The organism is Nitrospira sp., assembly GCA_016715825.1.
Taxonomy (GTDB): Bacteria; Nitrospirota; Nitrospiria; order Nitrospirales; family Nitrospiraceae; genus Nitrospira_D.
In genome coordinates, this window is sequence record JADJXO010000001.1 from 242672 (window position 1) to 473357 (window position 230686).

The following is a 230686-nucleotide window of genomic DNA, read 5'->3' on the forward strand; positions in this document are numbered from 1 at the left end:
ACGCGATGATGCGATGTCGCTGCAGCAGCATCATCTTTCTCGCTACCCACCAGCTCTCGCCATCGTGATAATTATTCACAACGGCACGAAACTGGTCGGGGCGAACCTATGAGTTTGGAAACTGACCCACTGCCGAAAATGCGAATGGCAGACGGTCCCGTGTCATGTGTCTGTGGTGATTCGAAAAGCAAGTAGTGGCTTTTGAGAATTGTGAGCTAGGTTTTCACGTAAACGAGGACGGTACAAATCGACCGACTTCTTAACGGTGTATCTGAGGAGATTACTATGCGCGTAACCCAACAGCAGGCACGACACAGCTATAACAGTTCCACACCAACCAGCCGTCTCCAACCAACCGCTAGTGGGCCTAGTGCCCGAAAGAATCCTGAGCAGGCCAAGGTGCCGCCGGGTAAGACATGGGTCTGGTTCGTCCTCATCCTGCTCGCCAACTTCTTGGTCAGCCGGTTTCTGATCCCGAGCCCGGACGCGCCGGGGACCGTGTCCTATACCTTCTTTAAGCAGGAGGTGGCGAAGCACAACGTTGCGGCAATCTACAGTCAGGGGGACACCATCACGGGCCGCTTCACGGCAGCGCTCACCTATCCGCCGGTGGGCGAAAGGAACTCGACGTCGAGTGGCGAGGTCAAAACCACAGACGAGCGTGGTGCGGTCTCCGGCGGTGCGCCTAAACCCATCAGTGTCTTCACGACTACTTTGCCCTCTTTCGTCGACCCGAGCCTCGAGCAATTCCTCATTTCGAACGGGGTCGAAATCAGTGCGAAACCGATTCAAGAAGGTGAGAATCCATGGGCGATGATCTTTTTCAGCTTCGGTCCGGGTCTGCTCTTCATCGGCTTTTATATCTGGCTCTTCCGTCGGGCTGCGCAGCAAGGCGGTGGCATGATGGGTGGAGGACTGATGGGCATGGGCAAGAGCCGAGCCCGCCGCTATGATCAGGAGCAAACGGCGAAGGTGACCTTCGAGGATGTGGCCGGTATCGATGAAGCTGAAAACGAACTGGTCGAGATCGTGGATTTTCTCAAGGACACCAAGAAGTACACCCGCCTCGGTGGGACGGCTCCGAAAGGCGTGCTGCTGGTGGGCGCGCCGGGGACCGGGAAGACGCTGCTCGCAAAAGCGGTGGCAGGAGAGGCGGGGGTGCCCTTCTTCTCGATGAGCGCCGCGGAGTTTGTGGAGATGATCGTCGGAGTGGGCGCAGCGAGAGTCCGAGATCTCTTCAAGGAGGCGCGCGAGCATGCCCCTGCGATTGTGTTTATCGACGAACTCGATGCCATCGGACGCGCACGCGGACAGATGGCGATCGGCGGATCCAGCGAGCAGGAGCAAACCTTGAATCAAATCTTGACCGAAATGGACGGGTTCTCAAGCCGGCAAGGCATCATCGTATTAGCGGCAACCAACCAGCCTGACGTCCTAGACAAGGCGCTTCTGCGACCCGGACGCTTCGATAGGCGCGTTGTTGTGAATCTCCCAGACAGGACAGGACGAGAGGCGATTCTTAAAGTTCACACTCGCAATGTGCCGCTCGCGAACGACGCCATACTGGGAAACCTTGCCGCCATGACGCCGGGACTCTCTGGGGCCGACCTGAAGAATTTGGTCAACGAGGCCGCTTTACTCGGTGCTCGCCGCGAGCAACAGGAGGTCCGGCACAAGGACTTCCTCGATGCGCTGGAGAAGATCGTGCTCGGCCCAGAACGTCCGATTCTCATGAGCCGGGACGACCGCGAACGCATTGCCTATCATGAAGGGGGACACGCCATCCTCGGTCTCGTCGTGCCTGGCGCTGACCCAGTAAACCGGGTGACGATTGTACCCCGCGGGCAGGCCCTCGGCGTGACCTATCAGCGCCCAGACAGCGACCGCTACAACTATCCGGAAGCCTATTTGCGCGCGAAAATTGTTGGCATGCTGGGAGGGCGTGCAGCTGAGGAAATTGTCTACGGGACGAAGACCACCGGGGCCGAAAACGACATCGAGCAAGCCACCGGCCTGGCGCGTCGAATGGTCACGCGTTGGGGGATGAGCGAGCGGCTTGGCCTCGTGCAGCTCGCGCCAAGGGAGAACCCCTACCTGAGCGGCGTACCCGGTTATGGAGATGCGAAGCCGTTCAGCGAGGAGACGGCTCAAGTCATCGACGCCGAGGTACTCAAGATTATCGGTGAGAGCTACGACGAGGCCAGGCGGTTGCTCAACGCGCATCGCACGCAACTTGATGTGCTTGCCGAAGCCTTGCTGGCCCGCGAAACTCTCAACGAACAGGAGATTCTCGAGGTGACGGGGCTCCCTCATGCACCGGCTCTAGAGACTGGGGTGCTGCCCCATCCCGCTGGCGACGAGACCGAGCCTGAACCGATAGGGGCAGCTCATTCCATGGAACGAAACGGATCCTCATCATTGTGACGATTCCCGACTGTGTGAAATGGGTTCACCGCGAGACCGAATATATGCGTGCAGTTGGACCGTGTCGCCACGACTTATGGCCTTGCAACGGTGAGGAAATCAATATAAACAACCTGCTAATAGAAGATCGCTGGATCAATAGGCCGCCAATGCGGATCCTGGCAGCATGAGTATCAGGCGAAGGAGATGAATCATGAGTGAACTTGTTTGCCTTGCTTTTAAAGACTCCAGCACCGCGGATCGGGAACTCATCGAACTCCGAGCGATGGAACAGGCATACGCCCTGGACCTCGAAGATGCCGTCATCGTCGTGCGCGATAGAAATGGCAAAGTTCATTTGAAGCAGTGTGTCGATGTCTTCGGCGGTGCGACCACCCATGGTGTCGCACTGGGCATGTTGTGGGGTGGGCTGATGGGGCTACTCTTTATGAATCCCCTGACTGGTCTGATCGGCAGCATCGCCGGAGGGGCTGGAGGTGGAGCCATCACCACCGCTGCCAGCGACTATGGGATTGGGATTCCTGACAATTTCATCAGGGGCCTCGGCCATACGATCGTGCCGGGGACCTCAGCGATCTTCTTGCTGATTCGGAACTTTGACCAAGAGAAGTTGTCGGTGAGTATTTCCAAATACGGGGGAACGATCCTCAAGACCTCACTCAGTCGGGAGCAGGAAGAGCGGCTGCGGACCGCTCTCGCTAAACAACAGGATCAAAAAACCGTCCAGCAATACACACGGCCTTAAAGGCCGTAACCTAGCGAAGCCCCACATTACGGCAAGGTCGCTGTCTATTCCAGTGAGATCCGCTTCAGCCTCTTCAGCGTGAACGTGCCATACGGATTTACGTGCTGCCATTTCAGCGTCGACAACGCCAGGAGGTCCACTGCGGTGCGCCGCTGCGCGATGCCAGCTCAGCCGACACCTGGTGATTCATAAGCGTGTTCACAGACACCAAGCTGACTTGCGAGAGGTGGCGTGGCAGCATCAGCACCTCCTGGTCCTCTAGCCGGTCGCGATGGAACCCATCCCGTGCTCAGCTTCCGAGGTCATGGACGCGACGGCGCAGGCCTCCGCCTCTCTGATCGACGTCTGAATTCGAGACAGTCCTCCTCTGCACTCAGTTTGAGACGGACTCCTATTTTGAGCCCCCGTTTTTCCTGGTGTGCTGGTTGGCATCCGCGGTTCCAGCAGGCAGCAGCGTGACCTCCGAGTTGGTGATGCTAGCTCCTGGTTTGTCCTACGCGTACTCATACCTTTGGGCCAATGGCTCTGTTGCTTTTTGCAACAGCGCTCCTCTCTCCTGAGACCTGGAATGCCCCATCGGTTTCCTTTTCTGCTGTGACGCACATCTGAAAGCCACATCAATTCAAGACGGTTGCTGACCGACTCGTCCTGACCCCGTGGCATCGCCTTCGCTTCTCAGGGAAGAGAGCCCCGTTTATCCAATGAGGGAGTGTCATGACAATCGAGAGATAACGGGTTCGGGACCGACCGTTGCACTCGCATTCTTAAGGGGAGTAGCGGCCGGAGGGGTGGCCGCTCTTTTCTCGCCACGAAGTCAGGGGAAGGGACGTGTCGGGCAGTGAGAGGAGATGCCAGGCGGACGGAGGAAGACGTTCTAAAGAAGGCGAAGGAGGCGAGAGCCGCCCTGGATGAGATGATCGAGCGTGGGAAGCATGTGCTCGCCGAGAAAGCGGTGGATGACGAGGCTGCAATCCAGGCCGGACGAGAGACGAAGCAGAACAAATGGGTATGTGATGTCGTTGATATGACCGTCGTCAGAGGGGGGATATTGCCATGCTTCATGTCGAGGGTATTCGAAAGAAGCTGTTATCGCAACGGTGTGACTTGTTTCTTCAGGTTGCTCAGACTGAAGAGGAACTACGCTGGTTCCAACGCGATATCGAAAGCGAAGTAGAGGAGCGAGGGCAGGATGAGACTATGGTTCGGCTGCTCGATCGCCTGGACGGGAGAGCGAAGGCCGAGATCGAGGCGATCGACCGGGCGCTCTTTAAGCTGGGGTCTGAACAGTACGGTCGATGTGAGCAATGCGGAATGGCCATCCCGCAATCCAGGCTGGAGGCGGTCCCGGCGGCCCCCATGTGCATGCCTTGCGAGCAGGCAGAGGAGAACCAGGCGGCGCTGAGGAAATAGGCGAGTAAGCCGCCAGCGTTCATATCAGGAGTGCGAGTCGCTGCCTGTTGGAAGCCGGTCAGCGGATATCGTTTGTGAAAGGAGATCGCCGATGGAAATCAAAGTGCTGTTGTGTAACTGCAAGGGGCTCTGCGATTCATTCAAAGACTCCGATATGAATAAACTCCCTTTCGAGGTTGAATCAGATCTGGATGTCAGGTATACGGTTCTCAGTCCGCAGTTGTGCGGGCAGGGCGGGAATGCCATTTTGGAAGAGGCGATGAAGACCGCCGGCCCGGACAGCTACCTGCTCGTGGGAGCCTGTGCTCCGAAGGCCCAGGAAAAGCTCTTCAAGAAACTCATTCGGGCGACCGGTTTCAACGAGAAACACTTCGTTCCCGTGGATATTCGGAGTACCGATAACAAGGGGATTGTGGATCGTTTGCGGGAAGCCGTCGAAGGTATCCTGAAACCGAGAGAGACCGCACCGGCTACGACCTGAGAGGCCTGCATCGGGCCCACCAGCGGAGACGAGACATCGTTAGGTAGGATTGTCACGCAACGGCCCTGCCGGATCATTCATCAGGAGCGTGACGAACAGCCGGAGACGACGCGAGATGGAATTTAAGGATTACTACAAGACCCTCGGGGTTGAGCGCACAGCCACAGCCGATGAGATCAAGAAAGCCTATCGCAAGCTAGCGCGCACATATCATCCGGACGTCAGTAAAGAGGCGAACGCAGAGGCGCGCTTTAAGGAAATCGGCGAAGCCTACGAAGTGCTCCAGGACACGGAGAAGCGCGCCGCGTACGACCAACTGGGCAATCGCTGGCGAGAGGGACAGGAATTTACGCCTCCGCCCGAATGGGGGGCGGGCTTCGAGTTCACCTCCGACGGCGCTTCCGAGGCGGCTGCCAAGGACTACAGCGACTTCTTCTCCACTCTGTTTGGCAACTTCTCTCATCGCGGCGCATCAACTCGCATTCATGGCGAGGACCATCATGCCAAGATCTTCATTACTCTCGATGACGCATTTCACGGCGGTACCCATACGATTACTCTGCGTTCGCCGCAGGTGGATGCGCAAGGTCGAATGGTGCTGCGGGAGCGGTCGCTGAACGTACAGCTCCCCAAAGGCATCCGTGAGAGCCAGCATATCCGACTTGCCGGGCAAGGGGCGCCGGGAATCAAGGGGACTACCCCCGGTGATCTGTATCTCGAGATCCATTTTCACCCCCACCCTCTCTATCAGGTGCAGGGCCGAGACCTCTCGCTTTCATTGCCGATTGCACCATGGGAAGCGGCTCTCGGAGCGACGGTCAAAGCGCCGACCCCGACTGGCGTGGTTGAAGTCAAGGTCCCCCCAGGCTCACAGAGTGGGCGAAAACTACGGCTCAAGGGACGAGGTATTCCCGGTGAACCGGCTGGCGATCTCTATCTTGTCCTGGCGGTGGTCCTCCCGACAGCGGAGACGGAGGAGGCACAACAGATCTATCGCACCATGGCGCGGGAACTGGCATTCAATCCGCGCCACTCACTCGGAGTCTGAGGGAATGGATATGGAGAACGAGATTCTGATCGGGAGTGTGGTTGGTGATGAGGGTGTGCTAGCGCTTGAAGAGTTGGCCAGGGCCTGCGGGGCGGAGGTCGAGTGGATCGTCGAATTGGTAGCGGTAGGCGTACTGGCACCGGAAGGAAGAGAGACCACGGATTGGCGATTTCGCGCGGTGGATCTCACATGTGCTCGACGAGTCGCCCGACTGCAGAGAGATTTTGGAGCGAGCCTGGAGGCGGCTGCAGTGATGATCGATCTGCTGAAACAGATCGATCAGTTACACGCTCGCCTGAAGCAGCCAGGTCTGAATGTGGATTAGGTACGGGATGTCGTGTGGGAGTGGGGACATGGCCCGTTTGCTGGCCTGTGCCAGTGCGTGCGTTGATACTCTCTGTCGTGATTCTCTAGTCTCTACTACATTGTTCGTGCATGGTAGTGGCGAGCAAGCTCCCATCAATCTTAGAAACCCTTCTTGGACAACATTCCTCTCGGGGAGTGATCGACGGACCATGCAATCCGGCCACGCTTACCGGGTGATCCTGGCTGTCTACACTCAGACCCGCGGGATGAAAGGGGTGTCAATCTGGCGAACATGGATGAGGAACAAGGGTCACGCTGGGAGGAACGTATGGACATGAACCGCATGACGCTGAAGCTCCAGGAGGCACTGCAGGCTGCCTCAGCCCACGCGTTGCGCCGAAGCCATCAAGGCATCGACATCGAGCACCTGCTGCTCGCGCTGATGGAGCAAGAAACGGGTCTGACTGGTCCGCTGCTTGAACAGGCGGGTGTCTCTCCGGCCGCGGTACTGAAGGCCGCCGAGGCGGCCTTAAACAAGCTTCCACAGGTGCAGGGACCCGGATCAGCACCCGGACAGATCTATGTGACGCAGCGCTTATCGCACGTGCTGACCCAGGCCGAACAGGAGATGCGAGGACTGCACGATGAATACGTGAGCGTGGAGCATGTCCTTCTCGCGATGGTGGGAGAAGGGGGTATTTTTAGACAGCTCGGATTAACCCGCGATCGGCTGTTATCCGCACTTCAACAAATACGGGGGAACCAACGGGTAACCAGTCAGGACCCCGAAAGGACGTAAAAAGGGTCAGGTCTTGAATATTGCATGAGAGAACAATAACACGTTCGCCTGCTATCGTCCTCAGCCAGAACAACCATAAAAGGAGGCGGTAGGTACGCCTGTGAAACCGATCTGTTGGTAAGGGTGTAGGCATGGCAATAAGCTAGTCAAGAAAATGGGGATATCAAGTGAGAGTTGAAGGAGCTCGCCGGTTCCAGACAATCCTTCTTGCCGACACAAATTCATGAGGGTCCGAATCTGTCTCGGGCCAAAGAGCATGCAAGAGAGAAACCGGCCAGTCCGAGATATATCAGGCGGCCTTCGCCGGCTTGTGGAGTTGCCCCTTAGCTGCTGCAACGACGTTGTCCGTCGTGAACCCGAATTTCTTTTGCAGCTCTTTGAGTGGCGCTGAGGCGCCGAAGGTCCTCATGCCGATGATCTCGCCTGTTAGTCCGGCATACCGTGCCCATCCAAATGTGGAGGCCTGCTCTATGCAGACTCTGGCCGTCACGGTTGGGGGAATCACGCTGTCGCGATAGGCTTGAGGCTGATGCTCGAATAGCTCCCAGGAAGGCATACTCACCACGCGGGCCTTGATTCCTTCTGCCTTCAACTTCTCGGCAGCTTCAAGGCAGAGCGAGACTTCACTGCCGCTAGCGAGGAGCAACACATCCGGTTTTCCTCCAGGCACGTCGGCCAACACGTAGGCACCGTTTGCCACTCCTGATGCGGCGGCATAGGTGGAACGGTCGATGGTCGGGAGGGCCTGTCTGCTCAGAATCAGGGCCACCGGCTCATGGTTCAACTGCATGATGACGCGCCAGGCCTCTGAGACCTCGTTCGCATCTGCAGGGCGCAGGACAATGAGATTCGGAATGGCTCGTAGTGAGGCGAGTTGTTCAATCGGCTGGTGCGTGGGACCATCCTCGCCGACCCCGATCGAATCGTGGGTAAATATGTGGATGACGGGGATCTCCATCAGCGCGCTCAATCGGATTGCGCCTCGGCTGTAATCGCTGAAAATCAGAAACCCAGAGCCATAGGGGCGAACTTTGGAGATGGAGAGCCCGTTCAATACCGAACCCATGGCATGTTCTCGGACGCCGAAATGCAGATTGCGCCCACCGCGATCCTTAGCAGTGAAGTCGCCGGCACCCTCGAAGGTCAAGCGGGTTTTCGTTGAGGGGGCTAAATCCGCCGAGCCTCCTAACAGCCAGGGAACGTTCTTCGCCAACCCGTTAAGCGCCTTGCTTGAGGCATCGCGGCCTGCCACTCCCTTTGGATCGGCAGGAAATACAGGGAGATCCTTGTCCCAACCGTCGGGCAGGTGGCGTTGCTGCATGTGCGAAAGATGAGCGGCAAGCTGGGGGAATTGCCGCGTGTACTCTTGAAACTTCGCCATCCAGGCTGCACGCACCTCGTGTCCACGCTTGCCCATGCCCTGCTGGAAATGTTCGCGGACGCCTTCCGGCACCAGAAACTTTTCCTGTTCGGGCCAGCCATAGTTCCGCTTGGTCAACGTGATTTCTTTTTCGCCCAGCGGCTCACCGTGCGCGGCGTGGGTATCTTGTTTGTTAGGTGAGCCATAGGCGATATGACTATCGACGATGATCAGCGTCGGTCGATCCGCTTCTCGTTTAAACGTGGTCAAGGCTCGTTCGAGCATGTCGAGGTCATTGGCATCGCCGACCCGGATGACGTTCCATCCGTAGCCGATGAATCGTGTGGCTACGTCTTCACTAAAGGCCCAGTCGGTATGCCCTTCGATCGTGATCTTGTTGTTGTCGTAGATCCAGCAGAGGTTGGCTAATTTCAAGTGTGCGGCCAGGGACGCCGCTTCTCCGGTCACCCCTTCCATCATACAGCCGTCACCGCACAGCGCGTACACGTCGTAGTCGAACATGTCAAACCCAGGTCGATTAAAATAGTGGGCTTGCCATTGGGCGGCGATCGCCATGCCGACGCTGGTGGCAACGCCTTGACCAAGCGGACCGGTCGTCGTCTCCACACCGGAGGTCCAGCGGTATTCAGGATGTCCCGCGCATTTGCTGTCAAGCTGACGAAACCGTTTGATGTCGTCCAACTGGACCGAAAGCTCACCGAGCCGTTCATATTGAGGGTTCACAGCCTTTACGCCGGTCAGGTGCAGCAACGAGTAGAGGAGCATCGAGGCGTGCCCCATTGAGAGCACGAACCGATCGCGGTTCGGCCAGATGGGATCAGCCGGATCGAACCGCATGACTCGCTGCCAAAGGCAGTAGGCCACTGGCGCCATGGCCATTGGAGTGCCCGGGTGACCGGAGTTGGCTTGCTGTACGGCATCCATCGAGAGGGTGCGGATGGTATTGATGCAAGTCTGATCGAGCTGTGGGTTCGTCACCAGGGCCCCCTTTGTAGAGGTGTATGGGTGGAGTGTTGTCGCCAAGAGTCTTTTTCAATACTTATGTCGGTTGTTCTGCGGGCGAGCTTGAGTACGCACCTGGAACAGATGTCGCTGCTAGGAACAGTTGTCTTTAGGCACATCCTCACCCTGATCCAGCGTGATAATCTCGACCGGCGGATTCCTGAAATATTTTGCGCTTCACTCCATTCCGGCATACCGTCACAGGCATGCCATCAGCACCTTCACCATTCCAAAGCCCGGCCGTATCCGTCTGTCCGAAATGTGGATTCGAACAGGAGGTGAGTGGTGAATGCCGACGGTGCGGGATCATCTTTTCAAAGTACAGACCTCCGGCTAGGACAATTGAAACGGATCCGGCTCCGGTGATCGAAGATCCAGCACCGCCGAAGGCGCCGAGCCTCTTCTCTCGTGCCTTGCGCATCCTGCCTTGGGTCTCGCTGACCTGCACGATTGGGGTCTTGCTGTTGATTCTGCGCCAAGCGCCGCCGCTCTCGATTCAAACTGATCCACAGGCGGCCAACCAGGTCACAGAGAAAATGTCCCAGCTTCAGACTGCCATGCTGGCAGGCCAGTCTCACTCACTGGCTCTCAACGAAGCCGAATTGAACCAGTGGATGCGCGACAATCTGGCGATTGCGTCTGCGCACCAGGCGCAGCAGGCTGGTATCCCGATGCCCCACGGTCACGAGGCAAGTGTCCAAGAGGTGCAATCGGCGCTCAAGGACGTTCGCATGAGTCTCAGTGGTACCCAGCTGCGTGCCTATGTGCTCTTTGCGCTTTATGGGAAAGAGATTTCCTTACAACTCGATGGGACGATCGAAACGCGCGACGGGTTTATCCGGCTCAAGCCGACAGCAGGTAAGTTGGGTTCGCTGCCTATTCCCTCGACGACACTCGATCGGGTGGTGCAGCAACTCTTTGAGTCGCCGCAGAACCGAGACACTTTCCAGCTTCCGCCTGAAATCAGATCCATCCACATCGAGAACAACGCGCTCATCGTTTCGACCAGGTAGAAAAGCGAAGCAGCCGATTTGCTCACGACTCCTAAGTAAATCAGTCCTCGTGGACATTCCGTCTTTGCGGAAGGGCTGTATCCAGCAGCGCTCGCTGCTTTCGAAGTGCGCCTTGAGCCTTGGTAAGGGTGGTCAGGGAAAAGGTGATGGTGTCGCCTGGAGCGAGTTGCGCGGCAAGGGAGAGATCAGCAGTGATGACAACCCCGACTTTGGGATAGCCACCGGTGGTCTGCCGGTCTGCCATCAGGAGTATTGGTTCCCCATCGGCTGGAATCTGTAAAGCTCCCATCGTCGTGCAATCGGAGATAAAATAGCCAGGACCCTTCCGGACAATCTTGAGGCCCGCCAGGCGATAGCCCATGCGATTAGATTCCGGAGTGACCCTGTAAGAAGAACTAGTCAAGGTGGCGAGCGCGGTTGCATGAAACAGGTTGTGTTGTGGGCCCGGAATTATCCGCAGCGTCACGGATGTCTTATAGCAAGGGACCAGTCGATCTGGGAGGCGCTTGCCGCTCAGGCCCTCTGTGGCTCGCGGTGCTATGTGCAAGACGTCTCCCTGTCGTAACGGTCTTCCCTTGTATCCGCCGGTTTCACTTGCACCGTGGGTCGAGCGGCTGCCAAGAATCAACGGCACATCGATGCCCCCGGCGACTGCTACGTATGAGCGAGCTCCAGCGCGCTGCTTGCCGAAACTCAACGTGCTGCCACTTGAAACCTCGATGCTTTCCCAAAGCGGGACACACGTGCCACTGAGCGTCGGAGAGAGATCTGCTCCGGTGATCGCGATATGGGTGTCTCCATCGAACTCCAGTTCAGGTCCTTTCAGCGTGAGTTCCAGCACCGCGGCATTGTCCAGATTGCCGACTAGGCGATTGGCGACTCTCGTCGCATAATGGTCCATTGCACCGGCAACCGGAACTCCATACTGCTGATAGCCAGAGCGTCCTAGGTCTTGGACCGTCGAGAGCCATCCAGGTTTGGCGATATGAATTCGGATTGGTTTCACTCCTATTGAGTTGGGAGGGGTTTCGCGATGCCGACGCCTGTCGATCGAATCTCAGCTCGAATGAGATGGACGAACTCAACCGCATGCGGAGTGTCGAGATGCACGCACAGAGTATCAGCCTGCAGAGGGACTTGTAGCCCGTCGGCGCTGGTGACAAATCCATTCAAGATATCGTGCAGTTGACGTCGTACCTGCTGCTCGGTCTCGATCAGTGCGCCAGGCTCGGAGCGTGGGACCAACGTTCCATCGGCGCGGTACGCACGGTCGGCAAAGGCCTCTTGTACGACCAGAAGGCAGGCGGCTTTGCCGCTCTCAACAAGCGCTGATCCTGCCAAGGCAAAGAGACGCAGGTGCTGATCGAATGTTGCCACTGCTCGTGTCACCGCATCGGCAATGGCCCGATCTTTTGCTGCCAAATTATAGAGCGCACCGTGGAGCTTCACGTGAGCGAGCGTCAGATGATCCGATGCCAGTACCTCGGTCAGAGTCTTCAGTTGTGCAGATACGAGCGATTCAATTTCTTCCGGTGAGGTCTGACGATCCTGACGGCCGAAATCCCCGGCATGAGGAAATCCAGGGTGCGCGCCGATCGCTGCCCTATGTTGTGCCGCGAGCCTTGCCGTCCTGCGCATGAGTTCAGGATTTCCAGCGTGAGCCCCACACGCAATATTAACCGACGTGATCAGCGGCATGAGCTGCGCTTGACGCGCGAGCAATTCAGGAGCTCCGTACTCACCCATGTCACTGTTCAAATCAATCGTTCGCACGTGCGTACTCGCCGGCTAGCCGATCGAATGAGTCTCGATCGATGGCGTGGAATCGGACCAGCTCGCCAGGCTTGAGCAGAAAGGGGCTTGAATCCGTCTTCCGATACAGGGGAATTGGTGTCCGCCCAATCAAGCGCCAACCGCCGGGTGTTGAGGATGGATAAATTCCGGTCTGACGATCGGCGATACCGACTGAGCCGGCAGGAACCTTGGTGCGAGGAGTGGAGAGGCGAGGCATCCCCAAGCGCTCAGGGACCAGTCCTAAATAGGGGAATCCCGGGCTGAATCCCAGCATGTAGACCTGATAGGGCACCGATGTATGCAGCCGAATCGTGTCAGTAGGTGTAAGGCCGGCGTAGCGAGCCAGGTCGCCCAGATCCGGTCCCCATTCACCGCCGTATAAGACGGGGATGGTGTGCAACCTGCCGTGAGCCGTGATCCCATCCGAGTTTGGGCGAGGTAATCGCTTCAGCCGTTCGACCAATGTGGACACGTTCCAGTGAAGGGCATCGAAATGGATGGTGACGGATCGATAGGTTGGGACAACATCCAGGATGCCTTTCCACCCTCGGTCCATGATGGTGTTGGCGAAGGTAACCACACGGGCGTTGATATGGGGATCAATGTCGTCTCCGAACTCAATCGTGATCGCTGAGTCGCCGAGCGGCGCAAGACGGATCGACTCTTGTGACATTCGACGAGTACGTCGTAAGCGATTGGGTCTAGGCATGGGTCACGCCATTGATGACCGATTGTAACCTAAGCGGTCCATGGAAGCGGAGAAAGAAAGCATGACAGGAGAGCACGCGCTTGTGATCTGCGGAGTATCTTACCGAACGTTGGCCGTGGCTAAGATGGAGTGCGCAGCGGTGATGCCGGAAAGGGCTGCTCCTTCCATGAAGCCCTGCCATTCATAGAACGAATTGGTATGTTCTCCGGCAAAGAGGAGGTTGTCCACTGGAACGCCCTCCAATCCTGCTATCGTGGTGAATTGGCCAGGACGATAGCAGGTATAGCTGCCTTTCGTGAACGGATTTGACGGCCAATGATCGAGATGGGCGCGGTACCGTCCTTGAACCACAGTGGCTGCTTCCATGGCGCCTGGATACACGCGCTCAAGATCCTGTAAGAATCGCTGTGTTTCGACCTGGACGGCAGCAGGGTTCATGTGAGCCCTCGCTGTCCGCCGGAATAGTCGAGTAAGATCGCTCTCGTATCCGATCCTACGCTCGGGTTGGGTTCCCAGGTCGTTTGATGATGGGCGAGATTGGAATAGGAGGTGCCATTGCCTCCGAGCTGGTGCCATGGGCGGCGCGAGAAGCCGACGTTCATTTTCGCGTTGGTGCCGTATCCTAAGGTCAAGATCGCCTGGCGTTGCGCAGGTGGCAGGGCCAGGTTGGCATCGAGTTCAACGAGGCGTAGCGTCGTAAACGGGATCGCGAGTACAGCCGTGTCATGGGTAAACGTGACCGTGCGGGCCTCTTGTTGGAAGGTCAACTCGATTCGTCCGTCACTGAGACGCCGCACGCGAAGGAGCCTACTATTGGACGTCACTTGCCCTGGAATCTCGCCGGTTAATCCTTCAATGATACGATCATTGCCGTCGACGAGATGATACCGTTCGTCACTGAAGACACCGAATGGGGTGAAGCTCGAGCGTCGATCGGAATGGATGAACAGGAGAAAGTTAAGACAACTTTGTTCACGTGCCGCGAGCCCATATTCTGCTTCATAGGCTGCGATAATGACGGCTTTGGCCATCGGTCGCGCTGCGATTCCTGCTCCATTCTGTCCTTCCAGATAAGCCAGCAGGCTGGTGTGGTCGAGTGCCGCATCATCCGACGTATGACTCCGGGCCGTCACTTCCCGTGACAGGCGATGCATGTCGGTTCGTATCACGGAGACGAAGTCGCGAAACTCCGTGACCACCGCGGTTTCCGTATACCGTTGTCCCGAAAAGTAGTAGAAGACCTCTCCCGGTTCCTTGTTGACGTCTTCGAGCTGCAGCCCGAATCGCTTCGCGTATCCCAACATAGTTTTGTGAAGCGTATCGATCAGCTCGCCGCCACGCTCTGCGACTTGTCCAGGGAAAAAGCCACGCAGCGACCAACAGCGCCCGCCAGCACGAGACCCAGCCTCGTAGATCGAAGCGTTGATGCCGCGCGTCTTGAGGATGTCAGCACAAGCCAGTCCAGCCAGTCCCGCGCCAACGATGCCGACGGACAGGGTGGGCGATGTAGTTTTAGCGGTGGCGGACTCACGGGAACACATGGTGCCAAAGGCGAGGGTCGTACCGATAGCTGCTGTCTTGGCCAGAAAGCGGCGTCGAGAGATCAGCCGTGAGGTGCGGGTTGCTGTAAATTCATCCAATGATCCGAGCGCATCATTCGCTGAAACATGTCGATCATCAGCCAGCACGGCGGCGGCCATCAGCCGTGCGAACGAACGAAAGGCGGCGCTGCGGGCCATCGGACAAGATCCCAGTTGATCAACGAGGCAGGTCGTGCGTCGGGTGAGGCAACAGATCGACGACCAGTGTTTTCCCACTTACGTCGTGCGCATTTCCCATTGGTTGCCCATGAGGCCGACTCGATTGCGTCGACGCCGTGGGTCGTCATGCTGCAACCCGTCGATGCTCATCCGGATGTCCGCATTCACATGGCCCACGAGATAGTAACTGTGTTCGGTCAGGCCCTTGACGATGGGTGTGCAATCGACTTGATGCACTTTGTTGTGCACCACGGCCGGTTTCGCCGGTCCATTCGATCCAAGACGATCGGGATTGCCTTTCGTGAAATCCGATACGACGAGCGCGACGTCACCCTGATTATGGTAGACACTGACACTTCTGGCTAATTCATGCAGCCGCTCTAACGGTTGTCCTGTCTCCAATGCCGTGTCGTCGACATCCGGCGCGCAGAGAAAAATGTGCTCGAACAGACGCGGCAAGGCGTTGCCCGGCGTGAAGGCGTCACACCGCTCGAGTGCGTTCTGCAGCAAGTAATTACCCATCGAATGGCAGAGGATATGCATGTCCTGCTTGCAGAGGGTTTCATCTGCGCGTCGCAGGCTTGCGAGAAAGTCTCTGACCTTAAGAATGGCTCGACCGACGGCGTTTCCGGATCCGGCTGCTTCCGAGCGATCGGACTTATAGGAGACGAACGGGAGCGCCATCCCGTCGGAGGGCCATGAAAACAGCACGACCTGCACGGCCTGATCAGGGTCTCCATCGGGCGAATGGTTCAGCATTTCTTGAAGCGATAGAGCCGTGCCGACGGCGGCGGTCCATGAGACGTTGAACCCATGGATGAACAGCAGGACGTCCGTGTTCTTGCGCATAATTGCTTGCAGATCCGAGAAGGCTCCTTGCGATCCCAGCTTGACCTTCTCCTGCTGGTTTTCGGCGATGGATCGATTGATCTTTTCGCGATAGGCGACGATATCGGCCGACTCCGCACATTTGGCCAAGTACTTGATCATGGCCTCACCGTCGCCTTGCCCCATTGATCCTCTGTCGTCTTCGAGGTACTTGGCGATCTTGGCTTCCTCTACTTCGATGGTCACCCGACCAAACCGGAGGTTTTCAACCCCATCATCGCTGAACTTCTTCCCGTAGCCATCGGGTCGCCAGCGGTCCTTGCCCAGGTGGTTGCGGTTGGTTGCGTAAAAGAGGCGTCGGGATGTCATGTGAGGCTCCCTTCGTACAGGTCAAGAGGTACGATCATTGTAGTCGAGCGAGTTGGGGGTTCTGCTTAACCTCTTCAACAGGGAATGTCAAGGATGGATCCTGATCACCGTATATCCGGAACCGATCGTTCACCGATGGGACGGGGAGAGGTCCTGATAGATGACGCATCTGGCAGCCTCCCTTCATTGTGCTGAGGGGGCGTGACCATGGCTATCCAACTCAGTCAGAAGAAAGAGCCTGACCCGTGATCGAGCGTCTCGCGAGGGCTGCCCTGTTGGGCCGTCCTTCTTCCACGAGCCAATTAAGGTGCTGTGGGCATTAATCGGTTTCCCGTCAGGCTGATAGTCACCCGCAGGAATTTCCCCATCCCGAAAGCGATCGCCAAACTCACGGCGAAGCGTCTGTTGTTTTGCGCGATCCGCCATGCAATCGGTTTCAAACCGGAGCCCGTAGATCTTTGCCGTGCTCTGTCTTGCGATGTGGAGATCATCGGTCGACAGTCCGAGTGATTCCCTATCGGAGTCCGTGGACCACCAGAAGCGCATGGGCAATGCCGGTTGCGCCACCACGACTGCCGTCACCCTTGGATGATCGAGCAGGGCCAGAGGGAACGGACCGGTCATGCAATTGCCGATGATGCCGATGGACTGTGCGCCGTGCCGTTCCCCAACCGTCTGCACCACCGCTCGCAGCCAGCTGATGACGGGCGGACTGCCGTGCGAGGGGATCCCCCATTCACCGCTGGGGGAAAAGTCGATCAGGCCGCGAAACCAGTAGGCCCAGAGTCCACTGGCAGGAGAGAACCTCCCTTTCTCACCGAACAGCATCGGCACGTACACCGTAAAGTCTTTGGAGAGTTCTTCGGCATACGCCAACGTTCCAGGAGACAGGCCCGTCATCTCATGGAGCAGGAGCACCGGCGGCTTGGAGGATTCGTCATTGAGACAGAAGACGGAATGGGTGACGCCTTGACGCGACACAGGCTGCTCGAAACACTCGACCCAATTCAGATGTGGTGTGCCCTCTTCTTTCGTCTGTGGGGCACACATTCCGAATTGGGCAGCCCCACAGCCGACTTGCAAAAGCAGCAGGAGCGTGGCAAGGGATTGGAAGAATGCGCGGTGAATGATAGCCATAAGCAATTCTTGCCTGAGGGAGAAAGCCATGTACGGTGCGTGTCTCGTATAGTAGAGCAGCGCGAGCTTGCCAGTGTTTGTGAGTCCGCGCAAGCCCTCGCCGTTTCCGTGGAGATAGCTGCGTTCAGTGGGATGGGAGTCGATAATAAAGCGAGAGTGGAAAAGGGTTTAGTCGAAACGATACGGCGCTGACCGGCATGTTGTTCATTGGATTGAGGCAAGGGTCTCGCGTGTGGCGGGCGATTTAAGCTTACGCAGTGCCAGGGCCTCGATCTGGCGAACTCGCTCTCGGCTTAGGTCGAGCTGCTCGCCGATTTCCACCAAGGTCATGATCTTGTCGGAGCCGATCCCAAATCGCATACGGATCACAGCCTGTTCTCGTGCGGTCAAGGGAGTTAAGAGACGGTTGAGTTGTTTTTCGCGTTCCACTCGATGGACATAGTGGTCCGGTGGGGCCGTCTGATCATCGGGGATAAGTGATCCAAGGGCTTGCCCATCCCCGATCGGGGTCTCCAGCCCAACGGGTTCTTGAAAGGCTTCCACGGTGTCCCGCACGCGTTCCGGACGAAGTCGAAGGACGCGGGCGATCTCCTCGATCCGTGCCGGACGGCCGAGCTGTAGTTCCAATCGTCGTCTCGCACGAGCGATGCGGCTTGCGGCTTCGGATTGGTGCACCGGCACACGAATCACGCGAGACTGTTCTGAAAGGGCCCGTGTGATGCCTTGACGAATCCACCAGGTGGCATAGGTGCTGAATTTGAACCCCTTACGATATTGATAGCGTTCTGCGGCTTTCATCAGGCCGATGTTGCCTTCCTGTACCAGGTCCAAGAGCGTGAGGCCGTGCGACGTATAGCGTTTGGCGACGTCGATGACCAGGCGGAGGTTATGCCGCACGAGTTCTTCTTTCGCATTCTCCAGCTGACGGCGAGCCCGTTTCACTTGAGTCAGCAACGTCCGAAGTGCGTGATGGGCTTCCAAAGGAAGATAGGGTGCGATCGGTGAGGACGAGTTCCCGCAAGCCGTGACCAACGCCTCGGTTCGATTCAACACGATAGCCGAAAGTCCACTGAGCCGTCGGATGGTGGTGAGTTCCTCAATCAGATCCTCGGCAGAGGGGGACGGAACATGTTTGGTGAGAAGGGTCGTTGCCTGTTTCAGCGCCAGCTTGATGCACCGTGTTCCTGCATCAATCTGTTTCGCGAGCGCGATCTCCTCGTTGGCGGTCAACAGGGTGATGCCTCTGAATGAATGGAAATAGAGAGACTCGAGAGCGAATCGATGCTGCGGGGTCGGAGCCCCTACAGTATCCTGACTGGAAATCTCCAGAGATGAGTCGGGCTCGTCGGCACGACTGCTATGGTTCAACAGAGTTCCGGATGAGAGAGTGTCACTGTAGACCTCCTCACTCCCATCCTGTTCAGAGAGATACGTTCTCTCCTCGCTCTCTCGCAGAAGGTCGTCTCTCATGGGATTCTCCTTTCGCCCTAGCGCTCGGCTGGCCGCCATGGTCTGACACGTGGTTGCTTACGGTACATTCATACCAGAGTGTCTACTGTATGTCAAATGATAGGAAATAAAAGATTAGACAAATAGTAGACTGATTGCTATATTGTGGCCATGTTTTTCTCGCATTCATCAAAACCGGAGGTCTTATGAAACCGTTCACGCTCCATGGAAGAACCTGTGTTTGGGTAATTGGTCTCAGTCTCCTTGGAATCTTTGTTATGACTGCAGCTCGAGGGGTGGTGTTTGCGGAGGAGAGGTTGACGAGTCCTGCCTCAGGAGGAAAGAAGTCGTTAGCGCCACTCTATCGTTTTCGCCTTCCGGACATCGATGGACAACCCGTTGATCTGAAGACGTTTAAGGGGAAGGTGCTGTTGATCGTGAATACGGCGAGCATGTGTGGGAACACTCCGCAATATGCCGGCCTCCAAGAAATGTATGAACGGTATCGTGAGCAGGGATTCGAGGTGTTAGCCTTTCCGGCTAACGACTTTGGACAGCAAGAGCCAGGGACGAATGATGAAATCAAAGGCTTCTGTTACACAAAGTATAGTGTCAGTTTTCCGCTGTTCTCCAAAATCAGCGTCACGGGGAATGAGCAGCACCCCCTCTACCAATATTTGACGGAACAGAGTCCTTTTCCCGGGCGGGTCACGTGGAATTTTCAGAAATATCTGGTGAACCGGTCCGGTCAGGTGATCGGGAAGTACGATCCCGGAATGAATCCGCTGTCAAAGACGATTATTGCCGATCTGGAAAAGGCCTTGGCTAAGAGTTAATGGGAGAGAGACCATCGCGAGACATCGATTTGGCATGGGTGATCGATCCATCCTATTGCGGACCATCAGGCGCGCCATCCTTTTGCAGATCTCGCACCAACCGTTGAAATTCAGGGTCCTGGCGCAATAGGCGTGATCCTGCCTGGAGGAGACGTTCGACTTCCTCGTCGGTGAGTGCGAGGTTCGTAGGGATATTCATCAGGCGCGCCACCTCCTCCGGCTCGGTGAGTTCGGTCAGGCTGGCGTTGATGTAGTAGATGTCCGCGTCCGGAGTGAACACACCGTGAGCGACGGTCGTTCGTTGTCGAAGTTGCATGCGCCACTGCTGGATGGCCTCTTCCAACAGTTCCAAAGTATCGGCGGAATAGCGATTGATGGGGATGTCGACCAGCGCCTGACTGACTCGTAGAAAGCCGGGGATCTTGTTCAGTGTATACCGGCTTGGGTCTTGGCTTGTCTCGGCATTGACGACCAGGTAGACCAATTTCTTGATCCGTTCGGCGCCCAATGACATGAAGGTTGATTCGAGATCCCCGACGAATGCTGTATTCTCCAGCACTTCACGCATGCCGATGTTGTCGGACAACCCGCCGTCCAGCAGATGGACATAGGGGCGTTTCTTGGAGTCCAGGTATGACTGAAGTTCATGTGCTCGTTGCCTACCCAACGAAGTGTGCGTGTGATCCCGTAGTAACATCGAAGGCTGGTATCCGCACTGTCCGGCATAATTGGTCATTGATATCGGGCTGAGAAGAATCGGCAGTGCGGCTGAGGAGGCGGTCGCCACCGAAATCGGAAGCCGGCTGAGGTCGGAGCAGAGCAAGTCAAACTGAAATTGATTGAATTCGAATCGCGAGAGGCTGAGCATGTCGGAGGCATGAATGAAGACCATGGGACGACGGTGCCGGGCGACCAGGTCGCCGAACGTGTGTCCATCGAACAGTGCCTCATCGAGAAGCTCAGAAAAAATATGGGCTCGGCCGAAATAGGGCGACCACATCCGAAGCCAATTCGAGGGCGAACGAAAAATCCTGGCACGTAACTCGCGCTCCCAGTTCTTTCTGAGAAACCGATGCTCAAAATCCTGAAAAATCCGATCGCCGTACAGGCCGTAGTAGGCGGCCGTGAAGCTTCCGCCTGAGAGCGCGTTGATGATGTTCAATTCGTCGAGCAACCGCTTCTCGACACCGTCCCACCGGATCGCCGTGCGCGCCAGTTCTTGCAAGACACCATAGGCTAAGGCTGATGCGCGTGCCCCACCGCCGGAGAACGAGGCCACAATGAAGAGGCTGTCGGAGCTGCCGGTGTGGGACGGAGGAAAATTGGTGGCGCGGTACCCGTAGGCCGCATCCCATTGCGCCAGCGGCGCATTCATCGTCGGCCGTACATACTCACAGCCCAGCAACAACACCGCACATCCAAGTACGCACCAGATGGCTCGGTCATGCCGGCGTGTCGTCGAGGCGGGCGGCGTAATTTTCATGGAGGTGAAGGGTACGCAGCAAGTCCCGTGGTGTCAACGGGACCGTGAGGGCGAGACCTCCGACTATTCGTGGAGATCCTGGCGAAAATTCCTTCACTCTCTTGAGCAATCTGCTGGTCCATGAAATAGTGTAGACACGGTACAGGGCATACCGATCTCGCCGTGGTTCTCATTCGTGCATAATCGGAGGTCATCAACCATGTCGCATCTGCTCACACGCATCCGCAATACGGCATTCCTGTTTTCCATGCTGGTCTTGGTGGTAACAGGTTGTGCTCGGTCTGGTTTGCACGGACAGTTTTCACAGGAATCTCTCGGGATGGGAATCGTATCGGGGACCTTAGGCGAACAGCAACGTGTGGCCTTGTGTGTCGGGGAGCCTTCCCCTATATCCCTAGTCGGCCAAGTACAGGCCTTGGAGGGTGGCGCGTACCTAATCCGGGATGCCCAGGGGCAGGACATTCGCATTCCCCATGATGAGAATACTCGGATCGATCGACCGGCTCATGTGGGCGATCGTATCCAATCCTGGCTTGATCGCCACGGACGCGCCGTGCTCATCCGCAACCTCGATGGAGCTGGTCGATAACGCGCGTCCAGGATTTGGATGCTTGTCGCGATACCACATGCGCGCTGATGCTGGCGCAGGGAGGTCACATAGGCATAGACGAGGAGGTTCGCATCGATCAGAATCATCGGAAGGCTTGCCCATTTCATAGCACGCATACTACAAGACCTGGTGCCCAATATCTCTCCGGCAGAGTCTCAGTCAGCTTGACTTGGTCACATTTCAGAGTCTAATCTGCGCCACTTTTCGTCTTGGTTGGCATAGCAAGAGAGAAGGGTGGGTGTCCGCTAGGGTACTCGGTCACGTTTCTTGGTATGGCTCATCAATGGTAACGACCTCACGGTAATCAGACATTTGATATGATGAACCTGTTCCTCGTGGCGATCGTCCTGCTCCTGGTCCTCCTGCTGATCGGAGTCGTGCTGTATGTGCGAGTCCCCCGCACATATCAGTCCGCCGATTCTGTCGCCAATTCCTATGATGACTGGACAAATGACGGCATTCTCGAGTTCTACTGGGGCGAACATATCCATCTGGGACACTATGGCTCTCCACCCCGCACAAAGGATTTTCTCCAAGCCAAGTCAGATTTTGTGCATGAAATGGTGCGTTGGGGAGGGTTAGATAAGCTTCCTTCCGGGACGACGGTGTTAGATGTGGGTTGCGGCATCGGCGGCAGCAGTCGCATGCTGGCGCGGGAGTATGGCTGTGCGGTCACCGGGGTCACTCTCAGCCCTCAGCAAGTCAGACGGGCTCAAGAACTGACCGCCCCAGAGGTGAATGCCCACTTTCAGGTCGATGATGCGCTGGCCCTGTCGTTCCCCGATGCCAGTTTTGATGTGGTCTGGTCGGTCGAGGCGGGACCGCACATGCCGGATAAGGCACAGTTTGCTCGCGAGCTCATGCGCGTGCTGAAACCGGGCGGAATTCTGGTTGTGGCCGATTGGAATCAGCGGGACGATCGCCAGGTTCCACTCAATTGGTGGGAAAAGCCGGTGATGCGGCAACTGCTGGATCAGTGGTCTCATCCGGCCTTTTCGAGCATTGAAGAGTTTTCAGAATTGCTGAAGGCCACCGGACTGGTGGCGGGTGACGTCACCACCGCCGATTGGACGGCCGAAACCTTACCCTCATGGCTCGATTCGATCTGGCAGGGCGTGATCCGTCCGGCAGGGCTTGTTCGGTTTGGCATGAGTGGGTTGATTAAATCATTACGAGAAGTGCCCACAATTTTGTTAATGCGGCTGGCATTTGGGACAGGGCTCTGTCGCTTCGGCATGTTTCGGGCCGTGCATGCCACTGTCCCGACGAGTGCGCTGGTGTCTGTGCAGACGGATGACAGGCTTGTAAGGTCATGAATAGGGAGTCACCGTGAGGTGGGAGCGATGAGTCTCTACGACATCGACCTTGTCACGATCGACGGCACGCCGCAGAAGATGGACGTCTACCGAGGCAAGACCTTGCTCATCGTGAATGTCGCGAGCCAGTGCGGCTTCACGCCGCAGTATGAGGGAATCCAAACGCTCTACGAAACATTCAAGGATCGGGGTTTCGTGGTGCTCGGGTTCCCCTGTAACCAGTTCGGACGGCAGGAGCCGGGCGGCGACGCAGAGATTGAGCAGTTCTGCACCAAGAACTTCAGGGTCACCTTTCCGATGTTCGCCAAGATCGACGTCAACGGCACGACCGCACATCCGCTCTACCACTATCTGAAATCGGAGAAGCCTGGAATTCTCGGGACCGAGGCGATCAAATGGAACTTCACCAAGTTCCTCGTCGGTGCCGACGGCACGGTCCTGAAACGCTATGCGCCGAGCGAGAAGCCGGAGATGATTGCGGCTGACCTGGCCACGAGGCTCTAGACGACTGGGGGCGTCGAGACCTCAAGCGTATGACACCTCGCGTATCGCCATGTTTCAGCCCCTGCCAGGCATTCGAGGAGAGATTGTCTATAATGAGCACTATCGCAGATCTGAGATTCGATTCGAGTGAGGGAATGGACAATGGGAACAAGAAGCTATACGGCGATCGTCGAAAAGGAAGGAGCGAGTTATGTCGCGCTCTGTCCGGAACTTGATGTAGCCGGTCAAGCGGAGACGGTCGAATCCGCCACGGCCAATCTCAAAGAAGCGGTCGAACTCTTTCTCGAATGTGCCGATCCTGCCGAAGTCGAACGCCGGCTCCATACCCAGGTGTTTGTCACCCGCTTCGAAGCGGCCCATGGGTAAACTCCGCGCCCTTTCTGGGCGAGACGTCTGCCGCATCCTTGAACAGCACGATTTTCAGATCGTCCGTCAGCGCTATTTGTCGCACACTTCAGCAGTTACGCAGTTGTCTGATACGCGGCACGATCTCCCCGTACGGCTTCCTTGCATAGTCGGTGAGAGTCCAGGATACTCCGAATAAACAGACTCCCGAACCTTTTCTGCCTCTCATCGAATGGATAAAAACAAGACGTGCCCTCAAGGTTCCAGTTTTTGGAGTCTTTTAAAAACGCCTTGATAGGGCGCCTAGCGTAGGTGCATAATGATGAAGTCTGGAAAGATGCATTTGCTTTGGGGGAGCGGCACCATGGCCAAACTTAACGTGTCCATCGACGATCGGTTGCGAGACGAGCTTTTCAGGCTTGTTCCACCTCGACGGCGGAGTCATGTGGTGAACGAAGCACTCCGGCATGAACTGCTTCGACGTAAACGCCGGCAGGCGACCGAAGTGGTGCATCGCTTGCGGAAGCGAAGTGCGACTCTAACGGGGCAGGAAATTGTCGATGCGGTCCGTCGAGATCGGGAGAGAACAGATCGATGATTCTGGTGCCCGATGCCTCCGTCCTCTTGAAGTGGGTCTTGGAACAAGAGGATGAGCCCGACCATCGCAAAGCCATCCAATTGCAACAGGCACTGCTGGACGGATGGATTGAGATTCGGTTACCGACGCTCTGGCGGTATGAAGTGGGCAATGTGTTGGGGCTCAAAAAGCCGACTCTAGCTGTCGAACTAATGAGTGTCTTGTTGGCGTACGAATTTGACGAGGTTCCGTTGCGGACGGAGTATGGACTGGCTGTGCTCGAACATATGCGGGAGGTGAAGCACGTCACCTTTTATGATTCCGCTTACCACGTGCTGGCTATTCGTGCCAAAGGTGTGTACCTCACTGCGGATACGGCCTACGTCAAACGCGCTAAAGCAAAAGGGCATGTGGCGCTGTTGTCGGAATGGAAAGGACCAGTGCCGTAAGACCGTTTTCTGACGAGTCACAAACTGTGATGTGCGTTTCCCTCATCTATCTTCGTGCCGGCTGCAGCTTCGGCCCGCACGTCGTTGGCATCTAGACACCTCGCGAATAGAAAAGACTCCCGGTACCTTTTCTGGTTTCCCAGCTGTGACGATCGATGAGGAAACTGCCGAACGCTATGCGGTGATACTCAATGCATTGTGGAATGCGGAACCCCCGATTCCCACGAACGACATCTGGATTGCCGCGTCTGCGATGCAGTATGGGCTGGCGGTGATCACGACGGACGCACACTTTCTGCAAATTCCACAGATTTTAGTTTGGCATAGCCCTCCTTCGCGGTCGGCTTAGTACGGCGCCTTCGATATTCCTGTGAACGTGCGTTCCCGTAAGCCAGGAGACAGACACAGCGAAATCTCATCGAATGAAGATGATCCCCGCTGCCTCGGCTCGATTCAAGCAATGCGATTGGAAACCGAGTCCGGCATAAGACGCAGAGGCTAGCCATCGAAAAACATTCTCGTGCCATAGAATACACGATACAAGATCTGACCCCAAAGCTGGACCTCGTATTGCAACGGGACAGGGCCGGCAACCCTCTTCACATCCTCTGGGGAATTCCCAAGGGCCATGTAGAGCCGGCAGTACTTGTCACAGCCTATAGACCGAACCCGGCCATCTGGCAAGACGGTTTTACGAGGAGGCGATCATGAGAACACAGAAGCGGACGAAATTGGTTCATGAAGGACGGTACTTGGCCGAGGTCGATGTTGAGCTGCTGATCAATGCGGACGAATGGTCGCCCTATCTCTCAGTGGCCGATGCTTATAAGCTGGACGATGTACGGGCGGCACTGAAAGCCGGTGATACGGCGACGGCAGCACAATACGGGAGGGTCTTTGCACTCACCCGCTGGCCATGTAGGCCTCGTCTCCAGGGCAGGACCAGGATACGTTTAAAAGGCAAAGTGGTTAAACGGTAACAGGAACAGACTCCCGGTTCATTTTTCAGATCTCACGATTTTCAGATCATTTGTCAACGCGGGGTCCCTTGCACCGCCTCCGAGATCTAACTCGCTGCAGGGGAGAGAAACGGTGACATTCTACTTTTGAGTGAAGCAGGTCTTTTGCGCGAAAGCAGCGCGAAGTGGGGAAAGAACCGGAGGGGGTAGTGGCGGCTAGGGTCGTAGATAAGCGAAATCTTCACCTGCGTGGAAATGCAGAATGCCTTGTTTATCTTTGCCCCAAACGGCTTATTTCACCCTCTCGGTAGAAAAGAAATCTAGAATGGTACTGATGGCTAGATTCCGATAGTGATCAGATTCAATGAATAACTCGTGCTTAGCTCCATCAAACTTTATTGGCCCTCCGCTCGCACAAGAATTTCCGGTTTCCTTTTTGAGGTTCAGGCAAAAGGTGTCTTGAGCTTCTGGGGTGACCGCTGTGTCGGCTCCTGCCTGCAACACTAGGACGGGAGTCGTGATCGTCTTTGTATTGCTTAGCATCGTTGAGGAAGCAGCACAGGCTTGACCACACCATCCACGCGTCGGTCCGCCCAACTGTATGGTTTCGTTTTCTTGATATGTTTTCAGCAGCTGTTGGTAGCGTGTCTCGGAGTTCGTATATTCATTGTTTGCAAAGGTAATTGGTTTGTAAGGATCTGGAAGGATGCCAGCCCAGCAGTCGTAGCAGAGCCAGTCCATTGCTCTGAACCACAAACATCCGAGCTTCGATGACCCAAATATTTTGATAGCTGGACCGTGCATGGGGATGAGAGGGCAGCTGCCTTAAAAACGCCAGGGTAGCGTTCGAGATACAACGTTGCAATACCGCCCCCATGGAATGCCCTAACAAGAATAATTTCTCATGAGACTTGGACAACACGATGGTCCTCACAAACGTATGGAGATCGCTCACATAATCGTCGAACCTCTTCACATGGCCCTTCTGTGGCTCATCAGGCAGCATGCGACCAGAATATCCCTGTCCTCGATGGTCATGAATGTAGACCCAATAACCTTGACAGGTTAAATCGAAGACAAGCTCTTTGTACTTCACATAGGATTCCGTGCGGCCACTCGATATGACTATGGCACCCTTTTCCTTAACACCATTTTGCGGAGGGAACTTCATATAGGATATCTTCATGCCGTCCACACCTGGGAAATTGTCTTGCTTGCGATGTTCCTTCCAATAGGGCTCAATCTTCTCTTTGAATCGCTGTTCAAATTCTTCCACGAGAACTAAGCCACATCGATTCTCTTGTTCGGCTAGGGCTGCCGATGCGTAAAGAAGAAGTGCAATGCCTCCACAGAGGACACTAAGACGGCAGAGAGGTGACATCACTTTGTCTTCTCCTTGATATGCGTTGATGCCTGTACAGGCATCGCCTGCTTCTGAGTGCAAATCAGGCTCGTCTTGCTCAGCAGCACCATGCTCGCACCCCGTTTTTGCGGATGGGAAACTCCCACGGCACTAGGTCGTTCAGGATGGACGTATGGATGCGTATTATACCAGGAGAGCCACCCAGCAGTGGCAAGTGGCATATATGCTAGAGGCGCTATTGTTCAAGTGGCTCACTCTCAGCGCGGCTTCTTCCTGCTGCCCGATTCGTGGTGCCTGGAGACTGTCACGCTATGAAACGGGTTGCTTCTTGTATCGCTGTAGAATGGATTTAATCTTGTCAGGAATGGTCTTGGGCAATCCGTGAATGCTGTAGAACTTCTCGCCCAACGCCTTCTGAAGGGCCTCTTTCGCCTTGGCCATGGACTCTTTGGAAAAGACATCTTCGTTCGTGACAAAGATGACGGCCTGGACATCAGATTCGGCGGCTCGTCTCTTGATGTCATCAGCAAGCTGCTCGGCGCGATTCTGATTCTGATCTTCCAGGTCGTACCAGTCTTCCAGGTCAGCCCAAGCATGTATCTCAAAACGCGACGCGCTGCCCGTCTATGTCATGGATCTCATCCCAAGGACGCTCTTTGCGAAGAATATTCCAAATGCGTACCTTTTTAATGGGGAGAATAGTAATGCCCGCTTCTTTAATTTCACCTATTACCTTTTTTCGATATCGGTCATCGGCTGAATGGATTTTTCTATATCGCTCCCTAGATATACTTTTGTAACCAGGATCTAGTGGGTGAACATTGGATTTCCAACGCATAAACTGATGTCGAATGTACGGCCCCCCAATCCGGAGGTGTACAAGTCGGCAAGTCCTGTGGCTTAAGACCGTGCAAGATGTTAAAGGTAGCGAACCACGAGTCATCTGAAATTGGTCTCGGATCACCGATGATTCCATACTCTTTGATAAGCCTATACGCCTCAGGACTTAGATGTTGTATTTCTCTCAACTCTTCAAAGTCGGCGTATGGTTTCTGGCAGGCACGTTCGAAGATTTGCCGTGCTAGGTAACGATCTCCTCTCAGGAGTATTGCAAGCTCGTCTGTTGTTGCCGCATTGATGTTAATGGGAGCGAGATAGTTGCCAATTTCCTCGTACGATTGCTCCGAAGAAACTCTCCGTATTCCAGATCGCCTTTATCCGAATAAGGCGCATTATCGACGATCGCCCCAATCGACTTGGGTGTAAAACGAGAACACGATCAAGCTTCTGCTGTAGATCCTTTCTAAACTCGTTCGTCACCCATCGTGTTATCGGGAGCTTTCACAAGCTTCACCGGCTCTGGGCATCCATGCTTCACCATCTGAAGCACCAGTTCTACCTTGTCCGGCTTGGTAAAGTCTCCATGGTCCCGTGGTTCCTTCGTACGTAACCGATTGCCGCTGAATGATATGCGGCATATGCGCTTCCAAGCATCTTTATCATCGATATTCAACCACTCCTGATTGATTTCTCTCCCAAATCGCTTTTGAGGGAGACCGTATGTTCGTTCAAGCAGTAGATCGATCCATACCAAGAGTGAGCCCCGCGACAAGAGGTCAGCGGCATAAGTTTCGTTGCTTTCGTCAACCTCGGACAGCGCAAAGGACCAAAAGTGAGTCTCCTTATGGTCTCTAAGATAAGGAACCACGGATACTTTGAAATCGGAGATGCTGTTCGCTGCACCAAGATAGATAATGTGTTTGAACGTCAGTTTCTTAGACAGTGTTGTGAGAATGCGGTCGGAGATATGGCCCCATACTGTGGCCCAACAGCGTCAGTTCCACGAGGGGACAGAGGACGGATTTATTGTTTTTGCATTCCGCCGTTTGCCATTTGCCGTCTTCAATCTTATCTGCCAACTGTTTCAATAGTTGTTGTGTCGCGCTGTCTTTTTTGGTTGTGGGATTGAAAAGCAATACATCTGGCCGGCGCTTGAGCATGTCCCAGGCAGGTGTGCCAAATCCTTCTACGAGCGGGGCACTTGCCATGCGGATAGGCATGAAGAGGTAGCGGGTCAGCTCATCCCTAAGGGTGGTATAGCCATAGACGCCTGCAGCGGCATATGTTGCATATGGCATCACACCTGCAATGGTTAGCGTAGGATGGAGGGCGGCAATGGGAAGCCCATAATAGCTGGCTATCAGAGCTGTAGTTATCATAGCGCTCGTATAATCTGCTGATTGGTTCTGGAACAGGTCCTTTGCTTCTGAATAGATAGCATCAGGAGTCTTGACGATACTTTCTCCCAGGTCGTGCAAAAGGACAATTGGAAAGGTCGATGAGGCGAATAGTGTCGACCGTTCTCCAAATCGAATGTGAAAGAAATGATCTTTGAGTGCTGATTGCAACCCCGCCTCCCAGTTCAATGAGAGGAGGAAATAAGAACTAAGATTTGGAAACGCTTCGGTATCCGTTTGCTTCTCCAAGAATCCTTTAATGTGCTCAAGGCCACCCTCATAGCTATTGAGGCCACCATGAATAAAGATGAGAATCTGAGCGGGCAGTCTGGCCTCATTCTTCTGTTTCAGTACATGCTCTTCCAGCTTCTTGAGGATGGAATCGACGTACTGTGTCTGGAATTCTTCATCATTCAATTGCTCCACATACTTGAAGCCGACCTGACTTGCTTTTCGGATATGCCCGCGAGCGCGACCCTCCTCGTCTACAGAGATATGATGCCCCCATTCTATCTGCGTTATATAAGAAGACTTGCACCCGAAGTTTTGTGAGGCGAGAACCAACAACAGAAGGATGCGCAGTATGCATGTCAACATGGGATGAACCTGTGTGTGTAAGTAATGGTAGCTGGAGTCGCTAAAGGGCTGGTGACCCCAAAGCGATACTAGTCTCTGAGCAGCAGTGTCGTATGATGCATGTACATCAAGTAAGCATTTGCATCTCATTTATTGTGGGTTTAGTGCCTCGCGGTACAATTGCTGAATGAATCCTCCATGCGGGGATTATGAAAGCCGTTATGGCCATCGATGATATTTTTATTTTTGGTGCGGACTACCCAAATTGGGTTATGCGGACTCCTCAGACCCTGGCCCCATTTATCTTGAAGAATCTCTTTCGTTACTAGCTGATTGCTCCAAGGATCGTGATCGATTGATTGGTCATCGAACAGATCATCCAATGGATCCTCGCCTTCCTGTGCTTCCTTCATTGCAACGCTTAGCCGCAGGCCGCCGCAGAAGGCTCGGGCAGGCCAGTTTGTCTTTGTTTCCTTGCTTTCATGTAGTTTCCGTTTCCACTCCACGGCTTCCTCATCAAGTGCCGCTGCTAGTGGTTTCTCGCCTGAAAACCCTGTGGAAGCGAGCTTTTCCCAACCCGTTTTTAGGCATATGTCCAAGCTAGTGTCCGTATCTTTCTTTGATTCGCTGTCTGAGAAAGTGGGGAAACTGTCGAGATAGTGCGTCATATATCGTGGGATGTGGCCCACCGTTTTCCGGTTTGCGTTACGCTCTTCGTCCGCCCTCCTCTCTATATCACTACCGTCCTTGCTTTCAGGGGAATTGTCTTGGAAGAGGGTACTGAAGAAGCGACCAATGGGGAAAGCATATCGCGTTGCATAATCTGACGTGCCTGTCACTAGGACGAGCACAGGATCCTGGGTGCAAATGTAGGGGCGCCGTTTCATTCGATTGAGTGATGCTTGGTAGAGTGGTTCAAAACGTGCTCCCTCAAATGCTGGGTTAATTAGGACAATAAGATCTGCATATGGAGAAGACACCACTTCCCCAAGACTCGGTTCTCCTGTCGGGCACTGCTCTTGCGCGGTGGGACTTTCCTTAGGCGACTCTATCCCAGCAGATACACTGTCGATCAATGACTCCGAGATGGCATTGTAAATAGCCAGCGACCCAAAACTGTGCCCAAGGATGAGTGTTCGCATTGCAACGCATCTACCCTTGCTGGGTTTGGCCTGCGCAGCACACTCATCGTACGCTTTCCAATCGCGGCCCATTCTTTTGGTTTTGCTAGCTGAGTCATTCATGTCATTTACGTTGGCTCGGATATGTCCTAACCGTGCGAATAACTCCCGTGTCGAGCCAAGTGCCACGTCCAATGCAGCGCCCTTTCGATCCCAGAAGCTCAACACTGCTGGTAACCCCAATGTTAGATCAGATAGAGTCCAGCTGGTGAAGGGTATACGTGGTGAATTGGGATATTCTTTGACCAGTGCTCCGCGCCATCCTAAGTACACCCCAACCACCTTCCGAGGTCTGTTTGATGGATTCCAACGTTCACCCTTGCTTGATTTGTGAGCTTCAAACAACACGGCACTGTAGAGCACTTCTCGTAGCTGTCGTAGGTTCCAGTCTTCGAAGTCTGCATTATGTCGCCAGCCGTGGGCAGCAACGACAAGGCTGACATCGTCAAAACAAGGTTCTTTTTCACCGGTCTTGCAAGTATGCGGAGTCATGGTGTTTTGTAAGAACTTAAACAAGTCGTCCATTTGCTGGGGATGGTACAATCGGCCCTGGTCATCAAATTCCAGAACGAAGAGATCTGCACTACATGCTGCTGGAGGACACAGGTTAGAGCTGTACGTGATCGTTTCATGAGAGCAATCTCTGCTACCTGAGCAGCTCTCACCAATATCCGCTTCAACAGGTTTCTGAAATCTAAAAGGAAGTTCTATCTCGTCATTTTCTGCTTCGTCCTTCTTCTTGTCAGTGTCTTTCTTCTCAACTAGCGAGACTTGTACGGCATCGGGGTCTCCTAGGGTTCCCTCAGAGGGGGTGTTAGCACTCCCACGGATGCTGCTATTAGGCCAGGTAAACCATGAGCAACCAGCGACAAGGCCAACGGCCAGTGTTAGGAGTACCGCTCCAGAGATCTGTGGCCAAGATGCACGATCGGTCTGTCTCATTGATGCCTCCATCTGATCCGATACGTCTCTGTGTTGTTCATGACAATGTGCTTCATTAGAGCCGTTTCCTACTAAGGTCCCAATGGTTAGAACTTATTCAGAACTAAGCTGGTGTAGTCAATGTGCATCCTTTCTTCACCTTGTCGTCATTGACGAGGTTCTGTCGCTGTTTGCCGAATCCTCTGGTTAGAATGTAGGTATGGGGAAGGTCAGGGAAGTTTGTATCCATCCATGCTTCAACGGATTTCCAGCATGCCCTGTCATCGTCGTTGGCGTCTTCTTGGTGAGCACGCTTATACGCATCGGCGAATTGATCTGCAAGATCGTCACTTCCCTTTTCATATCCTACAAGCGCAAGAGCATATTGACCGCCCTCAATAATTTCTTTAGCTGCTATACCTGTCGCGACATATTGTTCAATTCGAGCTGGGCCAAACCAGTTGTGAGCGAGATTGAAGGTGGCCAATGTTGATGCTGCATCCTTGGTAGTGGTGCCACCTCGGTGTAGTTTTCCCCTGGCTTTCGTGTCTTCATCTTCAATCGGGACAAGGGCAACTTCGGCTCTTCGATACCCAAATGTGACTGCCGGGGTCTGCCCTTCATTCGGATCTCCTGGAGTTGCTTCTATTCCCATGAGCGTTCCTGTACCAACAAAGACTCGAGGGTGAGTACATGCAAAGATTGCTAGTGTTGTGATCGTGATGGCCATGAGGGTAAGAAAGCGACTTGCTCCACTGTTCATAGTTAGCTCCTCATTGTGGTATGTCCGGTTAGACAGTTCTTCTGTGATGCCCCGGTATGTGCGTTGTAAGACCGCTCGGGCAAAATGAGTTTGAATCGCTTCACTCTTGGCCGCTTTACGGGCTGCCATTCCAGTTGCAAAGATTGATCGTATTTGTAAACTGTCTTTGACGTCTTGAGAGGTCGATCTCGGAGTCTTGATCGTGTCTGTCCAGTCGTACAGTGATGGATTGCCATTACACAGAAATTGCTGAGCACGGCATAAGTGTCCTCAGTTTCTGTTGCGTCCTTATGATCAGCAGGAATAATAGCCAGCTCTGCGCGTTTGTATCCCAAGACCACCTTTGGTGGCTGGTTACCATCCTGAGAGGCGTCAATGCTAAACTTGGTCGCCGTGGCGAATACGAGATAGTTGTTACATCCTGAAAGCGTCACTGTGGCTACGATCAGGAATATAATGGGCAGTAATGCTTTGCGAGCCCGGTGGATCTGGGTCATTGACAAGCCTCCTGATTAAGAAAAGAGATAAATTCCGAAGTGTCTCTGGCAATCGAGAATCTCGTGCGAAGTGGGTTCTTCCGACCGTAACACAAGATGTAGTACGCGTTGTCCTGAGGTCTGTGTTGAGTGTTGGCTGAATAGCCAAGCGTTACATATGCGCCATCAGCCCTGCGCCCACTGATGCACCTAGGATAGTTCGGTCATAGAACTCGGGTGAGGCATGGTGGACCACTCGGCTATGCAGGAAGCTCCACTGCCATCCATCCAAGGCTGTTGGAGTAGAGCACGATGGCACGAATAGTCCGGCGCACCACTCGAGGGTCGTCGGCTTGTCTAGCTCTGTTGGGTTTACTGCAAGTCGTTTCAGGAAGCCTAGGGTGAGTCCAACATGTTCACCACCCTCTGCAACCAGAGGGAAGATGGATTGAGTTTGCCAGAGGTAGGCCTTGCCCTGTGGTGGCTGATTTATTCGAACTAGAGTAGGACCCCAGAAGTGATCAGTGTCAGTGGTTCGCCATATACAGCCTGATATTGTGAGCAAGAGAGAAAGTGCAACAAGACCATATGCTAGGTGCAACGATGTTGATGTCGTCATGTGAGTCTCAAGAGCAAGTGATAGGTGGTCAGCGCTTTACTGAACTACGGAATCCTTTGCTATGTACGGTTGCCTTGATCTTCCATCCAATAGCTTTTCGAAGTGCTTACCAGCAAAGAACGGACCACGATGAGTACGCAAGAAATGCGTAAATCCCAAAGTATTACGTTGTTGCATGAGAATTGAAATTTGAGGGGTGAATCTTTTTAGATTCAGAGAGTATCTGAATCGATTCACCGTTCCTCTCTCGAACCGTCGTTGTCCGAGATAGGGCGTCACATCGACGAACATTCACACGCATTTCGAATACCACGTCGTGCTCAGAAGCGGCGGGATAGTAGCGCTAGGGAGACCGCAATGATATGACTCTTTGGTTTAGGGAATGAAGAATCTATCGCAGACATCTAGACGGCCCTATTGCTACATCGGGCCTAATGGACCATCGGGATGTCTCGAGGAGATACGAGTGTAGCGGTGGTGTTGCGTGAGCGCGATCCTGCAGCGCAGCTGAGTTCTCCGCAACGACCTAAGTCAGGAGATGGTCATGGTGGAAAGCAGGCGGTGCTCAGGGGGCGAAAAGTTCCGCAAGCAGGGCGAGGGTGTGCGTTTGGGTGGAGTCATCGATCTTGCCCATGCGTTTGACGAGGCGGCTCTTGTCTATGGTTCGGATCTGATCCAGCACAATCTGCCATGACTTGCCTTTGAACCGTATGGGTACACGAGTGGGATAGGACTTTCCCTTGGTCGTCATTGGAGCGACGATGATGGTATCGATGTGCTGATTCATTTCGTCCGGTGAGATGACGAGGCAGGGGCGGGTCTTGCGAATTTCACGGCCTTCGGTGGGATCCAGGCGTACCAGGAAGACATCGAAACGGGATGCTACCACGTCCAATCTTTTCGGTCCCACTTGGAGGTCGAGGCGGACTCGGAATCCAAGAGTTGGTCATCCTCATGGCGATGCATTTGCTCAAAGGCTTGGCTCCACCCAGCTCGTGCCTTTGAAACCGACCGAATGACGAGTTGTCCTTGCCGGATTTCTAGATCGACGGCTCCGTGCAGGTGGCACTGCTCAATCACAGTCTTCGGAATCCGGATGCCTTGAGAATTTCCGATTCTGACAACCCGTGCTTTCATCGCGCCTCCTTCGTGTAGCGTCCCCTTCCAGTTAGTAATTACATTGGCATTACTGCTTTTGTCAAGCTTGCCGGCGAGGTCATTTTTTGAGAAGGCCTTCGCTGAGATCATCTGCAACGGCAGTCCAAACGAAGAGGCTGAGGCAGCTGACGGTATCAGAATCAGGTATCACGAGAACGTTGTTCTGCAGGGACTGCGAGCAGTAGGGCAGCGCAGCACGACTGTATTACTGTGAGACAGTCATGATGTGAAGGTTCGCTCTTCGAAAGAACCGGGATGATTTTATTTCCACCTAAGTGTTAGATTGAATGTCTTCGACGTCACCGTCGTGGGATCCATCCATTCACAGAGGAGGAATAGACTATGGGATTGTTTGGCGCAATTATGGAAAAGCTTGGGTTCGGTCAGGCCGCGGCACAAGCAGCCACACCGCCACCGACGACCGCTCCCACTGCGGCGCCTGCTGCTGCACCGGCTGCTCCGAAGCCGACTGCGATGTCGGCTGTCGACGTTGTCGGTAAACTAGAGGGACTTGCGGCGAAGAATCCGCAGAAGCTGAATTGGAAGAGCTCAATCGTGGATTTGATGAAGCTCTTGAATTTGGACAGCAGTCTCACGGCACGCAAAGAGCTCGCGACTGAGTTGGGCTGCCCCGCCGAGAAGATGAGCGATTCAGCGCAGATGAACATATGGTTGCACAAGGCGGTGCTGCAGAAATTGGCGGCCAATGGGGGGAACGTCCCTAAAGAGCTGTTGGATTGAACGGACCCACGAGCGAGGGAACGTCAGTTCCCTCGCTCGGTGTCGACTAGAATCGGACGAGAGACATTCAGCCGTTGAGGCGCTTCGGTAATGACTAAGGGAGTCTGTTCAAGTTCATCGACGACTGGGTGGGAGCCCATGTCGATCGAGCCCTTGAAGTAGGCCCCTTCTTCCATTGAAAAGGATGGAGCGCAGACGTCGCCGAGCAGGATTGCAGACTTGAGCAACTGAATCTTCCCAGTCGCCGTGACGTTCCCATGGATTTTGCCCCGGTTCACGACGGTTTCCGCAATGATGGTGCCTCGAATCGTTGCATTTTCCCCGATCACCAACATGCCTTTGGCATGAATTTCTCCCTCGATCGAGCTGTCGAGTTGCACGGTGCTATGAAAATGGACGATGCCTTTGAACGTGACGTCTTTGCCGAGAACCGTAAAATTGCCGCTCTCGTTCTCGTCTTTCTTTTTGTCCCACATAATGACGATCCTCTGGTAGACGGCAAATGAGTCGCCCTGCATCTGCCTGTAATGGGTGATGCAAGTCGATCACAGCATGACGGGGCTTCGCGCCATGGCTGCGTAAAATCAAGGACAAGATACAGCAGACAGAGAGGAGAAGCAAAGGCTCATTTGCTGAAAGGCCTGATTGGCGGTTAGTTGTTGTGAGGCGGGTGAGGCCGATCTTGTTGCTTTTCTGAGTTATTCGAACCGATGGACGTCAGAGTCTCTCCGACTGCAGCGCCAATCTTGGGGGGGTCCGTCTCGATATTCCGTGCGGCGCTGCGTACCCCATGTGTGAGACCTTCAACGGTCAGACTGTGCCAGGCTCAGCCTGCTGCGGCTGAGCTGTCTGGCATTCAGCCGCACCGACAGCATTGCCCTTAACGAGAAGAATAGTCAGAAGTCCACGAGGAATGATTGTCACAGCCGGTCGAAGCATGGCAAGACGATACCGCACGCAAATGAAGGCTCTGTCTCGATTTGCCGGTTGGAGTATTCGGCTGGGATCACGTATGATTGCCTTCGTTGGCACCATGGATATCAGGAGACTGTAGGGAATGGATGTAGATACCTCATCACGCTGGTTGGTCTTGATCGGTTGTGTCAGCGCTGGAGTGGGAGTAGCAGCCGGCGCATTCGGCGCTCATATGCTCAAGGAGATTCTGGAGCCACCGATGTTGGCTGTGTACGATACGGCGACCCGCTATCAGATGTACCATGCCTTCGGTCTGGTATTGACTGGACTCGTCGTTCGTGTCGGGCGCGATGCAGGTGCCGCCAAGGCTGGGTGGTTGTTTCTGGCGGGGACGTTCTTGTTCTGCGGCAGTCTGTATGGCGTGTCGCTTCTGGGCATTCGGTGGCTGGGGGCGGTGACGCCGGTTGGAGGTGTATTGTTTATTGTAGGTTGGCTGGTGTTGGGTTGGCGTGGATTGAAAGGTTGAAGAAGGTTAGGGTTGGCAGGCGGCTGTTCGCTTGCCGGTAATCGATCCCCATCCTCCGGTATTGTTCACAAACGACCCTTCGACCTTCGCATCACCTTTCACGAACAGCAGGCTGTCTTCTTGAATGCGCCCGTTGTTCTCCCACCTTAAATAAATGGCATCGCCTAGAACAATAGTCTCGGCTGGGGTTGCGGCATGGGTCGACGTGTGTCCCGCCGGAGGAAACATGACAACCGCCTTCTGGTCTCCATGGTTCTGATGATTGTGGATCGTCCATTGCCAGGTTCCACAGAGCCGAGCCTCGCCCTTTCTCTGTCGAATACGATCTTTCCATCCCCGGACATCCCACCAGGCCTTAGTTGCCCGCTGACTGGCCTCAAATGCCGTGCGTTGCGCAACCAGTAACAGGTTGGTCTGGTGCTGGTCCGCAGGCATCTCAGAGGTTGCCGTAGCCGGGTGTTCTTGCGCACGACGGAAGAAGTCCTCGAGTGGTGCACTCCTGGCGCGAGTTCGCAGCCACTCTTGCCTGACTTCAGAAAACGCGGTGGCGGTGGATGGTTGGCGTGCGTCACGGTCGACGGTATCAGCGAGTTGCCACAGGGCCAGCGCGCTCATCAACGCAAAGACCGATTCCGATAACTCCGCCAATCTGAGTTCCTTGACGAGTTGACTCGGGAGTCGTTTGGCTCCCAATGCTCCTGCGGCATCTTTCAAACCAAGTGCTGGTCCGACGGCCGTGGTGAAGAGCGTCATGGCTTGTTCATCCGACTCGACCGCCGCGAGTTGATCGGCTTGCTGGGCGACCACATCGGCTAACAGCATGGGGGATGCGGGTTCCGCTGACGATACGAGTGGAGCGAGGAAGGTCACGAATCCTGCCAGCAGGACCCCGCTCGCCACGGGGAGCGGACCACACCGCCGAGTTCGAAGGGGGCGTCGGCCATGAACCTCTGAATGAATCAGGTGGAGGAGCGGGCGTTTGCTTCGCGTCATGTTCCGTGGAAGCAAGACTTCAAAAAACTCGCGGTTCGTTCCCAGGCAAGGGCGGAACTGTCTGCGTCATATGCGCTTGGTTTCATCTCATTACAAAAGGCATGGGCCGCTTCTGGGTACCCCTGAATCTCGACCCGTTTGGCATAATGTGCCGCGGTCTGTCGCAATGCTTCCACATCGTTCGCGCTGACCGATGGATCGTTCCCCGCCTGGTGGTAGAGAACCGGAGCAAAGAGATCCTTCAGCTGTTCGTTGGAAGCGAGCATCGTGCCGTAATAGGACACTGCCGCGCGTAGGCGCTTCCGCTGACAGGCGAACTTCAGCGCATAGGATCCGCCCATTCCGTACCCGACGACTCCGTGGATATTCTTCTTTGCGATGTTCCGAATATTGAGGTATTCGCAGCACGAATTAATATCGGTGAGAACGTCCGTCTCATTCTGCCGTTCCAGTAGGGCAGCTGCGACATCGTCGTTGGCGGTCACCATCCCGCCCAACCGGCCATAGAGATTCGGAACGATCACCATGTATCCTTCGCAAGCGAGCCGGGCTCCCAGGTCCTTGATCTGCCCCGTCAAGCCCCACCGATCATGCAAGAGCACCAGCCCTGGATAGGTGCCTGAGGTTTGGGGCCAGAAGAGGAGACAATCGACTTGATGCGCCTTGGGCATTCTCGACTTGAAGTAAGGGTCGACCATCTGATCGCTATGGGTGGGGATCGGCACACCGCTTGGAAAGCGGGCGGTCCCTGTTCCAATCTGGTCCAACGTGAATGGTGCGGAGTGTGTCGTGAGCATGGTTCGACAATCCTTCGAGACGCGGCCTTGCACTCAGTGTGAAGTTACTATATGAAGCGGCTTGCGAGAATGTCAAATTCGTGCCGGGGCTCTGTTCTGATGTGCGATGGCACTCAGCCAATGGGAAAGACGTATGGCTTCTGACCGTATCGGAGTCGGGTTGATTGGAGTTGGCCGGCATGGGCTGCGCTATGCCCATCACATCGTGCACGACCTCCCAACCGCGTCCCTTCGGGCCGTGTGTCGTCGACATCCTGAGCAGGGATTCGACCTGTCCGGAGCCCCACCCATCAAGGTCTACGGAAAGGCTGAGTTGCTGATCGCCGATCCCACAGTTGATGCGATCGTCGTCGTCACTCCTCCCCTATTCGCCTCGGTCATCTGCCGGTTGGCCGTTGAAGCCGGTAAACCACTGTTAATCGAAAAGCCGCTGGCCACGACGGTTGCCGACGCCCGTGCGATGGTCAGGATGGCTCGCGACTCCGCGGTCCCGCTGATGACCGCGCAAACCCTCCGGTTCGACCACACGATTCAACGGATGATGGAACTGAAGTCGCATATCGGACGGTCCGAACGCATCCATCTCATCAGTCGCATTGAAAAAAGGACCACGGCGCCGGACCATGCCGATGGGTATGGCAGGCGGGGGGCGTTGCTTGAGATTGGTGTCCACATGCTTGATCTCGTCCGGTTCATGACAGGCGAAGAGGTGGGGGAGGTGCGCTGCACGATGGACGTGCGCCCAGATACATCACCGGAAACCGCTGCGTCGATTCGCCTGGTTACCTCCGGGGGAACCATTTGCCAGATCGAAATCGCCCGCGTGTCGACGGGACGGGTTAGCCGAGCGGACTGGTGGGGTTCGCAGGGCCGACTCGCCGTCGACTGGCGAACCTGTCGAGTCAGCTGCCACGATGCCGCCGGGACGCACGAGTTTGAGGTGCCTCCCTCGCAAACCGTCCTTGCCGCAGTGACCGCCTTCCTGCAGGCTGTGAGAGACGGTGCTCCGATGCCTGTTACGGGAGAGGATGGATGTCGAGCCGTAGAAATCGCCGAAGCCTGTTATCGGTCGGCACAACTCGGTGGGGCTTCGGTCATCGTAGATCGTCATTCGTGAAGCACATCTCACACCTGCAAGTTTCAGGTTGCGCCACAACTTGAAACTTTAGACTTGAGACTTGCAACTCGTTTGACGCTCCACGCGATACGGTTGTATCGTTACGCAGACTACGAGTCTGCGACGATATGGGTATCGGTCTCCTCGACGCCGTCGATCGCATGGATCTTGGTGATCACAACATCGGAGAGTGCCCGTTCGTCCTGGACACTAATGAAAACAAAAATGTCCGGACGACCGAAGCAAGAGTGGGCTTGTTCGACGCCGGCAATGCGCTTGAGCGCCGTGGCAACGTCTTTAGTCTTGCCTGCTTTGACCTTGATAAGAATATAAGCACGGGTTGCCATAGGATCATCCCTCCTCTACAAGTGTCAGGCTGAGTTTCTATTTGCCGGTCGGCGGCCCTTGTACCGGTGAGTTTCAGGTTTCACGTTTCCTGGCGAATCACCAACTAGAAACCAGAAACAGAGCACTTGAACCATGCGCGCTAGCGCGCTGCTCCCGGCATCGCGTTTCGATGACGGGCGTACACGTCGGCAAAGTTCTGCCCTCGTGCCTCAAGTGCGGATCGTCCATCACGCACGAGTCGCATCAATCGCCGAAAATCGTCCACGGAGAGGTTGAACTGGCCGAGACCGGGCGCCAGTTCCTGTTGCTCGTCGGCAGATGCACGCCGCTCCGCATCCGCGAGCGCCTCCAGGATATCGGCGGTCCACCCATGAGTGCGAAATCGCTCAAAGGCCATCGGGGCATTGGTGCCATGCATGTGCGCTACGGCCTGTTGTGCAAACCTCTGGGTGGATGGATCAGTGCCTTTCGAAAAAACAGATTGAAGCTGGATGACAGACTGAATCACGCGATCGGCTTCTCGACCCCCTTCGGGTGGAAGGACCTGGGCCTGTTCCAGTGTCGCCAGCACCGCCATGGCTGCGCCAACATAGGGAGATGCGGACTTGGCTCGCTGCGTGAGCATGGAAGCAGATCCGTTCCCGGCGAAGGCAGACGCTCCGTCCATCAGGAGGAACGCTAAGCCAAGAACGAAAGTCAGGCTCAAGCAGGGGCGAAGTTGCGGGCGGCGTGATGGTCGATCCAAAGGAACTTCGACCGCTGGGGAGGAACAGAGGCACATAGGGAGATTATACAGAGTCACTCGGGGCGGTGCCAGCGAGGAAGGCGCGACGGCCTATTCTATTGAAACCCTTACAGAGACTTCCTATAATCACACGATTTTGACCGCGGTCCAGAACAGAAAGGCCCTGGTTCCATGCTTGCCAAGGTGAGGAGCGCGGCACTTGTCGGGTTAGATGCACATCTGGTCGACGTCGAGGTCGATATTTCCGGTGGCCTTCCCCAGTTTTCGGTCGTGGGGTTGCCTGATGCCACGGTGAAGGAGAGTCGGGACCGCGTCCGCTCCGCGCTCAAGAACACGGGTTTTCACTTTCCCGCCAAACGAATCACCGTGAATCTGGCGCCGGCCGGGGTGAAGAAGGAAGGGTCGGGGCTCGACCTGGCCATCGCCATCGGTATTCTTGTCGCTGAGGAGGTCATCCCTCAGACCAAGCTAGAAAAGTGTGTACTGGTCGGTGAACTCTCGCTGGACGGCCGTGTGAAGCCGATCACCGGGGCGCTGTCCTTTGCCCTTGCGTGCCGAACCGGGTATGACTTGCTCCTCCCGACCGATAATGGTGTTGAAGCCGCCTTGGTACAGGGGGTGAATGTCTACCCACTCCACACCCTTCCGGAAGCGGTTGAGTTTCTGAGGGGAACCCAAGTCACCGTCCCGATCCGAACGAACCCCGATCTGTTGGAATCTACGAGAGCACCGGACGATGAGGACTATAGCGACGTCCGTGGTCAAGACCATGCCAAGCGTGCGCTGGAGGTGGCGGCCTCCGGTGGGCACAATGTGCTGATGGTCGGTCCCCCTGGCTCCGGCAAGACCATGCTCGCGCGTCGATTTCCCTCGATTCTGCCGCTGTTGGACTTAGAGGAGGCGATTGAAACGACTCGTGTCCATAGCGTGGCCGGCCGACTTGCTCCCGAACGTCCATTGCTGAGGGTACGGCCGTTTCGTGCCCCCCATCATTCCATCTCGGATGCCGGACTGGTGGGCGGTGGCACGGTTCCCAAGCCGGGGGAAGTCTCACTCGCGCACAACGGAGTGTTGTTTCTGGACGAGTCCCCTGAGTTCAAACGGGGAGTGCTTGAAGGACTCCGGCAGCCGCTGGAAGACGGGCATGTTGTACTGACCAGGGCCAGTGGAACGTTGAAGTATCCGGCCCGCTTCATGTTGATTGCTGCGATGAATCCTTGTCCTTGTGGGTATTATGGAGACCGGACCAGACCGTGCATGTGTACCGGTCCCCAGATTCGTCGCTATCGGGCGAAACTCTCCGGGCCGCTCTTGGATCGGCTGGATATCCATCTCGATGTACCCCCGGTACCGGTGAGGGAGCTTCGTTCCGAATTGCCCGCATCAGAGGGATCAGCCGCAATCCGGGCGCGTGTCGTCGCAGCTCGAGCACGTCAGCGACGGCGATACCGGGAGGACGGGATCTATTCAAACGCACAGTTGAAGCCACGGATGATAAAGCGGTATTGTGGGCTCGATCAGGCTACTCAGGAATTGCTCGAGCAAGCTATGGTGCGACTGCGACTCTCTGCGAGAGCGCATGGACGAATTTACGGGTTGCCCGCACGATCGCCGATCTGGCAGATTCTGAGCGGATCGAGACGATGCACGTCGCGGAAGCGATCCAATACCGCTCGTTTGACCGTCATCCTGAGGTGTGAGGCGTTGGTGGCATCAGTCAAAGTATTTCTTTGGTGGTTTGTCGTTGGGGCGACGATGGCCCTGGCGGTCATCTTGGTGCAAGGCGGTATCAGGGAAGTGATGCAGGCTCAAGGGTCCGTGTGGGAACTCAAACTTGTCGAGCTGTTGACCACTGTCATGGGCGGAGGGTTGTTGGGTGGCTGCATCGCGTTGATTCTCGATCGGATCAAGAAGTCGTAGCTCCATCCAGCCGGAGGTTGATTGCTGGTGTGAATGGTTGGGTATTGGACGAATACCTCTTCCATGTGAAAGTGAATGATGGATATCGAAATCGGCTCCAATCTTTTTCGGAACTCCAACGGGACCATTGAAATCGAGGGTGTACCGCAGATTCAACTGGCCCGACACCCCACAACCGGCATGCTCTTAGTGAATTTTGCGCTGTTTGATTCCACCGGCCGGATGATGGCCAAGGTGGTGGACAGCACGCTGATGTTCAACGAACGGCGAGCGTACGAGCTGACGAAGACCGATACGAGTGTCGTCATGAAAGAGGTCGGCTCAGGGAAGATCCTCGTGAAGCTCGAGGCAAAAACACCCGATAGGGTGTCTTTCTCGCAAGGAGAATTCCATACCATGAAAGGGCGTTTGCTGCAGGTGTCGGCGACGCAATGGAAGATCGACAAGCAGCAAACAAGCGGCATCACCCATGACGCGCAGGGGAGCGCCGCCTCTATTGGCTAGAGGCCTCTTTGGGCGTGACGGTCGGAACCAATACCAGTCGCCCATCTTTCAGATCGAGCGACGCGGTATCCCCATCCCGTAGTTCTCCCTTCACCAGCAACCGCGCGATCGGCGTTTCCAGCTCTTGTTGAATGAGGCGTTTAAGGGGCCGTGCTCCATAGATCGGATCATAGCCGCGGGTTCCCAAATGTTGGAGTGCCGCCGGCGTGATCGCGAGGGGGATTCGCCGCTCCGCCAATCGACTCCGTAGACGCTCCAGTTGAATCTCCACGATCGTGATCAGGTGTTCCGTACCGAGGGGATGAAATACGACTACTTCATCCACTCGATTCAAGAACTCTGGACGAAAATGTTGCCGCAGCTCTCCCATGACGACCGTTCGAACCTGCTCATAGGAGGCGCCTTGCTGTTGGGCTTCCAGAATCTGTGGACTGCCGATGTTGGAGGTCATGATCAGTACGGTATTCTTAAAGTCCACGGTACGACCCTGTGAGTCGGTGAGCCGACCATCGTCGAGAACCTGCAAGAGAACATTGAACACATCATGGTGCGCCTTTTCGATCTCGTCGAACAGGATCACAGAAAATGGGCGCCGCCGAACGGCTTCCGTGAGTTGTCCGCCCTCCTCGTAGCCGATGTAGCCGGGAGGCGCGCCGATCAAGCGCGCCACGGTGTGTTTTTCCATATACTCGGACATATCGATTCTAACCAGATTGCCTTCGTCATCGAACAGAATTGCGGCCAGCGCCCGTGCGAGTTCGGTCTTGCCGACTCCTGTGGGGCCAAGGAAGAGAAACGAGCCGATGGGTCGATTGGGATCTTTGATCCCCGACCGTGCGCGAAGTACCGCATCGGCGACGGCACGGACTCCCTCCTCTTGTCCCACCACGCGCTGATGGAGCAGTTCCTCGAGTTTCAGGAGCTTGTCCGTTTCGCCTTCGAGCAGACGTGAGACGGGGATACCGGTCCAACGGCTGACCACTGCGGCGATCTCGTCTTCATCGACTTCCTCTTTTAAGAGCTTGGTCTCATCCTGTTTCTTTCCTAACTGGTGTTGTTCCAATTCCAGTTCGCGTTCAAGCCGAGGGAGCTCCCCGTAGCGGAGCTCGGCCACGCGATTGAGGTCGTAGGCTCGTTCAGCCTGTTCAATCTTCTGTTTGATCTCTTCGATGGCTTCTCGTGTTTTGCGGAGCCGTGCGACGGACGTTTTTTCTGACTCCCATCTGGTCTTGAGGGCCTGTAGATCTCGTTGTTTTTCGGTGAGCTCGGCTTCGAGGGCGGTCAACCGGGCAAGACTTCCCTGATCGTTTTCTTTTTTCAGGGCCTCTCGCTCGATTTCAAGCTGCAGGACCTTGCGCGAGACCTCATCCAACTCAGCCGGCAGGCTCTCGATCTCGGTTCTGAGACGGGCGGCCGCTTCGTCGACCAAGTCGATGGCCTTATCGGGAAGAAAGCGATCTGAAATGTACCGATGGGACAGTTTCGCTGCCGCGACCAGGGCGCTGTCTTTGATTCGCACGCCGTGATGGACTTCATACCGTTCTTTCAGGCCACGTAAGATCGAAATGGTGTTTTCCACGGATGGTTGATCGACCAGCACCGTCTGAAAGCGGCGTTCCAACGCGGCATCTTTTTCGATATGTTTTCGGTATTCGTCGAGCGTCGTGGCTCCGATGAGATGCAACTCTCCTCGCGCCAGCATCGGTTTCAAGAGATTAGCCGCATCCATTGCGCCTTCAGCTGCTCCGGCCCCTACCACCGTATGTAATTCGTCGATGAACAGGAGAATCTGACCGTGGGAAGACTGAATCTCTTTCAAGACGGCCTTGAGCCGCTCCTCGAATTCGCCACGAAACTTGGCTCCGGCGACCAGCGATCCCATATCCAACGCAAAGAGCTTTTTGTGTTTCAGACTCTCAGGAACGTCACCTTTCACGATTCGGAGCGCCAGGCCTTCTACGATCGCAGTTTTTCCGACCCCTGGTTCTCCGATGAGCACCGGGTTGTTCTTTGTCCGGCGGGAGAGGATTTGGACGACCCGTCTGATTTCGTCATCCCGTCCGATGACCGGATCCAATTTCCCCTGCTCAGCCAGCTGGGTGAGATCGCGTCCATATTTCACCAGCGACTGATAGGTACTCTCGGGGTCTTGACTGGTGACGCGTTGGTTGCCGCGTACTTGTTGGAGGCTCGCTAACAGGCGGTCTCGTGTCAGCCCAAGTTTCTTGAAGAGGCCTCCTTCGTGGACCATGGCCAGCAGCAGATGCTCGACGCTCAGGAAGTCATCTTTTAGTGACTGTTGCTCCGCTTCCGCATGATTCAAGACCTGGGTGAGTCGATTCGCAATATGAATTTGACCAGGGGCTGCGCCGGAGCCTTGGACCTGGGGGAGTTTTGCGAGAGCCTGCTCGACGGCCTGCCGAACCGCAGCCAACGCGAGACCTGCTCCCTCGATCAGCGCCGGTATTGCTCCTCCTTCCTGGTCGAGAAGCGCCAGCAGCACATGCTCCACATCGATACCTTGATGGCTTCTCCGCTGCGCATGAGCGGAGGCGGATTGTAATGCTTCTTGTACTTTGACGGTCATCCGGTTCATGTCCATGGCGATTCACCTGCAAATAGGGTCAAGTGCCTTCTCTTGAAGTATGTGATAATCATCCGGTGGAGCAAGTCAACCAAGAACGATTTCTCTGCCTGCGATGTGACTAGTCCTTGACCTCTGAGACGATCCCGACTAGGGTACGGTTCGCATGAGCAATCTTGTTTCAGCTACGGTTCATCTCTACCGACACGTCTTCTCCGCAACCTGGCGTTCGCTTACGAAGAGTTGGGTGGTGATGATCGCGCTCATCGTCTTTGCGGTGCTGTTCCTTGGTGCCGCGAGGATTGTCGGCCCGTTGGGAATGGCGGGTGGGTTTCTCCTCGGGATCATCAACGCCCTCTTGGTCGGCGCGACGCTTCGGTTGATCGAGCAATCGTTGAATGGCGCGCGGACGCTTCGACTGACGGACGTGACGGAAAGCTTCGGGCATTACTTTTGGGATGTGATCGGCGTTGGATTTGTCCTCTGGCTACCGACGATGCTGCTTGATATGGGCATGCAAGCGAATCCGTACGGGCAGTTTATTTCTTCGGCATTTCTTCTCCTCGTCTTCATTCTCCTGAACCCGGCCCCGGAGGTCATCTACCAGGTTCGACACAATTCACCGCTGGACGTCTTTAAGACGTCCTATGAGTTTGTGTTGGAGCATTGGATCGAGTGGTTCCTCCCGTTTGCGATCCTCATTCTGCCCGTGGTGCTTTCTCCCAGCGGTCTCCAGGAGTTTTTTTCGCTTTCCGGTCTGGTTGGTCGGGGCGCAGGACTCAATTTCTTCCAAATGCTTATGCTGCCGGTTACGGCGATAGGGGGTTGGTTGTCCTATGTGGGGATTGATTCGGAAGGGCAGGGGATCATTCTGCTCTTACTGACCCCTCCGGTGGCGATGGCCATCCTCCTCTTTCGTGGACATCTTTTTGCGGCGCTTCACGGATCTTCGAGACGGCAACGGATGTTTGCGCGGCAATTTGATGCCAGACAGTAGAGAGGCGTGTAAGAAGATACCTGTTGCGAGTCCTTGGATTACTTTAGTACAGGTAGGCATTCAGAATCATTCATTAGCACCCCCGGTTGTTCGTGACTTGTGAGTCGGGGCTGAAATAGTGTATGTTTTATCCTGCACTTGAGTTCAGCCCAGTTATGATCCCGTCAGGATGAGGGGCGGACTCATGCGGCTTTCGATCTTTTGGCGGTTGGTCCTGACCGCCTTGGTTATCATCACCGTCATGGGAGGAGTCAATCTCTACGCGCTCTTTCAGCTTCGACAATTGGCGTCGATGAGCTCGGAGATGGCGTCGTATCACTATCCGGCGGTCGAGTCCGCCAAGCGGCTGTTGGCGTCCCTCTTTGCGCAGTTGAATAGCGAGAAAAAATTTGTTGCCACAAAAGATCGCACGTTCTTAACCAACTTACAGGAGGAGCTGGATGAGTTCCAACGAAGTCTCCAGCTTCTACGGAGCCAGGAACGCTCCCTACAAGGGCTGACACTACTCCGCGGGACAGGCGATTTGCTCGCAACGCGGATGGCGCTGTTTCAGGATCATTTCCAAGGGGTAGACGAAGGGGCTCCTCGCATAGGGACAGACTATGAGAGCCAACGAGACACCATTATGGACCAGATGTCTGCCTCCATTCAGAGCTATATCGATCTGCATGAGGCTCGGATGAGTGTGGAGGTGAGTGAATCGCGTGCCAGCGCTGCTCAGGCAGAGGCCGTCACGGAACAACTCGTCTTGGTGGCGTTGGTCTTTGGGTTGGGACTTGCCGGTGTCGCCAGCTACACCATTTTGCTTCCGCTCAGACAATTGCAAGGCCATATCAGGAAAATCGGCCAAGGGAATTTGGGCACATCACTCCAGATTAAGGCTCCCGCCGAGCTGCGAGAGTTGGTTGATACGGTGAACTGGATGGGCCAAAAACTGCAGGAACTCGATGATATGAAAACCGAGTTCCTTGCGCACGTCTCGCATGAACTACGGACGCCGATGGCCTCGATTCGGGAGGGGACACACTTACTGCTCGATGAAATCCCTGGTCCGTTGGTGCCCGAACAACGAACGACCCTTCGAATCATGGCTGAAAGCAGCCGGCGATTGATCCATCTGATTTCCACGATTTTGGATCTCTCAAAAATGGAAGCTGGGATGATGGAGTACCGCATTGTCCCAGTCGATCTCCATCGTATTGGGGAAATTTCCATCGACAAAGTCCGGCTCCTTGCCGATGCCAAGCATGTCCAGCTTGTACTGGAAGAGATCGGTGATCGAGTGTGGGTGAAGGCGGATGCGTCTCGTCTTGAACAAGTCTTGGATAATCTACTGTCGAACGCGCTCAAGTTCAGTCCTGAAGGGGGAGTGGTCAAAGTTCAGATGAAGTCTGATCCACAGGCAGGGGTTCTAGAGGTGGCGGTCTCCGATACCGGACCAGGGGTGGTTCCGGAAGATCTTCCACATATATTCGAGCGGTTCTATCAAGGTCGTACGAAAGTGAGACACACCGCGGGGAGCGGGTTGGGGTTGGCGTTGGTAAAAAAAGTTGTCGAGGCGCATGGGGGAAGAATCTGGATCGAGAGTGAGAAGGGGAAGGGGACAACTGTACGGTTTATCCTACGCTTGACCAGGCCAGAAAAGGATGGGCAATCGTGAAAAGAACGGTATCGTGCGGGACAATCGGTCCGATGCTGGTGTTCATCCTACTGGCTGGGTGCGCGGCCTGGACGACACCCGCTCAGGGCTCTCGCTCATACTTCATGACGAATCCACAGGAACTTAAAGTTTTTCAATCGCTTGGAAGAAAACAGGAGGGTTTGATCTCCAGATGCATTGGGCCGAGCCCCTGCGATCATCTCTATTTTTCTCGAGCCTTACTCGGTCTTTACGAAAGTCGCGAAATCGCTGAAAAATATTTCAAACTGGTGGTGGCAACCGCACCGAAAGGGAAATTTGCGGCCTCGAGCGAGGCGTGGCTTCAATTATTACAACAACCTGTGGATCCTGGAGCGAAATCCTGGGTCGAAGCCGTCTCGACGGCCCCTGCCATCGCAGGTGCTCACGCGGCATTGGCGTCGACTGCTGACCGTCTGGTGCGAGACTTGCTTGATCGAGAGTTGGACATTCAACAGCTTCGTTCCACCCAGGGTGACGAATCGGAGACGGTTGAGGCATTGCACCGTGAGCTTGAGGATCGAGAACAGAAGATTGAGTCACTGCAGACCAAAAAGGAATCGGGGAGGATTTCCGTTGGACCGGCGACGATCCAAAGCCTCCAAAAACAGCTCGCAGAACGAGACCGAAAGATTGAAGAGCTCTCGACACAGCTTGATGCGTTGAAACGAATTGATCAGGAGATGCGGGAAAAAGTGCGTCCGATCCGTCCGCCATTGACGACCGTCCCGGTTCCAGGCCCCGAGACGATCCCCTAACGAACATCGGAAGGAATAGTGATTGTATGGAGAAGGAAAACATTCTGGTAGTCGACGATGATGAGGGGCTGCTCCATTTGTTGAAAATGCGGCTGTCTGCCATGGGCTTTTCGGTCACCGCCTGCACCTCGGGACAGGAGGCTGTGGGAGAGGCGAAGAAAACGATGTTCAATTTGGCCATTACGGACCTTCGTCTTCGAGGGGAAGATGGGCTGGATGTCACCGAGGAGCTGCTGAGACAGCATCCTGGATTGCCGGTGATTATCCTCACTGCCCATGGCAGCATTCCCAATGCGGTGGAGGCGATGCAGCGTGGAGCATTTGGGTATCTCACTAAACCGTTCGACGACAAAGAACTCAAAGAGACGATCGAGAAGGCGCTCTCTCAGCAGCGGATGAGTCAGGAAATTCAGCGACTCAAGTCGTTGGTCAAGGAACTCTATGGATTGGAAAATGTCGTCGCGCGCAGTCCGGCGATGCAACGGCTCTTCCAACAGATCGCGCAGGTGGCTGATTCGGATGCCACGATCTTATTGTTTGGTGAAACCGGCACCGGGAAAGAAGTGATGGCTCGTGTCATCCATACCAACAGTCGGCGCAGTAAAGGTCCTTTTGTGGCGCTCAATTGTGCCGCCATTCCTGAAACACTCTTTGAGAGTGAATTATTCGGGCATGTGAAGGGGGCTTTCACGAGTGCGCATGGCGCGAAGCGAGGGCTCTTTCAGATGGCCAATGGTGGCACGTTGTTTCTTGATGAGATCGGCGAAATGCCGTTATCGATGCAGGTAAAACTGTTGCGTGCCGTACAGGAACGAGAGGTTCGTGAAGTCGGGTCGGAGACGTCGGTCAAAGTCGACGTGCGGATCATCGCGGCAACCAATAAGGACCTTGGAGAGGCGGTCAAGAACGGGACGTTTCGGAATGATCTCTTTTATCGTATTTCCGTGGTGCCGCTCTTTATTCCACCCTTACGGGATCGACGTGACGACATCCCACTCCTCGCGCAGCATTTCCTCAAACTGAGTTCGAAACGAGCGAACAAAGAGGTGAAGGGCTTCACTCCGTCTGCGCTCCATCGGCTGATGATCAACCCTTGGCCGGGCAACGTACGGGAGCTGGAAAACGTGGTCGAAAAGGCCGTCGTCATGTCGAGACAAGAGATACTGACACCTGATCTGATGCCGTCGGTCAGTGTGGCTGCGGAGTCGCCGCTCAAGCCGCTTACGGAGGCGAAGGAAGATTTCGAGCGAACCTACCTGAAGAATGTGCTCCAATTGACTGGAGGAAACATCTCACGTGCTGCTCAGTTTGCGGGTCGGTATCGGGCCGACTTCTATAAAATGCTCAGGAAGTACGGTCTGCATCCCTCCACCACGAAGGAGAAGTTCGACTCGGATGTCGAAGCACTAGAGCATGAACGGGATCTGACAGAAGCGGAACGGTAGGTACGCAATCCATGGACCTGTCAGCCGCACTGTATGGATGAGTTCAAAAATGGTGTTTTTCGGGTCATGCAAGCCGAAATTCCTCTTACACATATGATGATCCTCTCGAAAGTTGCCCAGCACGAGAATTTGTAGGATTGGGGCTGATTATCGATGGTTTCAATCTCCACCTACCCCATGACCGAAATCGGGCAGTGCTCTAGAATAACGGCTTCTTTCCCCCGGATATGATGATCGCATGTTGAAAAGCTTTTGAGAGGCTTTCTAACGATGCCCTGTCGCAGACAGGAATAGAAATCTCTCCCTTCTTTTCACCTGGGCTCTTCGCTGACGGCTGATCGGCATCGACAAGTTCATCCAGGTTGGTGACGGCCAATTTCCCCGTTCTGAGGTCTTGGAGGGGTTTGCCTGGTATGGCAAGTGGAGCAACCCATTCGGTTATGCACGCTGTATGCGCGCAGCGTAATCCAATCTCGTAGAGATTCGTGTCCTCCCCATCACGTTGCCGGCTGATGTTCGGAGAGAGGGCGCTCACGTCGAACTCCTGAATTCTCTCTTCTGGTGCTTGGATTTCAAAGATTCCGCTTAACTTCTTGCGTTCATTGAGACGTGTGACAATTCTGAGAGATGACGGAGCCATGACCGCGACGTTCACCTTGGCCGTTCGATCCACCTGCCAGAGAGATCCGTCCGTTGCGATCATGCGCTGCCAGCCGCTGCGCATGGTGGCACACACATCCCATGTGCCTTTGATAAATGCCAGCGTTTCTTCCTGTGATGGTCCCTCAACGCCGGAGGCGTCGTTCGATATTGCTCGTGTCGTCGGCAGAGTCGTCACCAGGAGACCGATACAGGCGGCCAGCCTCGTTGCGTTCCATTTCCCCATCAAGTCCAGGCTCCCTAACAGGTACCATCATAGTAGACCGGCACGGCTGCTCACGCAACAGGGGTTCCACACCTTCTTATCTAGCCTCGGATATTTGAGGTTGTATGGATCAGATTGAAGGGGGAAATGAGATGGTGCAGTAAACCGCCTCAAGGTTGCAACGGCAGCGGAGCGTGTGGAGCTGGCGAGAGGAATCGAACCTCCAACCTGCGGTTTACAAAACCGCTGCTCTGCCGATTGAGCTACGCCAGCATCTCGAAGAGCTACACTTCTACAGACTCTGCATTGTGAGGTCAAGTGTTCCGGGCTGGTTCTTCTGAGAGGGGGGCCCTCGAAACTGATCGAGATCGGTTTCTGGGGTCTTGCCCAAATAGTTGATATGACTTGCTTTGCCCCCCACAGGTTATTATTCTAAGCCCGCGGATAATTTCGTATTCCAAATGGAGTGAGATGGATTGAGTATGAGCCAAGTTCATGTGCTGGTTGTCGATGACGATCCTGCCTTGCGTGAGATTCTCCAGGAAACGCTCATGCGGGAGAGCTATAGCGTGTCTACGGCGGAGGACGGGGCAGGTGCGGTTCAAGCGGTCAAGGAGACGGTGGTCCACATTGTGATCACGGATTTCCAGCTCCCTGATATCGATGGACTCGAGGTAATTGACCGTCTGTCCAAGCTTGACGCGAAGATTATTCCCATCGTCATGACCGGATTCGGCACGATTGAAACGGCCGTCCGTGCCATGAAGTCCGGCGCGTTTGATTTTATTACGAAGCCGTTCGACCTCGGAACCGTCGCAGCGGTTGTGCGCAGGGCCGCAGAATTTCATCGGCTTCGACAAGAAAACCATCTCTTGCGACGCGCAGTACGCGATCAATATCGATTGGAGCAATTGGTGGGGGTCAGCGAACCCATGCAACAGGTGTTGGAGTTCGTCCAAAAGGTGGCCGACAGCGACAGCACGGTCATGATCCAAGGCGAAAGCGGGACGGGCAAGGAGCTGGTCGCGCGCATGCTCCACTTCAATAGCCAGAGGCGAGACCGTCCATTGGTACCCGTGAACTGCGGGGCAATCCCTGAAAATCTCCTCGAATCGGAACTCTTTGGACACGAGAAGGGCGCCTTCACCGGTGCTACGCATGCGCGCATGGGCCGGTTTGAACTCGCTCATGGAGGCACGATTTTCCTGGATGAAATCGGCGAAATGAGTCTCTCCTTGCAAGTGAAGCTTCTTCGGGTCTTGCAAGAGCGGGAATTTGAACGAGTCGGTGGAAACCGGACGATTCATGTCGACGTACGTATCATTGCGGCGACGAATCAGGATTTAGAGGTAATGGTTGAAGAACGCCGTTTTCGGCAAGATTTGTTCTATCGACTGAATGTGATTCCCATTGTCATTCCACCGCTTCGAGAACGCCGCACCGATATTCCGCTCCTCATCGATCACTTTCTGACCCGATTCAATCAGAGCAAGCACACCGGGGTGGTCGGTCTTGACGATGAGGCGCTTCGACTTCTGACCGAATACGATTGGCCGGGAAACATTCGGGAGCTGGAAAACATGATAGAACGGTTGGTCGTTCTGAAGAAACAGGGGATGCTGGCCTCCGAAGACCTTCCGCAAAAGATCAGTCGTCGGTCCATGATCCCAGAGCTGAAAGAACAATTCATACGACTGAGCGAGGATGGCATTCATCTCTCGAGAGAAGTCGAACAGTACGAGAAGCACCTCATCATGGAGGCCTTGAGGAAAGCCAACGGGGTTACCTCCCGAGCGGCCCAACTCCTCCATCTCAATCGAACGACATTGGTTGAGAAGTTGAAGCGCAAGGGGGTTGATCCACGATCACAGGTGGAAACCCTTCCGCTTTGGCCGCGCGTATCCAGTCAAAAGATTGACGACCTCACGACGTAGGCGATGCCGATCCTGACGGAATCCATCCCGTCACACGATCCTTCCTGAAAAATACCCTGATTTCTTTGAACTTTTTTTAGGCTGTCTAGGGCATGAGCCTTGCTGATGCCTTATCACCGTGTATCGATGTGACGTGAGATATGCTCAGCTGATCGGTTCGATTGCCGTCTGGATGGCATGCATCCCCGTGGCGATCGGCGAGTCTCCGTCTCCGTCTTCTTCCACTCTCACGACAACGCCACCGGTCGAACGTTCGGCTACCATGCAAGCTCCGGCATGGATTGAAAGGCTTGCGCAACCGCTACCCGACGATGGGCCGAGGGCAGAAGGCCAATCTTCCGGGATTGATGGACTCGCATGGCAGGAGGGCCGATCTGCCTATAAGAAGGGAGCGTGGGGCGAAGCTCGACGCTTTTTTGAAAAGATCGTGCGCGATCATCCTGAAAGTTCGCTGGTTCCATCTTCAAAAGCATATTTGGTGGAGTTATCACTTCGAGATGAGGCGGTCATGCAGAACCGATCCGAGGCCATTCAAGAGTACAAGAAACTTCTGCGCGACCATCCGCAGTCCTCCAACGCCAGGCGAGCGGAATGGCGGATCGCGGATTTGTACTTTGAACAAGGATGGTTTCAAGAAGCACAGGCATTCTACGAACAAGCCATGGCTCATTCCCTTCATCTTCCCTTCGACGGGGATCGAGCCTTGTTAGGGCTCGGTCAGACGTTGATGGCGACGGGGAAATGGCGAGATGCCGAGCATGCCTTTGCAAATCTGAGAAAGCAAAGTGAGAGTGATTCGTTGCTGCAGGGTGCCACGGTGGGATTGGCCCATGCGTTATTCAGGCAAAAGCGTCTTGTCGAAGCACAGCCCATCTATGATCTGAGCTATCGACGTTGGCCGCATCTGGTCAAAGGCGATCCGGTCACGCTTCAGCGCTATGCCATTACGGAGGCGCACGTGCATCATGACATCTCCGCGCGAGACTTGATGCTCCTCTTTTACAATCTCTATCCACGCCATGGGTATGCGCCAAACGCGTTGCTGCATGTGGCTGAAACCTTGCGAAGTACTGGTCAGAGGCCCCTGGCTGAATTTGTGTATGCCTTGATTCCGTCGATATATCCTCAGAGCCAGCTAGACTCAACGGTCAAACTACGACTTGCCACGCTCCTGACACAGAATCGTGTATCAGACAACGGCAATGTCCTCAGTCCCACCATCGGAGCCATGATTCACAACGTGACGGCTCCGACAGACACCTCGGCTTCCTATCGAGCGCTACTGAAGGAGATCGTCATTCAGGAGTCGGACACTCCTACAGGAAGCGAGGCGCTGTTTTACCTCGGGCAAGAGTACGAGAAGAGAAATGAGCTGAACGAGGCGATTCATACGTACAAAGAAGTGACCTTTCGAACTGCAAGGGGAAGTGAGCCATGGGCCACGAAGGCAGCAGCGCGGTTGTCAGCCCTCCTCGTACCATGGATTCAGGCGGCGATTGCGTCGCATGACGATTGGACGGTCGTCAGTTTGTATCACCGACATGGCGTCATGGCCGAGCAACGGTACGCGCGGTCCCCCGTGTTGCTGGAGATTGCCGAATCCCACAAGCGTCTTGGGTTTACGGCCGAGGCTGTGCGGCTGTTTCAGCACGTCTTGAAAGTGCAGAAAGATTCGGCCCTGGTTGAACCTGCTTTGCTGGGGCTCGGAAAACTCTACCTCGATCAACAGGACCCTGAGGCAGCCAGGAAAGTCCTGGGGCGATACCGGTTTCAATTTCCTCTCGGGCAATACGACGGAGAAGTCCTGCATCTTCTGATCAGCGCCATGCGGCAACAGCGGGACCTGCAAAGCCTCCTTCATCTCTGCCGAACATGGCTTGTGCGTCATCCGGTGCATCGCGAGCGTCCCGCCATGTATGTGCAGCTGGCCAAGACGTTGGGTGAATTGGAAAAGCTCGGTGAGTCCGCATTGGCGTATGAAGAGGCGTTCAAGGCTGGCGCGGCACAGTCTGTCGCCACCTTGTTGCCGTATGCGGATACGTTGTCTCGATTGAATCGACATGAGTCGGCGGTTGCAGCGTACCTTTCGGTGTTGGCAAAGAAACCAACGGCTCGGCAAGCTGAATGGGCCCACTTGCAAACGGCCAAGCATTGGACAGCACTGAAGCAATATGATCGAGCCACCATTGCACTGGCAGAGCTTGATGTCGCCGACGATGGGATGATCAACCGCGTTGCCGCATCTCTCAAACTCAGTCTGCAAACGGCCCGACAATCTCAGAAAGTGAAGGGCCTATGACGAAAGCCGCGGAAGGGAAATTAGAAGAGCGCGCGCTCCTTCAGGCAGCCTTCAGGAGTTTTGACGAAGCAGCACAAACGTTACAACAGTCTTACGATGCATTGACGGCACGTGTTGAGCAGATGGATGTCGAGTTGGCACACAGTAACGACGCGCTTCGCCGGCAACTCAGCGAAAACGAGGCTATGCGAGCGCATCTCAACGGCATTCTCGACTCATTGTCCACGGGAGTGTTGGTGGTCGATGATCAGGGGATGATTGTCCGTTGCAATCACGCTGCTGAGGCCATGCTCGGGACCAGCGCCTCGGAGTTACGGGAGCGCGTGGTGTCGGACGTGCTCGGGGAGCGAGGGGTGAGCGTATGTGATCGGCCGCAACGAGTCGGGCACGCCGTGATGTCGATCAGCGAGGTGCCATTGCGCAATGCCTCCAGAGAAGGGTCTAGTCATCTCATTCTGCTCCAAGATGTCACACGCCTCTATCAGCTTGAAGAACAGTTACAGCGTAAAGATCGATTGGCTGCCATGGGCGAGCTCATCGGTCGCATCGCACACGAAATCAGAAATCCATTGGGGAGTGTCGAGTTGTTTGCATCGATGCTTCAACGCGATCTACCCAAAGAGTCTTCTGCCAAACGGTACGCTGAGCAGATCTCACAGGCTGTCCACTCGATGGATCGACTACTGGCCAATCTTCTCTTGTACACGAGGCCGACTCGTATGGCGAGCGGATGGCATCAGGCCGAATGCTTGATTCATGATTCCATCAAGTTGGCCGCTCATGCGATCACCAAGGTTCCGGTAGAGGTTCGATTGGCCCTGGACAAGGACATTCCCGTGCTCTGGTGTCACGAAGGGCAGTTGAAGCAGGTCCTCGTAAATTTAGTCGTCAATGCCGTGCAGGCGATGCCGAACGGTGGGTGCTTGACGGTCAGCCTGCAGAAAGAGTCTCCGCAGACGCTTGGCGTCGCGGCCGTTCGGCTGGCAGTCAGCGATAGCGGTGTCGGCATTGATCAGGAATTCCGGTCACGCATGTTTGACCCGTTCTTTACGACGAAGGATGATGGAACCGGTCTCGGACTTGCCATTGTCTATTCAATCGTGGAGGCGCACCAAGGACGGATCGATGTCGAAAGCATGATCAAACAAGGCTCGACATTCGCCATCATCCTCCCGCATCCGTCGACGACCGTGACGGCTGGGAAGGGTCAGACGTCGGAGAAGATACAGAACGAATTGGTTGGCGGAGAGCCTGTGGGCCGTGGATTGGTGTGAACGGAGGAATGGCGATATGAATGAACGCGAGAAAAACGCCCCTCTCATCGACAATGGCGAGGAAAGTGAGCGAGTACTGATCGTTGATGATGATCCATCGATGCGAACGGCGCTGCTGGAGACGGTGAAGCGACTGGGGTATGCAGCCCAAGCCGCGATTGATGGGAGCGATGCCTTGGAACGGCTCGTTCGGTTTCGTCCCTGGTTGGTCTTGACGGATCTCAAGATGCCACAGCTGAGTGGTCTCGACTTGATTAAGGAGATCAGGTCTCGATCGCCTCAGGTCACGATCGTCCTCATGACGGCCTATGGGACGATCGAAACCGCCGTGGAAGCCATGAAGCTTGGCGCGAGCGAATACTTGCTGAAACCGTTTTCGATGGATCTCCTGGAACGCACGATCGTGAGCCTGAAGGCAGGACGAGAAGAAGGGCTTCCCGCTGTTGCACTTACGCAATCGACAGAAAGCCGAGCCATCTTAACCCAAGACCCAGGAATGGTCAGACTCTTGAGTACGCTCGAGGGAGTCGCCGCGAGCCAGGCCACCGTGTTGATTCATGGGGAAAGTGGTACCGGGAAGGAGCTTCTGGCTCGATTTATCCATGCCAGAAGCCAGCGAGCGCACCGCCCGTTTATCGCAGTCAATTGCGCGGCGTTGCCCGAGGGCTTGTTGGAAAGTGAATTGTTTGGGCACGAACGTGGGGCATTCACCGGCGCCTTGATCAGAAAAATCGGAAAGTTTGAAATGGCTCATACGGGCACCCTGCTCCTGGATGAAATCAGCGAGATGAATCTTCCCCTTCAAGCCAAGCTGCTCCGGGTACTCCAAGAGCGGGAGGTGGATCGGATCGGAGGGCGCGATCCGGTGCCGGTCAATATCCGAGTGGTCGCAACGACGAATCGGGCCCTGTATCGTGAAGTCGAGCAAGGCCGCTTCCGAGAGGATCTCTATTATCGTCTGAACGTCTTTCCGATCACTGTTCCGCCGCTTCGAGAACGTGCGGGTGACATCCCGCTGCTCGCCAAACATTTTGCGGCTCAATCGACATCAAGGAATGGTCTCGCACCCGCGACTATGTCGGACGCCGCACTGGCGCATTTGCAGCGGTTGGTGTGGAAGGGAAATGTGCGGGAATTAGAGAATGTGATGGAACGGGCGGTCTTGTTGGCAGGAGATGGACCAATTCTTCCCGAGCATTGTCCTTCGGAAACGTCGAGCGAAGCAGTGGGGGTGCCGCTTCGCTCTCAACAACCGATCAATGGATCCTTATGGGAGATGGAGCGGGAATTGATTTTTAAGACACTGGCTCGTGTGAACGATAACCGGACGCATGCCGCGAAAGAACTGGGCATCAGTATCCGCACGTTGCGGAACAAGCTACGGGAATATCGAGAGAGCGAGCGGCCGTTGTCCATTCCATCACCATGAGCGCGGAAACAATTGCCGGTCGGCAGGTTTGTGCTGGGTAGTTTCCCCATGCAAGAGGATAAGGCTGCACTGTGCATCGGAGCGAACCTGAGGAGAGGTCACACGTGCATCGCAATCGGAGTGGAACCGTCTGGCGCGGCACTATGGTTGCATTAGTAATGATGGATGGCTCGCGCATGTGGGAGAGAAAGGGGGTGAGGGGATGACGATCTTTGACAAAACCATGCGGCTATTGCAGCGGACCCTCGATCTTCGTAGTGCCCGGCAACGGGTGATCGCTTCCAACTTGGCCAACGAAGAAACGCCCGGCTATCGCGCGTCCGAACTGACGTTTATGGACCAATTGCAGTCTGTACAGAAAGGGCGCCTCCCGATCGTAATGGCAGCAACTCAATCTCGGCATTTTGGGGTGCGCGGCCCGCAGGGAATCCAAGCCGTGACAGGAAAGCTCAACGAAGTGCCGGCAGGTGATCTGCCGCTCGATGCCAACTCTGTCAACCTTGAACTGGAGATGGCCAAGCTTTCAGAGAACGCGATGCAGTACAACGCCGCTGCGACAATAATGGCCGCAAGATTTCGAACACTTCTGAGTGCCATACGAGATGCGCGATAACGAAGACTTGTTCCAGCGCGGGCCCCTTGCAGGTGATTCTTACTGATGATCTAGATCGAGGAGGTGTTGCATGGAAATGTCCGACAGTCTGGCAGTCTCGGTGTCCGGTTTGGATGCGCAACGACGACGGCTCAATGTCATCGCCAGTAATCTGGCGAACGCCCAATCGACGAAAACGCCCAATGGTGGACCCTACAAGCGTCGGGATGTTGTCTTCCGTTCAACGGCGGTTCCGAGCTCATTTCAGCGCGCCTTTCGTCAAGTCGCAGCCGGGTCCTCGTCTCATGTGCTGGAAGGGGTTTCCGTGGCAAGAGTAGTAGAAGATCCAAAACCGGGACAACTGATTTATGACCCACATCATCCGGATGCTGATCCAAAAGGGTTTGTCCGTCTTCCCAATGTCAACGTCATGGAAGAGATGGTGAACATGATCGGCGCATCGCGCGCCTACGAAGCTAATGTGCAAGCGATCAATGCGACACGCGCCATGTGGAACAAGGCGCTTGAGATCGGGAGGTAGCGATGAGTCAGCTGCATGGTGTGACATCGGGTATTGCTCCTATCGCCGATGTCGCGCGATCAGGGTCGGTCGGCGGCACCGGTACGTCAGGAGCATCCGGGTTCTTGGATTCCCTCAAGTCTGCCATCGGGAAAGTCAATGATGCAGAGATGGAAGCGGGTCAAGCCGTCGATGCCCTCATGACCGGTGAAACACAGGACATTCACCGCACCATGGTTGCGTTGCAGCAGGCTGATGTGTCGTTTCAGCTCATGATGCAGATCAGGAACAAGCTGGTTGCGGCGTATGAGGAAATTCAACGGATGCAAGTGTAAAACGCCACTCGGATTGAGGACATGAAAGGCAGGTATGCTGTCTAAGTTCACTATCAATCAACGCATGATCATCCTCGTTGCCTTGGCGGGATCCGTTGCCGGTCTGATTGCGCTGACCTTATGGACCCAGCAGCCGGATATGCAGGTGCTGTTCACGAACCTGAGCAGTGAAGATGCGGCAGCCATTATCGATAAGCTCAAAGAAACGAAGGTGCCGTATGAAATCACCGGTGGCGGCTCAACCGTCTTGGTACCGAGCGAACAAGTCCATGATTTGCGACTCCAACTTGCGACGCAAGGGCTCCCGCACGGAGGTGGCGTCGGATTTGAGATTTTCGACCGCACGTCTATCGGCATGTCAGAGTTTGTCCAAAAACTGAACTATCGCCGTGCCCTACAGGGGGAGTTAGCAAGGACGATCGCGCAGATGCCCGAGGTGGAGCGAGCTCGCGTTCATTTAGCCCTCCCAGAACGGCGGTTGTTTGCGAGTGAACAAGAAAAAGCGCGCGGATCCGTCATTCTATCGCTGCGCAACGGACAACAGTTGAGTCAAGCACAAGTCCAGGGAGTCATTCACCTCGTCTCCAGCAGTGTGGAAGGTCTCCAAGCTCGGGATGTCACCATCGTCGATGGGCATGGCCGCATGTTGTCGGCGACCATGACGGATGAGACGGCTGGTCTCAGCAACACGCAGCTCGATTATCAACGTAGCATCGAAAAAGATGTGGAGACACGGATTCAAACGATGTTGGAGCGCATTGTCGGTCCGAATAAAGCCGTCGTTCGTGTATCCAGTGTCGTGGATTTCCGCAAAGTCGAGACGACGGAAGAACGCTATGACCCCAACAGCCAGGTGGTACGAAGTGAACAGCGGGGGCAAGAGAAAGCCAATGGTACGAATGGGGTCGGCGGCGGTGTGCCGGGGGTTCAGTCGAATGTTCCGCAAGGTACGGAGCAAGAGCCTGCACAAACCAGTTCAAACAACAGCCAAACGAAAAATGAGACCGTGAACTATGAGATTAGCCGGACCGTGTCGAAAATCGTGGAGCCGGTCGGTCTTATCAAACAATTATCGGTTGCCGTTCTTGTCGACGGGATGTATGAACCGGTGAAAGCCGGTGAGGGAGAGGCAACGGACGCATCGGCCACGGCCAGAAAATACCTACCACGGTCGGAGGAGGACTTGAAACGGATCGAAGACATCGTCAAGAAAGCGATGGGGTTTTCAGCTGAACGGCAGGATCAAGTGCAGGTGGTCAATGTGCAATTCGGAACCGGGCCGGATGAGGCGCAAGGCATGGTGGCTGAAGCCGAGTCGGAAGGTCGCACGGCGTGGCTTCCCTATCTTCGCTATGGCGTCGGGCTCATTCTGTTTGCGGTGATTTTCTTGTTCGTCGTTCGCCCGTTACTGGCGATGTTGGGATCGACGACTGAACAGATGCACTCCGAAGCGTCGGCGTCCGCTCTTCCTGGCGGTATGGGAATGGGGCAGCGGCATTGGCCGATGCTCCGGATCATGCGCAGATCATCGACATGGCCCGAAAGAACCCTGATACGACGGCGGTCGTGGTGAAACAGTGGCTCAAGAGTCCGACGTGACCTAGGCATGGCGAAGAATCTGACGGGCGAACAGAAAGCGGCGATTCTTCTTCGCGCCATCGGTGAAGAGGCGGCTGCCCAAGTCATGAAGCAACTTGATCCGAAGGAGATCAAGAAGCTCGGAGGGTTCATGACCGGGACGGCACAGATCTCTCGCGACGAGGAAGAGGCGGTTATTTCTGACTTTCAAGCGGCGAGTGCGACGGGTGGCGTTCAGTTTCAGGGGAAAGAGTTCATTAAGACGGTATTGACGAAGGCGCTCGGACCGGAGAAAGCTGCGCGGATCATCGAGTCCATGACGCAGAAAAGCTATCCTGGGCTGGAGGCATTGAAATGGGTGGACGTGAAAACGCTCACGCAAATGCTGAAGGTTGAACATGCCCAAACCGTTGCGGTGGTACTTGCTCATATAGAGAGCGATCAAGCGAGCCAAGTGTTGGCGGCTCTTCCGGAGGACATGCGGGGGGATGTGGCGCTTCGGCTTGCAACAATGGAGGAGGTGCAGCCGGATGTCTTGGAGGAACTGAGCGAGACACTACAGGAAACGTTGGTGACCGGGCAAGAGATGGGATCCCAGAGCGTCGGAGGGGCGGAGGTGATGGCCAATATCTTGATGAGAATGGACAAGACGAACGAAGGCGGCATCATGACCAGAATTTCTGAGAAAAGCCAAACCCTTGCCGATAATATCCGGGCGCTCATGTTTGTGTTTGACGACATGGTGAAGGTGGATGATCGTGGGATGCAAGAGCTGATGAAGGAAATCAGCAAGGAAGATCTGCCGGTGGCACTGCGCGGCGCGAATCCAGACGTGAAAGAGAAATTTTTTAAGAATATGTCCAGCCGTGCCGCAGAAATGTTGAAGGATGATATGGAGGCACGGGGACCGGTCAAAGTGTCCGATGTGGAGAAGGCGCAACAGAATATTCTCAAGGTCTGTCGCAAGCTGGAAGATGAGGGGCGCATCGTGATCGCCGGCGTGGGAGAGGAGATGTTGTAGTGAATGGTGCGGCAATGATCGCGGGGATGTTTCGCGAACACGAGCTTGCTCAGCTGCAGGAAACGATCCTCATCGTTGATGATGAAGAGGCGATGCGGAGTCTCTTTCTCGAGCTGCTCCGACCTGAACGAGTACCAGTGCGTGTCGCTGGATCAGGGCAAGAGGCGATTGCAATGGTGAAGGAGATGCCTCCCGCGCTCTTGATAGCCGACATCAAGCTGCCGGACCAAGATGGGATTGCCGTCCTAGAGGAAGCCCAGAAGATCGATGGTCGGATCATTGGCGTGGTGATGACGGGAGCCGCGACCGTCGAACTCGCAGTCCGGTCAATGAAAGCGGGCGCCATTGACTTTCTGATCAAGCCGTTCCAGACCGAACTTGTGAGAGGAACCGTACGGCGGTTATTGGAACTCCATCGGTTGCGGGCCGAGAACACGGTGTTGAAACATGCGGCTGTCCGGTCAGGTGCGGTGCGACTGCACAGCGTTCCGTTTCAAATATTTGGAGAGAATGGTGAAACGGCGGACGAGGATGACCGGCAGGCTGAACATGAGAGCGGCCTTGCAGATAGACAGCGCCAGATGGAGGAAGAGCGCCGGCACGATCTGGCCGTTTTGATCGAGGCGGCGAGGACATTTGATGCAGCTCGGACTACCTTGCAGCGATCGGTCGAGGATCAGGTGATTGCGCTGTCCCTTCAGATCGTGTCCAAAATTCTGCATGAGACGGCCGAATCGAGTCGGGACCAAATTGTCATCCAGGTCAAGGATGCACTCGGTGCGGTGGGAGAGTCGGATGCCGTGGTGATACAGGTGCATCCACTCGATGCAGCCGTGGTTGAGGCCGCTCGTATGGAGCTGACACGGCAATCAGACACTGCGTTGAAGCTGACCATTGAACCGGTGGCTTCGCTTCCACGGGGCAGCTGTCTGGTGCAGACCAGCACCCGATTAGCGGACGCGTCTCTCGACACGCAGTTGCTCCGATTAGGCGATACCTTAAGGAACCGAGCCTACTATGCGCCTTAGCAGCCTCATCGAAGATGTCGACCCAATTGAGGTGTCAGGGAAAGTTTCGCAAGCGGTGGGAATCGTCGTGGAAGGATATGGGCCCATGACGACGGTCGGCGAACTGTGTCGGATTACGCGGGAAGTGGGGGAAGGACCGATCGCTGCAGAGGTGGTGGGATTCCGTGGAGATCGTGTGTTGTTGATGCCACTCGGAGCGATGCAGGGCATCGGCCCGGGAAGTCGAATTACCATGACTGGACAGGTGGCCAACCTGGCCGTCGGACCTGGCCTGTTGGGACGTGTGCTTGACGGTTGCGGTACGCCTCTCGACGGAAAGGGTCTGCCTGCGATGCATGCCAGATATCCGCTCCATGCCGAGGCTCCGAATCCGTTGCAGCGAGCACGCATTCACGCGCCCCTTGATCTCGGGATTCGTGCGATCAACGGCTTTCTAACCTGTGGCCGAGGCCAAAAAATGGGGATCTTCTCCGGTTCCGGCGTCGGCAAAAGTGTGATGTTGGGCATGATCAGTCGCTACACAAGAGCAGATGTGAACGTCATTGCCTTGATCGGAGAACGAGGCCGGGAGGTGAACGAGTTTTTGGAGCGCGATCTTGGTCCTGAGGCGCTTGCACGCTCCGTGGTGGTCGTGGCGACTTCCGATCAGGCCCCGCTTATCCGACTCCGGGCTGCATTGGTGGCGACGACGATTGCCGAGTACTTCCGTGACGCGGGGAAGCACGTCTTGTTGCTGATGGATTCATTGACGCGATTGGCCTACAGTCAAAGAGAGGTCGGTCTGGCGATCGGGGAGCCTCCAGCGACGAAGGGGTACACTCCCTCCGTGTTTGCGTTCCTGCCGAAGCTCTTAGAACGTGTGGGGACGGGACCTGGTCCAGGCACCATCACCGGATTGTATACAGTGCTTGTCGATGGAGATGATTTGAATGATCCAATCGCCGATACCGTCCGGTCGATCCTCGACGGGCATATCGTCCTGTCTCGTACGCTGGCGGCACGCAATCATTTTCCCGCCATCGATCTACTCCAGAGCACCAGCCGTGTCATGCGAGATATCGTCAGTCGATCACACTATGATGCGGCGAGGCGTCTTCTGGAATTGGTCGCCCGATATCGGCAATCTGAGGACTTGGTTCTCCTCGGAGCGTACAAACCAGGGATGAATGCCAGCCTTGATCGTGCCGTTGAGGCTCAGGATGCGATCAACGGGTATTTGCGACAGGATATCGATCAGGGAGCAAGCTTTGCGTCGTCTGTGGGGCAGCTCGAAACGCTGGCCAAGCACAAGGCATGAGCCTCGACTCGTTACGGAAGTTGCGCGAACAGAGGGTCGAGGCCCTTATGATGGAATTGGCCAAGATTGCTCAATCTCTTTCGCGCAACGAAACACGGTCTCGTGAGGTTGAAGCGGAGATGCAAGTGGATACCGAACGGTATAGGCAACATATGCAGCAAGGGCTCACCATCGAGGGACTGCTGGAGTGGCAGGCTCGATTGGGTTCGCACGAGGCGACCTTGCGTCAGGTGCACCGTGACATTGAGCACGCCGCCTTGTTGTGGAATCGTACCAACAGTCTCCTTGTCGAAGCGAGCCAGGAGTGTAAGGTGCTTGATCGTGTCCTCGAACGGCGGGAGGCAATCCATCGAGCTGACGTAGTCCGTCGGGAGCAGCAGACGATGGATGAGGCGGCAAGTCGCCGTTGTTCGCCACGATGAGGGTGTGGTTCATGAACTCATCTTCTACCGTGCTCAAGGCAGAACGGGTTTGGCGTACTCGTATGGGACATGATGGCTCAACCGTACGACCCAATCGGCGCGCCCTCCTGTTGAGGTTGGCTGCTGGACTTCTTGTGTCGACCATCCTTCTCTGGGTCATGGTGCAATTGGGACAAGCCTCTTCTGAACAAAAACCTTCCAAGACATCCCCGACCGCATCACCGTCGTCGTCCCTGGATATGGGAGAGCCTGCTCGACATGGAGAGCAGAAAGAAATAGCTGACCAGAACGATGCCACGCTCTTAGCGCCTCCTACGAGTCAGGGGCCTGCCGTTGAGGTTCCGCGCGAGGTGCTGGAGATGCTGGAACAGCGCAAACGTGATCTGGATCGACGAGAAGCGACGATTCGTGAACATGAGGAACGGCTCATGATCGTTCGTACCCAGATCGAGGAGCTGTTGGAGCAGAACGAAGCGTTGGAAAAGAAGATTCAAAGTGCACAAGAGAAAAAAGAAGAACAGGCCTCGGTTAAGCAGGTTAAGGCCCAGGGTGAGAAAGAACGTCAGGTACAGGAGGAACGGACCAGGCTGGCGAAAATGTACGAGTCCATGCCGTCGGAAGATGCGGCGGCTCGGCTGGAGCATATGCCGGATCGGAAGGCGGTCGAAATCCTTCGACTCGTCAAATCGAAAACCGCAGGGTTGATACTTTCCCAAGTCAAAGCAGATCGAGCCGCGAAGCTTACCGAACAGTTGTTGGCACAAGTGCCATAGCGCAGTCTCTTCACACCTTCCTACGGCTCCCTATCCCTCGGCTTGTCTTACGACAAGGCGATGGCATCCTCCTGAATGCGGACATCAGAGGGGCATTCAGCCTGTGGTCGCTTCTGGCCAGGGGCGGATAGGGCGGAGGACTCCCGTCGTCGCACTGTCTGTAATCCCAAAATGATAATGTCCGCTTTGACCAAGATAGAAATGTCCTCTTGCTTGGTAGACTGTCGGCTCTCACCAGGAGGGCTGGATGGTCGGAGAGGACCGGGTCATCATGAGCGTGAAGGAATTGCGACGGCTGCCTGTGATTCAACAGGCGCTGGAAAAGAAGCTGACCCAGAAGCAGGCGGGGGAGCTCCTGGGGCTGACCGTGCGGCAGGTGCGGCGCCTCATCCAACGGGTTCGGCACGAGGGAGAGCGGGGGGGGCGCATCGGGGACGGGGGAAGCCGTCGAACCGGCGGATCCCGGCGAAGGTCACAGCCAAGGGGCTGAAGCTGTACGAGACACGGTATGGCGATTTTGGGCCGACGTTGGCGGCGGAGAAGCTGGCCGAGCGCCACGGGATTACAATCAGCGACGAGACGCTGCGGGGCTGGTTGCTGGAGAACGGGGTCGATCATTTTCGACGACGGAAGCGCCCACATCGGGCCTGGCGGGAGCGAAGAGCACCTGTGGGGGAACTGAGCTAGGCTCGAAAAAGTGGACGCCTTCAACCTACAATCAGAGGTCTGGAGGTGTGAGATGGAACAGATACCGCGGCAGCAGTATACGAAGGAGTTCCGAGAGCAGGCCGTGCGGCTAGTCCTGGAACAGCAGGTGACGATTCCGGAGGCCGCCAGGCGCCTGAGCATGTCGGGCAAAACGCTCAAGAACTGGTCGGGCGAGCTCGGCACGGCCAGCTTGCGACAGTGGGCGCGAGCCGACGGCCCGTGACGGAGCTTAGAAGCAGAGCCGTCCCGGCTCAAACGTGATCTTGCGGAAGCACGGATGGAGCGCGACATTTAAAAAGCCACCGCGTACTTTGCGAACCGCGCAGCTGCCCGCTACGCGCTGATGAGGCCGCTGCGTGCCCACTCTCCGCTGCGTCTGTTGTGCCGGGTGCTGGAGGTGTCTCGAAGCGGCTACTATGCCTGGCAGTATCGGCGGCCGTCCAAACGCGATCAGGTGATTGCGCGGCTGGAAGTGGCGATCCGCCGCCCATGTGCGCACCCGTCAGACGTACGGCCCGGAACGGCTTCGCCGAATTGCATGCCGACGGGTTCCCCGCTGGGATCGGCCGCATCAAGCGACTGCGGAAGAAACTGGGCCTGCGCTGTACCCAGGTCCGCCGGTTCACGACGACCACGGATTCGACGCATGCGCTGCCGGTCGCGGACAACGTATTGGCGCAGACCGTTGCCGCCACACGACCGAACGAGACCTGGGTGACCGACATCACGTACGTGCCGACCGCGGAAGGCTGGCTGTATCTCGCGGGCATCAAGGATTTGTTCACCTGCGAGGTCGTCGGACATGCGATGGGGCCGGATGACGACGGAGTTGGTGAGCCAGGCGCTGGGCGCGGCGGTATGGGCAAAGCGCCCACACCCGGGACTGATCCACCACTCCGATCGTGGCTCACCGTATTGTGCCCAGGCCTATCAAGATCAGGTCCGCCAATGTGGGATGACCGCGTCCATGAGTCGGCGAGGCAACTGCTACGATAATGCTCCGATGGAAAGTTTTTGGGGCACGCTGAAGAACGAACTGGTGCATCACCGGCGCTACGAGACCCGTGAGCAAGCACGGCGCGAGATCGCGGAGTACATCGAGATCTTCTATAACCGACAGCGGCGGCACTCACGCCTCGGGAATCGCTCGCCAGTGGCGTTTGCCCAGCAGTGGGCCCGTCAACAACCGGCGGTGTGAGGCTGTCATTCATGGCGTCCACTATTGACAACCGAGGAGGTCACACATCACGCATCAGGGGCACGGGCTCGCCTATGCCCGCATCGCCGCCCGTCCGGGACGCCCGGCAGTACCGCAGACGGAGTCCCGCCGGCACCGGCCGGTCACACAGGGGCCGACTCATCCATGGCGCAAACGGGCGCTGCCTCCACGAGAACTGCTGGCGGCGGGGCCCATCCCATAAACCGGACATTTCTACTCTGGGGGGAAGAGGACATTTCTAAATTGGGTTGACACCGTCGTCGCACTGTCTTGTATCTTCTGCGAGAGTTAAATTATACTACGTAGGTCTTTCAGTCGCTGTAGCAAGTTCCTGGCTCTGGAAAGGGGTGTCTCATGCATAAGGGTCGAGTGTTGCCCGTCCGCTCTCCGCAACTTGTGCTGGGTGTGGCAGCCTGTCACGTCTTCGCCTTGATTGTTGGGATAGGAGCCATTTCTCGCCCTGCACTAGCAGGACCACCTGTCCCCTTTAGCGCGAGTGGTACCATTTTGACGATTGATGCGGGGGATGTTCGCTCGGCCGGGCAGAGCGGACGATTCATCGTGAGGGATCGACAGATTACCGGGACCCTCACAGGATCGATTGGAGGAACGGCTGGTGTCCCGTTCGTCATCACCTATGATTCTAACGTGCCGCTTGCCACTCAGTCGGGGCGCATTCATGCTCGGTTGATTGCGGGCGTCTATGAAGCAAATATGACGATGGCCTCCAACGCAGGACCGACTCCGGTCGAGTGTGAGACTCCGGATGGTGCGACGTGCATTGCGACGGGAGCTGGAAATTTCGTTCCGGGGCTTCTACTGAACGGGCGGATGAATTTCCTCAGTGGGGCGAAAGGTCAGGGCACGGTCAATGGGTGGCTGATTCCGATCTTGGATGAGCGAGGACATATCGTCAGCATTGCAGCCAGTCTTTTGAGTCTGAGTGGCCGGTGGATGCCGTAAAGGCCGAGTTTCAGAGCATTGACTAAGGACTAGCTGGTCGGTAGAGTCTTCCTATGATACCGATTGTGATCATTGGGTTCTGGCTTGTGTATGGGGTTGCTCCGGTTCAGGCAACCCAAGCGGATACGTTCGATCCGGACCAACCGTTCGAACAGGTGTTAGGCACCGGGATTCTTCGTTCCTTGTTGAACCAGGCACTGGATCGTCTGGATGAGCATGTTGAAATTTCCGGCAATCTCAACCTGGATGAAACGAATGGTGATCAGGGGAAGCATCTACGTTTCAAGTTCTATCCAGAAGGCAAGTCAAAGTCCGAGCAGCATTTCGCGGCCGAAGGTTGGTTCCAGTCATCTCCCGAATCCGGCCAGCACGATTGGCATTTCAAGTTCAAACGGCCGGAGGATCGTCCACAGAAATCTCCTCCCCAGTTGGAAGCACCGCTGTAGTTCAGGACAAGGCAAGTCCTCATTCGGTCACAGGAAACTTTTGCCCACCACCCAATCAAGTTTTCCTTTTTCCTGAAAACGTCGTTGGCCTCGTCAGTGTAACAACCAATATATCAAAGACTTTGCGATCAACCTCAGTGGCATAGGGATTGTATTGTTCCATGCCGGATCATCACGAGGGGTGACGCACGTGGCAACCTTTGCAGCAGACATCCTGTCCGTCTTCTCCGGTCCTCCAGGAGATGGTGGTATACGACATGTTCGGGACACGTCACTCAACTCTGCCGGGAGCCGCAAGAAGTTTTCGTCGGTGCTTCGTTCGGTTCGTGGTGAGGCGAGGGGAGACACTGTTCGCCAAGCGGAAGATCCGCGACCAGTGAACAACACCGATAGTGGCTCTGCGGCGAAAGGAACGAACGAGCCTAAGAATTCTCCTCGCTTCGATAAAGCTGATGCCTCCTCTCAGACAACGGAGAAGGTCGAGACAACTAAGAGGGACGAGAAGCTTACTGATGAGACCAAAACAGGCTCTGAATCCTCAGCCCGTCAGACTGATAGTGGGTCTGGTCTCCAAGATCAGGGAACGCTCCCGTTATCGGGTCTGATGTTTGTTTCGAACCAGCCTCCGGTGGCGGATGAGGCACACGTTCAGACAGAGACCGATCCTCACATACTTGGCGACGAAACGAGTGTGGACACGAGCACAGCGCACCCGTTGATCTCCGACGAATCGAGCGATACCGTTACCACCACTCCGGAGACGAATGGGAACCACTTCTCTCCGAATCGTATGGGGGGGATGTTTGATCCTTCCTCAACACAACTCTCACACCGGGCCGACTCTTCCATGAATGACGGTGAAGGAAATGTACCGGGTGTCGGAGCAGAGGTAACGGAAGTGATCGAAGACAGTGGAAGGATTGCGGTCGATCTGAGTGAGGCTACACCTGTTCAGGAAAATGCCATTCCTACTGAACCACCTCGATTTCACGATTCAGGTATTCCACAGGTTCCAGAAGCCTATGTCCAGAGTCCCTCGTTGGAGGGAAGTGTCTTAGCAGCGAAGATCGAGACAGCACCACATGGTCCGGAGCTCGCCGATCATTCGGTTTCCAGTCTGGCCGCTCGGCAGGTACCGGCCATCGGAGATCATCATTCCATCGGTACAGGCATGGAGCAGTCGTTTACAGAGGGGCGACAATTCGGCCGCGAAGGATCTGCGCAGTTTGCTGAACTCTGGCCTGGTCCTAATGGGAGGCAGATGGACACAGGTGAACCGAAGCTCTCCCAGCCGTTTGTCGTTGATCCTACGATCGTCACTGGATCAGTAGCGGACTCGACTGTACCCGGATCGTCACGCCAAGCCATCTCTCTTCCTGGAACTCCGGCACCGACGTCGTTTGTCAGTCAAGTTCCGCCTGGTTCAAAGGTGGAGGATACCGCTCAATCAACCGGTCTGCCGACGATGCGATCAGTCGTCGTCAACGTCACTCAGCCCGACTTGGGGCACGTGAATATCCGCGTCGCAATGACCAATGATGTGGTCCATACCCATTTCTCATCCGACCGGCTTGAAGTCGGGCAGTTCATCGTGAATGGTCAGGATCGCCTTCAGGCAGCATTGCAATCGAGCGGAATGGATATGGGACAGTTTCGGGTCGACATTGATCGCCAGAGCGGAGGGCGGTCGTTTCAACAGAGCGCGTCTCAGGATCATGGTCAGTCTTGGAGTCAGGGGTCAGATGGGATGGGACAGGAGTCCCGTCCAGATCAGCAGAACCCTATGCGTGGCACACTGCCCGGTTTGTTGAATGTGGTCGCCTAAGCAGGAAGGGAGATTGTCGACATGCTTGATGTATCCGAACTGACCTCTGCAGGCGCGACACCCGCTCCTGAACGAACAGGGCCACGCCCATTAGGACAAGATGACTTTCTGAAACTCCTCATCACACAGCTCAAAAACCAGGACCCTTTGAATCCGACGGACAATACCGAATTCGTGTCGCAACTCGCACAGTTCAGCCAGCTCGAGCAGAGCGCCAAGCAGGCGCAGTTGCTCCAGCAAAGTCTGGATGCCCAAACGGCGTCGCTGCAGTTCACGTTGCTGCCCATGATCGGTCGGACGGTCACCATCGGGCAGCCGGTAGTCCAACTTGGAGACGGACCAGCGGCCTTTGGCTATACACTCGACAAGCAAGCGCAGAAAGTTCTTGTGAGTATTCAGGACCATCAGGGGCAAGTCGTACGGAGCCTGGAATACCACGATCAACAAGCGGGAGTCCATGCAGCTGAATGGGATGGAAAGGATCAAGACGGCATCGCGATGCAGAAAGGGCTCTACCGGTACATCATTTCAGCACTGGATGCTGAAGGGAAAGCGGTTCCCGTGGAGGGGCGTGCCGCGCTCACTGTGACCGGAGTGCGTATGGAGGAGGGACAAGCCAAGCTGCTTGTGGGTGATTTGGCCATCGACCCATCAGCGATCGTTGAGTTGCGGTAAACAAGAGGAGGATTTGCACCGATGGGAATTCTGTCGTCGCTTTTTACGGGCGTCAGTGGGCTCAACGCGAACGGGAACGCGTTATCTGTGGTAGGGAACAACATCGCGAACCTGAGCACGGTCGGGTTCAAATCCAGCCGTTCGGTATTCGCCGACCTGATCAGTTCGTCACTCGGCGGAGCAGGAGGGGCGATTCAGACGGGGCTGGGTGTTGCGCTCAACGGTGTACAAGGAAACTTCAGCCAGGGATCGCTCAGTACGACGAGCAACGCGCTGGACTTGGCGATCGATGGGAACGGATTTTTCATTATGCGCGATACGGCCGGTGGGACCTTCTACTCCCGGGCCGGGCAGTTCCATCTGAATGCACAGAACCAGATCGTCGATCCCAGTGGGTTTTTACTCCAGGGCTATCAAGTCAACACCAGCGGGTTGATCACCGCCAGTATCAGCGGTGTCACTCTTCCGACGACCACGGCTCCGCCTAATCCCACCACCACTGTGGATATCGGTGCCAATCTTAATTCACAATCGACGACCGGTACCTTCTCGCTCCTGGATCCAGCCGGCAGCGCGAACTTTTCAACCTCATTGACCGTGTATGACTCCGTGGGCAACAGTCATCTTCTCACCAGCTACTTTACGAAAACGGCAGCGAACACCTGGACCTATAATATTGTGGGGAGTACGGCTGAGATTACCACCGCCAATTATAACGCGGCGAACATCAATGCCTCATTGGGGCTCGTGCGGTTGGGATCAGGTACGTTAACGTTTAATACATCTGGTGCGCTTGATACTGAGAGTGTCGTGACGAGCTATGATGACGGTACTGCCGGCGGTTCCGCCGGAGGGACCGTGGGGCAAGCGCGAATTGATTTTCTCGGTGCCACTGCGGATCAGAACATCATTTTCAACTTCGGCACGAGTGTGACGACCGAAGGTGGAAACGGCGCAGACCTCTCGACGCAATTTGGTGCAGCGTCAGGGCTGGTGCAGCAAGCTCAAGATGGGTTTGGCGCGGGCGCGCTTCAGACCTTCACCGTTGAGACGAACGGCATGATCAACGGAAGATTTTCTAATGGGCAGGTTCGTCCATTGGCACAATTGGCGCTGGCTCGATTCCCGGACCCGTTGGGCCTCGTGCGGACCGGTAAAAACACGTTCGCTGAATCCGGGACGTCCGGACAACCGTTGGTTGGGGCGGCGACGTCTGCCGGCCTCGGACGGGTTCTTGCCAATACGCTTGAGCTCTCCAACGTGGATCTTGGAGAAAGTTTTATCGACATGATCGCGGCGCAACGAGGCTTCCAGGCCAACTCACGAGTGATCACGACCTCTGATGAAGTGCTTCAGGAATTGGTCAATCTGAAACGATAAGCGCTAGGGGCTTGGCCTGAGGTGAACATGTGACCTAGGCCAAGCCCGCCCCGTTTCCGTGGTTCCCCTTCCGACCGTCGCACCCACCCCACGCCGTCAGTTTATTGACGCCGTCAACGGATTCCTTGACGAGAAGTGAAGGAATTATCGTGCGTGTTTGACGATTCCTCTGTAACTGCGCATAGGTTGTGCGAATTGTTGATCATCACGGTGATGGTCGCGCTCCACATAATGGCATATGCATTGCAATCTCCCTCAGCTGGCCAATGAGTCATGTGAGGAGGAGTTATGGCAGATGAAGCCGCAGCAGACGCAAAATCTTCAGTAGCGGCCCCCGCTCCTGCGTTTCCGATCAAATTGCTCATAATCGTATCGGTGGTCGCACTTCTGTTCGGTGTTGGTGGGGCTGTGGTCGCGGTCAAGTTATTAGGCGGATCAGAGAAAGCTTCGGAAAGTTCGGAGGAGCATAAAAGCGAGACGGCGGCGAAGTCCGAGTCTCACGGCGGAGGCAAGCAAGGCCACGCGGCCGCACCAGGCGCCATGTTCGACTTAGATCCCTTTATTGTGAACCTCGCAGATACACCGGACGTTCGTTACTTGAAGATTACGATTAAGCTTGAAGTGGAGAATGAGGCCGTGTCCACGGACCTGTCTGCTCGAGTCCCTCAAGTCCGTGATGCCGTGCTGGTTCTGCTGAGTAGTAAGGATGTGAATGCCGTTCGGACGACACAAGGCAAATTCCAACTGCGTGACGAAATTACGCAGCGCATCAACGGCCTCCTGTCGAAACCCGGTATCCGCTCCGCATATTTTACCGACTTCGTTGTTCAGTAACCGTCGACATTATGGAAAAAATTCTTTCACAAGAAGAGATCGATGCGCTCTTGAAAGGGGTCGTCTCCGGAGAAGTCGATACGGCTCCTAAGGAGCATGAAGCCGAGCCGAAAGGAGTGATGCAATACGATCTTTTCAATCAGGAGCGGATCATTCGTGGTCGCATGCCTGGGATGGAAATGATCAACGATCGCTTTATTCGCCGGCAGTCCGTCGTGTGGACCAATATGCTGCGCGAAGCAGTTGATTTTGTGGTCGTCGGGACGCAGGTCATCAAGTTCGGGGAATTTCTCAAGAAGGTGCCGATGCCTTCGTCTATGAACGTGTTTCATATGCCGCCGTTACGAGGCAGTGCGCTCTTCGTGATGGATGCTTTTTTGGTGTACTTGATCGTTGATTATTTTTTTGGTGGGAAAGGGCAGACGCACGTGAAGCCAGAAGGGCGAGACTTTACGCCTGTCCAATTGAGAATCATCAAGAAGCTGCTGTTGCAGGCCCTGATCGACCTGGAGAAGGCGTGGCACGCGATTGTGCCGGTCAAAGTGGAGTATTTGCGCTCTGAGAGCAATCCTCAGTTCGCGATGGTGGTCACCTCCTCGGAGATTGTCGTGGTGGTGACCTTGCAAGTCGTGTTGGGCGACACCGCACGAGAGCTCTACGTCGTGTATCCCTACGCCATGCTCGAGCCGATCAAAGAAAAGTTGTATTCCGGGTTGGTGTCTGATCAGGTCGATCAGAACGGAGACTGGAGTCATCGGTTCCGAGAGCGACTGCACGAATGTCCTGTGCCGATCGCGGTACGGCTCGGCACGGCTACGGTCACCGTGAAGGATGTCATGAACTTCTCCAAGGGTGACGTGATTCTCCTCGATCAGCGTCCCGGTGATCCTCTCCACTGCTATATCGAAGGCTACCTGAAATTTCATGGCAGTCCTGGAATTTATAAGGGCAATCATGCCTGTCGTGTGACCAAAGTCATGAATTAGTCTTTACGGAACAACGAGAACATTATGGCTGACTCAGAGCCCGTCATGCGTACCGATCTACAAGCAGAAGGGAAAGCCTCTCCTCAACCCGCCTCCTTTCCGGCCGTGCAGGGTGGAGAGACCGGAGGGGGGCAGAAGAACATGGATTTTCTTCTCGATATCCCCATGAGTGTGGCGGTGTACGTGGGATCTGCCAAGATGGCGATTCGCGATTTGTTGCAACTGGCACAAGGCTCGGTCATCGAGCTGGATAAACTGGCCGGAGAACCGATGGAGGTAATGGTCAACAATAAGCTGGTGGCTCGGGGTGAGGTCGTCGTTGTGAATGAAAAATTCGGCATTCGACTGACGGATGTGGTCAGTGCAGCGGAGCGCGTGCAACAGCTTCGCTGAGCGGCCGGAGGAGAGGTGGTGATCGATCTGTGGGAAAGCCTGTTCCGTACCGCCACCGCTTTGGCGATTGTGTTGGTCTTGATCGGAGTGGTGACGGTTGTCTTCCGACGTGTCATGGGGACTCGATGGGGAGCGGTCGGAGGGCGTCAACTCGTTCAAGTGTTGGCCACGGGACATGTGGCTCCACGTAAGACCATTTCGCTGGTGTCAGTCGCCGGCGAGTATCTGATCGTTGGGGCGACAGCAACTGAGCTTGTCCCGCTAGGACGGATCAACGATTCCAGTCGCGTGACGGAATTGCTCGCACAGACGGCGGACACGTCGTCCACGCCCACCTTGGGTATTCGGGATTCGATCTTTTCGTCATGGCTTCGGCGTCGAGATCTCGTCGTTGCCTCTAGCGAGAAGGACGGTCATGGACCATAGTCTGAAAAGGGGACACATGATCATCTGGGTGAGTGGCCTCTGTGCGATGGCGCTCGTCTTAATATCGGGATCGGATGTGATGGCGAGTGGGCCGTCTCTTAGTCTCGATTTCGGACCGGACGGCCCCAAACAAACTGCCGTCGTCATCCAGATCTTGATTCTCCTCACGGTGTTGTCCCTGGCACCGGCTCTGTTCATCATGGTGACCTCGTTCACGCGGATCGTCATTGTGCTGTCGTTTCTCCGTCAGGCGCTTGGCACTCAGGCAGTTCCTCCCAATCAGGTCTTGTTGTCATTGGCCCTATTCTTAACGATGTTCATCATGGCGCCGGTTGGTCAGGCGGTGTTCAACAGTGCCTTGCAACCGCTCATGGCCGAGCAAATCTCGTATGAGGAGGCCTGGAAGAAAGGGAGTGAGCCGATTCGTGGGTTCATGTTGCGTCAGGTCAGGGAGAAGGATTTAGAACTGTTCATCACGTTGAGTCACATTCCCAAGCCGGAACGAGTGGAAGATGTCCCGACTCACGCGATCATCCCTGCGTTCATGCTCAGCGAGCTGAGGATCGCGTTCCAAATTGGGTTTTTGATCTACATCCCGTTTTTGATCGTCGATATGGTTGTCGCGAGCATTCTCATGTCGATGGGAATGATGCTCCTGCCACCAGTGGTGATCTCACTTCCGTTCAAGTTGATTCTTTTTGTCTTGGCCGATGGGTGGTATCTGGTTGTGGGGTCGATGGTGCGAAGTTTTCAGTGAAGCGTGAATCGTGACATGTGGAGCGTCTGAGTCCGACACGAAATACGCTTCACGAACGACGAGGAGCGAACATATGACACCAGAACTGGTGACGGAATTAGGGAGGCAGGCACTTGAAACCACGCTGTTGGTGTCGTCCCCGATCCTTGGGCTGAGTCTCCTGATCGGGCTGGCCATCAGTGCCTTGCAGGCCATGACGCAGTTGAACGAAGCCACACTGACCTTTGTGCCGAAGATCTTAGCGCTCTTTGGGGCATTGCTCGTCTTTCTACCCTGGATGCTGAGCGTGATGACGACCTATATGTCGAACCTGCTTATGAATATTCCGAACTACGTGCATTAGTGACACACGATGGCTTTCGCTCAGCCGATTCACATACTGCTTCCGGAATTCCAGGTCTTCCTGGTTCTCATTTCCCGCATCGGAGGACTGCTGGCGGCAGTCCCCGTCTTGAGCGGACGCGCGGTTCCACTGAAGGTCAAAGTCGCGCTGATTCTTAGTTTGGGACTATTGCTCGCTCCGATGCTCCATCTCCCGAAGATGCCGTATGACCCACTGGCTCTCGCGGCTGGGCTGGTGAGCGAAATGACGATCGGTCTGGCGATCGGGTTGGCGGTTCGGCTCTTTTTTAGCGCACTTGAGGTTGCGGGCGAACTGATCGGTATTCAAATGGGGTTCGGTGTCGTGCAGCTGTTTGATCCGGCCACGGCGACCCAAACGCCTATCATCGCACGATTCTTTACCTTGTTGGCATCGCTCGTGTTTCTCTCGATGAACGGCCATATGTTTCTCGTGGCGACCATTCTTTCAAGTTATGAGGCTATTCCCGCGTTCGGGGCATCCCTTCCGGGCAGCGTGGCGGATGATGTCCTACGGTTGTCTCAGAATATGTTTCTGCTCGGGTTGAAATTAGCCGCACCTGTGCTCGTGATAATTTTTGTGATCAATATTCTGTTAGCGATGCTGGGACGAGCGGTCAGTCAAATCAACGTGTTCGTCTTGAGTTTTCCCGTGACGATTGCCGGGGGATTGGCCGTCTTGGCGCTCTCCATGCCGTTTACGATTAGGCTCTTGGCACATGAGCTGGAGCAACTGCAATTCACCATCCAGGGGCTGCTGAAAGCATTGGGACATGGCTGAGGACAAGTCCAATAAGACAGAGCCCGCGACTCCGAAACGAAAGGAAGAGGCGCGTCGAAAAGGGCAGGTCGCGATGAGTCGCGACGTGTCGACGGCGGCCATTCTCTTAGGGGGGATTGGATTGTTGGCGGTGATGTTGCCGGTCGGCCTCCAACGAATGACGGAGATGACGAGGCAAGGCCTCACGCTCTCGTTCCCTGACGAGTTCTATGAAGGAATGTCCATCGAGCAAGTCTACACGGTTGTCACTCAAGCCGGGCTCACGGTCTTTGCGTTGAGTCTTCCGATCGTCGTCGGTGTGTTTGTGGTCGGCAGCGCCGCCTCCCTCTTGCAGACTGGCCTGTTATGGAAATCCAACGGGCTGCAGCCGGAATTCTCCCGGATCAATCCGATGAAAGGGCTCTCCAAGCTGGCCTCGTTCCGGTCCGTGATGGAATTGATTAAGGGGCTGTTCAAGATTGCGATCGTCACGGGGGTTGGGATCTGGGTCGTCCGGTACGACATCTTACGAGTACCCGAATTGATCGAATTTGATATGGGTTCGGTGTTGCAGATGACCGGTTGGTTGTCGCTGAAGGTCGGATTAGCCGTTGCCGGGGCGATCGCCGGGCTGGCCGTGCTCGATTATTTTTATCAGCGTTATGAGTGGGAACGGGACCTTCGTATGTCGAAGGAAGAAATCAAGGAAGAGCACAAGTCCACAGAAGGCGATCCCTTGATTAAGAGCCGAGTCCGGACCGTTCAGCGAGAGTTGACGAAGAAGCGCATGATGGCTGCGGTCAAGACGGCGGATGTGGTGATTACCAACCCAACTCATTTGGCGGTGGCCCTGAAATATGACACAGCCAAGATGGCGGCGCCGGTTGTTGTGGCGAAAGGAGCAGGCTTGATCGCCGAAAAGATTCGTGAATTGGCACGGCACCATGGAGTCCCGGTCGTGGAAAACAAGTTCGTGGCGAGAACCATCTTTAAACTCGTCGAGATCGGGAATGCAATTCCGAATGATCTCTACCGTGCCGTGGCTGAAATTCTGGCGTTCGTGTATCGCGCCAGAGGCGTGGCACCATGAGTGCTGGAAAGACCTAGACGCGTATGGCAACAGCAACAGAACCCCTAAGCAAGAATCAGCTCCTGAAGCACCCGGATATTCTGATGTCCGTTGGAGTGGTCGCCATTATCATGGTGATGTTGCTGCCGCTGCCGCGCTTCATGCTGGATTTGCTGTTGAGTTTTGACATTACGCTATCGGTCCTGATTCTACTCGTCGGGCTCCAGGTACGGAGACCGATCGAGTTTTCGGTGTTTCCCTCGATCCTCCTCATGATCACGTTGTTCCGGTTGTCTCTCAATATCGCCTCGACCCGACTGATTCTGTTGCATGGCAATGAGGGGGCTGGGGCGGCGGGAGAAGTCATTCGGGCATTCGGAAACTTCATCGTGGGTGGGAATTACACGGTCGGCTTGGTCGTGTTCACCATTCTCGTCATCATCAATTTTGTCGTCGTGACGAAGGGTGCGGGACGGGTGGCGGAAGTGGCGGCTCGATTCACATTGGACGCGATGCCCGGGAAACAGATGAGCATTGATGCGGATCTCAATGCCGGGATGATCAATGAAACTGAAGCACGCCGCCGTAGGCGAGAGATCACGGAGGAGGCCGACTTTTACGGTGCGATGGACGGTGCCAGCAAGTTTGTGCGTGGGGACGCGATCGCGGCTGTGATCATTATTTTGGTCAACATTCTCGGTGGCTTGGCGATCGGTATCTTGCAGCAGGGAATGAGTCCGGGGTTGGCAGCGCAAACCTATACGGTGCTGACTGTCGGTGAGGGATTAGTCGCGCAGATTCCCGCTCTCATTGTCTCAACGGCGGCCGGTATCGTCGTGACGCGTGCCGCTTCGGAAACAGATCTGGGTGGAGAGATGGCTCGCCAGCTGTTGATGTCCTCCAAAACGGTGGGTGTCGCAGCCGGGATTCTCCTGACCCTCGGACTCGTACCGGGTCTTCCGCATGTGGCGTTTCTCGTATTGGGAGGTGCGGTCGCATGGATCGCCTACCATCTTCACCAGCAGGAACAGGTCCAGGCAGCACCGACACTTGCTCCCGTCACAGCCAAGGTGGAAGAGGGCGTAACCCGTGTGACGCAGCTCGACCTCATGGAAGTTCAGGTCGGGTATGGACTGATCGGACTGGTTGAGGGCACCCAAGGGACTGCACTCCTGGACAGAATAAAGGCGCTACGGCGGCAGTTTGCTGAATCGATGGGCTTTGTTGTGCCCCCGATTCATATTCGTGACAACCTCCAGCTCCGCCCGAATGAGTATGCCATTATTTTGAAGGGGGTGGAGGTCGCCAAAGCAGATGTCGTGCCCGGCCATCTCTTGGCGATCGATCCTGGAACTGGGCAGCGAGGGTTGGTGAAGGGGATCGAGACGAAAGAACCCGCATTCGGTCTGCCGGCGCTCTGGGTTCCTGAAGAGGCTCGTGAGCAGGCTCAGATTGCCGGTTATACGGTGGTCGATGCGAGCTCGGCCATCGCGACACATCTGTCTGAATTGATCAAGCGCCATGGGCATGAACTGCTGGGAAGGCAGGAAGTGCAAGCCTTGTTGGATGAGGTCGGTAAAGCACACCCCAAGCTGGTGGAGGAACTCATCCCCACCCTGGTACCGCTTGGGACGGTCGTGCGTGTCCTTGGCAATCTCCTCAAAGAAGGGATCCCTATTCGAGACCTTCGATCCATCCTGGAAGCCATCTCAGACCAGGCAACGAACATCAAGGATGCGGATATCCTCACCGAATATGCGCGGCAGTCGCTGGCTCGAACCATCACGAAGCAATATCAGGCGCCGGATGGAACCCTGCAGGTCATTACGTTGGATCCACGGCTTGATCGGTCGTTGGCGGATCAAGTCGCGGCACTCCCCCCGGGGGCCGTGTTGAATCTTGATCCGACGCTCTCGCACAAACTTCTGAGCAATCTGAAGCAAGCAGCCGAACGAGTTGCCGCTCGAGGGCAGCAGCCGATTGTCCTGTGCTCGCAAGTGGTGCGCCGCCACCTTCGTCGTCTCAGCGATCGTCTGTTGCATTCCGTGCCGGTCATGGGCTTGAACGAAGTCGATTCGTTCGTTCGCCTGCAATCCCTCGATACTGTCCGGATCGATCTCGAATTGGCCCAGCCGTCCTAGGATAAGCGATGAAGATCAAGATCTTTCATGCGGTGACGATGCAGGATGCCATGCGGGCCATCAAGGAAGAACTTGGACCGGATGCCATCATCTTGTCGTCGAAAGAGGTGCATGAAGGGGGACGGTTGTTGCGGGTATTCAATCGGCCGGTGTTGGAAATTATGGCGGCTGCGGAACAAGAGACGCAACGGCCCACCCAGTTGAAAGAGAGCCGTCAAGTCGGCGGGCGACCCGCGGCTCCCAGTGCATCTCAACCGCCTTCGCCGGTCGCGTTCCAGACTTTTCAGCAAACGCTGCAAACCATTCTGCAGCCGAATCCGGATCAGAGCACGCCATCTGGAGATCACCCGAGTCCTCTCTCGAGACCGACGCAGGTTCAAAGAGGGCGACAGCGTCAACATCACATGCGCATGGCGGTGGCCGAGCTCACCCGATTGTTACAGGATCTCTCGCGTGACACAATCCACCCGGCTGGTCATCCCGTATCACCCCTTCTTATTGCCATGCGCCGTTCGCTCTTGGCGCGAGGGCTTCAATCGTCAACGGTTGAATTCCTCGTCAATGAGGTCCACACGACTCTCCTGCCTGAGGACGCCTCCGCTGAGGAATCAGTGCGATGCGCTCTCCACCGAGCTATTGCAGAGGGCATCCCCACCAGCGATCCCGTGTCGGCGGATCATCGGCATCCCACGATCAATCTTTTTCTTGGGCCAAGTGGAGCCGGGAAAACCTCCGCTGTGGCGAAGCTAGCGGCCTATTATCGATCGGAGCATCGGAAATCCGTCGCCTTGATCACATTTGATACCTTTCGGGACACGTCGGTGGAACAGATGCGGCGGTATGCCAGGCTTGTGGGCGTGCCCTTCGCCTGTGCCCTATCTGCTCGCCAGGTCGCTGAAGGATTGCGTCGCCAGACTCGGTGCGATGTTGTCCTGATCGACATGCCTGGAATCGGACCGGACGATCTCACATTAGCCAAAGATCTGGCCCGTCTGTTACCCGAAGACTCAGTCACGACCCATGTCGTTCTTCCAGCCTCTACCGGGATCCATGAAGCTCGTCGTATCGCCCGGCGTTTCGGCGATCTCCCACGCCCGCGTCTTCTGTTTACGAAACTTGATGAGACGGAATCTTTCGGGATGATGTTCGACGTGTCACAGCAAGTCGGTATTCCTCTTTCCTATTGGAGTATTGGGCGACGAGTGCCCGGGGAGCTTGAGGTTGCCTCATCGGAACGTCTGGCAACGCTTCTCACGGCTCATGGAGCTGCCGACTTTTCGATGGTCAAGCGTCAATCGGTTCGAGCGTCGGTCGGCACGCCTGCCATGACAGGAGTTGGTACTCACCGCGGATAACTGGCTGGAGGTCACACAATGCAATTTAGAATGCGAAGGCCCACCCTTGTACCGGAAGATGCGGACGCTGCAGGTGAATCGCCAACACGAGTCATTGCGGTCACCAGCGGAAAAGGTGGGGTCGGAAAAACCAACGTCGTGGCGAATCTCGCCGTGTCGCTCTCCAAGATGGGGAAGAAAGTCCTCATCCTGGATGCCGATCTGAGCCTTGGGAATCTTGATGTCCTTCTTGGTCTGGTTCCACAGCATACCATCGAAGACGTGCTTGTCGGCTCGCACACCTTGGCTGAGATCATGTTACAAGGTCCGGCGGGCATCCATGTGCTGCCGGCCAGCTCGGGTGTCTCGCGCCTGACATCACTGACGGACGCGCAACAGGTGATGATTCAAGAGCAGCTGGCCGATCTGGCTGCGGAGATGGATATCCTCTTGATCGATACCGGTGCGGGGATCTCACCGACGGTGACATTTTTCGCCTCGTCGGCAGACGAGACGATGGTCATCATCTCACCGGAACCTACCTCCCTGACCGATGCCTACGCGTTGATTAAAGTCTTGGCACGCCAATATCGCGAGCGCCGATTCAAGGTGCTCGTCAATCAAGCCAAGAGTCCACGGGAAGCCTCAGAAGTGTTTGGGAAGCTTGATGTCGCGGTCGATCGATTTCTGCATGTGGCCGTCGAATTGGTGGGAATGATTCCTGACGACGACTACGTCCACATGGCCGTGATGCAGCAGAAGACCGTCGTCGATATGTTTCCTGACGCGCCGGCCGTCCAGGCCTTCAAGCGGCTTGCCCAACAGGTGACGCAGTGGCCAAAGCCAGGCCTTCCCAAGAGCTCCGTGCAACTTGTGTGGCAACGAACAGCGACGCATGTAGGCAACTGAGAGGACGTGTTCACGGAGCGCCCATGAGAAAGACAGCCGTATCACAGCACCGCAAATCATTCGTCGCGCAGGAAGCGAGACGGGAAGAGCTTATCAAAGAGTTTGCGCACGTGATTCGTGCGATGGCCCATCGGCTGGCCTTTCGACTTCCGGCTTATCTGGATGCCGAGGACTTGATTTCGGTCGGCACCATCGGGTTGATGGATGCCATGGATAAGTATGACCCGACCCGCGAGGCAAAATTCAAGACCTATGCGGAGTTTCGCATTCGTGGGGCCATGCTGGATGAAATCCGATCGATGGATTGGATTCCGCGATCTGTTCACGAGCGCATTGGCCTTCTCCAAAAAACGCATGTGACCCTCATAAGCCGACTGGGTCGCCCTCCACAGGATGAGGAAGTGGCCGCGGAGTTGAAGATGTCGATGGAAGAGCTGGATGATTTCATCACGCGCGCCAGAGGTGCCGTCCTGATCAGTGTTGATGACTTGAGTCTGCATGAGCCGGATGGACACAAGGTCGTCAAGATGTTGGCTGATACCCATACGCCCGATCCGCTCTCCTCCTTAGTCAACGAACGAGAACGTGAAGTGATTGCCACGGCTATTCGGCAGCTTCCGGAAAAGGAGAGGCTGGTGCTCACGCTGTACTACTATGAAGAGCTCACCATGAAGGAAATCGGGGCGTTGATGAAGGTGACGGAATCACGGGTCTGTCAGGTTCATACCAAGGCCATCATCCGCCTCAAGGCTCACCTGCAGCCGGAAAGTTGATGGGGGCGTCCTCTTTTAGGTTCAGGTGTTCTTCCGAGGATAGCGTTGGCCTCCTTCTCGTGTGAACTCCGTGATACCCACCGGTCTGGCTAGGAATAATTTTCACCATACCCGGAAGAATCGGACCTAGATTCATTGTGGGGTAGCGACTGTCCGGATTGGGCGTCGTCTCTCATCGTAAATTCTCACCTGAATTCAGCAGGTCCTAACGTCATAAGAGCAAAGAGTTCCGAAGATACTCCTGGCACGAGGGTTGCTGTTACTCTTTGGAAACCACTATGGAGTCGCGTACATGAATCGAGGCATCTATCCAGTTTTGTCAGGGGCGTTAGCCCACGAGCGCCGGATGCAAGTGTTTGCCAACAACATGGCGAATGTGAACACGGCCGGTTTCAAACAGGATGAGCAGGCGTTCAAAGCGATATTTCCCCGGTACAGTGCCGTGATGCCCACGGGTGGTCGGACGGTAGGATTGGCTCAACAGATTATGGCCAGGCCCTTTGGACCAAGTGAACGTGCATTTGTCGCCCCCCATCAGATCAAGACGACTTTTGAAGCGGGACGCGTTCGATTAACAGGCAATCCGCTGGACATCGCCGTTCAAGGCCATGGGTTTCTGGAGGTGAAGACGCCTCAAGGGCCTCGGTACACCCGGAACGGTATGCTATCTCTCGACTCTGATCGGCGGCTGGTCACCGGGTTAGGTTTTCCGGTCATGGGCACGAAGGGCGAAATCAAGATTCCACCAGGGAAGCTGGACATTTCGACTCAGGGAGAGATTAGGGTTGATGAGAAGCCCGTGGCAAAGATCAAAGTCATGGAGTTCTCAGATGATGAGATGCCGACGAAGTCATCGGACGGGCTCTTCTTTTCAGAAAACGGCACGGAAAGCAAGAACCCACAGATTCAGGTCGGACACGTCGAAGAGTCAAATGTTAACTCGATCGGCGAGATGGTGAAGATGATTCAGGGCATGCGGAACTACGAGTCAACGCAAAAACTAGTTCAGACGATGGACCGGATGGCTGAAATCGCCATTCAGGATGTCGGACGAGTACTGTAGCCGACGGAAGTTTCACGTTTCATGTTTCTTGTTTCAAGTGTCTCGCATTCTTAAAACTTGAAAGCTGAAACGGTGCGAGAAACCGGTGAGGAGGGTTTCAGATGATCAGAGCCATGTGGACAGCCGCAACCGGAATGACGGCTCAACAGATCAACGTCGATACGGTCGCGCATAATCTCGCGAACGTCAATACCAATTCCTTTAAAAGGAGCCGCGCAGAATTCGCAGACCTCCTGTACCAGATTCAACGCCTGCCTGGTACAAATGCATCCAATGTCGGTGTCTTCCCGGTGGGGATCCAGGTTGGAGCTGGGGTGCGACCGACGACCGTGGCGAAGGAATGGATTCAAGGGAACATGCGCCAAACAAACAATGAATTGGATCTCGCGATCGATGGGACGGGGTTTTTTCAGGTATCGCGTCCAGACGGGACCATCATGTACACGCGCAACGGCTCCTTCAAGCGTGACAATGTCGGCAATCTTGTCACCGGCGATGGAGATCTTCTCAATCCTGTTATTACCATTCCTTCCGGTGCGCTCAAAGTGGATATTGGTCAAGATGGGACGGTCTCAGTTCTACTTCCTGGCGTCACTCAAGCTTCGCAGGTGGGGCAAATTCAGCTCACACGATTCGACAATCCATCGGGTTTAGTTGCCATGGGGAGCAATCTCTTCATCGATAGTTTTGCGTCCGGACCGCCGACACAGGGGACGGGCGGATTTACCACCGGATTCGGCACGATCCAGCAAGGGTTCCTGGAAAGTTCAAACGTGAATCTGGCCGAAGAAATGGTGAATATGATCATCGCTCAACGCAGTTATGAGATCAATTCCAAGACGATTCAGGCGTCTGATGAAATGATGGCCATCGCCAATAATCTCAGACGGTAAGGAGTAGCTTGTGACGAGGTTCATCATGGTGATCCTGCTCTCACTCATCGTGGCTTTTGGGGCTGAAGCGATGGTGATGGCTGGTACCCAGGCAGATGTCCGCGCAACGGCCGTAACAAAGAAACCGGCCATTCCTACGAAGCTCTCAACTGGTATGGAACGCAAGGGTACCAGTGAGGTGACCGTCGAGGTACTGACTATCGTCATTCAAAAGTACCTTGAAAAGGAGTGGAAACAGAAGGTGGCAACGGTCTCCGTTACGGTTCTGGACCCCGCTGAATCGGTCGTCATTTCTGGTGACTCAGCCGACCTCCATGTGATTCCTAGCCCTCACGAAGAGGGGCCTGGACGGCGCATGTTTCGGGTGGCGGTCACACATGGCAAATCTCAAAAGACCATTCAAGTGGTTGCGGATGTGACGGCGATGATCGATGCGGTCGTCCCCAACCGCTTTCTGAAGGCCAATGAACCGATCGATGTCGAGGATATTAAGACGGTACGGATGCGTGTTCACCAAGTGAATCATCATTTTATGACGAATGAACGTGAAGTCATCGGGATGAGTGCCGCACGGCCTCTTCCACCAGATGTCCCATTGCGCTCTGCATTCATCAGACCTCCTCTGGCTGTGAAAAAAGGCGACCGAGTCCTGATTGAGGTGCAACGTGGAGGGCTGTCGATCAGAACCTATGGGATTACCAAATCAAGCGGACAGGTCGGGCAAACCATCACCGTTGCCAATCTGGATTCCGGCAGGGAACTGACGGCCAAAGTGGTTGGTCCCAGCCTCGTTCGGGTGGAGTTCTGATGAAGCGAACGGCGCCATTCGTGAAGCGTGAAGCGGATCTCGTGAAACGGCTGAATCCGACAACGCGATGCGCTTCACGAACAACGCTCCACGGCTTGCGGACGGTGTTTCGACGGGCTGGTATGACTCATGTGGGCTATCGACTCTGGCTGGCGGCTATGATTCTCCTGCTTGGCGGATGTTCGAGTCCTCCGGATGTCTCGAGCAAGGTCGCTGTGGCTCCACTGCCACCACCAAAAACCGTGGGGTCTCTATGGCAGGAAGAAAATGGGCGGGCGTATCTCTATGAAGATCTTCGTGCCATGCGCATCGGCGACATTCTTACCGTAAAGATCGTTGAAAATCACAAGGGATCAAAATCAGCCGATACGGCAGCGCAACGGGAATCGACTATCCAAAATAGCCTGATCGGGAGCGGCATGGGCTATATCGGAATACCAGGTATCCGTTTCAGTGATGAAACACGTCGCGGAATGGGGATCGATGCGAGCGCTAACAGTAAGTTTGGCGGAAAGGGGTCGACGAGTCGGGCCGGGACACTAACAGGAACAATATCGGCGATCGTGACGGAGGTGTTGCCGAATGGTGACCTGCGCGTAGAGGGCCGTCGCGAGGTCACAGTGAACAGTGAAAAGCAACTGATGAGTATCGGAGGAATCGTCCGTCGGGTGGATGTTGATACCAAAAACACGGTGTTGTCATCGGCTATCGCCGATGCCAAGATTGAATATTCTGGGCTCGGTGTTCTCGACGATGTCCAGCGACCAGGCTGGTTTGTTCGTATTCTTGATTGGATCTATCCATTTTGAGAAAGAGGGGGTCAATGACGGCTCAAGTGAGGCGGAAAGTATGGGGAAGCAGTATGCCAATGCGGCGTCTGCTCAGTGATGATGCTCTCCACATGATGGTGCATAGTGGGGTGGTGCGACGGGTGGATTCCAGTCCTCCCAAGATGAGCCTACCTCAATTCTATGGAGTGGAGCATCGTGATCAGATCCCTAGTCAGGATTTAGCAGCAGAGCCGGGATGGCTGTCGCGCATCGCTCTGGGACAACGGTCGCCAGCACTGTTCTTCAAACGTTCACAGATACGATAGGTCCATTATCTATGCGGTTACACGTCTCGCTCTTGATCAGTATAGCGGTGCTGACGGGAACACTCGTCTCTCCCTTCACGGCCGATGCCGTGCGCATCAAAGATATTGGGGTGATCGAGGGAGTGCGTGAAAACCAGTTGATTGGCTATGGGTTAGTGGTCGGACTCGACAGTACCGGAGACCGAGTCATCGGAGGGCAATTCACGATCCAAGCGATGATGTCCATGTTGAATAAGATGGGAGTCAATCTTGTGATTGACCCGATCCAATTGCTGACAAGGAACATTGCATCGGTCATGGTGACCGCCAAGCTTCCCCCGTTCTCGAAGGCCGGTATGACGCTGGACGCAGTCGTGTCATCCATGGCCAATGCGAAGAGTCTGCAAGGCGGTACGCTCTTGCTGACGCCGCTAAAGGCTGCGAATCAGCAAGTGTTCGCTGTGGCGCAGGGATCGGTATCCATCGGGGGATTTCTCGGAGGGACGGGCGGGGCGGGTGGTGCCACAGTGGTCAAGAATCATCAAGCGGCCGGAGTGGTTCCTGGCGGCGCCATCATTGAAAAAGAACTGCCGGTGAACATCGACTCGTGGGAAACGGTTTCCGTGCTTCTACGGCGACCTGATTTCACGACCGCGATCAGGACGGCCGAGGCGATCGAAGGCGCCTTCGGGAAGGGCAGCGCTTCAGCGATCAATGCCGGAACTGTTAGGGCGACGATTCCTCAGCCCTTCCATGGACGTGTCGTTGAGTACATCGCCTCAATTGAAGGGCTGGATGTGTCCGTCGATGCCGTGGCCAAGGTCGTCGTGAATGAACGGACCGGAACCGTTGTGTTAGGGGAGCATGTGCGGATTTCGACCTGTGCCATTTCGCATGGCAATCTGACGATTTCGGTGAAGAATACGTTGAACGTATCTCAACCGTCGGCTCCGCTCATTGGTTCTGCAGCCGGTCAAACAACCGTTACTCCGGATGTTCAGACTGAAATTAAGGAGCAAGAATCGCGTCTCATTGTCGTGGATGAAACGGTGACTTTAGGCGAAGTCGTACAGGCTTTGAATGCCGTGGGCGTGACTCCTCGTGATCTTGTGGCCATCCTCTCGGCATTGCGGGCGGCTGGATCTCTTCAGGCCAATCTTGAGATAATTTAGGTCACGGCATGACGTATCCCGTCAAACAGACATCCATGGATGGTTCTCAATGGGTCTCTTCGCCAGTATCAGCCTATCGAGGTCATGATTTTGGCATCCAGTCCGGTCGTCTTGACAGTCGGCTGAACTCTATGAAATTGCAAGGTGCCGTCGAAAGTCCTGAACGGTTGGTTCAGGCTGGTCAGGAGTTTGAAGCCTATTTTATCTCGTATTTACTGAAGGTTATGAGAGAAACGGTTCCGGAAGGTGCCCTTGCAAACAAACAAGGAGCCTATTTCTACTCGTTCTATGATGAGGAAATCGGGAGACGGGCGGCTGAATCTGGAGGTATTGGGATTGCCAGAATGGTACAGGAATATACAGATAAACATTTTTCATCATCTCCTGTGAAAGACTCAAGTTCCGGCGAATAGGAACCGATAGAGTGTACGACCGGGGTAAAGGTCGTGATGAGGCTAGGCCGGTAACATGGCCCTGGAGACACAAGAAGGAGTGAGGTTATGCAGATTTCAGGTCATGGGAAAGTCGATCATCTTGCCAAGGTGTTGCTGGGGGTGCATGAGGCTGAAAACTCAGGATCCCGACAAGCAACGGCTCGTACGCAAGCAGGAAAGGATGAAGTTCAGATTTCTGCTCAAGCGAAGGAGCTTCAGCGAATTCGCGAACTGGCCAATCAGCCAGACCCGGAGCGGGCTGAACGAGTGGAGAGCATCAGGCGCTCTCTCGATGCAGGCACCTACGACGTCAGTGGTCGTGCCGTCGGTGACGCCCTTGTGAAACAGGTGCTGACCGACGCGATTCTCTAAACGAATTCCGTTTCGTGCTTGTGCGACAGCAATGGACGGACTTCCGTTCTGGCCTATGGATGGGCAGGTTGTCGATCGTGAAAGACTCACACCTTCTCGAGCAGATAATCCATCTCCTCAGTCGTGAATCCGCACAATGTGAGCTTCTCGCACACAACATTCTCCAAGAGCGTGATGCCATTAAGCGCATGGCGCTTCACGAATTTATCGCGATTAATCAGACTAGGATTTCGATCCTCGAGTGCTTGAGCGGGTTGAAGGAAGCGTTGGACGAGTTGGTGCGAGATCTCTCCGCTGCGCATGGCCTACCAGGAACGGGTCGGACCTTGCCGGACATTCTGCACAGCATAAAGAGTTCACAGGCGTTCGCTGGCTTGGAACTGTATGAACGACTCGCTGATCGAGTTCGAGCCGTCCAACGGGATATTGCCGTCAACCAGCTGCTCGTCAAGAATATTCAATCGTTTATTGTACGGGCGTTGGAAGCGCATCGGCAGACTGCTCCAGAAAGTGATGTCTATTCGATATCGGGTGGTCGGAGTTCGAGGGACATGCCTGCGACGTTGATCAGGTGTAAGGGGTGATGATCGATGGGAATTAGTGGACTGCTTGACGTGGCGAAGACCGCGCTCTTCACTGCGCAACAAGCGTTGACCGTGACCGGTCATAACATCAGCAATGTGAACACTCCGGGCTTCTCCCGTCATGAGGTCCTCCTGACTGAGCAGCGACCGGCCGATGGGAGTCCTGGGCAAGTTGGGACCGGTGTGAAGATTGCTGAAATCCGGCGAGCCGTGGACACCTTCCTGAACCGGGAGTTAACCCAATCGCAGGAAGATCTGGGCCAGTTTACGGTGGCGCGCGATGAACTGAGCCGGTTGGAGAGTCTCTTCGGGGATGCACGAGGACAGGGCTTGTCTGGGAAATTGAATGAGTTCTTCAAAGCATTGCAGGATGCGACGACCACACCGTCTCAGGTCGCTCCACGTTCCGTAGTTCTTTCACGAGCCTCGACCTTGTCGAGCGCATTCGAACAACTCAACGGGGATTTGGTTGAGACCCGTCGGGCCCTTGATGTGCAAATCGGTGTAACCGTCGGCGAGATCAATAGCTTGACGGGCAAGATCGCCCAATTCAATAGCCAGATTAAATCTGCTGAAGTCAGCGGTCAGAATGCCAATGATCTCCGTGATCAGCGGGACTTGGCAATCAATGAGCTTGCCACACGAGTCGAGGTGCTGACCCTCGAACGTCCGGACGGCACGGTTTCGGTATTCACCGCACGTGGACTTGTCTTAGTGGACCAGGAGACAACTCGCAACCTCGTCGGAGTTGAATCACTGGACAATCATGGCCTGCTGGATATCGGATACGATATTGGAGGGTCACAACCGTATGTGATCAGTGATCTGATAGGAACTGGGAAATTGCGTGGACTCCTGGATGTCCGGGATCGGACGATTCCCTCCGTCCAACAAGGCCTCGACACCTTGGCTGGTTCGCTCCTGACCGAGGTGAACCGCATTCATCGAGTGGGGTATGGGCTCGATGGGTCGACGGGGCAAGATTTCTTTGGCGGGCTATCGGTTACAACCAAGGCGCCTGCCACGAATGTGGGGTCTGCATCGATCGCCACTGGAACAGTGATGATCACCGGGGTTGGCCTATGCTTCTGGTGAGGCTCTAGCCGAGGAGGTCCAAAGTCAAATCAATGCAGACTCAACACTGACCGCAGCCGGCCGTCAGGTCACGGTCTTGTTTGATCGTACGACCAATCGACTGGTCGTACAGTCGAATTCCACCGGGGGAGGGAGCTTGGTCGACGTGACAGGCGGAACGGCACGGGCCACGCTTGGATTATCAGGTGGGGTCAGTACTGCGGCCTCCGGCACATATAGTGGGCCTCAGACGTTTCATCTGGACGGGATTGCGGTGACGGTATCGGGGGCTCCGGCCGCCAACGATGTCTTACGGGTGAACTCCCGCGAGAACGCGGCGAGAGACCTGGCCGTGACGTTCTCCGATCCGACAAAAGTTGCGCTGTCCTCGACGCGGGCAGGCGTTCCTGGAAACAACCAAAACGGTTTGGATCTCGTCGCACTGCAGTCCACGGCGCTTATCGGCCTGGATAACGCGACGCTCTTCGACGCCTATCGGAAGACTGCGACAGATCTTGGCGTGTCCGCTCAGGTGGCTGGTCAACGTCTTGAAACAGAAGAGATCCGCCATGAACAGCTTCAGAATTTTCGCGCCCAAGTGTCCGGTGTCTCGCTTGATGAAGAACTCGTCAATCTCCTCAAGTTCCAACGAGCGTTTGAAGCAGCTTCGCGCATGATCGTCGCGGCTGATGAAATGATGTCGACCTTGATTTCGCTCAAGCGGTAGGTAGAGGAGCACACCATGCGTGTCACAGAGCAACAGGTGTTTGGATTCCTGGTGAACAGCTACCAACGGGCTCGGTCTCACGCGCTGCGATTGCAAGAACATCTCGCGACCGGTAAACAGGTCTTACAACCTTCCGACGATCCTGGTCGCTTCCATCGGATCGTCGGGGAACAAATCACGCTGACAAGACTTGAGCAACGTCTTCGCAACATTTCCACGGCAACGACACGAGTTGAGCTGGCCGATACCTCCCTCCAAGGGACCACGACTACCTTATCGCGTATCAGGCAGTTGGCGGTTCAGTATGCATCTGATACGAACGGTGCGGCTGAACGAGCGGCTGGTGCGCATGAAGTGCGTGCCCTCTTGCAACATCTGCTTCAGTTGGGCAATGCAGAGTTCGACGAGAATCAACCGGTGTTCGGAGGCACGAGCCGACATGGCTTCGCCGCGGGGCTCGCGGTCTCGACACCGATTACCCTGACAAACACGGTCGCCGATACGTTGATCGTGAGAATTGATGGTGTGACATCCGGTCTGATCGATTTAACAAGCGGCACCGAGACGCTCACTGGTCCAGAAACAGCCGCACGGGCACAGAGTCGGATTAATACTGATTCAGCCTTACTTGCAGCGGGAAAAAGCGTGTCGGTGACGTATGAGAGTGATCGCCTTGTGATTGCATCGAATTCCGAAGGGCCGAGCGCCAATGCCGAAGTGGTGGGAGGGTCTGCACGGAGCCTGCTCGGATTCAACGGAGGGAGTGCCGGCAATGGCGCGTCCACATTCGTTCCCACGGTCGTCACACAGGTCGCCTCGAGCAATGTCGGAGGAGCCACACTTTCTCAGGGGCAGGTGCGTAACCCAAGCGTTACGTCATTCGACAACCATCTCATTCGGTTCTCGGGACCGGGGAGTTTCGATGTCGTGAATACCTCAGTGCCGGTTGGCGTGACGGCGAACATCGCTAATACTGGACGTGTTGGTGCCATCGATGCCGGGGTCATCGATCATCAGCGTCTGACCCTCGATTCGTACGAGATTCAATTCACGTCTTCGTCACAGTATTCTGTCGTGAACACGACGACGGGGTCGACCCTGTCGACGGGGAACTCGTATGTATCTGGTAGCCCCATCGAGTTTGATGGGTTGCGCGTCATACTTGCGCACGACCAGCCAGGAACGCCGGTGACCGGAGATCGCTTCTCCGTGACGCTTGCCCCTAAGACCGTGCTGAGCGGACAGACCTACGTCTCGGGATCCGCGATAACATTTGATGGTATTCAGCTCACGATCAGCGACGGAACAGCACCGCCTACCGCAGGGGATCTCTTTCATGTCGTCAGCCAGAGCCGATATGCGGGAGATTCCACCATTCAGGACATTGAAGTGGCCGACGGGGAAGTGATCTCAACAAGCATTCCTGGCCACGAAGTCTTCAGCGGTCCGAATGTCAATGTGTTTGAGGCCGTGCAACACCTGCTTGCCGCGCTACGAGGAAATTTTAGGTCCGGTGTCGAGGAGAGCTTAGGAGACTTAGATCATGCACTGAGTCAGGTATCGGCCGCTCAGGCCGAAGTCGGCGCGCTCGCGAATCGCTTGGAAGCCACCTCCTCGGCATTGGAGGACGCCAGAGTACTGGCCACGAATACGCTGTCCTCGTTCGAAGATATCGATTTGGCACGTACCATCTCCGATCTTACGCGGCAAGAATACGCGATTCAAGCTGCGGGCGAGACGCTCGGTCGGATTTTCGACAATTCCCTCCTGAAACATCTCCGGTAGGATCGTTCTCAAGTTTGTACCGTGGAGAGCCGATAATTCCATGCCACCTTGTGTCGCCATGGAAGGCTGTCATGCTAGTACTGACTCGTCGACGTGGAGAGAGTGTCACAATCGGTCCCGATATCCGTGTGGTCGTGCTGGGGATGAAGAGCGGGCAGGTTCGTCTCGGAATCGAAGCCCCACCGGCTGTCGCCGTACATCGGGAAGAGGTCTATACGAGAATCCAAGAAGAGAACCGGTTGGCCGCTAAAACACAGACTGTGCCGCTCGATGCGTTGCGTAGCTTGGCTCCTGTGAAACGGCGTGTGGTCTCGTGAGGCTATGTCCGTGAACTGCACATCGACTCGCTTTGGGTCCTTTGAGGTTCCCGACGAAAGCGTCGTCACGTTTCCTTCCGGGCTCCTTGGGTTCCCCGAGCAGCAACGGTACGTCATCCTTGATCATGATACTGAGGCGCCCTTCAAGTGGCTTCAATCAATTGAAGAGCCTGATCTTGCCTTTGTCCTGATGGATCCCGCCACGTTCCATCCTGATTACCACGTTGAAGTTTCTGCCGATGCTCTGATGGAGATCAAAGGAGGGGAGCGCGAGGATCTCACCTTGGTCGTGATTTTGACCATTCCCTCAGATGATCCAGGCCGAATCACTGCCAATCTTCGTGGGCCACTCCTCATGAGCCATACGAGCAAGCTTGGGAAACAATTAGTGCTTTCGGAGGACTTCCCCACTCGACATCCGCTGTTCCCATCCGCGCCTCCCTCACGGGGAGCGTCCACGGATGTGCAACCCGCCACAGAATGTCCGACGTGAGTCGTCTCCAGTGCGATGATGTTGGGCACACACTGGCTTAGGCAGCCGCCTCACGGATAGGCTGATAGCCTCGTCGGTAGGATTCCAACACGCGGACAAGTCGTGCGACTTCGAGCTCGAGTTGTGCATAAACGGGCGGCGCATCGTGAAGCGCGTTGAGCCGACCGACGGCTTCCAGACGACTGGCCGTGAGTCCGACTTCAGACGCACATAAATTGCCGGCGGTTCCTTTGAAGGTATGCGCCGCTCGTTCAACTGCGGATGAATCGGCATCAGCCAGTGCTGTTCTAATTTCGGCCAGCATCACCTGATGACGATCGAGAAACAGGCAGATGAGCTGAGCGAACAAGTCGTTGTCGCTACCGATATTTTGGTACATCCTGGCGGGATCAAAGACGCCTTGTGTCGGGCCCGTCGGAGTTGGTGGGTCCGTCTCGGAAATAGTCCGATCAGGCGGTAAGGTGGCCCACCGTGCCAGAGCCGCACGAAGTTCGTCCAATTTGATCGGCTTTGAAAGATAATCGTCCATCCCGGCGGCCAAACAACGCTCCCGATCTCCCTGCATGGCATTGGCGGTCACCGCGATGATGGGGATGTGGGGGCGAGTCTCAAGTTTCGGGTTGTATGTTTCAGGTTGCCGATCTGAACCCTCGTGGTTCGAACCTGAAACCTGAAACCTGGAATCCGAAACATATCCGCACGCCTCACCCTCTCGGATGTTCTTCGTCGTTTCAAAGCCGTCCATGATGGGCATCTGACAATCCATCAAGATGGCGGTGTAGTCACCCTTCTTCAACGCAGTCAACGCTTCCTGTCCGTTGTCGACGACGTCAGGTTGATATCCTAGCTTCTCAACCATGCGAACGGCGAGTTTCTGATTGATGATATTGTCTTCTACCACGAGCACGCGTGGGTGCTGGATGTTTTCTGCGACCGTATGTCTGGTAACGAGTTGGGGGACCGTTGAGAGCGTCCGAGGCTCTTTCGGCTTTTGGGTTTCCGCGAGGCCGAGAACGGTTCGTAAACAGTCTCGTAACTCATCATGACGAACGGGTTTCGGTAGGTAACCCATGGCGCCAGCCCGACGGGCCTCTTCTGCGTGGCCTCGTTGGAGCAGCGAAGTCATCACGACAAGGCGAATCCCGGCGCCTCCCGGATGGTCCTGGATTTCTCGGGCAAGCTGGAGCCCATCCTTCCCTGGCATGACGAAATCCAAGATGGCGAGATCGTAGGGTGTACCACGTTGCGTGGCCTCTGAAATGCGACGCAAGGCCGAATCGGCGTCCTCTGCAAGGTCGTCCGCCATGCCCCAGCCGGAGACCAAGTGATGAAGAATGAGACGGTTCGATTCGTTATCATCGACGATCAGGATACGCTTTCCGGTAAGATCTCCCATCGGAAGAATCGCACGTGGGGAGTCGGCTTGCTTGAGTAGGCGTGCCGTACACCAGAAGGTACTTCCGCGCCCTTCCGTGCTGCGCACACCGATCATCCCTCCCATCAGTTCGACAAGTTGCTTCGAAATCGAAAGGCCAAGCCCGGTGCCGCCGAACTTTCTCGTTGTTGAACTATCCGCCTGTACGAATGGACGAAAGAGTTTGGCTTGAGTATTCGGGCTGATGCCGATACCGCTGTCGGTGACTTCAAACCGAATGACGGTCGACTCGGGGAGCTCTTCTTCGAGATAGGCCTGTAGGGTCACTTCTCCTCTGTCGGTAAATTTCACCGCATTCGCCACGAGATTGGTCAGGACCTGACGCAATCGTCCGGGATCACCTTTGAGTCCGGTCGGGACCGCGGCGTGGACGAGCCCGGTCAGCTCTAGTCCTTTCGTTTCAGCGCGTTCAGCAAACTGCGCGAGCACCTGCTCGACCGTTGTGCGCAGGTTGAAGTCGAGACACTCCAGCTCCAGCTTGCCGGCCTCAATTTTGCTGCATTCCAGGACGTCGTTGATCAACTGCAGCAACGCGTCGCCGCATTGGCGTATGGTTTCGGCGTAAGACTGCTGCTCCGGCGTCAATGTGGTTTCCATGAGCAGACTTGTCATGCCGATCACGCCGTTCATCGGCGTTCGTAATTCGTGGCTGACCGTTGCCAGGAACGCCGTCTTGACCCGTGCGGACTCCTTTGCTTCCTCCAGTGCCTTGTCGAGACGGTGATTGCTCTGAAGCAGTTGGTCGGCAGAGACTTTGAGCGCCTCTTGAGTCTTGCGGACGTTCGTCATATCCGTAGCATAGCCACGAACCACCCCATGTTGAGGAAGCGGGCAGAAGGTCCATGAAAAGCTCGCGTCCGGAAGGAGGATTTCCTCGTTATGGAGCGCGCGACCGGTCTTGAGACATTGTCTGACGATGTCTTGCAGGCGGTGTGGTGCGACGTTTGGAAATCCATCAAGGCCGTAGCCGAATCGAGAGAGGAGCGCGATCATCGCGGGATTTGCATACAAGAGGCTGGAATGGTGATCCAGTTCGACCAGGGGTGAAGGGCTGTCTTCGGCGATGGCCGCTAAGCGATCACGGTCTTGTTCTAACTCCACCTCATGCGACAGGTCTCGAATGGTGATGAGCAGGACCCTCGTGTCATTGAGTGTGGTGCGGACGCAGGTCCATTCTATAGGAGTGCTCACCGTGCTGCTTCTCAGGAGCTGCTGATGTGTCGCGGAAATAGGAAGGCCTGTGTTCAAAGTGTGCTGCAATTGAGCGCAGAGGCGAGTTTCACGGGACCGAGTGAGCTTTGCCCAGAGCGTTGGGAACGACAATCCCAGACCGGAGGTGGATCCAGCTCCGAGTAATCTGATCCCTTCTCGATTCATCCCTTGAACAGTGAGAGCGGGATCGAGAATAAGGGTGGCAAACGGAAGCCCGTCAAGAAGCTCCACCGCAATGGGAACAGCCGATAGAGTGGCGACCTTGTGACGACGGGATCGTCTTCGTTTCCGGTCAGGTGTGTTCATTACGCGGCTCGTGGCACACTCGCGTCCAGATGTATGCCGACATTGACGCGCTCATTGATGGGGTCGAGTACACGCAGGACGGTTCGTACGGTATGGTCGGACGACGGTGCTGCGAGATCGATCTCAATCGGGGTGGCATAGGAGCCGCCTTGCGGATCGGTCGTGACTTTGACCAGAGGCTTCAGTCGATGCTGAGGATTGACTCCGACCACAATCGCCTGTTCGCCGGTGTTAAGTTTGAGCAAGCTTCCAACTGGGTACACCCCGATGCTTCGAATCATGGTCTCCACTAAGGTTTTCCCGAACTGGCTCCGCTCACCGGCGAGAAAGAGTTGCCGAACGGCATCATGCGGGATCATCGCAGGGCGTGTTCCCCGTCGACTCACCATGCTGTCGTAAAAATCAACGATGCCGACAATCTGGGCAAGAGGGGAGATCGTCTCGTTGTTGAGACCGCTAGGGAAACCGGTTCCGTCAGCGCGTTCATGATGTTCCCTCACGATGCGAAGAACATCTTCGTGCATTCCAGGGTGTTCGGAAAGAAGGGTCACGCCAAGCTTGCAATGCTGTTCAAGCAGGGTCTTATCTTGGCCGGAACATTCATCCCGTTTACGAACCAGATTACGCGGGAGACGGACATAGCCTGCGTCGTGGAGCAGCGCCCCCATTCCGACCAATTCCTGGTCTGATTGATCCAGGCCACTTTCAATGGCGACGATGAGAGAGAGGACGCAGGTATCCAATGCGTGACCTGTTAAGGACCGATCGAATTGTTTGATTTTCTGGATGGCTACCTGCGTGGCGATGGCCACCCGATCATTGAGAACGTGCTCCAACACGTTCGACACGATGGCTTTTGTGGCTTCAGGAGTAGGAGGCACTCCACGCTCGAGGTCATCAAAGATCCGCTCAACCGCTTCTTGGGCCTGTGCATAAATCACCACAGCGGGCTGACCACCGGGCATGGGCTCAGCGGTCTGCGCCACGTGTGATTCCTGCGGAGAAAGGGCATCGGGACCTGGTGGTTGATCGTTCATGGAGGACGGAGTCGTTGGTGAAGGAAGATCAGCGCCCTTGCTGGTATCGATTGTCACCATCCGAATCCCATGTTGTTTCATGAGCGCAATGGTCTGTACGTCGTTAACCATTCGCTTATGGAAGAGGAATGGGGTCCGATACCACGGAACATCCATGTCAACGACAAACATGCCGGGAACGAGTTGCTCGATCGCAATACGCTTGGTCGCCATAACGACTATGCTCCAGGTCAGAAGAATTGCAGGTCGGACATGCCGACGGAAGACCGATCTGTGTGTCATATCGGCGAACTCCGTGTTGAACTTGATAATTGCGGTCGAGCCCTGCCGCGTTCGGTGTTGGTGAGGGCGTGTGCGATGGATACCGTCCGTTTGGCCTCAAGACAAGGCAATGAGTGGCCGATAAGGTTCATCAGCGATGGTTCGTGTCGGCTGACAGACCTCAGGAGTCATGGGCATGAATGAAATGATCGTGTCAGTTCCTCCCGCAGCCTCGTTTCTATCGGTCGGGCTGCCGCTGAAACTATCCCTGACGCTGGATCAGCAGAAGATCATGTACGGATCGACGCTGTTGGGCTGGAAGGACCATGCCTGGCTTATCTGTGAATGGCCGTTGCAGCTCGGCCACGACCAACCCATCAGTGGCGGCACATCGTGCACGGTCAGCTACCTGCACGAGGGTAAATTGGTCGGATATCGCAGCGAAATACGAGATGTCCTCAATGCACCGGTGCCGTTGCTCTTCCTGGCCTATCCGAAAACCGTTGAAGAAATGCACATGCGTAAGCATGTGCGGGTACCATCGAATGAGCCGATCTTACTCATGCGAACCGATCAAGGACATCCATCCGAATCCGCATTGCCGACCAGTGATTATTGTGGTGGTTTGCTGAAAGATCTCAGCGAGGGAGGGTGTAGTGTCGCGTTGGTCACGCGACCTGGCTGGCTCGGCCCCGGCAGTAGAGTCCGCTTGGAGTTCGAGCTGCCTGGATTGGGACACATTACGAACCTCACCGGAATCGTAAAGAACTCCGACCGGCGCTATGGCAGCGAGATGATCGGGATTGAATTTTGCTTCAACGAGCTGGAGTACATCGAATATCGAGGGTGGGGCGGTTCCGTCCGCAACGCCATTGAACAGTGCGTCTTCCAAAAAGTCAGCGCCTCATTCCTCAACCCGTAGTCGAACTCGTCTTCGCCTCGACACCGGCTGATTCTTCCACAAGGCCTGGCAAATCTTGCCGGTAGATATGGTACTCCTCTCAGGATCTCTCGCTTTTTACCAAAATCCCCACTGATTTTCCCCGCTCATCCTGGCACACAACTTGTTAGGTGGAAACTGGGAGGAGTGCCGGTATGCCTATCAGTTCCACCGTGTCGCTTGCTGATAAGGAGGTGTCGGTGCCACGGGAGCTGGCTTTTCAATGCAACATAAGCGATCCAAGCCTCAACCCAGGCTGTGCAGGCGTGCGGTTACGAGCCCGAGAGCCACATCTGGGACCTGGTTGCTCAACACCTCCACTGACGCGTGTTGGCCGCGTTCACAGGTATTGAGTCTGTGCCGGTTCTTATTGAAACGCTGCTGCTCCATATTCTCCCGGCGGCAGGAGGTGCATGATGAAGGTGTTATTGATACCACCCACATACCGCTATACGACCCAGTATCCGTCGTTTTTGGCACCATGCGACTTTGCAAGTGGATTTGCCTATATCGCGGCGAGCTTGAAGGCTGCTGGCCACCAAGTGTTCGGATGCAACCCCAACAACGCGCCGGGGTATCCTTCGGCGCTCGACATGATTCACGACAAGATCGCACGGGCGATTGCAGATACCAAGCCGGACCTAATTGGCCTCGGTGGCCTCTGTACCGATTTTCGGTTCCTCCATGACGCATTGCATATTATTCGCCATTATGTGCCATCCGTGCCAGTCATCATGGGGGGCTCGGTCATCACCTATGATCAGGAGTTCATTCATGCAACCCTCAAACCCAACTATTCACTGGCAGGAGAAGCCGATGACACTGTCGTGATGCTGGCGGATGCCCTCGAAGGGCGCGGCGCTCTCGAAGCCATCCCGAATCTCTGCTATCAGAAGGACGGACGGTTAACGTTTACAGAAAAAAATCTCAAATTCGGACGAGATTTAAACGAGCAGCCTTTCCCTGACTATTCCATGTTTGACATTGAGGGAATGCTGGAAGCTTCGATGGCTGCACGTCCTCTGTATCGCTTTTACCGCAAGAACCCTCGGATTATGCCTATAGTAACGGCGCGGGAATGTCCATTCGCCTGCACATTCTGTCTGCACAGCCATGGGGGACGAGCGAAGTACCGAGCGCGTACCACGGAAAATGTCATGGAGGAGATCAAACAACTCTATGACCGGTATCAGTTCAACATCCTCATTCTTCTTGATGAACTATTTGCCGTGAATAAGCAGAAGCTGGATGAATTTTGCCAATCTCTGATTGAGTATCGTAGACGATACGGATGGGATTTTAATTGGATGTTTCAAACGCACGCGAATGCCAGGCTCAATCTTGAAAGCCTCATATTGGCCAAGGAGGCTGGCTGTTCATACTTCAGTTATGGTCTTGAAAGTGCCAGCAAGCGGGTGCTGAAGAGTATGAAGAAGGGCACGCAGCCTGAGCAGTATGCAGAAGCCATCGCGATGGCGGATCAGGCACAAATTGGATTCGGAGGCAACTTCATCTTCGGCGACCCGGCCGAAACGCCGGAGACCATTTCTGAAACCTTGACGTTTTACCGAGACCATTGCTCGGACATTCATTGTTTTATGAGCGGCATCCAACCGTATCCTGGCAGTGCCTTGTACGGCGTCTCTCAGGACATGGGTCTGATGCCAGACAAGTTGGTGTTCTACCAAACGATCGATCAGAAAGTGTTCAACATGACACAAATGCCCGATGCTCAATGGATTGGGTATTTGCGGGCCATTGTGGCGTTCGATAGTCTGCCGCTCTGTAAGACCGTGGATGTCACGCGTATCATCCGGTGCGCTCTGCAGAATCGCATGACGGTGAATAGCGGCCGACAATTTTGGGAGCTGTTTGCCGAATGCCCGCACTGCAATAAAAACTTCTCATATATCGAATTGACGGAACCCGATCGAGTGCCCACGCACGGACTGCAGATCATTACGGGTTGCGAACATTGCTGCAAGCGCATCCGTCTCAATGTGCCCGTTGCAAAGGACAAAGGGCTGCTGCTACCGATTGAAACGGATCCACACGACGAGGCACGACCTATTGGTCAGCCTACGGGTGTAGCAAGTAGCGGTGATGAGCTTCCTCAATTCCACAATGCTTCTGAGGAAGTGCGAGCGTTCTTGGATCGCATGGTCACCATGTGTGAACAAAACTCCTACCATGCAGCTGTGGCGTACTATGATGCTCATCGAGGACAATTCCAATTCCATCCAGCCCTGGTCGAGTTTGATCGATTAGTCGGTAACCTGCGGCACAAGCTGGCAGCGTGATGCAGAGGGAGCTTGGAATAGGGCAAGAGGATCGAGTGGGTCATCCAAAGATTTTATTAGTGCAATTAGAATTTGGCACGTGGGCACAGGCAAAAGCCTGGTCCTATCTTGGTAACTTTGCGGTTGAGGATGGCCTCCGGGCCGATGGGTGTGACTGTGTGACGCTTCCGGCACTTTCAGATGTTCCCGATAGTTCGCCGTTGTCCTGGCTTCATCATGCGAAACAACTGTTGGCTGGCCAACGCTTTGACCAGGTCTGGGTATGGCTGGTTCACAATCGATACTCGGAAGCGTTTCTTGAATGGGTTGATGAGTTGGCGCCGGTGCGGGTCGGCCTGATCATGGAGTCCTTGGAGTACAGCGAAGAAGACTGTCGCCGCTGGCCACACTTGCGAGATCGAGCCGCTTTCGTCAAAGGTCAGATTCGGCATATGACGCATGTGCTAGCAGCGGATGAGCGCGATGCGGACGTAATCAATCAATCAGGCCTGGTTCAGGCGTTATTTTGGCCATCAGCAGTGCCGTCGCGATTCATAACAGAGACCATCGTGCATCCGTCGCGCCGTGAGGTAGCGTTTTATGGAGAACTCTATGGAGAGCGGAAGGCGTGGTTGGCGATGCCCGGGTTAAAGGACTTGCTGATCCATCCACCGTCCGCAGAAGCGGCGACCGAGTTTCCCCAGCTCTTCAATGCATTGCATCAGCAGATGGCTGAGCGGTTCCAGTCAGGGTGGCAGCCTAACCAGGCTGCACTCACGGAGTATGTGGAGCTTTGGCGCCGCTTGCGCGAGGCTATCTTCGTCAACTGGTTGGCCAGCCTGAAGACTTGGAGTGCCATCGTCAATCTTCCTAGCTTGTTTCAATCCTATGCAGGACGCGTCGTGGAAGCCATGGCCGCGGGTCGTCCCGTGATCTCCTGGGAGATTCCCAATCGTCCCCGAACGAAAGCTCTCTTTCAGGATAACCAGGAAATCGTTCTGTTCTCGGCTCATTCGCCGGAGAGTCTTGCGGGGCGGATCGAGTACGTCCTATCCGATTCGAAACGTGCCGATTCGATTGGTTCTCGCGGACGACGCAAACTTCTCGCTTATCACACAGCAGAGCGGCGTATGCAGCAAGTGCTTGAATGGATTGAGTCTGGAAAAGAACCGGACTATGGCGTTCCCCCTGCCTTTGGAGAACGACCATTATCCATAGGTCGTCCATCTGTAGTTGAAGCAAGCCCATGGACTAGATCACAGACACACCTGCCATCGCCGACTCAACCGACTGTTGAGCCGAATGTGCAACGCAAAGAGGCACCTACTATTGAACCCAAGTATGAGGACTCGATGAACAGCGACGATTTTTACATCAACTTGTTTGTTAAAGCACCGGTCTGGTCCACGCCTGAGCCGAATGCTGATGAAGCCGCCCGATGGAGCAAGATGGCGGCGTTCTTGGAGCACATCTTGCGCCGCGTACGGCAGCAGGAGCCAAACAAGCGACTACGAATGTTGGATGTCGGGTGTGGTCGCGGGTGGCTCACCAATCTTGCTACAGCATACGGGACATGTGAGGGCATTGAGCCGGTCGCTGGGGTTGTCGAATGGGCACGCAAGCTGTTTCCCCATCTGCGGATTGAAGCGGGGATGGCCGAGAGTGTGCTGAGTCGGCCTGACTTTGCACCCTATGATGTCGTGCTGACTTCAGAGGTAATCGAGCATGTCCCGCACGAACAAAAGGAAAAGTTTCTGGCGCAGCTGTCCCAGCTTCTCAAGCCTGATGGCCATCTCATTCTCACGACGCCACGAGGTGAGATGTGGGAACGATGGAGTACAATCGCACCTCCGAATCAACCGGTGGAAGACTGGGTTACGGAAGATCAGTTGTGTGCCCTGTTTGCGTCGCAGGGATTTATGGAACTGGGGCGTGAGCGCGTCTATGTCGAAGTGCCAAATCTCCGGTTCATCCCGGCTCCAACGCCCGCTGACGTGCGTTCCATGAACCTGCTCCCTATCTACCAAGTGTGGGTCTGCCAGAGGACTTCTGCGCCTGTCCCTATTCCCTTTACGCGCCCACCGAAGGTGTCAGTCATCGTCCCGACGTACAATCGTCCAGACCGTCTTAGAACGGCCCTCGAGAGCCTAGCTCGTCAAACATTTCAGGACTTCGAGGTCATCGTTGTCAATGACGGGGGTTGCGAGGTGGGGTTTGTTATTGCCGCCTGTGCCGATCGCCACCGCATTACAAGCATCAGCCATGATAGGAACCGTGGGCTGGCCGCAGCCCGAAATAGCGGGCTGCGTATGGCGAAGGGATCCTATATCGCCTATCTCGATGATGATGACCGCTACCTTCCACATCACCTTGAGACTCTTGTCAGTTTTCTGGAGCGTGGCGAATGCCGGGTGGCGTACACTGACGCCTGGCGCGTTCATGAGCAACAAATCGATGGCGAGTATATCGAGACCGAGCGTGATCTTCCGTATTCGTACGACTTCAGTCCGGCCGACCTTCTGGTGGGCAACTACTTCCCTGTGTTGAGTGTCATGCATGCGAGGCAGTGCTTGGACCAGGTGGGATTCTTCGACGAGTCGCTGTTTGCGCACGAGGACTGGGATCTTTGGATTAGGATGGCGACGCGATTTCCATTTAAGCACCTACCCGTGACTACGGCCGAGTTTACCTGGCGGAGCGATGGCACCTCCATGACGAGCGGGACTAGCGAGACATATCGGCGCACGATCGACATCATTTACCGAAAATATGCGCCCCACGCAGAACAAATTGCCGGGGTTCGTGAAGCACAGGCTCAGAATCTGCAAAAATTGTATGCCAAAGCTCCTGCGAAATCCTATGTGTGTTCTATCATTATACCGGTGTGGAACCGGCTCGATCTCACAATGGAATGCTTGACGGCTTTGTCGAAGATCCAAGACCAGCCGGAATATGAGGTGATCGTCGTGGATAACGGATCGACCGACGGCACTCAGGAATTCTTGCAAACATTGGGCGGGGATGTTCAGGTTATTCTCAATGACGAGAACTTTGGCTTTGCCAAAGCCTGCAACCAAGGGGCACGGTCCGCGCGTGGGCACTATCTTGTCTTCTTGAACAACGATACGATTCCACAGCCTGGTTGGCTGAATGCCCTGGTCGCGGAAGCAGAGGACGATGTATCCATCGGCGTAGTCGGCAGTAAGCTCCTCTATGCTGATGGCACGATCCAGCATGCGGGAGTGGTCCTTGCGAGAGGACACCTCAACCCGTATCACCTCTACCAACGGTTTTCAGCCGACCATCCTGCGGTCAATCATCGAAGGGAGCTCCAAGCTGTCACGGCAGCATGTCTCCTGATTCGCCGAGGGATTTTTGACGAAGTGGGAGGCTTCGACGAAGGCTTCCGCAACGGCTTCGAAGACGTCGATCTCTGTCTGAAATCACGTCAGCGCGGATATCGGGTAGTCTATCAACCGCGAAGCGTTCTCTACCATCTTGAGAGTCAGACACCTGGGCGCAAAGCCTACGATAGTGAAAATTGGCGACGCTTGTATGAACGGTGGAAGGATTGTTGGTGGCTAACGGAGGAGGATATTCATTACCACGCTGATGGGTACAAGCTGATTGGGGCGGGAGAGGATGGCAATCTGAACGGTCACCTTGAGTTAATGACCGATATTCGGGATCGAGCGGCGTGGGCTCACGTTGCTGCGACGCAGGCCGCTGCTACAAGACAGGAGTGGGCACAGGTGCGGAGGGAGCTGTCGCTTTATCAGGATTGGCCTGCTGACTCCTCAGTATTGTTATGGGCAGGGATGATATGCGAGCGCCTGCATGAATCGACCTTACAGGTAAAGTTTCTGGACCGGTATCTTAAATTACAGGATGACCTACCGATGCGGCTTCAAGTCATCCGTACGTTTCTAGAACAACAGGATCTTGGAGCCGCTGACCGACATCTACAGAAGTTGTTGAGTGTGAGCCCCAATCACGCCGAAGGTCTGTTGTTAAAGGGGATCCTCGGCATGCAGCGCGAACAGTACGAGCAAGCGGAACAGGCGTTTGAGTCAGCCATGGGTGCTGGTGCAGACAGGAAGAAATGTTTGATGGGAATGGGGATGGCGGCGATGGGACGAGCCTACACACAAGGAGCGTGGGAGCGATTTCTCCAAGTATTGGCTGAATATCCTGACGACGCTGAAGCCATTCATTGGTTGCTCCGAGCAGGGACAGCACAAAACCGATGGCAAGAGCTGGGCGAACAGCTGCGCAGCTATGTCGAGAGAAATCCAGAAGACGTAGCCACGCGATTTGCATTCGCCAGCGTGTTGTTGCGTGGGGAGCAGATCGAGGCAGCCCGTCGGGAGCATGATGCTCTTCGACGGATGGCGCCGAGCTATGACGGACTGGATGAACTCGGTCGAGCCATAACAGGGAGAGAAGCGGCGTTGGCCATGGCGAGTTCGTCGTTTGTGAATGGTGAAGCGTGACGCGCCCAGATACTGTGAAGCGTATGTCGTGAAACGTCAGGATTCGGAACGAGATACGCTTCATGAGGCTCGCTTCACGCATGATGCACGCAGGCTGGGTGTCACCGGTGACGAGGTGATGGTTGTCCCCGTGGTCAATGCAAGCCAGAATAAGGGACGGGACATGGGACGCGTCCTTGTGATTCAACTGGCCAGATTAGGGGATCTCGTGCAAACGGTTCCTGCGATCACCGCGCTGAGGACAGCTCACCCAGATTGGGTGATTCATCTCTTGTGTCCGGCGCAGTTGGCCGAACTCGGTCGACTCCTACCAGGAGTTTCTCATGTTGTGAGCTGGGATGGAGCCGCATGGCATCGACGAGCGGCCAGTGCCGAGGTGGAGGTACGTCCCGAACATCTTGCAGAAGCCGGTGCCGGGATTCGTGCCATCAGCAAAGACCTCTATGACCGTGCGTTTGTGTTGAACCAACATCCTCGAGCGTTCATAGCCGGAGCACTCCTCGCACGGGAGTCCGTTGGAGCCGTAAGCGGGAAGCCGCTGAGCCACAAGCTGTCCCCGTGGGCGGAGTACATCAGACGCGTGGCGACATCCAAACGCAGTCATCGTGTTCACCTGGCGGACGCGTTTTGTGGCATGTGCGGCCTCTCCCCAACGAATGACATCATGCCCATACAAGTTCCAACAACGGTCCTTCCCACCGACCTTGAGCCGATCGGGCAGTCGAATGGTGATTGGATCGGCCTGCTGGTTGGGGCGGGAGATCAAGAGCGATTGGTTCCGATTGGAGTCTGGAAGCGCCTGATCGCCGAGTGTCTGGAGCTGTGTCCTGACAGTCGCATCGTGTTGATCGGGGATCAGCACGAACACGAGCGGGCACAACGTATTCAGGAGGCACTCGCTCCGTTGCTTCTGGGTCGGGTGTGGGACACCACAGGAAGGCTCTCGCTGGTTCAGCTGGCGGGCCTTCTCGCTCGCTGTCGCGTTGTGGTCGGAACGGACACCGGTCCACTTCATCTCGCAGCGGCGGTCGGGACCAGAGTCATCGGGTGGTATTTTGCCAGGGCGCGTGTGCATGAAACGGGGCCCTATGGTCTGAATCACTGGGTATGGCAGGCGGAGGCGAGAGAGATGGATCGGCTGACCGCAGTCAAGCCGAGCCGATGGCCCATCGCTGAGACGATAGCCCTGCTTGGTGATGGCGCTGCCGCGTCGGTCGAGGAGTGGTCGCTGTGGAGAAGTTACCGCGATAATCTGGGCGCCTATTATGTCGAGTCGGAGCACGAGCCGATCGAGCCGTGTGAACGGGCGCAGATTTGGCGGCAGCTGCAACCCTTGTCGGTCTCCTGAGGGGACTTCGTGGAGCATTTACAGCAGAACTTGGAGAGGCTTCGTTCTCGGTGGCCGGCTCTCGTTATGGCCGTACGGGACAGCGCCGGGAGTGTCCTCACCCTGACACCCTCGCGTGAAGGTGCTCCCTCTGCCACGTACCAAGGTCAATGGGTCCACAGTGCCTACGATCCTCGCACAGAAGCAAGATCTTGGGCCGACCAACAAGTGAGTGAATGGAAGCGGGGAGAGTTGGGTGTCGTACTCGGGGTCGGATTGCTGTATCACATCGAGGCCTTAGCTCAGGTGAATCCTGATCATTTCTCGCTAGCCGTCGTGGTGCCTGACCCCTCGGTGCTGAAGGATGCGATGGGAGCGAGGCCGCTCGGTCCCTGGCTCGACACGATTATCTGGATCACGGGAACGGCTCAGGACATGGCAGAGCAACTGGCATCACACGCCACATCTCTCCGGTTCTTTACCTATGGACCGGCGGCGCGAGTCCATGCTGAGGCACATCAGCGGCTCGAGGCCAACTTGCGGCGGATCATTGCCGTCCAAGCAGGAGGCCGTCTGCATGTGGCGGTGGTCGGTCCGATTTATGGTGGCTCACTCCCGATCGCCCGTTATGCCGTCCGCGCACTCGGTGAGTTGGGCCATCGGGTCACCTGTATCGACCACGGCGTCCATCATGCCAGCTATCAGGCCTTTGATGCCCATCGAGAGGATCGATCTCGACTGACCGTACAGAGCCGCTTTGCCGATGTGCTGAGTCTTAGCACGATGGCCACCATCGCCGAGGATCCTCCTGACCTTGTGCTGGCCATCGCCCAAGCTCCGTTGTCGCTGGCCGTTCTCCAACACTTGCAGAAAAAGAAGTTTCTGACGGCCATGTGGTTCGTGGAAAACTTTCGGCATCTCACATACTGGCAGCAACTTGCCGGTGGGTACGACTATTGGTTCGTGATTCAACAGACTGAATGCATCGAGGCCCTGAAGCGGGCTGGTGCTGATCAGGTGCACTACCTTCCCATGGCTGCGGATCCGGTCGTCCATCGTTCCATCACCCTGACGGCTGATGAGCAACAGGAGTATGGAGCCGACGTCTCGTTTGTCGGCGCAGGGTATGCCAATCGACGCCGTCTCTTGCCTCAGTGGCTCTCCAAGGCATGGTCATTCAAGTTGTGGGGGAATGAATGGGACGGTGCAGCCGCCCTTTCCAGCGTCCTCCAACGAAACGGGGCCAGGATCGATACCGACACCTGCATGAAGGTGTTCAATGCGACAGCCATCAATCTGAATCTCCATTCCTCTTCCGGCATGGGAGTGGATGCTCATCCGGATTTCGTGAACCCTCGGACGTTTGAACTTGCCGCATGCGGGGCCTTTCAACTGCTGGATGAAAGAACTCTCCTTTCAGAGCTGTTCACGTCTGAGGAGCTGGTGTGCTTTCGAAGCCCAGGCGAGGTTCCCGCATTGATTCAGACGTGGCTCAAGGATTCGGCCGGCCGGAGAGCCTATGCAGCGGCGGCGCAGCGGCGCGTGTTGCGTGAACATACATACCGACACCGGATGCAGGACCTCCTCGCTGCCGTGGGCCTGCATCAGCCCGATAGAATTGGTTCGGTCTTGCGTGGCGAGCGATCCGCGACCGAGCTGCAGCGTCGGACGGATTCTGCAACCGAACTCTCACCGTTGCTGAGGCGATTTCCTCCCGGCCAACGGGTCGAGCTCAAGGATCTTGCCGCCGATATCCGGACACGGGCCCCTGGTCGCGAACTAAGCCGAGAGGAGTTGCTGGTGCTGATGTTGGACAGCTATCGGGCTGAAACGAGAGATCTTGTATGACGCGCACGATGGACGTCAGTTTCAAATCGCGCGTTTCAAGTTTCATGCTATCGGAAGGCTGGTTCACCCAACTTGAAACCTGAAACTTGAAACCCCAAATCATGAAACAAGTTCTGATCTTAAACATCACCCGGATGGGCGATCTTGTGCAAATGGGAGCTCTGTTGAACCGACTTCAAGAAGAATGGCCGGGAGCGTCGGTGGATCTGGTGGTGGATCGGCGGTTTGCCTCGGTAGCGGCCTTGATGACAGGTTTGCGCGATGTGATCCCGTTCGATTTTCACGTGCTTATCGACGAGAGCCGTGCAGCGGTGAAGGATGTGGTCTCACTCTACCAAGAGGTGAATGCCTGGGTGCGGCCGCTTGCCGAACGGCGCTACGATCGTATCATCAACCTCACGTTCAATCGGCCCAGTGCCCTCTTGGCCGGCGCGATCGGCGCGGCGGACATGCGCGGCGCGCGAAGCGCATGGGACGGCGGGATGGTGGTCGACAATCCATGGATGGCCTATTTTTGTGATTTCCACCAATTCCGCCGGTTCAATCGATTTAATCTCGTGGATGTCTACGCGTTAGGTGGCAGCGGTCCCGGTTCGTTTAGTCCATTACACATCATGATTCCGGAGCAGGATCGTGCATGGGCCAGGCAAACACTGGCGGGATCGCCTCAGTGGGTGGCCGTTCAAGCCGGTGCCAGTGACGTTATGAAGGCCTGGCGTCCTCATCTGTTCGGGCTGTCGCTCGCCCAGCTCAGTCAACAATGGCACGGCGGTCTTGCCTTCATCGGTGGTTCCGATGAGGAAGAGACCATCGCTCAGGTCATACAGGCCTATCGAGAGGCGGGGGGGCGGAATTCGGTCAAGAACCTCACAGGCCGTACGACTCTGAGCCAGCTTGCTGCCCTCTTGGCGGAGTGCCGGAGTCTGTTGACCAACGATACAGGCCCTATGCATATCGGCGTGGCGGTGGGAACCTCGGTGATCGATCTTTCAGTGGGTCATGTGGATTTCCAGGAAACGGGTCCCTACGGGACGGGCCACTGGGTTATTCAGCCCGAACTCGATTGTGCTCCCTGTGGGTTTGAGCAGGTGTGTGCCCATCATGCCTGCAAGGATCGGATTGCACCGGACCTCGTGGCGGATCTACTACTCCATGTCTTGAAGGGCGTACCGCCTCCATCACGAACGACGGGTGTGCGCTTGTATCGGTCAGATGTTGATGAGGATGGATTGGGTACGTTCCGATTGACCGCAGGAACGGAATCCATTGGGACGGCTTGGTATGCCGGCTTCTGGCGCCGGTATTGGTATGAGACCTACACCGGAGGCGGGAGTAGGGTCCCAGCTCCTGATGGGCCACCACCCGACGAGCAACAGGCAAGAGAATCCATTCAACGTTTGATTCCGCTTCTCACGGTTGCGTGCCGGAAAGCCGAGGAAATCGCACATCTGGCCGGTCGGAAAACCATCAACATTGCGCAGGTCACACAGCTCCAACATCAGCAAGGGAAAGAAAAGGATCGGCTGGTTCGTATTGGCATAGGCAGTTCGGCCACGGCGCCGGTGATCGCTGCCTTTCTGCGGCAACTCCAGAATGACAACGTCCAGGGACTAGACCGCCTAGCCCATCACCATGCAGGTGCCTATCGAACGCTGTTGACGAGGGTGGTGGATATTCAACGACGATGTTTCGGTTCAAATGCAACGGACTCCTGTCCCTTACCCGGGTCTCAGACCACCTATGCGCCAGACGGGCTCAACGCAGCAGGTTGCGTGAATCTCGCTGGGAAGAAGGAGACATCTCATGCAGATCAAATTGGATAATGATCAATGGGTGGCGCCGACCGACGCGTCATTGGAGGAGGTCTTTGCTGAGTTGAGTGAGCGTGCTCATGCGAAAGCACGTATTGTGACGACCATGATGCTCGATCGGCGCCGGCTGACCGACCGTGATCTGGAGCCAGGCTTACTAAAAGAATCTTCCGCCAAGTTCGGGAACCTTGTCGCGACGTCACGTACGCAAGAGGAGATCATCCACGATGCCCGTGGTGCAATCCGTCGCTACCGAGAACTCGTCGTTCAGGAAGGAAGCTCGCTGGCATGTCAGCTTCGACTGGGCAAACAGGAACTTCCCTCTCTAGACCGGTGGTTGGGGAAGGTGGCCGATCTTTTGGAATTGACCGGAAACCAGGCGTCGGATCCCGAAGCTGACTCGATGGTCGGCGACAAGGCCAAATGGATCGAGGAGCTGCTTGCCGCACGACAGCTCAGCGATACGGTTCGTATGGCCGATCTGCTCGAGTATGAAATTCTACCGAGGCTTTCCTCCGAAAACGACGGTATCCGTTAAATACCGTTGCAGAGCAGTGCCTCTGCTCTCTGGTGGTTGGTCTGGAGGCTCAAGTCCCCTCGGGATCGGCCGATAAGACAAGCACGCCACGAAGAGGCGTAAGGGAATACGGCTTCTGCACGGATGTCGGAAGCACAGCAACGGATGGTGTTCTAGTTTCAAGGAGGAAGAGCCATGGCTCTTATCGTTAACAACAATCCCGCGTCCATCGCAGCGCAGCGGAATCTCTCGATTAACACCCTGAGTCTGAACCGTTCGGTCGAACGGTTGTCATCCGGTCTGCGGGTGACCCGCGCTGCGGACGATGCCGCCGGTCTCGGTTTGTCCGAGTCGTTGCGCGCACAGATTCGTAGTATCAACCAGGCGACGCGAAATGCCTCGGACGGCATCAGTCTGACGCAGATCGCCGACGGTGCCGCCGCGACGATCGGCTCATTGCTGGCCCGGTTGCGTGAGTTGTCGTCACAGTCCGCCAGCGGAACAGTGGGGGTTACGGAACGGTCTTATATCGATCAAGAATTTGTTGCTTTGCGCTCAGAAATCGACCGGATTGCGCAAGTGACCGAATTTAACGGTCAGGCATTGACCAGTGGGAGCACGATCAGCTTCTCCGTCGCCATCGGGTTCCGTAGCGGTACGGGGAATACGCTGGACCTGGCGCTCAACGATATTACGACGACCTCGTTAGGGTTGAGCTCGGTGAACGTGTCAACCTCAGCCAATGCCACGAGCGCGCTGTCAAACATCGACAATGCCATCAGCGCGATTGCGAGTGCACGAGCCGAATATGGATCAATTCAGAATCGGTTCGAAGCGACGATCGCGAATCTGCAGGTCACGAGTGAGAATCTCACGGCTGCAGAATCGCGGATCCGAGATGCCGATATTGCGCTCGAAACATCTGTGTTCACGAAGAACCAGATTTTGGTGCAAGCGGGTATTGCGACGTTGGCACAAGCCAACACGCTCCCGCAACAGGCACTGGCTCTACTCAGAGGATAACGGCAGCGCACCGTCCACCGCCCCTCTCCTAAACCGGAGAGGGGCCCGGTGAACGGAGTGATCTAAAGGGGGACGTTATGATCACCAATGTAACATCGAAGGTGGATCTCCCGGCCGCTGCCAATAGCAGAAGTCAAGCTGCTGTTCAGCTCAAGACGAAGCCTGTGGCTGAGCACGCGCAAGGTGCTGACTTCTCGTTCGCCTCTTCCACGGATCGGATAGCGCTTGAGCAAGCCGTGAGTAAAGTGAAGGAAGTGTTTCACCAATCGGGTTCGCAGTTGCAGATCGAAGTCGACCCCGATCTTGAGCGGGTCATCGTGAAAATTCTCAACGGGGATTCCGGAGAGGTGATTCGACAGATTCCCCCCAAAGAAGTGATTGATCTGGCCAAGAATCTCGCGGGAGTGAAAGGGGCGTTGTTCGGAGAGCATGTGTGATCTGACACACAAGGATGTGAAATGCCGACGATAAGTTTCGGAGGCCTAGGAAACGGGCTGGATTTTGGTCAGGTTGTCGATCAACTGGTGAAGGTTGCCCAACTGCCGGTTGATCGACTGACCAAGAAAAAAGCCGATCTTAATACGAAGCTGACGGATTTGACCACCGTGAGCACCAAAGTGGCGGCGTTCCAAAGCGCCGCCGAGGCGCTCCGGCTTTCGACATCGTTCGACAAGACGACGGCCTCGGTAACGGATTCGACGGTCCTCTCCGTCTCCGCCTCCTCTTCAGGAACAGCGGGAACCTACAGCATCCGGGTCGTTCAACTCGCACAATCACATCAGATCGTGAGTAAGGCGGCCAAGGCGGTGTCATCAGAGACCGCCGACATCGTCAGTGGTGGATCTGCCACATTTACGTTCAAGGTAGGGTCCGGAGAGGACCACACCGTGAATCTAGGATCAACGGCCACCCTGGCAGACTTGCGGGATCAGATTAACGATCTTGGAGCTGGTGTGACCGCCTCGTTGATCAATACGGGGACGGAAGCGGTGCCGTCGTACCGCTTGGCCCTTTCGTCCAATAACACGGGAAGCGACCATGCGATTACCATCGTTGCCGACGGCACGGATCTGGATCTCTTGAATGGGAGCGGAACCGGCGGAATTGATACGTTGTCTGCCGCTCAGAATGCCGAGATTCAAATTGGAGATCAGTCGCTGAATCCGTTGACGATTGAGCGTAGTTCGAACACGATCACTGATGCCATCCCAGGACTCTCTCTGACGCTCACCAAGACGACGGGAGCGGAGACGGTCCAGGTCAGTCTGTCTCAGGACGTCAATGCCGTGAAGACGAACGTGACAGCCTTAGCAACGGCGTACAACGAAGTGGTCAAATTCATCAATGAACGGACCACCTACGACGTGACAACGAAGCAAGGAGGGGTATTTTTCAACGAGGCGTCCGCCCGGACGGTATTGTCTCAGCTCAGAACAGCGCTGTCATCCTCGGTCAGCGGGGCCACCACCTACAGCAGTGTCGGGCAAATCGGATTCAAGACTGAGCGAGATGGAACGCTGACGGTCGACGATGGGCAGCTGACCACCGCCCTGAGCACCAACTATAGTGCGGTGAAGGCACTCTTCGCCAACCAGGGAACGGCGACCGGGCTTGCCCAATCTCTGGTATCGGCTGTAGACGCGTTGAATGATGTCGTCGGCGGGGCGCTCACACTTCGTAAAAACGGCGTCACCAGCGAGATTACCCGAGTTGGAAACGACATCACCCGGCAAGAGGACGCCTTGAGCCGCTACGAAGAACGACTCAGGCGCCAGTTCGCTGCACTGGACGGACTCCTGCGACAGCTCCAGGGGCAAAGTAGCTTTCTGCAGTCTCAGTCTTCATCGAATCAATCTTAACACTAGGATCATCAGCTATGGTCACCCAGTATGCGCGTCAGTATGAACAGACCCAAGTCGTGACATCCTCCGGGGTCCAGTTGGTCGTGTTGCTCTATGACGGTGCCATTCAGTCGATTGAGATTGCGAGACGGGAGATCCAGGTGAACAATGTTCGGGAGAAGGCACGACACCTTGGGCGAGCCATCGCCATCATTGGAGAGCTCAACAGTGTGCTGGATCAGGAACAAGGCGGAGACATCGCACGGTTATTGCGGAGATTGTACGACTACATGCTGGCGGAACTTGTCGAAGCCAATGCTCGAAACAATGAGCGCAAGCTGGAAGGGCCTCTCCGCTGCCTGATCACGTTGCGTGAAGCATGGCGTGAAATCGCTGCTCAGCAGCAGCCTCGCATGGCGGGAGTCCGATGACTGCTCTGAGCCCTGACCATGCGTTCGAGATCGAGCGACTCACCACAATTGCCGTTGATGCCGCTCAATCAGGGCAATGGGATGTCGTCATCCAATGCTATCGAAACAGGGGAACGCTCTTGGAAGTGATGCGACCCGCACTTGAACAGGGAGAAGAATTGTTGCGGTTGGACCGCCAGGTGTTCGACCACGTACAGGCCACACAGGCCTTGCTGACATCGTTGTTAGAGGAAGCCGCGGCGACAAAACGCCGATTACAAAGGCTACGTCGACGACTAGGGGAGCCTGCGTTAGCTCCCGAGTCGATGTCCATCGAAGCCTAAGCGAACTAGGAACGGCCAATGGCAAGCGAGGAGCTGCCGACAGTCAATTTACAACCAACCCCCGATCACACGCTGCCTTCGACCAATCAGCAATGGGAATCGCTCCATCAGTTGCTTGCCGCGGTGGTTGCCTGCCAAGACGAACACGACATCGTTAAGGCGTTGACAAGGCAGTTGCATGAACTGATCCCTACGGATGCGATCGGAATCGCTCGATCAAGTTGTGCACATGTCCGGCTCTGGTCGATTGATCAGAGCCGAGAAACAGAGGCACGTCTCCGTCGCTACCTCCTTCGACGGCTTGGTCATGTTGCGTCCGATACGCCTCAACGTGCAAAGCCTCGACGGCCGGGTCGCTCCGGACATCTCTCGCTCGTGCCAAGCTCAGCATGCACGTTCCTTGAGCCGGATGAAACACCGACGAACGCTCATGAGATACCCTTGGCATTAGGACAGGAAGAGAGGGGTCTGTTCTTTGTTCAGCGAAACGGCACCGAGTCGTTCAGCGAGTGGGAAAGACAGGCTCTTCACATCGTTGGCACGGTCCTGGCGGTGTCTCTTCAAAATGCAGAATCGGGTCGATTTCGACGAGATCTCGATCGTAGCGACCCGTTGACCGACATGCTGAATAGCCATGCATTCGATGATGCCTTGACCCGTGAATTGCGGGTCGGGCAACGCTACGGAGTCACGGCCTGTCTGTTGGTGATCGGACTCGATTACTTCAGAACGGTCAATGATCGCCTTGGCTACGAAGCCGGAGATCAGGTGCTCCGATCGGCAGCGGTTGTGATACGCGAGATGGTGCGCGACACTGATATCGTGGGGCGATGCGGAGGCGACACATTTGGAGTGGTGCTCCCGCATACGGAGAGACGGCAGGCCTGTCATCTTGCGGAGCGATTGCGAGAGCGGATCGAGCGGCACCTGTTTGTCAGTCAATTTGGGCAGGTTCGTATTACGGCGAGCATGGGGTTAGCGGCGGTTCCAGATTTCGGCGTCGCGACGAGCTTGGATTGGGCGACGGCTGCCGGGTCTGCATTAAAGGAAGCGAAGGCTCAAGGAAAGAACTGCGTTGCCGTCCATGCGCCGCAACCGCCGGCTTTGGCCTGTGTCGGTGCACTCAGTCTGGCGGCATGACGCCAAACGGAAGGTCCCCATGACGTCACTCGGTACAACATCGTCGGTTCAGCCGGTCGAGATCTCACAGGACGAACGGCGCGAATGGATCCGAATCGACGATCGCATATTGATGGAATATCACATGGTGACCGAGTCGGGGAGGGCGCTTCCCATAACGGTGGCACCTCCGAGCGCTCAGTCGATTTCTGAAGCGGTGATGAAACCCACGGCGGAACTACTTGCTCGCTCAGGTGAATCGGTAATGGGCTCACCGATGCTGCCCTGGATCATGAAGGTGGATTATCTCCTTGAGGTCATCTTGAACGCCTTGGCCGCCAGCCGACCAGAGACTGTCAACATTGCTCGCCTGACGGATGTCAATTTGAGTGGGGGAGGAGTGGGATTTGTGGCTTCACGGGACTTCATGAGTGGTGATCAGCTGATACTCAAGCTGTTTCTACCTCCGTTTACTCCGATTCAGACCACCGTCCGAGTCATCCGATCGGAGCCGTTGGCACAGGGCCAGGAGTTCATGATCGCGACGGAATTTATCGATCTCAAGCCCGATGATCAGGAGCATCTGATCCGCCACATTCTTCAAACGCAGGCGGAACGACTGCGATCGCGTCGAAAAGCCTCAACCTAAAGGCACTCTCACGAAATTTCTTGGCTAGGCCGCCCGAGTGGAAGGGGTCGACAGGAGCTGGAGCAGCGTCTCCCCTATGTGGGTCAAGGCCGTTGCAGCTGGAGAGGACGGAGCATGGTGTATGACCGGGGTATAGGCGCGTACGGCTTGCTCCATCGCGGGATCTTCAGGAATCTCACCCAGTAGGGTTAAGTCACCACCGACATATTCTTTGAGTAACTTTTTCAGCTGCGGCACGTTGACGCGGGCACGTCCCGATACGCGATTAAGGACGAGGGCAGGCTGAAAAGCTCGTAAGGTCGATTCGGCGATCGTTCGCCCTGACTCGTCGGTCTTGCCTGCGACCTCGAGAACTTCCTCCACGCTACAGTAATCTCGATTGGCAAGTCCCTCCGCCATGACATTGCGCATCACAAACATGGAGAGAACACGACGAATGGCGGCCAGCTTGATAAAGCGGTAGAGATCCAGGACCGAGGTCGGATCAGGGGTCGCGACGACAACATGATGGTTGGCCATGAGAAAAAAATCGAGTGCATGATAACTGGTACCCGCTCCGATATCGACAATGATCACATCCGCATCGATTTCTTCAAAATTCCGGATGAGTCGTTTTTTCTGCGAATAGGGCATATTCGCCGTAGCCAGTGTGTCTCCGGTTCCTGGAATAATCCGCAAGGCGCGATGAATGGGAAGGCATTGAGCGACATCATCCAACCGTTCGACTCGATGGGTGAGAAAATCGGTCAGAGTGTGTGTCGGATGGAGATGGCCGAAGAGCACATGCGCGTCTGCCCCTCCGATATCGAGATCCGCGAGCACGACTTGCTTGCCGTTTCTCGCTAGGTTCAGCGCGAGGTTGGCTGCGACGACACTTTTCCCAACCCCACCTTTCCCCGATGCGATAGAGATGGTGTGTCCCATTGCGGTCAGTTGCTGCCGGTTAGAGTCGGGTGCCACCTCTTCATCGGCTCACCAATGGAAAACCTGAAGAGATTTGTCTTACTCCGGAAACAGCGGCACAGATGGAGACGCCACCGCCGATACCTGAGTATAGCACCGACTCAAGTTTTGAAATCGCGCCGCCGATACCTCACGTGTCATGAATAACGATGGATCTACATCAACGGGGAGTGAGTTGAATGGGGCGTCCACACGGGACGGAGAAATCTTGACCGTGATGGAAGTCGCAACATTCCTCCGGGTGCCCAAATCCACTGTGTATAAACTCGCGAGGGTCGGCGAACTGCCGGCTTCGAAGATCGGCAAGCATTGGCGCTTTCTCCGCCGCGATATTCATGAGTGGATGCACAGTCGATCAGGCAAGGCGTGAACGAGTATGCGTCGTTCTCCCGTTGACCGACAGCCTGGCGAATGCCTCCATCCTTCGACCCGCACGGTACTCAGAACATGAGCCGTCGGCATGATTTTGCCGGGACGCCCATCTCTCGAACCGACCTTCTTCCACACAAGCTGATCGTTGCGTACTCAGGCCGATACACCGAGCATCGCTCGACTCGCTCAGGCTCAGGTCATCCGATGGATGTGCCGATATGGAATGAAGCGCTGGGGTGAATCAACGGCGCCCAACCACCACGGAATCGCGAGCCGTGTGTCTCTGTGTTGAGGCAGTGAATGAGAAAAAGGAGGCATCATGCCGGCCGATCCCAACATGAAAATTCTCGTCGTGGATGACATGGCCACGATGAGAAGAATCGTCAAAAATATCCTGAAGCAGCTGGGCTTTCCTCATTGTGACGAAGCAGAGAACGGACAGGAGGCGCTGCAAAAACTTCGGAGCGATACGTACGGATTCGTGGTCTCTGATTGGAACATGCCGGTGATGACGGGCATCGATATGCTTCGTGCCATCAGGGCGGACGAGAAACTCAAAGCCATCCCAGTGTTGATGGTCACGGCTGAAGCGCAACAGAGCAATCTGGTTGAGGCCGTCCAAGCCGGGGTGAGCAACTATATTGTGAAGCCCTTTACGGCAGAGACGATGCAAGAAAAGCTCGGCAAGATTTTCAAGTAGGCCATGGTGTGTGAGTCGATCATGGGTAGCAGAAGCGCGGGAGGGAACGTGCAACAGCGAGAGCAAAAACTCTATGAAGAGCTGGGCGAGCTGGCACGGTTCGTCGAGCGAGCGATGAAGGCGATTTCAGAGGCGAGCCCGGGGATCATATCCAGCAGCTCGCAGCTGCCGACGGCGTCTGGTCACCTCAGCGATCTGAATAAGATGACTGAAGAGGGGACTCTCGAAGTCATGCGTCTGACCGAACTCATTCAGGATAATCGGGATCGCATCGCGAAGGATCTGTCGGCGGTCGTGGAGACCTTACAGGCTATGGACTGCCTCAAACTGACAGAGCGCCTCGAGCAAGTGAAGACCGTGATGGTGGAGGACGGGCAGCACCTCACGGAGATCATGACCGCATTGTCCTTTCAAGACTTGGTCGCGCAACGAGTCAAAAAGCTGGTCACCATACTCGATGACGTGCAGAGCAAGTTGGTGGAACTGGTCGTCATCTTCGGGATTCAACAGAACGGGGAGCCCACGGGTGTGGACGGAACAGCGGGACACCTCCTGAAACAACTCGATGAATCCAAGAAGACGGCCATGAAGCAGCAAGTGGCCGACGATATTCTGGCGCAATTCGGGTTCAAATAGGGATCAGGTTTCAAGTTTCGCGGTGTCCGTTTCATGTTTCTGGTTTCGAGTTTCATGTTGTCGGAAAACTTGAAACCTGAAACTTCCAGCCGGAAACCAGTAACGCCGGATCTCGCCGAATTCATGAGGGCGATGACGAATGGATATTGCCACAATCCTCGGAATCGTGATTGCGCTGGGCTCCATTATCGGAGGCCAAATACTCGAAGGTGGGCACATCGGGTCGATCATGCAGCTCACCGCCTTCATCATCGTGATCGGCGGGACCTTCGGCGCCATTTGCATCCAAAATCCGTTATCGGTCGTCATCAAGGCGTTCGGCGCGCTGTCCATCGCAATCTCAGGACCGCATATCGACAATAAGGGAACGATTAAACTCATCTTGGATCTCGCGACGATCTCCCGGAAGCAAGGGTTGTTGGCGCTGGAAGGAAAGCTGAAAGACATTAAAGATCCGTTCATGAAAAAAGGCATTCAACTGATCGTCGACGGAACCGAACCGAAGGCCGTGCACGAGATTCTTGAGATCGAGGTGGAACATCATGAAGAGCAAGGCGTGATTGCCGCGAAAGTGTGGGAAGCAGCCGGTGGGTATGCACCGACCGTCGGCATTATCGGTGCGGTCCTTGGACTGATTCACGTGATGGAAAATCTGGCCGACCCCTCAAAGCTCGGCGGCGGTATCGCGGTGGCGTTTGTGGCCACGGTCTATGGCGTCGGCGCAGCCAACCTCTTTTTTCTCCCCCTCGCAAATAAGATCAAACTGAAGCTGAAAGAAGAGGCGGGGGCTCGTAACCTGGTCATTATGGGGCTCATCGGACTGGCTCAAGGTGAGAATCCACGGTTGCTCCAGGAAAAGTTAGAGGGGGTCTTGCCGCACAGCGAGCGGACAAAGGAGACGAAGAAGTGAAGTGGCAATCGTCTAGATCTGAAGTTTCGAGTTTCACGTTTCAAGTTGAGGGGAACGGCCATCCGATAACCTGAAACAAGAAACTTGAAACTCGACACGCTTGTACAAGATACGCTTCACGCTTCACGAGGTACGTTCCTAGATGGCAAAACATAAACACGAGGAACATGAAAACCACGAGCGGTGGTTGGTCTCCTATGCCGACTTTATTACCTTACTCTTTGCGTTCTTCGTCGTGATGTATTCGATCTCGTCCGTCAACGTCGGCAAGTACCGAACCGTCAGTGAATCGATTAAGGCGGCCCTCAATCCGGTCGTGAGTCCACCGTCCTCTCCCACCCCCATTGCGTTGAGTAGCAGCAAAGCGGCACTCACGGCACCGGACGCGCCTGGGAGTAAGGAGGTGGTGGTCAGAAAACTCAGAAATTTGGTCAAGAGCATCAAGGCGGTCCCTCAGATGTCGACGGTGCGAATCACCGAAAAAATCAACGGCGATATCGTCATCACGATCCCAGACCAGCTCTTATTCAACAGCGGAGAGGCAGCAGTGCGTTCAGAAGCGCTGCCGTTTCTTGAGGGCCTGAGCGGGGCGCTGGTCGAGCTCAACCGACATACCAAAGTCGAGGGACATACGGACAATGTTCCGATCCGCACGGCACAGTTTCCTTCCAACTGGGAACTATCGGCGGCTCGAGCCGTCATGGTCGTCAGAGTGTTGTCGGAACTCTACGGGGTGCCGTCCGACCACCTGGCCGCAGTCGGACATGCCGACACGAGGCCGCTGACGGAGAACCTCGACCCGGAACAACGGGCCAAGAATCGTCGAGTTGAGGTGGTCATTCTTGAGCAGGCTCCGCCCGCTCCTGCACTCGAGGCGGGGAACTCGGTGGACGAGTTGGGACGTTCAACGGAGGATGCGCAGCAGAGCACGTCGCAGTTAGTTCCGGAACTGTCGGGCGAGGGGCGCATACCAACACCATAGACGTTGGGTGGAGGCCGGAGGCCTCTCAAGTCCTGGCAGAAAGCAGCCGACACGGTGTCTTAGGGACTTCAGTGGAAAGGTCTTTCACGAGATGACGGCTCAACCTCCTGCAAGTGAAACACAGCGACAAGAAGACAATCCCAGACATCTCACTCCGACCGGGGAGCTCACCATCTTTGAAGTGGCTGAGTTCAAGGATTCACTCGTCAAGCTGTTCACGTGCGAAGGGCTGGTCTCCATGGATCTGAGCCACGTGTCCCGGGTGGATACGGCGGCGATTCAGGTCATGCTATCGGCTCGGAAGCAGGCTCGTATGCTGGTCATGGGCATTTCCGAGGATCTCCAGGGAAAGTTGAATCAATTGGGGTTTACTGACCCGCTCAGTGAGTGACCGTGATGTCCGTCTCGGCTGAGACAATGACACTCACGAGAGAGGGGACAAGCTGGACCCATGGCTGACGTAAGCGTCTCCGACCGAAACGGCGATGGTTCGCACCTCGTTGAGGACGCGTCGCTACCGGTGCTTCAAGCCCAGCAGCAGGCCTGGACCGTCTTTGCCAAGAGGGCGATACAGATGATCCCGGCTTTGAAGGCACAAATGAAGTCCGTGACGCAGGAGACCGAGCGTGCGGCACTCGATCTGATGGTGCATCTTCGGCTTCTCGCGTCATCCGATCGAGCGCTGTCGGCGAAGGAGAGAGCGGACAGTCTCTCCAAGGTGGTGATGGCATTGCAGTTTCAGGATATCACGCGTCAGAAGTTAGAGCATGTCGGGCTGGCAATGGATCAGCTCGACAGCCACCTACAGGTTCTTGTGAACGATCCGTTGAGTGACGAAGCCCAGCGAATGATCGCCGATTGGGAAACCATTGAATCGCACTACACCATGGAAGATGAACGACGCATGCATCAAAAGGCGTTGAAGCCTGACTATGGAGAGCCGGTGCCAACGGGGCAATCGGATGAAGGTGAGGATTCCGTGTCGCTATTCTAAACATAAGGGGCCCAGGAGATGTGAAGCGTATCACGTGAAGTGTGAAACGCGAGACAGGCGGAGGAACATGACGCACCAACTCCGGAACGGAAAACGCTTCACGCTTCACGAGTGACGCCGTACAGTCGTTAGTACGCCGCTTAGAATTGGAGGAAGTGATGAGTAAAACAGCGTTAATCGTCGATGATTCACCCACCATGCGGCAGATGGTGGCGTTCACCTTAACGAACGCCGGATTCACCGTGATTCAAGCGGAGGATGGGAAAGATGCGGTGAAGAAGGTGTCGGCCGGCATGAAGCTGGACATCGTCGTCACGGACCTCAATATGCCGGAAATGGACGGCATCGCGCTCATCAAGGAATTGCGGAAACTGACGACGTTCAAATTTACCCCCATCCTCATGTTGACGACGGAGTCGGCGGCGGAGAAGAAAGTCGCGGGAAAAGAAGCCGGCGCGACGGGGTGGATCGTGAAGCCGTTCAACCCGGAAGTCCTCCTTAAAACAATCGCCAAGGTCATGCCGGCATGACGGCGTGAAACGTATCTCGTGAAGCGTGAAACGTGAAGCAAGAGAGGGTGTGAACCGTGAAAGGTCAAAATCCGGCACGAAATACGCTTCACGAGATACGTTTCACGAACGACGGGGTTTCAGATGAGTAGTGATTTTGCACAGTTTCAAGAGGCCTTCTTCGAGGAAGCGGCCGAACATCTCGCGGTCGTCGAAGACGGTCTGTTGCAACTGGAACAACATCCCACAGACTTGGACCTTCTCAACAAGATCTTCCGTTCAGCCCATTCGATTAAGGGCACGGCCGGCATGTTCGGGTTCAATGCCGTCGCACAGTTTACTCACAAAATGGAAACATTACTGGACCTGCTCAGAAACGGGCAAAAAGCCGTGTCTCCTCCGATCGCCGACCTGCTTCTGACCTCCACCGACTGTTTGAAAACGCTGATTGAGTCGGCCAAAACCGGCGCACCCGTCGATGACAACACCGTGCAGCGGCTCACGGCGGAACTGGCTTCGGCGAGTGCCTCCGACGCACAGCCGGCGGTCGTCGGGAGTGTGAAAACAGAGACTGCGTCGAGTCAGCGCTCGAGCGGCACGCAGACCTACAGAATCGCTTGGACTCCGCCTGACTGGCTCTTCCAACGGGGTCTTGACCCACTCCAGTTTATGAAGGAGCTGAGGAGCCTTGGAGATCTCACACAGATTACGCTCGATGCTTCGCGATTGCCGACCTTATCAGAGATCGACCCTGAGAAATGCTATCTCTCCTGGGAGATGCACCTGTCCACGGCAACGGATGTGAAGACCATCGAAGCGGTCTTTGACTTTGTCCGTGAGGACAGTGTTCTGACGATTGAAGAGCGTGAAGCGTTCAGCGTGAAGCGCGAATCGGCCAAATCCGGAAACGAGATACGCTTCACGAACGACGAACGACGTTCCGATGACGGTTCACCAAAACCGTTGGGAGAAATTCTCGTGGAAAGCGGGGCGGTCACCCCAGCTGAACTCGACCAGGCACTGGCCCAACAAAAACGAGTGGGGGAAATTCTCGTCGAACAGAAGACCGTCACACCACAGCAGCTGGAGCAGGCGCTGCACAAGCAACGGCAACAGGAATCCACGACGACATCCAAGAAGGCCGATACCGCCTCCATTCGTGTGGATACGGCCAAAATCGATAAGCTCATCAACCTCGTCGGTGAGCTGGTCATCACGCAGTCCATGTTGAGTGATTTGTGCTCCAGATTTGAGATCAAGCAACTTCCGGTGCTGCTGGAACGAGTGGCACAACTCGAGCGGAATACCAGAGAGATCCAAGAACGGGTCATGGGAATTCGGATGTTGCCGATCGGCACGGCCTTCAGCCGGTTCCCGAGGTTGGTGCGTGATCTCTCGGCCAAGTCGGGGAAGAAAATTCAGCTGGTGCTCTCAGGGGAAGAAACCGAGTTGGACAAGACCGTGATTGAATCCATCGGAGACCCACTGACCCATCTCGTCAGGAATTCCGCCGATCATGGCCTGGAACCGCCGGAAGAGCGACTCGACAACAACAAGCCGGAAGTCGGGACCATCAGACTGAACGCGTTTCATGAAGGCGGCAGCATTTGCATCACGGTGGAAGACAATGGCCGTGGGTTGAATCGCGAGCGGATCCTTGCCAAGGCCATCAAGCAAGGGATGATCAGCGAGAACGACAAGCTGACCGACGAGCAGATCTGGCCGCTCATTTTCCGGCCCGGCTTCTCCACCGCCGAGAAAGTCACGGACGTGTCCGGGCGCGGCGTCGGCATGGATGTCGTAAAGCGGAATATTGAATCACTGGGAGGCACGGTCAGCATCAAGACGGCAGAAGGAAAAGGGACGACGTTCATCCTCAAGCTGCCGCTCACCCTGGCCATCATCGAAGGCATGACGGTCCGGATCGGACGAGAGACATACATTGTGCCGCTGCTCTCCATCTTGGAATCGATTCAGCCGAAAGCAGGGGCGGTCAAGACCGTGGTAGGGAAAGGCGAGTTGATCAATGTGCGGGGAACCTACTTGCCGATGATTCGATTGTATGAAGTGTTCCGGTTGAAGTCCGAACACACCATTCCCACGAAAGCCATTCTGTTGATCCTTGAAACGGAAGGGGAACGGGTGGCGGTGATGGTCGACGAAATTGTCGGCCAGCAACAAGTTGTGATCAAGAGCATGGAGCAAAACTTCCGCAAGGTGGAAGGCATTGCCGGGGCAACAATTTTGGGTGATGGGACGGTTGGGTTTATCCTTGACGTGCGAGGTCTCTTGGAGATCGCTCGGCATGGCACATCCGCGGCGGTCGCAGCATAGCGATGCCTGTGCAATGGGGGTTTCCAGTTATCGGAAAACATGAAACCTGAAACTTAAAACCAGAAACTTATCCACGAGATATGTTTCACGAAGGAGGACCCCATGGCGGCAGCGGTAGAATCAGCAACCAAAGAACTGAATCAACAGATCGGACTCACGGATGAGGGGAGCCAATTCTTGACGTTCAACCTCGGTGATGAGCTCTACGGGGTGGATATCCTGCGCGTGCAAGAGATTAAGGGGTACACCACGGTGACGAAGATTCCGAATACGCCGTCCCATATCAAGGGCGTCCTGAATCTCCGAGGGACGATCGTCCCGATTATCGAGCTTCGGACGAAATTCGGCATGCCGACGATCGACTACACCGCCTTTACGGTGATCATTGTCGTCGTCGTCCGTGACAAGGTGATGGGGTTGGTGGTGGATTCTGTGTCGGACGTGCTGAACATCGATAAAAAAGATATTCAACCGCCACCGCAGTTTGGAGCCATGGTCGATGTGAGCTTCTTAAACGGAGTGGGAAAGTCCGGGGACAAACTGGTGGCCGTTCTGGACATGGATCGCCTGCTGTCGGAGGGCGATGTGCACGTGCCGGCAGCCGAGACGGCGGCATAACTCGAACCGAGTCATCATTTCAACGAGTTAGAACTCAAGCAATCATAATTATCAGGAGACTTACAATGGCAGTAACAAAAAAGGCGAAGGTGGGTAAGGCAAAAAGCGTTGGCGTGAACGACATAGCCGAGAAGATGAAGGCCCTCGATAAGATTCAGGCCATAATCGAGTTCAGCTTGGACGGCACGGTCATCACAGCGAACGACAACTTTCTCAAGACCGTGGGGTATCAGCTGGAGGAGATCAAAGGGCAGCATCACCGGATGTTCTGCGATCCGGCCTATACGAGCAGCGGCGAGTATGCGGCCTTCTGGCAGAAACTCAATCGGGGGGAGTTTGATGCGGGCCAGTATCGGCGGATTGGGAAGGGGGGCAAAGAGGTGTGGATTCAGGCGTCGTACAATCCCATCCTCGATGCCAACGGCAAGGTCTCCAAAGTCGTCAAGTTTGCCACCGACATCACGAAAGATAAAAATCGCAATGCCGAGTTTGAGGGGAAGATCAATGCCGTCAACAAGGCCCAAGCGATGATCGAGTTCGGCTTAGACGGCACGGTCATCACAGCGAACGACAACTTTCTCAAGACCGTGGGGTATCAGCTGGAGGAGATCAAAGGGCAGCATCACCGGATGTTCTGCGATCCGGCCTATACGAGCAGCGGCGAGTATGCGGCCTTCTGGCAGAAACTCAATCGGGGGGAGTTTGATGCGGGCCAGTATCGGCGGCTGGGGAAGGGGGGTAAAGAGGTGTGGATTCAGGCGTCGTACAATCCCATCCTCGATGCCAACGGCAAGGTCTCCAAAGTCGTCAAGTTTGCCACCGACATCACAGGCCAGAAGCATGCCCAGGCTCAGTTGGAGGCCTGCATGGCCGAGGCGCAACAATCCCTCGGAGCCCTTGCGCAAGGTGATTTGACCCAATCGATGCAGGGCACCTATGCAGGAGATCTGGAGAAGTTCAAAACCAGCATCAACGCGGCCCTGACCAACCTGACCCAGACCATGGTGTCGGTGCGCAGTGCGGTCGAAGCGGTGACCAGCGGATCGGAACAGATCAGCAAAGGCAACGAAGATCTCTCCGAGCGCACCAGCGAGCAGGCCTCGGCGCTTGAAGAAACTGCCGCATCCATGGAAGAGATGACCTCGACCGTGAAACAGAACGCCGACAATGCCAAACAGGCGGATCAACTGGCGATCGCCGCGCGGGAGACGGCCGACAAGGGTGGGGCTGTCACGCAGCGGGCCGTGGAGGCGATGGGTGAGATCAATAAGAGCAGCAAGAAGATTGCCGACATCATTACGGTGATCGACGAGATCGCGTTCCAGACGAATCTCTTGGCCTTGAACGCGGCGGTGGAGGCGGCGCGGGCCGGTGAGCACGGACGGGGTTTTGCCGTGGTGGCGGCCGAAGTGCGGAATCTGGCGCAGCGCTCGGCGACGGCGGCCAAAGAGATCAAGGGATTGATCAATGAATCGATTCAGCGTGTGAGCGACGGGAGCGAGCTGGTCAACCAGTCGGGCAAGACGCTCGATGAAATCGTCAGCTCCGTCAAACGTGTGTCGGACATCATCGCGGAGATCAGTGCGGCGTCCCAAGAACAAGCAAGCGGGCTCGACCAGGTGAACAAGGCCATCATGTCGATGGATGAGTCGACGCAGCAGAATGCGGCGCTGGTCGAAGAAACGACGTCTGCCGCGCAATCCATGAAGGAGCAAGCCAAAGATCTTATGCAGCAAGTGGAGGCCTTCAAGATTGCCGAATCCGCTCGAGCTGAGATGTCCTCTCAGGTCGTTCGACGGGATGTGCCGCGGCTCGTGCCGAAGTCGCCGTCCAAGAGTTCGGTGCCTATGAAAGAGCATCGGATGCCCGGCAAGGCACCAGGTGCTGCTATGAAACGTCCGCAGGAGAGAGCCCCCGTGGCCCTTGCGGTCGGCAACGGGAAGGATCGGCGGAGCAGCGCCGACGAATTCGATGAGTTCTAGTGTTCGTGAAATGCGTCGGGTGTGAAGCGTGAAACGTGAAGCGTATTTCGTTTCCGGATTCGGACGCTTCACCCTTCACGTTTCACGAGGCGAAGACGGCGAGCGGCAGCTGGAAGTCAGGTAGGAGCGGGGTGGATGGGGTTTCATTGGCTTCCCGCGAAAGCTCGGCGGATGACCTCGAAGAATTCCAACGGAATCATCATGGTCGGCACATCATCGTGACGCTCATGTCGACCTGAGATGCAGTGGCCAGGTTGGGGGTCACCGCAAACCTGCCTATACGCCAGACCGCCAGACATCACCATCTGTGCCGGACAAGCGGCCGCACCGTGCGGGCTGGGTCACGGCCTTCCATGTTTTATCTGATGTAATCACTAGGGTCATAGGGAGAGACGATTGGCCCTATGGGGGGGGAGTGGAAAAATGATAGACACTGAAAAGCATAAATGAATAATATGGGCTGAATGTATAAGGCTGAAAGTCAGGGTACTTTCAACATCCACCAATTCACGCTCATCCAGCCCTGCCCCGTGCGTACCTGCGTAGGCAATTCCGTTCAATTCGATCTTGCTGGCCGGCCCGAGCTCCTCGCGCTATCCGTTGGAGGTTCCTGATGGTCGGTAAGGAACCTCACGGGTACCGATCCCCGAATCGCCCTCACAGTGAGAGTGCGCAGGGCGTCCGCAATCCGACGGATGGATTCCCTGCAGATCCGGCGGCTTGTTCACTCATTGATCAGGATCTGCTGGATGCGTATACCGCCGTTCAAATGGCCATGGAGGGGATTGCAAAGATCGATGACGCCGGTCGATATGTCTTTGTGAACCAGCAATATGCCGCCCTGTTGGGCTATCGTCCGGACGAATTGGTCGGGCAATCCTGGGAGGGCACCGTGCATCCGGATGACCGACCATCCGTCAAGACAGCAGTCGCCCGGATGCGTGATGGCGGGAAAGCAGAGACGGACATTCGTAGGGCGAAGAAAGACGGAGGACTCCTCGACGAGCATGTGGTGCTGGTCAGACAGGATGGATCCGGGGAGAGAACGTCCGGCCATTTTTGCTTCGTATGGGATGTGACGGAACGAAAACGGGTCGAAGCCCTTCACAAGGCGGAAAAGCAGGCGTTGGAGCTGGTCGCAAAGGGGGAGACCCTTGAGAGCGTGCTGGGATTTGTCTGCCGGGCGGTCGAGGGGCTTGCGCCTCCCATGCGCTGTTCCGTCATGCTGGCGGATGACGATGGGACGCATCTGTCGTTGGCAACGGCGCCCAACCTCCCGGATGAGTACAATCACGCCATTCAGAAGATTTCCATCGGACCGACGGTTGGGTCGTGCGGCAGTGCGGCCTACTTTCAAAAACCGGCCATCGCGGCGGACATTGCGACAGATCCCGCGTGGAAGCACTACGCCTCCGTGGCACTGGCCCATGGGCTGAGGGCCTGTTGGTCGCTGCCGGTCATCAGCTCTGCCAACAGGCTGCTCGGAACACTCGCGGTCTACCATAATGAACCGCGCGCGCCTCAGCCGACCGATTTGAAAGTCCTCGGACAGGTCAGTCAGATTACTGCCATCGCCATCGAACATGCCAGGATGAGCGAGGCCTTGCGCGAAAGCGAAGCGCGGTTCCAGGCCTTTATGCGTCATAGTCCGGCCATCACCTTCATCACGGATAAGATTGGTCGGCATCTCTATGTGAATGATCAGTTCGAGCGTCGGTTCGGTCTCTCCAAGGAAGAGGCCAAAAGGAAGACCGTCGCGGACTTTCTGCCGGCCGATATTGCGACAAGACTCCGTGAGAACGATCAGGTGGTGTTCTTGTCCGGGAAGGCACGTGAGAGTGAGGAACTCATCCCGGTTCAAAACGGCACGGATCATCATTGGCTGGTCATCAAGTTCCCGATTGAGGTTGAACAAAGGCGACTGCTCGGTGGCATGGCCATCGACATCACTGAGCGGAAGTCGCTTGAACGAGCGAGCCAGGACCAAGCCGATCGTCTTCGTCTGGCGATGGAGATTGCCAGATTGGCCACCTGGGACTGGAATATCCTCACCAACCAGGTCATGTGGTCGGAGAACTGTGAAGAGGTGAAGGGGTTGCCTCGCGGCTCGTTCGACGGGACCTTTGAAGCCTATCAGCGACTCGTCCATCCGGAGGACCTGCCGGGGTTGCTCGCAGCGATCGAAGGCGCACTCAGCGGTCCGCAGCTCTACCACACGGAACACCGGATCGTGCCGCCGACCGGCGAGGTGCAGTGGGTCGAGGGGAACGGCGTGGTGTATCGAGATGAGCTGGGCCGGCCCATTCGGATGGTGGGCACGGTCAGGAACATCACCGAGCAGAAGCGCATGGAACAGGCCCTCCGGGTGAACGAGGAACGGTACGCCAGGGCCACCGCGGTGGGAAGAGTCGGAGTTTGGGAATTGGATGTGCAGGCAGGCACCTACTATGGTGACAGGAATCTCAAAGCGATGTTCGGCTATCAGCCGGACGAGCTGTCAACCGATCCGCTGGTTTGGTTGAACCTGGTCCATCCAGACGATCAATCCATTGCCATGGCGCACTGGCAGCGCATCGTGAGCCGAGAAGCCGACGAGTATGCCTATGAATTACGCATGATCAGAAAAGACGGCACGGTAATCTGGACCGATATCCGAGGTCATGCTGTTCGTACTACTGATGGTCAGGTGACGCATCTGATCGGCGCAACGCTTGATATCACGGCTCGCAAGCAGGCGGAGGAGCATCTGCTGTGCACTCAGTTCGCCATGGATCACGCGGTGGATGCGGTCTATTGGATCGATCCTCACGCCAGGATTCTCTATACCAACGAGGCCGCCAGTGCCATGTTGGGCTATACCAAAGAGGAATTCTTGCGCATGACGGTCCATGATCTGAATCCGGACTTTCCGGCGGAGGTGTGGCCTGGGTGGTGGGAGGAGGTCAGAGAGAAAAAGGTGGTGTCATTGGAGACACGCCATCTGACGAAAGATGGGCGACCAATTCCCATCGATATTCGGGTGGCATTCCTGGCCCACGGTGGTCAGGAATTCCACTGTGCCTTTGTCCGAGACATCAGCAAACGCAAAGAGGTGGAAGAGAAGGCGCATCGCTCCTTTCGCTTCTGCAGTCTGTGCTGCACACCACTCCGATTCGTGTGTTCTGGAAAGATCGTGAATCGCGATTTCTCGGGTGTAATCAGAATTTTGCTCGTGATGCGGGGTGTGTTGATGCTCAGGAGATTGTGGGGAAGACTGATGATGATCTGGCATGGCATAAACAGGCGGCACTCTACCAGGCCGATGATCGTCAGGTGATGGAATCCGGTTGTGCCAAACTAGATTTCGAGGAACCGGGAACCACTCAGGACGGCGAGCTGATTTGGTTGCGAACGTCTAAAGTGCCATTGCGTGATGAGCAGGGGTGTGTGATCGGTGTGCTGGGCGTCTACGAGGACATTACCGAACGGAAGCAAGTAGACGAAGCCTTACGCGAGAGCCAAGAGCGATTTGAATTGGCTGCGCAGGCTGCGAACGATGGCATTTGGGATTGGGATATTTTGACAGGAGATCAGTATTGGTCTGAGCGTCACCTGCAACTCTTGGGACTTGAGCGAAGCACCTTTACCCCCACGTATGCTAGTTGGATATCGCTGGTGCATCCAGATGATGCCAAGTGGGTACAGCAAGCGACACAGCATCACCTCGACACGCATGAACCCTACGATATCGAAGTGCGGGTAAGGATAAAAGACGGGAGTTACCGCTGGTTCCGGGATCGAGGCCAGGCGGTGTGGGATGCGTCCGGCCGTCCGGTACGCATGGTTGGTAGCATTTCCGATGTGACGGAACGCAGACAAGCTGAAGAGGCGATATGGAAAGCCCATGCGGAACTTGAGCAGCGAGTCGTGGAGCGGACGATGGAGTTGGCCGCAGCTAATCGCGCCCTCGAGGAGGAGATTGTCCAACGGAAACGAGCAGAAGACCGGCTACAACGGACCCAGTATGCGGTCGATCACGCCGCTGACCAGATTTTCGTCATCGATTCGAACGGACACTTACTCGACGTGAATGAGTCGGCCTGCAACCGATTGGGCTATACCAAGGAAGAGCTTCTCACGATGTCGGTGATGGACATCGATCCGGACTTTCCACCGGAGGCCTGGAACGCATGTTGGGCAGCGGTGACACGAGAGGGCCAGCGTCGCATCGAGACGAGGCATCGCAGCAAGAGCGGCGAGATCTATCCGGTCGAGGTGGTGGCGAACTACCTGTGCCATAACGGCCAGGAGCTTGACTGTGCGATCGTGCGCGATATTACCGAGCGTAAGCGCGCGGAGGAGCTCGTACGCGCGAGTGAACTGCGGTATAAGATCTTGACGGAGGCCACGTTCGACGGCGTGGCCCTCCATGATGAGGGGGTGTTGCTCGAAGTGAATCCCGGTTTGGAACGGATGTTTGGCTATGGGCCGGGTGAACTCATCGGGCGGTCGATCGTCGACCTCATTGCTGATGAATCCCGAGACATGGTCATCGCCAATATGCGGTCTGGTGTGAACGGGCCCTACGAAGCCATGGCTCGGCGCAAGGACGGCACGATCTTTCCCGGCGAGGTTGTGGTCCGACCGTATCACTATCGCGGGAAGGAGGTTCGACTCGTGGCGGGCCGGGACATTACCGAGCGGAAGCATCTCGAGGTGGAACGACTGCGCTATACACACGAACTTGAGCGCCAGGTCGCAGAACGGACGGCTGAAATCGCCAAGTTGGAATCCCAGCGAGCTCAGACCGAAAAACTCGCCGCAATGGGCCGCTTGGCGGCCGGTGTCGCACACGAAATCAACAATCCCATCGCCGGGATCAAGAACGCGTTTACGCTTGTGAAACAGGCCGTGGACCAGGCTCATCCCCACTATGAATTCGTCGGGATGATCGATCGCGAGATCGCACGCGTGTCGTCCATCGTGCAGCATATGTACCAACTCTTTCGACCGGAGTCGGGCAAGGCGGAACCGATCGACCTCCAGACCATGACCAATGATATCCAGGCACTCTTCGCCAAACGGCTGCAACAGCGTCGGCTCACGCTGACCATCGATGTGGATCCCTGTCTTGAACGGCTCTGTGTGCCGCGAGGGGATTTGCTGCAAGTCTTGCTGAATTTACTGAATAATGCGATTGATTGTTCCAGGGATGCCGGCCGGATCACACTGATTCTGCGAGTTGAACCGGAGATGATACGGGTTGCGGTGTCCGATGAAGGCGCGGGCATTCCTCCGGACGTTCTTCCGCACATCTTCGATCCGTTTTATACGACGAAGATGGGGAATGATCAGAAAAACATGGGGCTGGGTCTTTCCGTCTCGCGGAGCCTGGTGATGGCCATGGGCGCTACGATTGACGTTGAGACGCAGCCGAACCAGGGGTCGATCTTTTCGATTCTGATCCCACGGGATAAGGCGGTGGTGAGCGTGCGTGAAGCTGAGGACAACCAAAGGGAGGCTGTGATCCATGAGAACTGAGGCACCGCGTATCGTACTTGCCGATGACGAAGAGACCTTCCGCAGCGCCACGGCGAAGTTGTTGGAGCAGGAAGGGTATCACTGTGATTGCGCGCGGGATTCAGAGGAAGCCAGTCGTCTGTTGACCAGCCGGCACGATGCGCTCATTTCCGATCTCCGCATGCCCGGTAATATGGAGTTCGAATTTCTTCGCGATGTGCGTACCCGGTTCCCGACGCTGTCGATCGTCCTGGTAACCGGCTATCCGTCGGTTCAAACAGCAGTTGGAGCGCTCCGGTTTGCGTTCTCTGATTATCTCCTCAAGCCGGTGGATTGGTTGGAATTGCTTCGGTCGGTGAATCAGGCGGTCGAGAAGGCCCGGTATTTGCGCATGACCGAGGTGGCCCGAGAGGACATCGATCGACAGGGGACCGCCGTTGATCATGCGCGGGAGCTCGTGAATCGAGCCGGCTCGATGGCAAACCAGAGGAGTCTCGCATGGTCGCTCGAGGCATTTCTTTCCCAGAGTGTCGGTAATATCGGGCTTCTCTCTGCAGGGATACGGGCGATCGTGGAGGGTTCCCCACAGGGCGAGGTTGAACGGTCCACGGATGTGTGCCGTCTGATGCAATGTCCACGACTCACCGCCTATCGCGAGGCACTGGAGAGTACGGTCGACGTGCTGGAGAAGACCAAGTCTTCGTTTCAGTCGAAAGACCTGGGGCTTCTTCGACACAAGATTGAACAGGTGCTCCGCGAAGATGCGTGAAGTGTCGTTCGTGAAGCGAGAAACGTATCTCGTTTCTGAATTCAGTCGCTTCACGTTTCACGCTTCACATTCTCCGCCCCACGTTGTCCGATAGCCCCCCCCGCCGACGCTCAAGGTTTTCCATCCTCATCCGATAGGTCTACAGCACGTCAACGTATAGAGGTCGGGCGTCAGGCCCGATCGCCTGGGCGGGCAGGAGAGAGACCTGTCAGTGGAAGGCGCATTCTGGAGTGCACAAGTCTGAGCACTCGGAGATGCGCCTTTTTTATTGGTCTATCCCCCCTGAAGGCGATTGCCTTTCCAACAGGAGTCACTCACATCCTGCGTGCAGCACATGGATACGATTACGTTGCCCACCGCACAAATCCTGAAGCACCTTCACAGGCCTCAGGCTTCTCAATTGCGGATTCAGCGTGACCTGGAACACTGGATGGGTGGTAGACGGCCGAGGACTGTGCCTGTCTGATCGTAGGGAGGAACCCGTGGAGAAGAAGCTCGAAGATCTGCGCATGGTCATGAAGCTGGCGGTCATTGCCGGGATGTTCATGGCAATTTTGATGGTGTCCGGGCTGCTGTCTATCTGGGGCTTGTACACAACCAGTCAGCAGGCCGAGACCATCTACAAAGTCAATCTGCTCCCGGTCCGAGATCTTGGCGATCTACGAGGACTCATCTACAAAATGGTCGGCATGATCGGGCTGCACATCCAGGCCTACGATTCAACCGCGAGGGAACAGGCAGAGGAGCAGATTGAGAATACGGATCAAGAGATGGCCCTGCTGATGGACCGCTATGCGCTCACCATTACGGCAGAGGAAAACCGCCGGATCCTTGAGCAGGTCCGAGAGAACTGGTCACACTTCAAAGAAACACGCTCAAAGGTGCTTGAACTCAGTCGACTCTTCAGTAAGGACGCGGCGGGTGAGCTTCGGAACACCGGGTTGATTCCGGTGCGTGAGCAGATCCTCGCCGATTTACACACGCTGATCGCCAAGTATGAACAAGACGCACGAGACAGTTATCAAACAAGCCATGCCCTCTCCACGCAACTCACCCTGACGATGATCGGTGGCTTCGTGATCTTGTCGATGCTCGGGTTGGCCGTGGTCTGGCTCATCGCCAAGAGCATCACCAAGAACCTGACGAATGTCCTGACGACCGCCGAAGCCATCAGCGGCGGAAATTTGGCAGCGCGTGCGATGGTGACGGCTCAGGATGAGGTCGGTCAGTTGGCAGAGGTCTTCAATCGTATGGCCGGTTCACTCGAATCGGCGGCGGCCAAACAGGTGGAGGCGTTGAACGCGCAGGCAGCAGAAATCTCCGGTGTCACCAAGGCCATCAGTCGCTCGCAGGCGGTGGTCGAATTCACGGTGGATGGCACCGTCCTGACGGCGAATGAGAATTTCTTGCGGTGCTTTGGGTACGAGCTCAGAGAGGTGGAAGGAAAACATCACCGGATGTTCTGCGATCCGGCCGACGCAAACCGCAGTGAGTACGCAGCCCTGTGGCAGAAGGTAGGCCGTGGGGAATTCGACAGTGGGGTCTATGCCAGGCGCCGAAAAGACGGTACGGACATCTGGATCCAGGCCTCCTATAACCCGATCGTCAATGCGGAGGGTAAAGTCAATCGGGTGGTGGAATATGCGACAGACATTACGGGGCAGAAGGTGGCGGCCATTGAATCCGAGGGGATCCTGAATGCCGTGGAACGGGGCCAAGCTGTGATTGAATTTAGCTTAGATGGAACGATCAGGAAGGCCAATACTCTGTTTTTAGATCTGATGGGGTATCGGCTCGACGAGATTACCGGCCACCACCATCGCCTGTTTTGCGATGCTGAGTACACCAGTTCCGAAGCCTACAGGGCGTTCTGGCACAAACTGAATCGAGGAGAGTTTGACGCAGGGGTCTATCGCCGATTAGGGAAAGGGGGGAGAGAGGTCTGGATTCAGGCGACCTACAACCCCATCCTTGATGTAAATGGGAAACCCTGCAAAGTTGTGAAAATCGCAACCGATATCACGGCACAGAAGCAAGCGGCGGCTGAAATGGAACGGCTCGTCGCGGAGGCGGAAGCCGTGCTTGGCCGAATCGCCGAGAACGATTTATCGTGCGAGATGACCGGGATCTATAGTGGGGCGCCTGAGCAGATTAAGAAGAGTATCAATGCCGTCGTCAGGAATTTGATCCAGACCATCGCAACAGTGCGGGAAGTCGTGGAATCGGTGACCTGTGGCTCCGAGGAGATCAACAGGGGGAATGAAGATCTGTCACAACGCACCAGCGAACAGGCCGGTTCGCTCGAGGAAACCTCCGCCGCGATGGAAGAGCTCACGGCGACGGTGAAACAAAATGCCGACAATGCCCTGCAAGCGAACGGGTTGGCCATCGAGGCGCGTGACACGGCCGATCGAGGCGGCGCGGTGACGAAGAACGCCATCGACGCGATGAGCGAGATCAATCGGAGCAGTAAAAAGATTGCCGACATTATCACCGTGATTGATGAGATTGCCTTCCAGACCAACCTCTTGGCCTTGAACGCGGCCGTGGAAGCGGCGCGGGCAGGCGAGCATGGACGAGGCTTTGCTGTGGTGGCAACCGAAGTGCGCAACCTTGCGCAACGCTCCGCTCTGGCCGCGAGGGAAATCAAGACGTTGATCAACGAGTCGATCCAACGGGTGACGGATGGCACCGAGCTTGTCAATCAATCGGGCAAAACCTTGGAAGACATCGTGCATTCCGTCAAGCGAGTCAGTGACATTATCGCCGAGATCACGGCGGCCTCGCAGGAGCAGGCCGCCAGTATCGATCAGATGAATCAATCGATCATGTCGGTGGACCATACGACACAAGAGAATGCGGCTTTGGTCGAAGAAATCACCAGCGCGAGCAAGTCGATGAAAAGCCAATCGGAAGAATTGCTGCGCCGAATGGCTCTGTTCAAGCTCGAGCTGTCGGAAGAGGAGAAGGCGGCCACTCCTTCGATTGCCAGCGTGCGGGAACATACCGCTCGATCGATTGGGAGGGCGTTTGCCGGAGAACACTCACGGTTGGAGGAAGTGCGGCAGCTCGTATCCAACACGCATCCGTCCAAGCCATCCACGGTTGCAGTCGGAGGAGTCGGCTCCCGTCAGCCTGCGGCAGGAGGAGGGGGATTTGACGAGTTCTAGCGGGTTGCAAGCGAAGCAGGGAACAGATGAATCCATCCGGGAGGTGTGACGGTGAAAACCTTTCAGAACCTCAAGACGAAGACGAAACTGCTGCTTGGCTGTAGCGGGATCGCGCTTGGCCTGTTGATGGTCGGGGGAATGGCCATCAGCAGCGTGACGGATCTTCGAGACCGTATCGAGGCCATCTATAAGATTAACGTGATCCCCCTGACCTCTCTTGGGGAATTGCAGAGCAGCTCCCAGCGGATGAGCGCGCTGGTGGCATGGCATATCCTGGCACATGATTCAGCCACGATGAAGAAGCAGATGGACGACATCAAGGCGCTTGATGAACAGATCGACCGGTTCCTAGAACGCTATGCGCCGATTATCGTCACCGAGACCGAGCAGAAGACATTCGATGGATTTAAGACCGCCTTGGCCGAGTATAAAGCCTCACGCAGTAGAGTGTTGGACCTGAGCGATGCGTTCAGCAAGGATGCCGCCAATGAGCTCCAAAGCACGGAACTCGGAGAGAAGCTCGCTGTGATGCTCGAGAAGGTGCATGGCTTGGTCAAAGAGAACGAAATCCAGGCTCAAGAGCACTATGAGTCGAGTCGGGATGCAGCCACACGTTTCATCACGCTTATGGGTGCTGTGATTGCCGGGGCGTTTCTCGTTGGTCTGTTCATCAATTGGGCCGTGTCGCGGTTCATGATCGGAGGGTTGCAGAATATCCTCGAAGCAACACGTCAGCTTCAGAAGGGGAACCTGACGTTTCGGGCGACGGTGGGCACGAAGGAGGAGCTTGGGGCCTTGTCACGTGCATTCAATCAGATGGCCGACGAGTTGGCTCAATCGATGACCAAACAACAAGAAGCGATTGAGGAGATGAATGCCCGTGTCGACATCATGAATACGACCAGTATCGTATCGGAGGCCAATCTCAAGGGCGAGATTATCAGCGCAAACGACAAGTTTGTTGAAGTCTCAAAGTATTCAAAGGAGGAGTTGCTGGGTAAGCCGCACAATATCACCCGACACTCCGATGTCTCCAAGGACGTCTTTAAGTCCATGTGGCAGACCATCGCGCAGGGAAAACTCTTTCGTGGCGTCATCAAGAATCGGGCGAAAGACGGCACGCCGTACTATGTCGATGCCGTGATCAAGCCGATCTTGGGTGCTGATGGAAAACCAAGAAAGTATCTTGGTGTGCGATACGAAATTACGGAGTACGAGGTAGCTCGGCATAATATGAAAGGCATCTTGGACGCCATCGATAAGTCCTATGTGACGGTTGAGTGTGATTTGAAAGGCACCATCAAAAAAGCCAATGGTCAATTCCTACAGACGATGGGATACAGCGGAGATGAAATCAACGGGAAACATCACCGCATGCTTGTTGACCCCTCGTACGGTCATGCGAGTGAGTATCTTGCGTTCTGGGAGAAACTTGGTCGTGGCGGGTCTGAGGCCGGTCAATATAAATGGATTGCCAAAAATGGCCGAGAGGTGTGGTTGCGCGCGAGTTTTAGCCCCGTGATGGATGAAGTCGGGAGGCCATTCAAGGTGATCGGGTTGGCTACGGACATCACGCAGGAGAAACAAGCCTTGGCCGAAGTCGAAAAATTGATCAAGGCGGCGTCGGTCGGCCAGCTCTCGCAACGGATCAAGTCCGAGATGTTCACGGGTGGGTTGCGAGAACTGACGGATTCGGTCAATCGACTGGTTGACTCTGTCACGCAACCGCTGCACGAGGCCAAAGTGGCCCTCAGTGCGTTGGCGAGCAACGATCTGACCCAGAACATGACGGGAACGTATCACGGTGAATTCGACGACATGAAGACCGCGTTGAATCTCGCGCTTGGTAATTTATCAACCACGATCACCAGCGTGCGGCACGTCGTGAAGAATGTCTTGTCGGGATCGGAGGCGATTAGCAACGGCCACGAAGACTTGTCGCGGCGCACCAGCCAACAGGCTGCGGCGCTGGAGGAGACGTCCGCCTCGATGGAGGAGATGACGGCTACGGTGAAACAAAACGCCGACAATGCCAAACGAGCCGATCAGCTGGCCATTGCGGCGCGTGAAACGGCCGATCGTGGTGGACTCGTCACCCGAAAAGCCGTCGATGCGATGGGCGAGATCAATAAAAGCAGTAAGAAGATTGCCGATATCACGACCGTGATCGATGAGATTGCCTTCCAGACGAACCTCTTAGCGTTGAATGCGGCCGTGGAAGCGGCGAGGGCCGGTGAGCATGGGCGAGGATTTGCCGTGGTGGCGACCGAAGTCCGCAACTTAGCGCAACGCTCGGCGATGGCGGCGAAGGAAATCACCGGGTTGATTCAGGAATCTCTTCAGAGCGTGACGGAGGGCACGGAGTTGGTGAATGCGTCAGGAAAAACGTTGGAGGAAGTGGTCCATTCCGTCAAACGAGTGACGGATATCATTGCGGAGATCAGTGCGGCCTCGCAGGAGCAAGCGATCGGGATCGATCAAGTGAATAAGGCCATCATCTCGATGGACCAGGCGACCCAGCAGAACGTCGGCTTAGTCGATCAGACGACCTCGTCCGCACAAACGATGACGGAACAGGCCAAAGATCTCCTCCGTCAAGTTGACGTCTTCACCGTCGCTTCAAGTGAGCATCACCCTGCACACCATACCCCCATACAGCAAGACACCCTGCCGCCCGTCGGTGGGTCGGCGATGAAGACCGTCGATCATGCGCATGGCACTCAGATGGCTCGTCCTAAGCCGACTACGAGTAGGTCGGCGGTACATAAGGAGCCGGTCGGCGCGGCCATCGGGAAAGGGAAGGATCGGCATGGCGTTGAGGGTGAGTTCGAAGAGTTTTAAGCTATTCATCACCCTGTACGATGAGGACTTGAAATCTCCGGATCCGCGTCGCCCATGATCCAGTCCGAGTCTGCCGAGAAATCGGTTTATACGTTCAGTAGTTAGAGAGGCTATCTCATAGAGTGCTATCTACCGCGCTGGCTACCCATCGATCCTGCTTTTCTCTTCACCTCAGCGCTTCTCGATCGCGTTAAGAAACACCATCAACCAACCGATAGAGCATTGACTGGATTTCTATGCGTACGGATTGTGCTGAGTCGAAGGGCTGGGATTGATCGACATGGATTTTGCGATCTCGACGGACGAGTTTGAACGATTTCGGGCGCTGATCTACGACGAGAGCGGAATCGCCCTGAACGATCAGAAGCAGGGATTGGTGGCGTCTCGGTTGTCCAAGCGCTTACGCGAACTGAAATTGTCGTCATTTTCCGAATACTATGACCAATTGATGCATGATCCACATCGAGAAGAATTCACTCGGATGTTGGATCTCATCTCGACCAACAAAACGGACTTCTTTCGTGAGCCGAAACACTTCGACTTTCTCCGTGAAGAGATTCTTCCCACACTCACGCCTGAAAAAAAAGCTCGTATCTGGTCCTCGGCCTGTTCGTCCGGTGAAGAGCCCTACACGATCGCGATGACCTTGTATGACGGTGTACATGACCCAGCCCAATGGGACTTTAAGATTCTTGCGACCGATCTCTCCACGCGCGTGCTCGCCAAGGCGGCGGAAGGCGTCTACGACGAGGAGCGGGTTCGTGAGCTGCCGTCTGACATCGTGCGGCGCCATTTTTTGCGCGGGCGTGGCCATAGTCACGGTCTGCTGAAAGTGAAGCCGCGCTTGGCGACGATGATTCGATTTCAGCGTCTCAACTTAATGGACGAGCAGTTTCCCATTAAGAGCCCGCTGGACCTTATTTTTTGCCGAAACGTGATGATCTATTTCGATCGTCCGACGCAGGAGCGATTGGTGAACAAGTTTTACCGATATCTCAAGCCCGGAGGCCATCTCTTCATCGGACATTCCGAAAGTCTCCAGTGGGTGAATCACCCCTTTAAGACGGTGGCGCCGACGATCTATTGGAAGGAGACGTGAAGCGTCGTTCGTGAAGCGTCGTTCGTGAAGCGTATGAAGATTGTAAACTTTCGAGATCTGGACGTATGGAAACTGGGAAAAGAGATTGTGCTGGGAGTCTATCGTGCAACGGCCCTCTTTCCTAAGGACGAGGTGTATGGCTTAACGGCGCAGATGCGGAGAGCGTCGGTCTCCATTCCATCGAATGTGGCGGAAGGATTCAACAGAGTTCACAACAAAGAGTACCGCCAGTTCCTCTATGTGGCCCTGGGTTCTTGCGCTGAACTGGAGACTCAAGTGGAGATTGCAGGTGACCTGGGCTATCTAGGTCAGATGGAGAGTCGTCGCTTGGTGGAACGACTTGATCATGAGACAAGAATGCTTCGAAACCTGATTAAGAAACTCTAGTTATGGCAAACGCTTCACGAGATACGCTTCACGTTTCACGCTCACCTCACGGCCAAGCTGGCTCTACGCATGATGTCAGTGCGTTCTCCCATATCCGCCGCATGCGCGATGCTCGGTTCCCGCATGAGATTGCTGCGATTTTGCCGGGAGAGTTTTTCGTCAGCGCCAGTCCCATGATCGTCTATACGGTCCTTGGCTCGTGTATTTCAGCCTGTATTCGAGATCCTGTGATCGGTGTGGGGGGGATGAATCATTTCATGTTACCCAAGCCGAAAGAGGGCGGCAACGACTCCTGGGGAGAATCGACACGATATGGCTCGTATGCGATGGAGTCATTGATCAATGAAATCCTGAAGCAGGGGGGCATGAAGAGTCGACTGGAAGTGAAGCTGTTCGGGGCCGGGAAAATCTATGAAGGCAATATCGATGTCGGGGCTCGCAATGCAGAGTGGGTCTTACACTTTCTCAAGACGGAAGGCCTGAGGCCGACCAAAACCGATTTGGGCGATGTGTGTCCGCGAAAAGTCTATTACTTTACCGAATCGGGCCGTGTGTTGTTGAAACGGATTGAACGGCTGAAGAACAAGACGATTGTGGAACGGGAGCAGGAGTATGCGACGAAGATCCAAGTCGTTGCCAAGCCGGTGGAGGACGATGTGACGCTGTTCTGAACGGCGTGAAGCGGTGAGAAATGACGTGAAGCGTATCTCGTTCCGGAATAGGACGCTTCACGCTTCACGAGAGACGTTTCACAGGATACGAGAGGGCCTATGCCGAAAATTCGCGTACTAACGGTTGACGATTCGGCGCTGATGCGGCAAGTGCTCGCTGCCTTGCTCGCAAAAGATCCGGATATTGACGTCGTCGGTGCCGCTCCGGATCCGTTCATTGCACGAGAGAAGATCAAAGCGCTGAATCCCGACGTGCTGACGCTCGATGTCGAAATGCCTAAAATGGACGGCCTGACATTCCTCGAAAAACTGATGCGCGGGCACCCGATGCCGGTGGTGATGGTGAGCTCGCTGACGGAAGCCGGCTGTCAGACCACTTTGCGCGCACTGGAGTTGGGGGCCGTGGATTTTATTACCAAGCCAAAGATCGATCTTCGAGAAGGCATGGACGAGATCGCGCAGGATCTCATTGCGAAGGTGAAAGCCGCCGCGGCGGCGCGAGTGCGACCGTTAAGCGTGAAGCGTGAAGCGTCCGAATCCGTGACGAACGGCGCTTCACGAGGGACGCTTCACGAGGGACGCTTCACGAACGACGTTTCACGAACGGCGATGATCAAAACCACCGACACAATCATCGCCATCGGGTCCTCGACCGGCGGCACCGAGGCCGTAAAAGATGTGTTGGAGGTGCTGCCACCCAATACCCCACCGATCCTGATCACCCAACACATGCCGGAGCGGTTTACCAAAACATGGGCGGAACGACTGAATAGTCTGTGTCGGATTTCAGTGAAAGAGGCGGAAGACGGTGACAGCGTCCTTCCCGGGCATGCGCTTATTGCCCCAGGGAATTTTCATATGACCCTGGTCCGGAGCGGGGCCCGCTACACGGTTCGACTCAATCAAGACCACCCGGTGAATCGGCACCGCCCATCGGTGGACGTGATGTTTGCCTCCGTCGCCCAGTATGCGGGCGCCAATGCCATCGGAGTCATTCTGACGGGGATGGGAGGCGACGGTGCGAAAGAACTCTTGACGATGAAACAGGCCGGCGCCTTCACGATCGCGCAGGACGAAGCGAGCTGTATTGTATTCGGGATGCCGAAGGAAGCCATCAAGGCCGGAGGGGTGGATAAAGTGCTGCCTCTCCATGAGATCGCCGGGTCGATTCTTGCTCACGTGAGCCATTGATCTAGCTGGAGGCGCGATGCCGATTACTCAACGAACGTCACCCAGGGCCACCGTGGTACACATCGACGATGTCTTTACGCACCGGAACCGGAAAGACTTTTCCTATGCGGTGAAGACGTTTAAGGAGTCCACGAGCACCCATCTGATCGTCAATTTGCGCGATGCCACGTATGTGGATAGTGCCGCGGTCGGCTTGCTGGCGCTGACGTCCCAACAGCTCACGGCGGACGAGCGGATGTTCAGCTTGGTCGGGCCACAAGGCACGGTCAAAACGATTCTTGAGATGGCAAATCTTGACAGGATGATTCCTGTGTTCCCGACCGAGGAGGCGGCAACTGCAGCTCGACCCGCATGAGAGGAAGATACAACCTGATATTGAATGGAGGAGGAAGTCATGGCCATGCAAGTGAAGGAACGTCCTGTGCCGAACGGTGTGGTTCTGGAGTTGACCGGCGATCTCACGTACGCGAATCGTGAACAATTCAAAACGGCCGTCGAAGCGGTTCGACAGAAGGGCTGCCGGCACCTCATCTTGAATATGTCTGAGGTGCGATTTGTCGACAGTTCCGGATTAGGCCTGCTCGCACTGGTGTCGCAGAATTTTAAATTGGGCCAAGGGAAAGTGAGTATGCTGAAGCCGCAAAGTTACGTGCGAGAAATTATGAGCTTAGCGAACATTCAGAGGCTCATTCCTGTCTACGATAGTGAGCAAGAGGCCTTGGCCGGACAGCAACGGGCGGCGTGACGCGTGAAACGTCGCTTGTGAAACGTGAAGCGTTGTTCGTGAAGCGTGACGTGATGGGAAGTAATATGAAGCATGAAACGTCAGAATCTGAAACGAGAGACGCTTCACGAGAGACGCTTCACGCAGTTGGGGCATCACGGACCGTGCTGGTGGTGGACGATGAGCCGACCGCACGTATCGCGATGGCGGCGCGACTCAAGCGGCTTGGGTATCGTGTGATCGAAGCGGTCGACGGTAAATCCGGACTGGATGCGCTTCGTCGGGAGCGACCGGATCTGACGATTCTCGATTGGATGATGCCCGATATCAATGGTCCTGCCTTTTGTGAACGGGTCCGTCAGGACCCTGAACTCCTCACGAGTCAGATTCTCATGATGACGAGTCACGATCAGCCTGAGCAGATCGCCGAGGGGTTGGCCCGTGGGGCCGATGACTTTCTCAGCAAGGCCGCCAGTAAGTACGAAATTATGGCCCGTGTTCAAACCGGGATGCGCGCTGCGAGCTTGATTCGACGATTGGAAGATGTGACGGAGGACATTCGCCGGAAGCAAGCGATACTCGAGCACGAACTCCAGTCCGCCGCACGCTACGTCGAATCGTTGCTCCCGTCACCCGGCACCCTCGTGCCCGGGGTGCGGATGGTGCATACCTATCGTCCCTCTCTTGGCTTAGGAGGCGATCTGTTCAACACCGTGTCGTGGGGCGATGGGGTGCTGGGACTGTATCTGCTCGATGCCTCCGGACATGGTGTGTCGGCGGCGCTACGCTCTGCCTCCCTTGCCACGTTCTTACGCAGAGGCAATGTGCTTCGCCATGTCGGGTCGACTGATCCCGGTGCGATCCTCACGGAAGCCAATCGACAGTTTCCACTGACGGAAGACGGGAACTACTTTACGATCATTGTTGCCAGACTTGATACCCGAACCTGGACGCTGTCCTATGCGACAGCCGGGCACAACGGCGCCTTTCTTCAACGGTCCTCAGGAGAGGTGTGCTGGTTAGCTCAACCCAATTTGCCGCTTGGGTTCGACGGCTCGACGACCTATGCCACGACGGATCTGACGATCGCGCCGGGTGATCGGCTGTATCTGTTGAGCGATGGTCTTTATGAAGTTCCGGACTCACACGGCGAATTATGGGGACAAGAGCGACTGGAAGAGACGATTCGCCGGTTCGGCATGGCGCCCATGACTGAGGTGGTGTCCGGGGCGGTTGCCGAGGCGATCAGATGGCAAAGCCATGAACAATTTCCCGATGATGTGGCGTTGATGGGGGTTGAGATTGCTGTGTGACAGTCAAGACGGTTGGTCGCCGAAATTGATTGAAAGCACGTTTCGCGTGAAGCGTCAGAATCCGGATACGAAATACGCTTCACGAACAACGCTTCACAGATTGGTGTGATCGTATGAGTCAGAATCCGATCTTCAGTCTCGATGAAGCGCTTTCTCGAGTCGATCACGATCGAGAGACGTTTGAGATGATGATCGACCTGTTCCTCGAACACGGACCAAAAGACTTAGCCGACGCGAAAGCCGCACTGGGTGTCCAGAACGCGGTCGGCGTGGCCCGATCCAGTCATCGGCTGAAGGGAGCGATCCTTCAATTCTGCGCGCCGGCTTCCCTTGACGCGTGCAAGGCATTGGAGGACACGGCAAAGACCGGCAATCTCCTTCATGCCGACGCGCTCTATGCTACGTTGGAACAGGAACTCCACCGTCTTCTGGGCGCCTTGCGCCATGAACGGGACAAAGGACTTGCCGCATGACCACGACGAGCATGGCGGAGCAACTGGTAGTCGTCGACTCGTGCCGGGAGACTCAGGCGCGCATCGCTCAACATTTGCAGGGGAGGGGGGTTTCGGTGGTGGCGGTGCACGATCCGCTATCGGCACTGGCCACCATCGACTCAGCCGCACCGAGCATCGTCCTCACGGAGTTATTTCTTCCTGACGCATCCGGGCTCACGTTGGTGAAAGAACTCAAAGCCAGACATGGTCCATGCTCTGTGATCGTGATGGCGCGAGATGCACCGGAACCGATGATCCTTGAGGCGCTTCGGATCGGTGCGGCCGACTATCTGCATAAACCTATTGCCGAAGAAGAATTGGCCCACGCGATTCAGCGCGCACGCGGTCTTCTGCCTGGAGATCTGGCGGATGTTCAGGGGGTGTGCCGATCGGAGTATCAACTCACCGTTGATTCAGATCCTGCCCATATCCCCGGCATTATTTCCTGGCTGATGAAGACGACAGCATCGACCTTGTCGCCGATGCGACGGTTACATCTCCAAGGCGCACTTCAAGAACTCCTGTTTAATGCCATCGAACATGGAAATCTGGAAATCTTCTATCAGGAGAAGCAAGAGGCGCTGGCCGACGGGCAGTATGAACAGCTGCTCGCTCAACGCTTGGCCCAAGCTCGGCTGAGAGATCGGCGCGTGGTGATTCATGCCCTCTACGAGAAACGCGGTGAGAGTCTGGTCTATCGCATTACCGATGAAGGGAAGGGCTTTAAATGGCGGAGTCTGCTTATGCGCTCACAGGACGTGTGTGAATCGGAAGACGCCAATGGAAGAGGGATCTTTCTGACTCGTTCATTCTTTCCTGGTTTAGCCTACAACGAACGCGGTAATGAAGTGACGATCACGGTACCGCTCGACTAAGTTTCATGTTTCATGTTCCAAGTTTCATGTTAAGTCAGAGGCCTTAAGAACGTGAAACCAGAAACGTGAAACCTGAAACTCCTCCTATTCCATCAGAGAATCCGCAAGTATTCCACGGTACTCTCGCCTTTGCTGGCATCGCGTCTCAGCACCACGAACGAAGTTTTGGTGGTCTCGTTGATCGTAATCGCCAGGCGTGCCGAAAAATAGTCAGACTTGATGTCGTAGTCGTTGCGCAACGTCCTGCCGATTTCTTGAAAGCTGCTGACTCGATCCAACTCGACCTTCGTTTTGTAGGGGCGTCCTTGAACGATCTCCATCGCGATGGATTGGGTAATGCTTGGGTCGAGCGTCTGAATGACGATCGGATCAGCTGTATTCAGGTTAATGGGCCCTCCACCTTCCAACGGGTGGACCGTGACATAGGGCTCGATTCGTTCGATGATCTCCGATGTAAATCCCTTAATGAGCCGGAGATCCCCGAGCCCAGGCAACGGCGAATTGGCGGCCCGATAGGGCGGTCGTAAGGATTGATAGTACAGGCTCTCCGCGCCGGCCGGTTGGGGGGCGTCATCTTGGTCGATCCAATCGATCAGGGCATCCACCAAGTTCGGACTGACTTTCAGCAGTTCGAACAGACGTCTGACTCTGAAGACTTTCTTCTTCTGTTCCAGTTCACCACCCGACGTCGACGCGAGATCGTTGAGGTTGACTTTTCCCGTTTCATCCTTGATCTGCGCCGTGAGGAATCCGTCGCCGATGGCGTAGTGTTTGATCGGCATGCCCCAGATGTCGGTCGGCGCGTCGTACTTTTGGCCGGTCATCTTTTCCCGTAAGAGATCCTGCGCCAAGACGGCACGCATCGCCTGCACGGCAGCCCGTGTCAACATGCTGGCCTTGTAGTCGTCCCGAAAGGTCGCTGCCGCTCGGTATTCGCGGCGCGCCTCGGCATCGAATTCAAGAATGAGGGCGGTGAGGAGAGTCAACACAAGGAGTGCCAACAGGAGCGCGACGCCTCGTTCGTCAGCTCTTGGCATAACTCAAGACCCGAATGGTGGCGTCCATGTTCACCGGGTTATCGAACTTTGGGCGCATTTGGAGATGGCGGACCTGGAGATCGTAGGGCGCTTGGTCGATCGCGACGAGTAACGCCAGCACGTCCGGCAGTTGCACACCTTCCAAGCGTAGATCGACGGCGGTCTCTTCATAGCCTTGGGCGAGCGTCTGTACTTGCGGCTGCATGCTGGTAATGCGTTCGCGTATGTGCGCGGTCGTGGCCGCCTCCTCCATGAAGGTGAGCAGCGAAAAGTGATGTTCCTGTGTGGGCATCCGACGTTCGATTGTTGCCAAACGATCTCGTTTGACGAGATAGTCTTGACTCAACAGCGCCAACTCGGTGAGGTCTTTTTGTTTGCGTACGGCTTGACGGTCAAGGCGATCCAATGTGTCGAGCAAGGGGTCCACGATGAGCACGAAGAGGAGGCTCAGCCCGAGCACGATGCCTCCCATCAGGACAAGCGTCTGCTCCCGTTTGGACATGTGGTGCCAACGCTCTCGAAACTGTTGCATCATGACGGCTTCACCGTGACGGTCATTCGAAATACCACTTGATTGGGTGCGGCGCCCACACGAGTTTCCGTGACCGCAACATCCGCGAGCTGAGCGCTGCCGACGAGGGTTTGTTTCACCCGTTCGACGGCGTCGAACGAGGTGGTCTCACCTTCCATGAGAATCACCGCTCCATCGACGGTCAACTCGCGAACCTTGACCGTTGTCCCGGGCGGTAGTTGCTTCATGAAGACGGATAGCGTGCGCAAGACGGTCTGGCTTGTGGTGTCGACGAGACCAAGGGATTTATCAAGCTGGCCGATGTGGTATTGGGCCAAATCCAGTTCTTCTCCCGGCGCGGCCCCCGCGCCAAAAAATTGCTCATACCGGCTCTGTAAGGCCGCTTTCAGCCTGGTCACCCGTTGGTCTTGCAGCATGAAGTGTACGGTGAAGTCTCCGACCGCCAATAGGGCGATGACCAGAACCGCAATGACGGCCAAACGCCGGTCCTGTTTGCTTGTGATCGTGTCCGAAGACGTTGCTTCCGTCACACCCTTCAGATCAAGGGCCAGTCCGAGCGGAGACGATTTAAATCGCCACCGTGGCCTGATGATCTTCGGGTGAATCGCGAGACCGAAGGCGATGGAAAAGGCTCGTGGCGCATCAGCCCCGAACCCCTGGCGTGGCCCCACCGGATAGAGTCCCAATTGTCGCGACACATAGTCCCCGATTTCCAGTAGCTTGGATCCGCCTCCACAGATCCAGGAGTGCGTCAACCGACCACGTTCGCTTCCTTGATAGGCTTGCAGCGTGATGCGCAGCTCCCGCAAGACGGGCTCCAACAATCCATGTACCTGATCCACCGCGAGCGTGCGTTTGTGACGTTCAGCGTCGGCAAAACTGCAGGCATGACGGACTGCCAAGGCATGGGTAAGGTGGTTGCCGCCCCAGAGGATGGTTCGAAGCACGACAGGACGCCCTCCCTGAACGAGACAGAGCGTGGTTTTCGAAGCGCCGACGTCGATGATCGCCAGATCCGGCGGTACGGTTCCCCCTTCCTCTTGCAGGTATTGGGTGACGGAAAAGAGTGCCATGGCATCCACGTTGATCGCGGATGGCTCCACATCGGCTTGGGCGAGAAAACGAAGATGCTCGGCGACCTTGTCTCTGGGTGCGGCGGTGATGAGCACTTCGGAGCCTTTGACTTCCCGTACGACGCCTTCAATGGGCTGCTCCGGTGGGAGTACGAGGCTTCCGACCGCCAGATCTTCGAGCGGCATGGGGACAAGATTCTCGACCTCAAAGGGCACGACCTGTGCCAGCTTGGCCGAATCTTTGAATGGAAACGAGAGCGTCCTGACAAAGAGGTCCTGACAGGGGATGGCGGTCACCAAGCGGTCGGTGGCGTAGAGGCCATGTTGCCAAATGAAGCTTCGTAAGGACTGTACGCGTCGAGCCGGTTCGAGGTCTTCCGGACGTGAAAACGGCATCGGGTGCTGGAAGTAGTCGATGGTTTCACGACCACTCAGGCGACGGCGGAATCGGACGGCCTTTAAGCCGGTTTGCCCCACATCCAGCCCGACACATTCATCTACAATGGCCATGAATTCAGCTTCCTCATTCGTATCGTGTTTCTCGTTTCGGGTTTCAAGTTCCAAGTTTCAGGTACTCCGCGAACATGAAACTCGAAACGTGAAACTTGCAACCCGAACTCCATACTTTACAACGCGATCCTAGCCTGTGCCAAGGTTCCTACGATCTTGATGGTCATGGGCGTCCCAGAAGGCGGGGCGGGGAGGCCCAACGATCCGGCTTTGGAGGCAAAGCCCGGGCCAGGAATGACCGTGACCGTGAGTGCAAGTTGGCTGTGCGGCATCGGTTCCTGAAGCGTGATCCGCCCTTCTCCCGTGAAGGAGCCGTCGATCCCTTCGCCATTCATGTGTGTGACCTCGCAGAGGAGGTCTCGGCATGAGAGGCCTGCCGAAACCGAGCTGAATGTCAGCGACAAGGTTCGATTGTTCCCGAGTGGAATCTGATCGATTGCCAAATCCGTTGCCTCGGCCGTCCATGTGCCTTCACCCTTCATGAAGGTGGTCGTAGACTCTCCGGACGCGACGCGATGCGAGAAATCTCCATTCAATGTCCCTTTGGTGACATATCGGCGGAGGATTTTCGAGAGATCCACTTGCTGAAGCTGTCCCTTGATGGTCATCGGCCCAGAGAGAGAGAAGGATGAGGCGGTCAGCGTGCCCTTGGCGAGGCTTGTACGCGAGGATGTGGCATCCAGCTGTACGACGACATCGACCCCCAGTGTTCCTCCGAGGGCTTTCAGCACTCCGAGTTTGGCCTGCACCACGGCCATCTCAATCGGGGTGAGGTTCGGCTTCGACAGGGTGACGTGTTGCCATTCCAGACTCAGTGGTATCCCCATGGACCAATCAGCGACTCGAACGTCCATCCCGGTGGCTCGCGTGAGTTCCGCCACCAAGCGTGCGTGGAGCATCCCGTACGGAAAGGTGAGCAGGAGGCAGATCGCCACGATACCGATTCCGGCGACCATCCACGCTATGATCCTGCCCCATGCTTCAGGCAATTTCTCAGGCCAGTGAATGGTCATGCTGTACCGATCGTGACCCATTCCCGCACCGTCCAGGGTACGGCATCGGGGTAGAGAAAGGTGACCTCGATCAACACGGCTCTCGGCAACTTACTGGCGGACGGCCATTCGTCGAGCCAAATTAAATTCTGGTCGTCATAGTAGCGAACATTGAACGCGTGGACCCGATCGGCTAGTTCCATCTGGTCCAGTGTCTCGTCCGTGTCGGTCAGCGTATAGAGATTCCTGCGAACGAACCGGATCAAGCGATCACGCTCGCGCGTGTACACGACCCGAATGGTTTCGCCTTCTTTCCTTGTCGAGGTACTCAATTCTTGGCTCATCGCAAGAAACGCCAGTGTGTCGGCAGGCTGACCTTCGTATGTTCCATTCATTCCAACCCAGGGATAGGCGAGACTGCGCTTGCTGAGGGCAAGCTCTTCCGCCATAAGGCGCAAAATCTTTCTCACTGTCTGTTCCTTTGCGACATGCTCTCGTCCTCCCTCGACGGCTTGGGTGGTCGTGACGAGCGAGGCGAATACCATGGCGGCGATGGTGCCCAGTAATGCCACGGCGACCAATACTTCGACGAGTGTAAAGCCTGCTTGGCGCTTAAAAGGTGAGTCGTCCCGCGAAGACATAAGTGCTTACCTCCAAGCTCTCCTCACGCTCAGCGCGAGGCCAGGTTACTTTGATACGAATTTCGCGTATCAACTCCAGTGGAGTCGGTGCGATGGTCTGTTTCCATCGATATCCGACGGCCCTGGGTGTGGTGTGGGTCACGGGCTGGGCCCCGAGGGGTACATGCCGGAACTCGCCCACGGTTTCGCCGATGGCATATTGTCCCAGTAGTTCGACTTCCAACAGCTTCTCCTGAGCCAGCAATGTCGCGACCGTCAACTCCGAGGCTCTGTCTTGGAGATCCAGATCAAAGTTTCTCAGGCCAAGGAGAACCGGTAATGCGATCGCGAGCAAGGCGATGGCAAGCAGCACCTCCAGCAGCGTGAATCCTGTCTCATTAGCGTTGGTTTGGCGTCTGCTTTGAAGCATCTTGGCCTGTCGAGGGTTTGGGAAGCCCGTCCGTCACCGACCCTGCGGCTCCCGTTTGCAACCTGGGCTTCAGCAGAGTTCTGACGCGGTCAGGGATAAAGCGAGTTCGCGGAATGTCGAATCGTTCCTCACTCACCCGAATTCCACCCGTCAAGGAATCAACGGCCAGACCTAACAGGTTATTCTTGGAATCCATGAGGTACATCGTGACTGGCTCGATCCGGCCATTGGTGAAGAACGACACATCGGCGCGTCCCGACACATGTTTGTCTTGGCCGATTGAAACCTCGGTCAGACGTATGGATTCGGGTAAGGCGCGAGGAATCTTCCAGCCTGGATCAAGCGGGAGGCGCTCTTCTTTGCCTTCCACGAGCATCATCCAGTAGAGCCCTCGGTCGAGATCAAAATACAACTTCAACGGGGTCTGTTTTGCAGCGGCCTCTCCCTGCAGGGTTCGCAGCACAGCGATCAACGTTCTCCCTGTTGACCGGAGATCTTCCTCAAAACTAAACCGGGGAATCAGGATGGCCAGAATGCCTCCAAGAAGAAACAGGACGATCAGCATCTCCAGGATGGTAAAACCGTCGACAGAGCGTGAGGGGTGAGATGCGAGCGGTGAACCGTGAACCGTGAACCGTGAAACCCGAGGCATGAGAGACAAGGAAGATGGCGAGAGAAGAGCGGCCTGAGCCTGGCCGGCGGAGGATGGACCTCGAAGCGCCGATCGCTGATGGCTGACCGCTGAGAGCCTGATCCCGAGCCAATGGCTGATCACTCTATGACGTCCTATTCTTTATCCAAATTCCAATTGGTGATGTCGGCATTCACGCCTTCGCCGCCGACCTCTCCATCCGTTCCGAGTGAGGTGATTTCGTAGTCGATTCGTTGATCTCCTCGTTGGACGGGGCTGATGTATTTGTACGGATTGCCCCACGGATCCTCCGGAAGTTTCGGCAAGTACCCGCCGATTTTCCATTTCTTCGGCACCACACCGACGGACGGCTTTTCTATGAGCGCTTTGAGGCCCTGTTCTGTGGTCGGATAGACGCCGTTATCCAACTTGTAGAGTTGCAGTGCGCCTTCGATATTTCTGATCTGCACTTTCGCCGCGGTTCGTTTGGCGTCATCAGTTCTCCCCATAATACGGGGCACCACCAGCGCCGCGAGGATGGCCAGAATGGCCACGACGACCATGATCTCGATGAACGTAAAGCCGGCGGAAGATCCGCGGCTCCGTTGCATGAGGCGGGTGATCACGACACAAAACGGATGCGGTACGCGTGGGCGTGCCGCCTGCTCGCGCTGCTGTTCTGAATCAATCATCGTCAGTCCCCCTTTTGTCGATCAACGTAGGCATGTCGGTGGGTTCGTCTTGCGTGTTCATCGTATCATTTGGCCCATTTCGAAGATGGGCAAGAGGATCGCAACGACGATGAAGAGCACAATCGCACCCATGACGAGAATCATGATCGGCTCCATCAAGGAGGTCAAGCGGGCAATCACTCGCTCAACCTCGCTGTCGTAAATTTGACTCACGCGCCGCAGCATCTCTTCCATTTCCCCGCTTTTCTCACCGACGGCGATCATATGGGTGACTAAGGCGGGAAATTCGCCGCTCCGTTTCAAGGGGTCGGCAATGGTCTCACCTTCGCGGATGTTTTGCCGCGCGCCTTCCACCGTTTCTTCGAGCACGCGATTATTCATGACCCGCTTGGAGACGTCCAGCGCGTCGAGAAGTTGAACCCCGCTTGCCAACATCGTGGCCAAGGTGCTTGTGAGCCTGGAAATCGACACCATTCTGGCGACGTCGCCGATCAGCGGAAGTGTGAGTGTCAGGCGGTCGGCGACCATCCGGCCTCGCGAGGTTTTGGTAAATCGCTGTATCAGGTAGAGTCCGCCGATGCCAAGTCCGGTCAGCACCATCCAATAATCGGCCATGAATTCGCTGACCGACATCAAGGCCACCGTCGGCCACGGCAAGGCCTGCTTCTGCTGCGCAAACACCTGGGTAATCTTGGGGACGACAAACGTGATGAGAAAAAACAGGATAATCGTCCCGATCACCAGCATAATGACGGGATAGAGCATCGCATTCGTGACCTTGTTCCTCAGGGCCTGTTGCTTCTCGAGAAACTCTGCGAGTCTGAATAGGATCTGATCCAGGGCTCCGCTGGCCTCTCCGGCTCGTACCATATGGACATAGATAGGAGAAAAATCCTTCTCATAGGTTTCCAAGACGCTGCTGAGGGCCTTCCCACCACGAATCTGTTCTCGGATGTCGGCGAGGAGGCCTTTGATGGGTTTTTTTTGGGCTTGATCCACAAGGACGCCAAGCGCATCGACAAGAGGGAGGCCGGCGACCAAGAGGGTGGCAAATTGCCTGGTCAGCAATGAGAGGTCGGTTGCCGAGAGAACGGCGGACTTCTTCGTCGGGCGTCCGGTCTCAATGCGGTGTTTCCCCTGAGCCCGAGCCGCTGGTTGGCCTTGCTCGACGACATCGGTCGGATACACGCCCTCTTTCCTGAGTTTGAGCCGTGCAACCTTGGCATTTTCCGCGTCGATAATTCCTGCGGCGGCTCCGCCGTCGCTCCGGTATCCCTGATATTGATAGACCGGCATGATCAGCGGACTCCGAGGAGAACGTGTGTGGTCCACGGCTGCTCGATCGTTCGACAGCCATACGGATGAAGCGAGAGGTGAAGTCGGCGACGCATCATCTAATCGACGTCAACCTCTTGCTGAGTGATGCGCATGACTTCTTCAAGCGTGGTGTGGCCCCGGACCACTCGTTCGGCGCCTTCTCGCTTCAACGTCACCATGCCTTTGGCGATTGCGGCTTGCTTAATGGCGGTGGAGTCTGCTTTGCTCCCGATCAGACGTCGAATCTCGTCGTCGAGCACCATCAGCTCAAAAATACCGGTTCTCCCACGATACCCGGTCTGCGAACAGGCGGCGCAACCCGCGCCGCGATACAGCGTGACGTTCGAGCCGGCTGGAATATCAAGACGATCGAGTTCCTCCGCGCTTGCGGGATAGGACCGTTTGCAATCCGGGCAAATCCGTCTGAGCAACCGTTGAGCAAGGACGGCGACGACCGAGGACGCCACGAGAAACGGCTCGATGCCCATATCGATCAGACGCGTGGCGGCGCTTGCGGCATCATTCGTGTGCAGCGTGGAAAACACCAGGTGTCCTGTGAGGGAGGCGTGAATGGCGATCTCCGCCGTTTCACGGTCGCGGATCTCTCCGATCATGATGACGTCGGGGTCTTGGCGAAGGATCGACCGAAGGCCGGCCGCAAATGACAGATTGATCTTGGGATTCACCTGCATCTGGCCGATGCCGACGAGTTGGTACTCGACCGGGTCCTCGACGGTGATGATATTCTTGTCCGGTGCATTGATGTGGCTCAGGGCGGCATAGAGGGTCGTGGTCTTTCCACTTCCGGTCGGGCCGGTGACGAGAATAATCCCATGGGCGAGTTGGATGAGTTGGTGGATGACCGAGAGTCGTTCCTTCGAAAATCCCATTTCAGAGAGGTTCAACAGGCGATTTTCTTTCTCCAATAATCGCAGCACGACCCGTTCGCCGTGCGAGGTCGGCAACACCGACACGCGAAGGTCGACATCTTTTCCTGAAGTCCGAATGGCGAAACGGCCGTCTTGCGGTAAACGTTTCTCGGCAATATTGAGACCGGCCATGATCTTCAATCGAGCGATGATGCTGGCCTGCAAATGTTTCGGCGGAGTGAGGACCGGATAGAGCACACCATCGATGCGATACCGGATCACCAGCCCACGCTCGAACGATTCGAAGTGGATGTCGCTGGCTCGCTGTCGAACCGCCTGAAACAGGACCGAGTTGACCAATCGAATGATCGGAGCCTCATCGGTCGCATCGAGCAGATCTTGCGGCTCGTCCAGTTCGTGTGCCAGCTGGTCAAGGCTCCGGTTCGCGGCAATATCTTCCATCACCTGCTCAGCGCCGGCCGGATTCGCAATGTCGTCGTAGGCGCGGTTCAAACAGCTGAGGAGGCTGACGCTGCTTGTGAGAATAGGCTTGATAGGCTTACCCAAGAGTAATCGAAGGTCGTCCAAGGCGACGGTTTCAAGGGGGTCGGTCGAGGCGGTCAGGATCACACCCTCCTCAGAGCGGAGCGGCAAGACGCGGTATCGCCGACAAAACGCAATCGGGACCTTCTTGATGAGCTCATGGTCAACCTGGGTGGTATCAATCTGCGGCATCCACGTCATCTCAAACTGCTGCGCAAGGGCTTCCAGTAATTGGTCCTCACGCAGTGAACGAAGATGGAGCAGCACCTCTCCCAACCGCCCGCCTTTCTCCTGTTGGTAGGCGAGGGCTTCTTCGAGTTTGGATTCGAGGAGATGAAATTTGTCCTCGAGAATGCGTCCCAACAAGGGACGACTCAGGCCAGAATTGGGGTGCTCGGTCTCAGCCATGAAGCCCAGTTCCTTGATATCGTGTCATTGTTTACCCAGTACCACGAACGACAGGTTCGCGGAGCGCCCATCCTGATCGATGTAAAGATACTCTTCCTTCTCACAGCCTGGCAAGGACGTGCCGAGTTGTTTCTGTAAAATTAAGGTCTTGCGCGTCCCGGCCTGTTCCAACCGCGTTCAACTTGATCGCTGTATTGACAAAGATAGTCGGGGATGGGGTTCAGGGAAGTAAGGGGATGGCCGACTCCGGGTCAGCGTAATTCATAGGTGATCGTCGACTGTTGGTTGTTCCGAACCACATCAAGCTTGACGATCTGCTCGTTTTTGAGCTGTTGGAGCAGACTCAGCATGGTGCTGGGGTCACGGATGTCGACTCCGTTGACGCGCTGCAACACGTCTCCGGTCTGAACCCCGATCTTTTCGTAAAAGCTGGCCGGGGCGATGTAGTCCAATCGGTAGCCATTGACCGCCCCATTGGCCATATTGGGGACGGCTCTGGCCTGTGACAGGAGTTTGGGGAGATCACTCATGGCCTGTTCCACCTCTCGCCGATCGACGACCTTTCGCAGAGGAGTTCCGGAGGTCGATGGTTTCTTAGGAGGGAGGGGGGTGCCGGTGGGATTGACGGCGGCGGATGGGCCTTCCGCGTGCGCCAGCTCCAGCAACTCTTCCACATTCCCTTGGCGAATCACGACTCCGTTGCGACGGATCTCGGTGACCTCACCAAGGTCAAGGATCGATTCGTGGAGATGATACAACGACTGCTGTTTTGCCGAGAGGTCCTCAATAATGGCAAAGACTCCGCGCTGATCGCCCAGCACGACACCGATTAATCGCAGCTTGCCTGCCAAGCCGAGGGAGGCACGCACGACGGTACCGGAGCCGCCTCGACGCTCAGAGCTCGTGCCGCTCGTTTCTCCATCCTCCGGTGCCGGTGGAAGCAGGAAGAGGCCGCTTGACCGAATCTGCTCGACCGCTTGCCTGGGCGAATAGGACGTGAGCGCTGGAGCGCCTCCTGAGCCGACGGTACCGGCTCCAGGAGGAGGAGCAGGTATCAGGTAAAGTGCGTCTGCGACAAACGCGTTGATCGCGTGTGCCACAAGCAGCCCGCCCATGATCAGAGAGAGAAGCAGCCCGCCGCGACGTATCTGGTGAGTCGGAACAGTTGTCAACGTCTTGTTTCTCCTCCGTCCATTTGACTCATGGTACCTGGAGTGTCCAAGTGGCCGCAAGAATCTTTTCTTAACGATCTTTTTACATGATACGAGTAGACTAGTCTAACAAAGCGGGCAATAATGATGCATTCATTTAGGTAGGGAGTATTCGTGAAAAAAGCACTGATTACCGGCATCACAGGTCAAGATGGGTCATACTTGTCGGAATTTCTCCTTGCCAAGGACTATGAAGTCTATGGCATCATTCGCCGCTCCAGCTCGTTCAACACCGGCCGTATCGATCCAATCTATGAAGACCCGCACGTGCCGCATCGCCGGCTCCACTTGGTCTACGGTGACTTGAACGACGCCAGCTCACTCAATCGGATCCTCCGGACCGTGCAACCAGATGAAATCTACAACCTGGGGGCTCAGAGCCATGTGCGCGTGAGTTTTGACATTCCTGAATACACCGGAGAGATCACCGGGCTTGGAACCATCCGGCTCCTTGAGGCGATCAGGGAGACCGGGCTCAAGCCGAAGTTTTATCAGGCCTCATCGAGCGAAATGTTCGGCAAAGTCTTGGAAGTGCCTCAGAAGGAGACGACGCCGTTTTATCCGCGGAGCCCCTACGGAGCCGCCAAGGTCTACTCCTATTGGATCACCGTCAATTATCGCGAAGCCTACAATCTTTTTGCGTGTAACGGGATCCTGTTCAATCATGAGTCGCCGCGACGAGGGGAAACCTTCGTCACGCGGAAAATCACCAAGGCGGCCGCTCGTATCAAGCTCGGCACGCAACAAGATGTATTTTTGGGCAACCTCGATGCGAAGCGCGACTGGGGCTATGCCGGGGACTATGTTGAGGCCATGTGGATGATGTTGCAGGCTCCCACGCCCGATGACTATGTGATTGCCACCGGGGAGACCCACACCGTTCAGGAAATGTTGGAACTGGCGTTCGATCGGCTTCAGTTGGATTGGGAAAAACACGTCAAGATCGATGCGAAATACTATCGGCCGACGGAAGTCGATCTGCTGATCGGAGATGCCGGTAAGGCCAAGAAGGAACTCGGATGGCAGCCCAAAGTGAAATTCGAAGAATTGATCGCTATGATGGTCGATGCGGATTTGGCGGCGGAAAAAGAAAAATTGGATGGGACGAGGAAGCGAAATTAGGGGGCTTAGAAAGACATGTCGTCATTCTGGAAAGGCAAACGTGTGGTCGTGACGGGAGGAGCCGGGTTTCTTGGTTCCTTCGTCGTGGACCAGTTACGCGCGAAGGGCTGTGGACAGATCGCGGTGCCGCGAAGCCGAGACTATGATCTGGTGCAGATGGATGCCGTGAAGCAGTTGTACGGCGACACCAAACCGGATGTCGTCATCCATTTGGCGGCCCGAGTCGGCGGCATCGGAGCGAATCAAGCGAACCCCGGACGGTTCTTCTATGACAACCTCATGATGGGAGCTCAGCTGATCGAGGTAGGGCGTCAGCAGGGGCTGAAAAAATTCGTCGCAACGGGAACCATCTGTGCCTATCCGAAGTTCGCACCGATTCCGTTCAAGGAAGACGACATCTGGAACGGATATCCTGAGGAAACCAATGCCCCGTACGGATTGGCCAAAAAGATGATGCTGGCACAGTCGCAGGCCTACCGCGACCAATATGGATTTAACTCCATCGTGCTGTTCCCCGTGAATCTGTACGGGCCACGTGACAATTTTGATCTGGAAACCTCACACGTGATTCCGGCATTGATACGGAAATGCGCAACCGCCAAAGAGGAAGGGCGCGCATCGATTACATTGTGGGGTGATGGATCTCCGACCCGTGAATTCTTGTATGTCGAGGATGCCGCCGAGGGGATTCTGCTCGCGGCCGAACAGTATGATGGGAGTCTGCCGGTCAATTTGGGAACCGGTGAAGAAGTCTCCATTCGGGATCTTGCTGGGTTGATTGCACGTGACGTGGGATTTGACGGCCACATCCAGTGGGATACCACGAAGCCAAACGGCCAACCTCGGCGGTGTCTCGATGTGAGCCGAGCGAAACAACTCTTCGGCTTTCAGGCCCGCCATCGTTTGCGCGACGGATTGAAGAAAACCGTCCAGTGGTTCCAAGTCAACCGTCACGCCGTACGCGAAGTGCACTTCTAGGTGTCTTTTGTCGGATTGTCGGTTCCAGCGTGAACCTGTCTGTGTAGCTATCCTCCTTCTTGCGGACCACCCCGCGAATCCAATCGAGTTATTGATTGAACGACACGCCAAGTCGGTTACAATGGCGACCTAAGATTTTGTCTTGACCACATACTGTGAGGTGTTGAGTGAAACGCATCGATATCATCGCCGGCGCGAGGCCTAATTTCATGAAGATTGCGCCGATCATTGAGGCGCTGAAAGAGGCTGAGTGTCGTGGCAGCCAGCTACGGTATCGGCTCATCCATACCGGTCAACATTATGATCGTGCCATGTCCGGGAGCTTCTTCGAAGAACTCGGAATCCCAGACCCAGATATCAATCTTGAGGTGGGGTCGGGGACGCAGGCGGAACAAACCGCCGGTATTATGGTCGGGTACGAAAACGTTCTTCTGAAAGAGAGGAGCGACCTCTGTTTGGTCGTCGGAGACGTGACGAGTACGATGGCCTGTTCGATCGCTGCGCGAAAGCTGAGAGTACCTGTCGGTCACGTGGAAGGCGGCATCCGGTCCGGCGATTGGACGATGCCGGAGGAGATCAATCGAGTCGTGACCGATTCCATCACGAACTGGTTTTTTACGACCAGCGAAACGGCCAATGACAACCTGCGTCGTGCCGGGGCGACGGATGATCAAATCTTCTTCGTCGGCAACACGATGATCGACACCTTGCTCAAGAATATGCCGCGCTTACGACCTCCGGCTTGTTGGGAGTCGCTGAAGCTCACACCTGGTCGGTTTTTTGTCGTGACGCTGCACCGACCTGCCAATGTTGATGGTGAACGGAAACTCTTGGACTTGCTCCGTGCCATTAGCGACGGCACGAAGGGATTGCCAGTGGTCTTTCCCGTTCACCCACGGACCGCAAAAAATCTTCGAGAACTCGATAGTAAGACACCGCAACTGCATTATGTCGATCCACTCGGTTACCTGGAATTCAATTATCTCGTGAAGCACGCCAAGGGTGTGATTACCGATTCCGGTGGCATCACGGAAGAGACCACCGTCTTGGGCGTTCCCTGCCTGACTCTGCGTGACAACACCGAACGTCCAGAGACCATCACCATCGGGACGAATGAACTCATTGGAACCGACCCAAGTAAGCTAGCACCCGCACTGTCGAGATTGATGGACGGAAAGTGGAAGAAGGGGCAGATCCCGCCTCTGTGGGATGGCAAGGCGGCGGAGCGGATCGTGGCACAGTTGGAGAGGTTGTTGCGCCCAGGTTGTTGATACGAGGCCGGCTCCACAGTCTTCGGTGGTGCCTGTCCCGGTATCCACGGTGATACCAATCATGGAGGCATGGCATGAACACTGCCGCGAAGATCGCTGACCCTCGCGTCATGACCGTGGAAGTCGCCGAGGATGAGATTATTGCGCATTTGGTGGATGGACGGACGATCAGCGTACCCTTGGTCTGGTCATGGCGGTTGGCGAACGCTACCGAGAAGCAGCGACAACATTGGGAGATCCTTGGCGACGGTCAGGGGGTTCATTGGCCTGATGTCGATGAGGATATCAGTGTTGAGGGTATGTTGCATGGAGCTCCGGCCCATCGTCCAAGGACGTCCACAGGACACGCTGCCTAACCTGTGTGAACTTCTCGCGCACGAAAGTCGAGAGGATATCTGTAAGAGGCGGTAGAGAAAGAACACTTCTGGGGAAAACGGCGATTCTCAGAATGTTGCGATCATTTGGGACAACACCGGACGTCCTGAAACCATCACAATCGGCACAAACGAGCTCATCGGAACCGATCCCAGCACGCTTCCTCCCGCACTCAGCCGCTTGATGGCGGGGCAGTGGAGGAAAGGGGCGATTCCACCGATGTGAGATGGTAAAGCGGCGGAGCGGATGTGGGGTGTTTGGAACGGGTGCTGATATGATAAGTAGTTTCTCGCCATTATAGTCTTCCCTCATTACATGCTTCGGTTAGGGCCATTCTTCATTGTCTAGAGTAGATATGTATCCCGGTCTTATTATTGGGTCGCAATATTCATTGTCTATTTCTTGACCAAGAGAGAATATGTCGTAAAAACCATTTTCGTTTGTTACCTGCATCTCTACCCCATATCATTACACACGGCTAAGTCATGAGAGTGAGGTGAAAATTGAGGTGGGTTATACCTAATAAGGTGTCAGTGCTCATACAGATCACCGTGGTATTAACAATAGTGACGCTGAGTAATTGGCCTGCACGGTCTGAACCGCTGGCTCTTGCTGGCAACGCAATAGATATAGCTGCATATGCGGGAGCGGTTGGTGATGGAGTAGTGGACGATACTTCCTCAGTCCAAAAGGCATTGACGGCCTGTTCAAATCAAGGAGTGACCTGTGTAATTCCTGCTAATAAACAGTTTCTCATAACAAAAGAGCTTTATCTGTGGGGGGAAGGTAACTTAGTTGGCGCCGATTCAAGCAGTAGCATACATCTAAACACTGGTTCGGTACCGTATGTACTGAATGTAGGGATAGGCGGGGTACAGCAGCTAAAGCAAAAATGGTCCGGTAGGATTCAGAATGTAACCTTTAAAGGAGTAGGGCCAGGCACCGGACGAATCATTTTCTTGTGGCGTTCGGAGGGAGCTACGATATCCAACAATGTGTTCATTGTTGGTGCATACGGATATGGTCCAACGTCATCAGGAAATAACAACAACATTATTAGGAATGGCGACGCGAATTGTATTCGTAAGAACCTCAAGATCACCAATAATCTCGTGGTCGCTGAGGGCACAGATCTAATTGGAAACGAGGGATTCGGTCTCAATCAATGGGATGGGGCAGAAATTGCTCATAACAGGATTAGTGGCGTCGGTGATGACATGATCGGTATTCACTTCTCACGCAATATCAATATTCATGACAATGAGCTCTCTGGAGTAGATGGACGACTTTTTGTGGCTAATTCGTATCATGTTTCAATCGTCAACAATAAGATTACCCGTGAGGCCTCGAAGTTGACGGGGCTGTGGTATCCGGGAATTGCGCTGTTGTATATCGGGCATGAGGCTGACGTAACGAACAAAGAGGGTGCTCCAACTAACATCATCGCTCAAGGAAACACGCTCACTTATAATGCTGGTGCAGTTGATCGTGGTGCAGCGATCTATGTGTATGGACCACGGAATGTCACGATCACGAATAACAAAGTAATCAGTAATTCTTCGACTAGTACCGGCGTTGGAATCCATCTCTTGCCCTTTCCGTTTTCGAAGGGGGCTCGCTGGACCGACCCTGATAAGTTGGATCCACCGAGTGTGAGTCGTGTTTACGATGTGACCATCGCGAATAACAATTTGAGTGGAGGGCGCTATCCGTTGTCTTTGATGGAAACAGGGCAGAACTGTGCTCACTATGTTGGGTCAGTAAAAATTACAGATAACGTAGCAAAAGAGTATTCGTTTATCTGTAAACCAGTGACGAGTGGTAACCTATTAAACTAAACCGCAGCCTTCGTAGTGGGGCCTAATTTCTGTTTCGGGAGCCGTTTCGTACTGTGTTTGCTGGCCCAGTGCGGTGAGAAAACCGCTCAGATTCTAACCTAAGCCATGTTTCGAAGAGTGAGACATTTCAGTGCTGGTTATGCCTTTCTCACCTATAATCGCGCTTACGAGAGTTTCTAGTTGAGGCAAGGTTGTCTCGATGTCTCATTGCCGGCGTATCATGGTTTGAACAATTGTTCTGAGGTCTTTCTAAGGAAAACGGTACAACAAGGAACTGAAAAGCGGATTACATATTAGGGTTACACGCACGAATGATCATTGGGTAACTGCGCTCTGATCAGTCCTGTGAGCGATCAGCAATTAAGGAATAGTCTGTGCTTCGACTAGCGTGGGCACTGTTACAATGAACGACGAGCAATTAGTTAGCGGTAAGAAAGTTAATATTGCCCAAGCGTTTAATGTCATAGCGCTGGTCATCGCATTGGTAGGCATTATGACTTCCAAAGGATCTTCTGAAGATCAAACGATTCTTTCAGTTGTCGTAACGCTATATGCTTCCATAATACTAATCGGACAATTGCTTCTTCGACGTAACAGTGTTGCATTCATCATGTTCGCGGTACTGAGTGTTTATGTTTGGATTGCCTATCCGCTCAAAGTGGTAGTGCTTCTTCATGACCCAATGTCGTCGTGGGTTTCACATCAACTGTTTGAGGCAAATGTTGTGCAGAGGGAAATCTCTGATGCGTTCTATACCGTGGTTCCAGGGATCATTGCTCTTTTCCTTGGTTTCTTGATCGGAGGCAAGGGCCGCTCCCTTGACAGGGGAGGAAAGGTTGTTCTCCGGCACAGCTATTTTATTGCGATAATCTTAGGTTTGATGCTTCTGAAGGTCATAGTTCAAACGTATCTAAGCATAGGGTTGCCAGGTGTAAAGCCTCAAATGGTTGGCGTTCCCTTAGTTGCTGGTTTATTGGATCTGCTGACCCGCCCCACATTGTTTGCTTTAGTCAATCTATACTTTTACTGCGTGCTTCGCTTGAACGAGCGCCGAGGTTTACTGCTGGGGTTGTGTCTGATACTCCTCAATGTGTTATTAGCTGTGCGAGTAGGATGGAAGAGTGAGCTTGTGATTCAAGGACTCATCATAGCGTTCTACTTAATCGATGTATACGGCTACATGGAGCCGCGGAGGCGTCGCTTTGTTGGCATAGCGGCTATTGTGATCATGGTTGCGACGATTAATCTTTATACATTTGTAGCGGAATATCGCAACTACATCGTTAGTGGTCGTACGATGTCAGAAGCTATTGAGAAAGCAGAAGATCGGGAGAAGAAGAGCATGTCATCCCTATCTCTCGCTCCTATATACAATCGTATCAATGGGATAGATGCATATTATGCGGCAATTAAATTGGGAAAGGGGAAAACGTTTCTTGTGGACAGCCTGTTCAGCGATAACGTAATGGATTTAATAAAGGAGAAATTATATGGCTATGAAAAAGACAAGGCCGTAACGGCATTTGGAACGACGCAATTCTCAGTTCTGTATTTGATTGGAGGGGAGCCATTGCTGGTAGTGGGTTGCTTCGGCCTTGGATGGATATTTAGGTATCTGACGATGTGGATCAAAGATACGCTTCTTACCTTTGAGACAACCTTTCATGCCTATTTGCCATTATTATGTATCCTGTGGGTTAAGGTGTTAAGCGCAGGAGGAATGCTGCTTTTGTATTTTAAGGAACTCGTGTTGATCCTTGGTTGTCTCTACTGTGTGGAGCGTCTTTGTTGCCAAAGGCAGAAAATCTGGGAGAGGGAAGGTCAAAACACTGCCAATGCCATGCTGATTGCGAGATAGTGAGTTGGGTTTGTGATGAGGGTGGGCAAGTGACCCTCTTGCATCTATGAGAACAAAAAACTTCAGTCGAGTTTCTGAGTTTGGATGATATGTGAAGAGCCATGAAGATCCTATTTGTCGCGAACGAGGTGCCATTTCCACCAGATAATGGAGTTAGGATACCAATCTTTCATGCCATGCGACTGATGAGTCAAGCGGGGCATGAAATCGCTTTGGCCGTCCTTACTGCTGAAACATGTGAAGTGATCGATCGGTTTAGTCGTATCACAGCAAAGTTCTGTAGTGGCGGAAGTCTGCTGGAAAGAATTCCATGGCGACATCCGCTTGCGGTGCAATTAGCTGCCATACTTGGTCAAAGATTACTGTTTGTTGAAAAGTATCGATCTGCTGTGTTTAGAGAAAAGCTAGTTGAACTGATCAGCAAATTTCAGCCTGACGTGATTCATTTTGACCTCATTCCAATGGTGCAATACTTGAGCGCCGCTCCTGCAGGAGTCGGCACAGTCGCGTCAATAAATGATAGCTATGCGCTCACACTGGAGAATGCGCTGCACGCTGGTTACTTCAAGGGCCTAGAATACATATACAAGAAATGGCAGTACTACGGCACTCTGAACTATGAAGCATCTGCCTATCAGCAGTTTGATCAGATTCAAGTGATGAGCGAAACGGATAAAAACTATCTACTTAAGCTTAATCCGCATCTGAGGGTGTCCGTCATTCCGAATGGCGCTGAGGATACTTTGTTTCATCTGACAGCTTCCACCTCCTCCAACTCAGACATTATCTTTGTTGCAACCTTGACAGGCACTCACTTAAAAGGTCTGCAAAGGTTTTTGAGCCAGTCTTGGCCTATTGTGAAGAAGCATTATCCATCTGTCAGGCTTAATGTGGTGGGGAAAATTGGGCCAGATGCTGGTAAGTTGATGGAAGAGTATAGTGGATTCCCAGAGGTAAAGTTTACTGGTTATATTCCTGATTTAGCAGATGTCTATCGTATGGGAGGAATTGCCATAGCTCCGATTGATCAGAACTGTGGAATAGTTAATAAGGTTATCGAGGCTATGGCGGCAGGTTTGGCAGTGGTAGGTTTTAAAAATACCTTTTCAGGTATTCCACAAGGTAAGCCTGGCGTCCATTTCCTTCAAGTTGTGAACTATGACAGTATGGGGCACGAAATTGTGCAATTGTTAGGCAATGAAAAGAGGTGCAATGAAATAAAAGTGGCTGCACAAGGGCTGGCAAGATCTTATTATTCGTGGTCTAGCCGTGGAGACTTGTACAATCAAATGTATACCAATGCTATGAAGTCTGCTGGTCGTAGTTAGCAGTGATTCGGCTTAGACTGTTCCGCTAGCTCCATTAGCTTGGTAGTAATTTGCCTCCCTTTTTCCTCCAGAATCATCTTTTGAGTGTGGGCGAAATCCTGCAACTGACCCTTCAGTGACCTGGATAGGAATTCGGATAGAGAGACATGGCTTAAATTGGTGTGATCGGCAAGATATTGGGTTGATAGTTCGGAGTGGATATAAAACTCTTTAATCTTATCAGCATACGAAATCTGATATACAGGAACAGAAGCCAGCGTTCCCATTATTCCCGCATGCATCCTAGCTGAAATGAGGGATGAACATTCTGCAATGAGGCCGAGCATTTCTTCTACTTTGTCATTTTCGTAATATATTAACTCGAGTGCATTGCCTAACGGACTAGACAAATTCTCATACACGTGCTGTGAGATAAGTCTATCGCCGTCGCTTTCATCGTTGCAGACACACAAAATCCTAACGCGAAGTTCTTTAATCTCCGTAGCCATCTCCCGTACGACTTGCAGCATGCCAGCGCAGTTAACGCTGTGTTCAGCAGTGCACGTACCGAATGCCCTTTCCGTAACCACCAGTCCAAGGATGGGAACACTGCCAGCTAACTTAGGGACGGTTGGTACTTTCCCCCAGCACAGCGCCAAGTCGAAAGACTCGTGCACGTTAATTGTGTGCCCAGATTCATCAATTAACAGTTTGGATTGAGAGTCTCGTACTAACACGTAGTCCATTAATGCTAGGCACTTTAGACACCAATGTTGATCGCTAGAGCTATGAAACGGGCCAATCGACACTCCTATAGCCAATACTCGTAACTCATTTCCGCGAAGCAGCCTCAGAAGGCGAAGCGTAAGATAAATAAGACAAAATGGTTGAATCGTAAAAATGGATCCAGCTGAAAATATCAGTGCTTTGCTTTTCAGAGACTTGCAAAAAACGCTTAGCCACAAAAGTCTACTGATGTATGTAAAGAAGGATCGAAACGGAACTATCTGCATTTGCGAGTCGCAGCAAACTGTTCCATCTTGTTTCGTGCTTATGTATATAGTCTCAATTTGGAAAGAGCTGTAGAGCCACTGGCACACCAACCTTCTAAAGATATCGTCTCCCAGGTTTTGGTAGCCGTGGTATCCGACAAGTGTTGCCGTTCTAGTCTTTAGTTTGCCAGCACTATTGATGGTCATGTCTGTACCGTAATCTTTCCTCAATCATCGTGCGCAGACCATAAGCGGTTGTCCTGATTATGGTTCGGATCGTTCCCATAACTGCTTAATGCTGATGCTATGGAGTAACCAGATTGCATTAGCCAACATCATGCTGCCGTGGACAGTAAGTAGTATCAATGCTACGGCAAATGCTCCGTAATTGGGTATAAACCATGAGCCGAGTAGTAATGCGATAAATCCTCCTATTAGTGAAGTCACCAAAAGAAAGCGTTCGTGCCCTAAAGCAAGACTGTGCTGTGAGACTGAAAATCCAACTCCTGCTAAACAAACCCAGATACAAAGAGGTATGGCAAAGGTAGACATGGTTAGGAAGCGGGAATCTGCGAGAATGAGCGGTAAGACCTGAATGGCTACCCACACACCAAATGCAAGCACGGTAGACCCGGCAAAAAGAATTCCGGCATTGTGCGAGATAGATCGCAGGAATGCTTTCTTGGAAGAACATGCTTCCATAATAGATCTGTTTGATAGGCGAATGGCTTGTCCTTGAAATAGGAAGACTATCATCATCATTTGAAAAGCCAAACTGTATGAAGATAATTCTACGGGAGTATTATTGTATGCCAGGAGAAGCTGATTGCCGTATGTCAACAAGGCATTCGCCACGGTGGCGATAGTTATGTGCAAATTTATTCCATTATGATTCTTAGGTGTTGGGGCAAAGCTTAATGCAAATGCCATGGAGGCGTGGTGAATCCACCAGGATCTAATCTGTAGAAATATGGAGGTTGTTCTTGTGATTAAGAGACCTATGCCAATCGCTAAGAGATCTGGCGCCTTGTCTGCGAAGAGATACAGAATATAAACCAAAAATAAGCTGACACTCCGCTCCGCGAGCACAATTAGATTTTGACGTCTGACATCGTGCGAATAATCAAACCAGGAGGCAGGATACAGCCCAATAAGACCTGCCCATAGAGAAAATCCTATCAAGGAAATAGCGTCTTGGATTGTGCTGGTAAAAATGGGAGTGACGCAATAAAGCCCAATCAAGATAGGGACTAGCATGAAGATCCGTTGATTGAGATTGGACAGGACCATCCTGTCTATAGGCTCAATCTGTTTTCGTGCGATAGCATCTCGAACAAAGGTTCGGTCACTTCCTAGGTTGAAGAGAGGGACTAGGAATCCTCCAATAGCAAGGCCCAACGCTACCCAAGAAAACCGCTCGGCGCCCAGCACTCTTGCCAAGAGTAGAACAAGCAGGAACCCAACCAGGGTTGATGAATAGGTGAGGGCAAGATTAATCGGTAGTTTCTTCATTGGTGTGGGTAGTTCTTCCCTACACTTGGAGATGAATGCCGTGGTAGGCAATCGAGGGCATCGCTCATCTTAGTACAGCCAGAAACAAATTCATTTAGAATTGATATTTTGTGTAACTTCGTTATTGTAAAACTTCTTTCAGCACGAGTTGGCGTGCAATCAGCGAATCTTGGATATGGATGCTCTAAGTGTGCTGAGCAACATTGCGCGGGGATGAGCTGGACATAGCATGAAAGCATTGCCGTGATTCTTGGGATTGACGCATTTAATATTCAGACTGGTGGAGGTGTCACTCATCTAACCGAACTTCTAGGTGCCGCAGACCCTCTTGCACATGGATTCGATCGAGTATTTATTTGGAGTTCAGTAAGGACACTCGACAGAATTTGTGACCGTGAGTGGCTGACGAAAGTTAGCGACCCTCTCTTGAATCAAGGTCTACCGTATCGCGTGTACTGGAATCGATTTAGGCAACGAAAGTTGGCCCATGAAACTAATTGTGACGTGGTGTTCTTGCCAGGTGGTTCAGGTGAAAGTGGATTCACGCCAATTGTCACGATGAGCCAAAACCTGCTTCCTTTTGAATGGGGTGAATTGAAACGATACGGTTGCGATTCTTACACGATTAAACTGTTGTTTTTACGATGGACACAGTGTCGAACATTTAAGAAAGCCAATGGCGTCATATTTCTTACCAACTACGCTCGTAGAGTGGTCACTCAAGTAACAGGGGAGTTGAGAGGAGAGTGCCCGATCATTCCTCACGGTATTAATTCACGGTTTATGAAGGCTCCACGGCGGCAACAACCTCTTAGTAGCTTCACCAAAAGCCGACCGTGTCGCGTGCTTTATGTTTCCATTGTTGATGTATATAAGCATCAGTGGCATGTGGCTGAGGCTGTCGCAATGCTCAGAGAGGAGAACATTCCCATAGTCCTAGAACTGGTTGGTCCGCCTGCTAAGGGCATGCAACGGTTGCGACGAGCGATGGAGCGATTGGATCCAGCAGGGTCTTTTCTCGTACATCATGGAGCTGTCCCATATGAAAATCTTGATGGGATATATGCCGCGGCGGACATATGTGTTTTTGCTTCAAGCTGCGAAAACATGCCAAACATTTTGTTAGAAGGTATGGCAGCCGGCCTTCCAATGGCGTGTTCGCGAATGGGCCCAATGCCTGAGGTATTGGGTGATGCAGGGGTTTACTTTAATCCAGAGGACACACGTGATATAGCCCAGGCACTTCGTGACCTAATCGATTCGCATGATCTGAGAGCGCGGTTGGCAGAGGCTGCTTTTGTTCGAGCGCAATCTTATTCGTGGAAGTGGTGCGCCGATGATACGTTCAGGTTCTTTGCAAGAGTAGCTCGTGGCGCATAGTCCAAGCGTATGAGTTAGAAACCTTCATTCGTAGTAATTACGCAAATTGCTTTGCTGTGATGCGGATTCAGGTTAATTGTGAAGCTAATCTCGCCCATTGGAAGGATTGAACGAGAGGTAGGAGAGAATGGTCGTCGTAATACACCACTAGCGACACACTTTACAGAGGCGAACAATGGCACTGAATGGAAGAATGCTCCCTTTCCGGGTCCAATAGAATATGTGAATTAACCATGTTTCTGTGGCAATGCCGTTAAGTAGCCAGCTGGCTCTGTGAGTACTGCCAACTTGTTTCCATTGCAATCAACTCCTTAACTGCCAGATAAAGCGATGAAGGTATTAACGAATGAAGAATGGTGGGATGGGTTTCTTGACTATCGTCGGGGCCCCGAGGATTGCCGGATTAAGGTATTAGCCTGCCTCACCGTGGCAACCGTTGAGGAGTTGTACTTTATTCGGTCACGAAGCGCTCGCTTAGTATGGAACTATATACGAGAAATTGGCTTTCGAGATGTATGGAGAAAAATCGTTTCACGGCGTGATGAACGGCTACGTAATGAAAAGTTCTTGTCAGTCGGAGTTGGTTCAATTCAAGAATCCGGAACTTCTTCCAGCTTGTGCGAAGGAGATCGTGTGATGTTTATTGCTCCCACACACCCAAAGTGTGTGGAGCGGCTTGTGTTGCCTGCTGACTTGGTGAGACCCATTGAGTGGGTTCTTCCAGTTGAAGTTCAGGATGAGGTAATTGTTCACTCCGAATGCAGTAGAGCGCTTCCTGCCCGTTTGGAGAAACTGAAGGGCTGGAGCGCCTTTTCTGGAAACCCGCTGGACGATCTTTCATCCGCGTTTGAAGCTGCTCAGACTATGCTTATGGACCCATCAGTTTGGAGGAGAGCCCGGCGATTATCTGTTGACCCGAGAGGCATTCCATTGGAACGTCGAGATGGTAGAAAAGCGAGGGGAAGCAAACGCAAGCAAGGAGTTCTCTTTGGATACGGTAACTACGCCAAGGTGATCGTGTTGCCAAACATTACGCCTTATGTCGAAATCGCATGTATTCATGAAATCGATCCCTTGCAAATTCCTCTTGATGGGAAAGCTGCTGGTAAATGGGATACTGCGGATAATCTACGGGCAGAGGAGCAGTATGATGCATATTTCCTAGCTGGCTTCCACCATTCTCATGCGCCCTTAGCTGTAAAAGCGCTGAAGTCTGGTGCATCTGCTGTGGTGGAGAAGCCGTTGGCAGTCGATAGTACTCAGCTTTCCGAGTTGCTCACTGCGATGGCGGAGAGCAGTGGTGCTTTTTATTCCTGCTTTCATAAGCGATATCAAGCCTTCAATCAGCATGCATATTCTGATCTTCGTCTTGGGCCTGGTCATCCAGTATCGTATCATTGCATTGTGTACGAGGTGCCATTGCCGTCTCGTCATTGGTACCGGTGGCCTAACTCCAAGAGCCGGCTCGTATCAAATGGTTGTCACTGGATCGACCACTTTCTCTATCTTAATGATTACTGTGATGTCTCAAGGGCTGATGTGTTCATCGCACGCGATGGCTCAATCAATTGTTCTCTGGAGTTGAAGAACGGAGCTCTGTTCACAATGGTGCTTACCGATCAGGGGAGCGAGCGGGTTGGTGTGCAAGATTATATTGAACTCAGAGCCAACGGTGTAACCGTCCATATGCGAAATGGCGCAGTGTATGAATCAGAATCCAGGGATCGTGTTTTGCGAAGCATTAGAATTAACAAGATGGAGAGTTATCGACGTATGTATCGCTCCATTGGGCAGAAGATAGCCCAAGGACTTCCCGGAGATTCGATCGGGTCTGTCAGGGTCTCGACTGACGCTGTGCTCCAGCTTGAGAGCAAGTTGAAAGATGCTGTTGACGCAGAGAATGCAGTTTGGGTTTAGGGAAAAATCAGTGGCATCAATGACTGAGTTGCTGATGAGGGCATCATGAAGCAGATTCTTCAGAGTCTTAAAACTGGCTCTACGGAACTCGTTGAGATTCCTAGTCCAGGTTGCCACTCTGGTCATTTATTAATCCGTTCGTCTTCTTCACTGGTCTCTGCTGGGACCGAACGCATGCTTGTCGAATTCGGCAAAGCCAATCTGCTCGACAAAGCCCGTCAGCAGCCTGACAAAGTGCGGATGGTGCTCGATAAGGTCAAGACGGATGGGGTGATGCCGACACTGGAGGCAGTCCGCAATAAACTGGATCAGCCCTTGCCGATGGGTTACTGCAACGTCGGGACGGTCCTCGAGGTCGGCCAGGGAGTCGTTGGTTTTTCCGTCGGGGATCGAGTGGCCTCGAACGGAAAGCATGCTGAGATCGTCTGTGTTCCCAAGAATCTGTGTGCGAGGGTTCCGGATTGCGTCAGTGATGAGGCCGCGGCATTCACCGTAATCGGCGCGATTGGGTTACAGGGTATCCGGCTGATTCAACCAACCCTGGGTGAAGCTGTAGTGGTTTCCGGCTTGGGGCTGATCGGACTCATGACCGTTCAGTTGTTGAAAGCCCATGGATGTCGAGTGCTGGGGCTAGATTTTGATGTTAGCAAGCTGGCGCTTGCGCAGAAGCTGGGTGCAGAAACGGTCGATCTCAATCAGAACTCCGATCCGCTAGGGGCGGCGATGGCTTTTTCAAGAGGACGCGGCGTCGATGCGGTGATCATCACGGCTTCCACGAAGAGCAACGACCCCGTTCATTATGCGGCACAGATGTGTCGCAAACGAGGTCGAATTGTGTTGGTGGGAGTGACAGGACTGGAACTGTCTCGTGCGGACTTCTATGAAAAGGAACTAAGTTTTCAAGTGTCCTGTTCCTACGGACCTGGGCGCTATGACAGTGCGTATGAGGACAATGGCCATGATTATCCTGTGGGGTATGTGCGCTGGACCGAACAGCGTAACTTCGAGGCGGTCCTCGACATGCTGGCTGATCACCGCCTCCAGACAGACTTACTCATCTCTCATCATATTCCTTTTGATCAGGCCACGACTGCGTATGACATTATTTCAAGCCGCGTTCCGTCACTCGGGATCATCCTGGAATATCCTGAACCAGATGCCTTTTCTCACAGTCGATTGCTGAGGCGGACGATTGTCCGATCAGAAGACCCTCTCGACGGGGATCGTTCTGCCGCTACCCCGGTCATCGGGTGTATCGGTGCGGGAAACTATGCCACGCAGGTTCTCTTACCGGCTTTTCAGAAGACGGGAGTTCCGTTTCGAGCGGTCGCAAGCAGCACCGGTGTCAGCGCTGCTCACGCAGGGAGTAAGTTTGGATTTTCTGAAATCACGAGCGACGGGAGCAGTGTTATTGCGTCTCCTCATATCAATACGATCATCATTGCGACGCGGCATGATAGCCATGCGGCACTTGCCGGCGCGGCCCTGAAAGCGGGGAAACACGTCTTCGTCGAGAAACCCTTGGCCATCACCCGAGAAGCATTGACGGAACTTACTGAAGTGTATGACGAAAGTGTCAGGGCCCAAGTATCGCCACCTCTCGTGATGGTCGGGTTCAATCGTCGGTTTGCCCCACACATTCAGCGCATGAAACAGTTGCTCGATGGAGTCAGGGAACCCAAAACGTTTGTCATGACGGTCAACGCCGGTCATATTCCTCCTGACCATTGGACCCAGGACCGACTGATCGGGGGAGGGCGTATCATCGGCGAAGGCTGCCATTTTGTCGATCTCCTTCGCTTTTTGGCCGGATCATCGATTGTTGCCGTCCAAGCTATGACGACAGGCAAAACACCGGGTGCCATAAGAGCCGAGGATACAGTAACCGTCACCTTACGATTTGAGGATGGATCCATGGGAACCGTCCATTATTTTTCCAACGGGCATAAGGCATTTCCCAAAGAACAGCTTGAGGTGTTTTGCGGCGGCAAGGTGTTGAAGCTGGATAACTTCAAAACGCTTCGTGGCTACGGATGGTCTGGCTTTCGAAAAATGGATCTCTGGAACCAGGACAAAGGACAGGTCGCATGTGTTGCCGCTTTCGTAGACGCAATTCGCAGAGGTACAGGCGCTCCAATCCCTTGGAATGAACTTGTAGAGGTAACACAGGTGACCTTCGGCATCATGGATGCACTCACATAGGCGCTTCCCCTTCATGAAGCAGCTGGGCCTTTATGTCAGGACGCTCACACATCTTCGTCCTTCACAAGTTGCGTACTTTCTTCACCGACGAATCCTTCCACAGTTTCGGTCTGTAGTCAAAACGGATCATGCCAGAAGACGTTCGAGCGTCTCAATGATTTCCGGTATTTCAGCATCGACGTCTACCGGAGATGATTCATACTTCCGCTTCCTGAGACAGGCGAAATCCCACCAGGCTGACCAGGTCGACTGGGTCAGCAAGGATATGCCGAAGCTCTGGCGCTATAATTTGCACTATTTTGATTACCTTCATGATTCAGAACGTTCTCTTGAGAATAAGCGTCGCCTCATCAACGACTGGATACGGCACAATCCTCCGGGTGCTGAAGATGCGTGGGAGCCCTATACGGTTTCACTCAGGATCGTGAACTGGATCAAGTTCTTTTTAACCAAAGACTGTACTGGATCCGAAGAACACTGTGAGGAGCTGCCAAAAGTTGAATGGATTGAGAGTCTCCATCAGCAAGCACTCTGGCTGGAGCACAACATTGAATACCACCTCTTGGCCAACCACTATCTAAAGAACGGTGTCGCGCTATTGTTTGCCGGTCTGTACTTCCAAGGGGTCGATGCAGAGCGATGGCTTCGAAAAGGCACCAAGATTCTACGATCTGAACTCCAGGAGCAATTCCTTGACGATGGCGGGCACTTTGAGCGAAGTCCCATGTATCACTCGATCTGTCTCGTCGACTATCTTGATGTGGTGAATCTAACCCAGAATTCCCAAGGTACGATCGTCGGTGATCTTGTCCATGAATTTCGAAACACAGTGACTGCCGCCCTAGAGTTCTTGAACGGTATCTGCCTGCCCGACGGCGACATTCCTCTCTTCAACGATTCGGCGTTCGGGATCGCACCAACGCCTCGCCAGATCTTCGAGTACGCGAAGAAGGTCATCGGGTACCAGGTTCCACCTCCCTCAAGCAGTGTGGCAGTGAATGCCTTTCCGCAGACCGGGTACTACGTCACTCGCAAGGCGGGGGACATGCTCGTCGTTGATTGTGGATCGATTGGTCCGGATTATCAGCCTGGCCATGCGCATTGCGATACGCTGAGTTATGAACTGACGATCGATGGACAGCGAGTGATTGTCGATAGCGGAGTATTGGACTATGAGCCAAGCCCAGAACGAGCGTATGCACGCAGTACGAAGGCCCACAATACCGTCATGATTGATGGAGAGGAGCAGTCGGAGATATGGGGCGTCTTTCGCGTGGCTCGTCGGGCCAGACCGATCAGCGGGCAAATTGCCAAGAATGAACACGAGTCGGTTCTGTTCGAAGGCGCGCATGACGGATACATGAGATTGAACGGGAAGCCGATTCATAAGAGGCGACTCGTCCATGATGGAGGTCAGGTAAGTTGGATTATTACGGATGAAGTAGCAGGAATGGGAACTCATCGCATGGAGTCATTCGTACATTTTCATCCTGATGTAACACTCGTCGAGTCGGGGGCAAATTGTTTCACGATTGAGCGCGGTGGAGAGACGATTGCAAGCATTGACGCGTTGCACCCGTGTCAGGTTGCGATCGAGGAAGGCTGCTATTTTCCAGAGTTTGGTTTGAGCCGGAAGAACCTTGTGCTAGCCTTTGCTTGTTCGGGAGAGCTTCCTCTTCAACTGAGCTATCGAATTCAAAAGACGACGGACCATGACACCAAGGCCACCAGGCGTGCGAATTCTCTTCCTGTCGCATTATTTCCCTCCGGAGGTGAATGCCCCGGCGACGAGAACGTACGAACATTGCCGGCAGTGGGTGAAAGACGGTCACCAGGTGACGGTCGTGACCTGTGCACCGAATCATCCACAAGGAAAAGTCTATGAAGGTTTTCGTAATCGGTTGTATCAGCATGAAACAAAAGACGGCATCACGGTTATCAGGGTGTGGACGTTCATTACGGCAAACGAGGGGTTCTTCAAACGAACCTTCAACTACATCTCTTACATGTGTTCCGCCTCCGTCGTAACTCTCTTTCTGCCGAAAGCGGACGTCGTGCTGTCAACTTCACCGCAGTTCTTCAACGGTCTCGCAGGGTACGTGGTCAGCAGACTGCGGCGGATCCCTTGGGTGCTGGAGATCCGTGATCTATGGCCGGAATCCATTGTGGCTGTGGGTGCCATCAAAAGTCCTGCCATCATTCAGATGCTGGAATGGATCGAGCGATTCGCCTATCGCAAGGCGGATCGGATCGTGCCGGTCACCGATTCATTCCGAGCGTACATGTTGAACAAGGGCATCGAAGACGACAAAATCGTGGTCGTCAAGAATGGTGTTGATCTCGCCCAATATGCTCCATGTGACCGAGTCGGTTCTTTGGCAGAACAGCTTGGAGTCAAGGGAAAGTTTGTCGTGTCCTATTTCGGGACCCATGGCATGGCGCATCATCTTGAGACGGTTCTGCAGGCAGCCCGTCGCTTGAGTCATGCAAGGCATATTGTCTTCTTGATGGTCGGCGATGGAGCTGAACGTCAAGCACTCGTACGCATGCGAGACGAGATGGGGCTCGATAACGTCGTGATGCTCGATCAACAACCGAAGAGCCGCATGCGCGAGCTCTGGGCACTGTCGGATGTCAGCCTCGTGCTGCTCAAGAAGTCAGAGCTCTTCAAGACGGTCATCCCGTCAAAGATCTTTGAGAGCCTGGCAATGGAGAAACCGATACTCTTAGGTGTGGAAGGAGAGAGCGCTGAACTGATCCAGGCAGCACAGGCAGGTATGTGCATCGAGCCTGAACAAGCCGATGAATTAGCAGCCCGAGTGTCGGAGTTGTCTCACAACCCTGAGTTGTGTCAGCAGCTGGGCAGGAATGGACGAGCCTATGTCATCAAGCATTTCGATCGGACCACGCTTGCTAGAAGACTGAGCGCTGTGATCGAACGGGTCGGCTACATGACATCTCCTCAGTTCGGCAAGGGGGAAACCCGAGGCGAGGACACATGGGAACGGTACGATGATGAGCGGCTGAGTGCCGGGAAAGTTTTGCCGCCTGGTCGCTGACGGAGACAATTTTGAACAGTGCTGCAGGGAGCCAGACACAGTGGCTCCTACGACCTTCCATCATGATTCTTGGTTTTGCATGGAGATAGGTCGGGCCGAAAGATGGCCCGAGATTTGCTGGAGAAGTTCAGTTCATGCGTGTTCCTCATGACCAACCTCTAACCAATCTCTAGAAGGAGCGGTGATATGCAGATGATCAGATCATTGTTTAAGAGAGGGGGCATACTGACGGCTACGGCGGTCTGTGCCCTGTTGGTTCCTTTCACGGCAGCGCACGCTGCTCCGGTGACCTACTCGTTCGCCGGAAACCTTGACAACGATCCCCTGAGTCAGTACTCCGTTTCGGGCCACTTTACCTTCGACAACGCAACAGGTGGGAGTGGTGGGGTCTACAATGATGCGGTCAAGGATTTCACCTGGAACTTAAGTGTCGGAGGAGCGCTCGTGTATACATCGACGTTTACTCCGGGCGCCAACGCCGTGACGGTTGCGAAAGACATGCCGTTGCTCTTCGGAGGCATGGTCGATCGCTGGGCAATGACCACTGCGGCTACGAGTACTCAACTGCTGAGTGCGGGTACTCCACCTGTCGATCATGTCCCGTTTAGATTTGATCTTCGGTTCGATCGCGCGGGAGGGGGATTGTTTGGTGATACAAGTCTGCAAGATCCACCGAGTTTGGCAAGCCTTGGTGTTCCAGGTGCAGGTAGTGCGAGATGGCGGCTCTTTTTCGAGGATGTGGGTGGCACTCCGTCCGCATATGTCGGATCGATCACCAGCTTGACGGCGGTCCCATTGCCGGCTGCGGTGGTCCTCTTCGGTGCGGGGCTGATCTCCTTGGTCGGCTTGGGTGCGGGCGGCTTGAGAAATCTCCACGGATCTAAGGTCTAGTCGAATACCTCGTTCCTGATCGTGCGGGCTTGATACTCTGTGAAGGGTATCAAGCCCGGTTCTTTCTTCGAAATCAATCGACAGATTTAAGGTTCCGATACACAATCGCGTATCGACCTACTCTTCCGGATCGATAACGTGTTCGGATTATTCCTGATTCACATTTCAACACGACCGTCTCATGTCTAGCACGCGTTCACTTGTCATCGCATCGGCTCTGATCGTGTCGCTCCTTGCATACATGTATGCGGACAGTCTCGTGTTTCTGTTGAGCCGATGGCTTGGGAGCGAGGATTATAGCCATGGGATATTCGTGCCGTTCATCAGCGGGTATTTGGTTTGGCAATTACGTCATCATCTCAGCGGAATTGCCAAGGAAAAGTCCTGGTGGGGGATCCCGATCATGACGGTGGGGCTCATCCTCTATGTGGTAGGGGAGCTGTCTACGTTGTTCGTCCTCTTACATATCTCATTGTGGGTCGTATTGATCGGGTTAACCATCACGCTCCTCGGTCTTCGGGGGGCTCACGCCATCGCATTTCCTCTTGGATATCTCTTGACCGCAATCCCACTTCCGACTTTCTTCTATGCGAATCTATCGAGTCAGCTTCAATTGTGGTCGTCATCTCTCGGAGTGGGGTGTTTGCAGCTCGTCGGGGTGATCGCCTTTCGCGAGGGCAATGTCATCGATCTTGGGCAAGTTCAGCTTCAGGTTGTCGAAGCCTGTAGCGGGGTTCGGTATCTGCTTCCCTTAACCGCGCTTGCCCTGTTGTGCGCGTATCTGTTCAAGGACAAGATGTGGAAACGAGTTGTTCTGGTACTCTCCGCGATTCCAATTTCAATCCTTCTTAATGGATTTCGGATCGGCATGATCGGCGTACTGGTCGAACTCTATGGGAAGGGGGCGGCGGAAGGGTTTTATCATCTCTTTGAGGGGTGGGTGATTTTCATGGTGAGTTTGGCCCTGCTCATCATTGAAATGGGGTTATTGGGAAAGATTGGAGCAGCCGGGCCTCATGAATCATTCCTGGGGCAGTTTTCATGGGGACAACACTCCAAGGATCATGATGTGGCGGCCACGGCAACCCTACCGAACCGCATCGTGCCTAGTCCTAGTCCGGCCTATCTGTGCAGCGTGGCGATTCTCATCCCCTTTACGATGCTTTCGAGCCTGTTAGCAGATCGTGAGGAGATTCCTCCGACGAGGATGAGCTTTGTGGACTTCCCGATGCAGGTCGGCTCGTGGCGAGGCGAGCGTTTTCCTCTGGAAAAACAGTATATCGACGCACTCCGATTCGATGATTACGTGTTAGCCGACTATCGCTCAGCTCCCGGGCACCTGGTCAACTTCTATTCCGCCTACTATGGATCACAACGAAAAGGACAATCCGCCCACTCACCTAAGAGTTGTTTGCCTGGTGGCGGTTGGGAGATCGCCTCCCTCACGCACAAGGAATTGCCGTCGTCACGACAGATGAAGCAGCCGGTTATGGCGAATCGTGCTGTCATTCGCAAGGGTGATCAAAAGCAGATTGTCTTGTACTGGTTCAAGCAACGGGACCGCTATCTTGCGGATGAGTATCTGGTCAAGTTGTTCTTGATGTGGGATGCGGTCTCACGACAACGCACGGACGGTGCGTTGGTGAGGCTCGCCTCGTTGGTAGGTCCGGGTGAATCAGAGGCAATGGTCGACCAACGTCTTCAAGATTTTGCGGCTGAAATGGGACATGAATTGAATCGGTTTGTCCCTGACTAAATAAGGACCGCTGAACGGGTAAGGATGCATCGATGATCAACGAACTGTTTTTTAGCTTCATGACAGCCCTCTTGCTGTGCATGGGTCTGATCCCTCTCTTACGGCTGGTCGCTGAACGATTTCAGGTAATGGATTTGCCTGGAGAGCGAAAAGTCCACGCACACCCTATTCCACGAATTGGAGGCGTCGCTTTTGCCGTCGGTGCATGCGCTTCAATCGCCTGGTGGGGAGAAAAGGATACGACTTCCCTCTCCGTGTTGCTCGGATGCCTGACTATCGTGGGGTTTGGAGTATGGGATGATCGGGTCGATCTCGGCTACCGGACAAAACTCATTGGACAATTCCTTGGTGCCCTCGTTGTCGTCTGGGGTGGTGACATTCGATTCGCCACACTGCCGTTTCTTTCTGAAACGGAAACGCCTGTGTGGGCCGGAAGTCTCTTGACCATTATCTTTCTCATCGGGGTATCGAACGCGGTCAATCTCACGGATGGGTTGGATGGACTCGCCGGTGGATTGTCGTTTTTGACGCTGAGTGGGATTGCCTATTTGGCGTACCTGTCGAGTGACTCGACCGTTCTGATGCTGACGGTTCCATTTCTTGGAGCGCTCTTAGGGTTTTTGCGATACAACACGTATCCAGCACGAATCTTTATGGGCGACGGTGGTAGCCAGCTCTTAGGATTCATGATGGGTGTGTTGGTCATCTTGCTGACGGACTCGGTGCGCGGTCCGTTTAGCCCCACACTTTCCCTATTCTTACTGGGATTGCCGTTTCTGGATACACTTGGCGTCACGGGTCAGCGGTTGGCAGAGGGGCGATCCCCATTCGTCGGTGATCGCGCGCATGTCCATCACAAACTCCTGCGCGTTGGGTTGACCCACTATGAAGCCGTCATGGCCATCTACCTGATTCAGGCCGGTATGTTAGGAGTCGCCTACGTATTGCGATGGGAGTCGGATGCACTGATTCTTCCTCTCTATCTCCTTCTTGCGATCATCGTACTCCTGCTCTTTGTCGCCGCCGGGCGTGACCTCCTTCCGACACCGTCGTCACGGGACGGACTATTTGTCTCAAACATCACGCTCAGGCGGTTTGTGAAGGAGCGATGGCTCAACGATCTGCCGATTCAATTTCTAGCGGTGGCCGTACCGTTGTTCTTGATCGCGTTGGTCTTTCTCCCATCACATGTACCCAATGATGTGGGATACCTTTCGATCGCGCTCTTCGGCATCGTGTTATTGGGGCTATCATTCTCCAGCAAAGTCGCTCCCTATTTTGTGCGGGGCGGACTCTACGTCGGGACGACGTTCCTCCTGTATGTCAGTGAAGGAACCAAGGCGTCTTCTGTGACGGCGATGACCATGGCGCATAACACCTTCTTCTTACTGGTCGCCATCATGGTGATCCTGAGCCTCCGATTCAATGAGGATAATCGGTTCCAGACCACGCCGCTCGATTATTTGATGATCTTGCTGGCCGTGACGTTTCCGCTTCTTCCTGAAGTCAATGCGGGCATCGCGCACCTGGGAATCTTCGCCGCCAAGCTGATCGTGCTGTTCTTCTCCTTCGAATTGCTGCTCCATGCCTTCTCAAGCCGTGTCAGACAGTTGGGACTCGTGTCGCTCTGGATTCTGTTCGGGTTAGGAATTCGGATTTTGTTGTAGCGAACCGGGTTACGTAATAACCTACAAGCAAGACGAAGCATTTCTTCACACTCTATATGGGTGAACGGTAGCCATGAACGTTCGATTGAGTCTCATCGCCTTGATCGCAGTCACGCTGACGGCATGTGGTGGCCCTGAAGAGAGAAAAGCAAAGTATTTCTCTCGAGCGCATGAATATATGGATGCCGGGAATTATCCAAAAGCCAGAGTGGCGCTCCGAAATGTGCTGAAGATTGATCCCAAGGACGGAGAGGCCTATTACCTCTTCGCTCGGGTGGAAGAAAAAGAAAAGAACTGGCGGAACGCGGTGCAGTTATACCAGGAGACTATCAGATTGGTTCCCGATCACCAGGCCGCGCTCATTACGCTTGGGAAATACTATCTTGAAGCTCGGTTGACGGACCAGGTATCGGAGGTGGCCGATACTGTTCTACGGAACAATCCACGACATCCTCAAGCAGCGGCTCTGAAGATTGCTGCACAGACTGTAACAGAGCAGGGCGTGTCCGCTGCCATTCCCAAGGCTGAGGCCCTCGCAACGGAGTTTCCGACGGAGCCGGATGTCGCCATCCTCCTGGCGACGCTGTATCGACATCAGAAACGGTATGGAGAGGCAGAACGCGCGCTTCAACGTGCGCTCCAGCTGTACCCCAACGACCTCGATCTCCTCAATAATATGAGCGGGGTTTTCAGCAGCGCCAAGAACTGGACGGGTGCCGAAACGATCCTTCGCCGTATGATCGAGACCGAGCCGCTATCCATGGACCATCGAATCAGGCTGGTCCGCTTTTATATGGGTCGAGATGCCTTTGGTAAGGCGGAGGCTGTTTTGCGCGAAGCGATTGCATTGGACCCGGACGACGAGCGGCGTCGTCTCGCTCTGTCGGACTTTCTTGTCAACCGGAAAGATCTCGTTGGTGCGGAACGTGTTCTTCTCGATGCTACCGTGCAGCTGCCGCATGCACGTCACCTACAGTTCGGATTAGCCGCACTCTACCGAACGAGTGGGCAAGACGAAAAGGCACGAGACCGATACAAGGCGCTCGTTCAAGAATTTGAAGATGGTCCGGTGGGGTTGGAGGCAAAGGTACGATTGGCGGAAATGGATCTCTTGGCCGGAAAGCAGGTTGACGCGGAACGCCGGGTGCAAGAGGTGTTGAAAGAGAATCCTCGCTCTTCCGATGGGTTGATCCTGTCGGGACGTATGGCTTTGGCAAGACGGAATGCAAAAGATGCCGTACAGGCATTCCGCACGGTCCTGCACGATCAGCCAGAACTCGCGACGGTCCACTATCTCTTGGGCCAGGCCTACCAGCTCACCGGCGAAACCAACTTGGCGAAGGAAAGTCTTGAGCGGGCCGTTGTTCTGTATCCAGATCAAGTCGAGGCCAAACGATCGCTTGCGGTCCTTGAGAGTCGGAGTGGCCGGTATCAGCAAGCACGTGCGCGACTCGACGATCTGCTGAAGCAGCGCCCCGATGATGTCGCGGCTCTGGACATGCTGATGACACTTGATCTGATGACGAAGAATTGGTCGGGAGCGGAGAGAACCTTGGCGCAGCTTCGCCGTGTGTCGGGTGAGCACCACGTCGCGCTGCTGGCTGAAGGACGGTTTTATGAGGCGCAACAGCGATGGAATGACGCGGGGCGTGCCTATGAACGGGCGATCGTCTCGGCTCCCAACGAGCCGGAACCACTCCTCGCTCTGCTCAAAGTGGAGGTGGCTCAACGACAGACTACGAAGGCTCGGGGTCGTCTGCAGGCCATCCTCGCGGCTCGATCAGATCATCCCTTTGCACATGGATTACTGGGTGAAGTGTTATCTCTTCTGGGCGAGCGTGAAGCGGCAGCGCGAGAGTATCGGGAGGCGGTGCAGTTGAATCCAAGATGGCTGACGCCATGGTTGAATTGGGCCACATTGGCACGTGCCGAGAAACAGCCTGCGGTTGCTGTGCACATCGTCGAAGATGGTCTTAAGGCCAATCCGGACAGTGAAGAACTCTATATGTTGTTGGCTTCTGCTCAGTCCGAGCAGGGGCAAATCGATGCGGCGATGAATGCGTATGACGCGGCACTGCGTCTCAATCCTCGCAACGTCCTGGCGGCGAATAACCTCGCGGTCTTACTGGTGGATCGAAAGGGCGACCAGCCTAGTCTCCAAAAGGCATTTGCCCTCAGCAGAGATTTTGAGAAAGAGGCTCCGCATCCCCTGTTCCTCGATACCCTTGGGTGGGTGCGATTCAAAATGGGGCAGCAGGAAGAAGCGATTCGTCTCATGAAACATGCGGTCGCTAAGGCTCCAGAAACGTCTATCCTGAACTATCATCTCGGGATCGCATTCTTCCAATCCGGGAAACGTGACGAAGCCAGGGTGCATCTCTCCAAGGCGCTGAAGAGCGCCGAAGTGTTTGACGGACGACAAGAGGCCGAACAAGTTCTTGCACAGCTCAAAGGATAAGGAGACGCCATGTCTTGTTTTCTTCAAAGGTTGATGAAGCGATGGCTCCTGGTGCTAGGAATAGTCGTTGGCCTTCCTGCATGTGGAGGAGAAATCACGACCACGGCCATGGCTTCGGAGATCGATCCGGAATACCAGCTAGGAGCTGAAGATGTTCTGTTGATTTCCGTCTGGAAAGATGAACAGCTCACACGAGAAGTTGTAGTTCGCCCGGATGGGATGTTCTCGTTCCCTCTCATTGGTGACATTCAGGCCGAGGACAGAACGGTGGATCAAATCCGTACCGATCTTGTTCAGCGATTGACGAAGTATATCCCAAATCCAAACGTGTCCGTGGCAGTGAACAAAGTGGCAAGTTACAAGGTGTATATCGTTGGACGAGTGAATAAACCAGGTGAATACGTGATTGGGCATTACGCCGATGTCCTTCAAGCCTTGAGTCTTGCCGGAGGATTAACGCCATTTGCCAAAGAAAATGACATTAAAGTCATGCGCCGAGTACGAGGAGAACAGCACGCCATTCCCTTTCGGTATGGAGACATGAGAAACGGGAGGGCGCTGGAGCAAAATATCGTTCTGCAACGTGGTGACGTTGTGATGGTGCCGTGACGGTTCATGCGCGGGTGCAGTTGAAGGGCTCGAAGGAGAGTCGAGGGTGGGGTAGCAAGTGGGGTCCCGCCGTTCTGTGCGGTTTCATGGTCATCTTGCTCAGTATGGTGTCGAGGATCCAGGCTGCAGAATGGTCGGTGTCCCCTTCTCTAGGAGTCAAGGGAGTTTATAACAGCAATTTGCTGCTGACGCCGCTCCCTCACGATGACACGTATGGATATTGGGTGACACCGGCGATGGAAGTATCAGGCAATAGCGAACGGCTGGAGATGAGCAGCCGAATCGCGGCGGATGTTGTCGGATATTTTGGAGGAGAGGAGAGGCAATTTACGAACGTATTTGTGCCATTGTCCATCCGCTATAAGACGGAGAACGATGTGATCGGATTCTCGGGAGGCCTCACCCGCGACAATACCCTGCTCAGCGAATTACAGGCCACGGGGGTGGTGCTCCAGTTTGCCCAGCGCAATCAGTGGAACTTCAACCCGACGTGGACGAGAAGATTGACCGAGAAATTGTCGTTTCAATCAGGGGTGCAGTTTTCAGACACGACCTATGAAAGCGGACGGTTGGTCGACTACCGGTTGTTTGGTGGGTCTGGCGGGTTCGGTTATGCGCTGACCGAACGGGATCAAGTCCAGATCATGGGATCATATCTCGACTTTAGAACGACCGATTCACCGTCCGTATTCCGATCCAACTTTCCGGGGATCGACATGAGCCTGACCCATGCATTCAGTGAATCCCTGACAGGCACGGTCCATGGCGGCCCACGGTTTCTCCAATCCACCTCGGAGATCGTAGGTGGAAATTTTACCACGCGCGATACGGTGTGGTTGGTCGGGGCGAGCCTGCAACAACAATTTGAACGAGCCACGGTCAGCGCATCCTTCGAACGTGATTTGGTCCCGAGCGGATTTGGATTGCTCATCCAGACCAATCGAGCGCAGGCGTCAGCTTCGTACGACATCTCAGAAACGCTGAACTGTTCCGTGAGCGTGGTCGGTGTGCTGACCTCTGGGAAGTCACCAGTGGCGGTCGGCGGCGTGTTTCCGGATAGCCGCTATGTCAGCGTGGCGCCGAAACTGTCCTGGAAGTTTCTGGAGTGGTGGCAGGCCGAGGTGTCCTATATGCATCGCTGGCGTGACATCGATACGCAGGTGGATTCGGCGAATTCTCATGCGACGACATTTATGGTGACCTATTATCCACCGAAACGGACATTGTTCCACTAAGATCATGACACACACACACACCTCACAACAGATCTCCGAACAGGGGAAGAGTTTCGCTGAATATCTCGCCGCCTTTCGACGGCACCGAACGCTGATTCTACTCACGAGCTTCGGTCTACTCACCGTCTCGTTGGTATTAGCGTTTCTCTGGCCGCCGACCTATAAGTCGACGGCAACGATATTGATCGAAGAGCAGGAAATTCCTTCAGACCTCGTTCGCTCCACCATTACCAGTTATGCCGATCAACGGATTGAGACCATCAAGCAACAGGTGATGAGCCGCACCACACTCTGGAAAGTGGTCGAGCAATTCAATCTCTACCAGGAAGAACGGAAAAGCAGTCCCACGGAAGAGATTATAAAACGCTTTATTAAGGATATCGAGGTCGAGGTCATCAGTGCGGATGTCGTCGACAAACGCACGCAGCATGCGACCAAAGCCACCATCGCCTTTACCGTTACGTACCAGAATCGATCGCCTGAACTGGCCCAACAGGTGGCCAACGAACTGACGAGTCTGTTCCTGGGCGAAAACTTGAAGAGCCGTGAACGGCAGGCGCAGGAGGCCACGTCGTTTCTGCAGCAGGAAGCAGAAAACCTGGCTCAACATATCAACGACATCGATGAGAAAATCGCAAAGTTTAAGCGGCGAGCGAATGGAGCGCTGCCGGAGTTGACCGCCCTGAATCAGCAGTTGATGAACCAAGCCGAGCGTGAGTTGATGGATGTCGATCAGCAGATGCGTAGCCTGGAAGAGCGCAAGACCTACCTTGAAGGAGAGCTGGCGACCATCAAACCAAATACTCCGATTCTCTCGGTGACCGGAGAACGGATTTTGGATTCGACCGAACGACTCCGGGCGCTTCGCGCGGAGTACGCAGCGGCTTCCGCAAATCTCTCGGCGGATCACCCGGACATCGTGAAAATGAAACAGGAGATTGAGGCCTTAGAGAAGGAAACCGGACGACCTCCAGACGGCGAAGAAGCTTCAAAGCAGCTCATCGATGCCCGTGCTGTCTTGGCAGCCGACCTCGAAAGACTTGGAGCCGTCCATCCGGATATCCTTCGTGCACAGCGGAAAGTCGCGGCTCTCGAACAGGAGGTCTTGAGGTTCCGCTCCATACCAAGCCCGTCTACGGGCCAACGGCCTGAAAACCCGGCCTATATTAATCTTCAGGCACAGCTGAATTCGGCCCTTTCTTCACTGGAGGCGCTCCGCAAGACGCGGCTGGAGGTGAAGCGCCGGTTGAATGAATATGCAACACGCCTGGAACGATCTCCTGGGATCGAACCGGAGTATCTGGTGTTCATGAGAGATCGAGACACGTCGGCGCAGAAATACCAAGAAATCAGGTCACGACTGTTGGAAGCGAAGGTGTCGGAAGGGTTGGAGGTGCAGCGAAAAGGTGAACGGTTTTCTTTAATTGATCCGCCAAGTCTTCCCGAAAAGCCATTTAAACCCAACCGTCTCGCTATCGTGTTGCTCGGCACGGTTCTGGCCCTCGGTGCCGGCATCGGTGCGGGAGCGGCTGTCGAATCGATGGATCACTCGATCCGGTCCCCTGAGCAGCTCCTACAGCTCACACAGCATTTTCCCCTGGCCGTGGTCCCGTTTATGCCCAATGAAGAGGATGTATCACAAATACGGGTCAGACGACGACTCGCCCAAACGGCAGGAGTCGGGGTCATCGGAACGGCACTCGTGCTGCTGCATGTATTCGTGATTCCATTGGATGTGCTGTGGTTTACCGCCTTGAGACGAATTGGTATGGAATAAGGAACAAGAAGGCTATGGATCGTATTCGAACAGCGCTGGACCTCTATCGAGAAATGAAAGGCACATCTGCGACCGAGGCCCAACCAAAGCGGTCTTCGGAGCAGGGTGTCCCGCCTCCCATCACCTATACACGGACGAAGTCGCTGACCGTCCCTCGGGCTGTTCTGCAGGGGCATCGCGTAATGGCCGCGTATAACAAGGGGGCCTTTGTCGACGCCTACAAGATCCTACGAACGCAGGTCACGCACCGCCTCCGGGAAAACGGTTGGAACGTCGTCGGGGTCACCAGCCCCGGGTACGGAGAGGGCAAAACGCTCACGGCGATCAACCTCGCGGTGAGTCTTGCGATGGAAACGACGCAGACGGTCCTCCTCGTCGACTCAGATCTCCAGGACCCCACGGTGCATCACGTCTTTGGTGTACAGGACTGTCTCGGTTTGGCGGACTATCTATTGGATGATCTGCCCGTGGAAGATCTGCTCGTGCATCCCGGCATCGGGCGATTCGTCCTGTTGCCGGGGGGAAGAGCGATTTCAAACTCGACCGAAATACTGACGTCTCCCAAAATGGTCGCCCTCGTCGAGGAGTTGAAACATCGATATCCTTCTCGCTTTGTCGTCTTTGATCTCCCACCGTTACTGCATACGGCTGATGTCTTGGCCTTTTCTCCCTATACGGATGCCCTACTCATGGTCGTTGAAGAAGGTAAAACGACGGGCGAAGAGCTCCAGCGTGCGCTCGGGCTGGTCAGAGACTCGCGTCCCGTTCTAGGAACAGTATTGAACAAAGCCGGTCGATCATCGTTGAGTCTTGCCGATATGAAGGCCATGTTGTCTTCGTAGTCAGGACGGAACAATCCGAGACACAGCACTATGTATGAATCCTTTTATCGCTTAACAACCAAGCCGTTCTCACTCTTGCCGGACAGTACGTTCCTCTATGCTGGATCCGAGCATCAAGCCGCCTACAATCTTTTGGAATATGGCCTTGTGAGTCAGGCGCCCTTCATGGTGCTGACCGGGGATCCGGGAATGGGGAAAACGTCGCTGCTCCAGAAGCTCATCGCGGAGCACGGCAGTAAGCACAAAATCGGCCTTCTGACCAATGCGCGGTACGATATCGAGCACCTCTTGCCATGGATCTTATTGGCGCTCGGGCTGAGTACGAAGCGTCTGGATCCGATTGAAGCCTATCACCTGTTCTCAGAGTTTTTAACGCAAGAGTCGAAGCGTCTTCGACGTGTCATTCTCATCGTGGACGAAGCCCAAAGTCTAGGGGCCGACTTGCTGGAAGAATTACGGTTGCTGTCCAACATGAATGACGGCAGGATATTAAAGTTACAGATTATTCTGTCCGGGCAGCCGGATCTCTATACCTTGCTGAAACGAATTGACATGACGCAATTTGCCCAGCGGATCGTCGTCGACTACCATCTCAAGCCGCTGTCGGCGGTGGAAACCGCCAACTTTATTCGCCATCGAATACAGGTCGCAGGCCGACACCAAGACCTCTTTACGGACAAGGCCTATGCACTCATCCATCGATTGAGCCAGGGGAACCCACGATTGATCAATCAGGTGTCCGATATCACCTTGACGTATGGGTATGCAGAGCAAGCGCCTGTTCTTACATCGAAGTTAGTGGCGCAAGCCGCACTCGACCGAATCAAAGGGGGCATCCTTCCGCTCGCCGGCAAGGAAGAGTTGGAAGCACTCGCAGCCGGATCGGATGACCCGACAGAACTCAAGCCGTCTGATCCACGCCCTGGACCAGCCGCCGTTGCCGATGAGTTACCTCAGTCAGATCCGGTCAATTCATCGGAAGAAGATTACGCGCGAGGGATGGCACTCAAAGAAGAGGGGCGGTTGAAAGAAGCGATTGACATGTTCCATGCGGCCGCCAAGGAGAAGACGCTGTGGCTCAAAGCCTACGCACAAATCGGATTCTGCTACGTCAAGATGCGGGATCCACATGCCGCGATCCAGGCCTTTCGCACCGCACTGAACGATACGACGGCGCTTCCTCACGATACGACGGATGTGCTTTATTTTTTGGGACGCAGTCTCGAGGCCGTTGGAGAAACCGATCAAGCCCTCGAAGTCTATCACCGCATCGATCATGTGACTCCATCCTTTCGGGATGTCGTAAGTCGGGAGCGGGAGTTGGAGGAGGCTTTACGGAAGCCTTCGTGGCTCGGTGGTGTGGTCGATAATGTTCAGCGCTTTTTGATTGGGAGTCAAAAGTAAACCGTCTCATGTGTTCCTGCAATCCACAGGGTGTCTGCTCTTCGTTCGGTCGAGGATATGACGAAACCGACGTTGTTCAGAGTGGCGCATAGGTGTCCATGGTAGTTGTGAGGGCCGTTGAAGCATCATGTCGGATCCTGTCGGTCGTACATCCACTCACACGATAAGTCCGGCTGAACGGTATGAGCGCGGGATTGCGTTAAAGAAGGCCGGATTATACAAGGCCGCTATCGAGCAGTTCGAACAAGCCGCCCAAGATAGAGCATTGACCGTGAAGGCCTATGCCCAGATCGGACTGTGCTACAAACTATCCGGTCGCTATGAGGATGCGGTACCGGCATTTCAACACGCACTCAAAGCGCTCCCCACGTCGTCAAAGGAAACCGTGCAGATCCTCTATGTGCTCGGTCGCACGCTTGAATCATTAGGCAGGATCGCAGAAACATTGGAAGCGTACCGATGGATCAGGCGCGAGGATCCGGCCTATCGTGATGTGGGAGAACGAATTGAACGGTTGAGTATGCGACGACAAGGTTCATCCAAAGAACGTTAACGTGGCCTACCATTGGTTGGCACATCCAGACGCACGTCGCACCTTCCAAAGGCAGACTAGCGAGCCACGGTTCTCGAATTGCCATCACGATGTCAGAGGTGTGTGAAGGCCAACGTATTTCTCGCGAACGGTCTTAGGAATCACCAGTTCCGATGCCGATCGTCGAGTTGCGGCTTTGCAACACGGGGAGGATATAGCCTTTGAGCTCATCTTGGATTTCTTCCGGCGACTTTCTCGCGTCGACGATATTGAAGTGGAACTCGGTGGCCATTTTGTCGAATTCTTCGATGAGCAGCGACTGGTATTTCTTGAAGCTGTCATAGAGATCCGCTCCCAGCCGAAGATCCATCCCGGATTCCCAATAGTTCATCCCTGTCGTCTCGATGACTCGGAGGGCGAGAGTTTCGACATCGATCCGCAAATAGCACACCAGGTCTGGAATCGGGGCGAACCCGAAGACATCACGAATCCACGAGCGATCGGCGCTTCGTACGAAATCGCGTGCGAATGCCGTGTAGATGTAGCGATCAGCCAAGACGACGAATCCGGATCGGAGTGCGGGAATGATCTGGTGCTCAAGTCGGTCGGCAAAATCAGTTGCATAGAGCAGGCTGAGCGACCATCGATCGACGATATTGCCGGCCTTGGCCATTTCGATGGATTTGGACATGAGATTGGATCGGGTCCAGCCGGTCGTCATCACCCCGTATCCTTGGATTTCCAACCATTCTTGCAGCAGCTCGATGTGAGTCGAGCGGCCGACTCCGTCGGTTCCTTCGATGGCGATGAGCTTGCCTTTGAGCTCACTCGGATCGATGTACGTCAAACCGTCGCCAAAAAAGCGTGCGTCGGCCATAAGTGCCTCGTTTGGGTTTGTAATCACGCAGGGTCTCTGACACTAACGTCCGCATGAGCTCCTGTTGCGTGGCAATGTCGTGGGTGGCATCCATCGTTAACAACCCGAATTCGTCGACGATCTTGTCGTATTCCGTCAGAATGCGTGACTGAAAGATTTGAAAGCTCTGTGTCGGATCAGGGCTCAGGTTCATGTCCATGCCCGCTTCATAGTACTTGAACTGACCACGGGTCCCACGCAACAAGCGAGAGATGGCCACTTCAATCGGGACCTTGAAATAAAACGCCATGTCGGGCTTGATGGCAAAGGCATAGAGTTTCCGAACCCATTGAGGCGACACTCCGCGCACGACATCGCGGGCAAACGCGGTGTACCTATAGCGGTCAGCAAGAACAATCATCCCGGCCTTGAGCGGAGGCAGGATGTGATGATAGAGCCGGCTGGCAAAGTCTGTCGCATGGAGCAAGCTGAATGTTGTCGGGGTCAGACTCTTTGATTTCTTCCCTCGTTTCGTCGTCTCCTTCACCAACGCGGAAGAATTCCATTCCGTGAAGAAGACCTTGTGACCTTTCGACTCAAGCCATTTATGCAACAATTGCAGCTGGGTACTTTTCCCTGATCCATCGATACCTTCAACGATGATCAGCTTACCCGGGTACGGGTGGGGTGTGGTCTTGGTCGGATGAGATGCGCTCATGATTGGTCGGGTGTTATCAGCACTCGGGCGAACCGGACCTGACGATGGAAGACCTGTTCGAACAGATCCGCCCGGTTCTTTGCCGCCCACAACTCCATCTCCGCATCGCCTGTGAGCTGCACCTCGATCGTGATGTGTTTCCCGAATTGGACACGGATATTCCGAACGAGAGAGAAATGCGTGCGATCGAGCCCGTCGGCGATGCGTAACAGCGAGGCGAGCACTTTGACGACGCGTTGGAGGCGTGGTGTCAGACGGTCAAATTCCTCATGCTTCAGCGCCGGGAGGGCCCGACGATGGTAGCGAGCGACGGTCGCAATGACGGTGATTTCTTCAGCGGCCAGTCCGGCCAAGTCGCTATGCGTAATGAGATAGTAGGCGTGTTTGTGATGTTGCCGTGGATTAATGAGGTAGCCGACATCGTGCAGAATCGCCGCGTATTCGAGCCAGGTCCGTTCCTGTGGCCCGAGTCGGTGCACGCGTTGTGTCTGATCGAATAGGCGCAGAGCCAGCATAGCCACGTGCAGTGAATGCGCTTGCGGTGCGTGACAACGGCGCGCAAGGCGCATCACATTGCGACGACGCACATCTGGAATGTCACGTTCAGCCTTCAATCCCTCGCGATGCCGTGCGATGAAATCGTAGATCACCCCCTCACGAATCGCTTTGTCGCACAACGTCAGCTCGTTGAGGCCGGACAGCTCCAAGAGGCAGCGGAGGAGCACCGTTGCCGGAAGAAGGGTATCAACGCGTTTGGGGTCCAAGCCGGGAACGGCCAAGCGCGCCTTCACTGAACTCTCGGCCAGCGTTGCTTCGAAGGCACGGAGATCTTTGAGTGAGACCGTCGCAAGATTATGCTGTGGCAGTGGCCGTCCGGTCTGTTGCAGATGGATGACCTCACCGATATTGCCGGCCATCCCTGAGGTGGCGATCAACGAGAGGAACTTTCTTGTTTTGAACGCGGTGACGGCCTCGCGCAGGTGGGAGCGTACGGCTTCCTCCAGTCTCTGCATCATCGACTCAGGCGGTGGCGTCTTCGTGAGATAGTGCTCCGCCAAACGGATGGCGCCAAGTTTCAGACTCACGCCATGGAGCATTCCTTCGCGATTGCCCACGATCAGCTCCACGGAACCGCCGCCGATATCGACGATCAGCGTCGGCCCGTCCGGGAGCGCGATACTGTTTTTGACTCCGAGAAAAGTCAGACGAGCTTCTTCCACTCCGCTGATCACACGCACCTTCAAGCCGAGCTCTTCCAGGATCATTGCGACGAAATCACCGCCGTTTTCAGCCTCACGGACTGCACTGGTGGCAACCGCGATCACACGGTCAAACCCCTTATTGCGGGCGAGCGTCACCAACGTCTTGAGGACTGCTAGGCCTCTGACCATGACTTCGTCGGCCAGTCGCTTGTTCGCGAACGCGCCGTTCCCCAACCGGGTCATATCTTTAAAACGATCGAGAATTTTGAAGCTGGCATCCGGCAGTATTTCAGCCAAGACCAGATGGATGGAATTGGTTCCGATATCGATGACGGCAAGTTTGGGCACGAAGAAGATCCTAGATAAAAGAATCACTGGACCTTAATGAATGGGGGCAAGGGCTGTCAAGAAGCGGTGTGTTAATTATTGTTCGAGGGGGACAATCGGCAGAGCCGGACGGCAGATCATTCTGCCTGAGCAACAATCACTGTGACGCGTGGCACCACGCAGGCCTGTGGGTTGTGATGCCGATCTCTCAGGGAAAATAATAGGATGATGGTTCGCTCAAAACGTGAGCTTCGTCATGCCCTCATAAATAGGTGTTGTCTCTTTGAGTGGTTCCCACTTCAAGATGGAGAGACTATCCTCTACATACCGTGTCGTGCGCATGCCGTTTAGGACGCAGGTCACTCCTGGCGTACTGGAGAGGACCCAGAGTGCTTTCTGCGACAGTGAGGAGGCGAGACGTGGTGCCGGTAGAAACGGATCAATGGTCTCCGTGACACGGTCGGCCTGTGCACGACTCCGCGCCGTCGCTTCGTGACGGAGTCCACGTAGCAGCGTCAGGAATATGGGAACATAGCGTTGGCGCCAGGCAGTCCAGCGCTCGGCGACGTCTCCTGAAAGGCTACGCTCGAGGCGTTGGAACACCTGGTTGACTTGAGGTGCGATCATGCGGTGTTCGATCTGTTCCCAATGTTCCAGCCCTTGGATCTGAGGACGAACACGTTGCAGTTCGATCGACCACTTGAAGAAGTCTGTTGGTGTGAGGTCCGTTCCAATGCCTTCGATATGCGGCGCGATGGAGCTTCGGTAGTCCTGTTCAAGCGCGCCCAGTTCCCCGAGATGGCGATTGAAATCAATCGGCTCTTCGTCCAGCGGTAGATCGGCCAGTCGGAGCATCCGGTTCTGTCCCACCATGGCATTGAGCGGCCGATTCACCAGCACCGCGATGTGGTTGTGGGTGGCATACTCAAGAACGGTTTGTGAATGGGACGGTCCCGTATTGGCGGTCAGCGCGGCACGTGATTCGAAGAGATCCATGGGGTACTGAAGGACCTGAAAATGATGACGTGCCGATCCGACCGATTCAGCTGCGGACTGGGCGGCTTGGATCATGCGGTCGAGCGAGGTTGCCTCCGGGTCGCCGGATGGGGATGCGGCGGTGTTGGAGGACACGCCGTAATACCGCAGTCGGCCCTCTCTGACTTGAGTTTCAAAGTACCGGAATGCACGTTCGAGCCTGGCATAAAATTCGGTGCGAAGTTTCTCCTGATCTGTGTCTCCGCGATGTATGGCCTCCGAGAAATAATACTCCGGATTGTGCAACAGGCAGACATCGAGTGTGGTCAGGCCGAGACGATCAAGTGACAGCGTCAGTTGGTCGGCCAGGAACTCGGATGGATGCAGTGCCAGATTCCATCCCCATATTTGACGACTTCCGGCAAGGGCGTCCGGCCTTCTCTCGCTCCTCGGCAAGTTTTAGATTCTGTCCCTGAACATACCCAATTTTTGACACGACAATCACTTCGTCCCGGTGAATCTCATCGGATGCGACGAGTTCGCTCAACACGGATCCCACCAGTCGTTCACTGTCACCGTCCGTGTAATTGGTCGAGGTATCGATTAGATTGCACGAACTTCGCAAGGCTTGCCGCAGCGCGTCGCGGTATTCGGTGTTGTGTGTCTCGACTCGGTAGGTACCGAATCCGACTCGTGTGGTCGTCAACCCGGTCGTGCCGAAGCTGGTAAAGGCGTGGGCGAGTTCCGATGCGCCGTCTCGCGCCATCATGCGGGACGCATAGGCGGCGGTGCCTTGGCTCGTGGCACATCCAGAGAGTGTGGCGCCTTGCAGAACCTGTGGTTCCCGATCCTGACCGAGCGTGGTTGTGCGCTCCTGAATCAAGGCTTCTGCGACGACGCGGGGATCGGTGATCGGTTGGCGGCAACTGTAATTCCGACAGATGTACAGCGTGGCGGTGTCGGAAACGGCTGTTCTGTCTTTCAGGAGTGGCAAGGCCGAGGAGTGGCCGGGTAAGCTGGTTGCCACGACGCGGTTCGGAATATAGCACTGGGCGACTGCGGCGCGGAGAGCGTGAAGCGCATCGACGGATGTACCAGGGACGATGGCCAGTTCCACCGGCCCTTCCGTGAGAAAATCCACCACCGCCAGACTTTTGGCGAAGGCACGCGGATACCGTGTGATGTGCCGTCCGTAGGCACGGATCGCGGAGATCGAGGCGCGACGCCATTCGTCTTGATCGAAGTGGAAGGACAGGCGCGCGAGAGCAGAAGCAGCCACCGCGTTTGGGCTGGGCACCGCACCATCCGTCCCGTCGCGATGCCGGAGAATGAGTGATTCGTGCTGCCGGGCTGTCGTGAAGAACCCGCCTTGTTCCGGATCCATGAAGTCCGTGATCAGCAGCTCTCCGAGTCGCGCCGCAGCATGGAGATAGGATTCGTCGGCACCGGCTTCGTAGAGATCGATCAGCCCTTCGGCCACGTAGGCGTAGTCTTCCAGATAGGCGTCGAGGTGGGCGCGACCGGCTCGAGATGTCCGGAGCAGTCGACCATCCGATTTGGCATGATGGTGCAGCAGATACTCGGCCGTTCGTTTGGCGCTCTCCAGATAACGGGCTTCTCCAAAGACGCGCGCCGCTTCAGCCATCGCCGACAACAGCATGCCGTTCCATGCGGTGATCACCTTGTCATCCAGTCCAGGCGGGATGCGCTGCGCTCTGGCCTTGTAGAGCTGGGGTTTGACACGCGATGCCGTCTCCACCAATTCATCGGTCGTCAGATTGAGCTGTCTGGCGACATCTTCGATAGGCCGCAAGCGATTGGGAATGTTCTTGTGCTCCCAATTGCCCGCTGCCGTAATATCGTAGAGCGCACAGAAACGGCGCGCGTCTTCGTCGTTCTTGAGCACGTCCTGGACTTCATCAGGTGTCCAGACGAAGAATTTTCCTTCCACCCCCTCGGAATCAGCGTCTGTGGAGGAATAGATCCCACCGTCCGACCGGTCATCTCCCGTCCGATGTAGTCGAGGATTTCGGTGGCCACTTGTTGATAGAGCGGTTTCTGGGTGACTTGATAGGCCTCGATATAGACGCGAGCCAGGAGGGCATTGTCGTAGAGCATTTTTCAAAGTGAGGAACCAGCCACCGCGCGTCGGTCGAGTAGCGCGCGAACCCACCGCCGATGTGGTCGTAGATTCCCCTGCCGCCATCATGTCGAGGGTCTTGGTCACCATCGTGAGCGTACGGGGATCACCCGAACGTCGGTGACTCCTGAGTAGAAACGACAGCCCCATAGCCGGAGGAAACTTCGGCGCGGTGCCGAACCCGCCATGGGTCTCGTCAAACTCTTCCTGAAACTGGGCCACGGATTCGAGGAGCACCGATTCGCTGACCGAAATCGGGGAGGCGATCCCTCGTGTTGCCTGGAGTTGGTGGGTGATCTCTTTGGCCTGGGCTTGAACCTCTGATGAACGCGTGTCCCAATAGTCAGCGATCTTCTTGAGCAGCGAGCCGAAGCCCGGTCGGCCCCATCGATCTTCCGGCGGGAAATAGGTCCCGGCAAAAGGGTTCTTGATCCGGCGTCAGAAACACCGTCATCGGCCAGCCTCCTTGTCCATGATTCATGGAGACGGTGGCCGCCATGTAGATGTCGTCCAGATCAGGCCGTTCTTCACGATCGACCTTGATGCAGACAAACCAGCGGTTCATAAGCTCGGCAATGGCCCCCGCTCCATCACATGGCACCAATGGCAGGCGGAATAGCCGATCGAGAGCAAGATGGGCCGATTCTGTTCCTTGGCAGCCTTCAGTGCCTCCGGACCCCAGGGATACCAATCTACCGGATTGTAGGCGTGTTGCAGCAGGTAGGGGCTCGTTTCGTGGATGAGCCGGTTAGGTTTTTTTGTCAGATGCAGGTGATGACATCCGATCACCCTAGCACTGCGCCGAGAACAGCGTCAACGGAGGTGGAGCAAAGTGTAAAGCAACGAAACAATCCCCGCTCATCCGCTCGGTGTTAGTGATGGTGTATCTCAATCGATACGGATACGTAGAATTAGATACAGATGGTCATGTAAGATTCCCGGCCTCGCATAAGTACCTACGTCCCTAAAGTGTCAACAAATAGGGAATAACGCACGCTCTCTGTTTTCGGCACATGCTTTGCTGTACCAGCGGGTGGCTACTGTGCAGAACAGAACGATCGGCCGACGCACGGTGGGCAAAACCGACCACGTGACTTGATGGATGGTGTTAGAAACCACGCAGATTCGCTGCAGAGGAGAGAAAGATGAGTTGGACAGGTCAGAATTGGGGGGAGGAGGAACTCCGCTTCGTCGCGGATCTCACGGGCGATGGTAAGGCGGATATCGTGGGCTTCGGCCGAGATGGGGTTTGGACCGCGGTGAATACAGGCGGGAGTACGTTCAGTCAGCCGCGCATGGCCCTGACCAGTTTCAATTCCCAGGGATGGCACCCGGGACAGCACCTTAGGCTTGCGGCAGATCTGAACGGCGATGGTAGGGCGGACATTGTCGGCTTCGGCGATAATGACGTGGGGATTGCGTTAAGCAATGGTGACGGAAACTTTGCCCAGGATAAATCCGTGCTTACGGAGTTCATCGTCAACAAAGGCTGGCGGGTCGATCAACATCCGCGATTCGTCGCGGACCTGACAGGTGATGGGAAGGCGGACATTATCGGCTTTGGGCACGACGGGGTCTGGGTGGCGTTGAACAACGGGAGTGGGGGATTCCACCCGGCGCAGTTTGTGTTGCAGGAGCGGGGCTAAAACCAAGGCTGGCGGGTGGAGCAGCATCCGCGGTTCGTCGCGGACCTGACAGGTGATGGGAAGGCGGACATTATCGGCTTTGGGCACGACGGGGTCTGGGTGGCGTTGAACAACGGGAGTGGGGGATTCCACCCGGCGCAGTTTGTGTTGCAGGAGCTGGGCTACAACCAAGGCTGGCGGGTGGAGCAGCATCCGCGGTTCGTCGCGGACCTGACAGGTGATGGGAAGGCGGACATTATCGGCTTTGGGCACGACGGGGTCTGGGTGGCGTTGAACAACGGGAGTGGGGGATTCCACCCGGCGCAGTTTGTGTTGCAGGAGCTGGCCACAACCAAGGCTGGCGGGTGGAGCAGCATCCGCGGTTCGTCGCGGACCTGACAGGTGATGGGAAGGCAGACATTATCGGCTTTGGGCACGACGGGGTCTGGGTGGCGTTGAACAACGGGAGTGGGGGGGATTCCACCCGGCGCAGTTTGTGTTGCAGGAGCTGGGCTACAACCAAGGCTGGCGGGTGGAGCAGCATCCGCGGTTCGTCGCGGACCTGACAGGTGATGGGAAGGCGGACATTATCGGCTTTGGGCACGACGGGGTCTGGGTGGCGTTGAACAACGGGAGTGGGGGATTCCACCCCGCGCAGTTTGTGCTGCAGGACTTTGGTTCCCGATCTGCGATCAGAAGGAAAGTGCTGGCATGGGACTTTGTGCAACGAAAGTTGGACCTATTCTTCAACCAGCGACAACGCCCCTTGTTCAAGGTGAGGTTTCATAACCTTGGGAGTGGCGACCATCGGCATAGTACCGTTGATCTCTTGTTTGACGATCCAGCGAAAGGGTACACGTCACAGTTGCGCGATGGTCAACCGAAGGATCTTGGCCAACTCGAAGTCGTTTTCCCCTGGGCCCCTGATCCAAACTTTCACTCTACCGGATGGGGTATTTGCCTCAGGGGTAGAGGGTAAGTTCAATGGGAAGATTGCAGATACGCTGAAAGAAAATCGTGATGCGCTGAATCGCATTGCGACACGGTGGCTTACCGGCGGAGATTTTACCGTGGTCGGAATGGCGAATGATGCACAGGGTCTCACCATTGAGTACATGATCCCACCTGGTCAGCTAGAACCATTTCCAGAAATCCCTCAGCCCCCCCTTGACCCAGGTCCCTTAGTGAACATCGATCACATCGTCGTGCTCATGATGGAGAACCGCTCGTTCGATCACATGCTCGGGTACCTCAGTAAGCACGGCGGTCGGTCAGACATTGATGGGTTGCGTGGTGGCGAGAAGAATCGTCATCAGGGACAGGACTATCAATCATTCGTATTGCCTGACACGACCTTCCTCGAAAGCCCCGATCACAGTCACGATGGTGTCGTGAATCAGATCTCTGGAGGCACTTGCGAAGGTTTCGTGGGCTCGTTTGCCAGGAAATATCCTGCCGTAGATCCCGGCAGAATTATGGGGTATCACAACGCGACGCGTGTGCCAGTCTACGATGCATTAGCCCGTGAGTTTCTGATTTGCCACCGATGGTTTTCCGCCCATCCTGGCCCCACATTCTGTAACCGCTTTTATACATTAACCGGTCGGCTGAACCGAGATTCTTTTCGGGAACTTTGAATTCGACAATTTTTCTGAGATGCGTTCAAGCCAGTACCCACACGAACGATTTTCGACCATCTGACAGAAGCTGGGGTGGACTGGCGATACTATGAACACCGCTATTGCTCTACGCCTGTTCTCGCGGTATACCACCGATGACCACTTTGTCGGACGCAGATGAACCGACGAAGGGGTTCTTCGCCTCTGCACAGGCAGGAACCTTACCGGCTGTGTCGTTCATCGATCCCAACTTCATCGATGAACCGGATGGACAAGATAACGACGACGGGGCGCCTGCTGATATTACCGCAGGGCAGAATCTGATCGGCCGCGTGGTGAATGCCGTCATGCAGGGGCCGAAATGGCAGAAGACGCTCCTTATTATCACGTATGACGAGCATGGTGGGTTTTATGATCATGTGAATCCGATGGATTCACGCTACCGGGAGAAGGCCAAGCCGGTCTCCGGAATCGATCACTATGGGTTACGGGTGCCGACCTTTGTGATCTCGCCGTGGGTCGATCAAGGGAAAGCCAGTGGCGTAGTGTTCGATCATACGTCGATCGCCAAGACGATTGCCCGTCGATTTATGAGTGCCAATCCTCCGGATCTTGGCGAACGGGTCGCGGCAGCGAACGATCTATCGGTGGTACTCCGTTCAACCCCTCGGCAGGGCATCCCGAGCATTCCTGTACCACCTTTACCGGTACCAAGCGCTGCTTTGGAGAGGCGTGTTGCTCCAGCACCGGACGGCGACGATTTTAAGCAGATCATGCGAACGCTGCGGGATCGGAACCGGAGGTAGTCAATGAGGACGGTATCTATGACATTGCTGTGACTCAACTTAGATTGGAACTTCTCGGCCGTGACAAGTATCGCACTGGCCGGTGTACGCCTAAGCAAGAGTGATATATCGGAGATAGCGCCGCTGAACGGCTCTATGTCTCAACGACCGACGGGAACGAAGCGAAGACAGCGTTTTAGATCTGCACCGGTGGTACTTGGATGGGAAGTGTTTAGCGCGTGAGATTTGGCATGCACACCTACGGTTATTAGGGAGAAACGCTATGTTCAGCCGACTATGTATTCGTACGGACGCGAATTTCCGTGGGTCCTGCGTGGTACGAAGTATCGGCGACTACCCCACGTCCGAATCGATCGGTCTGCGCAACGATTCGATTTCGTCGCTCAGGTGGGCGCCACGCGCAAGTCATCGTGTGCAAAGATGTCCAATTCAGAGGGGATTGCATCCTCCTGGATCATGACGTGAGTTTTCTCAACGATCGACGCGTTGGAAACGATGCCGTGACGTCACTCAAGGTTCAGGCGCTCGGGACCAATCAGTGCCCACCCGGAGCCAATCAAGCGTCGTTCTACACCAATGCCGACTTTTTGGGTCGGTGTGTCACCCGTGATGTCGGCGACTACCCCACGTCCGAATCGATCGGTCTGCCCAACGATTCGATTTCGTCCATTCGCGTCGGCAGCGGTGCGCAAGTCGTTGCCTGTGTGGGTGATCAGTTCAGTGGTCGGTGCGAGGTCATCACTGGCAGTTCCGCGAACCTGGCAGCTTCCTCCGTCGGTAACGATCAGATCACATCTCTGAAGGTCCAGCCCATCGGAACGCTGCCCCCGTGCTTTCCCGGCCCTCAGCAGGTCGGGATCTATGTGCACGACCACTTCTCGGGGGCTTGTCGGGTGCTCTCGGTCGGCGACTTTCCCACCGCGGCATCGATCGGATTGCCGAACGATTCGATTTCGTCGATTCGCGTGGGCCCAGGGACCGAAATTCATGTCTGTGAGCATGACTTTTACGGTGGAACATGCAGTCTGCTGACCTCCGACACGCCGTCTATTGGGAACACCGCGGTCGGTAATGACAGTATCACCTCCGTGAGAGTGCGACTCCAGGGCCAACCGTTGTGCTCCACCGGCGATGCGCAAGTGACATTCTTTGGTGACTGGAAGTTTAGCGGGCCCTGCAGCACCCTCAGTATCGGCGAATTTCCTACGGCCATCAGCACCGGATTGGCGAATGATTCCATCTCCTCTTTCCGCCTCGGCCCAAACGTGGAGGTGGTGGTGGTGAGCATGACAATTTCGGCGGTGCGTGCCAGATTTTTACGCAGGACATCGCCGATATGAACGGACAGGTCGTCGGCAACGACAAGATTACCTCGATCAAGGTGAGACCGCGTCGACCTTCCCCACAAGCCGTCATGTGCCCGTCGGAGCGTCAGATCGTCACGATCGACAGCAATACCGATACCGAACTCAACGAGCTCGTGACCGCAGTGGGAACACTGAATACGATCGTGCGTTGTTGGCGGCGGATCTCGATATGGATGTCTCCAGCCTCGTGCGCGAGAACGAACCGGTCCTTCGACTCGCCCGATGTGTGACTATAGCTAGTTACGCTCCACCGCTGCAGCAAGCCTCAGCACTCCCCAACTCGGCACGTTCTCCCAACTCACCAGGTCCGGTCTTGGTACGAAGGAAAGCGGATCGACGCGACGTTGATTGAAGCCACGCACTGGCGGTTTTGATGGAGATGGGGCCAGGATCTCAGATTCCGCGTCCTGGACCCACTTTTTGAGGATCAGCAGACGAAGAATTATGGCATCAGAATCATAGGCTGCCATGATGTGGAGATCTCCAACATGGAAGTCGCCGGATGGGGTGTGGCCGCAATCAGCGTGGACGATCCTGCTGCGGGTCCGGGCATTCCAGATCGCGATCTGGACCCGATCCGTGTTCTGATCCACGACAACTATATCCACCACAATCAACGGAAATCAGATGGGGATCTGCTTTTGGATATGGGGTTGTGACCGGCCCCTCCGCCTGGTCGAGGAGCTATCAGAATGTGTTCGACTTCAACCGCCATTCGGTCGTGGCCAATGGCTACATGGGAGGCTACCAGGCTGAACGGAATTTGATTCTCAAAGGTGGTGGCTATCATGGATCGTTTGGGAATCGCGATACACATGTTTTCGATATCCATGGCACCGATACCTGCGGTATCGCCGACATCTTCAGTGACTCCGTCTATAACTGTGGCGCCGCTGGCCGGACATCGCTGTTGCGCGACAACACCTTTCAGTATAAAAAGGATACGGATATCAAGATTCGGGGCAATCCGACGAATCTTGCGACCATCGATCACAATATTTTTGCCCGGTCTGATAAGGGTGCGGCGATCAAACTTACGATCAACCTTACTGGGGAGTGCTGCAGGGTCAAAATATCGGAAAACAATCGCTACAACGTGGAGACCTTCGGCCGCTTGGGCCTGCGCCCCGTGTGCGACCTGGATGGGAGATGGCATCGACGATCTATTTTTACCGACCGGCGTGACCTGGTGGTTTTCGAGCGGGGGGAAACATCCCTGGACGTATGTGAGGCAGGATGACCAGGACCTGAAGAACCTTCGGCTGGGCCAGTTCGAGGGCGCCACTCGCTGCGGGGTGATGTCCGATTCAGACACGGGGATCTGGCGCCTGTCGGTCGGTGGCAGGGGACGAATGGAAAGAGCTCGGGGCCTTTGGTCGATCAGTACGCGAGGTGCAATTTGGGCGCTTTGATCCCAACCAGCGCGATCATCGTCCCGGCGTCAGGAAACCAGATACCCACGCCTTCTGGCGAAATTCCGATGGGCAATGGTTCAGTGGACTCGCTCACATCCCGACTGGCAGCTCGTAGGGAATTCGGCCAAACCGTTCAGTGAACTGCGTTTCGGCGACTTCAACGGTGATGGTGTCACGGATGTAGTGGCCAATATGGGTGGGCATTGGTCCGTGTCCGATTCGGCACGAGCACAATGGCGGACGCTGAACCCGTCACTAAATGATCCGGTTGACGGTGCCGGTATCTTCATCGCGAACTTGGATCCGGACGACAACATCGACGATATTCTCAAACTGGAAGTGAAGAGCTTGACGCAAGGTGATCTCGCGGTGCAGGCCTTCGCGGTCACGTGGCGATCGAAGAACGGCACGGAGCCGTGGAAAGTCTGGAAGACGTACGCCGCGAAATTCCCCAATCACAACCCCGATTTCGAAACACCCGGTCATGGATTTGTTGGGCGGTTTGGTCCAGGCGGGACGTTCGCGACGTTGATGATCGATGAGAATCGGACCGGCCATTTTCAGAGTCTCGGTCAGGGTGGTTCGTTGGTCGAATGGGAAAGTCTGTTTCCGTACTGATTGGTGGCGTGAAGGAAGCATGCTAAGAGCTGAATTTAGCCTCGACGGAGGGTTTCGCAACATGGCCGACAAACTGTTCACCTGTATCTGTGTGTCAGTGTTCATCCTTGGGTCATGGCACATATTGCAGTTGCAGTGGCAATGTGCTGCAAAGATACAGCCGTATCCGGGACCTGCAGGTGGATTTAAGAAAGGTGTCTTTTAGTGGAAAAGTATCCCATCGCATACATCCGCGGCTATGCTATGACGCAGGGGAAGTCGAGTCGACGTTTAACTCTCCTTCTATGGATTTGAGTTGGGATCAACCTCAATATAAATTGGGATCTGATGTCGCCCTGGGATGCATATTCGAGAGCCCAGTCGTGAGGCTGATTGAAGACGAGGGGTATGTAAATACCTTCAATCGCTATCTCACCTCGACAAATGAACCAATCTCCAGATCTGAGCTCGACGGGGATTGGAGGAAGACGCTCTGGATATTCCGGTTCTATGATTCAGAGTCTCAGCTGCAGGGAGTTGCCAGGCGGCCTGAGGTCGAAGATTACGCTGAAAAGCTTGCTATCTTTCTTCACAAGATGAAACTGGCCTGCGGGTCTCCGAAGGAGTTTAAGGTCAATCTTGTCGCTCATAGTATGGGTGGGCTAGTTGCTCGTTGCTATCTGCAAAACCGATCACTGTTTAAGCGAAGCACTCTCAGACCCTATCTTCCAACACCAGTCAATACTCTGTTTACCTATGGCACCCCTCACAAAGGCTTCGTTTTCCGACATGGGCTTGGGTGGGCCGAAGATATCAGGGACCTCATCGGATTTCAGGGATCTGACACGTTTGGACCAGGCACGATGCGTCGCTTCCTGTCGCTTAATAAGAAGCAAGAGCTTCATGAGTTTAAGGCTGCCCGCAACGATATCAACGAGGACAAGATCTTTTGTCTTATCGGGACCAACTACAAGGATTATGTGATTTGGGTTTCAAAGCATGCGGTGGGACCAGCCAGCGATGGTCTCGTCGCCATTGAAAGCGCCTATATTCAGAATTCTGCTCGCGCCTACGTGCATCGGGCACACTCCGGCCCATTCGGACTCGTGAATAGTGAAGAAGGCTATCAAAACCTCGTCCGTTTCTTGTTTGGTGATATTCGGTTTGAAGTGAGTTTGGCACCCATGACAGTCGAACGAGATTTACCCAACCTCAACCTGGGTGAAGAAATTGAGTATCTCGAAATCAACGTCCATGTCGCGATTCGTGGATTGCCGACTTATCTCAATACGCGGCGTGACATCGACAATAGCTCCATCATTGTTCCCATTCGTCGTGGGGCAAACGGAACATATGTGCAGAAGGAGTCCAGAAAAGAAACGCATCTCTTCACCGGCTTTCTAAGATCTCTCAAAACCGCGACTAATGGTGGGGATCGTTACTTAAGAGCGGCCATTCAAATCAAAGTCGTACCTCACTATACCCACACGGGTCTTGTCCGCACCTCGCGATTCGAAGGAGAGGCTATCTTAAATGATCGGCTCCATCTCGCAGTCCCTGTCAATCTGGATCTCAACGGCATTCGATATCGGTGGGGTGAACAGAGTAATGAGGATTCGGTACCTACAGCACAAGAAGCACAGATCACCAATGGGACAGGAACATTTCACTTTCCGTTTCCAGTGGATTCGCGGGACTATTTCTGTTGCAACGGATTAATATTAAGGACTCGCAGATGGGAATAGCCGGTCCACCACCCTGTACGAATGAGGGTGAAGAAAAAAGAGAGAAGCCGGGGCTCAGTGAACGATTACTCGCTTGGTGTACAGCCCTGCTTGACCACATCGGAGTTAGCCCTATTTTTACGCTCTCCAGCGTGACAACTGCCATTTTCTCTATCATCCTGGCGACCTGCCATTTTGAAATAGCCGCTTTGGAGAGGCAGCAGTCAGAAAATCAAGCTATATACGAACGGGTCCTGAGCGAGATGCAGAATCAACTAGAGGAGCGAATTCCTGAGCGAGTGCGAAGTCCTCTCCCAATCTTTCCGAAGAACGAGATGTCACTGCTGCTAGGACCGAATGAAGAGAAAATTAATCTAGAACTAGAGTGGGTGGATCGAGATCGGAAACACCGCCACAAATATCTGGTGCAGGTTGTTTGCATTGCAGAGATTTCAAATAATAATCGTTCCGAGAACTCTGAAACAAAACGCGATACGAAATCGCATTGTGGCCCGCATAAGCTAGATGCGGATACTCTGGACCAGACGAAAGTGGACGAGAAGACACTTTACTTGACAGCCCGGAGTGAATAGTGTCAAAGTGCCGATCGAAAATACAGGGACGTACGCGTGGCGCGTTGCCCGGGTGGATACCGATGGTAAAGGGAATAGAACAATATTTGAAGAATGGAGCTCATATCTCATCTTCACAGTGTTTCGGTCAATTGATAGCCGTGTCACAGTTATGAATGAAGTACGAGTAGGGGTGGTCGAGGGAAGTGTTTTGGAACAGAAAATAGGCGGGGCTAGAGAGGATAATAACCTGGTCAAGATTGAGGAGAATCTTGTTAATCAAATTCAGGACAAATATTTCAAAGATTATTTAAAACACAAAGAGGAACAGAAGAACGAACAGATACACTATGTCCGATATCCTACCTATGCAGCCCTTGTCGAGGGAGTAGTCAGAGGAGAGGTCGATTATGCTATTGGGGAAATAACTCGCGCAAAGTACCGAGAACAACGCGGCGTATTCTTCACTCGAGGATACCACGATGCATTGCCGATCTTTATTTCCAAAGCGAGTACAACCGGGCCTCCAGGGGATGGAGCCAACCATAGGCGTTCTATCAGGTACCGTAACTGAGCAGGCGCTTGTACATCTAAAGAAGTCAACACCGTTTTCGATAGTAGGAGAATTATTGCTGCAGGATCTTCACAGGGATCTCCAAGGTGGCATCCTCGACTTCATTTATACGTCAGATGAGGATGCTAGGCACCAACTAGAATTAAAGGACTCAAATGGGCAATATCAATTTGTTAGTGGCGGCACTCTGTACTGGGAATTGAGAAAATTCTATGAGAAAGAATTAGGATATTCTCCTCTGTATGCTATCGCAACAGCGAACAAAGAGCTGTGTCTTCATTTGGATAAGATCGTTGAGGAGGATGTTTCCATGCGTGGTTCTCAGGGTGAGTTCCTGAATAGAATTTACACAATCTATCGTGAAGAACGAAAAACTTTTTGGAATCCTTCCCTTTACCTTAGAGTTCTCGAACAACTTAACCCTCTCAGTATATTCTTCCCAAGCGCTGAATCCCCATGCAACAAGCACTAAAAGAAATTAACCGGAAGTTGAAGTCTAGCTGCTTCTACATTCTTGACTTGGTGTTATCTTATGACCCACGACCTGACATTAGAGCTATTAATGCTTTTATCGGTTGGTTGGGCAAAAAGCCAGGATATCTCGTGTCGCTGCTACTCCTCCTTTCCGTTGTCATATCCGGATGTGTTCTTCTGTATCTAAAAGATAGGGAGATTATGGACCTGCGGGGTAAAATAAGTGCCACGAGTAGACAGTACGCGGCCGAGTTGCAACAAACACAACAACGCTTGGCGGCGGTACTCTCACACTTGGAAGCCAATCCACAGATCAAGACGCCTGGCAATCATCAGTCATTAATCGCACCCTACGCCAAAATGGAATGGAACTATAGTACAACCGCAAATGGCATAGACCAGTCCAATCCCAGGGGTTCGATCCTTACGATACAGGATGCTGGCATTATTCTGAATGGCAAAAGAGCCAACACTACAGGAGAGGCAGTCCTAACATGGCGGGATAGTGCGAAAGGTAATAGCACGGGCTCGTACTCCCCCAAGCATTCGATCATTGAGATAAAAGATGCTGCATACCCTCTACGTAGAGATAAAACCATAAAGGCCCGGGTTGCAGGAGAGGCGGCATGGTACCCGATAGCTCTTTTCTGACAAGTTGGGTAATGGGGGTACCTTTCTCTGGCGAGTGATAGAAGGAGAGATGGATTCATCTGGTCAGCTGCGTGCCGAAGGCAGTTGGGGACCATATTCCGTGTTTACAATCTATCCGACTGCATACGAGCGTATCAGGACAACTGGGAAAATCAGAATCGGCACCTACAACGTTTCGCAAGTGAAGTTAGAAAGCAAAGACTCAGTGCGAAAGGATTTCTGTGTGGAGCCTTTTGAGCCTTTTGATGGTTTGTCGGTTAACGAGACCAATGTCCTCTGCGGCGTTATTAAGTCCATGCATAGCAGCGGGATGCCTGACCTCAAACCAGTTGTGACACGGTATTCGGACATTGATCACAAATTGCTTCTCGATCTGAAGGCTGGCGAGCTTGATCTCGCGTTTGGGAATATTTCAAAAGCGGGCTATCGGAAGGGGAATGGAATCCATTTCGTGGAGTATGCACCATCAAAGCCAGTACTTCTTACAAATGACGAAAAGAAACGCACCGAGGAGATAGGGCGAGGAGACAGAATATGCGCTGTCCAAGGCACGGTGTATGAACATGTACTGGGAGAGATCATAAGAAAAACCCCGGGGAGATATAACTTTGTGGTCTGCCAAAATACTATTGATGCAGTAGATCGGCTTTGAAAAATGATGTCAAATGGATTGTAATGATGGGTGAACAGACGTGGGAAACGGAGATCGAGCCAAAACATGGCGACAAGTTATATCGAAATACTCGATCGGAATTGGTGAACAGTGTGCCTAAAGAAAAAGAATATGAAATAGAAGGTGATGCCTTCGCTATAACGGATTCGGGCCTGCTCAATGCTATCTGCCTAGCACTAGGGAAAAAGAATCGTGACTGTCAGATCCTTGTCCCTCCAACCTCTCAAAAAGAGGCGTTGCCATCTCGCGTCAAATCGTGATTTATGTATGCCCCTCACACAGGTACACAAACACCAGTGACCAAACCTATAGTCATGGAACAGGCTCTTGCTTCTGCTTCCCATCCAAGAGGCAACTGACGTTCATGTCACCCATGACGTTGATCGCGGTGCGGCAGCGATCAAGGAACCAATCCACGGTGAGCAGGATGGGAAATGTATTCAACTGGCAATCCGACCGCAGTAAAGACCATGGTCATGGTGACAAGGCCCGCTTCAGGAATGCCTACGGCACCGACTGACGCAATAATACTCGTCAGCACCACCATCATCTGCTGTTGAAGACTCAGATCCATCCCGATTATCTGGGCAATGAACAAGGCCGCCATGGCTTCATATAGCGCCGTACCGTCGTTGTTGAAATTTGCCCCGACCAGCGCTCCCATGCTGGCGGACTGCTCACGCAGTCCCACACGATCTTTCAGGACGGCGTAGGTCACCGGCATTGTTGCTGTTGAACTGGCCGTCGAAAAGGCCATCACCAGCGCATCACGCCCCCCACGGAGCAATTCACCTGGACGAACCCATGACCCGAAGCGGATGCGAAGAAGGTAATACGACGCCTGGATCACTAACGCCAACAGCACGCAGAGGACAAAGGTCCCCAGGGCTTTGAATTGCGTGAACCCCTCTGTCCCCACGATGCTTGCCACAATGCCAAAAACCGCCAGCAGGGACGACCGCGATGATCCAGTGAAGAATCTTGATCAGCGCGTCCAGGAACACCTCGACGAGGTGTCCCACCGTCATGATGGGTCGCTCCCGTTCCTTGCGGAGCGCCATCCCAAACGCCACGGCGATAAAGATTACGCCGATCACTTTCCCGTCGTCACCGAGCGGTCCCAGCAGACTCTTGGGCACATTCTCAAGAAAGTGGGCAAGCGGATTGGCATCCTTCATGGTCTTCTCATGTGGAGATGGCGGGGTAAGACCCACTCCTCGCCCTGGCTCGAACACGTTGGCGACGGTGAGACCAACCGTGATCGCCACCAGTGTATTGAGTAATAACAACCGGGGTAGCCGGGCCGCGAGTGGACCACTGAGCCGTGTCGTCATGAACGTGTGCACAATCACCGTGAGAATCAACGGTGGCGCGAGCGCACCGAGAAGGCGCAACACCAACTTCCCCGGCACAGCCAGAGCAACCGCGTCGGGCCCGAGCATCAAGCCCACTACGACGCCGAGAATCAAAGCGATCACAATGCGCACATACAGCGGGATGCTTTGCCACCTGGCAATGAGACCCGTGTTCGGCATAGTAGTCATTGGTTTCTCTGAAGTGCTATCAGCCATAGGCGGTCACTCAGATACGTCTGCCGCCCGTCTAGACGAGAAGAGCAAGGTTTCGAGCCATCGGAGAAGGTCCTTTGTCAGTAAACGCGTTGGCAAATCCCTTGTCCATTCATCGGCCAATGCGCGTACTTATTCCTGGCGCAGCATATATACGTAGTAATTTGGTAATGGTCATCAGAAGGAGGTCCTGACCATTGTCCGGCGTAACGATTGCAACATGAGCCAACTTGGCCAGATCATACGTACGGGGTGGGAACGTCCCGCAGCACTCAGCGATGAGCCCTTTTAGGTGATTCTCTACCGCCTATTGGCAGCAAGACAGCACGTACAGGTACCGACCGGTGGCTAGCATAACCTCGGCTGTCCCGAGATCATATGTCGCGAGCTCCCGCCATCGTTCGGCATCAGGATTCATACCGGCAGTATAGGCAGGATCTTCTGTCAATTCAACGAAACGGACGTCTTCATCAACAGACAGCTTGCCGTAAGGAGCTGGACCGGATCCTTTCAACGGAACTGGTGATCGACCGGGGCCAGTCCCTGGCGATAACTACTCCACCGAACACAGCCTTCCCGGGCAGTTTGCGCAAGTCACTTCCGCGTGACCTCTCCGTTGCCAGATGACGCCAACGTCTATTATGACGTTTGTACAGTGCCATATCGAAAGAGGCTTGCGATGGCCACCCGAAAGAAAACGAAACTCTTTATGAGCGGTAACAGCCAGGCTGTCAGATATCCCCGCGAATTTCAGCTGGAGGGCGACGAAGTCGAAATTCAACCTTGCGGCAACGCGTTCGTCATTCGTCCAAAGAAACAGACGTGGCAGTCGCTTCTGGATAGCCTCACCCTGTTTACCGACGACTTCATGGAAGGGGGTAGGCAACAACCTCTGGTCCGGAAGCGAAAGTCTTCCTTCACATGGAGGTGATGCTGGATACCAACATCTGCATCTACCTCATCGAGCAACAACCTCCCGCCATCCTTGAACGTTTCCTCTCTCATCCGGTCGGAGATATCGGCATTTCCAATATCACGGGTGCTGAACTGGAGGTCAGTTTCCTGGCGAAAGGCATGAATGAGTCGCAAACGAGTGGAGCTAGGGCATGCGTGTGCTATACTTCTGACTCGAAAGGGCAACCAATGACCTACTACACCTTCGAGATTGTTGTCGAAAAAGAAGCTGACGATGTTGGGTATCTGGCCTACAGTCCGACATTGCCGGGGTGTTTCAGCAACGGAAAAACCATAGAGGAAGCCAAGCGTAATATCCGGGAAGCGATTCAGCAACATCTTCAATCCCTCCTGGCTCATCAGCAGCCAATCCCTCAAAATGAGAAACTGGTGCACGTGGAAGAGCTGACCGTCGCGGTGCCTTGATGTCCCGGATGCCGCAAGTCACGGCTCAGGACCTGATTCGATTCCTCAAGTCGCAAGGGTTCGTCGAAGAGCGGCAAGCGGGAAGCCACTTGACCCTCCGGCATACCGGTCGCTCTGTATCTGTCACGATTCCCGTGCATACAGGCTGCGATATTGGGAGGGGGTTAGCTGTGAGAATTCTCAAAGATGCGGGCTTTTCAGTCGATCAATACCTTCGCCAACGATGAATTTTGCCGCGGCTCTGGGTCTCATGATGTAGTGTTGAAAGTGAGCGGCATCTGGTCTGCAGTCACACCACACCCCTATTTGACTGAGGCACAGTTTTGATGTGCTGACCTCCTCCGCAATCCTCACTGCGCATTATGCGCAACCGCAATCGCTCCTTGCCGTGATTATGGGTTGTGATACGCTGGAGCCAACGTGAGGGTCCTATGACAGAGATCGGCCCCTATTCCAATTACCGACTGACGGTCCGCTTAGAGTTGGCCAACGCGCCTGGCATCTTTGCCAAGGTGGCGGCGCTACTCGCGGAGGAACAAGCCAACCTTGGAGCCGTCGATCTTGTTTCCGCCACGAAAACCCGCATGGTTCGAGACATCACGTTTGATGCGCAGAGTGAGGAGCATGGAGAAAAGGTCGTCGCTCGTCTCGGTGAATTACCCGATGTCACGGTGGTGTCCGCTTCTGATCGCATTTTTCTGCTTCACCTTGGGGGAAAGATACGGGTCGGCAGCAAGTTCCCGATCAGCACCCGAAATGTCCTGTCGATGGTGTATACCCCGGGCGTCGGTCGTGTCTCGCAAGCGATCGCCAAAGACAAATCTAAAGTGTATTCCTTTACAAGTAAGAGCAACAGTGTCGCGGTTGTGTCCGACGGGTCCGCAGTGTTGGGATTGGGAAATCTTGGCCCTGAGGCGGCACTTCCCGTCTTGGAGGGCAAGGTGATGCTCTTCAAGGAATTGGCCGGAATCGATGCGTGGCCCATCTGCGTGAACAGCCAGGACCCGGATGAGATCGTGCGGATCGTTCAAGGGATTGCGCCAGGGTTCGGCGGGATCAACCTGGAGGACATCAGCGCGCCACGCTGTTTCGAGGTGGAACAGAAATTGAAACAAACGCTCGATATTCCAGTGATGCATGACGATCAGCACGGCACGGCCGTGGTCCTGCTCGCCGCGTTGACCAATGCGCTCAGGGTGACGGGGAAACAGCTGGAGCACGTTCGGATCGTCGTCAACGGTCTGGGCGCCGCAGGGACGGCCTGTTGTCGTATCTTGCTGGCGGCTGGGGCCTCCCACGTCCTGGGATGCGACAAGGAAGGGATCATCCTTTATGGAGAGGCTGAAGAACTCCGGGCCTGCCGGACTGATCTGCGCGCCTGTTTGACTCGTGACCGGCCGCGGGGCACACTCCGTGATGCGTTAAAAGGGGCCGATGTGTTTATCGGGCTTTCAGTCGGCAATATGCTCACGGCCGATGATCTTGACTTGATGGTGCCCGATCGAATCGTGTTTGCCTTGGCCAACCCAGATCCGGAAGTTCCACCGGAGCTCGGGCTCTCCCACGCCGCAATCTTTGCGACCGGACGATCGGATTATCCCAACCAGATCAACAATGCCCTGGCATTTCCCGGCATATTTCGCGGCGCGCTTGATGTCCAAGCCAGCGAGATCAACGAGGCCATGAAGTTGGCCGCAGCTCAGGCCATCGCCCATGTGATTCCGGAGGGGACATTGAGCGAAGACTACATCATTCCCAGTATCTTCGACAAAGAGGTTGTCCCTCGTGTGGCGCGGGCTGTTGCGACTGCAGCGCGTGCGGCCGGAGTCGCCAGAAGACGAGCTAAACCGGACGATCCTGCCGAATTTGTGTGACGCTTCCTTCGAGAACGTGTCGACCTACCATTGCTCTTTTGTAGCCTTCAGACCGGCAAGGTGGCTGTGGTAGAATACGCGCGTTCAGGAGCCAGAGCGTACCGATGCCGTTTTCGACTGCAAAATTTTTGAAATTTCGGAGCGGGATGCAAAAGCGCATCGGCTCCCTCCGCACCAAAACCGAAGACAGTCTGGACTGCGCCGTGGAAACCATGATGGAAGAACGGGTGGATGGATTTTTCCAGGTTGAACATGGGCTGGAGGAAATCATCAAATCGCTGATCGAAATTGAGGAAGAATTGGAGGTCGTGCGCGACTTGAGCGGCGCGATGCGGCTCGAATCACGGCTGGAGTTCGTGGAAGACCGTTGGGACGAGTTCGACAGCGAAATACGCGAACGTCCCCGCCGCCGTCGCAAACGGGTCAGCCTCGCCGATATGCTCAAAGCCGCCGGCGGAAGCGGGGCCCCTTTCAGACAATCCGAGCTCGGTGAATAATGCGGTGGATGCCTATGCCATCATGGGGGTGGAGTTCGGAAGTTCCCTCGCGGATGTCACGGCGGCTTTCCGAATCAAGGCCAAGCAGCTCCATCCCGATGCGAACAATGGTGATCGGAGTTCAGAACCAGAACTCCGCCGCATGTTGGAGGCCTACCAATTTCTCAAGGAATATCTGAGTCTGAGTAACATCGAGCCGATGCGGCCTCCGGATCGGCCCTACACCCCTTCAGAGTGACAACCCTGTGAAACATTCCACCGCGCCTCGCTACATCACTAGTACCACCGAACTCGGTGAGTTGTGCGAGCAACTTCGAGATTGCTCGCGTATGGCCTTGGATACGGAATTCGTGGGAGAAGACAGTTTTGTGCCGCGATTGGAGCTCATTCAAGTCGCGACAGAACAGACGGCAGCGGTCATCGATTTTCCTGCGGTCCAGTCGAACGGCGTACTGAGACATTCTGGGAGATCGTGTGTGATCCGGCTGTTGAAAAGGTGGTTCACGCGGGCCGGCAAGATCTCGATCTCTTTGCGGTCCATGCCGGGCAAATCCCCAAGCCCTTCTTTGATACCCAGATTGCCGCGGCGATGGTCGGATTCGGCCATCAAGTCGCCTACGCGAATCTCGTCCAGAGGGTCCATGGGAAACGGTTGGACAAGGCGCATACCTTTACCAATTGGAGCGCACGTCCGCTGTCTCATGAACAACTGGCCTATGCGCTGGAGGATGTGACGTTTCTGTTGGCGATTCACGATCACTTACACAGCCGGTTGTCGAAGCTCGGGAGGTTGCAATGGGCACACGAAGAGTTCTCGCGGCTGGAAAGTGTGGTCGGCGAGACTCGGCGTGAGCCGCAAGAGCGTTATCAGCGCATACGTGGATGGGATCAACTCAAGCCAAAATCAGCTGCGGTCCTTCGTGAACTTGCAGTGTGGCGGGAAGGGGAGGCAAAACGGCGAAACGTGCCTCGCAATCGTGTCGTCCGGGATGAAGTTCTGCTGCAGCTGGCGCGACATCCGCCACGACAGGTGGATGAGTTACGCAACGTGCGAGGGCTCCATAGCTCGGAAGCGGATCGCAACGGAGACGTGCTGTTAGCGACCATTCACGCGGCGCTTGCGCTTCCTTCTTCATCCTGGCCCGTGCTCGAAAGCGCGTAAACCGGAACCGGAGTCGACCGGGATGGTTGAACTGTTGCAGGCAATCGTCAAGGCCTGCGCAAACCAAGCGGAGATCGCACCCACGCTTCTGGCAACCACCGCAGACCTGCAGGCATTCGTGGAGGCCAAGACCGACCGTTCAGCTCTAGACCTCCCGCTCCTCAAGGGTTGGCGCCGGGTACTGGTTGGAGAGGTCCTCCTCGACGCATTAGAAGGAAGACTCACCGTCACTATCGACCCGGACAAGCGGGCGATCAGGTGGTCGTCTCCCAAACATACGCCCATCTCCTGAATCATTTACGTCACGCAGGATGCTCAAAAAGGCGCGTCCAGCAAGGCCGCAGCGAGCGAAGAGGCGAGGCGTATGCCTCGGTACGTTGAGCCTCTGAGCGATGCGAGAACGCCGCTGGCGGACTTTTTCAGCATCCTGCTAGAGGAGTGTCTTGATTGAATCCGCTGGTCTCGCCAGGATCGCCTGATCCCCCTTCTCAACGATCGGCCGTTGAATAAGGTCCGGATGTTTCACCATCAGGTCGAGGAGTTCATCGTCAGAGAGCTGTTTCTTCCCCAGGCCAAGTTCCTGGTAAATCTCCTCCTTGGTTCGGAGCACGTCTCTTGGAGCCAGACCGGCCTTCCTGAGGAGGGTTTTTAGCTGAGATGTGGTAAAGGGACGTTCGTAGTAGTTGATTGTGGTATAAGGTTTCCCACTGTCTTTAAGGACCTGCACAGCCTGTCGGCACGTGGTACAGGTCGGCTTCTGATAAATGGTAATGTCGGCCATGATGACTCCTTGTGTGAAAGAACGTGTCTTGACGATTTTTTTCAGTCTATGGTTAGATCACAAACAGTAACCGTTACAGTATGGGATTGTCCATGCCTTGGGTCGGAACAAGCTCAGCTGGTCAGTTTGCCTGCACGACGACCGTGCAGCGAACATTGAAGGATCTTCGTATTAAGCGCAAGGGGCAGCCGGTCTTCGTGCTCGGTCATGTTCTGACTCGCAAAGGACAGGAAGCCTCCTTCGAAGCGTTTAATGATCGCCTCGCCGTCGTGAAGTTTGGAGACGGCGCATTGGTGGGGTACGATCCTCGTGAGCTTCTGCTGCCGACCGAAATCGATGAGCACGGTGTTCCCTACTTCGAAATTCGACCGTGCCGATCCTGCAGTGCTGTTTCCATTGACGATGGAGGAAAGCGATTCCGATCAGGAACCCGATCAATGCTCGGACTGTATGGCCTGATCGAGGGAGTCGCTGAACTCAATCGACAAACGGAGCCATCTCTAAGGCCTTCCGTAAGAGGCAATCGCCCGCAAATCCCTGCAACACCATCGGGAGCATGGCGGCATCGATAGCTCGAACCGATAGCACATGGAAACCTTCCGAGGACTTGTTCCCTTCCAGCTTAAGCGCGTGACAGATTTCCAATTTCTTCCAAATCAGGTTGGAGAGTATCGGTTCAGATGCCAGCAGCCTCAGGTCTGCGACGGAATCGCCAATGGCAACCTTGGCGGAAACTCGTGCGCTATCTTGTGGAGTTTCACTGACGACCGCGAATGCCGTCACATCGTCTGCCCAGACGCATGGATGTCCGCTGATGACCAGCTCCAGAACGAACAAGCAGCCAATAGCGATGGCAACTATGCGTAGCATCCACGTCTCTCGTTCCTTATCCCATTCACCGAGCACATACTTCGCACCATGGTCGTGTTCAGTATGCCAAGCCCCATTTTCCATTGCAAGAATGGCACGGAGCTATGATAGGGTACCTGTAGCTCTTACTTTCCTGTGTGAGGGTGCATCATGCCGCATGATTTCATGCCGGGATTAGCCGGTGTTCCAGCTGCCACATCCTCGATCAGCGATGTCGATGGCCAACGTGGGATTCTTGAGTATCGTGGGATTCGGGTCGAGACCCTGTGCGCAGACTCCACTTATCTGGAAACTGCCTATTTGCTTCTCTTCGGGCACCTTCCTTCGGCGGCGGAGTTTCAAGAATGGAGCAGGGATGTTACCCACCACCGGCGCATCAAGTTCAGCATCGTTGACTTGCTGAAATGCCTGCCCGAGCAGGGGCACCCGATGGACGCCCTCCAGGCGGCGGTGGCGGCGCTCGGGATGTTTTATCCGGGCCGCAATGTAAAAGACGTCGAGAATAACTATTGGAGCGCGGTGCGGCTTGTCGCCAAGGTGCCGACAATCGTGGCAGCCTGGGCGAGGCTGCGGCACGGTGATGACCCGCTCCCTCCGCGCGATGACCTCGGCTTCAGCGAGAACTTTTTGTATATGCTGACGGAGTCCGTGGCTCCGTCATTGTGGGCGGATATTTTTGACGACTGCCTGATCCTTCATGCCGAACATACGATGAATGCCTCGACGTTCACGGGATTGGTGACGGCCTCGACGTTGGCGGATCCCTACACTGTTGTTGCGTCCTCGATTGGGGCATTGAAAGGGCCGCTGCACGGAGGGGCGAATGAGGAAGTCGTGGTGATGCTGAGAGAGATCGGCACGGCGGAGAAGGCAAGGGCGTATGTCGCGCGCGCGATGGAGAATAAGCAGAAGTTAATGGGATTCGGTCATCGTGTCTATAAAGTGAAGGACCCTCGGGCAACAGTTCTTCAGGAACTATGCCGACGATTGTTTCGCGAATTCGGGAGTTCTCCGTTGTACGAAGTCGCGCTGGAAGTGGAAGCCGCAGCGGGAGAGTCCCTGAACAGCAAGGGATTTATCCCAACGTGGATTTCTACTCGGGCATCATCTACGACAAGATGGGTATTGATATCGATCTCTTCACACCGCTCTTTGCGATGTCCAGAGTTTCGGGCTGGCTGGCCCATTGGCTGGAGCAGTTACGAGAAAATAAGCTATTTCGCCCCGATCAAATCTACTCCGGCGAGCACAATCGCCCGTACGTGCCCATCGACCAGCGTTAACACCTGTATTTATCATGACCTTCCCGGGCCCTTGACTTCTCATAGGGCCGATTTATCTACCAATCAGGCAGTTGAGTCGACGCAGCGCCAGTAGCGATAACCTGACAGTTCAACAGGCACATCCTAAAGGAGGTTACTATGGCACTCGTACGATGGGATCCGTTTCGAGAGTTGGAGGAAGTCTCAGATCGGTTGAATCGCATGTTTGCGCGCCCGGCGACGCGATCGTCTAACGGCAAGGAGACGATGATTGTGGCGGACTGGACACCGTCGGTCGATATTAGTGAAACCGAAGGAGAGTATCAGATTAAAGCTGAGATTCCCGATGTGAAGAAGGAGGACGTGAAAGTCACCCTCGAAGATGGGGTCCTCACGATTCAGGGGGAGCGGAGGCATGAGAAGGAAGAGAAGGGAAAGAAGTATCATCGGATCGAGCGGTCGTACGGCAGTTTTGTCCGGACCTTCTCGCTGCCTGATGTGATCGATGAGGAGAAGGTGAAGGCTGAGTTCAAGGAGGGGGTCCTGAACCTCTCTCTCCCGAAGTCGGAGAAGGCGAAACCGAAAGCCATCGACGTGAAGGTGGCGTAAGTCAGTCCGAAGGTCGTGTGAGCCGAACAAAGGCCCGCCTTCTAGGCGGGCCTTTGTGTTTTGTGAGGCAGCAGACCAAACCACTATTCCATCTTAGGATTACATTCCCATCCCATGATGGAGGACCTTGTTAACGTGCGGCAACGGTCTGGGATTCTCGAGCTGCCAGGCTTTTTCTGCGATTATTCGAAATCGTGCGGTCGATCATGGCGCCACAGTTGAGGCATTTCCAGGCATAGAAGACGAGAAAGAAATCTGAGAACCGCTCCAACAGCATCATCCCGTTACACTTCGGACATTCCATTGAGTCCTCCCAGGGTGAGTACGTACACAGCTGATGATGAACAGAAGCAAGACCTACACCAGATAAGCACCCTTCAATATGCCAACAATTAACAGTTACGTATTAAAAAATTATATAAACATGTTAGCAAAGTGACGGTGTCGGGGCGTGCAGCGCGTCAATCTTTTGTCGGGTCGAGGGGGTGAGAATATGAGTGTTGGCAATATTTGCTAGGGTGTTATTGTTGAAAGGGAGAATCGTGGGTGAGTGATGTGGCTTTTTATCTGTCTAAAACGTATGCTTCTCTAGAAAGGAAGTCGGAAGGCCGCTTCACTGGCCTGGGAGGGGAACGACATTCCTACTGTTGTGAAATAGCCCTCATTGTCAGAAACTGTAGGATCAAAGTTGGATTCGGCACTCAGACTGTGCGGCTGGATCTTAGCTCTTGCAAAACGCCACATCGCACGGTTGTTCGGGAGGTTCAGCTATTTGTCTTTGGCCTCAAGGGCAAAGGTGAAGGGTGAGTTCAAAATAACGTACGGCACTTCAACTTGCCGACGCGAAGGTCGGGGATGCCAACACGAGAGTTTCTCTCGAACAAAAGGCCCGCCTGAGAAGGCGGGCCTTTTGTTTCCAGGGAAGTGGGACTGCCAGAGGGTGTGGCTAGAAAATGCGATGTGAGCCTCTAGTTATATGAGCGCCAACTGCAAGGCTTAGGAGTGCAAGCCCGAGTAAGGCAATCGTCGCCGGTTCAGGAATAGCTGCTCCACCGGGGGTCGCTGATTCTAAGGTGATGTTGTCAAAACCAATCTGATTCGCTACACCAGAGAAATCAACTGATCTGGCGACACCGGAAAAATTCACTCCAACCGGCTCCCAATTGCAAAATGGATCAGGAGGGCCGCACGAGCCAAGAGCGGCCAAGTTCAAGGTGGCCAGGATGTTCCCTGTTCCATTCAAACCATCCCATACCGTCACACTTCCATTAAAAGTTGTACTCGAGTAGAAAAAAGAAAATCCGGTATCAAAACCTGCGGGGACATTCATGGTATCAGCTGTTCCGGTGAGGAAGAAAACGGTGGTCTCAGCGCTTGGAGGATTGGTGAAATTGGCCAACGGGTGGGATTCCTGTAGGGTAATGGAATTATCTGAGAATATGACGCCAAAGTTTGGGCCAGGGCCACTTCCGCTTCCCCCAAGCCCCCCGTTGTAGAAATTCCCAACCTCCTCAAGGCTTTGGAGCCCCTCGAAGTCAAGAACAGAAATTGCCTCAGCTTGCTGACTGAAAGGTGAAAGCAACCCAATCATACATCCCAAAGTCACTGCAAGCAGATACCGCCTCATGCTCCCTCCTCGTTGTTATGTTGGACAGTTCCTTAAATGCGAAGATTAAGAGCAATATAAATGCCTTCATTTGTGCGTACCTTATCTAGTGGTAGAAACATTTGGATTTCGTTAGCGAATGCCATGAATCCTGGGAATATGGAAGCTGTGTCATGAAATTTAATTGTAAAAAGTATTTACAATAGATGGGGAATGCTCTCATATCTTACAGAGATAACTTGCTGACATTCATTGACTTATTCAATATTTTGCACGTGTAAAAATATCTTACATGTAAAGTGTAGTTACATAGGTGTGGAGGATATGGCTGAGCGCGTCACTGCTCAACCAAAATCCGTCTTATACAGAATCAGGAATAACACCTGGTGACTGTTTACCTGGTTCATAGTGTCACAGACCTTTTGGCTTTCCCTTCGTTAAACTCTGAACTCTCAAGTCCCAGTCTCTTTCGTTCAGGACATATTGCAGCATACATTACTGATTGTGATAGCGCGAAGGCGAAAATAGCTGTGTGCCCTGGTACATCTGTGATCGAGGATCTGAACCCTAAATGAGTCAGATATTATTAAACGTGAACGCGATTGGCATATCATTGCTTTTCTATCAAGGAGTGAGATCGGCGGGTTAGGTGAGAGAGAGGTGGCTCCGCTTGTTTGGACAGTTTCTGCCAGTTCATAAGTGGCGCCTGGCGGGTTGCTGACTACGCAGCGGTCTGCCGTGTCGTCAGATTGTCGTAATAGACTTGATCAGGCGTCTGGCCGTCAAGCGCCTGATGCGGTCGGGTCTGGTTGTAGAACATCAGATAGTGCGCCAAGCCCTGCTGCGCAGCCCCAACCGTCTCGTAGGCGTGCAAATACACCTCCTCGTATTTGATACTTTTCCAGAGTCGTTCCACGAATACATTATCCCGCCAGCAGCCTTTGCCGTCCATGCTGATCTGAATCCCCTGGTCTTTCAAGAGCCCCGTGAACTCCTGGCTGGTGAACTGACACCCTTGGTCGGTGTTGAAGATCTCGGGACAGCCATACTGCGTGATCGCCTCTCGCACGGCCTCGAGACAGAAGTCCGTGGTCAACGTATTGGAGAGCCGCCAGGCCAGCACCCGGCGACTGACCCAGTCCAAGACGGCGAAGAGATACACGAAGCCGCGTCGCATTGGAAGTGGAGTGAGAGACCGGGCGTAGTCGCACTATCTCCCAGTCTCTCCTCCCCGAACCGGACTTGCACCTCTCAGCGCATCCGGCTCTCCATTCAAGCGTTGCGTAACGCAAAACAGCCACGTCAGCGTAGCGCGATTCGAGGAACGTGCGATGCTCGTCGCGAATCAGGTACGGGTTCCTTCTGGGGTCCGCCACCTGAACTGACCCTTGCGGCTGGTGACCAGGCGTCGAAGCGCCTGTTCGCCATACCACCCACGACTATTCTGTCCCCTTCGTACCCATGTGGTGGCGCGCCCCGGTTCTGGTGCCCGGACGTGTTCACGCATCAGGCCCGGGAATCCTCGCCGATACTTGCGCGCGAGCCAATGTCCGAGCTTCAGGAAGACGGTTCGGTCCACTCGGTTAAAGATGGTCGCCGTATAGTCAGTGTATCGATAGAAGTTCGCCCATCCCGAGAGTGTCCGGTTCAGGCGTTCCATCAGGTCCATGCCGTTCCCGCTGTAATTGCCAGACAGTTCCTTGACCAGCTTTGGCCGTGAAGCCTCGGTACTTCTCCCATGGGATCGTCGTGACCGGTCGCAGCTGACCTCGTGGGCCCCGCTTGCGGATGATGCGGTGGCCGAGGAAGACCACGCCGTCGTTCACGTGGGTGATATGGGTCTTCTCCATATTCAACGTGAGCTTGAGCGTCCCTTCCAGAAACGTCCGGCACGCTTCGCGTAGTGCCTCTGCGTGCGTTTTGGTTCTTTTACGACCACGACGAAATCATCCGCATAGCGACAGTAGGAGACGCCCGGTTTCCACTGCCGGTTCTCTCGTACAGCAATCGGTCGCTGTTTGAGAATGCCGAAGTTCCACGCCCATCGGTCCTTGCGCACCTTCTTGCTCAGGTATTTCGCCTCCATCCAGCCATCGAATTCATGCAACATGATGTTGGATAGCAGCGGAGAGATAAACCCCTTGTGGAACACCTTCGCTCGCGGCGCAAAGAGACTTGCGATCAACACACCCCGCTTTGATGCACGTCCACAGCAGGGCCAGGAAGCGCTGATCGCAATACGTTTGCGGACGGCTTTCAGCAGCAGGCGGTGATGAACCGTCTCAAAGTAGCTGGCGAGGTCGCCCTCGATCACCCAACGACCCGCCGCTCTTTGTTCCTCGTCGCTTTCCTGCAGCTGCACTTGACCGTTCGTATCGCATGGTGCACACTTCGGGCAGGCCTGAAGCCATAGGATGCCCGATGGAAATCACTCTCCCATATCGGCTCCATGGCCATCAGCATCGCTCGCTGGACCACTCGATCCCGCAGACTGGGAATCCCTAAGGGCCTCAACGTGCCGTTCGCCTTGGGTATGTACACGCGCCGTGCAGGGAGCGGCGTATAGGAGCCCGCTAACAATTCGGCACGTATCGTCGCCAGTTCCTGGTGAAGGGTTTCGTCATCGATGGTCTTGTCGACCCCATCGACGCCCGGCGTTCGCGCACCACTGATGCGAGCGTGATGCGCGCGGCTTCTGCCAGCCATGCTCGATCAGCAATCAGTCTCAGGAGTCGATCGAACTTGCGTTCGGGGTTCTCCGTTGACCACGTTGCCAGCTTGCGTTGCATTTCCCTGATTATCAAAGGTCTTCACCTCATTGTGGTCAGGTAATCCGCCCAACATGCCGCTCACTGCCCCCTTCGCCATGTGGCCCGGCTTTTTCCCGACCTCGGACTACTACGAGGGCTCCGTCAACGTGTACCGCGTCGGGGGACACCCCTTGTCATCGGTTATCGGTACACGCTTCCCAGTTCATGCTGGACTTCACACACGGGCGAGGTTGCCTATCGCAGTCTTTCTCCTTGCGTTCCGCAAGTCGTCCGCGGGACGCCAGCGGTCTAGCTACGCGCTCCCCATGACTCCTGCTGGGCAGCGTACATGTCCAGCCTGCATTCGCCGTTCCCGTCCATACGTGACGGGCACGGATCCGCGTCCTGCCTGGAAAGCGGTGTAGGGCAGGGGGTGACATTTCAACCCTCAGATGCGTGTCAATAGGGTGTGTTCCTCAACCGTCCCCATGTTCAGCCTAGAGGCGCATCTTGGCGTAACCGCTTCGCCGCACGCCCCGTTTCCTGCGGACTTCGTCACCTTGCCAGTGTCCGGCAAGTCACCGCCGCTTCGGCTCACTCCTTCTCGTAGCAGAGGGAGGGCATGCTCGTCATTGCCACACTCCTTCATCGAGCCATGCATTCCAGACATGCTCAAGCAACTCAGTCCCAGACAGGCGGGCTTCGTTGGCTGGGCGTACTGTAGGTGATATCGGCCGCCCAGACGTGATTGGGACGACTGATCGTGAGATCGCGGAGGAGATACGGATAGATGGTGTGGGCCGGATGCCGCCGACTCAGATGCGGTTTCCGATACAGCGCCTCAATCCCCATCCGGCGCATGAGCGGGCCACCTGGCGCCGTCCAATGGCATGGCCCTCCTGCCGCAAGAGATCGCGCAACATCCGCGCCCCGGCAAACGGATAGTGCAAATGCAGCTCGTCGATCCGCCGCATCAACGCCAGCGTCGTCTCGGAGACCGGCGTCGGCTGGTAATAGGCGGTCGAGCGGGCCAGCTTCAGGAGTTGGCATTGCCGCACGACTGGCAAGGGGTGCGTGCGATCGATCATCGCTTTGCGCTCAGCAAGCCGGCCTTGATGAGCGCCCCTTCTAAAAAATCATTCTCCAGCGCCAGTTGCCCGATCTTCGCATGAAGGGGCTTAAGATCCGGCGTCTCTGATGGAGCCTTCGCCCCACCAAACACATCCGCGGCTCGCGCCAGCAACTGCTGCTTCCATTCGGTGATCTGCGTGGGGTGGACACTGAATTGCTCCGCCAATTCGGCCAGCGTCTTGTCACCTTTGACCGCCGCCAAGGCGACCTGCGCCTTGAAGGTCGCTCCGTGATTCCGTCGTGTTCTCTTCATTGCCTCGCTCCTTTGGCTCGCCACCACCCGGTGGCATCGGTGAAGCCAGGCTACCACTTAGCACACTGTCCGAATTTCCGGAGCCCCCTCTGAGAGCGGGCCTTCGGAGAACCCTTGTGAAAAGGAGTTGGCTGCGTTTATCATGGCGCGCGCAAGTGATTAGATCCTCTCATACATGGAGCACCAGGCATGAAAGTGAATCAAAGCAAGACATCCGTGCCGACCCGAATCGAACGAGACACCATGGGGGAACTCGCTGTTCCAGTCGAGGCCTACTATGGCGTGCAAACGGCCCGTGCTATTGAGAACTTTCCGATCAGTCCGTTGCGCATGCCGAGATCAGTCATACGAGCCATGGGCTTGATTAAGCGGGCGGCGGCGGCTGTGAATCACTCCCTGGGTTTGTTGGACAAGAAATCAGCAGAGGCCATCAAACAAGCGGCGACCGAAGTGGTCGAAGGAAAGCTGGATGCCGAGTTTCCGGTTGATATTTTTCAGACCGGTTCCGGCACGTCTACCAATATGAACACGAACGAGGTCATCTCCAATCGTGCAACCGAGCTACTCGGCGGCACGCGCGGCAGCAAGCTGGTGCATCCCAACGACCATGTGAACCTTGGCCAATCGAGCAACGATGTCATTCCAACCGCTATCCATATTGCTGCATCGGAATTGATGGAGCAGCAGCTCTTGCCGGCGCTGACGCGCTTGCAGAAGGCCCTAAAGGGGAAAGCAAAAGAATTTGACCGGATCGTGAAAATCGGTCGGACCCATTTGCAGGACGCCACGCCGGTGAGGCTCGGGCAGGAATTCGGTGGGTATGCCAGGCAGATTGAACTGGGAATTCAACGGGTGAAACAAGCGCAGGAGGCTTTGAGCGAAGTTGCGTTGGGAGGAACTGCTGTCGGGACTGGCCTCAACTGTCATCCAAAGTTTTCGGCGAAGGTGATGGCTATTATCTCCAAGGAGACCGGTTGTTCGTTCAAGGAGGCGAAGAATCACTTCGAAGCCCAGTCGGCGCAGGATTCACTCGTCGAAACGAGTGGCCATTTACGGACTCTGGCCGTGAGTCTGTTGAAGATCGCCAACGACATTCGTTGGCTCGGGTCAGGGCCACGGTGCGGGCTCGGGGAAATCAATTTGCCCGAGACGCAACCAGGGTCCTCGATCATGCCGGGGAAGGTCAACCCCGTGATTGCGGAGTCAGTGACCATGGTCTGTGCCCAAGTGATCGGGAACGATGTGACCATCACCGTCGGTGGCCAGGCAGCGAATTTCGAACTGATTGTGATGATGCCGGTGATGGCCTATAACCTGCTCCAGTCTATCGAGCTGCTGGCGACGGCCTCGAATAACTTCGCCGCGAAGTGTATTGAAGGCATCAAGGCAAACGAGGAACGCTGCAAGAGCCTCATCGAAGAAAGTTTGGCCATGTGTACGGCCTTGGCGCCTGAGATCGGGTACGAGGCAGCGGCGAAGCTGGCCAAGGAGGCCTACAAGTCCGGTAAAACGGTCCGTCAGATTGCTAAAGATCAGAAGGTCTTACCGGAAAAACGACTTGCTACGCTGCTCGATCCATGGCGCATGACTGAGCCAGGCGGACCGGTGGGGAGTGCAGGCGGGTAGTCGTTTGGCGATTCTCTGTTGCATCAGCACCGTTGAATTGTATACTGGTGGATGATGAGCCAGGAAGATCGTAAGCACTCCCACGCAGTTGGTCTTGTGGCCTTCCTGGTATTTGGTGTGCTCTATGGGTGTGCCACGACCGGCCGCCAGTCGGCCCATGACGGGCCGAACGTGGTTCCTACCATGGGCACACGTGGCGCACTGTGTTGCGCGATGGCCAAGGCGGTTCCGAGGCAAAGGGCTTTGGCCAAGACCGCCGTGAGATTTGTCGGCAAGTCCAGAGTGGTCATTGATGGTCGATACTATAATCCCGACTGTTCCGGTTTTGTTCGTGGAGTCTATGCCTCACAGCGTGTGGATCTCTTTGGTGGACTTGGGGAATTGAATGAGGGTAATGGCGTCGGGCGTATCTATACCCATGTTGTCGAACATGGGAGGATTCATTATGGTCCGACCGTCCATCCTGGGGATTTGGTGTTTTTTCACAATACCTGGGATTTTAACCGAGACGGTCTACCGAATGATCCGCTGACACACGTCGGTGTCGTGGAGAAGGTAGAGCCTGATGGAACCGTGCTGTTTGTCAGTTCGCTTTCAAACGGAATTAAACGCTATCGAATGAATCTCCAACATCCTGAAAGGTATAAGGCTCCCGATGGGCGAGTTCTGAATAACTTCTTACGACGTAAACAGTCGGGTGATGTTCCAGGAACCCGCTATCTGGCGGGGCAATTGTTTGCAGCATTCGGCACGCTGACTCGTTAGCGTTTCGCTGCGTTTGTGCTATGACTTCCTGAATAGAGTCAAGCCCATCTATCAGCAACGATAATCCTTCACGACGTGCTCAGAGAACGCGGACGACTGACGCGTTCGGAAAGATCCGGGTTTTGTAATCCATGACGACGGTAACGACTCAGGCCTCATCACAGGTAGCAGACCCCAAGATTCCACGCACTATCGCCAAGGAGCTGGGTGTCGGTGTTCACCAGGTATCAGCCGCGGTTGCGCTCCTCGATGAAGGGGCAACGGTTCCATTTATCGCACGCTATCGGAAGGAAGCGACCGGAAATCTGGACGATACACAACTGCGTTCATTGGAAGAGCGTCTCTCCTATCTGCGTGAGCTGGAAGAACGGCGTGCCGCTGTTCTGGCTTCAATCGAAGAACAGGGGAAGCTCACGGATGCCTTGCGGACGAGTATCGAAACGGCGACAACAAAGCAAGCCGTGGAAGATCTTTATTTGCCGTTTAAGCCCAAACGCCGTACCCGTGCGACCATCGCGCGCGAAGCAGGGTTGGAACCGTTAGCGGATAGTCTTTCGGCGGATCCACTGCTGCATCCCGAGCAAGAAGCGTTCAAGTATATTCGGGTGGTGCCGGCTTCGGAGGGGGTGGAGGCGATCAATGTCCCCGATGCTAAAACTGCTCTCGAAGGGGCACGGGATATACTCACCGAGCGCTTTTCAGAAACCGCTGAGTTGTTGGCCGCGTTGAGGACACGACTCTGGGATCAAGGGGTGTTAACCTCAACGGTGATCAAGGACAAGGAAACGGCAGAGGCCGAGAAGTTTCGTGACTACTATGCGTATGCGGAACCGATTAAGACCGTCCCATCGCATCGAGCGCTCGCGCTGTTTCGTGGTCGTGCCCTGGGGGTGTTGAAGCTGGAGTTAGGTTTGGGGGAGGTACTCGATGCGGTCGTTCCCCATCCATGCGTGTCCATGGTTGCGGCTTATGCGGGAATTGAGGATCGTGGACGACCCGCAGACAGATGGCTGATCGGTGTCTGCGACTGGGCGTGGCGCGTGAAAATGCATCTCCAGCTCAGCACCGAATTGCTGGTGCAGTTGCGTCAAGCAGCGGAAGCCGTGGCGATTCGGATCTTTGCCGTAATCTGCATGAGTTGTTGTTGGCGGCGCCGGCAGGGCCGAAGGCCATCCTCGGCCTGGACCCTGGTATTCGGACCGGCTGTAAGGTCGCGGTGGTGGATGCGACCGGCAAGTTGCTGGAGACAGCGACGATCTATCCGCATCAGCCTCAGAACGACTGGCAAGGCTCATTGGAGACGCTCGTGCGACTTGTCATCCAACATGGCGTGCAATTGATGTCGATCGGCAACGGGACGGCGAGCCGCGAAACCGACAAGCTTGCAGGCGAGGTCATTAAATTGGTCGCGGTGCAAAAGCCTGAGCGACCGGTATCGAAAATCATAGTCAGTGAAGCAGGGGCGTCAGTGTATTCGGCTTCGGCTTTCGCCGCGAAGGAGTTTCCAGAGTTGGATGTCAGTGTGCGCGGCGCCGTGTCTATCGCCCGCCGCCTGCAGGATCCACTGGCTGAGCTGGTCAAGATTGAACCGAAGGCGATCGGAGTGGGCCAATATCAACATGACGTCGATCAGCGGGCGTTGGCGCGGTCGCTCGACGCCACACTTGAAGATTGTGTGAATGCCGTCGGAGTGAATGTGAATACGGCCTCGGCGCCGCTGTTGGAGCGAGTGTCTGGTCTGAATAAGGCCCTGGCGAAAAATATCGTGGACTATCGGGATACCAACGGCCCGTTCCTCGATCGGGGGGCAATCCGGAAGGTTCCGCGGCTCGGCGAGAAAACATTCGAGCAGGCAGCCGGTTTTCTGAGAATTCCCGATGGCGATAATCCCTTAGATCGTTCCGCCGTTCACCCTGAGGCCTATCCGGTCGTCGAACGGATTCTGACACGGTTAGGAACAGGGATTACCGACGTGATGCGCCAACCGGCCGTGCTGAAGGGGCTGTCGCCGGAAGATTTTATTGATGAGCAGTTTGGATTACCCACGGTACGCGATATTTTTGCCGAGCTGGAGAAGCCAGGCCGAGACCCGCGTCCTGAATTCAAGACCGCGACGTTCAGGGAAGGGGTTGAGACTCTGAGTGATCTGCAGCCCGGCATGGTCTTGGAAGGAGTGGTGACGAACGTGGCGGCATTCGGTGCGTTCGTTGATATCGGAGTGCATCAGGATGGCCTTGTGCACGTGTCGGCGCTGGCCAATCGATATATTAAAGACCCACACGAAGTG

Annotated in this window: 209 protein-coding genes, 1 tRNA gene and 14 pseudogenes (1 of these 224 only partly in view); 168 read left to right on the top strand and 56 right to left on the bottom strand. The window is 55.0% G+C overall.

The window, feature by feature from the left end; translation table 11 throughout:
• The first annotated feature begins 285 nt into the window (after positions 1–285).
• The 7 genes from ftsH (at position 286) to IPM58_01195 (ending at position 7213) form a co-directional block, all read left to right on the top strand.
• Entirely contained in the window at positions 286–2424 is a 2139-nt protein-coding gene (ftsH, locus tag IPM58_01165; protein MBK9305716.1) for an ATP-dependent zinc metalloprotease FtsH, read from the top strand.
• Positions 2425–2617: 193 nt separating this feature from the next.
• Entirely contained in the window at positions 2618–3169 is a 552-nt protein-coding gene (locus IPM58_01170) for a DUF1269 domain-containing protein (GenBank protein MBK9305717.1), read from the top strand.
• Between the two features lie 1053 nt (positions 3170–4222).
• Entirely contained in the window at positions 4223–4579 is a 357-nt protein-coding gene (locus tag IPM58_01175; protein MBK9305718.1) for a TraR/DksA family transcriptional regulator, read from the top strand.
• Positions 4580–4670: 91 nt separating this feature from the next.
• Complete coding sequence (locus IPM58_01180) at positions 4671–5060, top strand: hypothetical protein (GenBank protein MBK9305719.1); 390 nt, start codon at positions 4671–4673, stop codon at positions 5058–5060.
• Between the two features lie 115 nt (positions 5061–5175).
• Entirely contained in the window at positions 5176–6108 is a 933-nt protein-coding gene (locus tag IPM58_01185) for a DnaJ domain-containing protein (protein ID MBK9305720.1), read from the top strand.
• A 4-nt stretch (positions 6109–6112) separates the two neighbouring features.
• Positions 6113–6433, top strand: coding sequence for a MerR family transcriptional regulator (locus IPM58_01190; protein ID MBK9305721.1), 321 nt, complete (start codon positions 6113–6115; stop codon positions 6431–6433).
• A 309-nt stretch (positions 6434–6742) separates the two neighbouring features.
• Positions 6743–7213, top strand: a complete 471-nt coding sequence (locus IPM58_01195) for a hypothetical protein (protein ID MBK9305722.1) — start codon at positions 6743–6745, stop codon at positions 7211–7213.
• Positions 7214–7502: 289 nt separating this feature from the next.
• On the opposite strand, the gene tkt is transcribed toward IPM58_01195, so the two are convergent.
• Positions 7503–9572, bottom strand: coding sequence for a transketolase (gene tkt, locus IPM58_01200; GenBank protein ID MBK9305723.1), 2070 nt, complete (start codon positions 9570–9572; stop codon positions 7503–7505).
• Between the two features lie 386 nt (positions 9573–9958).
• Between tkt and IPM58_01205 the strand changes: the two genes are divergently transcribed.
• Positions 9959–10609 carry a hypothetical protein gene (locus IPM58_01205; protein ID MBK9305724.1) on the top strand — a complete coding sequence of 217 codons (651 nt, stop codon included), beginning with the start codon at positions 9959–9961 and terminating at the stop codon, positions 10607–10609.
• Between the two features lie 40 nt (positions 10610–10649).
• Here IPM58_01205 and IPM58_01210 read toward each other — a convergent pair whose 3' ends face one another.
• The 8 genes from IPM58_01210 to IPM58_01245 all read right to left on the bottom strand — a co-directional run bounded on the left by IPM58_01210 (position 10650) and on the right by IPM58_01245 (position 18676).
• Positions 10650–11615, bottom strand: a complete 966-nt coding sequence (locus IPM58_01210; GenBank protein ID MBK9305725.1) for a biotin-dependent carboxyltransferase — start codon at positions 11613–11615, stop codon at positions 10650–10652.
• 2 nt (positions 11616–11617) lie between these two features.
• A complete protein-coding gene (locus tag IPM58_01215; protein ID MBK9305726.1) occupies positions 11618–12382 on the bottom strand; it encodes a LamB/YcsF family protein in 765 nt (254 codons plus the stop codon).
• Complete coding sequence (gene pxpB / locus IPM58_01220) at positions 12369–13076, bottom strand: 5-oxoprolinase subunit PxpB (GenBank protein ID MBK9305727.1); 708 nt, start codon at positions 13074–13076, stop codon at positions 12369–12371. The genes IPM58_01215 and pxpB overlap by 14 nt, the downstream gene beginning before the upstream one ends.
• 135 nt (positions 13077–13211) lie before the next feature.
• On the bottom strand, positions 13212–13550 hold the full coding sequence (locus tag IPM58_01225; GenBank protein ID MBK9305728.1) for an FAD-dependent oxidoreductase: 339 nt from the start codon (positions 13548–13550) through the stop codon (positions 13212–13214).
• Positions 13547–14851, bottom strand: coding sequence for an FAD-dependent oxidoreductase (locus IPM58_01230; GenBank protein MBK9305729.1), 1305 nt, complete (start codon positions 14849–14851; stop codon positions 13547–13549). The genes IPM58_01225 and IPM58_01230 overlap by 4 nt, the downstream gene beginning before the upstream one ends.
• A 78-nt stretch (positions 14852–14929) precedes the next feature.
• The gene (locus IPM58_01235; GenBank protein MBK9305730.1) at positions 14930–16069 is read right to left on the bottom strand and encodes an alpha/beta hydrolase; all 1140 of its coding nucleotides are present in this window, start codon (positions 16067–16069) and stop codon (positions 14930–14932) included.
• A gap of 183 nt (positions 16070–16252) precedes the next feature.
• Positions 16253–17206 carry a hypothetical protein gene (locus IPM58_01240; protein ID MBK9305731.1) on the bottom strand — a complete coding sequence of 318 codons (954 nt, stop codon included), beginning with the start codon at positions 17204–17206 and terminating at the stop codon, positions 16253–16255.
• Positions 17207–17410: 204 nt separating this feature from the next.
• Positions 17411–18676, bottom strand: a complete 1266-nt coding sequence (locus IPM58_01245; protein ID MBK9305732.1) for a sigma-70 family RNA polymerase sigma factor — start codon at positions 18674–18676, stop codon at positions 17411–17413.
• Positions 18677–18933: 257 nt separating this feature from the next.
• Here IPM58_01245 and IPM58_01250 point away from each other — a divergent pair, with 257 nt between their 5' ends.
• Positions 18934–19491 (top strand): glutathione peroxidase, encoded by a 558-nt coding sequence (locus IPM58_01250; GenBank protein MBK9305733.1) that lies wholly within the window; start codon positions 18934–18936, stop codon positions 19489–19491.
• Between the two features lie 52 nt (positions 19492–19543).
• Here IPM58_01250 and IPM58_01255 read toward each other — a convergent pair whose 3' ends face one another.
• A complete protein-coding gene (locus IPM58_01255; protein MBK9305734.1) occupies positions 19544–20974 on the bottom strand; it encodes a patatin-like phospholipase family protein in 1431 nt (476 codons plus the stop codon).
• Positions 20975–21173: 199 nt separating this feature from the next.
• On the opposite strand from IPM58_01255, the gene IPM58_01260 reads away from it, so the two are divergent.
• From IPM58_01260 to IPM58_01295, 8 genes and pseudogenes are all read left to right on the top strand, one after another.
• The gene (locus IPM58_01260; protein MBK9305735.1) at positions 21174–21563 is read left to right on the top strand and encodes a hypothetical protein; all 390 of its coding nucleotides are present in this window, start codon (positions 21174–21176) and stop codon (positions 21561–21563) included.
• Positions 21564–21901: 338 nt separating this feature from the next.
• A complete protein-coding gene (locus IPM58_01265) occupies positions 21902–22900 on the top strand; it encodes a methyltransferase domain-containing protein (GenBank protein MBK9305736.1) in 999 nt (332 codons plus the stop codon).
• A gap of 27 nt (positions 22901–22927) precedes the next feature.
• On the top strand, positions 22928–23404 hold the full coding sequence (locus IPM58_01270; protein MBK9305737.1) for a glutathione peroxidase: 477 nt from the start codon (positions 22928–22930) through the stop codon (positions 23402–23404).
• A gap of 141 nt (positions 23405–23545) precedes the next feature.
• Entirely contained in the window at positions 23546–23770 is a 225-nt protein-coding gene (locus IPM58_01275; GenBank protein ID MBK9305738.1) for a type II toxin-antitoxin system HicB family antitoxin, read from the top strand.
• Positions 23771–24113: 343 nt separating this feature from the next.
• The gene (locus IPM58_01280) at positions 24114–24347 is read left to right on the top strand and encodes a hypothetical protein (protein MBK9305739.1); all 234 of its coding nucleotides are present in this window, start codon (positions 24114–24116) and stop codon (positions 24345–24347) included.
• The gene (locus IPM58_01285; protein MBK9305740.1) at positions 24344–24775 is read left to right on the top strand and encodes a type II toxin-antitoxin system VapC family toxin; all 432 of its coding nucleotides are present in this window, start codon (positions 24344–24346) and stop codon (positions 24773–24775) included. The genes IPM58_01280 and IPM58_01285 overlap by 4 nt, the downstream gene beginning before the upstream one ends.
• Positions 24776–24836: 61 nt before the next feature.
• On the top strand, positions 24837–25124 hold the full coding sequence (locus IPM58_01290) for a PIN domain-containing protein (protein MBK9305741.1): 288 nt from the start codon (positions 24837–24839) through the stop codon (positions 25122–25124).
• Between the two features lie 358 nt (positions 25125–25482).
• Positions 25483–25683, top strand: a pseudogene (locus IPM58_01295) (hypothetical protein).
• Positions 25684–26025: 342 nt separating this feature from the next.
• On the opposite strand, the gene IPM58_01300 reads toward IPM58_01295, so the two are convergent.
• The 7 genes from IPM58_01300 to IPM58_01330 form a co-directional block, all read right to left on the bottom strand.
• The gene (locus IPM58_01300) at positions 26026–26538 is read right to left on the bottom strand and encodes an alpha/beta hydrolase (protein ID MBK9305742.1); all 513 of its coding nucleotides are present in this window, start codon (positions 26536–26538) and stop codon (positions 26026–26028) included.
• Positions 26539–28400: 1862 nt separating this feature from the next.
• Positions 28401–28805: a hypothetical protein gene (locus IPM58_01305; protein MBK9305743.1), complete on the bottom strand. Its 405-nt coding sequence runs from the start codon at positions 28803–28805 to the stop codon at positions 28401–28403.
• Positions 28806–28872: 67 nt separating this feature from the next.
• Positions 28873–29931 carry a hypothetical protein gene (locus IPM58_01310; protein MBK9305744.1) on the bottom strand — a complete coding sequence of 353 codons (1059 nt, stop codon included), beginning with the start codon at positions 29929–29931 and terminating at the stop codon, positions 28873–28875.
• 140 nt (positions 29932–30071) lie between these two features.
• Complete coding sequence (locus IPM58_01315) at positions 30072–32033, bottom strand: hypothetical protein (protein MBK9305745.1); 1962 nt, start codon at positions 32031–32033, stop codon at positions 30072–30074.
• Between the two features lie 103 nt (positions 32034–32136).
• The gene (locus tag IPM58_01320; protein ID MBK9305746.1) at positions 32137–32775 is read right to left on the bottom strand and encodes a hypothetical protein; all 639 of its coding nucleotides are present in this window, start codon (positions 32773–32775) and stop codon (positions 32137–32139) included.
• A gap of 1660 nt (positions 32776–34435) precedes the next feature.
• Positions 34436–34765, bottom strand: coding sequence for a type II toxin-antitoxin system PemK/MazF family toxin (locus IPM58_01325; protein MBK9305747.1), 330 nt, complete (start codon positions 34763–34765; stop codon positions 34436–34438).
• Positions 34753–35007 (bottom strand): AbrB/MazE/SpoVT family DNA-binding domain-containing protein, encoded by a 255-nt coding sequence (locus tag IPM58_01330; GenBank protein MBK9305748.1) that lies wholly within the window; start codon positions 35005–35007, stop codon positions 34753–34755. The genes IPM58_01325 and IPM58_01330 overlap by 13 nt, the downstream gene beginning before the upstream one ends.
• Positions 35008–35370: 363 nt before the next feature.
• On the opposite strand from IPM58_01330, the gene IPM58_01335 reads away from it, so the two are divergent.
• Positions 35371–35769, top strand: coding sequence for a DUF3597 domain-containing protein (locus tag IPM58_01335; GenBank protein MBK9305749.1), 399 nt, complete (start codon positions 35371–35373; stop codon positions 35767–35769).
• A gap of 23 nt (positions 35770–35792) precedes the next feature.
• Here IPM58_01335 and IPM58_01340 read toward each other — a convergent pair whose 3' ends face one another.
• Positions 35793–36245: a polymer-forming cytoskeletal protein gene (locus IPM58_01340; protein ID MBK9305750.1), complete on the bottom strand. Its 453-nt coding sequence runs from the start codon at positions 36243–36245 to the stop codon at positions 35793–35795.
• Between the two features lie 581 nt (positions 36246–36826).
• On the opposite strand from IPM58_01340, the gene IPM58_01345 reads away from it, so the two are divergent.
• A complete protein-coding gene (locus IPM58_01345; protein ID MBK9305751.1) occupies positions 36827–37210 on the top strand; it encodes a DUF423 domain-containing protein in 384 nt (127 codons plus the stop codon).
• Positions 37211–37216: 6 nt separating this feature from the next.
• On the opposite strand, the gene IPM58_01350 is transcribed toward IPM58_01345, so the two are convergent.
• Both IPM58_01350 and IPM58_01355 read right to left on the bottom strand, forming a co-directional pair.
• Positions 37217–38203 (bottom strand): hypothetical protein, encoded by a 987-nt coding sequence (locus IPM58_01350; protein MBK9305752.1) that lies wholly within the window; start codon positions 38201–38203, stop codon positions 37217–37219.
• The gene (locus IPM58_01355; protein ID MBK9305753.1) at positions 38200–39000 is read right to left on the bottom strand and encodes a dienelactone hydrolase family protein; all 801 of its coding nucleotides are present in this window, start codon (positions 38998–39000) and stop codon (positions 38200–38202) included. Before IPM58_01355 ends, IPM58_01350 begins: the two co-directional genes overlap by 4 nt.
• A 133-nt stretch (positions 39001–39133) precedes the next feature.
• On the opposite strand from IPM58_01355, the gene IPM58_01360 reads away from it, so the two are divergent.
• A complete protein-coding gene (locus tag IPM58_01360) occupies positions 39134–40117 on the top strand; it encodes a Gfo/Idh/MocA family oxidoreductase (GenBank protein ID MBK9305754.1) in 984 nt (327 codons plus the stop codon).
• Positions 40118–40227: 110 nt separating this feature from the next.
• Here the strand turns inward: IPM58_01360 and IPM58_01365 are convergent, their stop codons facing one another.
• Together IPM58_01365 and IPM58_01370 are read right to left on the bottom strand one after the other, a co-directional pair.
• Positions 40228–40464, bottom strand: a complete 237-nt coding sequence (locus IPM58_01365; GenBank protein ID MBK9305755.1) for an Lrp/AsnC ligand binding domain-containing protein — start codon at positions 40462–40464, stop codon at positions 40228–40230.
• 140 nt (positions 40465–40604) lie between these two features.
• The gene (locus tag IPM58_01370; GenBank protein ID MBK9305756.1) at positions 40605–41090 is read right to left on the bottom strand and encodes a hypothetical protein; all 486 of its coding nucleotides are present in this window, start codon (positions 41088–41090) and stop codon (positions 40605–40607) included.
• A 291-nt stretch (positions 41091–41381) separates the two neighbouring features.
• Here IPM58_01370 and IPM58_01375 point away from each other — a divergent pair.
• The 3 genes and pseudogenes from IPM58_01375 (at position 41382) to IPM58_01385 (ending at position 43634) form a co-directional block, all read left to right on the top strand.
• Positions 41382–42910: pseudogene (locus IPM58_01375) on the top strand (YifB family Mg chelatase-like AAA ATPase).
• Positions 42911–42917: 7 nt separating this feature from the next.
• Entirely contained in the window at positions 42918–43130 is a 213-nt protein-coding gene (locus IPM58_01380) for a hypothetical protein (GenBank protein ID MBK9305757.1), read from the top strand.
• Between the two features lie 75 nt (positions 43131–43205).
• Complete coding sequence (locus IPM58_01385; GenBank protein MBK9305758.1) at positions 43206–43634, top strand: hypothetical protein; 429 nt, start codon at positions 43206–43208, stop codon at positions 43632–43634.
• Here the strand turns inward: IPM58_01385 and clpB are convergent.
• Positions 43624–46236, bottom strand: a complete 2613-nt coding sequence (clpB, locus tag IPM58_01390) for an ATP-dependent chaperone ClpB (protein ID MBK9305759.1) — start codon at positions 46234–46236, stop codon at positions 43624–43626. The genes IPM58_01385 and clpB overlap by 11 nt on opposite strands.
• A 148-nt stretch (positions 46237–46384) precedes the next feature.
• On the opposite strand from clpB, the gene IPM58_01395 reads away from it, so the two are divergent.
• From IPM58_01395 to IPM58_01410, 4 genes are all read left to right on the top strand, one after another.
• Complete coding sequence (locus tag IPM58_01395) at positions 46385–47215, top strand: hypothetical protein (GenBank protein ID MBK9305760.1); 831 nt, start codon at positions 46385–46387, stop codon at positions 47213–47215.
• A gap of 184 nt (positions 47216–47399) precedes the next feature.
• Positions 47400–48875 (top strand): HAMP domain-containing histidine kinase, encoded by a 1476-nt coding sequence (locus tag IPM58_01400; GenBank protein ID MBK9305761.1) that lies wholly within the window; start codon positions 47400–47402, stop codon positions 48873–48875.
• Positions 48872–49651 carry a hypothetical protein gene (locus tag IPM58_01405; protein ID MBK9305762.1) on the top strand — a complete coding sequence of 260 codons (780 nt, stop codon included), beginning with the start codon at positions 48872–48874 and terminating at the stop codon, positions 49649–49651. Before IPM58_01400 ends, IPM58_01405 begins: the two co-directional genes overlap by 4 nt.
• Before the next feature lie 26 nt (positions 49652–49677).
• Entirely contained in the window at positions 49678–51096 is a 1419-nt protein-coding gene (locus IPM58_01410) for a sigma-54-dependent Fis family transcriptional regulator (protein ID MBK9305763.1), read from the top strand.
• A 199-nt stretch (positions 51097–51295) separates the two neighbouring features.
• Here IPM58_01410 and IPM58_01415 read toward each other — a convergent pair whose 3' ends face one another.
• Positions 51296–51982 (bottom strand): hypothetical protein, encoded by a 687-nt coding sequence (locus IPM58_01415; protein MBK9305764.1) that lies wholly within the window; start codon positions 51980–51982, stop codon positions 51296–51298.
• 176 nt (positions 51983–52158) lie between these two features.
• Positions 52159–52234, bottom strand: a tRNA-Thr gene (locus tag IPM58_01420).
• Positions 52235–52443: 209 nt separating this feature from the next.
• On the opposite strand from IPM58_01420, the gene IPM58_01425 reads away from it, so the two are divergent.
• The 45 genes and pseudogenes from IPM58_01425 (at position 52444) to IPM58_01645 (ending at position 95218) form a co-directional block, all read left to right on the top strand.
• Positions 52444–53895 (top strand): sigma-54-dependent Fis family transcriptional regulator, encoded by a 1452-nt coding sequence (locus IPM58_01425; GenBank protein ID MBK9305765.1) that lies wholly within the window; start codon positions 52444–52446, stop codon positions 53893–53895.
• A gap of 262 nt (positions 53896–54157) precedes the next feature.
• A complete protein-coding gene (locus tag IPM58_01430; GenBank protein MBK9305766.1) occupies positions 54158–56194 on the top strand; it encodes a tetratricopeptide repeat protein in 2037 nt (678 codons plus the stop codon).
• On the top strand, positions 56191–57468 hold the full coding sequence (locus IPM58_01435; protein ID MBK9305767.1) for a PAS domain-containing protein: 1278 nt from the start codon (positions 56191–56193) through the stop codon (positions 57466–57468). Before IPM58_01430 ends, IPM58_01435 begins: the two co-directional genes overlap by 4 nt.
• Positions 57469–57484: 16 nt before the next feature.
• Positions 57485–58897 carry a sigma-54-dependent Fis family transcriptional regulator gene (locus IPM58_01440; GenBank protein ID MBK9305768.1) on the top strand — a complete coding sequence of 471 codons (1413 nt, stop codon included), beginning with the start codon at positions 57485–57487 and terminating at the stop codon, positions 58895–58897.
• A gap of 202 nt (positions 58898–59099) precedes the next feature.
• Positions 59100–59510: a flagellar basal body rod protein FlgB gene (flgB, locus tag IPM58_01445; protein MBK9305769.1), complete on the top strand. Its 411-nt coding sequence runs from the start codon at positions 59100–59102 to the stop codon at positions 59508–59510.
• Between the two features lie 70 nt (positions 59511–59580).
• The gene (flgC, locus tag IPM58_01450) at positions 59581–60030 is read left to right on the top strand and encodes a flagellar basal body rod protein FlgC (GenBank protein ID MBK9305770.1); all 450 of its coding nucleotides are present in this window, start codon (positions 59581–59583) and stop codon (positions 60028–60030) included.
• A gap of 2 nt (positions 60031–60032) precedes the next feature.
• The gene (fliE, locus tag IPM58_01455; protein ID MBK9305771.1) at positions 60033–60344 is read left to right on the top strand and encodes a flagellar hook-basal body complex protein FliE; all 312 of its coding nucleotides are present in this window, start codon (positions 60033–60035) and stop codon (positions 60342–60344) included.
• A gap of 34 nt (positions 60345–60378) precedes the next feature.
• Positions 60379–61917, top strand: coding sequence for a flagellar M-ring protein FliF (fliF, locus tag IPM58_01460; protein MBK9305772.1), 1539 nt, complete (start codon positions 60379–60381; stop codon positions 61915–61917).
• A gap of 33 nt (positions 61918–61950) precedes the next feature.
• The gene (fliG, locus tag IPM58_01465; protein MBK9305773.1) at positions 61951–62943 is read left to right on the top strand and encodes a flagellar motor switch protein FliG; all 993 of its coding nucleotides are present in this window, start codon (positions 61951–61953) and stop codon (positions 62941–62943) included.
• Positions 62943–63971, top strand: coding sequence for a response regulator (locus tag IPM58_01470; GenBank protein MBK9305774.1), 1029 nt, complete (start codon positions 62943–62945; stop codon positions 63969–63971). Before fliG ends, IPM58_01470 begins: the two co-directional genes overlap by 1 nt.
• The gene (locus IPM58_01475; protein ID MBK9305775.1) at positions 63961–65268 is read left to right on the top strand and encodes a FliI/YscN family ATPase; all 1308 of its coding nucleotides are present in this window, start codon (positions 63961–63963) and stop codon (positions 65266–65268) included. Before IPM58_01470 ends, IPM58_01475 begins: the two co-directional genes overlap by 11 nt.
• Positions 65265–65690, top strand: a complete 426-nt coding sequence (locus tag IPM58_01480; protein MBK9305776.1) for a flagellar FliJ family protein — start codon at positions 65265–65267, stop codon at positions 65688–65690. Before IPM58_01475 ends, IPM58_01480 begins: the two co-directional genes overlap by 4 nt.
• A gap of 11 nt (positions 65691–65701) precedes the next feature.
• Positions 65702–66463 (top strand): hypothetical protein, encoded by a 762-nt coding sequence (locus IPM58_01485; protein MBK9305777.1) that lies wholly within the window; start codon positions 65702–65704, stop codon positions 66461–66463.
• A 247-nt stretch (positions 66464–66710) separates the two neighbouring features.
• Complete coding sequence (locus tag IPM58_01490) at positions 66711–66953, top strand: helix-turn-helix domain-containing protein (GenBank protein MBK9305778.1); 243 nt, start codon at positions 66711–66713, stop codon at positions 66951–66953.
• A 249-nt stretch (positions 66954–67202) separates the two neighbouring features.
• Positions 67203–68369 (top strand): annotated as a pseudogene (locus IPM58_01495) (IS3 family transposase).
• Between the two features lie 375 nt (positions 68370–68744).
• Entirely contained in the window at positions 68745–69353 is a 609-nt protein-coding gene (locus IPM58_01500) for a hypothetical protein (GenBank protein ID MBK9305779.1), read from the top strand.
• 53 nt (positions 69354–69406) lie between these two features.
• A complete protein-coding gene (locus IPM58_01505) occupies positions 69407–69799 on the top strand; it encodes a hypothetical protein (protein MBK9305780.1) in 393 nt (130 codons plus the stop codon).
• Positions 69800–69989: 190 nt separating this feature from the next.
• The gene (locus tag IPM58_01510; GenBank protein ID MBK9305781.1) at positions 69990–71624 is read left to right on the top strand and encodes a flagellar hook-length control protein FliK; all 1635 of its coding nucleotides are present in this window, start codon (positions 69990–69992) and stop codon (positions 71622–71624) included.
• Between the two features lie 21 nt (positions 71625–71645).
• A complete protein-coding gene (locus tag IPM58_01515) occupies positions 71646–72299 on the top strand; it encodes a flagellar hook assembly protein FlgD (GenBank protein ID MBK9305782.1) in 654 nt (217 codons plus the stop codon).
• Positions 72300–72320: 21 nt separating this feature from the next.
• On the top strand, positions 72321–73679 hold the full coding sequence (locus tag IPM58_01520; protein ID MBK9305783.1) for a flagellar hook protein FlgE: 1359 nt from the start codon (positions 72321–72323) through the stop codon (positions 73677–73679).
• A gap of 288 nt (positions 73680–73967) precedes the next feature.
• A complete protein-coding gene (locus IPM58_01525) occupies positions 73968–74513 on the top strand; it encodes a flagellar basal body-associated FliL family protein (protein ID MBK9305784.1) in 546 nt (181 codons plus the stop codon).
• Between the two features lie 11 nt (positions 74514–74524).
• The gene (gene fliM / locus IPM58_01530; GenBank protein MBK9305785.1) at positions 74525–75499 is read left to right on the top strand and encodes a flagellar motor switch protein FliM; all 975 of its coding nucleotides are present in this window, start codon (positions 74525–74527) and stop codon (positions 75497–75499) included.
• A 24-nt stretch (positions 75500–75523) separates the two neighbouring features.
• Positions 75524–75892 carry a flagellar motor switch protein FliN gene (gene fliN, locus IPM58_01535; protein ID MBK9305786.1) on the top strand — a complete coding sequence of 123 codons (369 nt, stop codon included), beginning with the start codon at positions 75524–75526 and terminating at the stop codon, positions 75890–75892.
• Between the two features lie 18 nt (positions 75893–75910).
• Positions 75911–76318 (top strand): flagellar biosynthetic protein FliO, encoded by a 408-nt coding sequence (locus IPM58_01540; GenBank protein ID MBK9305787.1) that lies wholly within the window; start codon positions 75911–75913, stop codon positions 76316–76318.
• Positions 76308–77075, top strand: coding sequence for a flagellar type III secretion system pore protein FliP (gene fliP / locus IPM58_01545; protein ID MBK9305788.1), 768 nt, complete (start codon positions 76308–76310; stop codon positions 77073–77075). The genes IPM58_01540 and fliP overlap by 11 nt, the downstream gene beginning before the upstream one ends.
• Before the next feature lie 73 nt (positions 77076–77148).
• Positions 77149–77418, top strand: coding sequence for a flagellar biosynthesis protein FliQ (fliQ, locus tag IPM58_01550; protein MBK9305789.1), 270 nt, complete (start codon positions 77149–77151; stop codon positions 77416–77418).
• A gap of 9 nt (positions 77419–77427) precedes the next feature.
• Complete coding sequence (fliR, locus tag IPM58_01555) at positions 77428–78216, top strand: flagellar biosynthetic protein FliR (GenBank protein ID MBK9305790.1); 789 nt, start codon at positions 77428–77430, stop codon at positions 78214–78216.
• Complete coding sequence (gene flhB / locus IPM58_01560; GenBank protein MBK9305791.1) at positions 78209–79285, top strand: flagellar biosynthesis protein FlhB; 1077 nt, start codon at positions 78209–78211, stop codon at positions 79283–79285. Before fliR ends, flhB begins: the two co-directional genes overlap by 8 nt.
• Positions 79286–79308: 23 nt before the next feature.
• Positions 79309–81405: a flagellar biosynthesis protein FlhA gene (gene flhA / locus IPM58_01565; GenBank protein ID MBK9305792.1), complete on the top strand. Its 2097-nt coding sequence runs from the start codon at positions 79309–79311 to the stop codon at positions 81403–81405.
• Between the two features lie 8 nt (positions 81406–81413).
• A complete protein-coding gene (gene flhF, locus IPM58_01570) occupies positions 81414–82760 on the top strand; it encodes a flagellar biosynthesis protein FlhF (GenBank protein ID MBK9305793.1) in 1347 nt (448 codons plus the stop codon).
• Positions 82761–82778: 18 nt separating this feature from the next.
• Positions 82779–83648, top strand: a complete 870-nt coding sequence (locus IPM58_01575; GenBank protein MBK9305794.1) for a MinD/ParA family protein — start codon at positions 82779–82781, stop codon at positions 83646–83648.
• Positions 83649–83671: 23 nt separating this feature from the next.
• Positions 83672–84421 (top strand): FliA/WhiG family RNA polymerase sigma factor, encoded by a 750-nt coding sequence (locus IPM58_01580; GenBank protein MBK9305795.1) that lies wholly within the window; start codon positions 83672–83674, stop codon positions 84419–84421.
• 292 nt (positions 84422–84713) lie between these two features.
• Positions 84714–85484 carry a flagellar hook basal-body protein gene (locus IPM58_01585; protein ID MBK9305796.1) on the top strand — a complete coding sequence of 257 codons (771 nt, stop codon included), beginning with the start codon at positions 84714–84716 and terminating at the stop codon, positions 85482–85484.
• Positions 85485–85585: 101 nt separating this feature from the next.
• Positions 85586–86377 (top strand): flagellar basal-body rod protein FlgG, encoded by a 792-nt coding sequence (gene flgG, locus IPM58_01590; GenBank protein ID MBK9305797.1) that lies wholly within the window; start codon positions 85586–85588, stop codon positions 86375–86377.
• Positions 86378–86387: 10 nt separating this feature from the next.
• The gene (flgA, locus tag IPM58_01595; protein MBK9305798.1) at positions 86388–87185 is read left to right on the top strand and encodes a flagellar basal body P-ring formation protein FlgA; all 798 of its coding nucleotides are present in this window, start codon (positions 86388–86390) and stop codon (positions 87183–87185) included.
• Complete coding sequence (locus IPM58_01600) at positions 87185–87994, top strand: flagellar basal body L-ring protein FlgH (GenBank protein ID MBK9305799.1); 810 nt, start codon at positions 87185–87187, stop codon at positions 87992–87994. Before flgA ends, IPM58_01600 begins: the two co-directional genes overlap by 1 nt.
• Before the next feature lie 298 nt (positions 87995–88292).
• A complete protein-coding gene (locus IPM58_01605; GenBank protein MBK9305800.1) occupies positions 88293–89432 on the top strand; it encodes a flagellar basal body P-ring protein FlgI in 1140 nt (379 codons plus the stop codon).
• A 35-nt stretch (positions 89433–89467) separates the two neighbouring features.
• Entirely contained in the window at positions 89468–89845 is a 378-nt protein-coding gene (locus tag IPM58_01610; protein MBK9305801.1) for a rod-binding protein, read from the top strand.
• An 87-nt stretch (positions 89846–89932) separates the two neighbouring features.
• A complete protein-coding gene (gene flgM / locus IPM58_01615; protein ID MBK9305802.1) occupies positions 89933–90238 on the top strand; it encodes a flagellar biosynthesis anti-sigma factor FlgM in 306 nt (101 codons plus the stop codon).
• A 77-nt stretch (positions 90239–90315) separates the two neighbouring features.
• Positions 90316–90822, top strand: coding sequence for a flagellar export chaperone FlgN (flgN, locus tag IPM58_01620; GenBank protein ID MBK9305803.1), 507 nt, complete (start codon positions 90316–90318; stop codon positions 90820–90822).
• Between the two features lie 6 nt (positions 90823–90828).
• Positions 90829–91917, top strand: coding sequence for a flagellar hook-associated protein FlgK (gene flgK / locus IPM58_01625; GenBank protein ID MBK9305804.1), 1089 nt, complete (start codon positions 90829–90831; stop codon positions 91915–91917).
• A complete protein-coding gene (locus IPM58_01630) occupies positions 91898–92623 on the top strand; it encodes a hypothetical protein (GenBank protein ID MBK9305805.1) in 726 nt (241 codons plus the stop codon). The genes flgK and IPM58_01630 overlap by 20 nt, the downstream gene beginning before the upstream one ends.
• A gap of 15 nt (positions 92624–92638) precedes the next feature.
• Positions 92639–94408, top strand: coding sequence for a hypothetical protein (locus tag IPM58_01635; protein ID MBK9305806.1), 1770 nt, complete (start codon positions 92639–92641; stop codon positions 94406–94408).
• A 71-nt stretch (positions 94409–94479) separates the two neighbouring features.
• Positions 94480–94725, top strand: coding sequence for a carbon storage regulator CsrA (csrA, locus tag IPM58_01640; GenBank protein MBK9305807.1), 246 nt, complete (start codon positions 94480–94482; stop codon positions 94723–94725).
• A 10-nt stretch (positions 94726–94735) separates the two neighbouring features.
• On the top strand, positions 94736–95218 hold the full coding sequence (locus IPM58_01645; protein MBK9305808.1) for a flagellar assembly protein FliW: 483 nt from the start codon (positions 94736–94738) through the stop codon (positions 95216–95218).
• Positions 95219–95255: 37 nt separating this feature from the next.
• On the opposite strand, the gene IPM58_01650 is transcribed toward IPM58_01645, so the two are convergent.
• Complete coding sequence (locus IPM58_01650; protein MBK9305809.1) at positions 95256–98171, bottom strand: response regulator; 2916 nt, start codon at positions 98169–98171, stop codon at positions 95256–95258.
• A complete protein-coding gene (locus IPM58_01655) occupies positions 98171–99421 on the bottom strand; it encodes a DUF3391 domain-containing protein (protein MBK9305810.1) in 1251 nt (416 codons plus the stop codon). The genes IPM58_01650 and IPM58_01655 overlap by 1 nt, the downstream gene beginning before the upstream one ends.
• 244 nt (positions 99422–99665) lie before the next feature.
• On the opposite strand from IPM58_01655, the gene IPM58_01660 reads away from it, so the two are divergent.
• From IPM58_01660 to IPM58_01725, 14 genes are all read left to right on the top strand, one after another.
• The gene (locus IPM58_01660) at positions 99666–100391 is read left to right on the top strand and encodes a flagellar brake protein (GenBank protein ID MBK9305811.1); all 726 of its coding nucleotides are present in this window, start codon (positions 99666–99668) and stop codon (positions 100389–100391) included.
• Positions 100392–100822: 431 nt separating this feature from the next.
• Positions 100823–102709 carry a radical SAM protein gene (locus IPM58_01665; GenBank protein ID MBK9305812.1) on the top strand — a complete coding sequence of 629 codons (1887 nt, stop codon included), beginning with the start codon at positions 100823–100825 and terminating at the stop codon, positions 102707–102709.
• 35 nt (positions 102710–102744) lie between these two features.
• Entirely contained in the window at positions 102745–107181 is a 4437-nt protein-coding gene (locus IPM58_01670; GenBank protein ID MBK9305813.1) for a glycosyltransferase, read from the top strand.
• Positions 107182–107209: 28 nt separating this feature from the next.
• Positions 107210–108529 (top strand): glycosyltransferase family 9 protein, encoded by a 1320-nt coding sequence (locus IPM58_01675; protein MBK9305814.1) that lies wholly within the window; start codon positions 107210–107212, stop codon positions 108527–108529.
• A gap of 9 nt (positions 108530–108538) precedes the next feature.
• The gene (locus tag IPM58_01680; protein MBK9305815.1) at positions 108539–110356 is read left to right on the top strand and encodes a glycosyltransferase; all 1818 of its coding nucleotides are present in this window, start codon (positions 108539–108541) and stop codon (positions 110354–110356) included.
• Between the two features lie 101 nt (positions 110357–110457).
• Complete coding sequence (locus tag IPM58_01685) at positions 110458–112179, top strand: glycosyltransferase family 9 protein (GenBank protein ID MBK9305816.1); 1722 nt, start codon at positions 110458–110460, stop codon at positions 112177–112179.
• Positions 112160–112705: a hypothetical protein gene (locus IPM58_01690; protein ID MBK9305817.1), complete on the top strand. Its 546-nt coding sequence runs from the start codon at positions 112160–112162 to the stop codon at positions 112703–112705. The genes IPM58_01685 and IPM58_01690 overlap by 20 nt, the downstream gene beginning before the upstream one ends.
• A gap of 174 nt (positions 112706–112879) precedes the next feature.
• Positions 112880–113707 carry a flagellin FliC gene (locus IPM58_01695; GenBank protein MBK9305818.1) on the top strand — a complete coding sequence of 276 codons (828 nt, stop codon included), beginning with the start codon at positions 112880–112882 and terminating at the stop codon, positions 113705–113707.
• A gap of 77 nt (positions 113708–113784) precedes the next feature.
• Entirely contained in the window at positions 113785–114144 is a 360-nt protein-coding gene (locus tag IPM58_01700; GenBank protein ID MBK9305819.1) for a flagellar protein FlaG, read from the top strand.
• A gap of 21 nt (positions 114145–114165) precedes the next feature.
• Positions 114166–115566, top strand: coding sequence for a flagellar filament capping protein FliD (fliD, locus tag IPM58_01705; protein MBK9305820.1), 1401 nt, complete (start codon positions 114166–114168; stop codon positions 115564–115566).
• 17 nt (positions 115567–115583) lie between these two features.
• A complete protein-coding gene (gene fliS / locus IPM58_01710) occupies positions 115584–115979 on the top strand; it encodes a flagellar export chaperone FliS (GenBank protein MBK9305821.1) in 396 nt (131 codons plus the stop codon).
• Positions 115976–116302 carry a hypothetical protein gene (locus tag IPM58_01715; protein MBK9305822.1) on the top strand — a complete coding sequence of 109 codons (327 nt, stop codon included), beginning with the start codon at positions 115976–115978 and terminating at the stop codon, positions 116300–116302. Before fliS ends, IPM58_01715 begins: the two co-directional genes overlap by 4 nt.
• An 18-nt stretch (positions 116303–116320) precedes the next feature.
• A complete protein-coding gene (locus IPM58_01720) occupies positions 116321–117442 on the top strand; it encodes a GGDEF domain-containing protein (GenBank protein MBK9305823.1) in 1122 nt (373 codons plus the stop codon).
• 19 nt (positions 117443–117461) lie between these two features.
• Entirely contained in the window at positions 117462–118070 is a 609-nt protein-coding gene (locus tag IPM58_01725) for a PilZ domain-containing protein (GenBank protein ID MBK9305824.1), read from the top strand.
• A 24-nt stretch (positions 118071–118094) separates the two neighbouring features.
• On the opposite strand, the gene IPM58_01730 is transcribed toward IPM58_01725, so the two are convergent.
• Positions 118095–119030, bottom strand: a complete 936-nt coding sequence (locus IPM58_01730; protein MBK9305825.1) for a P-loop NTPase — start codon at positions 119028–119030, stop codon at positions 118095–118097.
• A gap of 142 nt (positions 119031–119172) precedes the next feature.
• Here IPM58_01730 and IPM58_01735 point away from each other — a divergent pair, with 142 nt between their 5' ends.
• The 29 genes and pseudogenes from IPM58_01735 (at position 119173) to IPM58_01875 (ending at position 148103) form a co-directional block, all read left to right on the top strand.
• Positions 119173–119403, top strand: a complete 231-nt coding sequence (locus IPM58_01735; GenBank protein ID MBK9305826.1) for a helix-turn-helix domain-containing protein — start codon at positions 119173–119175, stop codon at positions 119401–119403.
• A gap of 321 nt (positions 119404–119724) precedes the next feature.
• Positions 119725–120105 carry a chemotaxis response regulator CheY gene (locus IPM58_01740; protein MBK9305827.1) on the top strand — a complete coding sequence of 127 codons (381 nt, stop codon included), beginning with the start codon at positions 119725–119727 and terminating at the stop codon, positions 120103–120105.
• 21 nt (positions 120106–120126) lie between these two features.
• The gene (locus IPM58_01745; protein MBK9305828.1) at positions 120127–120741 is read left to right on the top strand and encodes a protein phosphatase CheZ; all 615 of its coding nucleotides are present in this window, start codon (positions 120127–120129) and stop codon (positions 120739–120741) included.
• A gap of 139 nt (positions 120742–120880) precedes the next feature.
• Positions 120881–121651, top strand: a complete 771-nt coding sequence (locus IPM58_01750) for a flagellar motor protein (GenBank protein MBK9305829.1) — start codon at positions 120881–120883, stop codon at positions 121649–121651.
• Positions 121652–121793: 142 nt separating this feature from the next.
• Complete coding sequence (locus IPM58_01755) at positions 121794–122633, top strand: OmpA family protein (GenBank protein MBK9305830.1); 840 nt, start codon at positions 121794–121796, stop codon at positions 122631–122633.
• A gap of 91 nt (positions 122634–122724) precedes the next feature.
• Positions 122725–123024 carry an STAS domain-containing protein gene (locus IPM58_01760; protein MBK9305831.1) on the top strand — a complete coding sequence of 100 codons (300 nt, stop codon included), beginning with the start codon at positions 122725–122727 and terminating at the stop codon, positions 123022–123024.
• A 60-nt stretch (positions 123025–123084) separates the two neighbouring features.
• On the top strand, positions 123085–123627 hold the full coding sequence (locus tag IPM58_01765) for a hypothetical protein (GenBank protein ID MBK9305832.1): 543 nt from the start codon (positions 123085–123087) through the stop codon (positions 123625–123627).
• A gap of 158 nt (positions 123628–123785) precedes the next feature.
• Complete coding sequence (locus IPM58_01770) at positions 123786–124157, top strand: response regulator (protein ID MBK9305833.1); 372 nt, start codon at positions 123786–123788, stop codon at positions 124155–124157.
• A gap of 123 nt (positions 124158–124280) precedes the next feature.
• Complete coding sequence (locus tag IPM58_01775) at positions 124281–126470, top strand: chemotaxis protein CheA (GenBank protein ID MBK9305834.1); 2190 nt, start codon at positions 124281–124283, stop codon at positions 126468–126470.
• A gap of 102 nt (positions 126471–126572) precedes the next feature.
• Complete coding sequence (locus IPM58_01780) at positions 126573–127088, top strand: chemotaxis protein CheW (GenBank protein ID MBK9305835.1); 516 nt, start codon at positions 126573–126575, stop codon at positions 127086–127088.
• A 65-nt stretch (positions 127089–127153) separates the two neighbouring features.
• Positions 127154–129070, top strand: coding sequence for a PAS domain-containing protein (locus IPM58_01785; protein ID MBK9305836.1), 1917 nt, complete (start codon positions 127154–127156; stop codon positions 129068–129070).
• Between the two features lie 35 nt (positions 129071–129105).
• Positions 129106–129309, top strand: coding sequence for a hypothetical protein (locus tag IPM58_01790; protein MBK9305837.1), 204 nt, complete (start codon positions 129106–129108; stop codon positions 129307–129309).
• A gap of 770 nt (positions 129310–130079) precedes the next feature.
• Positions 130080–130652, top strand: a pseudogene (locus IPM58_01795) (GAF domain-containing protein).
• A gap of 9 nt (positions 130653–130661) precedes the next feature.
• Positions 130662–131045 (top strand): annotated as a pseudogene (locus IPM58_01800) (PAS domain S-box protein).
• A 333-nt stretch (positions 131046–131378) separates the two neighbouring features.
• Positions 131379–131819, top strand: a pseudogene (locus IPM58_01805) (PAS domain-containing protein).
• Positions 131820–131837: 18 nt separating this feature from the next.
• Positions 131838–132173, top strand: a pseudogene (locus tag IPM58_01810) (PAS domain S-box protein).
• 53 nt (positions 132174–132226) lie between these two features.
• Positions 132227–134590: a PAS domain S-box protein gene (locus IPM58_01815; protein MBK9305838.1), complete on the top strand. Its 2364-nt coding sequence runs from the start codon at positions 132227–132229 to the stop codon at positions 134588–134590.
• The gene (locus tag IPM58_01820; GenBank protein MBK9305839.1) at positions 134580–135338 is read left to right on the top strand and encodes a response regulator; all 759 of its coding nucleotides are present in this window, start codon (positions 134580–134582) and stop codon (positions 135336–135338) included. The genes IPM58_01815 and IPM58_01820 overlap by 11 nt, the downstream gene beginning before the upstream one ends.
• A 482-nt stretch (positions 135339–135820) precedes the next feature.
• Entirely contained in the window at positions 135821–138508 is a 2688-nt protein-coding gene (locus IPM58_01825) for a PAS domain S-box protein (GenBank protein ID MBK9305840.1), read from the top strand.
• A gap of 51 nt (positions 138509–138559) precedes the next feature.
• A complete protein-coding gene (locus tag IPM58_01830) occupies positions 138560–141349 on the top strand; it encodes an MCP four helix bundle domain-containing protein (GenBank protein MBK9305841.1) in 2790 nt (929 codons plus the stop codon).
• Between the two features lie 280 nt (positions 141350–141629).
• A complete protein-coding gene (locus IPM58_01835; protein MBK9305842.1) occupies positions 141630–142448 on the top strand; it encodes a protein-glutamate O-methyltransferase in 819 nt (272 codons plus the stop codon).
• 33 nt (positions 142449–142481) lie between these two features.
• On the top strand, positions 142482–142835 hold the full coding sequence (locus tag IPM58_01840; protein MBK9305843.1) for a four helix bundle protein: 354 nt from the start codon (positions 142482–142484) through the stop codon (positions 142833–142835).
• Between the two features lie 101 nt (positions 142836–142936).
• Positions 142937–143506: a chemoreceptor glutamine deamidase CheD gene (locus tag IPM58_01845; protein MBK9305844.1), complete on the top strand. Its 570-nt coding sequence runs from the start codon at positions 142937–142939 to the stop codon at positions 143504–143506.
• Between the two features lie 99 nt (positions 143507–143605).
• Positions 143606–144697 (top strand): chemotaxis response regulator protein-glutamate methylesterase, encoded by a 1092-nt coding sequence (locus tag IPM58_01850; protein MBK9305845.1) that lies wholly within the window; start codon positions 143606–143608, stop codon positions 144695–144697.
• A gap of 16 nt (positions 144698–144713) precedes the next feature.
• Positions 144714–145052 carry an STAS domain-containing protein gene (locus tag IPM58_01855; protein MBK9305846.1) on the top strand — a complete coding sequence of 113 codons (339 nt, stop codon included), beginning with the start codon at positions 144714–144716 and terminating at the stop codon, positions 145050–145052.
• Positions 145053–145091: 39 nt separating this feature from the next.
• On the top strand, positions 145092–145442 hold the full coding sequence (locus IPM58_01860) for an STAS domain-containing protein (protein MBK9305847.1): 351 nt from the start codon (positions 145092–145094) through the stop codon (positions 145440–145442).
• On the top strand, positions 145439–146734 hold the full coding sequence (locus IPM58_01865) for a fused response regulator/phosphatase (protein ID MBK9305848.1): 1296 nt from the start codon (positions 145439–145441) through the stop codon (positions 146732–146734). Before IPM58_01860 ends, IPM58_01865 begins: the two co-directional genes overlap by 4 nt.
• Positions 146735–146847: 113 nt before the next feature.
• Positions 146848–147207 (top strand): Hpt domain-containing protein, encoded by a 360-nt coding sequence (locus tag IPM58_01870; GenBank protein ID MBK9305849.1) that lies wholly within the window; start codon positions 146848–146850, stop codon positions 147205–147207.
• On the top strand, positions 147204–148103 hold the full coding sequence (locus IPM58_01875) for a response regulator (GenBank protein MBK9305850.1): 900 nt from the start codon (positions 147204–147206) through the stop codon (positions 148101–148103). Before IPM58_01870 ends, IPM58_01875 begins: the two co-directional genes overlap by 4 nt.
• Positions 148104–148195: 92 nt before the next feature.
• Here the strand turns inward: IPM58_01875 and gspK are convergent, their stop codons facing one another.
• The 11 genes from gspK to IPM58_01930 all read right to left on the bottom strand — a co-directional run bounded on the left by gspK (position 148196) and on the right by IPM58_01930 (position 158929).
• A complete protein-coding gene (gene gspK / locus IPM58_01880) occupies positions 148196–149140 on the bottom strand; it encodes a type II secretion system minor pseudopilin GspK (GenBank protein MBK9305851.1) in 945 nt (314 codons plus the stop codon).
• Positions 149127–149675 carry a type II secretion system protein M gene (locus tag IPM58_01885; protein MBK9305852.1) on the bottom strand — a complete coding sequence of 183 codons (549 nt, stop codon included), beginning with the start codon at positions 149673–149675 and terminating at the stop codon, positions 149127–149129. The genes gspK and IPM58_01885 overlap by 14 nt, the downstream gene beginning before the upstream one ends.
• Positions 149672–151255 carry a pilus assembly protein PilM gene (gene pilM / locus IPM58_01890; GenBank protein MBK9305853.1) on the bottom strand — a complete coding sequence of 528 codons (1584 nt, stop codon included), beginning with the start codon at positions 151253–151255 and terminating at the stop codon, positions 149672–149674. Before pilM ends, IPM58_01885 begins: the two co-directional genes overlap by 4 nt.
• Before the next feature lie 116 nt (positions 151256–151371).
• Positions 151372–152268: a type II secretion system protein GspN gene (gene gspN, locus IPM58_01895; protein ID MBK9305854.1), complete on the bottom strand. Its 897-nt coding sequence runs from the start codon at positions 152266–152268 to the stop codon at positions 151372–151374.
• Entirely contained in the window at positions 152265–152888 is a 624-nt protein-coding gene (locus tag IPM58_01900) for a prepilin-type N-terminal cleavage/methylation domain-containing protein (protein MBK9305855.1), read from the bottom strand. The genes gspN and IPM58_01900 overlap by 4 nt, the downstream gene beginning before the upstream one ends.
• Entirely contained in the window at positions 152860–153297 is a 438-nt protein-coding gene (locus IPM58_01905) for a prepilin-type N-terminal cleavage/methylation domain-containing protein (protein MBK9305856.1), read from the bottom strand. The genes IPM58_01900 and IPM58_01905 overlap by 29 nt, the downstream gene beginning before the upstream one ends.
• Positions 153266–154072, bottom strand: a complete 807-nt coding sequence (locus tag IPM58_01910; GenBank protein ID MBK9305857.1) for a prepilin-type N-terminal cleavage/methylation domain-containing protein — start codon at positions 154070–154072, stop codon at positions 153266–153268. The genes IPM58_01905 and IPM58_01910 overlap by 32 nt, the downstream gene beginning before the upstream one ends.
• A gap of 11 nt (positions 154073–154083) precedes the next feature.
• Complete coding sequence (gene gspG / locus IPM58_01915; GenBank protein ID MBK9305858.1) at positions 154084–154539, bottom strand: type II secretion system major pseudopilin GspG; 456 nt, start codon at positions 154537–154539, stop codon at positions 154084–154086.
• 138 nt (positions 154540–154677) lie between these two features.
• Positions 154678–155916: a type II secretion system inner membrane protein GspF gene (gene gspF / locus IPM58_01920; GenBank protein ID MBK9305859.1), complete on the bottom strand. Its 1239-nt coding sequence runs from the start codon at positions 155914–155916 to the stop codon at positions 154678–154680.
• 98 nt (positions 155917–156014) lie between these two features.
• Positions 156015–157757 (bottom strand): type II secretion system ATPase GspE, encoded by a 1743-nt coding sequence (gene gspE, locus IPM58_01925; GenBank protein MBK9305860.1) that lies wholly within the window; start codon positions 157755–157757, stop codon positions 156015–156017.
• 251 nt (positions 157758–158008) lie between these two features.
• Positions 158009–158929, bottom strand: coding sequence for a hypothetical protein (locus tag IPM58_01930; protein ID MBK9305861.1), 921 nt, complete (start codon positions 158927–158929; stop codon positions 158009–158011).
• A 153-nt stretch (positions 158930–159082) separates the two neighbouring features.
• Here IPM58_01930 and gmd point away from each other — a divergent pair, with 153 nt between their 5' ends.
• The 7 genes from gmd (at position 159083) to IPM58_01965 (ending at position 167738) form a co-directional block, all read left to right on the top strand.
• Positions 159083–160090 (top strand): GDP-mannose 4,6-dehydratase, encoded by a 1008-nt coding sequence (gmd, locus tag IPM58_01935; GenBank protein MBK9305862.1) that lies wholly within the window; start codon positions 159083–159085, stop codon positions 160088–160090.
• Positions 160091–160105: 15 nt separating this feature from the next.
• Positions 160106–161068, top strand: a complete 963-nt coding sequence (locus IPM58_01940; GenBank protein MBK9305863.1) for a GDP-L-fucose synthase — start codon at positions 160106–160108, stop codon at positions 161066–161068.
• Positions 161069–161235: 167 nt separating this feature from the next.
• Positions 161236–162339, top strand: coding sequence for a UDP-N-acetylglucosamine 2-epimerase (non-hydrolyzing) (wecB, locus tag IPM58_01945; protein ID MBK9305864.1), 1104 nt, complete (start codon positions 161236–161238; stop codon positions 162337–162339).
• 74 nt (positions 162340–162413) lie between these two features.
• On the top strand, positions 162414–162695 hold the full coding sequence (locus tag IPM58_01950) for a DUF2442 domain-containing protein (protein ID MBK9305865.1): 282 nt from the start codon (positions 162414–162416) through the stop codon (positions 162693–162695).
• 552 nt (positions 162696–163247) lie between these two features.
• The gene (locus tag IPM58_01955) at positions 163248–164552 is read left to right on the top strand and encodes a right-handed parallel beta-helix repeat-containing protein (GenBank protein ID MBK9305866.1); all 1305 of its coding nucleotides are present in this window, start codon (positions 163248–163250) and stop codon (positions 164550–164552) included.
• Positions 164553–164955: 403 nt separating this feature from the next.
• Entirely contained in the window at positions 164956–166410 is a 1455-nt protein-coding gene (locus IPM58_01960; protein ID MBK9305867.1) for a hypothetical protein, read from the top strand.
• A gap of 101 nt (positions 166411–166511) precedes the next feature.
• The gene (locus IPM58_01965) at positions 166512–167738 is read left to right on the top strand and encodes a glycosyltransferase family 4 protein (GenBank protein MBK9305868.1); all 1227 of its coding nucleotides are present in this window, start codon (positions 166512–166514) and stop codon (positions 167736–167738) included.
• On the opposite strand, the gene IPM58_01970 is transcribed toward IPM58_01965, so the two are convergent.
• Both IPM58_01970 and IPM58_01975 read right to left on the bottom strand, forming a co-directional pair.
• Positions 167735–168916: a polysaccharide pyruvyl transferase family protein gene (locus IPM58_01970; protein MBK9305869.1), complete on the bottom strand. Its 1182-nt coding sequence runs from the start codon at positions 168914–168916 to the stop codon at positions 167735–167737. The two genes, IPM58_01965 and IPM58_01970, sit on opposite strands and share 4 nt — an antisense overlap.
• 57 nt (positions 168917–168973) lie before the next feature.
• The gene (locus tag IPM58_01975) at positions 168974–170221 is read right to left on the bottom strand and encodes a hypothetical protein (protein MBK9305870.1); all 1248 of its coding nucleotides are present in this window, start codon (positions 170219–170221) and stop codon (positions 168974–168976) included.
• 243 nt (positions 170222–170464) lie between these two features.
• Here IPM58_01975 and IPM58_01980 point away from each other — a divergent pair, with 243 nt between their 5' ends.
• The 15 genes from IPM58_01980 (at position 170465) to IPM58_02050 (ending at position 191971) form a co-directional block, all read left to right on the top strand.
• Positions 170465–171601 (top strand): glycosyltransferase family 4 protein, encoded by a 1137-nt coding sequence (locus IPM58_01980; GenBank protein ID MBK9305871.1) that lies wholly within the window; start codon positions 170465–170467, stop codon positions 171599–171601.
• Positions 171602–172237: 636 nt separating this feature from the next.
• A complete protein-coding gene (locus tag IPM58_01985; GenBank protein ID MBK9305872.1) occupies positions 172238–173518 on the top strand; it encodes a Gfo/Idh/MocA family oxidoreductase in 1281 nt (426 codons plus the stop codon).
• A 45-nt stretch (positions 173519–173563) separates the two neighbouring features.
• On the top strand, positions 173564–175720 hold the full coding sequence (locus tag IPM58_01990; GenBank protein ID MBK9305873.1) for a bi-domain-containing oxidoreductase: 2157 nt from the start codon (positions 173564–173566) through the stop codon (positions 175718–175720).
• Positions 175721–175874: 154 nt separating this feature from the next.
• Complete coding sequence (locus IPM58_01995) at positions 175875–177605, top strand: alginate lyase family protein (GenBank protein MBK9305874.1); 1731 nt, start codon at positions 175875–175877, stop codon at positions 177603–177605.
• Positions 177565–178779 carry a glycosyltransferase family 4 protein gene (locus IPM58_02000; GenBank protein MBK9305875.1) on the top strand — a complete coding sequence of 405 codons (1215 nt, stop codon included), beginning with the start codon at positions 177565–177567 and terminating at the stop codon, positions 178777–178779. The genes IPM58_01995 and IPM58_02000 overlap by 41 nt, the downstream gene beginning before the upstream one ends.
• 186 nt (positions 178780–178965) lie before the next feature.
• Entirely contained in the window at positions 178966–179670 is a 705-nt protein-coding gene (locus IPM58_02005; protein MBK9305876.1) for a hypothetical protein, read from the top strand.
• Between the two features lie 181 nt (positions 179671–179851).
• Entirely contained in the window at positions 179852–181426 is a 1575-nt protein-coding gene (xrtD, locus tag IPM58_02010) for a VPLPA-CTERM-specific exosortase XrtD (GenBank protein MBK9305877.1), read from the top strand.
• Positions 181427–181458: 32 nt separating this feature from the next.
• The gene (locus tag IPM58_02015) at positions 181459–183093 is read left to right on the top strand and encodes an undecaprenyl/decaprenyl-phosphate alpha-N-acetylglucosaminyl 1-phosphate transferase (GenBank protein ID MBK9305878.1); all 1635 of its coding nucleotides are present in this window, start codon (positions 181459–181461) and stop codon (positions 183091–183093) included.
• Between the two features lie 73 nt (positions 183094–183166).
• Positions 183167–185551 (top strand): tetratricopeptide repeat protein, encoded by a 2385-nt coding sequence (locus IPM58_02020; GenBank protein ID MBK9305879.1) that lies wholly within the window; start codon positions 183167–183169, stop codon positions 185549–185551.
• Positions 185552–185560: 9 nt separating this feature from the next.
• Entirely contained in the window at positions 185561–186160 is a 600-nt protein-coding gene (locus IPM58_02025) for a polysaccharide biosynthesis/export family protein (GenBank protein ID MBK9305880.1), read from the top strand.
• Complete coding sequence (locus IPM58_02030) at positions 186157–187395, top strand: hypothetical protein (protein ID MBK9305881.1); 1239 nt, start codon at positions 186157–186159, stop codon at positions 187393–187395. Before IPM58_02025 ends, IPM58_02030 begins: the two co-directional genes overlap by 4 nt.
• Positions 187396–187399: 4 nt before the next feature.
• The gene (locus tag IPM58_02035) at positions 187400–189172 is read left to right on the top strand and encodes a lipopolysaccharide biosynthesis protein (GenBank protein MBK9305882.1); all 1773 of its coding nucleotides are present in this window, start codon (positions 187400–187402) and stop codon (positions 189170–189172) included.
• A 14-nt stretch (positions 189173–189186) separates the two neighbouring features.
• Positions 189187–190014, top strand: a complete 828-nt coding sequence (locus tag IPM58_02040; protein MBK9305883.1) for a CpsD/CapB family tyrosine-protein kinase — start codon at positions 189187–189189, stop codon at positions 190012–190014.
• A gap of 30 nt (positions 190015–190044) precedes the next feature.
• Complete coding sequence (locus IPM58_02045; GenBank protein MBK9305884.1) at positions 190045–191418, top strand: AAA family ATPase; 1374 nt, start codon at positions 190045–190047, stop codon at positions 191416–191418.
• A 127-nt stretch (positions 191419–191545) separates the two neighbouring features.
• Positions 191546–191971: a tetratricopeptide repeat protein gene (locus IPM58_02050; GenBank protein ID MBK9305885.1), complete on the top strand. Its 426-nt coding sequence runs from the start codon at positions 191546–191548 to the stop codon at positions 191969–191971.
• A 133-nt stretch (positions 191972–192104) separates the two neighbouring features.
• On the opposite strand, the gene IPM58_02055 is transcribed toward IPM58_02050, so the two are convergent.
• The 5 genes and pseudogenes from IPM58_02055 to IPM58_02075 form a co-directional block, all read right to left on the bottom strand.
• Entirely contained in the window at positions 192105–192827 is a 723-nt protein-coding gene (locus tag IPM58_02055; protein MBK9305886.1) for a thymidylate kinase, read from the bottom strand.
• Positions 192775–193524 (bottom strand): dTMP kinase, encoded by a 750-nt coding sequence (gene tmk / locus IPM58_02060; GenBank protein ID MBK9305887.1) that lies wholly within the window; start codon positions 193522–193524, stop codon positions 192775–192777. The genes IPM58_02055 and tmk overlap by 53 nt, the downstream gene beginning before the upstream one ends.
• Positions 193521–195074, bottom strand: coding sequence for a Ppx/GppA family phosphatase (locus IPM58_02065; GenBank protein MBK9305888.1), 1554 nt, complete (start codon positions 195072–195074; stop codon positions 193521–193523). The genes tmk and IPM58_02065 overlap by 4 nt, the downstream gene beginning before the upstream one ends.
• Positions 195075–195290: 216 nt before the next feature.
• A complete protein-coding gene (locus tag IPM58_02070) occupies positions 195291–196484 on the bottom strand; it encodes an aldo/keto reductase (GenBank protein MBK9305889.1) in 1194 nt (397 codons plus the stop codon).
• A pseudogene (locus IPM58_02075) lies at positions 196369–198939 on the bottom strand (DUF255 domain-containing protein). Before IPM58_02075 ends, IPM58_02070 begins: the two are co-directional and overlap by 116 nt.
• A 374-nt stretch (positions 198940–199313) precedes the next feature.
• Between IPM58_02075 and IPM58_02080 the strand changes: the two are divergent.
• From IPM58_02080 to IPM58_02110, 7 genes are all read left to right on the top strand, one after another.
• Entirely contained in the window at positions 199314–199814 is a 501-nt protein-coding gene (locus IPM58_02080; protein MBK9305890.1) for a VCBS repeat-containing protein, read from the top strand.
• A gap of 15 nt (positions 199815–199829) precedes the next feature.
• Positions 199830–200192, top strand: coding sequence for a VCBS repeat-containing protein (locus IPM58_02085; GenBank protein ID MBK9305891.1), 363 nt, complete (start codon positions 199830–199832; stop codon positions 200190–200192).
• A gap of 97 nt (positions 200193–200289) precedes the next feature.
• The gene (locus IPM58_02090; protein ID MBK9305892.1) at positions 200290–200772 is read left to right on the top strand and encodes a VCBS repeat-containing protein; all 483 of its coding nucleotides are present in this window, start codon (positions 200290–200292) and stop codon (positions 200770–200772) included.
• The gene (locus IPM58_02095) at positions 200684–201430 is read left to right on the top strand and encodes a hypothetical protein (GenBank protein ID MBK9305893.1); all 747 of its coding nucleotides are present in this window, start codon (positions 200684–200686) and stop codon (positions 201428–201430) included. Before IPM58_02090 ends, IPM58_02095 begins: the two co-directional genes overlap by 89 nt.
• Before the next feature lie 137 nt (positions 201431–201567).
• Positions 201568–202218, top strand: a complete 651-nt coding sequence (locus tag IPM58_02100) for a hypothetical protein (GenBank protein MBK9305894.1) — start codon at positions 201568–201570, stop codon at positions 202216–202218.
• A gap of 302 nt (positions 202219–202520) precedes the next feature.
• The gene (locus tag IPM58_02105; protein MBK9305895.1) at positions 202521–203558 is read left to right on the top strand and encodes a hypothetical protein; all 1038 of its coding nucleotides are present in this window, start codon (positions 202521–202523) and stop codon (positions 203556–203558) included.
• The gene (locus IPM58_02110) at positions 203555–203815 is read left to right on the top strand and encodes a hypothetical protein (protein ID MBK9305896.1); all 261 of its coding nucleotides are present in this window, start codon (positions 203555–203557) and stop codon (positions 203813–203815) included. The genes IPM58_02105 and IPM58_02110 overlap by 4 nt, the downstream gene beginning before the upstream one ends.
• Before the next feature lie 6 nt (positions 203816–203821).
• On the opposite strand, the gene IPM58_02115 is transcribed toward IPM58_02110, so the two are convergent.
• Positions 203822–204055, bottom strand: coding sequence for a hypothetical protein (locus IPM58_02115; GenBank protein ID MBK9305897.1), 234 nt, complete (start codon positions 204053–204055; stop codon positions 203822–203824).
• Between the two features lie 18 nt (positions 204056–204073).
• Here IPM58_02115 and IPM58_02120 point away from each other — a divergent pair, with 18 nt between their 5' ends.
• The 10 genes from IPM58_02120 to IPM58_02165 all read left to right on the top strand — a co-directional run bounded on the left by IPM58_02120 (position 204074) and on the right by IPM58_02165 (position 210525).
• Positions 204074–204244, top strand: coding sequence for a hypothetical protein (locus IPM58_02120; protein ID MBK9305898.1), 171 nt, complete (start codon positions 204074–204076; stop codon positions 204242–204244).
• Positions 204245–204279: 35 nt separating this feature from the next.
• A complete protein-coding gene (locus tag IPM58_02125; protein ID MBK9305899.1) occupies positions 204280–204825 on the top strand; it encodes a hypothetical protein in 546 nt (181 codons plus the stop codon).
• 247 nt (positions 204826–205072) lie between these two features.
• Positions 205073–205618, top strand: a complete 546-nt coding sequence (locus IPM58_02130) for a hypothetical protein (GenBank protein MBK9305900.1) — start codon at positions 205073–205075, stop codon at positions 205616–205618.
• 362 nt (positions 205619–205980) lie between these two features.
• Complete coding sequence (locus tag IPM58_02135; GenBank protein ID MBK9305901.1) at positions 205981–207342, top strand: hypothetical protein; 1362 nt, start codon at positions 205981–205983, stop codon at positions 207340–207342.
• Complete coding sequence (locus IPM58_02140) at positions 207333–207914, top strand: hypothetical protein (protein MBK9305902.1); 582 nt, start codon at positions 207333–207335, stop codon at positions 207912–207914. The genes IPM58_02135 and IPM58_02140 overlap by 10 nt, the downstream gene beginning before the upstream one ends.
• A gap of 7 nt (positions 207915–207921) precedes the next feature.
• A complete protein-coding gene (locus IPM58_02145; protein MBK9305903.1) occupies positions 207922–208467 on the top strand; it encodes a hypothetical protein in 546 nt (181 codons plus the stop codon).
• A 55-nt stretch (positions 208468–208522) separates the two neighbouring features.
• Positions 208523–208939 carry a hypothetical protein gene (locus IPM58_02150; GenBank protein MBK9305904.1) on the top strand — a complete coding sequence of 139 codons (417 nt, stop codon included), beginning with the start codon at positions 208523–208525 and terminating at the stop codon, positions 208937–208939.
• A gap of 131 nt (positions 208940–209070) precedes the next feature.
• Positions 209071–209592: a hypothetical protein gene (locus IPM58_02155; GenBank protein ID MBK9305905.1), complete on the top strand. Its 522-nt coding sequence runs from the start codon at positions 209071–209073 to the stop codon at positions 209590–209592.
• A gap of 49 nt (positions 209593–209641) precedes the next feature.
• A complete protein-coding gene (locus IPM58_02160) occupies positions 209642–210244 on the top strand; it encodes an ABC transporter substrate-binding protein (protein ID MBK9305906.1) in 603 nt (200 codons plus the stop codon).
• Positions 210241–210525, top strand: coding sequence for a hypothetical protein (locus IPM58_02165; GenBank protein ID MBK9305907.1), 285 nt, complete (start codon positions 210241–210243; stop codon positions 210523–210525). Before IPM58_02160 ends, IPM58_02165 begins: the two co-directional genes overlap by 4 nt.
• Positions 210526–210577: 52 nt before the next feature.
• Here IPM58_02165 and IPM58_02170 read toward each other — a convergent pair.
• Positions 210578–211809 (bottom strand): annotated as a pseudogene (locus IPM58_02170) (dicarboxylate/amino acid:cation symporter).
• 703 nt (positions 211810–212512) lie between these two features.
• On the opposite strand from IPM58_02170, the gene IPM58_02175 reads away from it, so the two are divergent.
• The 9 genes from IPM58_02175 (at position 212513) to IPM58_02215 (ending at position 217038) form a co-directional block, all read left to right on the top strand.
• On the top strand, positions 212513–212764 hold the full coding sequence (locus IPM58_02175) for an antitoxin (GenBank protein MBK9305908.1): 252 nt from the start codon (positions 212513–212515) through the stop codon (positions 212762–212764).
• Positions 212765–212976: 212 nt separating this feature from the next.
• Positions 212977–213213, top strand: a complete 237-nt coding sequence (locus tag IPM58_02180) for a type II toxin-antitoxin system HicB family antitoxin (protein MBK9305909.1) — start codon at positions 212977–212979, stop codon at positions 213211–213213.
• On the top strand, positions 213213–213440 hold the full coding sequence (locus IPM58_02185) for a type II toxin-antitoxin system HicA family toxin (protein ID MBK9305910.1): 228 nt from the start codon (positions 213213–213215) through the stop codon (positions 213438–213440). The genes IPM58_02180 and IPM58_02185 overlap by 1 nt, the downstream gene beginning before the upstream one ends.
• 204 nt (positions 213441–213644) lie before the next feature.
• Positions 213645–215087: an NAD-dependent malic enzyme gene (locus IPM58_02190; protein ID MBK9305911.1), complete on the top strand. Its 1443-nt coding sequence runs from the start codon at positions 213645–213647 to the stop codon at positions 215085–215087.
• 104 nt (positions 215088–215191) lie between these two features.
• Positions 215192–215584: a hypothetical protein gene (locus IPM58_02195; protein MBK9305912.1), complete on the top strand. Its 393-nt coding sequence runs from the start codon at positions 215192–215194 to the stop codon at positions 215582–215584.
• A complete protein-coding gene (locus IPM58_02200) occupies positions 215577–215822 on the top strand; it encodes a DnaJ domain-containing protein (GenBank protein MBK9305913.1) in 246 nt (81 codons plus the stop codon). The genes IPM58_02195 and IPM58_02200 overlap by 8 nt, the downstream gene beginning before the upstream one ends.
• A gap of 7 nt (positions 215823–215829) precedes the next feature.
• Positions 215830–216318 (top strand): hypothetical protein, encoded by a 489-nt coding sequence (locus IPM58_02205; protein MBK9305914.1) that lies wholly within the window; start codon positions 215830–215832, stop codon positions 216316–216318.
• Complete coding sequence (locus tag IPM58_02210) at positions 216237–216746, top strand: HRDC domain-containing protein (GenBank protein MBK9305915.1); 510 nt, start codon at positions 216237–216239, stop codon at positions 216744–216746. Before IPM58_02205 ends, IPM58_02210 begins: the two co-directional genes overlap by 82 nt.
• A 22-nt stretch (positions 216747–216768) precedes the next feature.
• On the top strand, positions 216769–217038 hold the full coding sequence (locus IPM58_02215; GenBank protein MBK9305916.1) for a hypothetical protein: 270 nt from the start codon (positions 216769–216771) through the stop codon (positions 217036–217038).
• A gap of 138 nt (positions 217039–217176) precedes the next feature.
• Here the strand turns inward: IPM58_02215 and arsC are convergent, their stop codons facing one another.
• The 3 genes from arsC to IPM58_02230 form a co-directional block, all read right to left on the bottom strand.
• Entirely contained in the window at positions 217177–217527 is a 351-nt protein-coding gene (arsC, locus tag IPM58_02220) for an arsenate reductase (glutaredoxin) (GenBank protein MBK9305917.1), read from the bottom strand.
• 113 nt (positions 217528–217640) lie between these two features.
• Positions 217641–217871 carry a hypothetical protein gene (locus IPM58_02225; protein MBK9305918.1) on the bottom strand — a complete coding sequence of 77 codons (231 nt, stop codon included), beginning with the start codon at positions 217869–217871 and terminating at the stop codon, positions 217641–217643.
• 133 nt (positions 217872–218004) lie between these two features.
• Positions 218005–218397, bottom strand: a complete 393-nt coding sequence (locus tag IPM58_02230) for a hypothetical protein (GenBank protein MBK9305919.1) — start codon at positions 218395–218397, stop codon at positions 218005–218007.
• A 147-nt stretch (positions 218398–218544) separates the two neighbouring features.
• On the opposite strand from IPM58_02230, the pseudogene IPM58_02235 reads away from it, so the two are divergent.
• Together IPM58_02235 and IPM58_02240 are read left to right on the top strand one after the other, a co-directional pair.
• Positions 218545–219680 (top strand): annotated as a pseudogene (locus tag IPM58_02235) (citrate synthase).
• Positions 219681–219818: 138 nt separating this feature from the next.
• Positions 219819–220268: an Hsp20/alpha crystallin family protein gene (locus IPM58_02240; protein MBK9305920.1), complete on the top strand. Its 450-nt coding sequence runs from the start codon at positions 219819–219821 to the stop codon at positions 220266–220268.
• Between the two features lie 130 nt (positions 220269–220398).
• Here the strand turns inward: IPM58_02240 and IPM58_02245 are convergent, their stop codons facing one another.
• The 5 genes and pseudogenes from IPM58_02245 to IPM58_02265 form a co-directional block, all read right to left on the bottom strand.
• Positions 220399–220572 carry a hypothetical protein gene (locus tag IPM58_02245; GenBank protein ID MBK9305921.1) on the bottom strand — a complete coding sequence of 58 codons (174 nt, stop codon included), beginning with the start codon at positions 220570–220572 and terminating at the stop codon, positions 220399–220401.
• Positions 220573–221214: 642 nt separating this feature from the next.
• Positions 221215–221895: a PEP-CTERM sorting domain-containing protein gene (locus IPM58_02250; protein MBK9305922.1), complete on the bottom strand. Its 681-nt coding sequence runs from the start codon at positions 221893–221895 to the stop codon at positions 221215–221217.
• 700 nt (positions 221896–222595) lie between these two features.
• A pseudogene (locus tag IPM58_02255) lies at positions 222596–223066 on the bottom strand (DDE-type integrase/transposase/recombinase).
• A 100-nt stretch (positions 223067–223166) separates the two neighbouring features.
• Positions 223167–224663 (bottom strand): annotated as a pseudogene (gene ltrA / locus IPM58_02260) (group II intron reverse transcriptase/maturase).
• Between the two features lie 681 nt (positions 224664–225344).
• Positions 225345–226008 (bottom strand): annotated as a pseudogene (locus IPM58_02265) (IS3 family transposase).
• A 189-nt stretch (positions 226009–226197) separates the two neighbouring features.
• Here IPM58_02265 and IPM58_02270 point away from each other — a divergent pair.
• From IPM58_02270 to IPM58_02280, 3 genes and pseudogenes are all read left to right on the top strand, one after another.
• On the top strand, positions 226198–227634 hold the full coding sequence (locus IPM58_02270; GenBank protein MBK9305923.1) for a class II fumarate hydratase: 1437 nt from the start codon (positions 226198–226200) through the stop codon (positions 227632–227634).
• Between the two features lie 51 nt (positions 227635–227685).
• On the top strand, positions 227686–228399 hold the full coding sequence (locus IPM58_02275; GenBank protein MBK9305924.1) for a hypothetical protein: 714 nt from the start codon (positions 227686–227688) through the stop codon (positions 228397–228399).
• Between the two features lie 131 nt (positions 228400–228530).
• Positions 228531–230686, top strand: a pseudogene (locus IPM58_02280) (RNA-binding transcriptional accessory protein); it runs 243 nt beyond the window's last position.

Bases quoted from the DNA above. Each gene is read 5' to 3' on its own strand.
- ftsH (MBK9305716.1), top strand. From the start codon at position 286: ATGCGCGTAACCCAACAGCAGGCACGACACAGCTATAACAGTTCCACA.
- IPM58_01170 (MBK9305717.1), top strand. From the start codon at position 2,618: ATGAGTGAACTTGTTTGCCTTGCTTTTAAAGACTCCAGCACCGCGGAT.
- IPM58_01175 (MBK9305718.1), top strand. From the start codon at position 4,223: ATGCTTCATGTCGAGGGTATTCGAAAGAAGCTGTTATCGCAACGGTGT.
- IPM58_01180 (MBK9305719.1), top strand. From the start codon at position 4,671: ATGGAAATCAAAGTGCTGTTGTGTAACTGCAAGGGGCTCTGCGATTCA.
- IPM58_01185 (MBK9305720.1), top strand. From the start codon at position 5,176: ATGGAATTTAAGGATTACTACAAGACCCTCGGGGTTGAGCGCACAGCC.
- IPM58_01190 (MBK9305721.1), top strand. From the start codon at position 6,113: ATGGATATGGAGAACGAGATTCTGATCGGGAGTGTGGTTGGTGATGAG.
- IPM58_01195 (MBK9305722.1), top strand. From the start codon at position 6,743: ATGGACATGAACCGCATGACGCTGAAGCTCCAGGAGGCACTGCAGGCT.
- pxpB (MBK9305727.1), bottom strand. From the start codon at position 13,076: ATGTCACAAGAGTCGATCCGTCTTGCGCCGCTCGGCGACTCAGCGATC.
- IPM58_01225 (MBK9305728.1), bottom strand. From the start codon at position 13,550: ATGAACCCTGCTGCCGTCCAGGTCGAAACACAGCGATTCTTACAGGAT.
- IPM58_01230 (MBK9305729.1), bottom strand. From the start codon at position 14,851: ATGGCCCGCAGCGCCGCCTTTCGTTCGTTCGCACGGCTGATGGCCGCC.
- IPM58_01235 (MBK9305730.1), bottom strand. From the start codon at position 16,069: ATGACATCCCGACGCCTCTTTTACGCAACCAACCGCAACCACCTGGGC.
- IPM58_01240 (MBK9305731.1), bottom strand. From the start codon at position 17,206: ATGGCTATCATTCACCGCGCATTCTTCCAATCCCTTGCCACGCTCCTG.
- IPM58_01245 (MBK9305732.1), bottom strand. From the start codon at position 18,676: ATGAGAGACGACCTTCTGCGAGAGAGCGAGGAGAGAACGTATCTCTCT.
- IPM58_01250 (MBK9305733.1), top strand. From the start codon at position 18,934: ATGACTGCAGCTCGAGGGGTGGTGTTTGCGGAGGAGAGGTTGACGAGT.
- IPM58_01255 (MBK9305734.1), bottom strand. From the start codon at position 20,974: ATGAAAATTACGCCGCCCGCCTCGACGACACGCCGGCATGACCGAGCC.
- IPM58_01260 (MBK9305735.1), top strand. From the start codon at position 21,174: ATGTCGCATCTGCTCACACGCATCCGCAATACGGCATTCCTGTTTTCC.
- IPM58_01265 (MBK9305736.1), top strand. From the start codon at position 21,902: ATGATGAACCTGTTCCTCGTGGCGATCGTCCTGCTCCTGGTCCTCCTG.
- IPM58_01270 (MBK9305737.1), top strand. From the start codon at position 22,928: ATGAGTCTCTACGACATCGACCTTGTCACGATCGACGGCACGCCGCAG.
- IPM58_01275 (MBK9305738.1), top strand. From the start codon at position 23,546: ATGGGAACAAGAAGCTATACGGCGATCGTCGAAAAGGAAGGAGCGAGT.
- IPM58_01280 (MBK9305739.1), top strand. From the start codon at position 24,114: ATGGCCAAACTTAACGTGTCCATCGACGATCGGTTGCGAGACGAGCTT.
- IPM58_01285 (MBK9305740.1), top strand. From the start codon at position 24,344: ATGATTCTGGTGCCCGATGCCTCCGTCCTCTTGAAGTGGGTCTTGGAA.
- IPM58_01300 (MBK9305742.1), bottom strand. From the start codon at position 26,538: ATGCACGGTCCAGCTATCAAAATATTTGGGTCATCGAAGCTCGGATGT.
- IPM58_01310 (MBK9305744.1), bottom strand. From the start codon at position 29,931: ATGTTGACATGCATACTGCGCATCCTTCTGTTGTTGGTTCTCGCCTCA.
- IPM58_01315 (MBK9305745.1), bottom strand. From the start codon at position 32,033: ATGAGACAGACCGATCGTGCATCTTGGCCACAGATCTCTGGAGCGGTA.
- IPM58_01320 (MBK9305746.1), bottom strand. From the start codon at position 32,775: ATGAACAGTGGAGCAAGTCGCTTTCTTACCCTCATGGCCATCACGATC.
- IPM58_01330 (MBK9305748.1), bottom strand. From the start codon at position 35,007: ATGAAAGCACGGGTTGTCAGAATCGGAAATTCTCAAGGCATCCGGATT.
- IPM58_01335 (MBK9305749.1), top strand. From the start codon at position 35,371: ATGGGATTGTTTGGCGCAATTATGGAAAAGCTTGGGTTCGGTCAGGCC.
- IPM58_01340 (MBK9305750.1), bottom strand. From the start codon at position 36,245: ATGTGGGACAAAAAGAAAGACGAGAACGAGAGCGGCAATTTTACGGTT.
- IPM58_01345 (MBK9305751.1), top strand. From the start codon at position 36,827: ATGGATGTAGATACCTCATCACGCTGGTTGGTCTTGATCGGTTGTGTC.
- IPM58_01350 (MBK9305752.1), bottom strand. From the start codon at position 38,203: ATGACGCGAAGCAAACGCCCGCTCCTCCACCTGATTCATTCAGAGGTT.
- IPM58_01355 (MBK9305753.1), bottom strand. From the start codon at position 39,000: ATGCTCACGACACACTCCGCACCATTCACGTTGGACCAGATTGGAACA.
- IPM58_01360 (MBK9305754.1), top strand. From the start codon at position 39,134: ATGGCTTCTGACCGTATCGGAGTCGGGTTGATTGGAGTTGGCCGGCAT.
- IPM58_01365 (MBK9305755.1), bottom strand. From the start codon at position 40,464: ATGGCAACCCGTGCTTATATTCTTATCAAGGTCAAAGCAGGCAAGACT.
- IPM58_01370 (MBK9305756.1), bottom strand. From the start codon at position 41,090: ATGCTCACGCAGCGAGCCAAGTCCGCATCTCCCTATGTTGGCGCAGCC.
- IPM58_01385 (MBK9305758.1), top strand. From the start codon at position 43,206: ATGATGGATATCGAAATCGGCTCCAATCTTTTTCGGAACTCCAACGGG.
- clpB (MBK9305759.1), bottom strand. From the start codon at position 46,236: ATGGACATGAACCGGATGACCGTCAAAGTACAAGAAGCATTACAATCC.
- IPM58_01395 (MBK9305760.1), top strand. From the start codon at position 46,385: ATGAGCAATCTTGTTTCAGCTACGGTTCATCTCTACCGACACGTCTTC.
- IPM58_01400 (MBK9305761.1), top strand. From the start codon at position 47,400: ATGCGGCTTTCGATCTTTTGGCGGTTGGTCCTGACCGCCTTGGTTATC.
- IPM58_01410 (MBK9305763.1), top strand. From the start codon at position 49,678: ATGGAGAAGGAAAACATTCTGGTAGTCGACGATGATGAGGGGCTGCTC.
- IPM58_01415 (MBK9305764.1), bottom strand. From the start codon at position 51,982: ATGGGGAAATGGAACGCAACGAGGCTGGCCGCCTGTATCGGTCTCCTG.
- IPM58_01425 (MBK9305765.1), top strand. From the start codon at position 52,444: ATGAGCCAAGTTCATGTGCTGGTTGTCGATGACGATCCTGCCTTGCGT.
- IPM58_01430 (MBK9305766.1), top strand. From the start codon at position 54,158: ATGCAAGCTCCGGCATGGATTGAAAGGCTTGCGCAACCGCTACCCGAC.
- IPM58_01435 (MBK9305767.1), top strand. From the start codon at position 56,191: ATGACGAAAGCCGCGGAAGGGAAATTAGAAGAGCGCGCGCTCCTTCAG.
- IPM58_01440 (MBK9305768.1), top strand. From the start codon at position 57,485: ATGAATGAACGCGAGAAAAACGCCCCTCTCATCGACAATGGCGAGGAA.
- flgB (MBK9305769.1), top strand. From the start codon at position 59,100: ATGACGATCTTTGACAAAACCATGCGGCTATTGCAGCGGACCCTCGAT.
- flgC (MBK9305770.1), top strand. From the start codon at position 59,581: ATGGAAATGTCCGACAGTCTGGCAGTCTCGGTGTCCGGTTTGGATGCG.
- fliE (MBK9305771.1), top strand. From the start codon at position 60,033: ATGAGTCAGCTGCATGGTGTGACATCGGGTATTGCTCCTATCGCCGAT.
- fliF (MBK9305772.1), top strand. From the start codon at position 60,379: ATGCTGTCTAAGTTCACTATCAATCAACGCATGATCATCCTCGTTGCC.
- fliG (MBK9305773.1), top strand. From the start codon at position 61,951: ATGGCGAAGAATCTGACGGGCGAACAGAAAGCGGCGATTCTTCTTCGC.
- IPM58_01475 (MBK9305775.1), top strand. From the start codon at position 63,961: ATGCGCCTTAGCAGCCTCATCGAAGATGTCGACCCAATTGAGGTGTCA.
- IPM58_01480 (MBK9305776.1), top strand. From the start codon at position 65,265: ATGAGCCTCGACTCGTTACGGAAGTTGCGCGAACAGAGGGTCGAGGCC.
- IPM58_01485 (MBK9305777.1), top strand. From the start codon at position 65,702: ATGAACTCATCTTCTACCGTGCTCAAGGCAGAACGGGTTTGGCGTACT.
- IPM58_01490 (MBK9305778.1), top strand. From the start codon at position 66,711: ATGGTCGGAGAGGACCGGGTCATCATGAGCGTGAAGGAATTGCGACGG.
- IPM58_01500 (MBK9305779.1), top strand. From the start codon at position 68,745: ATGCATAAGGGTCGAGTGTTGCCCGTCCGCTCTCCGCAACTTGTGCTG.
- IPM58_01505 (MBK9305780.1), top strand. From the start codon at position 69,407: ATGATACCGATTGTGATCATTGGGTTCTGGCTTGTGTATGGGGTTGCT.
- IPM58_01515 (MBK9305782.1), top strand. From the start codon at position 71,646: ATGCTTGATGTATCCGAACTGACCTCTGCAGGCGCGACACCCGCTCCT.
- IPM58_01520 (MBK9305783.1), top strand. From the start codon at position 72,321: ATGGGAATTCTGTCGTCGCTTTTTACGGGCGTCAGTGGGCTCAACGCG.
- IPM58_01525 (MBK9305784.1), top strand. From the start codon at position 73,968: ATGGCAGATGAAGCCGCAGCAGACGCAAAATCTTCAGTAGCGGCCCCC.
- fliM (MBK9305785.1), top strand. From the start codon at position 74,525: ATGGAAAAAATTCTTTCACAAGAAGAGATCGATGCGCTCTTGAAAGGG.
- fliN (MBK9305786.1), top strand. From the start codon at position 75,524: ATGGCTGACTCAGAGCCCGTCATGCGTACCGATCTACAAGCAGAAGGG.
- fliP (MBK9305788.1), top strand. From the start codon at position 76,308: ATGGACCATAGTCTGAAAAGGGGACACATGATCATCTGGGTGAGTGGC.
- fliQ (MBK9305789.1), top strand. From the start codon at position 77,149: ATGACACCAGAACTGGTGACGGAATTAGGGAGGCAGGCACTTGAAACC.
- fliR (MBK9305790.1), top strand. From the start codon at position 77,428: ATGGCTTTCGCTCAGCCGATTCACATACTGCTTCCGGAATTCCAGGTC.
- flhB (MBK9305791.1), top strand. From the start codon at position 78,209: ATGGCTGAGGACAAGTCCAATAAGACAGAGCCCGCGACTCCGAAACGA.
- flhA (MBK9305792.1), top strand. From the start codon at position 79,309: ATGGCAACAGCAACAGAACCCCTAAGCAAGAATCAGCTCCTGAAGCAC.
- flhF (MBK9305793.1), top strand. From the start codon at position 81,414: ATGAAGATCAAGATCTTTCATGCGGTGACGATGCAGGATGCCATGCGG.
- IPM58_01575 (MBK9305794.1), top strand. From the start codon at position 82,779: ATGCAATTTAGAATGCGAAGGCCCACCCTTGTACCGGAAGATGCGGAC.
- IPM58_01580 (MBK9305795.1), top strand. From the start codon at position 83,672: ATGAGAAAGACAGCCGTATCACAGCACCGCAAATCATTCGTCGCGCAG.
- IPM58_01585 (MBK9305796.1), top strand. From the start codon at position 84,714: ATGAATCGAGGCATCTATCCAGTTTTGTCAGGGGCGTTAGCCCACGAG.
- flgG (MBK9305797.1), top strand. From the start codon at position 85,586: ATGATCAGAGCCATGTGGACAGCCGCAACCGGAATGACGGCTCAACAG.
- IPM58_01600 (MBK9305799.1), top strand. From the start codon at position 87,185: ATGAAGCGAACGGCGCCATTCGTGAAGCGTGAAGCGGATCTCGTGAAA.
- IPM58_01605 (MBK9305800.1), top strand. From the start codon at position 88,293: ATGCGGTTACACGTCTCGCTCTTGATCAGTATAGCGGTGCTGACGGGA.
- IPM58_01610 (MBK9305801.1), top strand. From the start codon at position 89,468: ATGGATGGTTCTCAATGGGTCTCTTCGCCAGTATCAGCCTATCGAGGT.
- flgM (MBK9305802.1), top strand. From the start codon at position 89,933: ATGCAGATTTCAGGTCATGGGAAAGTCGATCATCTTGCCAAGGTGTTG.
- flgK (MBK9305804.1), top strand. From the start codon at position 90,829: ATGGGAATTAGTGGACTGCTTGACGTGGCGAAGACCGCGCTCTTCACT.
- IPM58_01635 (MBK9305806.1), top strand. From the start codon at position 92,639: ATGCGTGTCACAGAGCAACAGGTGTTTGGATTCCTGGTGAACAGCTAC.
- csrA (MBK9305807.1), top strand. From the start codon at position 94,480: ATGCTAGTACTGACTCGTCGACGTGGAGAGAGTGTCACAATCGGTCCC.
- IPM58_01650 (MBK9305809.1), bottom strand. From the start codon at position 98,171: ATGAACACACCTGACCGGAAACGAAGACGATCCCGTCGTCACAAGGTC.
- IPM58_01655 (MBK9305810.1), bottom strand. From the start codon at position 99,421: ATGGCGACCAAGCGTATTGCGATCGAGCAACTCGTTCCCGGCATGTTT.
- IPM58_01660 (MBK9305811.1), top strand. From the start codon at position 99,666: ATGAATGAAATGATCGTGTCAGTTCCTCCCGCAGCCTCGTTTCTATCG.
- IPM58_01665 (MBK9305812.1), top strand. From the start codon at position 100,823: ATGATGAAGGTGTTATTGATACCACCCACATACCGCTATACGACCCAG.
- IPM58_01685 (MBK9305816.1), top strand. From the start codon at position 110,458: ATGAAACAAGTTCTGATCTTAAACATCACCCGGATGGGCGATCTTGTG.
- IPM58_01690 (MBK9305817.1), top strand. From the start codon at position 112,160: ATGCAGATCAAATTGGATAATGATCAATGGGTGGCGCCGACCGACGCG.
- IPM58_01695 (MBK9305818.1), top strand. From the start codon at position 112,880: ATGGCTCTTATCGTTAACAACAATCCCGCGTCCATCGCAGCGCAGCGG.
- IPM58_01700 (MBK9305819.1), top strand. From the start codon at position 113,785: ATGATCACCAATGTAACATCGAAGGTGGATCTCCCGGCCGCTGCCAAT.
- fliD (MBK9305820.1), top strand. From the start codon at position 114,166: ATGCCGACGATAAGTTTCGGAGGCCTAGGAAACGGGCTGGATTTTGGT.
- fliS (MBK9305821.1), top strand. From the start codon at position 115,584: ATGGTCACCCAGTATGCGCGTCAGTATGAACAGACCCAAGTCGTGACA.
- IPM58_01715 (MBK9305822.1), top strand. From the start codon at position 115,976: ATGACTGCTCTGAGCCCTGACCATGCGTTCGAGATCGAGCGACTCACC.
- IPM58_01720 (MBK9305823.1), top strand. From the start codon at position 116,321: ATGGCAAGCGAGGAGCTGCCGACAGTCAATTTACAACCAACCCCCGAT.
- IPM58_01725 (MBK9305824.1), top strand. From the start codon at position 117,462: ATGACGTCACTCGGTACAACATCGTCGGTTCAGCCGGTCGAGATCTCA.
- IPM58_01735 (MBK9305826.1), top strand. From the start codon at position 119,173: ATGAATAACGATGGATCTACATCAACGGGGAGTGAGTTGAATGGGGCG.
- IPM58_01740 (MBK9305827.1), top strand. From the start codon at position 119,725: ATGCCGGCCGATCCCAACATGAAAATTCTCGTCGTGGATGACATGGCC.
- IPM58_01745 (MBK9305828.1), top strand. From the start codon at position 120,127: ATGGGTAGCAGAAGCGCGGGAGGGAACGTGCAACAGCGAGAGCAAAAA.
- IPM58_01750 (MBK9305829.1), top strand. From the start codon at position 120,881: ATGGATATTGCCACAATCCTCGGAATCGTGATTGCGCTGGGCTCCATT.
- IPM58_01755 (MBK9305830.1), top strand. From the start codon at position 121,794: ATGGCAAAACATAAACACGAGGAACATGAAAACCACGAGCGGTGGTTG.
- IPM58_01760 (MBK9305831.1), top strand. From the start codon at position 122,725: ATGACGGCTCAACCTCCTGCAAGTGAAACACAGCGACAAGAAGACAAT.
- IPM58_01765 (MBK9305832.1), top strand. From the start codon at position 123,085: ATGGCTGACGTAAGCGTCTCCGACCGAAACGGCGATGGTTCGCACCTC.
- IPM58_01770 (MBK9305833.1), top strand. From the start codon at position 123,786: ATGAGTAAAACAGCGTTAATCGTCGATGATTCACCCACCATGCGGCAG.
- IPM58_01775 (MBK9305834.1), top strand. From the start codon at position 124,281: ATGAGTAGTGATTTTGCACAGTTTCAAGAGGCCTTCTTCGAGGAAGCG.
- IPM58_01780 (MBK9305835.1), top strand. From the start codon at position 126,573: ATGGCGGCAGCGGTAGAATCAGCAACCAAAGAACTGAATCAACAGATC.
- IPM58_01785 (MBK9305836.1), top strand. From the start codon at position 127,154: ATGGCAGTAACAAAAAAGGCGAAGGTGGGTAAGGCAAAAAGCGTTGGC.
- IPM58_01820 (MBK9305839.1), top strand. From the start codon at position 134,580: ATGAGAACTGAGGCACCGCGTATCGTACTTGCCGATGACGAAGAGACC.
- IPM58_01835 (MBK9305842.1), top strand. From the start codon at position 141,630: ATGGATTTTGCGATCTCGACGGACGAGTTTGAACGATTTCGGGCGCTG.
- IPM58_01840 (MBK9305843.1), top strand. From the start codon at position 142,482: ATGAAGATTGTAAACTTTCGAGATCTGGACGTATGGAAACTGGGAAAA.
- IPM58_01845 (MBK9305844.1), top strand. From the start codon at position 142,937: ATGCGCGATGCTCGGTTCCCGCATGAGATTGCTGCGATTTTGCCGGGA.
- IPM58_01850 (MBK9305845.1), top strand. From the start codon at position 143,606: ATGCCGAAAATTCGCGTACTAACGGTTGACGATTCGGCGCTGATGCGG.
- IPM58_01855 (MBK9305846.1), top strand. From the start codon at position 144,714: ATGCCGATTACTCAACGAACGTCACCCAGGGCCACCGTGGTACACATC.
- IPM58_01860 (MBK9305847.1), top strand. From the start codon at position 145,092: ATGGCCATGCAAGTGAAGGAACGTCCTGTGCCGAACGGTGTGGTTCTG.
- IPM58_01870 (MBK9305849.1), top strand. From the start codon at position 146,848: ATGAGTCAGAATCCGATCTTCAGTCTCGATGAAGCGCTTTCTCGAGTC.
- IPM58_01875 (MBK9305850.1), top strand. From the start codon at position 147,204: ATGACCACGACGAGCATGGCGGAGCAACTGGTAGTCGTCGACTCGTGC.
- gspK (MBK9305851.1), bottom strand. From the start codon at position 149,140: ATGCCAAGAGCTGACGAACGAGGCGTCGCGCTCCTGTTGGCACTCCTT.
- IPM58_01885 (MBK9305852.1), bottom strand. From the start codon at position 149,675: ATGATGCAACAGTTTCGAGAGCGTTGGCACCACATGTCCAAACGGGAG.
- pilM (MBK9305853.1), bottom strand. From the start codon at position 151,255: ATGGCCATTGTAGATGAATGTGTCGGGCTGGATGTGGGGCAAACCGGC.
- gspN (MBK9305854.1), bottom strand. From the start codon at position 152,268: ATGACCATTCACTGGCCTGAGAAATTGCCTGAAGCATGGGGCAGGATC.
- IPM58_01900 (MBK9305855.1), bottom strand. From the start codon at position 152,888: ATGTCTTCGCGGGACGACTCACCTTTTAAGCGCCAAGCAGGCTTTACA.
- IPM58_01905 (MBK9305856.1), bottom strand. From the start codon at position 153,297: ATGCTTCAAAGCAGACGCCAAACCAACGCTAATGAGACAGGATTCACG.
- gspG (MBK9305858.1), bottom strand. From the start codon at position 154,539: ATGCAACGGAGCCGCGGATCTTCCGCCGGCTTTACGTTCATCGAGATC.
- gspF (MBK9305859.1), bottom strand. From the start codon at position 155,916: ATGCCGGTCTATCAATATCAGGGATACCGGAGCGACGGCGGAGCCGCC.
- gspE (MBK9305860.1), bottom strand. From the start codon at position 157,757: ATGGCTGAGACCGAGCACCCCAATTCTGGCCTGAGTCGTCCCTTGTTG.
- IPM58_01940 (MBK9305863.1), top strand. From the start codon at position 160,106: ATGTCGTCATTCTGGAAAGGCAAACGTGTGGTCGTGACGGGAGGAGCC.
- IPM58_01950 (MBK9305865.1), top strand. From the start codon at position 162,414: ATGAACACTGCCGCGAAGATCGCTGACCCTCGCGTCATGACCGTGGAA.
- IPM58_01960 (MBK9305867.1), top strand. From the start codon at position 164,956: ATGAACGACGAGCAATTAGTTAGCGGTAAGAAAGTTAATATTGCCCAA.
- IPM58_01965 (MBK9305868.1), top strand. From the start codon at position 166,512: ATGAAGATCCTATTTGTCGCGAACGAGGTGCCATTTCCACCAGATAAT.
- IPM58_01970 (MBK9305869.1), bottom strand. From the start codon at position 168,916: ATGACCATCAATAGTGCTGGCAAACTAAAGACTAGAACGGCAACACTT.
- IPM58_01975 (MBK9305870.1), bottom strand. From the start codon at position 170,221: ATGAAGAAACTACCGATTAATCTTGCCCTCACCTATTCATCAACCCTG.
- IPM58_01985 (MBK9305872.1), top strand. From the start codon at position 172,238: ATGTTTATTGCTCCCACACACCCAAAGTGTGTGGAGCGGCTTGTGTTG.
- IPM58_01990 (MBK9305873.1), top strand. From the start codon at position 173,564: ATGAAGCAGATTCTTCAGAGTCTTAAAACTGGCTCTACGGAACTCGTT.
- IPM58_01995 (MBK9305874.1), top strand. From the start codon at position 175,875: ATGATTTCCGGTATTTCAGCATCGACGTCTACCGGAGATGATTCATAC.
- IPM58_02005 (MBK9305876.1), top strand. From the start codon at position 178,966: ATGCAGATGATCAGATCATTGTTTAAGAGAGGGGGCATACTGACGGCT.
- xrtD (MBK9305877.1), top strand. From the start codon at position 179,852: ATGTCTAGCACGCGTTCACTTGTCATCGCATCGGCTCTGATCGTGTCG.
- IPM58_02015 (MBK9305878.1), top strand. From the start codon at position 181,459: ATGATCAACGAACTGTTTTTTAGCTTCATGACAGCCCTCTTGCTGTGC.
- IPM58_02020 (MBK9305879.1), top strand. From the start codon at position 183,167: ATGAACGTTCGATTGAGTCTCATCGCCTTGATCGCAGTCACGCTGACG.
- IPM58_02025 (MBK9305880.1), top strand. From the start codon at position 185,561: ATGTCTTGTTTTCTTCAAAGGTTGATGAAGCGATGGCTCCTGGTGCTA.
- IPM58_02035 (MBK9305882.1), top strand. From the start codon at position 187,400: ATGACACACACACACACCTCACAACAGATCTCCGAACAGGGGAAGAGT.
- IPM58_02040 (MBK9305883.1), top strand. From the start codon at position 189,187: ATGGATCGTATTCGAACAGCGCTGGACCTCTATCGAGAAATGAAAGGC.
- IPM58_02045 (MBK9305884.1), top strand. From the start codon at position 190,045: ATGTATGAATCCTTTTATCGCTTAACAACCAAGCCGTTCTCACTCTTG.
- IPM58_02050 (MBK9305885.1), top strand. From the start codon at position 191,546: ATGTCGGATCCTGTCGGTCGTACATCCACTCACACGATAAGTCCGGCT.
- IPM58_02055 (MBK9305886.1), bottom strand. From the start codon at position 192,827: ATGGCCGACGCACGCTTTTTTGGCGACGGTTTGACGTACATCGATCCG.
- tmk (MBK9305887.1), bottom strand. From the start codon at position 193,524: ATGAGCGCATCTCATCCGACCAAGACCACACCCCACCCGTACCCGGGT.
- IPM58_02080 (MBK9305890.1), top strand. From the start codon at position 199,314: ATGAGTTGGACAGGTCAGAATTGGGGGGAGGAGGAACTCCGCTTCGTC.
- IPM58_02100 (MBK9305894.1), top strand. From the start codon at position 201,568: ATGACCACTTTGTCGGACGCAGATGAACCGACGAAGGGGTTCTTCGCC.
- IPM58_02110 (MBK9305896.1), top strand. From the start codon at position 203,555: ATGAACGGACAGGTCGTCGGCAACGACAAGATTACCTCGATCAAGGTG.
- IPM58_02115 (MBK9305897.1), bottom strand. From the start codon at position 204,055: ATGGCAGCCTATGATTCTGATGCCATAATTCTTCGTCTGCTGATCCTC.
- IPM58_02120 (MBK9305898.1), top strand. From the start codon at position 204,074: ATGGAAGTCGCCGGATGGGGTGTGGCCGCAATCAGCGTGGACGATCCT.
- IPM58_02130 (MBK9305900.1), top strand. From the start codon at position 205,073: ATGGTTCAGTGGACTCGCTCACATCCCGACTGGCAGCTCGTAGGGAAT.
- IPM58_02140 (MBK9305902.1), top strand. From the start codon at position 207,333: ATGGGAATAGCCGGTCCACCACCCTGTACGAATGAGGGTGAAGAAAAA.
- IPM58_02160 (MBK9305906.1), top strand. From the start codon at position 209,642: ATGGATTCATCTGGTCAGCTGCGTGCCGAAGGCAGTTGGGGACCATAT.
- IPM58_02175 (MBK9305908.1), top strand. From the start codon at position 212,513: ATGGCCACCCGAAAGAAAACGAAACTCTTTATGAGCGGTAACAGCCAG.
- IPM58_02180 (MBK9305909.1), top strand. From the start codon at position 212,977: ATGACCTACTACACCTTCGAGATTGTTGTCGAAAAAGAAGCTGACGAT.
- IPM58_02185 (MBK9305910.1), top strand. From the start codon at position 213,213: ATGTCCCGGATGCCGCAAGTCACGGCTCAGGACCTGATTCGATTCCTC.
- IPM58_02190 (MBK9305911.1), top strand. From the start codon at position 213,645: ATGACAGAGATCGGCCCCTATTCCAATTACCGACTGACGGTCCGCTTA.
- IPM58_02195 (MBK9305912.1), top strand. From the start codon at position 215,192: ATGCCGTTTTCGACTGCAAAATTTTTGAAATTTCGGAGCGGGATGCAA.
- IPM58_02215 (MBK9305916.1), top strand. From the start codon at position 216,769: ATGGTTGAACTGTTGCAGGCAATCGTCAAGGCCTGCGCAAACCAAGCG.
- arsC (MBK9305917.1), bottom strand. From the start codon at position 217,527: ATGGCCGACATTACCATTTATCAGAAGCCGACCTGTACCACGTGCCGA.
- IPM58_02230 (MBK9305919.1), bottom strand. From the start codon at position 218,397: ATGCTACGCATAGTTGCCATCGCTATTGGCTGCTTGTTCGTTCTGGAG.
- IPM58_02240 (MBK9305920.1), top strand. From the start codon at position 219,819: ATGGCACTCGTACGATGGGATCCGTTTCGAGAGTTGGAGGAAGTCTCA.
- IPM58_02245 (MBK9305921.1), bottom strand. From the start codon at position 220,572: ATGGAATGTCCGAAGTGTAACGGGATGATGCTGTTGGAGCGGTTCTCA.
- IPM58_02250 (MBK9305922.1), bottom strand. From the start codon at position 221,895: ATGAGGCGGTATCTGCTTGCAGTGACTTTGGGATGTATGATTGGGTTG.
- IPM58_02270 (MBK9305923.1), top strand. From the start codon at position 226,198: ATGAAAGTGAATCAAAGCAAGACATCCGTGCCGACCCGAATCGAACGA.
- IPM58_02275 (MBK9305924.1), top strand. From the start codon at position 227,686: ATGATGAGCCAGGAAGATCGTAAGCACTCCCACGCAGTTGGTCTTGTG.